Here is a 224376-nt window from a genome sequence, read left to right as displayed (position 1 = left end):
AGTTCGTCCTCGAACATCGTCCCCGAGAGTACCTCCACGACGCCCTCGATGGAGTCGGCGCTCAGCAGCTGTTCGAGCTGCCGGTCGGAGAACTCGCCGGCGCGGATGAGGTCGTCCTCGATGTCCGCGCGCTCGGCGTCGGAGTACAGCCCGCGGATGACCGTCTTGACGTTCCAGCTGTCGAACTTCCGCAGGTACCGCGCGATGAGGTCGTACAGCCGGCCGTCGGACCACCGCAGCAGGTCCTCGAAGTGCTTGGCGAGGTTCCGGTTGAGGGCGTACTCGACGAGGTCGACGCCCGCGTACCGGGATCCGAGCGCGTTCATCTCGGTCTCGTACTCGGTCTCCTCCATGAACCGCGCGATCTCGCCGGTGCCCATCCGGAGCAGTTTCCGGTAGTCGTCGTCGTCGAACAGCGCGGCTCGGCGCGACCGCACGCGAGCGGTCACGTACTCGTAGTTGCCGGCTTCCCGGTTCTGTTCCGTTCGAATACTCATTGGTCTTCGAACAGCTGTTCGCTAATCGAGCGGAGGTTGTCCTCCCACACTTCGTCGAGTACGGAGTCGAACGTGTTCTTGACCCGAACACGCGAGGTCTCGCTCTCTGCGACGATGCCGCCCAGGCAGTCGAACTCGCCGGCGTACTCGTAGCCGTCGTACTCCTCGAGAATCGACTCCAGCAGGTCCTGGTCATCGGCGCGACCGTAGACCTTGACCTCGTCGTCCTCGTCGAACTCGGCGGCGGCGTCGTCCAGCAGCGCACGGGTCAGTTCCTCGCGGCCGTCGTCCAGGTCGGCGACTGCCGCTTCGACCGCCTCGTAGACGTCCTGGAGGACGTCACGCTTGGCTTCGAGACGGTCCTGCTTGGCCTCCAGTTTCGCACTGGAGAGCTTCTGTTCGCGCTCCTGGTCGATCTGCCGTTCGACCTCACGCTGGCGCTGTTCCCGTATCTCCTCGGCGTCGGATTCCGCCTGAGCGAGTATCTCTTCGGCCTCGGCGTCGGCCTCGTCGCGTATCTCCTCCGCACGCGCGCGCGCTTCGTCTCGGATGTCCTCTACGACTGTTTCGAGGCTCATTGTTGAAAATGGAAGGGCGTTTAGACCACGAAGACCGTGACCAGCGCCAGAATGACGAGGGTCTCCGGAAGGACCGTAAGAATGAGGCCACGACCGAACATGTCGGGGTCCTCGGCGGTCGCACCGACGGCCGCAGCGCCGATACCGCGCTCTGCAATCCCGGAACCGAGAGCCGCGAGACCGACTGCGAGCGCAGCGCCCGCTGTGGGGGGGATAGCCGGGGCAGCCGCTGCCTGTTCACCAGTTGCCAGTACAACACTCATCAGGGGTGCAAGTGCGTCAATCATGGATTCGTCCTCTTGTGTGTCCGAACAGGCGTATTTCGCGTCACCGTATTCATAAAACTTCCCAAACCGACTTGCTGGTTTGCGATTCCGCCGTTTAACGGCGTCTCACTGGTGACGTTGTGAGCTGGTAGCAGGCGTCTCGGCGGCGGTGCCAGAGACGGATTAGTACCTACGAGGGAAACGTAGAGAAACGAAGAAAACAGCGACCGCGTCAGTCGCTCGTGTACTCGCGTTCCTTGCCGAAGGGGAGGTAGGGCTTGCCGCCGCCCTCGTAGAACTTCCCGAAGAACTCGACGTACTCGAGACGCACCGCCTGCAGGCCGGCACTCGTGACACCGAGTGCGAGCACCAGCAGGTGGCCGAGCACGAACACGACGATGCCGAAGAGCACGCCGACGATGCCCATGTGGATGAGCCCGTCGAACATGACGGCTTCAGCGCCGAACTCGGCTCTCGGTCCGGCCGGCCCTTCGTTGATGAGGAAGTGGAACTCCCCGTTGTGGCTGTAGGCGCCGAAGAACAGGAGGTTGACCACGAAGGCCATCCCTGCCTTGGCCAGCAGCACTGCGGCCAGCCGGGTGTACGACAGCACGTTCACCAGGACGTTCAGGAACTCGACGACCTCGATGAGGTCGGCGTAGGCGAGCATGACCAGGCCGACGGCGAACATGCCAAGCCCGGCCAGACCGGCGACCTCGGGGAGGCCGTTGAACCCGATGGGGTACACCGACGCCGCGGCGTTGCCGGCTGCGTGGAACTCCTCGACGGTCATCCCGCCCGAGCCGGGCAGAATCTGGTCGGGGCGGGCGAAGGAGGCGAACAGGAACGCCGGCTTGACGCTGGCGGCGAAGCTGCTGAAGATGAACGCCCAGATGCCGACCATCATCAGAATCCACGACCCGCTCTCGGTGACGGCGTCGACGACGCCGTGTTCGAGGTTCTCGACGAAGTCGAGCACGTAGCCGATGATGAGATGAACCAGTCCGGCGAAGACGCTCACCGTCAGCCACGTCAGCGCGTACTTGGCGAAGGCGGGCTGGAGCCCCTTGTGCATCGGCGGCTCGCCGCCGAAGACGATTTCACCGAGCTGGTGCAGCCCGAAGAACTCGCCGTAGAGGACGCCGAACACCGCCGTGAACGCACCGGCCCACAGGGCGACGCCGCCGAGACTGGAGATGACGTCGTTGTCGAACCGGGACATCAACAGCGCGCCGATGCCCATGTAGAGAATCCCGTAACCGAGGTCACCGATCATGAACCCGAAGAAGGCCGGGAACGTCAGGAAGACGAAGAAGGTCGGGTCGAACTCGGAGTACTTCGGCCGGTTGATGACCTCGACCAGCGCCTCGAACGGCTTGACGCTGCCGGGGTTGTCCTGGATGACCGGCGGGTCGTCCGAGCCCATCGTGACAGTGCCACCGTCGGCGCGAGCCTGCTGCTCGCCGCCGTCGGTGGCGGCCTCGTCCGCGCCGCCGTCCGCCGCGGTCGGTGCGCCGCCGGGTTCGCTCCCGGGTTCGACCTCCTCGCGGTCGACGACGTGGCCGTCCTCGTCGTACTCGGCCTGTTCGAGTTCCGCGATTTCGACGTGGTCGCCGACCGCGTCGTAGAGCCGGCTCTCGAACTCGGGAACCTTCGTGGTGGGCAGCCAGCCCTCGGCGACGAAGGCGTTCTCCGTCGTCGCGAAGGTCAGCGGTGCCTCGCGCTTTTGCACCTCGATGGTCAGCTCCTCCTCCGCCGCGAGCAGGAAGCCGCCGACTTCGAGGCGTACGTCCTCTATCTCGTCCTCGACGGTCTGGAGCTTGGACTGGAGTTGCTGCTTCCGGTGGCGCAGTTCCTCCAGGTACTCCTTCGGTGCCCCGTCGCCATCGGGCACTTCGATGGCAGTGAAGTTGGCGTTGACGAGTGCGTCCTGCAACGTCTCCCCGTCGGCGTACGCGAAGACGGCGACGACGCCGTCGGCGGCGCTCACGTCGTACGTGTCAATGTCGCTGTCGGCCAGCGCCGACTCGACGGCCGTCGCGTCTGCCTCGCCCACGCGGACCGCGAGCGAGTCGTAGCCCCGTAGCAGGTCGAGGTCGATACCCAGCGCGACGAACGGTTCCATCGTGTCGATGCGCTCCTCGACGCTGCGGAGTTCGTCGCGGAGTTCGTCCCGCCGGTCGTCGAGTTCGTTGACGTCCTGGCGGATGTCTTCGAGCTGGTCTTCGAGGGCCTCCTCGGTGACCAGCTGGTTGCTCGGGCCGACGTCCTCCCCGGTGACGCCGAGGATGGACTTCAGCGAGCGGACGGTCACGAGCTTCTGGGAGGCCTCGTCGGCCCCTTCCTCGGGGGTGCCTGGCTCGAAGCCCTCCCAGGACCCGTCGTACTCGGTGACGTGCAGCATCCGCAGGCCGTGGACGGTCTCGACGACGTCGTCCATGACGCCCTTGGAGCCGGTCACCGAGACCCGGCTCATCCGCTCAGGTCTGAGCATGTACCGCCTCCTCGAAGAGTTCTGTGACGTGCTCGACCACCTCGTCGACGCGGTCCTGAGCGTCCGCTTCCAGGGCCTCGCGCTCCTCGCGCCCCTCTTCGAGGATGCGCTCGCGCTTGGCCTCGATTTCCTCGCGAGCGGAGGCGAGGCGCTCCTCGGCCATCTCGTCGGCCTCCGCGCGTGCCTCCTCGCGGATTTCGTCCGCCTCCTGGCGGGCCTCGGCGATTCGCTCGTCGGCCTCCTCCTCGGCTTCGGCGACGATCTCGTCGGCCTCGCGCTCGGCGTCCTTGATGCGTTCGAGTACCTGTGTCTCTGGCATTCCTCAATCGTCCAAATGTACCACGAAAGCCTATTTGATAGTTGCGAAAGCGCATCTCGCGTGCGGGGCCGTCCCGCGAGGCTCGGAATCCGTGGAATTATGCCGGTCACCCCCTAAGACCGGTGCAATGGGCGTCCTCGAAAACAAGGCACGCGCACGGACGTTCTACAAGTACCTCTCGAAGGTCTACGACCGCATCAACCCCTTCATCTGGGACGAGTCGATGCGCGACGAGGCCATCGACATGCTCGACATCGAGCCCGACGACCACGTCCTGGACGTAGGCTGTGGCACCGGGTTCGCCACCGAGGGCCTCCTGGAGCGGACCGACCACATCTACGGGCTCGACCAGAGCGCCCACCAGCTGGAGAAGGCCTACGCGAAGTTCGGCAAGCGCGGGCCCGTCCGCTTCCACCGCGGGGACGCCGAGCGACTGCCCTTCGCCGACGACACCTTCGACGTCGTGTGGTCGTCGGGCTCCATCGAGTACTGGCCCAACCCCGTCGTGGCGCTTCGCGAACTCCGGCGCGTGACGAAACCCGGCGGGCAGGTGCTCGTCGTCGGCCCCGACTATCCGAACAACAGCGTCTTCCAGAAGCTCGCCGACGCTATCATGCTGTTCTACGACGAGGAGGAGGCCGACCGGATGTTCACCGAGGCCGGCTACCAGGACTTCGAGCACGTCATCCAGCAGTCCAGACCGGGGAGCCCGCGCGCGATTACGACCGTCGCGCAGGTTCCCGACCGCTAGTCGACGACCGGACGAGCGCCCGGCCGACGGCGACGACGCTTACGGCGAGACGACGACGCTCGTCCCGTCGCCGCTCGTCGCGTTCACGGTGAACGAACCGGTCGGCCGAATCGTCCACAGTTCGCCGTCGCCCCCGGTACTCCCGACTGGTTGCCCGTTGACGCGGACGACGGCGTCGGTCGGGACGTCCGTCGTCGCGCTCGTGACCGTCACGCGCATCGGACCGGTCTCGGCAGTCGCAGCGACGCTGACGCCGAGGGACCCGTTCTCGGCGCTGGCGGTCAACCGGACCGGAAGCGAGTCGGGGTTCTGGCGGTGTTCCTCGTGGAAGACGTTGGTCGACCCGCCGTGGATGTACGACCGGAGGTCGCCGTGGGGGTGACTCAGGTCGATGAGGTAGACGTCGGAGTCGCCGAAGCCGGCGATGCGGTTGATGCTCTGGAGGTTCTCGGAGACCCACGGGTAGAGTTCGCGGGCGCGGTCGAACGCCAGCGATATCGGCTCCTCCTCGGCCAGGGCGAACTGGTTGGGCGCGTCCGGCGTGTACTCGTCGCGCAGCGTCGCCTGCCGGCGGTACTCCGTCTCGTCGACGGTCGCGAGCACGAGACCGTTGCCCGTCCCCTGGAGGTACAGCGTCGTCGGGTCGGCCTCGCCGCGGACCGTCGCGGTCACCTGCGTCGAGATGCGACCCGGAATCGCGACCAGGTCGGCACGCAGGGCCGCCAGTCTGGTCTCCGTCGAGACCGGGAGTCGCGTGTCCAGGTCGGCGCGCACGCGCGACCGGACGCGCTGGAGGACGTTTCGGGATTCGGAGGCCGCAGTGTCGAGCCGACTCAGCCGGCGCAGGAACGCGTCGGTCGAGAGCGAACCGTCGGTGTACGCGCTGAAAAGCGTCTCCTGTCGGGCGTTCAGCGCGTCCAGCCGCGCCTCCGTCCGGTCGATGGTCTCGTCGACCGCGACGAGACGGCCCTCGGACTCGTTGCGGGCGTCGTAGCGGTGCTCGAACCGCAGGACCTCGTGTTGGCCCTGGAGGCGTTCGACGTCGGTCGCGACCGCCCCGGCCACGTCGACGTCGCTGCGGACGTAGCTCTGGCGGGAGGGACCGTCGCCGGCGGGGAAGACGTAGTTCGTGGTGTTGGTGACCGTCACTGTATCGCCGAGGGAGTCGTCGACCGCAGGCGCGGGCGCGGTCGCTGGCGGTTCGGCCGCGACGACCGCACCAGCGGTCACGAGCCCCGCCAGACAGAGGGCGGCGACCAGCAGATAAGGCAGCGGGAACGTCTGTGGCATCTATCGGTGCAATGCGCGCCCGGATACTAAAATCAGTCCCCTCGCCCGGAGGAGAAGGGACGCCACGAGCGCCGCCGAGACTGTTTATTATGCGATGTAACGTTTTATCACCGGATGGAAAGCGTTTTCCCCGTCGGGAAAGCAAACCCGTGTATGTCTTCGGGGTCGGTTGCCACCCTGATAGTGGTCCTCCTCGCGGTTCTCGGAGCCGTCGCGGGCCCGGGGCTGGCCGCGACCGCCGACGCGCACGCCCCCCAGCAGGTCTCGGACGCGACCGGCGGAGAGACCTCGCTGGTCGTGGCGCTGCAGGCCGACGGCGACGCGCGCTGGCACGTCTCGACGACGTTCAACCTGACGACGGCCAACGAGACCGCGGCCTACCGCGACCTCGCGGAGTCCTTCCGGAACAACGAGACGGCGGCGCTCGGACTCCCGGCCTTCCGGGAGGCCAGCAGCCTCGCGGGCGAGGCGACGGGGCGCTCGATGGAACTCACGAACGTCACCCGGACGGCAGCGCCCGAGGGGACGGTCGAGAACGGCACCGGTCGGCTCACGCTCTCGTTCACCTGGACGAACTTCGGGCGGGTCCAACCCGACGGGCTGGTCATCGGGGACGTCTTCCGGACGCCCGGCGGACAGTGGCTCCCCGGCCTCGGCCCCGACCAGACGCTGACGATTCGCCCGCCGGAGGGGTTCGGCGTCGTCAACGCGAGCGTCGCGCCGGAAGACGGGACCCTCCAGTGGGACGGCCCCGCGGCCTTCGGGCCATCGACGCTCGACGCGACGTTCACCGGGAGCGGGCCGAACGGGGGGACCGGAACGGCACCCGGGACGCCGCCAGGCGAGGACCCGGACGAGGGCGACATGCTGTGGGTCGTGCTGTTCCTCCTCGGCGCAGGTGCGCTCGCGGTGGTCGGCTACTTCGTGGTCCAGCGCGAGGACGTCGACCTCCCGTCCCCGGGTGACGGGGCCAGCGGAGTCGACGCGCCGCCGACCGAACCGCCGACAGCCGAGGCGACGATGACGACCGGGGAGACCGGCGAAGAGGAGTCGACAGACGACATCGACGAGGAGTTGCTCAGCGACGAGGAGCGCGTCGAGCGCCTGCTGGAACAGAACGGCGGGCGGATGAAGCAGGCGAACATCGTCAAGGAGACCGGCTGGTCGAACGCGAAGGTCTCACAGTTGCTCTCGGCGATGCAGGAGGAGGGGCGCATCGACAAGCTCCGCATCGGCCGCGAGAACCTCATCTCGTTCCCGGACGAGGACATCACCGACGTCGAGGAGTAGCCAGGAGCCGGTAAGCAGAGGATACCGGCGGGCGGCACGTGTGCGGTAACGTTTAATTCGAGCCGCACCCGAGTACCGCGTATGAAGGTTCTGGTAACGGTGGCCGAGGTAGCCGCCGCGGACGACGAGTTCGAAATCGATGGCACCAGCATCGACGAGCGCTATCTCACCTTCGACCTCAACGAGTGGGACAACTACGCGGTCGAGGAGGCCGTCCAGCTCGCCGAGGCCGAGGACGACGTGGAGGTAGTCACAGTCAGCATCGGTCCCGAGCGCAGCGAGGAGACCATCCGCCAGGCGCTCGCGAAGGGAGCCGACCGCGCCGTCCGGGTGTGGGACGACGCGCTGGCCGACGCCGACGTGATAGATCCGGGAACGAAGGCACAGTTGCTCGCCGCCGTCGCCCGCGAGGAGGAGCCGGACCTCGTCCTCAGCGGCGTCCAGACTGGCGACTACTCCTTCGGCGCGACCGGCGTGACGCTGGCCGAGCAACTCGACATGGAGTGGGCAGCCGTCGTCAACACCCTGGACCTCGACCGCGACGGCGGCGTCGCCCGCGTCCACCGCGAACTCGAAGGCGGCGTCGAGGAGTTGACCGATGTCGACCTGCCCGCCGTGTTGACCATCCAGACGGGTATCAACGACCCGCGCTACGCGAGCCTGCGCGGGATTCGACAGGCCCAGAGCAAGCCGCTGGACGTGAAGTCGCTGGCGGACCTCGACCTGTCGGGCGAGGACCTGCCGCTGTCGCTGACCCTGGAGTCGCTGTACGAACCCGAGAGCGAGGGCGAGGCCGAACTGTTCGAGGGCGGCGCGGAGGAGACCGCCGGGCAACTGGCTGACCTGCTGCGGGAGAAGGGGGTGGACGCATGACGGTCCTCGCAGTCGCCGAGCACCGCCGCGGCGAACTCCGGGACGTGAGTTTCGAGGTCATCACCGCGGGCCGCGAACTCGCCGACGCGACCGGGGGCGAGCTCCACGTCGCCGTCATCAGCGGGGCCGTCGACGAGTACGCCGAGCGCCTCAATCGCGAAGGCGTCGACGCCGTCCACACCGTCGAGCGCGGCGAGGAGTTCAACCACGACGTGTACGTCCAGGCCATCGAGCAACTGGCCGACGCCGTCGACCCGACGTACGTCGTCGCGCCCAACAGCGTCAACGGACTCGACTACGTGCCGGCGGTCGCGAGCCGACTCGACCTGCCGCTGGTGACCGACGCCGTCGCGCTGGACGTCGACGACGGACTGACCGTCACGCGGGAGCTCTACAGCGGAAAGGCCGAGGGCGAACTCGACGTGGCCGGCGAGCGCGCCGTCGTGACCATCCGCGGCGGCGAGTGGCCCGCCGCCGACGGCACTGGCGAGGCCCCAATCGACTCGTTTGACGTCGACGTCGACGAGAGCGCGGTCCGCTCGACGGTCACCGGCTTCCAGGAGGTCGGTGCCGGGGACGTCGACATCACCGACGCGGACGTGCTCGTCTCCGTCGGCCGCGGCATCGAGGAAGAGGACAACCTCGACATCATCGAGGACCTGGCCGACGCCCTCGGCGCGACGGTCTCGGCCTCCCGGCCGATCGTCGACAACGGCTGGCTGCCGAAGGACCGGCAGGTCGGCCAGTCGGGCAAGGTCGTCACGCCGGACGTCTACATCGCCATCGGAATCTCCGGGGCAGTCCAGCACGTCGCCGGCATGAAGGGCGCCGAAACCATCGTCGCCATCAACGACGACCCCTCGGCACCCATCTACGACATCGCCGACTACGGTATCGTCGACGACCTGTTCGACGTCGTGCCGGCGCTGACCGAGGAGTTCAGCGGGTAGCCGGTCGTCGACCGAGGAGTGCAGCGGAGAACCAGTCGCCGCCCGGATTCTAATCGGCGGGGTTTAGTCGACGTGCGCACAGACGGCAGTCGTGGCCGTTCACAGTCGCCTCGCCGGTCGACTCGTCGCACGCTTCGGCCAGCGACAGGTCGCGCTCGCGGCCGTCGGCCTCGCAGTTCTGGCGGCGAGTACCAGCGCCATCCTCATCCGCGCCGGTGACGCGCCGGAGCCGGTAATGGCCTTCTACCGCGTGCTCTTTACGGTGGGACTGTTGCTCCCGCTGGCACGCGGGAGCGGGAAGGAGCTGTCGCGGGCGTCGCGGCGTGACCTGCTCGCTGCGGGCCTCGCCGGCCTCGCCCTGGCGGCGCACTTCGCAACGTGGTTCGAGAGTGTGGACCGGACGACCATCGCCGCGTCGACGACGCTGGTCCAGACCCAGCCGGTCTTCGTGGCCGCCGGTGCCGCCCTGTTGCTGGACGAGCGCGTGACCAGACGAGTCGTCGGCGGCATCCTCGTCGCCATCGTCGGCGTCGCCGCGATGTCCGCGGAGGGGTTGCTCGGCATGTCGACCGCACCGCAGCCGCTGCTCGGGAACGGCCTCGCTGTCCTCGGCGCGGTGGCGGGCGCGGCCTACGTCCTGAGCGGGCGCTCTATCCGCCAGCGCGTCGCCGTCGTCCCCTACGTGCTCGTCGTCTACAGCGTCGCCGCGGCCGGACTGCTCGCCAGCCTGCTCGTCCAGGGACAGCCGCTATCCGGCTATGCGGCCCACGAGTGGGCGCTCATGCTGGGGATGGCTGTCGGCCCCGGCATCCTCGGGCACACGCTCATCAACTGGGCCTTAGAGCACGTCCCGTCCTCGCTCGTCAGCGTCTCGCTGGTGGGCGAACCCGTCGGCTCGACGGTGCTCGCGGCGCTGGTCTTCGTGGAGATTCCGGGCGCGCTCACCGTCGCCGGCGGCGTCGTCGTCATCGCCGGCATCGTCGTGACCGCTCAGGCGTATCGCGGGTAGGGAACTGCGTGCCGACGAATATCCGCCGAGCGAAGCGAGCGCGGTTTGCTACGAGAGAGCTTCGCTCTCTCGGCATCACGAAAGGCGCCGTCGCCTTTCGAACGACACCGGACGCGACCGCAGGGAGCGTCCGGCCTTTTTGGTGAAGATTTTTGCCGGGAGCGGTTCGCCATCGGCGAACCCGACCGGCAAAAAGGTTCAGGCGAGGAAAACGTGCCGCGGCTTGTCGGCGAGGACGTCCCGGCCCCAGTCGACGGTGTCCGAGAAGGCGTCCGAGCGGAAGAAGCCCATCGCGTCCTCCTTCGAGTCCCACTGGCTGGCGATGAACATGTCGTTCTCGTCGTCGACGTTGACCAGCAACGCGGTGTCGCGGTGGCCGTCCATGTCTGCGAGCATACCGCCGACGACGTCGAACTTCTCGACGAAGTCCTCGCGGTGCTCGGGCTTGACGGTGTAGAACATGCCCATCGTGCCGAAGCCCTCGCCCTCGCCGGCCCAGCCGACGACGCCGGGGAGGTCGGCGAGGTAGCCGCTGGCGGTGTCTGCGGCGTCCTCGGTCTCCCAGAGGCTGACGACGGCGGTGCGCTCGCTGTCGGGGTCCTCGTAGACCTTCGTCCCGCCGTGGGTGTCGTAGCGGTCGAACCCGTCGGCGAGGTCCTCGACCGACGCGACCAGTTCGTCACGGTCGGCCTCGGAGTACAGCACCAGCGCGTAGATGTCCTCGCCGTGGGGCTGCCCGGCGTAGATGTCGAGGTCGGCCAGTTCCTCGCGGATGCTCTCGGCTCCGCCGTCGTCCTCGGTCGCCTCGGTCTCGGTCTCGCCGCTGCCGTCGAGCGGGCCGCGGACGGTCTCCGTGACGCCGGAGAGGTCCGTCAGGAAGCCGTGGGCCGTGTCGGCCGCGCCTTCGTTGTCCCAGATGCTGGCGATGGCCGCGCGCCCGCTGTGGGCGCGGACGACGGTGGTGACGTGGGAGTCGTAGTGCTCGAAGTTACCCCGCAGGTCGTCCACCTCGTCGGCCAGGTCACCGGCGTCGGCCGTCGAGTAGAGGACGAGCCCGTAGTCGCCGGCGTCGTACTCCTCGCCCTCGTGGAGGCCGAGCGTGCCGAGCAGTGTGGCGATGTCCTCCGTCTCCGTCTCCGTCTCCTCGCCGTCGTGGGGGTGGTCGCCCTCCGCGGCGCTGCCGGGGTGCGCACTCCCGTGGTCGTCTGCGTCGCCGCCCGCGCGCTCCTCGTGGCCCTCGGCGGCCTCGGCGTGGCCGTGGTCGGCGTGGGCATCGGCAGCGTGGTCGGCGTCGTCGTGGCCGCCGTGTCCGTCACCGTCGCCGTGTCCGTGGCCCGCTGCCTCGGCGGGGTGGACCGGGCCGGCGTCGGCCACGTCGCCGCCCTGCTCGTCGGTCGGGACCGGTTCGCCGGCCAGCAGCGCTTCCAGGTCCGACGGCGGGAAGCGGCGCCCGACGTAGAACGAGCCGAAGTCGGCGTACTGCGAGGTCGAGGGGTCGAACCGCATCTCGTAGAGGAGGTCCTTCATGTCGACGAGGTCGTCGCCCCACAGCGTGACGCCCCACTCCCAGTCGTCGATGGCGATTGCGCCGGTAATCATCTGCTTGACTTTCCCGCCGTAGTCGCGGCCGATGTCGCCGTGAGCGTCCATGTGCTCGGCGCGCTCGTCGAAGGGCAGGTCGTACCAGTTCTGCTCTGGCTGGCGGCGCTTGTCCATCGGATAGAAGCAGACGTGCGTGGCGTCGGGAATCGACGGCTGCAGCCGGCCCTGGATGTAGTTGTACAGTCCCGAACTCTCGTCTAAGTCGCCCGTGAAGTAGTCCCGGGCCTGCTCGGAGTAGCCCGAGGCCTCGGTCACGGAGACGAAGGAGGTGGTCCGCTCGGTGAAGCGGGCGAAGTCGGTCCCTTCGAAGCGGCGCTCGATTGCGCCGATGTCGGCTGTCGTCGGCCGGAGGTGCAGCAGGAGGAAGTCGGCCTTGTGCCCCAGAATGGAGTACAGCGCAGACGCGCCGTCGTCGGCGTCCTCGACGGCGAGGTGGGTGTCGAGGTGCTCGACGGCCTCGTCGAGTGCGCGCTGGCGCTCGCGCTCGGTGGCGTCGCGCCAGGCGTCCCAGTCGATGCTCCGGAAGTCGTGGAGGGCGTACCAGCCCTCGTCCGTCGGTGGCGGGTCGCGTCGGTCGGGCATGGCCGGGAGTTGGAGTGGCGCAGTAAGGAACCTTGCCTTTCGAGTCAGGTCGGACCGTCAGGCGCCGGCGAGCAGGGCCGGTCCGAACAGCATGATGAGCAGGGCGACAATCATCGTCAGGGTGATGACCGTCGTGATGGTGCTGGCGAGGCGGGACCGGTCGGGAACCGGGAGCCGCGAGACGACGGCCTCGGTGCTGGTCCGGAGGATGTGCCCGCCGTCAAGCGGGAACGCCGGGATGCAGTTGAACACGGCGAGGTTGAAGTTTATCCACCCGGTCCAGAACAGGACGTTCGCCAGCAGGAACGTCCCGCCGCCGAGTATCGAAAGCGGCCCCTGGAGCACGTAGAAGTTGGCTATCTCCCCGGTGAAGCCGGCGAAGTTGTAGGCGGTGTTCGGGTCGAACACGGCCAGGAAGGGCATGAACAGCACTGCCGAGATGCTGGTGAAGATGGACTGGAGGAACCCGAGGTCGGTCGGCGGGCCGCCGCCGAGCAGCGTGAGGAAGCGGGCGGCCGGGTACGCGTCGATGCCGAAGTCGCCGACGACGATGCCGGAGTAGCCCCCACGAATCTGCACGCCCAGGACCGCCTCGCCGTCGTCGTTCGCGGCCAGCGTGGCGTTGTACGTCTGGCGCTGCCCGTCGATGTAGGCCTCAACCGTGACGGTGTCACCGGGGTCGTAGCCGTCGAGGGCAGCGACGAGCGCCGAGGCGTTGACCGTCCGCTGGCCGTCGACGCTCGTCACGACGAGCGAGGCGTTCGCGGGGGCACCAGCGTCGACGAGCGAGCCGTTGGCGTCGGTCTGGGCGACGAACGCGCCGATTGGCAGCGTCGCGGTCCCGTTGTCGATGGCGAGTTCGGCGACCTGGCGCTGGGAGACGGCGTCGGCGAACTGCTGCTCGGTCGCGACTTCGGTGCCGTTGACCGACTCGATAGTCGGCAGGCGCTCGCCGGCGAAGGAGACGTTGGGGAGGACCCCCTGTACCACCCGATTGATGGTGACCCGCCGGTCGACGACGACGGTCTCGCCGTCGTTCATCGTGATTTCGACTGCGTCGCTCTGGACGCGGTCCAGTTCGGCACCGAGTTCGGTGACGTTGTCGACGGTCGTCCCGTTGACGGCGGTGATGCGGTCGCCGTAGCCGATGCCGGCGGTCGCTGCCCCGGAGCCGGCGAAGGAGTCGCCGACCGCGACGCCGGGTGCGACGGCCATAGAGCCGGCGATGGGACCAAAGAGGAGTGCGAACGTGATTGCCGTCAGCGCGAAGTTGTTGGTGACGCCGGCGGCGAACATGCGCGTCTGTGCGCCCCTGTTGGCGGCCATGCGGTCGTCCTCGTCGGGTTCGACGAACGCGCCGATGGGGACGAAGGCGAACATCGCGAGGCCCATCGACTCGATGTCGATGTCCTCGACGCGGCAGAGGAGGCCGTGGCCGCCCTCGTGGACGACCATGCCCAGCAGGAGGCCGAGGATGATTTCGGGGGCGACCGACAGGGGGAGGAACTCGTTGACGCCGGGGATGACTAGGGCGTTCTGTGGGTTTCTGATGGGGGAGTCCGCGGCCTGCTCGGGGCTGAGACCGATAGCGAGCGCCGAGAGCAGGACCACGATGCCGAAGCCGACCATCACGACGAGCGCGATGCCGACCCCGACGTTGGCCCAGGCTCGCCAGAATCGCCGGTGCCGGGCCAGTCGGTTCAGGAACTGCCGGCCGCGCTTCGTGTGCCACGTGATGATGGGACCGGAGACGCGTATCGACTCGGGGAGGGCACCCCGTGCTCGCAGCGCCATCGCGCCGACCGTGTAGACGACGATGCCGGCGAGCACCCACGTCAGCGTGCTTGCCATTACCTGAGGGAAGGGACAACGCGCAAAGAGCGTTTGGTTCCCGTACAGGAGTTATCGCTCGCGTCGAAGTCGTGCTACGACGAACTCGCGGTCGAGTTTGCCGAGGAAGGGTCCGAGTTTCGGCCCCTCGTCGTCGTCGAAGAAGAGGCGGTAGCCGGCCCCGAAGAAGTCCCCGATTGGGATGTCGTGTCGCTTTGCCGTCTCGTAGATTTCGCCCTGGATGGCCTCGCCCTCGTGACCGGCCTCGACGAAGTCGGCGAGTTCGTCCAGGGCGGTGGCCGTCTCGCCGTCGAAGTCCACGTCTGGCATCGACCCCCGCTTGAGTTCGTAGTCGAACTCGTTTCCCGTGCGCCGGGCCCACTCGCGAGCGCGCTCGACGCGGGCGAGCGCAGCCTCCACGGCCCACTCGGGGGCGTCGTCGGGGATGTGCCCCTCGCGGCGGGCGATTTCCTCCCGCAGGTCGGGGTCGTCGGTCATCCCCAGCACCGCCGCGAAGGTGTAGGGGATGCGGAGTCGCTGCTCGCGGACCTCGTCGACGAGCATCGGGTAGGCCCGTTCGGCCCGTTCGCGCTCCTCCTCGTCGGCGTCGACTTCGCCGAAGTACACCCGCTCGAAGCGGTCGAACTCGTCGACCAGCTGGTCTAAGTGCTCGATGCTGAAGTCGCGCTGTTTCAGCGGCTCCTTGGCGAAGAAGTAGCGGAACACCTCCGGTTCCAGCAGTTCCAGCACCTCGTCGACGGTGACGAGGTTGCCCGCCGACGAGGAGAGCGCGTCGCCGTCGAGCGTGAACCACTCGTAGACCATCGGCACCGGCGGCTCGATGCCGAGGACGTTCTCGGCGATGTCCTCGCCGCTCGGCCAGGAGCCCTCGGCGTGGTCCTTGCCGAAGGGTTCGAAGTCGACGCCGAGAATCTGCCACTGGGCGGGCCACTCGAAGCGCCAGGGGAGTTTGCCCTCCCGTAGCGAGACGGTGCCCTCGTGGCCACAGCCCTCGATGGTGTCGTCGCCGGCCTCGCGGTCCGTACAGACGTAGGAGACGGTGCCAGCGTCGAGGTCCACCTCGGTGACGCCCTCGGTGAGAATGCCGCAGTTCTCGCACTGGGGGACGAAGGGGACGTAGTCGTCGTCGACCTTGTTCTGGTACTCAGCCAGCACCTCGCGGGCCTCGTCGGCGTGTTCCAGAACGTGACGGGTCACGGCCTCGAAGTCGCCGCTCTCGTAGCGGTCGGTGTTCGAGACGAACTCGACGGGGACGCCGACGGCCTCGGCGTGGCGTTCCAGCAGCGTCGTGAAGTGGTCGCCGTAGGAGTCACAGCAGCCGAAGGGGTCCGGGATGTCGGTGTATGGCTTGCCGAGGTTGCGCCCGAGGGCACCGGCGTCGACGTCGCCCAGGCCCACGACGTTGCCGTCGAGGTCGGCGAGCGTCCGGGGGATGGCCCGCAGTGCGTCCCTGTCGTCGGCGGTGAACACCTGCCGAACCTCGTGGCCGCGGTCGCGCAGCGCTTCGGCGACGAAGTAGCCGCGCAGAATCTCGTTGAAGTGCCCGATGTGGGGGACGCCGGAGGGGGAGACGCCGCCCTTGATGACGATGGGGTCGTCGGGGTCGCGGGCCTCGATGACGTCCGCGACGGCGTCGGCCCAGAAGGCGCGTTTCGCGCTGCTGCCGACCTCGTAGGGGTCTTCGCCGGTCATGTCTCGGGGAGGATGTCGGTGCCGTCGTGGTCGCCCGCGACGGCCGCGGCGACTGTCTCGGGGTCGGTACCGTCGACGACGGCGGCGCGCAGACCGGCGCGGTCGAGCAGTTTCGCCGCCAGCAGGTCGACGGGCGCGTTGCTCCCCGCGTCCATCTCCAGTTCGCTGACCAGCGAGACGAGGTCCGCGGCGCTCATCTCGTCGTACTTCGTCGCGTCGGGGTCCTCGTTGGGGTCTGCGTCGTAGACGCCGGGGACGCTGGTCGCGTAGACGAGCACGTCCGCGTCGGTGTACTCGGCGAGTGCGGTCCCGACGGCGTCGGTCGTGTGGCCGGCCTCCGTGCCGCCCATGACCGGGATGTCGCCGCGGCGCAGCGCCTCGCGGGCGGTCTCGTGGTCCTCCGGCGGAACCGGCGCGGCCCGGTCGTCCAGGGCTGCGATGAGCAGACGGGCGTTCAATCGCGTGACGGCGATGCCGAGCTGGTCGAGCTCTATCTCGTTGGCCCCCAGTTCGCGCCCGGCGCCGATGTAGTCACGCGCCGCTGGCCCGCCACCGACGACCACGGCCAGGTCGTGCCCCGCGTCGTCGAGCCGTTCGAGGACGTCGGCGTAGGCGGCGACCCGGTCCGCGTCGAGGTCCGGGACCAGCACGCTCCCGCCGACAGAGACGACTACCTTCATTGGCTCCGCGTAACCGCGATGCCATCTTAAGGGTTGTCAAGCGTGCAGGGCCGCCGCGCCCGTCAGACGCACGTCTGCCGCCGACGCGTCGGTTCGCCGGACAGAACCGCCGACGCACACACATTACCGGCAACAAAACCCTCATTTTCCGTGGAGTATTATTAATTTTCGCGAATACAAACTCCGCAAATAGTCTCCGTCTCGGTCGCGCTATTGAGAGTTCAGAACAGAGTATAAAACGTCTAAAAGAATTTGAGGTTGTTGTAAAACGTCGATTTTACCCGAACAGTGGTGAAACAGGTCGAAGGGGCGCAAAGGTTCCTCCCTTTATATACTCCTATAGCCGGTACGTGGAAGTGAGGCAGACATGAGCGCAACAAAACAGCCCTCCACGGACGGCCGCTCGAAAGAACAGCGCCTGAAGTCCTACCTGGCGGAGAAAGCCGCCGACGGCGAGATGTACTTCAAGAGCAAGTTCATCGCGGACGAGGTCGGTCTCTCCCCGAAGGAAATCGGTGCGCTGATGGTGAAACTCCGGGAGTCCGCAGCCGAACTCGAAATCGAGAAGTGGTCGTACACGAGCGCCACCACGTGGCGCGTCGAACCTGCCTGAGCCGCCGACCGTCCCCCGCAGACACGCCCCGCTCTCTCCACCGGGTTCGCGCCCGGTCCGGGGTCTTTATCCTCGCCCGTCGACTACCGGTAGCCGATGCGCGCGAGCGACGAGTCCGCACCCTCCCCGGCGGACCTCGCCCCCGTTTTCGACGTCTACGACGTCAGCACCGCGGGTGACCGTCTGCTGTACGTCGGCCGTCCCGCCGCCGACGCGCGGACGCTGGAGCGCGAACTCGTCGCCCTCTTCCGGGAGTACGGCTACCGCATCGAGATTCGGGACGACCACCCGGACCGCGACCGGCAGGTGCCGCCGGACAGCTACGTCCTCGTCGCACAGCCCCGGGGCATCAGCGGGTTCCCCTGGCGCAACGCAGTCCTCTTCGTGCTGACGGTGTTGTCGACGCTGTTCGCGGGGGCCTTCTACTGGTACCAGCTCCCGGTCTTCTCGGACCCGCTATCTGCCCTGGAGGCGTGGCCGTTTTCGGCGGCAATCATCGGCGTGCTCGGCGTCCACGAACTCGGCCACTACGTGATGACGCGGTACCACGACGTGGACGCCTCCCTGCCCTACTTCATCCCGCTCCCGCTGTACATCGGGTCGATGGGCGCGGTCATCCGGATGCGCGAGCGCATCCCCACGCGACGGGCGCTGCTGGACATCGGCGCGTCGGGACCGCTGGCAGGCCTCGCTGCGACTGTCGTCGTGACCGTCGTCGGACTGCAACTGGAGCCGCTCGCGGTCCAGGAAGCCGCCGCGACCGCCAGCGAGAGCGCCACCCGCATCCAGTTCAACAACCCGCCGCTTCTGACCATCATCGCGGAGCTGACCGGGACGGCAGGGAAACTGGAGCGAGGGCTCGTCCACCCCGTCGTCTTCGGTGGGTGGGTCGGGATGCTGGTGACGGTGCTGAACCTCCTGCCGGTCGGCCAGCTCGACGGCGGCCACATCGTCCGCGCCATCGTCGGCCCCCGCCAGGAGACCATCGCTGCGGCCGTTCCAGGGGCGCTGTTCGCGCTCGCCGGCTACCTCGCCTTCGTCCGCGGCGGGTTCGACTCCGTCGGCATCTGGGCGATGTGGGGCCTGTTCGCGACGGGGCTGGCCTACGCCGGCCCCGCCTCGCCGATGCGCGACGAACCGCTCGACCGGGAGCGCGTCGCGGTCGGCGTCCTGACGCTGGTGCTCGGCGCGCTCTGTTTCACCCCGATTCCAGTCGAAATCGTCACCCCGTAAGTTGTCGTCTCGCCGGCGACTGGGCTCAGCCGTGGGTGTAGCCACGGTCCGGCAGCGCGTCGCCGTCCAGCGTCACGCCCGACTCCGTGACCGTCCCGATGTGCGTCAGCGGGACGTCGAGACGCTCGCGGACCGGTTCGAGCGCCGTCTCCGGGAGCGTACAGACGAGTTCGAAGTCCTCGCCGAGGAAGACGCCGAGTTCCCGCTGTTCGGCCTCGTCTGCGGCCACCGCGTCGACAGCGTCGTCGATTGGCAGCGGCGTCTCGACGGCGAAACCGCAATCGCTCGCGTCGGCGAGCTGGTGCAGCGACCGGGCCAGCCCGTCGCTCGAATCCATCATCGCGGTGGCGTGGTCGGCCAGCACCTGGCCCGCCGCGACGCGGGGCTCGAACCGGAAGAGGTCGTTGCCCCGCTCGGTGTCGCCCGTCTGGAAGTGTCGGAGGGCAGCACCGGTCCGGCCTAGCGCCCCGGTCACGCAGACCGCCTCGCCGGGGCTGGCACCCGAGCGCAGGACCGGCGCGTCCGTCCGCCCGAGAACCGTCGTCGCGACGGTGAACTCCCCGTGGCCGTCGAGGTCGCCACCCACGTAGGCCCCGTCGACCAGTTCGCAGACGTCGGCTGCGCCGTCGACGAAGGCGGCGATTTCGTCCCAGTCGAACTCCGGCGCGCCGTAGACGGCGACGGCGGCGACCGCCTCGGCACCCATCGCGGCCACGTCGGACAGCGACGCCCCGACCGCCCGCCAGCCCGCCGTGTAGCGGGTCGTCCCGTCGGGGAAGTCCGTCGACTCGTGTAACATGTCCGTCGTCAACACCAGCCCGTCGACGACGGCCGCGTCGTCGCCGGCGGCCGGGAGCGTCTCGTCGAGGCGGCCGAGCGCGGCGCGTTCGTCCATACCGCCCATTCGACGGGGGACGTAAAAACGTCGGCCATCCGGTGGCTTCAAGCGGGCGTCGCCCGACCGGCACGGTATGGACGGCGACCGCCTCACGACCCTCGTCGGCTTTCTCGCCGCGCTGGTCGTGCTGGCAATCATCGTCTGGTTCATCGGCGTCGACGACGTGCTGGACGCGCTCTCGCGCGCAGATACGTCCGTCCTCGTCCTCATCGTCGGCGTCGCCACGGTCTGGCTCTCGGCGTGGGGTATGGCGCTGTGGACGGTGCTGGGAGCGATGGGAACGCCCGTCTCCGCGCCCCGGGCCATCTTCGTGTTCTCCGCCGCCGTGTTCTCGAACAACGTCACCCCCTTCGGGCAGGCGGGCGGCGAGCCGGTGAGTGCGCTGCTCATCTCCTCGGTCGCCGACAGCGAGTACGAGAACGGGCTCGCCGCCATCGCCAGCGTCGACACGCTGCATTTCGTCCCCTCCATCGGCTTCGCAGTCATCGGGTTCGTCCTCGTCATCGCCGGGGCAGCGGAGTTGACCCGCAACGTCGCTGTCGCGGCTGGCGGCGTCGTCCTCCTCGTCGTACTCATCCTGACGGCCGCGATACTCGGCTGGCGACACCGCGACCGGGTCGAGGCGACTGTCGCCCACGTCGTCACGCCGGTGGTCCGCCTCGTCGCCCGGGTGATTCCCGGCCGGTCGCCCCCGGACGAGTCCGCCGTCGAACACCGCATCGACGGCTTCTTCGACTCCGTCGGTCGCGTCGCGAACGACCAGGGGACCATTGCCAGGGCGATGGGCTTCTCCGCGCTGGGCTGGCTGGCGCTGTCGACCTCGCTGTGGCTCTCGCTGTACTCGCTCGGCTACACGACCCCGTTCGCGGCGGCCATGTTCGTCGTCCCCGTCGGGTCCATCGCCGGTGCGACGCCGCTCCCCGGCGGACTGGGCGGACTGGAGGCCGCCTTCATCGCCCTGCTCGTCCCGACGGCGGGCGTCTCCGCCTCGGTGGCGACCGCCGCCGTGCTCATCCATCGCGGGGCGACCTACTGGCTCCCGACGCTGTTCGGCGGGGGCGCAGCCGCCGTCATCGGGGCCGACAGCCGCCGTCGGTAAACGATGTTCTTAAATGACGCCACCGGGAAGGAAGTCGCAATGACGACACTCTACGACGCGCCCGCCGAGGACCTCATCGAGGCGGTCGCCGAGAAGCTCGCCGACGAATCGGCCATCGAAGAACCCGAGTGGCTCCAGTTCACCACGACCGGCGTCGACCGCGAACTCCCGCCCGAGCAGGAGGACTTCTGGGTCCGCCGCGCCGCCTCCCTGCTGCGAAAGGTCGCCATCGACGGCCCCGTCGGCGTCGGCAGCCTCCGCACCGAGTACGGCGACGCCAAGCAGGGCTCGAACCGCTACCGCGTCCGCCCGCGCCGCCAGTCCGAAGGGTCGGGCAACATCATCCGCACCGCGCTCCAGCAACTCGAAGAGGCCGGCTACGTCGACACGGCCGAGGGCGAGGGCCGCGTCATCACCGGCGAGGGCCAGAGCCTCCTCGACGACACCGCCACCGAAGTGCTCGAAGACCTCGACGACCCGGCGCTCGAGCGCTACGCCTAGACACCACTTTTTGCTGCGTCGGGTGTCGCACACGCGCCGTTGGCGCGTGGCGCACCCTCCTTGCAAAAACTTGGAGAAAAACACCGCGGGAGCGAAGCTCCCGCGAGCCCACGCTCGCTGTGCTCGCGTGGAGGCACCTCGCGCTCGGTAGAGCGCTCGCAGTACGACACGGATCACCACTACCGCCACCGCACCACGGCAGCCCTGCCCTTCCCCGTGAGCGGGCGACGAGACGCCCGCTCGGCCACAGCGGTCACTCGTTCACGACGGAGCCGACGGCTCAACAGTCAGTTTCGACGACCTGCAGGCGCTCGTCCACTACTATCCGGCACGCGTCATCGCCCTCCCGATACGTGACGCTGGCACGGAGCGGGTCGCGCGACGGGACATCCAGTTCGAGCGAGTCGATCGGCGGAAACGACCAGACGGGGTGCTCCGAGACGTCGATACCGTGCCGGTAGTAGAACCCGGCGACAGCGGGGTGGGACAGCAGGACACCTGCGAGGTTCGCACTGGCCGTCGCGCCACACCGCTGGCAGTCGAACTGCACCCACGGCGTCGACGCCGGATCCTCGACGACGTCGTCGAGGGCGCCGTCCGGGACGCGGTCGGGTAACTCCAGCGCCGACAGCGCGGCGACCGTCTGCTGGACGCGACTGTTGCAGTACGAACAGAAGCCGTTGTACTGTAGATCCATCGTCGCGCGCAGGTACCGGCTGGCGATGGCCGGAATCTCCTCGCGGTCGCACTCCGCGAACACCGCCGGCGGCACCGCGAACGCAGTCGTCGCCGGACAGGATTCGCACTCGATGCGCACCGCCTCGTCCTCGTATGCCAGCGTCTGCGTCCCGCCACAGGCCTGGCAGGGGGCGTCGAGCGTGAGCGGGTCGAATCGTCCCTCCACCGTGTACGCGCCCGAGGCAAGCGCACCCGCCATCTGCTTGCCCGCCTGTGTGAGACGGTAACCCGTCTCGGTCTTCCTGACGAACCGTCCCGTGAGTTCGCCGAGGTGGTAGTTGAACTGTCCCGGATCCTCGACGCCGACAGCCTCGCGCAGCGTCGAGAACGCGGCTTCGTGGCTGTCCGCCGCCTGCAGCGCCTGGAGAATCCCGACGCGCGTGTCGTTCGAGAGCGCGGCGAACACCTCGTCCGGACTCGCCTGCTGGACGAACTCCTCGGTCATGTCCGCCCGTTTCGGCAGTATCACCCTAAAATCAGGGTGCCGACGCCGTCGCTCAGACGCCATCGACCGGCCGCTGCTCGGTCTCGCCAGCGCCGAGTCGCCGCCCGAGGAAGTCCTCGAGCAACTGGAAGGCGCGCAGCGTCTGCTCCTGGTCGGTGGTGCTGTGACCCTCGGCGCCGAGTTCGTGGTACTCCACGTCCGCCTCGTCGTCGACTGCCTCGCGGAAGCGTCGTGCCTGTGAGATGGGTACCCGGCGGTCGTTGACCCCGTGGAGCATCAGCAACGGCGCGGCCAGATTGTCGGCGTGAGTGACCGGCGAGCGCTCTTCGTACAGATCCGGATTCTCCGCCGGCGTGCCGAGGTAGGTCTCGGTCGCGGCCCGGAGCCCCGGCATCGTGTGCTCGTAGAGGTCGACGAGGTCGGTCAGCCCGTTCCACGCGATGCCGGCGGCGTACAGGTCGGGATACTGCACCAGTTGCCAGTACGCCGAGTACCCGCCGTAGGAGCCGCCGAAGACGGCGACACGGTCGTCGTCCAGCCAGTCGTACTCGTCGAGGACGTACTCGACGCCAGTCGCGATGTCGCCCTGCTCGGCCCCGCCGTAGCCGTCGTAGAGCGCCTCGACGAACTCCCGTCCGCGGCCGATCGACCCGCGATAGTTCACCTCCAGCACCGAGTAGCCACACGCGGTCAGCACCTGCGTGTAGTCGCTGAACCGTTTCGTGTCCCGCCCGCGCGGGCCGCCGTGGGGCTTGACGACCAGCGGCGACGGGCGCTCGCCGGAGTCATAGAGCAGGGCACCGACCTCGAACTCCTGGGCCGGGTCGTGCTCGACCGCGGCCTGGCGCGTCTCGGGCACGCCATCGGATGCGAAGGTGACGTACTCCGCGTCGACGAAGTCCTGGGTGTCGAACGGGCCGTGTTCGGCCGCGACGAGCGTCTCGGCGGTGTGAGTCGCGTGGTCGTAGACCAGCAGTTCCCGGCGCGTGGTCGGCGTCGTGTGTGTGACGATCACCCGGCTCTCGTCGACGACGGCGTCGTTCGCCAGCCGCCGCGGCAGCCGCGGATGGGTGCCGAACAGCCCGACGCCGTCGGGGAGGTCGAACTCCCGGCTCTCGCCCGTCGCGAGGTCGTAGACCAGCGGGACGGTCGTCGCGTCGCGGTCGCGGGTCGCGAGGACGCGCTCGCCGTCCGGCGTGAACTGCACCGGTGTCTCCTCGGCCGTGCCGTCGCCCAGCCAGGTCGTCTCGCCGGTCGCGAGGTCGCAGACGCCGACGCGTCCAAGGCCGTCGCTGTTGTCTCCGACGAGCAACCGGTCGCCGTCGGGGTGCCAATCCGCCGCGACGGCCTCCGCGCCGTCCGCGCTGATCGAGAGGGGGCGCTGCTCGGTGCCGTCGGCAGCGGTCACGTACACGTCGAGGTCGCCGACGGCGTTGCTCACGTACGCGATCCGGTCGGCCGTCGGCGAGACCGTCGACCACCACACCGGCTGGTCGGCGTCGGTGAGCCGCGTCACCTCGCCACTCGCCGTGTCGCGCCGATAGAGATCGACCTGTCCGTCGCGGGTCGACTCGAAGACGAGAAACTCGCCGCCGGGCGCGACGTCGTGGACGACGTTTCGGCCCTCGGACTGGACGAGTGCATCGACGGTTCCGCTGCCGTCGATCGCGAAGACGTCGTACTGCTCGTCGCCGTCCTCGTCACGGTGGAACAGCACCCGCTCGCCGTCGGCGCTCCAGTGCAGCGGCGACCCTGCGTCCCGCGGTACCTCTCCCTCGCTCCACTGGGCCATTTCACCGGATTCGAGATCGAGAACGTACAGTTCGTTGCGTCCCGTCTCGTCGTAGTAGAAGGCGACGGCGTCGCCACTCGGGGAGACGGTCGGATAGGCCAGTGTCGGAAGCCCCGCCAGTTCGGCGATCCGCTCTTTCGCTGTCAGTGAGTCGGGCATCGTATTGCTGATCGTCGACCGCTCGACGGATAACTGTAATTAGAACTATATTTCTATTCGCGTCCAAACAGAATGGAGTTTCTATCCGTGATCTGAGAGTTGACGGCTCAGTGACAGCGTTCGTCTAGTCAGGGTCGCTTCGCTCCCCGCTCGCTTATCGAGGCACTCCCGCTGGTCGTCCCTCGCCCGTAATGATTTTGCCCACGAATCGACAACAGTGGGGTATGAGTGGTGAACCCAGTGACGAGGAGCTCGAGAAGCTCCGGGAGAAGAAACGAGAGCAGCTGAAAGAACAGGCCGGACAGCAGGACGAGGAGGCCATGGAGGCCCAGCGCCAGCAGGCCGAGGCCCAGAAGAAGGCCATCCTCCGCCAGCACCTCACCGACGGGGCGCGCAAACGCCTCAACACCGTCAAGATGTCCAAGCCCGAACACGGCGACAAGATAGAGCAGCAAATCGTCGCGCTGGCCCAGAGCGGCCGCATCCAGGGGAAGATAGACGAAGACAAGATGAAGGAACTCCTGCAGGAGCTGACGCCGGACTCCAAGAGCTTCGACATCCGCCGCCGGTGATGGAGGTCGGGCTCCTGTACAGCGGCGGCAAGGACTCGACGCTGGCGGCGCTCCTTCTCGACCGCGTGGCCGACGTGACGCTACTCTGTGGTACGTTCGGCGTCACCGACGACTACGAACACGCCCGCGACGCCGCCAGCGCAGTCGACTTCCCGTCCGCGCGTCTCGACCTCGACAGCGACGTCGCAACGGCGGCCGTCGAACAGATGCTCGCGGACGGCTACCCCCGCAACGGCATCCAGCAGGTCCACGAACACGCACTCGAACGGGCCGCAGCGCTGGATTTCGACGCCATCGCCGACGGCACCCGCCGCGACGACCGCGTGCCGACCGTCGACCGGCCGCTCGCCCAGAGCGTCGAGGACCGCTTCGACGTGGCCCACCTCGCGCCGCTATCTGGCATCGGCCGCGGAGCCATCGACGCGCTGGCCGCCGAGCACCTGGAAGTCGAGACCGGTCCCAGCGCGGCGATACCGAAGGGCGACTACGAGACGGAACTGCGCGCGCTCATCCGCGACGAACACGGCCAGGAGCGCGTCGACGACATCTTCCCCGCACACGACCAGTCCCGCGTCGTTGGGTTGCGCGAGTGAGAGCGCAGGGCGGACAGAAGCTTTCAAGCGCGCGCTGCTCGAACGGCGGGACATGTACGACCGCATCAAGGGTTTTCGCGACTTCTACCCCGCCGAGATGCAGTCCCGCCGACAGGTGATGGACACCGTCGAGGGGGCTGCGAAGAATTACGGGTTCCGGGAGATCGGGACGCCGGCGCTGGAGGCCGTCGAGATGTACGCCGACAAGAGCGGCGACGAGATCGTCGAGGAACTCTACGCCTTCGAGGACCAGGGCGGCCGCGAGGTGGCGCTGACGCCGGAACTCACCCCGACCGTCGCGCGAATGTTCGTCGCCAAGCAACAGGAACTCTCCAAGCCCGTCAAGTGGGTCTCGACGCGCCCGTTCTGGCGCTACGAGGAACCACAGCAGGGCCGCTTCCGGGAGTTCTACCAGACCAATGTCGACATCTTCGGGTCGTCCGACCCCACCGCCGACGCCGAGGTTCTGGCCGTCGCCGCCGACGCCCTGACCGACCTCGGCCTGACCGCCGAGGACTTCGACTTCCGTGTCTCCCACCGCGACATCCTCGGCGGCCTGCTCGAATCGTTCGACGCCGACGTGGACACACGCGCGGCGATTCGCGCCGTCGACAAGCGCGCCAAGGTCGAGGACGACGAGTACGCCCGCCTGCTGGAGGAGGCCGGCCTCACGCACGCCCAGGCGATGGAGTTCGACGGGCTGCTCGACACGCCCGAGGACAGCCTCGACGAACTCGTCGCGTTCGCGGGCACCGACCGCGTCGAAGCGGCCGTCGAGAACCTCCAGAACGTCCTCGCCGCGGCCAACGATTTCGGCGTCCGGGAGTACTGCACGCTCTCGCTGACGACCGCCCGTGGACTCGACTACTACACCGGCGTCGTCTTCGAGTGCTTCGACTCCACCGGCGAGGTCTCCCGGTCTGTCTTCGGCGGCGGGCGCTACGACGACCTCATCGAGGGCTTCGGTGGCCAGCCAACGCCAGCCGTCGGGTTCGCACCGGGCTACGCCACGCTGTCGCTACTCTGCCAGCGCGCCGGCGTCTGGCCCGCCGAGGAACTGTCGACGGACTACTACGTCCTCCAGGTCGGAGACACCCGCGACGTCGCCGCCCGCGTCGCACGTGACCTGCGCGCCCGCGGCCACGTCGTCGAGTCCGACGTCTCGGGCCGGAGTTTCGGCGCGCAACTGGACTACGCGGACTCCATCAACGCGGAGACGGTCGTCATCGTCGGCGAGCAGGACCTCGCGAACGGCGAGGTGACGGTCAAGGACATGGACAGCGGCGACCAGACGACCGCGCCCGTCGACGCCTTCCCCGGCGACCACGACCGACCGACCTTCGAGGACTTCGCCGAGTAGTCAACCCGTCCGGAAGGAGTAGTCGAGCGCCGGCGCGGAGTGGGTCAGCGAGCCCATCGAGACGACGTCCACGCCCGTCGCGGCGTAGTCGGGGACGTCCTCGACGGTGATGCCGCCGCTTGCCTCTGCGAGCGTCCGCTCGGGGAGCAGGTCGACGCCGCGCTCGACGGCATCCGGGGAGAGGTTGTCGAAGAGGACGATGTCAGCGCCGGCTTCGGCCGCGCGTGCTCCGTCCTCGGGCGATTCGACCTCGACCTCGATTTTCGTGGCGAAGGACACCCGCTCGCGGAAGTGCGCGATGGCGCCCTCCAGCCCCATCTCCGCGACCTGGTTGTCCTTGACCATGACCATGTGCGAGAGGTCCAGCCGGTGGGTGTCACCGCCGCCGGCGACGACGGCGCGCTTCTCGATGCCACGCAGGCCTGGCGTCGTCTTGCGGGTGGCGGCGATGCGGACGTCGTCGTCGACCTCACGAGCGGCGTCGACAGCATTCCGCGTCCTTGTGGCGATGCCGGAGGCGTGCCCGGCGACGTTGACCGCCACGCGCTCGGCGCGCAGCGTCTCGCGGGCGGGGCCCGCCGTCTCCAGCACTGCGTCGCCGGCCGCGATGCGGTCGCCAGCGTCGACCAGCGGCGTCGCGTCGACGCCGAGGTACTCGAAGACGGAGACGGCGGCGTCCAGGCCGGCGGCGACGCCGTCGTCCTTGGCGACGAGGCGACCCGTCGTCTCGCCGGGGACCTGGTTGGTCACGTCGTGGTGGCCGACGTCCTCCGCGAGCCACTGCTCTATCTGGGAGTCGGTGAGCATCGTCAGTCTGCGGCCGGCGTCTCGGCCTCGTCGACGAGATAGTGGCAGCCGACCGATTCGTCGTTCTCGGCGGCAGCGCGGGCGACGAGCAGCGAGACGATCGCGGCCGAGCGGAGTTCGTACAGCGACCGCGAGGTGCGCGTGCGGACGTAGGCGTCGACCTCGCCCTTCAGGCGGCGCAGCACCGCCTGGGCGCGGCCGAGACCGTCCGGCGTGCGCTCGATGCCGACCTGCTCGTCCATCACGCGGCGCAGGCGGTGGAACTTCTCGCGGGCGAAGTTGTCCGGCAGCGCCGGGTCGCGGTCCAGCAGTTCCGGCGGCTCGATTTCCTCGGAGTCGTTGCCGGCAGCATCTTCGCCGGCGCGCAGCCCCCAGACCAGCCCCTCCAGCAGCGAGGTACTGGCGAGGCGGTTCGCGCCGTGGACACCCGTCCGGGCGCACTCGCCGACGGCCCACAGGCGGTCCAGCGAGGCGCGGCCGCGGTCGTCCACGTCGACGCCGCCACAGAGGAAGTGCTCGGCCGGCGCGACCGGAATCTCGGGGAGCGGGACGCCGTTGTCCCGGCACTTCTCGGCGAGGTCGGGGAACGTCCCCTCGAAGTCGATGTCGGAGACGTCCAGCACGACCTCGCCGGTCCCCTCGCGTTCGGTCTTGACCGCACGCGCGACTACGTCACGCGGCGCTAGTTCGGCGTCCTCGTGGTAGTCGGGCATGAACCGCTCGCCCGCTCCGTTGCGGAGGACTGCGCCCTCGCCGCGGACGGCCTCGCTGATGAGGAACGTCCCATCGTCGCCGTGGTACGCCGTCGGGTGGAACTGCACGTACTCCATGTCCGCGACGTCAGCGCCGGCGAGTGCGGCCATGGCGATGCCGTCGCCGGTGGCGTCGGCGGGGTTGGTCGAGCGCGGGTACAGCGCGCCGATGCCACCCGTCGCGAGGATGGTCGACCCCGCGAAGGTGGGGGCCCACTCGCCGTCGGATTCGAGCACCGCGCCGTAGACCCGGCCCTCGTGGCGGACGAGTTCCAGCGCGGCCGTGTCCTCCAGAATCTCGACGTCTGTCTCGTCGGCGACGTAGTTCAGGAACGGGACGTGGACGTGCTTGCCCGTCGCGGCGTCGACGTGGAGGATGCGCGGTTCGTCGTGGGCGGCCTCCTGGCCGTAATCGAACCCCTCGCCGTTGGTGTCGAACTCGACGTCCAGCGTCTCGACGAGGACGTCCTGCACGGCGTCGTCGGCCTCCGTGACGAGGGTTTCGACTGCGTGCTCATCGGCGGTGCCGGCAGAGGCATCGCGGATGTCCCGGGCGAACTGCTCGGGGTCGTCGCGGGTGACGGCGATGCCGCCCTGGGCCCACCACGTCGACGCCTCGTCGGGCCGTTCGGCCTTCGTGGCGACGACGACGTCCGCGCCCTGGCGGTCCGCTTCGAGTGCGGCCGCGAGGCCGGCGATGCCCGCGCCGACGACGAGGACGTCGGTGGTCTGTCGCTTCATATTTCGAGCATCCGGTCGAGCGCGACCCGCGCCAGTTCCTTCTCCTCCGGCGCGACCTCGATGACGTTGCGCTCGCGGCCCTCGACCAGTTCTTCGAGCACCCACGTCAGGTAGTTCGGGTCGATCTGCCGCATCGCGTTGCAGTCCATGCAGGCGTCGCCACACAGCGGCAGGACGTTCACCTCGGGGTGCCACCGCGAGAGGTGCTTCGTGAGGTGAATCTCGGTGCCGATGGCCCACGTCTCGCCGGGGTCGGCCTCCTCGACGGTCTGCGTGATGGTTGACGTGGACCCGACGACGTCGGCCATCTCGACGACCTCGCGGCGGCACTCGGGGTGGACGACGACGTTCGCGTCGGGGTGCTCGTCGCGCACCTGCTCGACGTGCTCGGGACGGAACCGCTCGTGGACCTGGCAGTACCCCTCCCAGAGGATGATGTCGTTCTCGACTGCCGTCTCGGGGTCGGCGCTCTCGGGGTCCCACGGGTCCCACTCCACGATTTCGTCCTCCATCCCGAGGCGGTGGGCGGTGTTCTCGCCGAGGTGTTTGTCCGGCAGGAACAGTACCTTGTCCCCCTTGTCGAAGGCGTACTCGAAGGCCCTGTGGGCGTTCGAGGACGTACAGACCAGCCCGCCCTGCTCGGCGCAGAAGGCCTTCAGGTCGGCGTAGCTGTTCATGTACGTGATGGGGATGATGTTCGCATCGGTGGCGGCGGTAATCTCGGCCCACGCGGCGTCGACCTGCAGCGCCTCGGCCATGCCTGCCATCGGACAGGACGCCTCCATGCTGGGGAGGATGACCGTCTGGTCGTCGTCGGTGATGATGTCCGCGGACTCGGCCATGAACGTCACCCCGCCGAAGATGACGTAGTCGGCGTCGGCCTCGGCGGCCTCCTTGCTGAGCTGGTAGGAGTCGCCGATGAAGTCGGAGTGCTCGACAATTTCCCGGCGCTGGTAGTTGTGGCCGAGGATGACCACGTCGTCGCCGAGTTCGGCGAGTGCGGCCTCGATGCGCGCTGTGCGCTCATCCTCTTCGAGGTCCCGGTACTCCGGGGGCAACTGCTCTAAGTTGTCGTACTTGAAGAGGCTGAGGTCTGTTTCGAACTGCGCTGTTTCCATCTGTGGCACGGTGTCCCACCTGGTAGTGTACCCGTCTACGAACTAGCGTATTGAAAAGATTTTGTATTCAAAAAGCGGTTTCGATGGAGAAACGCGCTGAATATATCAGGTACAGCGACATGAGTTAGCATGGCGAGGGGTCGAACAGGCGAGAGTGTGAAAAGAGCGGGAGTGTGGACGGCGAGCACTGGAAACGGGGACGGCGAAGAGACAGAACCGACAGACTGCGTGCGGATTCACTCCGGTCGCGCCGAGCGGTAGAAGGCCCCCAGCGAGACGACGCCGAGAACGGCGAGGTAGGCGACGCCGAGCGCGACGGAGCCGAGTTCGACCGTGCCGAAGCCGGCGTCGATTGCCAGTTCGAGCGGGACGTGGCCGGGCAGGTAGGGCGCGACGGCTGCCTCGTCGGCCACCATCGGGTTCTGGAAGACGAACATGTCGATCATGGACCCGAAGAGGACGACGTAGACGCCGGCCAGGCGGTCGAAGACCAGTCCGGCGAGGACGCCGAAGAGCCCGTAGACCAGCGCACCCAGCAGCGTCGCGACGACGAACCAGCCGAAGTGGGCGACCGACAGCGGCGTCACGAACGTCGCGCCGACGGCGACGGCGGTGACGAAGACGCCGACGACCGCGAGTAGGCCGGTGCGGGCAACGAGCACCTCGCGCGGCCGGTAGCCGGCGATGATCAGGCGGGAGTCGGCCTCACGAGTCGCCCGCATCAGGAACAGGCCGGCGATGGCCCCGACCAGGCCGGCGACCATCGGCGTGAACATGGCGACGTAGACCTCGACCATCGAGGCCATCTGCGTCCCTTCGCCCGGGACCGCCAGCGGGACAGTCGTGTCCGGGACGAGCGCGGCGAAGACGACGATGATGTAAGCGGGCAGGGCGACCATCAGCGCCAGCAGGACCGGCATCCGCCGGTACTCGCGTACGCCCATCGCCAGCGCGGTCAGGGTCCGGTGTCCGCTCATGCCCAGACACCTCCCGTTCCGGTCGTGTGCACGTAGACGGCCAGCGAGAGTACGGAGAGCACGCCGAGGTAGGCCAGGCCGCCGAGGACGTCACCGGCCGCGACGGTTCCGGACTGGACGGCGTCGGTGAACAGCGTGTGCGGGAAGTGCAGCGGCGTGAGGTTCACGACCGGCGAGTCGACGTTCACCAGTCCGCTGGAGAGGAAGTCGTCGAAGTCTGCGAGGAAGACCAGCACGAGCGACCCCTCCAGTTCGCCGGGCGCGACGGCACCGACGAGGATGCCGATGAGACCGTAGAGCAGACTCCCGAGCAGGAGCGCGCCGACGGCGACCAGCGGCGCGGCGACCGTCACCGACTGCGCGAGGACGGCGAAGGACGCGACGGTGGCGAGGACGCTCACGGAGACGACGACCGCCAGCCGCGAGCAGAACAGTTCGGCCCGCCGGAAGCCGCTCAGTCCCAGGCGCTCGTCGGCCTGTGCGGCGCTGAGCACCTGGAACAGGCCGATGAGGCCAGCGAGGAAGGCGGCGGCGAAGACCGCCCCGTTGATGCGCCCCATCGTCGCCGGCGGGGCCGAGAGGAAGGGCAGGTCCGGGAACGTCTCCATCGCCATCCCGTACACCTCGATGACGACCGGCGGGAGCACGACCAGAAAGAGGACGTGCAGCGGCCGGCGGACGAACTCGCGGACGTGTGCGCTCGTGCCGGCCCGCAACCGCGCGGCGGTGCTCATTCGGGGGTCACCTCCGCGTCCGGCGGCCGCTGGCCGTCCGTGCGGCTGTCGCCGTGGCCGCCCTGCACGCCGGCATCGTCGGGCGTCTCGGGCGCGACCGCATCCTGCTCGTGGAGGCGGCCGTCGCGGAGTTCGTAGATGCGGTCGAAGCGTTCGCGCTCGCTGACGAAGTGCGAGATAATGGCGATAGCGGTGCCGCGGTCGGTCAACTCCTCCGTCAGGTCCCAGAACGCGAGGTAGGTCTCCCAGTCGAAGCCGGTGTAGGGCTCGTCCAGCAGGAGCACGTCGGGGTCGTGCATCAGGGCGACGCCGAGGTTGACCTTCTGTCGGTTGCCGCCGCTCAAGTGGTCCACGCGATAGTCGAGGAAGCGCTCGAAGTCCAGGCGGTCAGCGAGGCGCTCGCGGGCCTCGGCGATCTCCTCGGCGTCCATCCCGTAGGCGCGGCCGAAGAGGTCGAACGTCTCCGAGACGGTCAGGCGGTCGTACAACAGCGGGTCCTGGGGACACCAGCCCGCCGCGCCCGACCGCTCGACCTGACCGGCGTCGGCCTCCAGCGCGCCGACGAGGACCTTCATCAGCGTCGACTTGCCGCTGCCGTTCTCGCCGACGATGCCGACGATTTCGCCCGCGCCGAGTTCGAGGTCCGCGCTGTCGAGGACCTCGACGGTCCGCCCGAACGGCAGCGGCGAGTCGTAGGTCTTCGCCACGTCGGTCGCCCGCAATACGACGCCCTCCGGGAGGTCGTCGCTGCCGCCGTCGGCCGCGAGTCGGCCGCGGGGAGTCGTCACGTCGCTATCGTCCGGTTCGGTGTCGTCATCTATATTCGGCATATACCGAATATTCCGAAGGAAACGATTTATACCTTTCGCCTCAGTATCACATCCCATGAGCGAGGACAGCGGCGAGGGCGTCGAGGAGGCCGACATCGAGGCCGCCAGGGAGGAAGTCATCGAGGCCATGGCCCGCAGCGCCGAGGTGTACGGGGCAAAGCGCAGCTACGGCCGGCTGTTCGGCATCCTCTACTTCGCGGCGGAACCGATGTCGCTGGACGACCTGGTGGAGGAGAGCGGGTACGCGAAGTCGACGGTCAGCACGGCGATGAGCACGCTCGAACGGTTCCACCTCGTTCAGCGCCGGTCGATGCCGGGCGAGGGCAAGCGCGCCTTCTTCGAGGCCGAGGACGACTTCTGGTACGTCTTCCAGCAGTACCTCGACCAGCAGGTGCGCCGCGAGATAGAGATGATGTCCCGCGCGCTCGAAGCCGCGGAGATGGTCCTAGAGCAGGCGGACGACGAGGACGCGGAGCGTGACCTCGAACAGGTACGGGAGCTACAGCGGATGTACGACCGCTCGGAGACGATGGTCGACGTAGCCACCAGCGAGCGCCTCGACAAACTGGTTGGTCTCGTCGAGCGGGTACGAGGATCTGAGTGAAACGAAGACCCTCGCGTGGCGAGCGGGGAGCGACTGCGACCCGCGAGCGGCGGTCCCCCGAGTGAAGCGAGGACCCAGTGCAGGGTCGCAGGGCTTAGGGGGGCCGCCTGCGACAGGCAACCCATGACAGACCCAGCCGAACTCGCCGCGCGGGTCCGCGAGGGGGACCTGCGCCTCTACGAACTGGAGGACCACGCCGACGCCGAGACGGCCGCCGCCGCGCGCCGTCACCTCGTCGAGACGGAGACCGACGCCGACCTGGACGCAATCGCCGACTACACCTTCGACGCCGAGGACGTCGACGCCAGCATCGAGAACCTCGTCGGCGGAGCACAGCTCCCGATGGGCATCGCCGGACCGGTCCCCATCGACGGCGGCGCGGCCGACGGCGAGTACTACCTGCCGCTCGCGACGACCGAGGGCGCACTCGTCGCCAGCGTCAACCGCGGGCTCTCTGCGATTCGCGCGGCGGGCGGGGCGACGGCCCGGGTCACCGACAGCGGGATGACGCGCGCGCCGGTGTTCCGCGTCGCCGGCATCGCCGAGGCCGAGCAGGTCGTCGAGTGGGTCGACGACAACGCCGAACGGCTCCGGGAGGCCGCCGAGTCCACGACCAGCCACGGCGAACTCACCGCCGTCGACCCCTACGTCGTCGGCGACTCCGTCTTCCTGCGCTTTATCTACGACACCAAGGACGCGATGGGGATGAACATGGCCACCATCGCCACGCGGGAAGCGTCGGAACTGGTCGAATCGGAGACCCCCGCCGACCTCGTGGCGCTGTCGGGCAACCTCTGCTCCGACAAGAAGCCGGCGGCCATCAACGCCATCGAGGGTCGGGGCCGCTCGGTCACCGCCGACGTGGTGCTCCCCCGCGAGTACGTCGAAGAAACGCTGAAGACGACGCCGGAGGCGATGGTCGAGGGCAACACCCGGAAGAACCTCATCGGCAGTGCGAAGGCCGCCTCGCTGGGATTCAACGCCCACGCCGCCAACACCGTCGCCGCCGTCTTCCTGGCGACCGGGCAGGACGCCGCGCAGGTCGTCGAGGGGGCCAACGCCATCACGACGATGGAGGTCCGCGACGACGAGGATGGCGAGGGCGGCCTCTACGCCAGCATCTCCTTCGCATCGCTGGAGGTCGGGACCGTCGGCGGCGGGACGAAGCTCCCCACCCAGTCCGAGGCGCTGGACGTTCTCGGGCACACGGGCGGGGGCGAACCGGCGGGGGCGAACGCGAACGCGCTCGCGGAAATCATCGCCGTCGGCGCGCTCGCCGGCGAACTCTCGCTGGTCGCGGCCTTCACCTCGCGGCACCTCGCCAGCGCCCACGAGGAACTGGGCCGCTAGCGGCGGCCGCGGTACATCTCGGCGAACAGGAAGACCGCTCCGCCGATGACGACGGCCAGGCCGAGAAACCAAATGACGCCGCTTCCCAGCACCGGCCCGAGGACGAGCAGCGTCCAGCCCAGGCCGGCGACGCCGTGGACCAGTGCCACCGTGCGCTCGCCCTGCCAGTAGAACAGGACCGCGCCGAGGTCCAGCGCGACGGCCAGCGCGACGAAGGAGAAGGCGACGACGGGCACCTCCGACTCCCCGACCGGAATCGGGTCGACGAAGGGCTGTGCGAGGAACAGTCCCCCGGCGAGTGCCATGAACGCGCCGACGACGAGCGGCGCGGGGTCGACCTCGCGGACGTTCATACCAGCCGGTACCTCCCGCGGTTCTCCGTGACCTCGCCGGCGCGGACGAGTTTCTCCAGCGCCGTTCTGGTGTACTCCGCGGGGACGCCGCGCTCTGCTGCGTACGCGACCACCGCCTCCTCGTCGGGGGTGTCGAGGTCCCGTAGCGCCTGCCGGACAGTCTCCTTTCGGCTCTGTCCGCTGGCGGTTCCCGCTTCGCTTCGCTCCCCGGCGGCCGCCACTTCGGCGGCGTCGATGCCCGACGCCTCCAGATAAGTCTCGTCGTCGACGCCGGCGTCGTCGACGTAGGACTCCATCTCGGCGAACGAATCCAGGTCGGCGAAGGCGTCGCCGAGGTCCTGGCGGTTGGCGAGCATCGACGCGCGGACTTCGCGAGCGTGGTCCTCGTCGTCGGTCGTGACGAACTGCCGGCGCTTCTCGTACTGGCGGGTGGTACCACAGCGGGGACACTGGCTGGTCTGGGGCCGTCCCTCGACAATCCAGAGGGCGGAACACTCGCCGCACCCGACGACGGCGTACATACCCGTGAGTACGGCTGTGCGAGCAAGAAAGCTCCGTTCGACCGGGACCACCGAAAGGCGCTTTGCGCGAGGCCCTGTTGCGGCCGATATGTTCACCGACCGGGAGAGAATCGAGCACTCGCCGCTGCACGGGGACGCACTGGACTGCGTGGCGGCCGGTATCGACGCCGCACACCCGGAACGGGTGGTCCGGGAGACGGTCGCGGTCAGCGACGGGACGATGACGGTGCAGGGGGAGACGTGTGACCTCGACGGCTACGACCGACTGCTGGTCGTCGGCGGGGGCAACGCGGCCGGGACCGCCGCCAGCGCCGTCGAGGGCGTCCTCGGCGACCGCATCGACGCGGGGGCGGTGGTGACCGACGACTCCGCCCCGACCGAGCGGATAGACGTACTGGCGGGGGACCACCCCGTCCCCAGCGAGACCGGGGTCGAGAGCACTCGCCGGATGCTGGAGGTTCTCGACTCTGCCGGAGAGAACGACCTCGTCTTGGTACTGGTCACCGGCGGCGGCAGCGCGCTCATGACCGCCCCCGCCGAGGGCATCGCGCTCGCGGACCTCCAGGCGCTGACCGACGCCCTCCTGCGCTCGGGGGCCGACATCGGCGAGATAAACGCGATCAGGAAGCACGTCTCGCAAATCAAGGGCGGGCGACTGGCAGCGGCGGCAGCGCCCGCGACGGTCGTCGGACTGGTCTTCAGCGACGTGGTGGGCAACGACCTCGCGACGATAGCCAGCGGTCCGATTGCACCCGACCAGACGACCTACGCCGACGCCCTGTCCGTCCTCGACCGGTACGGCGTGGACGCGCCGTCGGCCGTCCGCGACCACCTCGAAGCGGGGGCCGACGGCGACGTGTCCGAGACGCCCGGGCCGGGAAGTCCCGCCTTCGAGCGCGTCACCAACTACGTCCTCGCGGACGGCCTCACCGCCATCAAGGCCGCCGCCGACACCGCCGCCGAGCGGGGGTACGAGCCCGTCGTCCTCTCCTCGCGCATCCGCGGCGAGGCCAGCGAGGCGGCGAAGACCCACGCCGCAATCGCCGAGGAGTGCCGGGCCAGCGGCCACCCGGCCGAGCCCCCCGTCGCGCTGGTGTCAGGCGGCGAGACGACCGTCACCGGCCCCGGTGATGGGACCGGCGGCCCCAACCAGGAGTTCGCACTGCAGGTCGCCGTCGACCTGGAGGACTCCCGGACGGTGCTGGCCTGCGTCGACACCGACGGCATCGACGGGGCGACCGACGCGGCCGGCGCGCTCGTCGACCACCGGACCGTCGACGACGCCGACGCCGCACGCGAGGCACTCGCCGCCCACGACGTCCACCCGTTCCTCGACGACAGGGGGGCGATACTGGAGACGGGACCGACGGGGACGAACGTCAACGACCTCCGTGTCCACCTCGTCGGCCGGACGGACGAGTCCGGCGAGTGACCGCCGCCGCTGCGCGCGGCCGGGCCAACGCTTAGGGGAGTGCCGCGTGGAGTGAGCGTATGCAGTCGATGGCACCCGCCGATGGCGAGACCGTCGAGGTGGTCGACGGCGTCCACCTCACGCAACTGGCCGCGGGCGAGAACATGAGCGTCCAGCACTTCCACATCGAACCCGGAGCCGTCGTCCCGGAACACAGCCACCACCACGAGCAGGCCGGCCTCGTTGTCAAGGGGACGCTGACCTTCCACGTCGACGGGGACGACCACGTCATCAGCCCCGGCGAGTCCTACGTCATCCCCGGCGACGAGGCCCACAGCGCGGAGAACCACGCCGACGTGCCGGTCGACGGCGTCGACGTCTTCAGCCCGCCGCGAACCGACCCGGACTGGGCCGAGTAGCGGGCCACCGTTTAAGCCACGGGGCTCCGTAGCGCCGAGCGATGGGTCCCCGCCCGCGTGTACTTCTCGTCGTCGTCCTCGCGCTGTCTGCCGGTTGTGCCGGACTGTTCGGCGGCAACAGCCAGACCGACCCGGTCACGCCAGTCCCGGAACTCGACCCGCCCGCACCGGGCGTCCCGGCACCCGACCAGCCCGGCGTGGGGCAGGTGAGCGTCGACGCCGACCGTCTGGCCGCGGCCAACGAGCAGGCCAGGGCGAACGCCACCTACACGCTGGAGCGGACGGTCGTCGTCCGCGGCCCGAACGGGACGATGCGCATCGAACGCACCCGACTGTCGGGGGACGGTGACGTGGCACTGGAACGGCTCAGCATCGACGGGAGCGGGAAACTGTCGTCGGTCGTCGAGAACGGGACGCTGTGGACCAACGGCACGACGACCTGGACGCGGACGCGGCTCTCGAACGGCCGGACGGTCACGAACCGGCTGGTCGGCAGCAGTCCCGAGCCGTACGGCTTCGGCGTCGACCTGGCTGGGCACGTCCTTGCCGGCGCATCCTTCGAGGTCGCGCCCCGTGACGGGCGAGCCGGCGCAGTCCTCGACTCGCGGCGGGCGTTCTCGATGAGTCTCCCGCTGGTGCCGCTGGCGACCGGCCCGGCCGAGAACGCGACGGCGCGGCTGGTCGTCGACGGGGACGGCCTGGTGCGGGCGCTCGACCTCTCCTACGGGGCCTCCCTCGGCGACCAGCAGCTGCGGGTCGACATCCAGCACCGCGTCGTGGACCGGGGAACGACGCGCACCGTCAGTCGCCCGGAGTGGGTGCCGACGACCGAATCGACGGACGGCGCCATAGCCGCGCGGTCGAATCAGTCGGAATCGACAGCGGTCGAAAAGACGGGGTAGCTGGTCTACGCCAGTTTTCGAGGTCGGCAGGCGCGGGCGTCAGAGTGTCAAAAGCGCTAGGCCAGCTTCTCGATGTCATCAGACGTCGTTGGCGTCTGATTGCTTGAAAAACTCGTTATGCGAGTTTTTCGATGTTCGAGACGACTTCGTCGGCGTACTCGCTGGTGGCGAGTTTCTCGCCGCCCTCGATCTGCCGTTCGAGGTCGTAGGTGACTTTCTTCGAGGAGATGGTCGCCTCGCAGGCGTCGCGGACGAGCTGGGCGGCGTCCGTCCAGCCCATGTACTCGAACATCAACACGCCCGAGAGCATCATCGCAGTCGGGTTGACCTTGTCCTGGCCGGCGTACTTCGGCGCGGAACCGTGGACCGGCTCGGCGAGACAGATGCCGTCACCGAAGTTCGCGCCGGGCGCGATGCCGAGGCCGCCGATCTGTGCCCCGCAGGCGTCGGAGAGGTAGTCGCCGTTCAGGTTCATCGTCGCGATGACGTCGTAGTTGTCCGTGCGAGTCAGAATCTGCTGCAGCATGTTGTCGGCGATGCGGTCGTTGACGACCACGGCGTTCTCGGGGGCTTCGCCGTCGCGCTCCTCCCAGAGCGTGTCTTCGGTGATGACCTCGTCGCCGTACTCCTCCTCGGCGACCTCGTAGCCCCAGTCGCGGAAGGCACCTTCGGTGAACTTCATGATGTTGCCCTTGTGGACCAGCGTGACGCTGTCGCGGCCGTGTTCCAGCGCGTAGTCGATGGCCTGACGGACGAGTCGTTTCGTGCCGAACTCGGTGATCGGTTTGACGCCGATGCCCACCGGCCCCGGGTGGATGGTGTCGTCCGCACCCATCTCCTCCTCGACGAACTCCTTGACCTGCTGGACCTCCTCGGTGCCGGCCTCCCACTCGATGCCGGCGTAGACGTCCTCGGTGTTCTCCCGGAACGTGACCATGTCCATCTTCTCCGGTCGCTTGACCGGCGACGGAACGCCGTCGAGGTGGTAGGTCGGCCGGACGTTCGCGTAGGTGTCCAGCGTTTTCCGCAGTGCGACGTTCAGCGAGCGAAAGCCAGCGCCGACGGGCGTCGTCAGCGGTCCCTTGATGGCGACGCGGAACTCGCGAATCGCCTTGACCGTGTCTTCGGGCAGGTTCTCGTCGTACTTCTCGCGGGCCGACTCGCCGGCGTAGACGCGCATCCAGGAGATATCGCGGCCGGTCGCCTGCGCTGCGGCTTCCAGCACTTTCTGTGTCGCCGGTCCGACGTCCGTGCCGATGCCGTCACCGTAGAGAATCGGAATGATCGGGTTGTCCGGAACGGCGAGTTCGTCGGTCTCCTCGTCTACTACCTCGATGGGCTCGCCCTCGTCGGGTACCTCGATTTTATCGTACGCCATATACAGTCACCTTCAGGGTCCCGGACTTTAGTAATGCCGTTTTCACTGGGTCAGCGCCGACACACGAGACGGCCGGACGGCTCGCGAGTCCCACGGACTGAGTCAGTCCCACACCGCGCCGAGCATCGCGCGGAGTTCCCCCGACAGGTTCCAGACCAGCGCCCGCGGGAACCGTGCGCGTGCCCCCCCGACGGCGTCGGTCAGCGCGCCAGGCGCACCCTCGAAGATGCCGGTGCCGTGGCCAAAGAGGATGCGAGCCGGGTCACAGTCCGCGAACGTCTCCCGGGGCGGGTCCAGCCGCGACAGCGAGGGCAACCCCAGACGCTCGTCGCCGACGGTGAACTTCGGGTGGGAACTGAGGTAGTCCGGAACGTACAGCGTGCCGTCGCGCTCGCGGTAGGCGACGCACTCCCGCCAGGCCCGCAGCGGGCGGACCCGCCGGAGGTCGAACCCGGCGACGCTGTCCCCGACCCGTTGGACCGGCGCGTCGACGCGGTCCTCCACCCGCGAGAGCCACGCCGGGACGGTCACGGGAACGTCGTACCGTCGGGCGAAGGCGGCCGCGTCCCGGGTGTGGTAGTCGGCGAGAACGAGCACGCCGGCGACCGCCCCGAGGTCGGCGACGAGACTGTCGACGCCCGGTGCGTCCAGCGGGTCAACCAGCCAGACGCCCCCGTCGGCCCGGATGGCGTGGCTCGCGCGCTGGCCGTCCTCCGCCGGGTGAGCGAGCCAGCCGACCCCGTCCTCCCAGCGGTCGATTGTCCGGTATCCGTCGCTGTCGCCGCGCTCGTAGGTGGAGGGCATCGTCTCCACGGGTGACCGTGCGGACGGTATATCTTTTCCTCTCCCGCCCCGAGGCCCGCCCATGCAGGTGCTGGTCCACGGCGGGGCCGGCGGCGCACCCGACGACCCCGCCCCGCGGCAGGCAGTCGTCGACGAGGCAGCGGCGGCGGGCAACGCGTGCGAGACGCCGCAGGCGGCCGTCCTCGCGGCAGTCCGTCGACTCGAAACCGACCCCCGGTTCAACGCCGGGACGGGAAGCGTCGTCCAGAGCGACGGGCGCATCCGGACGGACGCGGGGCTGATGACCAGCGACGGCGCGGTCGGCGCGGCCTGTGCGATGCCGGACGTCGAACACGCCGTCGACGTGGCGGCGGCCGTCAAGGCGGAGACGCCGCACGTCATGGTCGCGGGCGAGCGGGCGGTCGCGCTCGCCGACGCCGTCGGGGTGGCGACCGACTGCGACCTCTGGACGCCGGCGACCCGTGAGCGGTGGCGGTCTGCGGACCCGCCGAGGGATGCCGACACGAGCGAGCAACTGGCCTGGGTCCGCGACCGCTTCGGCCGCCAGGGCGACGAGCGCGACCACGACACCGTCGGGGCGGTGGCGACCGACGGGACTCGACTGGCAGCGGCGACGTCGACCGGCGGCCGGTGGTTCGCACTCGCCGGCCGCGTCGGCGACGTGCCCCAGGTGGGGGCCGGGTTCTACGCCACGGAGTCGGCGGCAGTGAGTGCGACCGGCGAGGGCGAGGCCATCGCGCGCTTCGGCCTGGCGCGACGCGTCGCCGAGGCCGTCGAAGGCGGTGAGAGCCCCCAGCACGCCGCCGACCGGGTGCTTCGGGGGTTCGCGGCGGAGACCGGCGGCGAGGCGGGCGTCATCGTCGTCGGTGCAGACGGGCAAACCGGCGCGGCGAACAACACCGAAGCGATGCAGACCGCCGAGGCAGCCAGCGAGAGCACGGACGGATAGATTGGGGTCTGTCTTTAACCGGGTGTCTCCCCTAGACGATTACACGATGCTGCGGAGGCCCACGGATGGCTGATGAGGGCAGTCAGGAATCAGAAGGAGCGACGGTCCCGACGTTCGACGAGTTCGCAACGGTCATGGACAGGTTCGTCAACCTCGTCGAACTGGGAGCGGCGGCGCTGTTTGCGCTGCTGTTCGCGGTCGGGGTGGTCGACCTCGCGTTGATCATCGGGAACGCGACCCTCGAAGGCAACATCACCGACCCGCAGGTCGTCATCGGCTTCATCGACGTGGGACTGCTCTTGCTCATCATCGTCGAGGTGTATCAGACGGTCGTCGCGTACATCCGCGAGAACGACACGCGGCGTATCGTCCGCCTGGTCATCTACACCGGCGTCATCGCGCTCGTCAGGAAGGTTATCATCTTCCGAACGGAGGAGTACTCGTCGTTACAGGACGCCCTCTTCGTCGCCGTCTCCTACACAATCCTCACGCTCGGGTTGGTCGCGTTGCTGTACGTCGACCGGCAGACGAGCGAGGGGCCGGCCTGACTGCGGTGGGCAAGGTCTATCACCGACAGCGACGAACGCGGGGGTATGAGCGACGTGGACCTCACGGAGGAGAAGTACGAGAAACACCGCGAAGCGGGCGAGATTCTCGCACAGGTGCGCGAGGAGACCGCAGAGAAGGTCGAGGTCGGCGCGAGCCACCTGGAGGTCGCGGAGTGGGCCGAGGACCGCATCCGCGACCTCGGCGGCGAACCCGCCTTCCCGGTGAACATCTCCATCGACGAGGAGGCTGCCCACGCGACCCCGAGCGCGGACGACGACTCGACGTTCGGCGAGGAGATGGTCAACTTAGACATCGGCGTCCACGTCGACGGCTGGCTGGCCGACACCGCGGTCACGGTCGACCTCTCGGGGAACCCGGAACTGAAAGCGGCCTCCGCGGAAGCGCTGGACGCCGCCATCGAGACGGTCGAAGTGGGCGTCACGACGGGCGAAATCGGCGCGGCCGTCGAGGAGGTCATCGACGGGTACGGCTACAACCCGGTCGTGAACCTGACCGGCCACGGCCTGGGCCACTGGGACCAGCACACCGAGCCGAACATCCCGAACCGCGCGGTCGCACAGGGCGTCGAACTCGAAGCCGGCCAGGTCGTCGCCATCGAGCCCTTCGCCACCGACGGCGGCGGCAAGGTCAAGGAGGGCAGCGAGGAGGAGATCTTCGCGCTCGAACGCGAGGCGTCGGTCCGGAACCGGCAGGCCCGCGAGGCGCTGGCCCAGATTACCGAGGAGTTCAAGACGCTGCCCTTCGCCGCCCGCTGGCTGGACACCGACCGCGCGACGATGGCGCTGCGACGGCTCAAACGGCAGGACATCGTCCACGGCTACCCGGTGCTGAAGGAGGACGACGGCTGTCTCGTCAGCCAGAAGGAACACACCGTCATCGTGACCGAGGACGGGTGTGAAGTGACGACGCGTTCGCGGTAGAGCCTGGAGCGACAGCAAAGGTACCTGAGTGCAGTGGCCGGGAGCGCGCTCCGTCGCGCTCGCCGGGGAAGGGCAGGCCAGCCACGAGCATCCGCGCGAGCAGGGCGAGACCGAAGGTCTCGCTGGCCATGCGGCGCGCGCTCGGGCGCGCCGCAGACAACGCGAGCGCGGTTCCCTCCGAGCGCTCTACCGAGCGCGAGGAGCCTTTTTCCCCACGTTTTTACGAGGAGTGGGCCGCACGCGCCGAAGGCGCGTGGCGAGCCCCGACGAAGTAAAAAGTGGTCAAGCGTTGTTCATCCGCGTCGTCTCCGTCGCACCGCAGACGTCGCACTCGCTGACGCGGTAGGGCTCGCGGGAGAACTCCGCGTTCTCGGGGTCGGGACTCTCGGTGAGTATCTGGACGGTGACAGTGTGGGGAGTGGGGGTGCCACACTGCTCGCACTCCTCGGTCATGTCCGCAACGGGGTCACGTGATGTCGCCATCGTACCACATCATCACCGAGACCGACTATAAAAAGGGCCGACGGTTGAGTCCGTTCGGACCGTTTTATCGCCAGACGTCGACGGGTTTCGGGGTGAAACGAGTCGAGAGCCGTGCAAACAGTTTAATTAACGGTCTGAGTCAATATTTCGCCACTCGAATTCTGAACGGCCGATGCATTTATAAATAGCGTCAGACGGGATGGGTCGGGGCCCGACTGTATATACTGCCGGCGCGATACCACCCGACATGGAGCAGGTGTTCGCACCGTGGCGCATCGACTGGGTGGAGCGGCCGGACAAGAACGCGGACGTCGAGGGCTGTGTCTTCTGTGACCTGCCGGCGCAAGACGCGGACCGCGAGAACAATCTCGTCGCGCGCGCGGACGACGCCTACGTCCTCCTGAACAACTACCCGTACAACCCGGGTCACGCGATGGTCATCCCCCGCGAGCACACCGGCGACTACCGCGACTTGGACGACGCGAGCCTGCTGGCGAAGGAACGGCTGGTCCAGCGGACCATCGACGCGATGGACGCGGCGCTGGGGCCGGACGGCTACAACGTGGGCTACAACCTCGGCGGCGGCGCGGCCGGTGGGTCCATCGACGACCACCTGCACGCACACGTCGTCCCGCGGTGGAGCGGCGACACCAACTTCATGCCGGTCGTCGGCGACACGAAGGTCATCGTCGAGGCGGTGACGGAGACCTACGACCGCCTGCACGCGGCCTTCGCCGACCAGGACGGCGTCCGCGAGGAAGGCGATGACCGTGCGGTCGTCGTGACCTGAGCGGCGGAGCGAAGCGTCTTAACCCGGGGAGCGCGAATCCCGACCAGAATGTCGCGACGGAGTGCGCTCCGGCGGGTCGGCCTGCTCGTCCTCGGAGTCAACGTCGTGCTCGCGGTGGCGAAGGGCGCGGTGTACCTGGAGACCGGCAGCCTGGCGGTTGGCTCGGAGGCGGTCAACAGCCTCGCCGACACCGTCTACAGTTTCGTCATCGTGGGTGGGCTGTACCTGACGACCCAGCCCCCGGACTTCGAGCACCCCCACGGCCACGAGCGCATCGAGCCGTTCGTCTCGCTGTTCGTCGCGCTTGGCATCTTCGCCGCCGGCGCGGCCGTCCTCTGGCAGGCCGGCCAGTCCCTGCTCTCGGGGACGGTGACGGTCACCCAGGGACCGATCGCCGCGGCGGTGCTGATCGCCTCCGGCGTCGTGAAGTTCCTCCTCTACCGGTACTGCCGGCGCATCGGGGAGCGGCGGAACTCCCCGGCGCTGGTCGCGACGGCGCTGGACAATCGCAACGACATCCTCACCGCCGGGGCCGCGCTGGTCGGCGTGCTCGGTGCAGCGGCGGGCTACCCGCTTTTGGACCCGCTCGCGGCCATCCTTGTCGCCGTCGGCATCCTCTACACCGGCGTCGAGGTGGTCCAGGACAACGTCGACTACCTCGTCGGGGCCGCGCCGCCGGAGGACCTGCGCGCGGAAATCGTCCGCCGGGCGCTCGCTCACCCGGAGGTCGAGGGTGCCCACGACGTCATCGCCCACTACGTCGGCCCCGAAATCGACGTGAGTCTCCACATCGAGGTGGAGGGTGACCGGACGCTGCTTGAGGCCCACGACATCGAGACGGAGGTGATGCTCTCCATCCGCGACCTGCCGGAGGTCGACGACGTGTTCGTCCACGTCGACCCGAAGGAGGCCGACGAGTGGAAGGAGGACACCGAGGTCGAGCGCCTGGTCGGCGGCCCGCGACGGGACACCGAGGAGTGATGGGCGACAGCCCTCCGCCGGGCCAGGAGCGGCGGGACGGGCCGGAGACTCGGTACTCCGGGCCGCCCTGATTCGTCAGGCTAATTTGCCCCGGCTTCGAGTGTCTCGTCCAGTGAGTCGTCTGCTAGCGTGGCCGTTCCTGCTGTCGCTGCTGGCCGGTCTCGGGAGTCTCGGACTGGCACGACAGCTATGGCGCGTCCGTGACCGGCCGGGGGCGCGGTGGTTCTTCGTCACGCTCGTCGGCCAGACCCTCTTCTGTCTGGCCTACGCCGGGGCGCTGCTGGTCTCCGGGGAGACCCTCCGCTACGGGCTCGAAGTGCTCGCGGTCGTCAGTCTCCACTGGATCGGCGTCCCGTTCCTGGGGTTCGCGCTGGAGTACACCGGCCGGAGCAACCTCGTCGACACCTGGTACTTCCGGTCGCTGTTCGCGTTCCCGCTCGCGGCGACGGTACTGTTGCCGTTCACCGCCGGCCACGGGCTGTTCTGGACCGACTTCGCCCTCGACCCCGCCTTCGGCGTCGTCGGCGCGACCTACACGACGGAGCCGCTGCTTTTCGTGACTGTCCTCGGCGGGACCGGCGGTGCCAGCATCGGCGCGTTGCTGTTGCTCGAAACCTTCCTCGACTACGGCCCGCTCTACCGGACCGAGGCCATCGCCGTGGCGCTGAGCCCGCTCCCGCCCGCGCTCGGCATCTTCGCCTGGCTGTTCCAGTTCGGACCAGTCCCGGAACTGAACCTGACCGCGGTGCTTTTCATCCCCCACGTCCTGCTGGACGGCTACGCCTTCGTCCGGAGCGACATGTTCGAGTTCCACCCCGCGACCAGGCGGGCCGCAGAGCGCTCGGCGCTTGACGACCTGCCAAGCCCCGTGTTTGTCGTCGACGAACAGGGCCGCATCGTCGAGACGAACGGCCGGGCCCGCGCGGTCCTGTCGAACGGCGAGGACCCGGTGACGCGGCCCGTCGAGGACGTGCTGGGCGTGTCGGTCTCGCTGACGGACGACCAACGCCTGGGCCTGCGCCACGACGGCCAGCACCGGACCTACCGCCTCCGCCCCGCGCCGCTGACCGACTCCGGGGACAACCTCGTCGGCTACACCCTCGTCCTCCAGGACATCACCGACGAGGTCCGCCGCGAGCAGCGCCTGGAGGTGCTCAACCGCGTCCTCCGGCACAACCTCCGCAACGACATGACGGTCGTGAAAGGCCACCTCGGCGTCGCCATGGACGCAGACGACGCGACGAGGAGAGACGACGCGCTCCGGACCGCCGACGACAAGGCCGAGGAACTCATCGCCACCAGCGAGAAAGCGCGCAACGTCGCCGAGATTCTCCGGAACGTCGCCGGGGACCCGATAGCGGTGGACGTGTACGACCTGTGCGCGGATGTCACCGAGAGCGCCCGCGATAGTGCCCCCGGTGCGACCGTCCACGTCGAGGGCGACAGTCCGGCCCGCGTCGAGACGGACCCCGACGTCCTGGCGGCAGTCGTCCGGAATCTCGTCGAGAACGCCGTCAGTCACGGCGGCGACGCGCCGACGGTGACGGTGACCGTCGAGCGGCGGGCCCCGGACCTCGTCTGCGTGACCGTCGCCGACGACGGGCCCGGCATCCCCGACGTGGAACTTGAGACGCTCCAGTCCGGCACGGAGACCGACCTCCAGCACGGCAGCGGCCTCGGCCTCTGGGTCGTCAGGTGGGGGGCGGAACTGCTCGGTCGCGAGGTGAGCTTCGAGACCGGCGCGGACGGCACGACGGCGACGGTCTGCGTCCCCGACCAGGGCGGCGACTGACTCAGACCAGTTCGCCCAGCGCGTAGACCGTGTTGTGACCCGTAATCTCCGCCCGGACGACGTCGCCGAGAGCCGCCTCGGTCTCTGCGCCGGGGATTGCGACCTGGCGGTAGGCCGTGTCGTAGCCCACCAGCGAGTCGCCGGTGCCGTCCTCGACGAGCAACACCTCGCTCTCCCGGCCGACCATCGCCTCGTAGGCCTCACCGACGACCGCCATCTTCACGTCGGTCATCTCAGAGGAGCGGTCCTTCTTCGTCTGCCCCCCCAGCCCCTTCATCGCGGCGGCGTCGGTGCCCGGCCGCTTCGAGAAGCGCGTGACGTTGATCTTCTCCGGGCGGGTCTCCCGCAGGAGCGCGAGGCTCTGTTCGTGGTCTGCGGGCTTCTCTGTCGGGAAGCCGACGATGAAGTCCGTCGAGAGCGTCCAGTAATCGAGGTACTCGTCGAACGTCTCGACCACCTCGACGTACTCGTCGACGGTGTGCTGGCGGCGCATGTCCGCCAGCATCTCGTCGCTGCCGGACTGGACCGGCGCGTGCAGGAAGTTGTAGAGTTCGTCGTGGGCGGCGAAGACGCAGGCCAGGTCCTCACGGACGCCGTGGACGCCCTTCGGGTTCGCCATCCCGACGCGGACCCGGAAGTCGCCGTCGATGTCGGTGCAGATGCGCTCCAGAAGTTCCGGCAGGAGGCTCTCGCCCTGATTGATGTCCCAGCCGTAGACGCCGGTGTCCTGGCCGGTGATGCGTATCTCCTTCGCGCCGGCGTGGACGAGCGCGCGGGCCTTCGCGACGTTCTCCTCGACGGAGGGCGACTCGATGCGGCCGGTCGCGTGCTTGGTGATGCAGTACGAACAGTCGCTCATGCATCCGCGCGCGATGGGGAGGATGCCGACCACGCCGTCGACGACGGGTTCGGTGTCGGGCGTGACCGTCGGGCACTCGCCGTTGAGCACGTGCTGGGGCACGTCGTCCCAGTGGAGCACGTCAGCGTCGATGTCGGCCTCGCGGAACTGCTCGCCCTGGGCCAGCGCCATACAACCGGTGACCACGAGGTCGGCTGGGGTCTCGTCGTCGAGTTCCTGCGCCCGCCGGAGCATGTTGCGCTCGGTCTTCTCGACGACGGTGCAGGTGTTGAGGATGGCGACGTCGGCGTCGTCCGGCCCGTCCGCCCGGTGGTGGCCGCCGTCGCGCAGCGCCCGCTCTATCTCCCGGCTCTCGCCCCGGTTGGACGTACAGCCGTAGGTCTCGATGTGGTAGCGGGCCATTGGGTAGTGGTACGCCCGCGGGGCAAAAAGCGCGACGTTCCCGGCCCGCGACCGGTCGGATTATATCTCCGTAGCCGATACGAACGCCCACTGTGTCCTCCGTCCCCGACTCGTCAGGGCTGGTCCCGAGCCGCGTCGAGTTCGCCGTCTTCGTCTCGGGCGTCGCCAGCATGGGCCTGGAAATCGTCGCCGGACGGCAACTCGCGCCCACGTTCGGCAGCAGCGTCTACACCTGGGGCAGCATCATCGGCGTCTTCCTGGCCGCGCTGGCGCTTGGCTACTGGATTGCCGGCCGCCGCGCCGCACGGCGGGCCTCCACGAACGCCCTCGCCGTCGTGTTGATCGGGGCCGCGCTGTACGTCGGGTTGCTCCTCGTGCTCGGCGACCCGCTATTGCAGGCCGTCGAGGGGCTCTCACTGCCCCCGCGGCTCGCACCCATCCTCCCCATCACCATCCTCTTTGGCCCGCCGACGGTGCTGCTGGGCTTCATCAGCCCCTACGGTGCCGAACTGGTCGAGTCCAAGAGTACCGGCGACGCGTCGGGCCGCGTCTACGCGCTGGGCACCGCCGGCAGCATCGTCGGTGCCTTCGCCACCACCTTCCTGCTCGTCCCCTCCTTCGGCGTCGTCGGCATCGAGTTCGCCTACGGCCTGCTGTTGCTCGTGACGGCCGCCGTCATCACGCCGCGGCGCGCCCGGGCGACCTGGACGGGACTCGCCATCGTCACCGTCGTCCTCCTCGGCGCGTTCGCGATGACTGGCGTGGGCGTCAGCCTCGGCAGCGACGTCGTCTACGAGACCCAGACCCAGTACCAGCAACTCCGGGTCGTCGACGACGACGGCATCCGGACGCTGTATCTCGACGGCGTGCCCCACAGCGCGATGGACAAGAGCGACCCCGACCGCTACGTCTTCGAGTACACCCGCTACTTCCACCTCTCGATGCTCGCCGCGGACGACGTCGACCGGGTGCTGTTCGTCGGCGGCGGCGGGTTCTCCGGCCCCAAACGCTTCGTGAAGGAGTACGACGCCACCGTCGACGTGGTGGAGATAGACCCGGCGGTCATCCGCACCGCGAAGGAGTACTTCGACGTCACCGAATCCCCGCAACTGCGCATCCACAACATGGACGCCCGGGAGTACATCGAGTCGACCGACCGCACCTACGACGTCATCATCCTGGACGCCTACCGCGCGGACCGCGCGCCGATTCACCTGACCACCGCCGAGTTCATGCAGAGCGTCTCGAATCGCATGGACGACGACGGCGTGGTCGTCGCGAACGTCATCTCCGCGCGGGAGGGCGGGCGCTCGGCCTTCTACCGCGCCCAGTACAAGACGATGGACCGCGTGTTCCCGCAGGTATACAGTTTCCCCACCAGTACCGCCACGCGCGTCCAGAACATCGAACTCGTCGCCACGAACTCCCCGGAGAACCTGACGGAGGCCGACTTCGCCCGCCGCAACCAGGAGCGGGCGATTGGCATCGACCTCTCCCGGGAGATAGACTTCTACCAGGGCAACGTCAGCGTCGGCGACGCGCCGCTGCTGACCGACGACTTCGCCCCCGTCGACAGCCTGCTCGCCCGGCAGGTCGACACCGAGTACGTCATCGAGCGCACCGGCGACAACGAGACCGCAGCGACGCCCTGACCGGGACGGCGGGTCGCAACAGTCTCACTCCGCTTCTGCCTCGCGGTACTCCGCGACGATGACGTCGCCGCTGGAGGCACCGATGCGCTCCGCGCCGGCCTCGAACAGCGCCTCCGCCTGCTCCCAGGAGCCGACGCCGCCGCTGGCCTTGACGGGCAGGTACTCGCTCATAATCTCCACGTCTTCCACGGTGGCACCGCCTTCTGAGAACCCCGTCGCCGTCTTCACGAAGTCCGCGTCCGCGTCGACGGCGGCCTGGCAGGCCCGGCGCAGTTCGTCCTCGTCCAGCAGCGGCGCTTCGACGATGACCTTCACTGGGACGGGGACGGCGGCGACCACCTCCGCGATGTCCTCGGTGACGGCCTCGTCGTCGCCGTCGCGGAGGCGGCCGACGTTGGCGACCACGTCGAGTTCGTCCGCGCCGTCGTCCCAGGCCCCGCGGGCCTCCGTACACTTCACGCCCGTGGTGTGTTGCCCCTGCGGGAAGCCGACGACCGTCGCGGTGTCGACGTTCGGTGCGTAGTCGGTCGCTTCGGCGACATAGCAGGGCGGGATGCAGGCGCGCATCCCCTCGCGGAGCGCGGTGTCGAGAACCTCTGTCACGTCGGTCCACGTCGTCGTCGGTCCGAGAACGGTGTGCTCGATTCGTGGCGGAACGTCGTCCATGGTCCCCGTGACGGCGACCATCACCAAAAGAGCGGGTGTCGGCCGACCGGAAACGTTTTTTGTACTCCGCGTCCCCTCCCGCACATGCAAGTCCCGGTGCCGTTCGAGGGATTCGAGACGCTCTCCCTTGAATACACGGTGGTACTGCTGGTCGGGACGGTGCTCGTTCTCGCCTTGCTGAACGCGATACGACCGCCCGTCACCCAGTGGACCGTCATCGCCTTCGTGCCGTGGATGATAGCCGGGTCGGCGCTGCACGTCTTCTACCAGCTGGGCCAGATATACAGCGTGGAAATCTACCCCGCCATCGTCCGACCGTTCTTCTCGGCACCGTCGGTCTACCTGACGACGTTCATCGTGATGGGAGCCGTCTGGATCATCTCGGCGATTCTCGGGATGGGCGAACAGTCGAAGACCAAGGGCAGCGACGTCATCGCGCAGTACCTCGGGACGACCGGCGTGGGCGTCTCGCTGGCGCTCGTCGGCCTGCTCGCCTGGCAGGGACTCGACCCCCAGGTCGGGGCCGAAATCACGTTCGTCGACCGCTTCATCCCGCTGGTCGGCATCGTCGCGACGATGGCGCTCACCTTCGTCGTCTACATCCTCATCGGCGCGTGGCGGACCTACATCATCGCCGAGGCCCGCTACGTGGGGGCTGTGGTGCTCTTCGCCCACCTGCTCGACGGCGTGACGACGACCATCGGCGTCGACATCCTCGGGACCGGCGAGCGGTCGGTCATCCCCGCCCGCATCATCGAGTTCGCCGGCACCCTCCCGACGGCCCAGTACCTCGGGACCGGCTGGCTGTTCCTCGTCGTGAAACTGCTCGTCGCCGTCGCCATCGTCGTCGTCTTCGCCGACTACGTCCGCGACGAGCCCAACCAGGGGAACCTCCTCTTTGCCTTCGTCGCGGCGGTCGGTCTCGGCCCCGCGATGAACAACGTCTTCCTGTTCCTGCTCGGCGCGTACTGACACGACTTTTCTACCCCCCGTCCGAACGACGCCCATGGGCAAACAACCCCACCTGCTCGTCGAGGAGGGTGACCTCGCGGACGTCGCGCTCGTCCCGGGCGACCCCGGCCGCGTCGACCGCATCGCCAGCCACTGCGAGGACGCCACGACCGTCGCCGAGAACCGCGAGTACAAGGTCGTCAACGCGACCTACGAGGGGACTGACCTCACCATCTGCTCGACCGGTATCGGCGCGCCGTCGGCCGCCATCGCCGCGGAGGAACTGCACGCCGTCGGCGTCGAGACGCTCATTCGCGTCGGGACCACCGGGGCGCTCCAGCACGGCATCGACATCGGCGACATGATAGTCGCCACCGGGGCCGCCAAGGACGAGGGGACGACCAAGCGCTACGAGGACGCCACCGTCCCCGCCGTCCCGGACTACGACGTGCTCACCGCGCTCGTCGACGCTGCCGAACACAACGACGAGGCAGTCCACGTCGGCCCCGTCGCGACGGACGACGCCTTCTACGCCGAGACCGAAGAGTACGTCACGGACTGGGAAGCGGCGGGCATACTCGCCGTCGAGATGGAGGCGGCGGCGCTGTTTACCCTCGCGCGCCGGAAGGGGATGCGCGCCGGTGCCATCTGCACCGTCGACGGCAACCTCGTCAAGGGCACACAGAAGGGCGAGACCGACGCCGAGGAACTACCCGAGAAGGCGAAGGACAACGTCGAGCGCGCCATCGCCATCACGCTCGACGCCGTGACGCGACTGTAGTCGACAGTGACCCGCCCGTAACGGCCCCGCGGCGGAGACTTTTTTACCCCCGCATTCAGTAGAGCGGGCTATGCGAGAGCGGTGGAACACGCTGCTGCGCCGGATGCGCCGGTTCGAGCGGCGCGAGGTGCGGGAGCTTCGCCGGTGGCTGGAGCAGACCAGCAACCTCGTCCACCTCTCGATACTGCTCATCGTCCCGCTGGTCATCGGGCTGGTGACCGCACTCGCCAACGCGCTCGGTGTGCTCTCCTTTCTGCTGTACCCGCCGCTCGCCTCCGGCGCGTACACGCTCTTTGCCAACCCGGAGGGGAAGTACGCCTCGCCGCTTCGGTTCGTCGGCGGGCTGACCGCCGGGGCGGTCTGTGGCCTCCTCGCCGTCGAGTTCGCCACCCGGGTGTTCTACACGCCACAGGCCGGCGAGATTCACGCCATCGGGGCCGCCCTGAGCATCTTCCTCACCGGAGCCGTCACGTGGGCGCTGGACGTCGAGGAACCGGCGGCGTTCTCGACGGCGCTGCTGACCCTGTTCGTCTACTCCCAGATAGACAACCCCGAGTTCTACGTCCTGAGCATCGCGGTCAGCAGCGGCATGGTCGCCGTCGCCTTCGACGGCTGGCGCAGGCTGGTGTACGAACAGCGCGCCCAGTACCTCTACGAGTCCACCAGCGGCGACGACCACGTCCTCGTGCCGATGCGCGGCGAGACCGCCAGGGAGACCGCCATGCTGGGGGCACGCCTCGCCGGTGCCCACCGCGCCGGCAAGGTCGTCCTGCTCGACATCGTCGACGACGAGCGCGTCGCCCGGGCGGAACGGTCGCTCCTGCGCGAGCACGGCAACACCCAGCTGGTCGGCAGCGGCGAGCCGTCCGGCGAACAACTCGACAGCATCGGCCGGGACGCGCTGGACTCGCTGGGAGGGAACGAGGCGGTGTCGGAGTCTGCCACGGCGCTGGAGGAGCAGGCCAACGCCATCGAGACCCAGGTCGGCGTCCCCTGCGAGGTGGTCGTCGCGGTCGACGGCGACTCCTCGCCCGCGCGGACGGTGGTGCGGACGGCCCACGAGGCGAACTGCGACCTCATCGCCACGCCCTACGAGACCCACCACGGGACCGTCACCTCGTACATCCGCGGGCTGTTCGGCAGCGACATCGACGTCATCGCACACCGCTCGACCGGCGGGCGGACCCACTGGCGGCGGGTTCTCGTCCCGGTGCGCGGTGCCAGCGCCACCGCCCACAGCATGGTCGACTTCGCCACCCGGCTCGCCGGCAAGACCGGGCAGGTCAGCGTCGGTACCTGCATCGCCACCAACCGCGAACGCCGGGGTGCCGAGGAGAAACTGGCGAACCTGGTCGAGACCTTCGAGGGGAACATCGAGACCCGCGTCTCGCAGACGCGCATCGAGAAGTTCCTCGCCCAGCACGGCCGGGAGTACGACCTCGTCTTTCTCGGTGCCAGCCGCGACCGCAGCGCCGCCTCGCGGTTCATCTCGCCGCCGACCTTCGAGCGCATCGACAGCGACGAAATCGGCACCGACGTCGTCATCGTCGACCGGAACTGACTTTTTTATCCGGAGCCGCGCCAGGCGGCCACGTGACCTGAACGCTGCCACGGGGCGGCCAGGCGGGTGTGCGGCGTCCCGCTCCGTGACTGTCTTCCTCCGGTTGCGCCGCCTGTTCGCCCCGACTGGAACCGACAGCCGCTGCGCTCGACGGTGCGTCCGGACGCGGGGGCGGGACGCTCGCTACTCCTCCATCAGCCGGTCGGCGACCGACTCGACGTCGGACTCGCCCAGCGCCGACCGGACGAGCAGTCGGCCCCCGATGACCGCGGGACTGAGCACCGTATCGGCACCGGCGCGACGCAGTTTCTGGACGTTCTCGCGCACCGACGCCGCGGCGACGATGCGCACGTCCGGGTTGAGTTCGCGGGCGGTCAGAATCGCGAACGCGTCCTCGGCGTCGTCGTCCGTGGCGACGATGACCGCGCGGGCGTGTTCGATGTCGACCTCGTGGAGCGGTTCGTCGTCGCTCGGGTCGCCGACGAACACGTCGACGCCGTGTTCCCGGAGCATCGTCGCCGTGTTCGAGTCGTCCGTAACGACGACGAATCGCGTCGAGCCGTCAGCGAGTTCTTCGACGAGCGGTTCGGTCAGGTCACCGTATCCGAGGACGATGACGTGGTTCTCGAGGAGTTCGAGCTGTTCTGTTGTCATGGTTCCGAGTGCGCGCGAGAATCGCGCCTGAATCGCCGGCCCGAGGACCGACCCCAGCGCCAGCGCGAAACTGGCCGTACCGAGGACGACCAGCGAGATGACGAAGAGCCGGCCCTGGGCCGACTGCGCCGTCACGTCACCGAAGCCGACGGTGCTCGCGGTGACGATGGTGAAATACAGCGCGTCGGTGAGCGTCGACACCTGGACGAACTCCTCCTGGAGCGCGTAGGTGCCGGCCGTCCCGTAGACCAGCGTCCCGGCCAGCGCCGCCGTGGCCGCGAGCTGGCCCGTCGAGACGGAGAGGTGGTTGTCGAACCGCCGGTAGTTCACGAGCACCGTCGGCAGCGAGAGCAGGGACAGCGACACGAGCGGGAGCGAAAGGACACTCCCCTGCACCAGCCCCTGCACCCCCGTAATCGGCAGGAGTGCGACGGTCGCGTACCAGGCGACACGGTAGCCGCGTCGCAGCCCCCAGACGCTGGTCAACATCAGGAAGCCGGTGAGCGCGCCGGTGAACCCCGCGGCCTGCTGCACCGAGGTGGGGATGTACTGCCCGAGCGGGCCGGTCGTCTCGGGGACGCTGATGTTCGCGATGCCGGTCGCCAGCGAGAGCAGGGCGACGACAGTGACGAGTATCACCACTGCCCGCATACCGAACAGCGAGCGCCACGACCTACCCTCCGAGCCCATACCTCAGCCCTTGTCGCCACGACTCAAAGGTTTGCCCTTCCGGACGGCGTCAGACGTGGCGACAGCCATTTAGCACGGGCCTGCGTGGGCCAAGGTATGGCGGCGTTGCCGGTAGAGATACTGCTCGGCATCTATCTCGGGTTGCTCGTCGGCGTCATCCCCGCACTCATCGCCTGGACGCTGGGGTTCATCTTCAAGTACGTCACCGGGGTGACTCTCCCCGGATTCGGCGTCTCGATTCTGGCGATCGCGATGGCAGGGGTCAACGGCGGCCTCCTGGCACTCGCCGACGAGTCGATTACCAGCAACGCCAACGCGCCGCGCATCGTCACGGCCATCATCATCGTGGGGATGCTGGCCCTGTACGCCCACAGCAAGGGCGATAAGATGGGCGAGACGCTCCCGAAACGGCTCTCGCTGTCCAGCATCGGCCCGCGGACGCTCTCGGAAGACCTGGCAGACCTCATCAGCGGCGGCGACGAGGTGCGCATCAGCGTCGTCGGTGAGGTGGCGGACATGGAGGGATACCCGCCCCTCCCGGAGGAGCTACGGGCGGAACTGCGCAACGTCGAACGCACCTTCCCCGCCGACCTGCGGCTGGACGAACTCGAATCCCGGCTGGCCGAACGGCTGCAGACGGAGTTCGACCTCGGGGACGTGTCGGTCTCCATCGACGAGCGCGGGCGTGCGACTGTCGTCGCCGCACCACCCTTCTCCGGGCTGTCCAAGCGCATCGGCGACGGCCGCCACGCCGTCTCTGTGGAGGGGCTGGTTCCCACGGGCCTGGCACGCGGCGACGAAGTGACGGTCATCACCCCGGACGCGCAGGTCCGCGGGACCGTCGTGAGCGCGAAGACGGACACAGGCGGCGACACGCCGGACGTCGAACCGCGGGCGACCGAGGAACCGGCCGACGAGGAGGAGACGCCGAAACCGGTCCGGGCACCGACGACGGCGGGCGGCGAGGGTCGGTTGACCGTCGCGGTGACGCGGACGGACGTCCAGCCGCTGCTGCGGGCCGACCGGGCGAAGGTTGTCGTCGAGTCCCGCGGCACCCGCCGCGAGTACGAGGTGGTCTCGATGCTGCGGCGGGCGGACAAGCAGTTCCGCCGCGTCGGCGTCCGCGCCGGCAACGCGCTGGCGGGACGCACCCTCGGCTCGGCTAACCTCCGCGACGCCCACGACGTGGCGGTGCTGGCAGTCAGGAAGACGGAGGGGTGGCTGCTGGCCCCGCAGGCGACGACGCGACTGGAGGACGGCGACGAACTGCTGGCGGTCGGGACCCGCGAGGACCTGGAGTCGTTCAGCGACGCGGTGACTGCCAGCGGGACGGGACCGAGGGGTGACGACTGATGCCCGCGGCGACCTCCGCGGTCGAGCGCGCGACCGCACTCGTCGCGCAGATGGGCGGGCTGGCGATTCTCGCGGCGACGCTCGCGGCGGTGACGGCGCTCGTCTACCGCTGGTACGTCCGCGAACTCGTCCCGCGGGGGCTCCCGCTGCTGGTCGGCCTGAGCGGGGTCGCCATCCACCTCAACACGACGGCCGCGCTGGGGCAAGTCATCAACGAGACGGCGACCCCGACCGAGGCCGAGCAGGCGCTTTTCAACATCGCCGCCTTCGCTATCGCCGCGGGTGGCGCGGCCATCGGCCGGCGCGTGGGCGACCAGTTCGGGACTGACGTGTTGCTCGGCGACGGCTTCACCGACGTCGAGGGAGACGTCGGCCGCCTCGTGAAGTCCGTCGGCCGCGTCGTCACCGTCGAACTGCCGGAGGACATCGACGACGTGACCGGCTACGACCCGGTGCCCGAGGAGACGAAGGCGAAACTCGCGGGCCGAAGCTTCCTGTTCCCGCGGCGGTTGACCGTCGGCGAGTTGCGGGAGCGACTCGTCCACCGGCTGAAGACCGACTACGCCGTCGGCCACGTCGACGTGGAACTGGCCGACGACGGGACCGTCGAGTACCTGGCGCTTGGGAGCCGCGCCGCCGGCATCGGTCCGACGCTGCCGCCGGCGACCAACGCGGTCGCCATCCGCGCCGACCCCGCCTTCGCGGCCAGCGCCGGCGACCTGGTGCAGGTCTGGGAGACCGACCCGATGCGACGGGTGCTGACCGCCGAGTTGCGCGGCGTCGCCGACGAGACGGTGACAATCGCAATCGACGCCGCGGACACGCCGAAAGTCGACTCGTCCACGGAGTACCGGCTGGTCACGCTGCCGGTGACCGACCGGCCGGACCGGGAGTTCGCGTCCCTGCTCCGCGCCGCCGAGGAGACGTTCAGTTCGGTCGCCGTCGAGGCCGGGAGCCCGCTGCACGGCCTGCCAGTGGGGGCTCTCGCGCTCGCGGTGGTCGCCGTCCAGCCCGAGGACGGCGAAGCCGTGGCCCTGCCGGAGTCCTCGTACGTCCTCGCGCCCGGGGACATCGTCTCCGCAATCGCTCGACCCGACGCGCTACGCCGGCTGGAAACCGCGGGCGAGGCGCTGGACCCGTCGGTGGTCCGGCGGCCGGAGGCGTCGCACTCCCCCGGAAATCGCACGGGGACAGACGCACCGGAGACAGCGACCGAGGACGAAGACGAGTCGGTGCAAGCCGGAACGTCCGAACGGGAGGCTCCCGAGGCGGACGCAGCGGAGAGCGAGACGGGGGCGACCAGCGATACCGAGACGGTCGCAGAGACCGGAGGACCGGCCCCTGCCGACGACGAGACTGGCGAGACGGCGACGGGGACCGACGAGGAACCGACCGGCGGCCAGGCGGGACCGGCGTCGTTCGACCAGTTGAAAGACGAGTTCGAGTCCGGCGAGGCCGACTGGGACGACGAGGCCGACGAAACCGAAACGGAGGAGACAACGACTGCCGAAGTGGCCGCCACCGACGAAGACGGAGACGGAGACGGAGACGGAGACGGAGACGGAGACGGAGACGGAGACGGAGACGAAAGAGAGGGGGAGACGACGAGCCCGCAGGCCGACGCCAGTTCGTTCCAGCAGTTGAAAGACGAGTTCGAGTCCGGTGACGCCGACTGGGACGACAGCGACGCGGCCCCGGACGACTCGGAGGAAGATACGGGATTCGAGGACGACCCGAACGACGCCCTCGCCGAGGCCGCGGACGACCTGGACCGGCTGCTGGACGACGATGGCGGTGACGGCGAACCCGACGCGGACGACGGGCCGGAGGCAGCCGACGACGGACTCGACGACCTCGCCTTCGACGAGGAGGACAACGGGACGGACGAGTTCGCCCTCGACGGGGAGGACAACGAGGAGGACGACCTCGCGGCGCTGGGCGGCGGGGAGGAAGAAGAGAGTCTCGACCTCGACTTCGACGAGGACGACGAGGACGACAGCGAGAACGACGAAGACGAAGAAGACGAAGAAGACGAAAACGACGACGGCGGCGAGAACGACGAGGACGACGACGACGGCGGTGACGACGACAGCGGTGGCGGCGGCAAGTCCTTCCAGCAGTTGAAAGAGGAGTTCGAGAGCGGCGACGCCGACTGGGAGGACGACATCTCTGACAGTCCCGGCGGCGACATGCGCCTCGACGAGTAAGGTTTCTCAACGACCGACCACGACGAATCGCGTGGCTACCGGTCGGTGAGGTCGGCGGCGAAGACGAACACCGAATCGTCGCTGTGGTCGGCCCGCGCGACGGCCGCGTCGGTGACGAAACGCGTCGTGTCGGGGATGCAGACCCGCGTCGCGTCCGCACCGCAGTCGGCGGCGTCGGCACGGACGGCGTCGAAGAGCGCGCGACCGGCGTCCGTGCCGTCCCACGCGCCGACCGCGTAGTCGGCAATCGTCTCGCCGTCGCGCTCACGCGTCCCCGTCCGGGCGGCCATCCCCCGCGTGCCGCCGGACTGGACGGCGAAGACGCGCCCGGTCTCGGCAATCCGTTGCAGACGCGCACGCCCGAGTTCCGACATCGCCCACGCCCGGTCGGTGTCGAAGGCGAGGCCAGCCAGCGCCGCTCGGGCGTCGCTGTGGGTCCAGAACCGCCACGCGGCAGTGACGTCGTCGACCGTCACGAAGGCGTCCGCCGGCGGGGAGCCGACCTCGCCGGGTTCTGGCTGGGCCCACCGACAGCGCGTCACCGGGACGAGGCCGGTGTCGTGGGACTGGCCCATGCCGGCCGCGTTCCACCCGAAAATCATGTTGCGGGCGACGGTCATCCCCTCGTCGCGCAGCCAGTCGAGGAGGTGGTCGACCAGCGCCTGGGCGTGGCCCGCACCGCGGTAGTCGGGAGCGACGCGCATCCCCTGGAGCCAGCCCTCGTCGTCGGTCAGCAGCGACCCCTGGCAGAGCCCCACAACGCGCCCGTCCACCTCGACGACCGCCGTCCGCTGGCGCGGGCCGTCGCTCTCGACCCACTGCGGGAACACGTCGGCGAGGTAGTCGCCGACGCCGTGGTCGCTCCAGGTCTCCTGGGTGAAGGCGGCGACGTCGTCGTGGTCATCGGGGCGCGCGCGGCGGATGGTACGGTCACCCATCACTCCCAGGGGACCGACCGGTCCTGAATCTCGCCAGCCAGCGGCGTCGCCATCGTGTCGGCGACGTCCTCGGTGTTCGCCAGCGCCCACATCAGTTTGACCTTCGCGGTCCCCGGCAGGATGTCCTCGCCCTCGACGACGCCGGCGTCCAGCAGGTCCCGGCCGGTGTCGTAGACGCGGTCGCAGACCCGCCCTTCGAGACACTGGCTGGTCATCACGACGTGCGTGCCGGCGTCGGTGAGGTCGTCGACGACGGAAATCCAGTCGGTGTTGACGTGCCCCAGCCCCGTCCCCTCGACGACGACGCCGGCGGCGTCCTCCCCGACGGCCGCCAGCCGCGACGCGTCGGTGCCGGGCGTGAACTTCACCAGTTCGACGTCCGTCTCCAGGTCGTCGTGCAGCGCGAGGTCCGTCTCGCCGCGCTCGGCGTGTTCGCGGCGGAAGGAGACGTCGGGGACCTCGCCGATGCCGTAGTCGGCCTCGCCGAGCGGTTCAGCGCCGACCGTCTCGAAGGCGTCCCGGCGGGAGGTGTGGTTCTTCCGGACGCGGGTGCCCCGATGGAGCGCACACCGGTCGTCGGACTCGTCGGCGTGCATGCAGACCAGGACCTCCGCGCAGTCGCTTTTCGCTGCTTCGACGGCACAGACGGCGTTCATCACGTTGTCCGACGAGGGGCGGTCCGCGGAGCGCTGGCTGCCGGTGAAGACGATGGGCACCGGCGTGTCGAGCATGAAGGCCATCGCGCTCGCGGAGAACTGCATCGTGTCGGTGCCGTGCATGACGACGACGCCGTCCGCGCCGGCCTCGATTTCCTCGTGGATGGCGCGGGCCAGCTCCTGCCAGACGTCCGGCGTCATGTTCTCAGAGAGGATGTTCGCGACGACGCGGCCGCGGTAGTTCGCCAGGCCGGCGAGGTCGGGCACCGCCCGGAGCACGTCCTCGGCGTCGAACTGGGCGGTGACGGCACCGGTCCGGTAGTCGACGGTCGAGGCGATGGTCCCGCCGGTGGAGATGAGCGAGATAGTCGGGAGGTCGTCGTCGAACTCGATTTCGGAGGCCCCCTCGGACTGGGCGTCCTCGACGTCGTAGACGTCGGATTCGAGGACGTCCACGTCGGCGTCCCCACGGTCGATACCGACGTTGTACCCGGAGTCGAGTTTCACGACGAGGGTGTCGGGCGTCGAGGAGGGCAGGAGGACGCCCTCGAAGGTCTGGTCCGCGCGATCCACGCGGACGCGGTCGCCTGCGTTCATGCTCCCGCGTACCGCCCGGGCGGACTTGAAACCATCCTTCGGCGCGAGAACGGCCGGCCGGGCAAAGACCGATATCCCTCCGTGCCGTAGACGCGGACATGGCAGAGCGGGACACGCAACTCGACCGGGAGGTCGAGACCGACGTCGACGTGCCCGACGACATCGACCTCGGGGTCGACCTCGACGAACCCTCCGGAGAGGCGTCGACGGAGCAACAGGGCGGGGTCCGGTCCCGCGTCGCCGGGCGCGCCGGGTCGATTCTCTCCAAGCGCGGACTGGCCGTCTCGCTGGTCGTCGCCCTCGCCGGCGTGCTGGGCCTCGGAGCGGTCTTCCCCTTCGGACTCGTCGGGAACCTCCTCGGCCTGTTCGTCGCCGCCTTCCTCTACGGGACGGTCGCGAGCGACAGCCGGTACGTCCCGATGGCCCTGGCCGGCGGTGCCGTCGGCGGTGCGGTCACAGTACTCGGGAACCTGACGCTGACGCTGCTCGGTCCCGGCGTCCCCATCGCCGCGGTGGGCGCTGTCGGGGGCGTCGTCGCCGGCGTGCTCGGCCACTACTTCGGCCGCGACCTCCGCGACGGCCTCACCCGTGACCTCTAGTCGACGAGTCGCCAGCGGTCGCCCTCGCGCTCGACGAGGTCCTCCTCGGCCAGCGTCGTCAGCACGTCCTCGACTACCTCCGTCGGTGCCTCGGTCCGGCGGCTGAGCTGGGGCGCGGTCGCGCTCCCGTCAGCGAGGCCCGCCAGCACGTCCGCGGCCAGCCGCGGGTCGCCGTCGTCCAGCAGGTCCGCGACCCGCTCGCGGACGTCCGAGAGCCGGCCCTGAACCCACCGCTGGGCCAGCGAGAGTTCGTTCTCCAGCTGTTCGAGTTCCTGCAGCGTGTCCGCCAGCGTGCCGAGGTCGACCTGTTCGTCCTCGTCGTCCCCGGGGTCGACGTGGCCGACTTCGAGACTGAGGTACCGGCAGGCCGTCATGTCGAGGCCCTTGCTGGCCGGATAGGCGCTTTTCGTTCCGAACTCGTAGGGCGAGACGTTCACCTCGAGCCGGAGGTTCCGCGAGATGGAGAAGTACTTGCGCCGGCGCTCATCGGTCCGGCTCTCGACCAGGCCCGCCTCTTCGAGCTTCCGCAGGTGGTCGATGACCGCCTTCGGGCTGACGCCGAGATACTCGCTGATTTCGGTCACGTAACAGGGCTTGCGCGCGAGCAGCCGCAGAATCCGCCGCCTGTTCGCGTTCCCCAGGAGGTCGAGTAGCTCGGCGGAGTCCATTCACGTAACGTTAGTGGTTCCCACTGAAAAGCTTGCCCCCACGGTGCGGCCGCCGGTTCAGGGAGACCCGTCGGGCGCGGCAGGGTCCCCCGCGGAGTCGGACTGCCCCCCACGGTCGTCGGGTCGGCCGCCCCTGCGCGTGTCGGGAGCGCCGCCCCCAGTCTCGTCTGGAGCGCCGCCCCCGCTGGTGGCGTTCGTCTGGTTGTCGGTCCCGGGCTGTCCGGGGACGCCGGGGCCGCTATCGGCCGGGCCAGGTCCGGTGGTCGCGTTGCCGGGGCCACCAGCCGCCGGTCCGCTATCCCGTCCCGGCGGTCCCGCGTTTCCCGGACCGGGACCAGTCGTACCGTTGGCCGGGTCCACGCCGCCGGGACCCCGGTCGCCCGGCGGGCCGCCACCGGGGACGCCGGCCGGCGGGCCACGCGGCGCGTCGGTGATGCTCCGCGCAATCGCGGCGACTTCGGGACCGGTGGCGTTGCCGGCCGCGGCGCGGACGCGGTCCAGCGACGACGCGTCGACGCCGACGCGCATCGCCGTTCGCTCCGTCGCGTTGATGTCCTCACGAAGGTTCACAATCTGCTCGCGGAGCGCGCTGGCCCGGGCGGTGTACGCCACTTGCCTGTTCGATGAGAGGTTTCGGCGCTCTGCCCGCAGTTGCTCGGTCCGGTTCTGGAGTTCCTGGAGTCGACGCTCCAGTGCAGCGACCCGTCCGGCAACCTTCGGTGCCGGGTCGCCGCTCTCGTTCACCGTCTGGTTCACCGACGCCTGCCACATCCCACGCTCGACGGACGAATCGGCGTCGGCGGCGCTGGCCTGCATGAACGAGGAGACCTGCTGACCGAAGCTCCCGTTCGTGGTGTTGTCCGACGACGCGTTGTCCACCTGTGCACCCGGTGCTACCCCGAGCCCCACGACCGGAACGGCGACCAGCGCGACGGCGCAGACTGCGAGTGCGACAGTCACCGCGACCTGACGACGCTTCATGCTCTACCTGTTTGTTCTGTCCTGTACGGCATAAAGTAGAACTTTCGTTCGCACCGTTCACCGGCCCCTGTCGCCACCTCACATTGTCCAAGAGTGTTCATCCGGCACGTTCGTCCAGTCTCGGGAGTAGACGCGCGGCCGCCACGACCGCGAGGACCGAGAGTACCACCGTCCCCGCTGGGAGCAGCAGGTCTGGCTCGTATCGCAGCGGCGGGTGCAGTCCGAACCCGTAGTCCAGCACGTCGTTGAGCAGCGCCAGCACCAGCGCGAACCCCAGGGCCCCTCGCGTCGTCCGGCCGTAGTACGGGACGAGCAACGCCTGTCCGACGAATGCCAGGTGCGTGACGATGATGCCGAAGAAGTCCCACGGCGCGGGGTAGTACCGGTCGAAGCCCAGTCCGAGCGCGAGCGCGGTCCACAGCCCCATCTTGACGAGCCAGACGAACGCCAGCGTGTGCAGATAGGCCAGCACGCGGTTCTGGGGCACGGCGTCGAGGTCGGTCCCCAGCGCAGGCACGAGGACCATCAGCGAGAGAATCGCCAGGAAGAGCGCGATCGGCGAGTCGGCAAACAGCGGCCACAGCCACGTCGAGACGTCGACCATCTCGTCGACGTAGAAGCGCACGCCGACCAGCAGGGCGACCGCGTCGACCAGCAACAGGGCGACCAGGTTCGGCCCCTGCGTGAGATACAGGTCGGCCCACCGTCGCGGCACGGGCGAACGCTCCATACGCCGACGCCGTGCCCGCCGAACTAAGGGATTTCTGTCGGCCGACGGTCCCCCGGAGCGGGGCCGGGCAGCCGGTGTGGTGGGAATGCACGACTGCATAAGCCTACCGGGCAGCACTTATGCCGTTCAATGTGCTGTGTTCACACGCACCGCATGTTCGAACAGTTCTCCCGCGGCTACTACCTCGGTCGGCTCTACGTCGAGCCGGGGCAGGGTGAGGTCGCGACGATGTGTCAGACGCAGCACGAACGAGTCAACAGACAACTGTACGCCGACGGCGAGGGTATCGAGCGGACAGACCTCCCGCTGGTCATGAAGGTGGGGACGAACCACTTCCCGGTCCACGGCGACGAGAGCGTCCCCGCCGATACGCTCGCCGTGCCGGAAGACGCGCTGGACGGGCACCTGCGCAATCCGCCCTCGCTGGAGGAGGTCCTGCTCGCGAAGGCCGACCGGGCGGCCCAGTTGCTGCGCCTGACAGACGGTCCCGCGGGAATCTGAGCGACGGGGTTTAAGACCCTCCCGCTCGCCCGTTCCGGGTATGCTCGACGACCTGCTCGGGCGCACCGAACTCAAAGAGCGCATCGAGGACCTCGAATCCGAGAAGTACCACCTCGAACAGCAACTCGACGCCGAGCAGGAGCGCCGCGCCGACGCCGTCACCGACCGCCAGCGCGCCCAGGAGCGTGCGAACCAGCTCGAAGACAGGGTCACGGAACTGGAGGACCGCGTCGACCGGCTCCAGTCCGACGACGCCGACGTCACCTTCCGGGGCGAGACGAAACTCCGCGGCGACCGACTCGACGAGATTCTCTCCCGCCTCGAATCGATCGAGACGGGACCGGAAGGCCTGCTGACCGCCTACGTCGAAAACGGCCACGACCTGCCGGAGTCCGTCCGGGCGGCCTTCGGCAACCGCACGTCGCTGGTCTCGCGGGCCGCCCCCTGTCTCGCCGTCACCGACGACGCCGGCCTGCTCGGGGCCTGTCTGTCGGTGCCGGCCCCGCCGGAGCCGTTCGACGCGTGGGACCGGCGGGCGCGCATCGACCGCGAGTGGTTCCAGCCCCGCGGGGAGTTCACGATTGCACTCGTCCGCTCGGACCTGTTCGCGATGGGCGTCTACGACGGCCGCGAGCGCACCGCATTCCACGGGTTCGACAGCGACCTCAAGAGCCAGCACTCGAAGGGCGGCTTCTCCCAGAGTCGCTTCGAGCGCCTGCGCGACGAGCAGATAGAGACCCACCTCGACCGCTGCCAGGCCGCGCTCGACGAGCGTCCCACCGACCGGCTGTTCGTCGTCGGCGAGCGCACAGTGCTGGACGAGTTCGCCGACGACGCGGAAGTGACGGCGACGGTCAGCGCGACCGGCGACCCGGAGCCGGCACTGGAGGACGCCTTCGCGGAGTTCTGGACGGTCCAGTTGCGGACGGTGTGACCCGCGATGACCGCCAGACGGTAGTCTTAACCTCACCCCTCGTTCTCGTTGGGATATGGACATCGCGATTCTCGCCCACGAGCAGTTCCCCGGCCGCGCGAAGACGGCGGTCGGCATCCTCCGCTACGGCGACCACGACGTCGTGGCGGTGCTGGACCGCGACACCGCCGGCGACCGGGTCCACGACCACCTCCCCGACGTACAGGACGCGCCAATCGTCGAATCGATGGCCGACGTCCCCGACTGCGACGTCCTCGTCGTCGGCATCGCCCCCATCGGCGGCGGCTTCGAGGACTCCTGGCGGCCCGACGTCCGCACCGCGCTGGAGCGGGGCTGTGACGTCTGGGCCGGTCTGCACTACATGCTGGCCGACGACGCGGAGTTCGCCGCGCTGGCCGACGAACACGGTTGCGAACTCCGCGACGTGCGCCGCCCGCCCGACGACCTCACCGTCGCCGAGGGCACCGCCGGCGACGTGGACGCACAGGTCGTCCTCACCGTCGGCACCGACTGCTCGACGGGGAAGATGACGACCTCTTACGAACTCCGCGACGCCGCCCGCGAGCGCGGCCTCGACGCCGCCGTCGTCCCCACCGGCCAGACCGGCATCATGATCTCCGGGTGGGGCATCTCCATCGACCGCACCATCGCCGACTTCGCCGCCGGTGCGGTCGAACGCCTCGTCCACGAGGCCGCAGACCACGACGTGCTCTTCGTCGAGGGACAGGGGTCGCTGGGCCACCCCGCCTACTCCGGCGTCACGCTCGCCATTCTCCACGGGTCACAGCCGGACTCGCTGGTGATGACCCACGTCGCCGGCCGCGAGACCCACCACAGCTACGAGGACTACCCGCTGCCCCCGGTCCGGGAGTACGCCGACCTCTACGAGCAGGTGGCCGAACCCGTCCGCGAGACCAGCGTCGACGCCGGGATGCTCAACACGCAGGGCATGGACGAGTCCGCCGCCCGCGAGGCCATCGAGGAGTACGCCGGGGACCTCGGCGTCCCCGCAACCGACCCGGTGCGCTTCGACGTCGAGGAGACGCTGGACGCGGTGCTGTAGCTGACCGCGAGGATCTAGTCCACTTTTACGGTACGGAGTGATGACAGAACAGCGTCAATCAGATAATCTTCGTGCCAGTTGATACCCTTTCGTTGATTGTTCTTCGGTTCGACAAAGCGTATCTGCATCTTTCCGTCTGCAGCTTCCTCGATAGGGATGAGATAGTACTCGCCGAGTTCCGGGTTGTGAACCGCGAAGAAATCGATTGCCTCCTCATATCCCGAACGGACGTAGCCGTCGCTCCGCGCACGAGTACTCACCGTTTCGAAGTAGACAGTTTCGTTGTTGGCGTCGGGATAGGCTGTCTTAGCCTGGATTTTGTAGAACGAATCGTCGATTTCCACCACGAAGTCGTATGGTTCGTTGTCGTACTCGGGCACGAGAACCGGAATATCCCGGACGACGAACTCTGCCTTCAGTAGTGCTTCAGTTGCTTGTCCCCGTTTCTGCGTCTCTTTGAGTTCTGCGAAATGATTCCCTGTGTCAGTCACACCCGGCTCTTTTAGTCGAGTTCAAAAAGAATCGACCCACGGGGAGAGTGAAACTGAAAGTAGTGTCGACTGGCCATGTAACTACGTTTGATGGGATTATAGAGAAGCGCCGCCGCCAGGGCTCGAACCGATGCAAGACGGTCCTGCTCGTTCGCTCACGCTCACTGCGCGGGCTGCGACTTCCGTGTTCGAGCCCTGTGAGTTGGTGCTCCCGACCAGAGTTGTGACTCGGCGATGAAACGCCTCGTCGGAGAAGTCGGGAGCGCCGCCGCCAGGGCTCGAACCTGGGACAACCACGTATCTGCGGCACGCAGGTATCCTACGCACCGTAACAGCGTGGTGCTCTACCAGCTGAGCTACGGCGGCTCGCATACCGGCGTAGTCGGATTAGTTAAATAGGCGTTTCGCTTTCCGTCCCGCATCGACACGCTTTCACGCACTTGCCGGCAACCAGTGTCTATGACCGACGAGTTCGCTGCCGTCGTCTCTCGGGTCCGCGAGCGCGTCACGCCGACACCCGCCGAGCGCGAGCGCCTGGAGGACGTCGTCAACGACCTCACCGACCGCGCCGAGGAAGCCGTCGCCGACCTACCCGTCGACGCCGACGTCCTGCTCGTGGGGTCGACGGCGCGGAACACCTGGATCGCCGGCGACCGCGACATCGACCTGTTCGTCTCTTTCCCGCCTGACCTCGACCGCGAGGACCTGGAGCGATACGGCCTCCAGGTCGGCCACGCCGTTCTGCCGGATGGTCACGAGGAGTACGCCGAGCACCCCTACGTCGTCGGCGAGTACGACGGCTACGAGGTCGACTGCGTGCCCTGTTATAACGTCGAGGACGCCACGGACATCCAGTCCGCCGTCGACCGCACGCCGTTCCACACGCGCTACCTGGAGTCGCGGCTGGACCACGACCTCGCCGACGAGGTGCGCGTCTGCAAGCAGTTCTTCAAGGCCATCGGCGTCTACGGGAGCGACCTCCGGACGCGGGGCTTCTCGGGATTCCTGACGGAGTTGCTCGTCGTGGAGTACGGCGGCTTCCGCCCGCTCGTCGAGGCCGCGGCGGACTGGCACCCGCCGGTCGAACTGGACCCGGAGGACCACGGAGAAGAGAGCTTTGAGGACCCGCTGGTCGTCATCGACCCGACCGACCCCGAGCGCAACGTCGCGGCCGTCCTCTCCGCGGAGAACGTCGCCCGCCTCCAGCACCACGCCCGCGAACTGCTGGCCGACCCCCGCGAGGAACTGTTCGAGCGGACCGAGCGCGACCCGTTCTCGGCCGCGGACGTTCGCGAGGCGGTCGCAGACCGCGGGACGACGCCCGTCGCGCTCCGCTTTACCGCGCCCGACATCGTGGAGGACCAGCTCTGGCCACAGCTGGAGAAATCGCGCGCGGGCATCGCCGCCGAACTCGACCGCCGCGGGTTCGACGTGTTCCGGTCGGACGCGTTCGCGACGGACGGCGCGGGCGACGGGAGCGACGAAGACGACGCTGGCGGCGAGACGGCCGTCGTGCTGTTCGAACTCGCCGTCGCCGAGCGCCCGCGGGTCGAGCGCCACGAGGGACCGCCGGTACACGTCCGCGAGCACGCGAGGGGATTCTCCGAGAAGTACGCCGACAGCGAGGAGTACGGCCCGTTCGTCGACGGCGACCGCTACGTCGTCGAGCGCGCCCGCGAGTTCACCACCGCGGCCGACCTGCTGAGCAGCGACGCGCTCTTCGAGATGGCGCTGGGCGCACACGTCGAGTCGTCGCTGGCGGCGGGCTACGACGTGCTGGTCGGCGAGGAAATCGCATCGCTCGCAGACTCGTTCGGCGCGGAACTGGCCGCGTACTTCGACCCGCGGCCCTGACGGGACCGCACGCAGTCAGAGGCCGGGAACGTCGAGGTCTTTCGCCTGTTCGATGACGTCCCGGGCGCTGTCCCGGGGCGTCGCGTCCGCGTCGCGGGCGGGCCGGTACCCGTCAAAGACTTCGTGGACCATGCGAACGCTCTCGGAGAGCGTGTCGAGGCCGTAGCCGCCCTCCAGGATGAACCCAAGCGCCGCGCCGGCGTCGTCCGCGATGTCGCGGACGGACTCGGTGAGGAGGCCGTACCCCTCCGTCGAGACGCGCATCCGGGAGATGGGGTCGTGCTCGTGGGCGTCGAAGCCGGCGCTGATGAGCAACAGGTCGGGGTCGAAGTTCTCGATGGCCGGGCGGAGAACCTCCTCCAGCGCGGCGAGGTAGGCGGTGTGGCTCGTGCCCGGCGGGAGCGGAACGTTCAGCGTCGTTCCCGCGCCGTCGCCGGTGCCGGTCTCGTCGAGGTGGCCCGTCCCGGGATAGAGGCTCTCCTCGTGGATAGACGTGTAGAAGACGTCCCCGCGGTCGAAGAAGATGTCCTGCGTGCCGTTGCCGTGGTGGACGTCCCAGTCGAAGATGGCGACGCGCTCGGCGTCGCCGCTGTCGATGACCGTCTGTGCCGCGACCGCGGCGTTGTTGAAGAAACAGAAGCCCATTGCGTCGTCCTCGACGGCGTGGTGGCCCGGCGGCCGACCGATCGAGAAGGGCGTCTGCCGGCCGTCGTCGCCGGCCAGGGCGCGCTCGGCGGCCCACTCCGCGAGGCCGGCGCTGGCCATCACGGCGTCCCAGGTTTCGGGGACTGCGACGGTGTCGGCGTCCCAGTCGCCGCCGCCGTCTTCACAGAAGGCCGCCAGTTCGTCGACGTAGTCCTCGTCGTGGACCCCGAGGACGTTCTCGCGGGTCGTGTCGTCGGCTGCGACGTAGGAGACGCCGTGGCGGTCGGTGAGGGCGCGCCTGATGGCACGGAGACGGTCGGCGCTCTCCGGGTGCCGGGGGCCAGTGTTGTGGTCGAGGCAGGCTTCGCGATAGCCGAACTTCATTCAAAGTACGTCTCGAGTTCGTAGTACACTTCGATGTCCTCGGCTTTCACTGTTCGCCTCTCGGCGTGGCGCGCGAGCGACGCCGCCGCGGCCGCCACGTCGTCGGCGTAGGCCTCCAGAATCGAGGCCAGCGCGACGCGCGCGTCCATCGCGACCCGATACCGGTCGTCGATTTCGAGCCGTGCGATGCGGTCGACCGGCGCAATCGGGAGCGCCACGCTGTCCTTGTCCGGTACCTCCCCGACGCCGAAGTCCGACGCCATCAGTGTCTTCCGCCCGTCCGCCGTCGCTACCTCGGCCGCGTCGACGGCCAGCGCGGCTCCTCGGTCCTGAATCCGACGCGCCAGCTCTTCGGCAGCCTCGGCACTCACGCGCAGGTCACCGGCGTTGCGCCGTATCAGGTCGTCCACGGGGGCGAACGGTAGCTCGACGCTCATACGCCAAAACGGGACTGTAGCCGCCTTAAGGGTTTCCGAAGCGTTCAGAGCACGTCCTCTGCGTCGAGACGGCCGTCGACCACCTGCCCGCGGGCGGTTATCTCCTCGCCGAGGCGCACGTGCGCGTCTGTCTCGACTGCCATCGTCTCCGTTCCGTCGTCCAGCACCACCGGGTCGCCCGTCTGGACGACGGTGCCCGTGAACTCGACGCGCTCGGACGCGACCGTACCGCCCTCGCTCCCGGCAGCGTCGGCCGTCCCCCCGGTGTCCCCGGCGTCGGTCGCGTCGCTCCCCTCGGAGAAGGCGTCCAGGCCCGCGGACTGACTGTCCTCGCTCGCCGCCTCGTCCGCGCCGCCGGCCGGGATGCTCGTGCCGGTGTCGGCGTCGTCCAGCACCAGCACCGTCGAGCGCCAGTTCGCCGAGGCTTCGAGGTCGTCCTGCCAGCCGTCCTCTATCTGCACGTCGGCGGTCAGGACCTCGTCGCCGGGCGCGAGGTCGGTGTCGGCCTTGTCGCCCCACAACGCCACGCGGATGTCGCCGGTGTCGTCCTGGATGCGGACGTTGCGGACCTGCCCCTCCGAACCGTCGTCGCGGTCGAAGGTCCGCTTCGGGTCCGTCGAGCGCACGACGCCGGCGATATCGACCGTCTGGTCGATTTCCACGTCGCCGATGGGCGTCGTGTCCGGGTCGTAGCTGACCTCGCCGTCGACTTCCTCGACCGCGCCGCCGTCGCCGACGTGGAGTTCGAGGTCGCCCTCGCGCTCGCGGACGTAGCCGTCGACCACCTCGACCGCGGTGCCGGCCGCCAGTTCCGTCGCGCGGTCGGCCATCTCGTCCCACAGCGTCACGCGCACGCGACCGGTCTCGTCGCCCAGCGCGAAGTTGGCGACCCGTCCCTCCGAGCCGTCGTCGCGGTCGAAGGTGCGCACGTCGTCCGTGTCGAGCACCAGCCCGCGGAGGTTCACGTCGGACTGGCCCATCGACAGCGACTCGACGGTCGCCGGGCCGTCCAGGTCGACGTCGATGTCGGCCTCGTCGTCGGGTTCAGCCTTGTCGACGCTCACTTCGAGGCCATTGTAACCATCCTTCGGGCGGCCCTTGACGCGGAGGACGTCGCCGACGTCCAGTTGCCCGTCGTCGATGGACGCGGCCTGTTCGTCCCAGAAGGCGAGGCGGACGGTGCCGCTCTCGTCGGCCGCCTCGACGTTTATCACGCGGCCGTCCTCGTCCTCGCCGTCGCGCTCGAAGGTCCGCAACTCGCCGACGGAGACGACCTTTGCGAGGAACTTCACCTCGTCCATGCCGGGTTCGATGTCGGAGATGGTGCCGACCTCGTGGTCCTCCAGTTCGTGCGCGATGAGCATGGCCGCCGTCTCCTCGTCGGCGAGCCCGTCCATCTGCTCGACTTTCGCCTCGACGGCCTCGCGAAACTCCGCCTCGCTCACGTCGACGTCGAGGTCCGCGTAGATGTCCTCTATCGCACCCATTATTGTACCAATGGCAGGGAAGGAGGCTGTTTAAGCGTTGTCGTTGCCCCGACGGGGGCGCGCTGTCCGGCGGTTCTGTGGTCGGTCGATAGTCCGACCGGTACGTCCCGTGTCACCGTGGATGGGTGGTCCCGCGACCGCTGAAAAAGGTTAGCTCCCCGGCGCGCTCGCGGTGGCACTGTCGTGGCCCGCGCTCATCACGCCCCGCCCGTCGTGGCTCACGGAGACGCTGCCCGGGATACCCCCGTCGAAGGTGAACGTCGCCTCGTAGTCGATGTAGACCAGCGCCTGCGTACAGGCCGTGTCCTCGTCGACGTCCGCACGGTCCGTGGTCTGCACGTCGACGGACAGTTCGTCCCCGGCCGGGTCGTAGGAGACGTCCCCGAGCGTCGCCGTCTTGCACCCGTTGTTCCCTTCAATGGTCCCAGTCACGACGACGGTGCCGGCGGCCGCGTCGAACTCGGCGTCGGCGGTGGTCTGTGCGATGCTTCCCGAAACGTCAGTCACCGTCAGCGAAGCGTCGGTGAGCAGAGGCCGTTCCCCGGTCTCGCCGCGCGGGACGGACTCGCCGCGGTGGGTGACCGTGACCGTCGAAGGGGTGCCGCCGTCGAACGCGACGGTCGCCCGGTACTCGACGGCACCGACGCACTCGATACACACGTCGCCCGTGGACTCTGCCCCGACGTCGACGCGGAGCGTGTCGCTGTCGGCGTCGTAGGCGACCGATTTGAGTGTCGCCACGTGGCAGGGGTTCGGGGTCGTGAGCCTGCCCTCGATGACGACGACGCCATCACCGTCGTCAGTATCGACGCTGACGGTCTCCGCACCGGACCCGCAGCCACTCTGGACGGTCTCGATGGACTGGTCGGTCACGACGAGAGGTGTGGGTGTGGCGGTGGGCGTGGGCGTGGGGCTGTCGCCCGCTCCGCCGTCGTCGCCACCGCCATCGTCTCCGGCCGACGTACAGCCGGCGACCGCGAGCGCGCCAAGCGCGCCCGTCTGCTGGAGGAATCTCCGTCGATCCATACTGTCACTGAGGCTGCCGGAAGACAAGGCAGTTCCGCAGAGTCAAATGGCCCTTTGAGTTCAGGACTGTTCTGTCGTGGTCGGCGGCGCGGCGCTCGCGCTGTCGTGGCCCGCGCTGGCGATCGCGTCGCCGTCGTGGGAGACCGTCGCCTCGCCCGGAAGGTCGCCGTCGAAGCGGAACTGGGCGTCGTACTCGATGTCGGTGGTACACTGGGCGCCCATGCCGCCGTCCTCCTTGCAGTCCTCGATGTCGACGGTCTCGATTGCGACGCGGAGGCGGTCGTCGCTCTCGCTGTACTCGACGGACCCGAGCGCCGCCCGCGTGCAGACGTCGCTGCCGCGTATCGTCCCCTCGACGACAACCTGCCCGTCCGCGGGCTGGAAGCTGACGTCGGTCGTGTCCGTCGCGCTGCCGCACTCGGGACCGTAGGAGGTGAACGTGAAGCTGATGCCGTTCATCATGCCGCCCGACCCCCAGCCGCGGCTCCCGGAACTTCCGGACGTGCTGTTGTCGCCGATGTCCGCCGGTGTCTCCGTCTCCGTCTGGGTCGCCGTCTGCGTCGCCGTCTCCGTCGGTGTCGGGTCGGGCGTCGGCGAGGGCGTGTCGGTCCCGGACTGTGCGCCCACACCGCCGTCGCCGCCCTGGTCGTCGTTCGCGTCGGACGTGCACCCGGCGAGGCCGAGGACGCCCAGCGCGCCTGTCCGTCGGAGGAATCTGCGCCGATTCATGCTCGGGGAGACGGTACCCTCTGAAAAGCCGGTTGGGGAGGTTCAAATCCGCGTTTGAGTCACGGTCGAACGCGCCGGCGTGGCCTACCGCTGGACGGTCCAGGACCCGTCCTCGTCGACCGCGACGACGGCGTCGAACAGCCCCTTCAGGGTGGCCACCGTCTGCTGGTCGTGGGCCTCGGGGTCGAGGTGGTAGTGGCCGGTCCCTTCGACGGTCTTCACGCGGCCGGTGACGACGTGGAGAAACCGGAAGGCCCGCTGGACGTCCGCGTACTGCAGCAGCGAGGTGATGGAGTTGAAACAGAAGGCGACGTGTTCGTCGTCGTCGGCCGCCGTCGCCATCCCCGAGAGGAGTTCGCTGAGTTCGATACCCACCCCGGTCAGGTCCGACGGGTTCTCGACGGCGCGGACGGCCCAGGCGGCGTCGTCGACAGTCGCCTCCGCCTGCCCGACGGTGACGATACCGCCGCGTGCCGGTGGCGCGCCGGCGGCAGCGTTCCAGCGGTCGACGAACTCAGAAGGGGTGTCGGTGTAGGAAACCGCGAGGACGTTGGTCTTCTCGGGCGGGGTCCGCGTGAGCAGGCGCAGTCCGGCATCCGTTCCCCTCCCCCCGAACGAGGGTGCCTGGAGGAGGACGTTGGTGGTACCCTCCAGCTGGGAGAGGTCGGGCTTGCTCTCTCCGGATTCGGCCCGCTCTGCCATATCGGACCCTCGTGATGGACCCCTATAAGAATGCTGATTGCTGAGGTATCGCGTCTCTCGGTGCCGGCAGACCGGCGAACCGTAACCCCTTTAGCCAGTACCCCGCTATCCGGTAGTGAGTCCGGGTAGGGTAGTGGACTATCCTCTTGGCTTGCGGAGCCAGGGACCGGAGTTCAAATCTCCGTCCGGACGTTAGACGGCTTCGCCGTCTTGCGGTTTTCTGCTGTGGCATGGCAAAATAACAGTCATGACACAAGCCAAGTACCAAGGTCAACAACCTCGAACAGCCCGCAGTCTGGCGGTTTTCGAAAAGTGTCAGACGGTCGTACCAACCGAGAGTTTAAACAGAACGCTACGTTAACAGGATGCAGAACTGCTTGTGAGTACGAATCCACTCGAAGCCGCAAAGCGAGTTGACCTCAACACGCGTATCCAGTACGGGATGATGTTCCTGTTCGGGACGCTGTGTTTGGCTGCGGCTATCGCACCCCTGGAGTTACTCACCAAGGCCGTCCTCGTCTCCGTCCTGTTCGGGTTCACCGCCGGACTGTGGGTCTCACACCTCGTCCAGGTTGTCCAGCGCGCGGCTGGACGGAACAAGAATCCCGAGGCTCAAACCGATGAGTGAGATGAGTACGGAGGAGGAGGAAAAAGAGCAAGAAGAGGAGTCACCGTCCGACGCGCAACCCTCCACGTTCCTCCAGAGTATCGAGTTCCTCACCGGGGAAGACCCGAACGCCGGGTCGTTCCTGCTCGTCGTCGGCATAGTCACCATCATGTTCATCGCCATCTTCGGGCTCGTCCTCCCCGATCCCATCTCGCTTCTCCTCACGGCCCTCGTTCTCGTCGTCGCTGTCATCAGCTTCATTATGGGTGCGATACTCGACATCCTGGGGTACTTTGACACGCCAGGTGACGACTGACGGCGGCCCTGGCGTGTGCCTGACTGCGAAACATGTCAGCCGTAACGAGGGACTCACCGGGCTCCGCCAAAACGCGGAACGAAGTGTGTCAACGCGTACTCTCACGAACAGAGTGCTGCGCTCGCCGCAGCCACTCGCTTCGCGGTTCGGTCTGGACGTTCTCCCAGCAGCACCACATTGCGACCGCTAGCGAGCAGCCAGTATCGTCGAGACCCCGCGCAGTGATTCCCGTGCAACGAGGACCGTCACAAGTGATTTCTTTGCCCCAAGTATCGAGAGTGAATATCAGAGACAGACGAGTTTAGTATCGCAAGCCGAGGATAGCGTTATTCATCCTACAATTATCAAATGATAAAACCGAACGCAAAGCATCAAATACAGCTAGGCCAAAAGATATACACCGACAAGAAGTGGTAACCTGAATCACTTCGTGCACCACCCGACAAGCTACGTTTACAGCGAAAAAGACTGAAAGAAAAATGAGTGGACAAGTACAGCGGGTCACCGGAAAGACGGCGTCGCGGATGGCCGAGCAACTGTGTCGAGGGTTCCAGCACCACGACCAGCGAGAGCGCGAGCAAGCCGTCGACGCCTTCGCCGCGGTCGATACCCGGCAGTTCGAACACGTTTCCGAGGAGGCAGCCCAAGAGGCGAGCGTCGCGTACGTCGACGCGCTCTGGGCGAAAGACGAAGTCGAGCGGTCGTGTATGCAGAACGGAAAGATAGACCGGGAAACACTGGACGAGGCGGACTGGAGCGCCGTCAGGTCGGCCTTCGCGCGACGGGCAGATCTGGTCGGCATCGACCCCCAGTACGCCGAGCTGAGTACCGTCGGGTGGCGCAAGCACAAGACGGGCGGCGACTACTGGACGCCGCTCCAGCGCGCGCAGATGCTCGAACTCCGTGCAGCACTGCAGGACCCCGAGTACCCGCACAAGCCACGCTACGGTCAGAGCGGGTTCGGACCCGAACCCGCCCAGTACCTCCTCGGCGTCGAACTCCACGACATGCGGCGCTGGGAACAGGCCCGGGAAGCCATCACGCCGTACTTCGAGCGAATACTGGACGGGCGCACTGACAGAAACTGACGCCGTTCCCTTCTCCGACCGACGCTGCCCGATCCTCCGGTGAGTCCCCTGTCCGACTGCCGTGCCTGTCATTCCCACACGCTGAGATTTTTGCCGTAACTCGTGGTTATAGATAGATAGAGATATATGAGTGTGAAACATGAGTGACGAGCGGAACACGCGGGGCTTCGGGACACGCTGTGTCCACGCCGGGCAGGAGGAGGCGGACCCGGCGACTGGCGCGCGGGCCCCGCCCATCTACCAGACCACATCGTACGTGTTCGACGACGCCGACCACGCGGCCGACCTCTACGCGCTCGACACCGAGGGCAACGTCTACTCCCGGTTCGACAACCCGACCGTCGCGATGCTCGAACGTCGCCTGGCCAGCCTCGAAGGCGCGACGGCGGCCGTCGCGACCGGGTCCGGTATGGCCGCACTCGACGCCGCCACCTCCATTCTCGCCAGCGCCGGGGACAACATCGTCTCGGCGGCCTCTATCTACGGCGGCACCCACGGCTACTTCTCGAACATGGCGACCCGCCGCGGCGTCGAGCCGCGCTACGTCGACACGCTGGACCCCGACGCCTACGCCGAGGCCATCGACGACGACACCGCCTACGTCCACGTCGAGACCATCGCCAACCCCTCGCTCGTCGTCCCGCCGTTCGAGGAACTCGCCGACGTCGCCCACGACCACGGCGCCCCGCTGTTCGTCGACAACACCTTCGCCACACCCTACCTCTGTCGCCCGCTCGAACACGGCGCGGACATCGTCTGGGAGTCCACCACGAAGTGGATTCACGGCTCCGGGACGGCCGTCGGTGGCGTCCTCGCTGCGGGAGGGTCGTTCCCCTGGGAGAGCTATCCCGAGAAGTACCCCGAAATCGCCGGCGAGAGTCCCGCCTTCGAGGGCACCACGTTCACCGACGCCTTCGGCGACCGCGCGTTCGCCGTGGCGGCCCGCCAGCGCGCCGTCCGGAGTCTCGGCGACGGCCAGAAGCCCTTCGACGCCTGGGTCACCATGCAGGGCACCGAGACGCTGGCGCTGCGGATGGACCAGCACTGCGACAACGCCATGACAGTCGCCGAGTTCCTGCGCGACCACGACGCCGTGGCCTGGGTGAACTACCCCGGTCTGCAGTCCCACGAGAGCCACGACGCCGCTGATAAGTACCTGGAGGGAGGCTACGGCGGTATGGTCACCTTCGGGCTGGAGGACGGGTACGAGGCTGCCGTCACGCTGTGTGAGGCGACGGAACTCGCGCAGTTCCTCGCCAACATCGGCGACGCGAAGACGCTCGTCACCCATCCGGCCAGCACCACCCACGCACAGCTCTCCGAGGCCGACCAGCGCGCGTCCGGCGTCACCCCGGACCTGCTGCGTCTGTCGGTCGGCATCGAGGACCCCGAGGACATCGTCGCGGACTTAGAGGGCGCCATCGAGCGTGCGGAGGCAGCATGAACGTCGACGCAGACACCGTCTCCGTCGGCGAGTTCGAGTTCGAGTGCGGCCAGACGATATCCGACCTCGAAATCGCCTACGAGGCCTACGGCGAGTTCACCGGCGACAACGCCGTCCTCGTCTGTCACGCCCTGACCGGCAGCGCCCACGTCGCCGGCCACCGCGGCGGCTCGGACACCGCCGGCCAGGCCCGCGCCTGGTGGGACGACATCGTCGGCCCCGGCAAGGCCATCGACACCAACGAGTACTACGTCGTCTGCGCGAACGTCCCCGGGTCCTGCTACGGGTCGACCGGCCCGGCCTCGACGGACCCCGAGACCGGCGAGCCCTACGGCACCGACTTCCCCGCCGTCACCGTCCGGGACTGGACGGAGGCCCAGCGCGCCCTGCTGGACGAACTCGGCATCCCCCACCTCCACATGGTCACCGGCGGCTCCGTCGGCGGCATGAACGTCCTGGAGTGGGCCAAACGCCACCCGGACCACGTCGAGAAGATAGCTCCCATCGCGGCCGCGGCACGGCTGGACCCCCAGTGTCTCGCGCTGGACGCCATCGCCCGGCGGGCCATCACGACGGACCCCAACTGGAACGGCGGCGACTACTACGGCAGCGACGAGACGCCCACGGACGGCCTGGCGCTGGCCCGGCAGATCGGCCACGTCATGTACCTCTCGAAGTCGTCGATGGAACAGAAGTTCGGCCGTCGCTCCGCCGGCCGGGACGCCGTCCGGACCTTCCCGACGGACCCCGCGGCCGGCTTCTTCCCGTACCGGGACGTCGAGTCCTATCTCGACTACCAGGCAGAGAAGTTCGTCGAGCGCTTCGACGCCAACTCCTACCTGTATCTGACGCGGGCGATGGACAACTACGACCTCGCGGCGGGCTTCGAGGACGACGCCGACGCGCTCGCGGCCTTCGACGGCGAGGCGATGGTCATGTCCTTCACCGCCGACTGGCACTTCACCACCGCGCAGGCGGAGGGCCTCGCGGAGTCGATGCGCGAGGCGGGCGTCGACATCTCCCACCACGTCGTTGACTCCGACCACGGCCACGACGCCTTCCTCGTCGAACCCGACCACGTCGGCCCGCCGCTGGACTCGTTCCTCGAAGACGGACTCGACGGCACCGCCATCACCGACACCGAGGGCGACGTCGAGGAGGAGAGCGAGTTCGCCCCGGTCCACACCAGCCTGTTCAGCGACTGAGACCGCACGACAGCGACAGTGTGACGTGCGGTAGCACACACCTTTATGCTGACACCGGCCCACGTTTCAGACGTCATGAGCGAGGAGGAATCAACGGCCCGCGTCAGTTTCGGCACGAAGATATTCGACGACGACGGGAACGAACTGGGGAAGATTCGCGCCTTCGACGAACACGGGTTCTACGTCAGCATCGACGACGGCATCGAGGCGCTGTCCGGCGAGCACATCACGGCCGGCGCACCCGGTGAGGCGGAGTTGATGTGGCGCTGCTGGGAGTGCGGTGAAATCGGCCAGATAGAGGACATCCCGGAGGAGTGCCCCGCCTGTGGCGCGCCGAAGGAGGACATCTATTACTGGCAGGAAGACTGACAGTCCCCGACGGATGGACGTCCTCGTCTTCGGTGCCGGCAGTCTCGGCAGCCTCGTCGGGGGGCTGCTCGCCCGCGAACACGACGTGACGCTGGTCGGTCGCGACCCCCACGTCGCCACGGTCCGGGAGTCCGGACTCCGCATCTCCGGGGCCGTCGACGAGACCGTCACCCCCGACGCCGCGACGGAACCGCCGGCGGCGGCCGACCTCGCCGTCGTCACCGTCAAGACCTTCGACACGCCCGCTGCCGCCGCCGCGCTCGCCGAGTGCGACCTCGACGTCGTCCTCTCGCTGCAAAACGGGATGGGCAACGAGGAGGAGCTTGCGACGTCTGTGTCCGCTCCGGTGCTGGCGGGGACCTGCACCTACGGCGCGCGCATGGTCGAACCGGGCCACGTCGAGTGTACCGGCGTCGGCGAGGTTGTGCTGGGCGCGCGCGAGGGCGGGCAGTCCGACGAAGCGGACAGCGTCGGGGTGGCCTTCGACGCCGCGGGACTGGACGTGACCGTCGCCACGGACATGCCCCGCCGGCTCTGGGAGAAACTGGCGGTCAACTGCGGCATCAACGCGACGACGGCGCTGGCCCGCGTCGAGAACGGCGCGCTCGTCGACGGACCCGCCGGCGAGACCGCTCGCGCCGCCGCTCGCGAAGTGGCACAGGTGGCCCGCGACCACGGCGTCGACCTCTCGGCGATGCAGGCGACGACCGCCGTCTCGGGGGTCGCGCGGACGACGGCAGCGAACACCTCGTCGATGGCCCAGGACGTCCAGGCGGGGGCGCGCACCGAGATAGACGCCATCAACGGCTACGTGGTCGCGAACGCGACCGACCCGGTGCCGGTCAACGAGACGCTGACGCATCTGGTCCGGGCGTGGGAAATCGGCCAGGACCTCCGTGACGACGGGCCGTAGTCAGTCGGCGGTGGCGTCGGACGATTCGCCCTCGAAGCCCGACGGGAGCCCGGTGTGTCTGATACCCGACCAGTCGTCGACGTCGAACCGGTAGATGCGGATGCGCTCGGTCTCCATCGCCCGCTCGAAGATGTCGGGATGCCAGGCGTTGTCGTCCATCATCTCGGCGTGTCTGGCCCACTCGTTCTGTGGGACCTCGGTGACGGTCCCCGTGAGGACGACGCTGCGCCAGCTGAACGCGGACTCGGCGCTGTACGCGAGGAAGGTTGCGGCCTCCGCCGCCTCCGTCAGGTCCGCCTTCTGGCTCTCCTCCCCGACGACGTACGTGAAGTACAGCGTCGTCCCCCCGTCGTAGCCGAAGGACATCGGAACGACGTACGGCGCGCCGTCGGTCGGCAGCGCCAGCACGCCGAAGCCGTGACTCGTCAGGAACTCCTCGATAGCCGCCTCGTCCATCCGCTCCATTCCGAACTCCCCCAGTTCGTCGATAGTCATGTTTAGTCCTACGAAATACCGCTGAATAAACTGGTCGCGCATTATCGCAGCCTGGGAAGAGTGCGATAGCAGGTGGTCCCTCCTGCGACAGGAGACGAGAGAGGCGTCAACAGAGGGTGATTCCGGCCTGAATGATATCGAGGCGACGCGCTCGCGGTTCGCCGGCGGCTAGTTCCGCCCGATGACCCACAGCGCGCCGATGCCGCCGGCGACGAGCGCGAAGACGTAGCTCTCGACGCGATAGAGCAGCGCCGCGGCGAAGGCCGTCGGTTGCGAGAGGCCAGCAACGGCGACCAGCAGGACCAGCAGCGCCGCCTCGACGGGGCCGAGGCCGCCCGGGGAGGGAACGAGGCCGGCCAGCGTGCTCGCGGGGACGACGAAGAAGACGAGCAACAGCGAGAGCGGCACGTCCAGCGCCAGCGTCGCGAAGTACAGCGGCAGGGCGAAGAAGACCCAGCCGACGTAGGAGTAAAACAGCGCCCGGACGAGCGCCCGCGGGTCCGCGGCGATGCGCTCGAATGACGTGTTGAGTTCGCCCATCCGCCGGCGCAGCGACTCGATGCTGAACAGTTTCGTCCGCCGAGCGACGGGCGCTGCCAGGCGGAGGACGAACCGCCCCAGCCGGAAGCGAAAGCGCCAGGTCCCGGCCGCCAGCAGCGGGACGCCGGCGGCCATCCCCGCCAGCCCGAGCACGAGCGGGCGGACCTGGTCGGGCAGCGACGACTGCCACAGCAGGGCCGCGAAGCCGATGCCGGCGAAGGAGAAGAAGGGAAAGAGGTTGAGGAGGTCGGCAGTGACGACGCTGGCGAGGCTGTCCTCGTAGCTTGCCTCGGTATCGCGCGAGAGGACGTAGGCGATGAAGGGCTCGCCGCCGGCCTGGCCAAGCGGCGTGACGTAGTTGGCGAAGGTGGCCGCGTAGTAGGTGACGACCAGCCGGCGGAAGGCGACGGGGATGCCGACGACGCCCAGCACCACCTTCCAGGCGCGCGCCCAGGCGACCAGACACAGCGCCGTCGAGAGACAGCCGACGGCGACCCAGCGGAGTTTCGCACCCGAGAGGACGCGCGTCAGTTCGTCGAGGCCGACGCTGACCGCGATGAGGCCGATGACCGCGAGCGCGACCAGAAAGCCCAGACCGGCCTGGAGGATGCGCTTGCGCGGAATCAGGTCGCGGAAGTCCTCGGCCGACACGATTACTCGACGTACCCCAGGTCCCGCAGCCGGTCTTTCGTCTCGCTGTCCATGTCCGCGAGCGGGTCGGCGTCGCCGACTTCGTCCCACTCGCCCCCGACGCGCTGTTCGAAGGCCACCAGCGCCTCCTCGACCGCAGCGATTGTCTCGTCGTCACCGTCCGCGAGGTCGGTCACCTCGCCGGGGTCGTCGTCCAGGCGGTAGGCTTCGTCGGCGATGCGCTCGTTGCGGATGTACTTCCCGTCGGGCCGCCGCGCGGCACGCATCCGGGAGTAAAAGCGGGAGTCGGCATCCAGGTCGATGCCGGCCTCGGCAGCCTTCGACTCTAGCTGGTTCAGCTCCACGACCGGCCGGTGGTACTCGACGAAGGCGTGGTCGCCGAGGTCGATGTCGCGGTAGTCCGCCGAGAGCAGCGAGCGGTTGGGGTCCAGCGGCTGGCCCTGTCCCTCGACGCCGGTCGCGTCGAGGATTGTGTGATAGAGGTCGACGAGTTCGACCGGCGTCTCGTCGTCGCGGCCGGGCTCGATGTCGGGGTGTTTCACCAGCAGCGGGACGTTCACCAGCGGGTCGTAGATGTTGAACTCGTGGCCGTAGAGGTCGTGCTCGCCGTGGAGTTCGCCGTGGTCCGCACAGACGACGACCATCGTCTCGTCCCACAGGCCCTCGGCCTTGAGCCAGGCGAACAGCCGGTCGAGCTGGTCGTCCATGTGGCGGATTTCGGCGTCGTAGAGCCCGCGGATGTCTTCCCACTCGTCGTCGTCGATGTCGACGGCCCCGCAGTTGTAGGCCTTCGAGTTCTGGCAGATGTCCGTGGAGTCGACGCCCGGCGCGAACTGCTCGACGTACTCCTCGGGTGGGTGGTAGGGGAGGTGGGCGTCCATGAGGTTGATGAAGGAGAAGAAGGGGGCGTCGGCGTCGTCGATGAACGCTTGCGTGCGGTCGATGACCGCCGGGGTCTTGGAGTCCTCGCCGCCGCCTGCCGCGAGGCGCTCGTGGATGGCGTTGCCCACCTCGACGACGCGGTCGGCGAGGTTCCGCAGGCGCTCGTTGTCGTTCATCGTCTTCCAGATTCGCGCGAGCGGGCCCGACAGCAGGTCCCCGGGCATCACCTTGAAGAAGTTGTCCTGGTCGTCGAAGCCGTCGGTCAGGTGGGTGTAGGGCGTAATCCAGGCGTTCGAGGAGTAACAGGAGGTGGCGTAGCCCGCCCGCGAGAGCGACTCCGCGAGCGTCGTCGCGTCCTCCAGGTAGGGCGTCTCCTGGGTGGCGTTGTGCTCGCTGGGGTAGAGCCCGGTGAAAAGCGAGGCGTGGACGGGCAGCGTCCACGGCGCTGGGGCGGTCGCCTGCTCGTAGACGCGGGCCTCCTCGGCGAACTCGGCGAGCGCCGGCGTCGTCGGTTCGTCGTGGCCGTACACCGTCAGGCGGTCCTTCCGGACGGTGTCGAGCACGACGAAGAGCACGTTCGGCCGGGCGGACGTGGTCATACTACTCGGGCGGCAGTCCACGGGGTTAAAAACCGCGGATTTCCCGCGGCGCTGTTGCTCTGACGGGTCGGAACACAGAGAACAGGGGCGTTCAGAACGGCGCTTCGGGACCTTCGTCGTCGTCCCCGCCGGACTCGCCGGGGAACGAGGGGTTCATGCCGCCGCCCGCGCCGCCGGACATCCCCTCGGAGCCGCCCATGCCGGTGGAGGCGTGGACCTCGTCGATTTCGGGGATCTCCTTGGTCATGCGCGTCTTGATGGCCTGGATGGTCATCGGTGAGATGCCACAGCCCGAGCAGGCACCGCCGAGCTGGATTGTCACGCTGCCCGTCTCGCGGTCGAGGTTCTGGATGGCTGCGCTGCCGCCGTGCATCTGAATCTGCGGGAAGTTCCGGCGCAGGAAGTTCGTGATGCGCTCGCGCAGTTCGTCGTCTGAGGCCTCGGTGTCCGTGCTCATAGTGGATACGCATACACAGCGCGTGGGCTTAGGCCTTTGGTCTCACACAATCGGGTGGCGGCCGCGGCCCGTCCTCGTCCGGTCCGTCCGCCGGCCGGTGAGAGTACTTGGGACGAATTTGGGTCTCATCTGGGAAATTGATTATCGTCCAATAACTCCGCCAGTAAGACGGAGGTACTTCGATGAACTCACCATCTCGACGTGATGTATTGAAAGGTATCGGTAGCACAGGTCTACTGCTGGCCGGCGGTGCCGGCGTGGCGAGCGCGAGAGGGCCGCAGACTGAGGGAGACACAATCGTCGACGTCGCCGTCGCAGCCGACGGATTCGACGTTCTCGTTGCTGCCGTCCAGGAGGCCGGACTGGTCGATGCTCTCAGCGGGAACCGACAGTTGACTGTGTTCGCTCCGACGGACGCGGCGTTCGACGCGTTGGGTGTGACAGCAGACAACGTCGGCGACGTCGATTTCGAGGCCGCAGTCGGCGTATCGCTCGATGAAATCCTCACCTACCACGTGGTGCCCGGACAGCGGGAAGCCCGGTCGGTGGTCAACGTCTCGAAACTCCCCACACTCAACGGTGCGCAAATCGAGGTCGACGGCACCGACCTGAACGGTGACCAGGCCACTATCGTCGACACGGACATCGAGGCGTCCAACGGCGTCGTCCACGCCATCGACGGCGTGCTCCTCCCGTAGCTGCCGCTTGCCCCGCATCCCGGCCCTCCAGCGATTCTCCAGACATCGACGGCAGGGCGGTCGGGAGTCGGTGCGTGAGAGGGTAGCGCCGGCAGCCACGGTCCGACAGCCGATGCCCTTACGTAGGCTGCTTGAGATATCGGTGACGATGGAGGCAGTCCTCTGGTACGTGCTGACCGGCACCCGCGGCGGGCCGAACCGGGTGCGGATTCTCCGGACCGTCGACGATCGGCCCCGGAACGCCAACCAGCTCGCAGAGGACCTCGATCTGGATTACAAGACGGTTCGCCATCACCTGGACGTACTCATGGACAACGACATGGTCACGAGCAGCGGCGACGACTACGGCGCGGTGTACCTGCCGACCGACCGGGTCCAGCACCACTGGGAGACAGTCGAGCAAATCACCGAGGAGGTCGACTAATATGGTCGAAATTGGGAAAGAGATTATAGCTGTTTCCGTGCAACGGAGGCACAGATGGGACTCTGGCTGACTCTGGCGGGGGCGGCGGCGGCGGTCAACGTCGTCCTGCTGCTGCTACTCGTCGGTATCTGGACGCGGAACTACCTGGATATCGGGTCGAAACACGCCCTCGGACTCGCCATCTTCGGCGTCCTCCTGCTCGCCGAGAACCTCCTGGCGTTCTACTACTACGTCCTCGACCCCCAGGTGGCACAACTGCTGCGCAGCGCAGCGCCGGTCGCCGGCCAGGCCATGTCGTTCGTCCAGTTCCTCGAACTCGCCGGCCTCCTCTTCCTGGCCTGGGTCACCTGGGAGTGACCCGGTTGCTCGCCCGCCGCGGTCCAGTTTCTAGGCCCTTTCCGGCCCAAATTGGGTGAGAGGTGGGCGACTCTTGGGAAAATGTATTTTATCTGATTGTTCCTGTATCTGGACGATGTCACGACCCAACCGGCGACAGATGCTCGCGGCAGTCGGCAGCGCACTGACAATCGGCCTCGCTGGCTGCGGAGCCGGCGACGGCGGCGACGGCGGCGACGCGACGGAGACCGCCACCGAAACCGAAACGATGGGCGGGATGACCGAGACGGAGACGGCAACCGAGACCGAGTCTGGGATGATGAACGGCGACACGGCGAACGTCCGCGCGGCGCACATGTCGCCGGACGCGCCGAACGTCGACGTCTACGTCGACGGCGACGCGGCGCTGACGGACGTGCCGTTCCGGGCGGTCAGCGACTACCTCGAACTCCCGACGGGTGCCCACCAGGTCACCATCACCCAGGCGGGCAACATGGACAACGCGGTCTTCGACCAGGAGGTCACGCTCGAAGCCGAGGACTACACGCTCGTCGCCAGCGGCGAACTCGGCGAGGACACCTTCGAGGTACTGGTGCTCGTCGACGACAACAGCGACCCCGGCGGCGATATGAGCCGACTCCGCGCCGTCCACGTCTCGCCCGACGCCGGCCCCGTCGACATCACCGTCAGCGCCGGCCCGGTGCTGTTCGACGGCGTCCCGTTCAAGGCGTCCGGCTACGCCACTGCGGCCGCGAACGACTACACCGTCCAGATTCGCCCCGACACCAGCGGGAACGACGGCGAGGTGGTCTACGACGCCGACGTCTCGCTGAACGGTGGCACGGTCTACACCGCCTTCGCGTCGGGGTATCTCAGTCCAGACGACGAACCGGCGGACGAAGCCTTCGAACTCACCGTCGTGCAGGACGCGAGTTACTGAGGCCGGCCACAGACCGGCCTCCGAGGTCCCCACGGCCCTCCCGTTCGCTCACTCCTCGGCGAATCCGAACACGTCCCGAAGCTGGCTTTCGAGTTCCTCGACGTAGCTGTCCAGCACCGTCTCGGCCTTCTCCCTGTCGACGACCAGCCCGGAGAGGCGGTCGACCGGCTCTTCGGGCAGTTCGATGCGGAACTCGCCGTCGCCCTCGTAGAACGGCTCGCTCTCGGCGAGGATACCCTGGTCGATGCCGTGGACCAGTTCCGAGTCGTAGCGGTCGTTCATCACGTCGAAGGCCTGCCGGTACGCCTGCTGAAGCTCCGGGAAGTAGTGCTCGTACTTGTCCTCGAACTTATCGGGGTCGAAGTCACTCATCGTCGGAACGTGTACGCGGGAGCAAAAAGCACTTACCGGAATGAGCCGCTCGGCGGCGGTACGGCTGGACCGACAGGAAGCGACACGGCCAGACCCGCGCGGATTCGATATAGCGAGAGAGGATTTATCCGGCCACGGGGGAGTGACCGGGAGACACCTCGCTGAACGGCGGTGACAGCGACGAAACGATGGGTCTCGGGGAGAATGGGATCGCGACAGCGACGGGTGCGCGGGAGACGAGTCGGGACGGGCGTGACTCGGTCGAGAATCGGGGGAGCTACTGCGGCGGGTTCTGGCTCTGGTGCTCCGGGAGGTAGACGAACATGTAGATGAGCGCGACGAGCGTGAGGATGCCGGCGAAGACGAGGTAGAACGCGACGTCGAGACTGGTGAGCGCCTCCGAGACCGTCCGCAACCGCCCCCACTGGAACGACGGCGCGAGCAGGCGGACGTAGACGATGGCCCCGAGGGTGGCGACCAGCACCCCGTCGAAGAGACTCCGCGGTTGCATGTGCTGCCCTGTCGGCATCTCGTCTGCCGACGTCTATATGTCTTTCTGCCGTCGCAGTTGGGCAGCCCATCAATGCCATTCTGCTATATCAAAGTGGAGCAGCCACAGACAGCTCAGGTGCGGGAGAGGTCGTGCGCGAGCGCCCTACCGGAGAAATTCAGCCCAACTGGTCGGCGACGATGGCGTCGGCGGCGTCGACGAAGTCCGCCTCCCGGCCGGCGGGGACCGTCGCACCCGCGGCGACGTCGTGGCCGCCGCCGTCGCCGCCGACGGCACGGGAGGCCTCGCGCATCACGGCCGAGAGGTCCAGCCCCTGTCCGACCAGTCGGGCGGTGCCGCGGGCCGAGACCTTCGTCTCCTCGTCGTTCTTGCGGGCGAAGGCGATAATCGGCCTGTCGGGGTCGACGCCCTCCACGCCGAGGGCCATCCCCGCGACGATGCCGACGATGGTCTCGCGTATCTCGTCGCCGGCGTCGAAGTACTGGACGTGGTCGGTCCGCTCGACGCCCTGGCTCTTGACCCGCTCTAAGCCCTCCGAGAGGTTCCGGCGGTGGTTCTCCAGGAGGTGGCGTGCCCGCTCCAGCGCCCCCTCCCGGTCGCCCAGGCAGACGCCCAGTCCCACGTCGGCGCGCTCGTAGCGGGCGGTGGCGTTCAAAAGCGTCGAGAACTCGCTGGCGTCGCGCAGTTCCGTCCCCTCCGGCTCGGCTTCGAGCGTGTAGGTGGTGCCGACGAGCTGGTCGACCTTCTTCGCGGGGACGCCCCGTTTGAGCGCGTGCTGGACGAGCGCGCTGGCGACGGTCTGTTGCTCGTCGTCCGAGAGGTCGACCCAGCGCCGCCAGTCCCCGCCAGCCCGGAGGTCGACGTCCAGGCCGTCCAGAAAGGAGATAGCGCCGGTCTCGTCGTTGGAGATGCCGGGGATACGCACCTCGCTGGCGTACTCCAGCAGTTTCGGGAGCGGGCGGGTCTGTTTCCCGTAGAAGGCGAGGTCGGTCCGCTCGGCGAGGACGCCGGCCTCCGCCCCTTCCTCGACGATAGCGCGGTTCGCGCCGACGAGTTCGCCGCCGACGGCCTGCATGTCGCCGACTGCGCCGACGACGGCCAGGCCCGCCAGGTCGCGATTGTCGACAGCGCCGGCCCCGCCGGCGACCGTTCCGCCGTCCGCCGCGGCCGTCTCGGCCAGCGCCCGCGCCAGGAGGTAGCTCGCGCCCGCACCCGACAGCTCGGAGGCCCCGTCGATGCCCTCCAGCAGCGGGTTCAGGTGGTACTCGGTCGCCACGTCCGCGGGCTGGTGGTGGTCGGCGATGACCGGCTCGAAATCGCCCGCCCGCTCGTGCTCGGCGATGACGTCGAGTTGCCCGCTGCCGAAGTCGGTGAACAGGACGGTGTCGTACTCGCGGGCGGCGATGCTCGCGATTTCAGTCTCGTCGAGTTGCTTCTTGAACACCGTCTCGACCGGGATCCCGGCCCGTTCCAGCGCCGTCGTGGCGATGGCGGCGCTGGTCAGTCCGTCGGCGTCGATGTGCGACGCGAGCAGTACCGCATCGGCCGCGTGCAGGCGCTGTGCGCAGGCGCGGGCCCGCTCGTCGAGGTCCGGAACCGGTCCCATCGGGGCGAGATACGCGCGTCCCGGGACTTAAACTTCCGGTCGGCCGGTCAGGATTCGAGTACGTCCACGGCCGCCCGCGCGAGTTGCGCGAAGTCCGCGTCGTCGGGGATGACGTCGACCTCGACGCCCAGCCCCTCTGCTGTTTCCTTCGTGGGTAATCCGATTGCACCGACCACGGCGTCGTTCAGACCGTCGATAGCGGCCTCGCGGACCCCGCGTTCGGCCGCGGTGTCGAGGAAGTTCTCGACGGTCAGCGACGAGGTAAAGAGGGCCGCGTCGAGCGTCCCCGCGGCGGCGCGCTCGACAGACACACCGGCACCGTCGGGGACGACCAGGCGGTACAGTACCGTCTCGTGGACGTACGCTCCGGCGGCTTCCAGCCCGTCGAGCAACACCGCAGAGCCGTGGTCACTGCGGGCGACTTCGACGCGTACGCCGTCGACATCGCTCGCGAGGCGGTCGACCAGCCCCTGCGAGGAGTACTCGTCGGGGACGACGTCGACGGCGTAGCCGTGAGCGTCGAGCGCGTCGGCCGTCGACGCGCCGATGGCACAGACCGTCGCGCCGGCCGGGTCCCACCCGGCGTCGGCGGCGAGTTCGACGCCGGTCTTGCTCGTCAGCACGACGTAGTCGGCGTCCGTCCGGGGGGACGCGCCGGTCGGTTCGACGGCCAGCATCGGGTCGGGTACCGGCGCCGCACCCAGCGATTCCAGCGTCTCGGTTGCGCGGGCCATGCGGTCGTCGTCGGGTCGGAATACGGCGATTGTTGGCTCAGTCATCAGTCGTCTCCGTGGGTGCGAGGAAGTCGACGACGCGCTCGCGGGTGCCAGCCACGTCGCCGATGATCGTCAGTGCGGGCGGTTCGATGCCGGCCCCGTCGCGGGCGTCGACGATGGTCGCGAGCGTCCCGGTCGCAATCTGCTGGCCCTCGCGGGTCGCCCGCTCGACCATCGCCACCGGCGTCTCGGGGTCCATGCCGGCCTCGACCAGCGCCGCGGTGTACTCCGGCAGGCGGGTGACGCCCATCAGGACGACGATGGTGCCGCCGCCGGCCGCCAGCGCCGCCCAGTCGACGGCCGACTCCTCCTTGTCGGGGTCCTCGTGACCAGTCACGAACGTCACCGAGGAGGCGTGGTCGCGGTGCGTGATGGGGATACCGGCCACCTCCGGGCCGGCGATGGCGGAGGTGACGCCCGGCACCACCTCGAAGGTGACGCCGTGCTCGGCGAGATACAGCATCTCCTCGCCGCCGCGCCCGAACACCGTCGGGTCGCCGCCCTTCAGCCGCACCACGTCTTTGCCTTCGTGGGCAAGTTCCGCGAGGCGCTCGTTGATGTACTGCTGTGAGGTCACCTCGCCGTGGGCGCGCTTGCCGACGTCCTCGCGTTTGTCGTCGGGAATCTCCGCGAGGATGTCCGGGCCGGGGAGTTTGTCGTGCAGGACGACGTCGGCCTCGTCGATGAGCCGGCGGGCCTTGAGCGTCAGCAGTTCCGGGTCGCCGGGACCGCTGCCGACCAGATAGACCGTGCCGTCGCTCATTGCTCGCGTTTGGCCTCGTCGGGGTCGTCGCGCCGTGCCTGTTCGATGAGGGTGGCCGCGCCCTGGTCGGCGAGGTCGGCGGCGAACTCCCGGGCGGCCTCCCTGTGGCGCTCGACGGGCAGGTCCCGCGTCGCCCCGACCTCCTCGCTGCCGTTCTCGCCGAGGACGCGCACCGTCGTCGTCACGACCTCGCCCTGCAGGCGGGCGTAGATGCCGACCGGCGCGACGCACCCGCCGCCGAGTTCGGCGAGAATCGTCCGCTCGACGGTCGTCGACACGCGCGTCCGCGGGTGGTCGAGGATACCCTGCATCGTCTCGGCCGTGTCGCCGGCGAGTGCCGTCACCGCGATGGCTCCCTGGCCGGGCGCGGACACGAACTGGGCCGGGTCCAGGTGCTCGACCTGGAGGTGGTGGAGCAGACCGCTGCGCTCTAAGCCCGCCTCGGCGAGGCAGATGGCGTCGTACTCCGTCTCCACCTCGCGTTCGAGCGCGCGGCGCTCTATCTCGGCGAGGTCGTCGAACCACTCCTCGACGGTCCGGTCGTACTGCTCTGTCTCCGCGTCCTCCCCGTCATCGTCCTCGTCGTCGCTCTCCTCGGCCTCCTCGGCGTCCAGCCGGGCGGTGTACTCGCGGGTCAGCGACGGCGCGAGCAACTTCTCGACGCGCGTGTCGACGTTCCCGCGCAGGGGCTGGACGTCGAGGTCCGGCCGCTCGGCGAGCAGTTGCGCCCGCCGGCGGAGGCTGGAGGTCCCGACGGTCGCCCCGTCGGGGAGGTCCGCCAGTTCCGTCCCGTCGGGCGTGACGAGTACGTCGTTCGGGGCCGCGCGCTCCGGGATGCCCGCGACGACGAGGTCGTCGGGCTGGTCGGTCGGCATGTCCTTCATCGAGTGGACCGCGGCGTCTACGTCGCCGTCGAGGACCTTCTCGTCGAGCGCGCGGACGAAGGCCCCGGTCGTCCCCAGCCGGTGGATGAGTTCGTCCCGGAGCTGGTCGCCCGTTGTCTCGACTTCGACGAGGTCGACCGTCAGGCGGCGCTGTTCGAGTCGCTCGCGGACGGTCCCGGCCTGCCGCAGAGCGAGGTCAGAGCCCCGCGTCGCGAGGCGTATCGTCGTGCCGCGTTCGGTCATTACCACCCCTTCGACGGGCAGGGGTGAAAAGCGCACCACTTCCGGGCTGCCCCCGGTGACCCGCTACCAGGGCTCGTCTTTCAGCCCGAGCAGGTAGGCGATAGCGTTGGTCAGCACGTGCAACAGCGGCGTCGCGACGACGACCACCGCGAGGACGGAAAGTGTGAACGTGTCGGCGAACCAGCCGGGCGCGGCGAGTGCGGTGAGCAGCAGTGCGCCCACGACGAAGTCGAGCTGGTCGACGCCGGGGAAGGGCGCGCCGCGTTCGCGGCCGGTGCGCCGTTTCAGGAAGGAGGCTCCGATGTCCCCGAGCATCGCCCCGAGCGGGAGCGCCAGCAGCGCAGCGAGTGGAAACGTCGGGAGCGAGACACCGATAACCTCGCCCACCGGGTCGCGGACGGCGTTGAGGAGGACACCGAGGGCAGCGCCGGCGACCCACCCGGCGGCGGTGCCCCGCCAGGTCTTGCCGTCGCCGAGCAGCCGCCGGCCACCCATCGTCCGCCCGCCGTCGATGGGCGGGCCGCCACCGAAGAGGACGGCGGCGTTGTTCGGCACGTACGCCGGCAGCATCGCCCAGAGGGCCGTGGCGACGACAGCGAGCAGTCCCATACCGGCGGGGTCACCCGCCCGCGTATTAACCTCGGGGATTCGCCACGACGAGGAGACCTGCCGAGCAGTCGGTTTGTGCCCGCTGGCGCGGTCGTTTCCGGACGTTCGCGCGGACCGCCAGACAGTGGCGACATGCCTTTACTCGGTGGGGCAAAAGTTGCAGGTATGTTACCCCCGCTGGCGCGCCGGTTCGTCGCCGGCGAATCCGCCGCCGCCGCCCTGGAGCACGCCCGTCGACTGGACAAGGACGGCATCGGCACCATCCTGAACCTGCTCGGCGAGCACTACCACGACCGGGCACCCGCCGACGCCGACGCCGACGCCTACTGCCGGCTGGTCGAGGACATCGGCACCACCGACCTCCGCGTCTGCCTGTCTGTCAAACCCACTCAGCTCGGGCTCTCAGTCGGCGAGGACGTGTTCCGGGAGAACCTCGCGCGGGTCGTCGAGGCGGCCACGGAGCAGGACGCCTTCGTCTGGCTGGACATGGAGGACCACACGACGACCGACGCGACGCTGGACGCCTTCGAGCACCACGCCCGCGAGCACGGCGACGTCGGCGTCTGCGTGCAGGCGAACCTGCGGCGCACGCCCGCCGACCTCGAACGGCTGGCCCCGCTGCCGGGGAAGGTCCGCCTCGTCAAGGGAGCCTACGACCCGCCGGCGTCCATCGCCATCCAGGGTCAGAAGGCGGTCGACGAGGCCTACCGCGACCTGCTGGCGTCCATGTTCGAGCACTTCGACGGCGGCGTCGCGGTCGGGAGCCACGACCCGGCGATGCTCGCGGAGGCGGCGTCGCTGCACGACCGGTACGGGACCGACTACGAGATACAGATGCTGATGGGCGTCCGGGAGGGGGCACAGCGCGAACTGGCCCGCCACCGGGAGGTCTGGCAGTACGTCCCCCACGGGAGCCGGTGGCTCTCCTACTTCTACCGCCGGCTCACCGAGAACGTCGGCACCGCGAGTTTCGCCCTGCGTGCACTGCTCTCGGGGTGAAACGAACAGACTCATAACCGTTCCCTCGTCAGAGAAACACGATGGCCACCTGGAAGCGCGACTTCGCGAGCGGGCTCATCATCCTCACCCCGGTTCTAGTGACGCTTTTCGTCGTCGTCTGGATATTCAACCAGCTCGCGGGGATTCCGATAGAGGTCGAACCCCCGGTGCTCCGGGTGGGACTGACGCTCGTCGTCTTCCTCCTGCTCGTGATGGCGGTGGGCTTTCTCATGCGGACCGCTCTCGGCGCGGTCGTCGAGAGCTCGCTCGACAGCCTCATCAACCACCTGCCCGGCCTGCGGGTGGTCTACAACGCCTCGAAGATGGCCGCCGAGACCGCGCTGTCGGGCACCGACGAACTCCAGACCCCCGTGAAGGTCGAGACCTGGAACGGGCTCCGCATGACCGCGTTCAAGACCGGCAAGCAGACCAGCGACGGCCGCGACCTCCTCTTTCTGCCGACGGCACCCAACATCACCACCGGCTTCGTCATCGAAGTCGAGTCCAACGAGTACCAGGAGACCGACGAGACCGTCGAGGAGGCCCTGACGCGCGTGCTCAGCGCGGGCTTCGGCGAGACGAGGGAGACGGCCGTCTCGGACCTGTTCGAGGACCCCGTCCGCGACGGGAACGGCGAGGTAGAGGCCGAACAGTCCGAACGCTCCTCTGGGCTGGACTGACGCCGACGGCCGCGCCGGGAGCGGTCCCCGGACGGACCGGCGACGTTCAACCTAGTTCACACTTCTGAGACGCATAACGTATTCGTTATACTTATCCGCGGAGACACCCAACTGTCAGTCATGACAGAGACGCAGCGAGCGCTCGGTCCGGACGGGCTGGCGACGCTGAAACAGCTCGCGCTGGTGGGCGCGCTCGACGGCGAGGCGAAGCTGTCGTGTTCGGCGCTGGCCGAGCGGCTCGACGCCTCGACGCAGACCGCCTCCAGACGCCTCCAGCAACTCGACAGCGGCGGATACGTCGAGCGGGACATCGTCAGCGACGGCCAGTGGGTGCAGCTCACAGACGAGGGCGAGCGGCACCTCCAGGCCGAGTACGCCGACTACCGGCGGCTGTTCGAGCGCAACAGCGGCGTCGAGCTAACCGGGACGGTCACCAGCGGCATGGGCGAGGGTCGCCACTACATCACGCTGCCGGGCTACATGGAGCAGTTCGTGGAGAAGCTCGGCTACGAGCCCTTCGCGGGCACGCTGAACATCGACCTCACCGAGGAGAGCATCCGCCGGCGCGCCCGGCTAGGTGCCATCGACCCCACCGTCATCGAGGGCTGGGAGGACGACGAGCGGACGTACGGCCCGGCCTACTGCTACCCCGCGACGCTGCACGGGGCAGGGTCGTACGGCCCGGTCCACGTCATCACGCCAGAGCGGACCCACCACGGCGACGACCACCTTGAGGTCATCGCCCCGGACCGCCTGCGAGACACGCTTGACCTCGCCGACGGCGACGAGGTGACTGTCCATGTCGAGCAGCGGTGACATGCCCCGAACGACAGACAGCGTCGGCGCTGCCGTCGACGCGTTCCGCCGCGGACAGCCGGTCTGTATCCACGACGCCGCCGACCGCGAGGGGGAGACCGACCTCGTCTACCCCGCCGGCGCGGTGACCCCCGACGCCGTCGCGCGGATGCGCAACGACGCCGGCGGCCTGGTCTGCGTCGCGCTCGGAAACGAGGTTGCCGCCGCCTTCGACCTCCCCTTCGTCCAGGAGACCATCGACCACCCCGCGGCGGCCGACCACGACCTCGCCTACGACGACCGCTCCTCCTTTTCTATCACGGTGAACCACCGCGACACCCGCACCGGCATCACCGACACCGACCGCGCGCTCACCATCACGGCGCTGGCCGACGCCGCCGCGGACCCCGCCGGCACCGACTTCGCGGGGACCTTCCGCGCGCCCGGCCACGTCCACATCCTCCGGGCAGCACCGAACCTGCTCGCCGACCGGCAGGGCCACACAGAACTCGGCATCGCCCTCGCCGAGGCAGCCGAGCTGCCTCCCGCCGCCGTCGTCTGCGAGATGCTCGACGACGAGACCGGCGAGGCGCTCCCGCCGGCGGCCGCCCGCGCCTACGCCGAGCGCGCGGACATCCCCTACGTCGAGGGGGCGGAACTGCTCGACCGGTTCGACTGAGCCGGCCTCTCGGCGTGGCGCGGGACCGTCAAGACTCTTAACCGTGGCCACAGATTGTCGGGTATGGCACACGCGACGGACGCCCCGCTCGGGGCGCAGACGCGGACGCACGGCCGGAGGTGGCGGCGATGAGCGAGCGACCCGAGATGTACGAGGGCGTCGACACCATCTGGATGGACGGCGAGTTCGTCGACTTCGAGGACGCACAGACGCACGTGCTGACCCACGGCCTCCACTACGGGACGGGCGTCTTCGAGGGCGTGCGCTGTTACGACACCGCCGACGGCCCCGCAATCTTCCGCTGGGAGGAGCACCTGGAGCGGTTCTACCAGTCCGCAAAGCCCTACGACATGGAGATTCCCTTCGAGCCCGAGGAAATTTCCGAGGCCACGGTGGAACTCATCCGCCGGGAGGAACTGGACTCCTGTTACATCCGCCCTGTCGCTTTCTACGGCTACGGCCCGCTCGGACTGAACCCCGGGAACTCCCCGGTGCAGGTCGCCATCGCCGTCTGGCCGTGGGGCGCGTACCTCGGCGAGGAGGCCCTGGAGGAGGGCGTCGACGTCGCCGTCTCCTCGTGGCGCAAGCACGCCTCCAGCCAGATTCCCACGAACGCGAAGACGACCGGCGCGTACGTCAACAGCGTGCTGGCGAGCTTAGAGGCCAAGGGCAACGGGTACACCGAGGCCATCGTCCTCAACAAGGAGGGCAACGTCGCCGAGGGGCCGGGCGAGAACATCTTCCTGGTCCGGGACGGCGAACTCTACACGACGGGGCTCGCGGAGTCCATCCTCGACGGCATCACCCGCCAGTCGGTCGTCGACATCGCCGAGGACCTCGGCTACACGGTCCACGACGACGCCACCATCTCGCGGGGTGAACTCTACACCGCGGACGAACTGTTCTTCACCGGCACCGCCGCGGAGGTCACGCCCATCCGGTCCGTCGACGACAACGAAATCGGCGCGGGGACGAAGGGACCGGTCACCGACGAGATTCAGACGACCTTCTTCGACATCCTCGACGACCCGCCGGCGGCCTACGAGGACTGGTTCCACCCGGTGTAGGTCAGTCCTCGTCGCCGGCGACGTCGGCCCGTCCCCAGTCGCGCTCGATGGGGGTCTCGCTGACCTCGATGCGCTCGCGGAGGTACGCGGCCGCCTCGTCGAGCGTCCCCTCGTCGGTCGCGATGAGTTTCAGCCGGTTGTGTCTGGCCTCGCGGTCGGGATAGCAGCCGACGGTGACGTCGAAGGACTCCGCGACGCCCTCCAGCGTCGAGACGATGTTCGCCTCGGGTTCCTCCGTGTAGAGGAACTTCGAGACGGCGTCGCCGGCGAACTCCCCGGCTATCTCGCCGAACATCGCCTTCAGCTCCCGGGGGATGCCCGGCATGACGTAGACGTTCTCGACGACACAGCCGGGCGACAGCCCCTGCGGGTTGAGCAGCGGCCGGGACCCGGCGGGGATGGTCGCCTCCGCCTCGGCGTCGACGTCTAGGTCCGGCACGGCGTCCCCGAGGTTGTCTAGGCGTTCCTCGACGGCCGAGAGCGCTTGCTCGCTGACCACCAGGTCGCGGTCGAAGGTGTCGGCGACGGCGTCGACGGTCACGTCGTCGGGCGTCCCGCCGAGTCCTCCCGTGACGATGACGGCGTCGAAGGCGTCGCTGTACGCCCGGACGCGCTCGGCGATGAGCGACCGGTCGTCCGGGATGGTGAGGATTCGCGTGACGGTGACGCCGCGCTCGGTGAGACGTTCGGCCAGCCAGGCGGCGTTGGTGTTCACCGTGTCCCCGGCGAGCAGTTCGTCACCGATGGTCAGCAAGGCGACCTGCATCTACGGTATCCATGCGGTGGGTTCGCAATAGCCGTTTCGTCCGTTGCCACCGTCCGGGAGGGACAGGGACACCCTCGTCCGCGCGTCGGGAGAGACGACCGGCGCTTCCGGGTGTCGGCCGTGTCGCCGGCGGGGAGCGTCAGTACCTGTAGAGCGAGACCACGAAGGGGAGTTTGCCGTACATCCAGACCGCCAGCGGCAGGCCGACTATCGACAGGGACGCCAGGTACGCCAGTCCCAGCCAGACCCCGCTGGCCCACCAGCCCACGAACAGGAAGTACACCGCTCGCAGGAGAAGCGAGCGCTGCGGTCGGCTGGACTCGGTAATCCGCCCGGTGGCGTCTGCAGTCACGTCTATCGGGCGACGCTTCAGCGAGAGCACCAGCGGCACCCGGTTGATGAGTTTGATGCCCAGCGGTATCCCGACGATGGTGAGGTTCAGCAGCCACGCGACGCCGAGCCAGATGCCCGTCGCCCACCAGCCGACGATGAGGAAGTACACCGCACGCACGAGAAGCGACGGGCTGGTCCCGCGGCGTTCGGTGGCGGTGGTTCCGTTCGGCTGTCCAGCAGTCGTGTCCATATCCGAGGGGAGGTGACGGAGGCGTATCCATCTGCTGGCCCGCGAGGGCTGGACATTTCCGTCTGCCACCCGAGGGAGGAAACGATGGTCACAAACGAGAGTTCGACCTTCGACATCGGCGACGAGACGGTCCACCGCCTGGGCTACGGCGCGATGCGCATCACCGGCGAGAACATCATCGGCCGGCCGGACGACGAGGACGAGGCCCGCCAGGTGCTGCGCCGGGCGGTCGACATCGGCGTCGACTTCGTCGACACCGCCGACTCCTACGGCCCCGGCGTCAGCGAACGGCTCATCCGCGAGTCCGGTATCACCGAGGACGCACTCGTGGCGACCAAAGCCGGCCTGCTTCGCAACAGCGACGGCGACTGGCTCCGCCACGGCGACCCCGACTACGTCCGCAATCAGGCGCTGGTCAGCCGCGACCGCCTCGGCGTCGACAGCATCGACCTCCTCCAGTACCACGCCCCCGACGAGGACGTCCCCTACGAGGACACCATCACCGCCTTCGCGGAACTGAAAGACGAGGGCATCGTCGACAACGTCGGGGTCTCGAACGTCGACGTCGACCACCTGGAGACGGCCCGCGACCACGTCGACGTCGTCACCGTCCAGAACCAGTACAACGTCGGCAACCGCGAGCACGAGGACGTTCTGCAAGCCTGCGAGGAGTACGGCATCGGCTTCATGCCCTACTTCCCGGTCGGCGCGGGCGACCTGGGGTCGGTCGGCAACGCCCTCGACGACGCCGCTGCCGCCCACGACGCCACCCGCTATCAGATTGCGCTGGCGTGGTTGCTGGCCCACTCGGACGTGACGCTCCCGATTCCGGGCACGTCGAGCATCGACCACCTGGAGGAGAACGTCGCCGCCAGCGGCATCGAACTCACAGACGACGAGTACGCGCGCCTGACCGACCACTGAGGCGACCGGGCGTCAGTCCGCCAGGTAGCGGTACTTCGCCCGCTGGATGCGGTCGGAGAGACGGAACGTCGTCCAGATGGTGACCGTCAGCGAGACCATCGAGACGGTGACGAGCCAGCCGCTTCCGAACGTCGTCTGGTAGCCCGCGAGCGGGAGCACGGTGACGACGCCGAACTTCAGCAGGAAGAAGGAGCCGACGAACAGCAGACAGAAAAACAGCACGACAGCGACTGCACCGACCGACTCGACGAGCCGGTATCGCCGGCGCTCGCTGTCGTAGTCGTCGCCGCCCGGAATCGGGAGCCAGCTCATGTGGGTACTGGTAGCAAATGTGGGTGGCCGCCTTTACTGTTTTGCGTCCGGGCCGACGCGGCGAGCGGCACGGTCGTCCAGGCCCTAGACCAGGAAGTCGAGCAGAAGGTCGGTGACGTGGTCGGGGGCGTCGGCCTGGACCCAGTGGCTTGCGTCCGGGATGCGCTCGATGCGACAGTCCGGGACGTACGCCGCGATGTCGTCGAGCAGTTCGGTGCCGAGCGCCCGGTCCTGCTCGCCCCAGACGACCAGCGTCGGCACGTCGACGGTGCGCCGGGGCGTCTCCTGTCCGGGGACCAGCGAACGGAGCTGGCTGGCGGCGTTCTCCCGGACGGCCGCCCGGTAGTAGTTGATGGGGCCGGTCAGCGAGTCCGAGCGGGCCATGGCGTCCTTGTACCGCCGGACCTCCGCGTCGGTGAAGGCGTCGGGGTGGACGGTGTCGGTGAGCATCTCGCCGGCGACGCGGAAGTCGTCGCGCCCGAGAATCCCCTCGGGCACCCAGGGGAGCTGGAAGAGGAAGACGTACCACGAGCGAAGCAGTTGTCGCGGCGACCGCAGCAGCGCCTCCTTGTAGACCTCGGGGTGCGGGGAGTTCAGGACGACGAGCTGGCTGACGACGTCGGGGTCGCGGATGGCGAGTTCCCAGGCGACGCCGCCACCCCAGTCGTGGCCGACGACTGCCGCCTGTGCGTAGCCCAGGTGCTCGACCAGCCCGCGGACGTCGCCGACGAGGTGCTCCATGGCGTAGCTGTCGACGCCCGAGGGCTGCGAGGAGCGGTTGTACCCCCGCAGGTCCGGTGCGACGACGCGGTAGCCGGCCGCGGCGAGGGGGTCCAGCTGGTGGCGCCAGGCGTACCAGAACTCCGGGAAGCCGTGCAGGAGGACGACCAGCGGCGCGTCGCCGGTCGGGTGGTCGACCGCGTCCGGGTCGGGGTCGACGGTGACGTAGTGGAGGTCGACGCCGTTGACCCGCGCCGTCTCGTGTCGCCAGGTCTCCGGGTCCTCGGGGTGGCCGGGCGTGTCGACAGCGCCGGTGTCGGCCCCCATCTCAGAACTCCCGGAGTGCGGCGAGGCGGTCCTGTGCGCCGCCCTCGGCGATGGCGCTCTGTGCGAGGCCCAGCCCGTCGCCGATGGAGTCGGCGTCGCCGCCGGCGTAGATGCGGACGGCGGCGTTGAGCGCGACGGCGTCGGCGAAGTGGTCGCGGCGCTCGCCCGTGAGGACCTCCTCGGTGATGGCCGCGGAGTCGGCGGCGACGTCGTCGACGGCCAGGTCCTCGCGCTCGAAGTCCATGCCGTACTCGGCGGTCTCTATCTCGTAGTCGGCAAAGTCGCCGTCGTACTCCGCGACGACGGTCGTGCCGGGGCGGATGTCGTCGTACCCCTCCAGCCCCTGGAACATGATGACGCGGGAGACGTCCTGTGACTCCATCTCGCCAAAGGTGTCGACGATGCGCTTCGCGAAGGCGAGGTGGTAGAAACTGCCGAGGTGGACGTCGGCGTCGGCGGGATTCGCCAGCGTCTCGATGGTGTTGACGAAGGTGCGGACGCCCATCTCCGCACGGCGGTCGTACAGTGCGTCGACGCCGGGGTTGAAGTTGGGCTGGTAGTAGAAGCCGAAGCCGGTCTCGTCGACCATGGCTGCGCTCTCCTCGGGAGTGAGGTCCGTCCGCACGCCGAGTTCGTCCAGAACGTGCCTGTAGGCCGTGGCTTCCTGGGTCGGGACGCGGTCGCCGGAGTGGGTGACGACGGGGGTTCCAGCGGCGGCGGCGACGAGGCCCGCGGCGACGCCGAGCAGGGCGGAGGTGTGCTTGCCGTCGTAGTTGGCGCCGCAGTCGACCGGGTCGCAGTCGGGCGCTGCGGTCTCGACGCTGCGCTCGCGCATCACGTCGGTGAAGGCGGCGAGTTCGGTCGGCGTGTTGCGCTTCCAGCGGTTGGCGAGCCAGAACGCGCCGAGGGTGGTCTCGGCGGGGTCGCCGGCGAGGATGCGCTCGAAGGCCTCGCGGGCCTGCGGGCGCGTCATGTCGTCGGCGGACTTGTGTCCCGAGCCGACGACCTCTGTCATGAGCCGCCGGAGAGGCCAGTCGCCGGCGCGCTCGCTCGGGTCGTGCATACCCGCGATAGGGGCAGTTCGGCCTAAAGACTCCCGCTTCGAATCGGCCCGCAGACTCATGTACCAGGGATGCGAAAGGTGGACCGAATGCAACGCACGTTGAGGTGGCGCGCGCGCCGGAAACGGGGCAACCCGGAAACCTTTTGCTCCCCGTGGGGCCTAGGGTCTGAAGAATGAGTGGGACGGAGCCCGCGGCGGTACTCGTCGTTGACGACGAGCCGGACGTTGCCGACGCCTACGCTGCCCAGTTGAAAGGGGAATACGCCGTCACGACGGCCTACAGCGGGCAGGCGGCCCTGGACACGCTCGACGACGCCGTGGACGTCGTGTTGCTCGACCGTCGGATGCCGGGCATCTCGGGCGACGAGGTCCTCGACCACATCCGCGACCGCGGACTCGACTGCCGCGTGGCGATGGTGACCGCCGTCGACCCCGACTTCGACATCATCGAGATGCCCTTCGACGACTACGTCATCAAACCGGTCTCCCGGGACGACCTCTTCAAGACCATCGAGCGGCTGCTGACCACCGCCGACTACGAGTCCAAACTCCGGAAGTACTACGCGCTGACGGCCAAGCACGCCACCCTGCTCTCGAACAAGCCCGAGTCCGAACTGGCCGAGAGCGAGGAGTTCGCCGACCTCGAAGCGCGGATGAACGACCTGCAGGACGGGCTCGACGACACCATCTCCGAGTTCGACGACGACGACTTCGTGGCCGCGTTCCGCGACCTCGACGACCCGACCACGCCCGGGCCGGTCGACGAGTGAGGTTCGCGAGCCGCGAGATTTCCTTTCGGATTCGCTGTCTCTCCTACCGTAAACACTAACCGACAATCTCCCGTAAGGATTGGCGATGAGTCAGCAACTCCCGGACGTTCAGGCATCCAGTCCGGACGTGGCTGTCGGCCTCAATCACGTCGGCGTCACAGGTGTCGAAAAGCTCGTGAAGGTGGACCGCGCGGAGAAGCGGCCCCTCATCTTCATGGCGGAGTTCGAGGTCTTCGTCGACCTGCCCGCCTGGCGCAAAGGCGCTGACATGAGCCGGAACATGGAGGTCATCGACGAGACCCTGGAGGCCGCGGTGAGCAAGTCGACCTACCGCATCGAGGACGTCTGCGGCGACGCCGCCGAGCGCCTGCTGGAGAAACACGACTACACCACCAGCGCCGAGGTCCGCATGGAAGCGGAGTACGTCACCCGCGAGGAGACCCCCGCGTCGGGGATGCAGACCCAGAGCACGGCCGACATCATCGCCTCGGCGACGGCGAGCGAGGACGGAACCCGGGAGGAGATCGGCGCCCGCGTCACCGGCATGACGGTCTGTCCCTGCTCGCAGGGCATGTCCGCCTCCCGCGCCCGCGAGACGCTGCGCGGCCTCGACGTCGACGACGAGACCATCGAGCAGTTCCTCACGGAGGTCCCCCAGGCCGGCCACTCACAGCGCGGCCACGCCACGCTGACAGTCGAGAGCGAGGGCGCGCCGGAGGTCGACCTCAACGAACTCATCGAGGTGGCCCGCGACTCGATGAGCGCCCGCATCTACAACCTCGCCAAGCGGCCCGACGAGGACCACATGACCTACGAGGCCCACGCCGACGCGAAGTTCGTCGAGGACTGCGTCCGCGCCATGGCCGAGGGCGTCGTCGAGCACTTCCCCGACCTGCCCGACGACGCGGTCGTGACGATGAAGCAGTCCAACGACGAGTCCATCCACCAGCACAACGCCCACGCCGAGCGGGTCGCCCACTTCGGCGACCTTCGGGGAGAAGTCAACGGGCAGTAGCGGCCGCGTCGCAGCCGTTCTCCGAACAGTTTTCGAACGGCGGGCACACGCCGTGTTTCCACACGACATCCGGCCGATAGCGACGAGGCCGGCCTACGCCGGTTCCGTGCTCTCCTCGGCGGCCTCTGTCTCCTCGATTTGCGTGGCCTCCGCGGCGGCCTGCCGGCGGTTGCGCACGACGAGGACGACGAAGATGAGAAGCCCGATGCCACGCAGCGTCAGGTCGAGGATGAGTCCCTCGACACTGACCGAGACGCCGACTAATCCGAGGAGGTCGAAGACGCTGGTCGAGAGCAGGCGCGGGGCCATGAGCAGGAGCGCGCTGAGAGCGAAGCCGGTGCGCTCCAGCCGGGTGACGCTCGTATAGAGCGTCCCGATGACAGTCGCGCCGAGCGCGATGACGCCGAGGAAGACGCCCACGACCGGGACCAGAATCTCGGGGATAGAGTAGGAGAGTTCGGCGAGGTCGCCGAAGTTGACGACGCGGTACCGCTCGCGCAGAGGGAGATCCGCGGCGTTTGCCTTCTGCCGCAGCAGGACGATCCCCGGCGCGAGCACGAAGGCGAAGGGGACGATAGCCTTGTTCAGTGACAGCGAGAAGGCCTTCACGCCCGTCTCGAAGGGGTCGGACTTCGCGACGCCGCTGGCGGCGTAGGCCGCGACCGCGACCGGCGGCGTGATGTCCGCGATGACGCCGAAGTAGAGGATAAAGAGGTGTGCGGCGAGTTCCGGGATGCCGAACCGCACGAGTGGCGTGGCGAGCATCGAGATGAGGATGATGTAGGTGACCGTCGTCGGCATCCCCATCCCGAGGATGATGCTGGCGATGGCAGTCACCACGAGCATGACGACGATGGACCCGCCGGAGAGGTCCAGCAGTAGGGACGTAAGGTTCGGCCCCAGCCCGGAGACGCTGATGACGCCGGGGATGATGCCGGCGGCGGCGACGGCGACGACGACCGGCACCGCGGTCCGCGCGCCCTCGTCCATCGACTTCACGACGAACGTGCCCAGGCGGAACAGCTGGTTCTCGCCGAGGTTGCGCCCGGTCTTCTCCCCGGCGGCCTCGGCCGCGTCCTGGACCGTGGGGTTCAGTTCGAGGAACTCCGCCTGCACGCCCGGTCTGGCCACGAGTGTGATGGCGCTGGCCGCCATCGCGTACCAGCCGATGCGGGAGAGTACGATGTCGACGGCCTGGCCGAACGGAACTCCCGCTCCGCCAGCGCCGGTCAGTGCCCCGGTGACGGCGACGCCGAAGAGGACGTGACTGAGGAGTTCGGCACCCACGATTACTGCGGACACGCCGAAGAGAACCCCCCGGGTCTCCTTGCTGTACGCCGAGACGAACGCGATGAGCGCGGTGAGCGCGACCAGCGTGAACCACGCCGACCGCGAGACCGACAGGCGCTCGATGATGAGGTAATAGAGTAGCAGGAAGATGGGGACCAGATAGAACCACCCGCGTTTCATGTGCTCGCGAAGCGGGACCATCTCGACGTCCGTGAGGCCGCCGATATTCTCCTGGGTCGCCTTGAGGTGGACCATCACCCAGACGCCGAAGAAGAAGACGACGGCTGGGATGGTCGCGAGGATGATGATGTCGCGAAACGGCGTGGCCGTGTACTGCACCATCAGGAAGGCTGCGGCACCCATCACGGGCGGGAGAATCTGGCCGCCCGAGGACGCCGACGACTCGACGGCCCCGGAGAACTCTGGCGAGTAGCCCGACCGCTTCATCAGCGGAATCGTGAACGCGCCGGTCGTCACGGTGTTTGCGATCGAGGATCCGGAGATGGTTCCCATGAAGCCGCTGGCGAGGATGCTGGCCTTCGCGGGGCCGCCCTTGCGCTTGCCCGTGGCCGCGTACGCGAGGTCGATGAACCACTGGCCGGCGCCGCTCATCTCCAGGAACGCCCCAAAGAGGATGAAGATGTAGATGAACTGCACCGAGACGGTGACCGGAATACCGAACACCCCGTTCTCGGTGTTGTACCAGAGGTTCTGAACGATATCGGGCCAGGTGAGTTCCGGAATCGCGAGCACGCCGAGAAACGGCGTGTTCCCGCTGATGAGGTAGCCCCAGCGAGCGTAGACGATGAAGGACGCGACGATTATCATCAGGGGTAGACCGAGCGTCCGCCGGGTCGCTTCGAGGACGAGCAGGACGCCCAGCACGCCCATGATGAAGGCGTAGGAGTACTCGTTGAGGATGGGGATGCTGCCGAAGATGGCGTCGGCGAAGGGGACGCCGAGTTCGGCCAGAATTTCCGGGAACGTGCGGCCCGCTTCCAGCCCGAACACGCGCATTCTCTGGATTTCCGGGAAGTCGGTCAGGAAGTACAGTGCCGACAGTCCTGCGACGACCATGCAGACGATGTCGAACGGCGTGACGCGGCTGCGGTCGGGGTCGAGAATCAGCCAGCGGAAGAACCCGCGAACGGCGTCGGCAACCCGCGTGACCGGGTTAGCGTCGCCGAAGCGGGCCGAGATGGCCGGGACGATACGTCCCAGATTCCGGACGACGAAGCCGTTACCCATGCTCGCCGGGAACATCAGGAACGTGAGCACGAGCGCGAACGCGACGTGGATGGCGTTAGCCTGGAGCAACTGGAGCGATATCGTCCACTGGCCGACGAAGGGAACCCAGACCGAAGATGTGAAACTCTTCGCGGCGAGCCACATCTGGAACAGCGAAAACGAGATGCCGATGATCGCGACGGCGAGGGCCGCCAGTCCCTTCAGCGAGCGTCTGCGCTCGATTTCCTCGATGAGTTCCTCGGCCTCCTCTCTCGATATCTCTTCGTCCGAACCGTCGTCCGGGGTCTCGGGTTGGTCGTTGGTGCTCATGTGAATAGATCTATCAGAGATCGACGTTCGATGTGAATACGGACACCACTGGCATTCGTTGCTGCAACCAAGTCATAGCTATGGTTACCGACAGTAAGTGTATGTCCGGCAATACGTCCGGGCGAGACGGACAGAGACTGGAGTTCAACGATGGGTTCCGGCGGGTCGTAGACGAGCGTGCCGTTGACGTTCGTGACGTTCACCCGGGCCGGGAGCCCCCAGCCGTACGATTCGAACTCCATCCGGGTGTTCACGAGCGTCTGTCCCTCGATGCGGTACTCGTCGTACACCGGGGTCTTCTCGACGCTGTGCATGTACCGGAGTCCGACGATGGTACCGTTCTCGACGGATTCCGTGATGTATTGTTCACCGGTCTCGGTGTCCTCGACGACCAGGACCGATTCGGCCGGAGCCACGGCGACGAACGCGATGAGTACGACTCCAAGCGCTACGAGGAACGGAACAGCGCGTGCGAGTGTTCGTTTCATCCGGTGTGTGCGCGATAGTCAGAAACGGGGTGAGCCGCCGGTGCTTACGCGTCGAAGTAACTCGCCGCACCGGGGTGGAGCTCGATTGACATGCCGTCCTGGGCGCTGTCCACACTGATGAAGTCGGTCTTGATGCTGAGGTCACCGAGGTTGTCGAAGATAGCCGCCGTGACAGTCTCGACGGTGTCTTCGGGCACTTCGGAGCTGGTCGCGATCATCGCCTGGACCGACACCGTCTCGACGTCCTCTTCGACGCCCGAGTAGGTCCCACCGGGGATGGTGTCGTCGGCGAACCAGGAGGCCGCGTCCTTGACCGCCTCGCGGTTATCACCTTCGATGGGGACGATGACGAGGTCCTGCGTGTTCGCGAGGTCCTCGATAGCACCGACCGGCCAGCCACCGACGACGAACGCGGCGTCGATGTCGCCGTTGGCTAGCTGTTCCGACGCCTGCGAGAAGCCGGCGTTTTGCTCGTTGTAGTCGGTGATGCCGATCGCTTCGAGAATCTGGTTGGCGTTGACCTGCGTCCCCGACCCGAGGTCGCCGGTGTTGATCGTCGCGCCGCTCAGGTCGTCGACGGACGTGATACCGGTACCTGCGAGCGTGACGAGCGTAATCGTCTCGGGGTACAGCGTCGCGACACCCCGGAGACTCTCGATGGGGTTGTCCTGGAACGCGTCGATACCCGTCCCGTTCTTCGCGAAGAACGCGATGTCGTTCTGGATGAGCGCGAAGTCGGCCGACCCGCTTGCGAGACTGCCGACGTTCTCGACGCTCGCACCCGTGGACCGAACGTTCAGCGTAAAGTCCGTGTTCGCCTCGACGATCGTCTTGACCTCGTTCGAGAGCGGGAAGTAGGTCCCGCCGGTGCCGCCGGCGTCCCAGGTGAGACGGCTTTCAGTTCCACCGTCTCCGCCGTCTCCGCCGTCTCCACCGTCGCCACCATCCCCGCCGTCGCCGCCGTCTCCGCCGTCTTCACCGTCGCCACCGTCGCCCCCACAGCCTGCGAGCGCTGTGACCCCGGTCAATCCAGCCAGTTCAATAAATCGTCGTCTGGTGTGTTTGGGTGACATACATTATGGTAAATAGGGGACTTGGCTTATACGTCTGCCTGTTTATTTCGTGTTCGGTATCCAGAATGTAGGAGAATAACTGCAGGAAGTGGGAGCTTCACAGGGTGTAAAAATATACTGCGAAGTGGGAACGGACTGGGGACAACGGATATTATTTGATAGATGATGGGAGGGGTAAGTTGCTACCAGTGGAGACACTTCCGGCAACAATTGACGGCCGCCGGACTCCCGTCGTGGGCCGTCCGGCGCGCTCAGAGCTTCAGCGGTGCGGCGTCCTCCCAGCGGGGCTGGAACATCCCCGCGACGTCGCCGGCGAAGTCGGAGTCCTTCAGGTCGATGACGGCGAAGGTCCCGCCGGCGTCCAGCGGATGCGGCACCTCGATGCAGACCTCGACGTGGTCGATGAGTTCGAAGGTGCCGGTGACGTTCTGGCTGGTCCGGACGTTGAACGACTCGTCATCCTGGAGGTAGGAGCGGTAGCGCTCGCCGACGCTGCGGGGCAGCGAGTCGACGAGTTCCGGGCGCATCAGAATCGAGACGTCGACGCCGCGGTCCAGCGCCCGCTCCAGTTCGTCGAGGATGTGTTCGCCCATCTCCTCTAGGTTGAGTTGCTGGCTCGGCGCGCCCGCCACCATCGCGATGTGGTCGTCGGCGGTGGTCAGTCGCTCGATGAGCAGGTCGCCGGCCTCCGTCGGCCCGATTGCCGCCGTCCAGAACGGTTCGTCGACGGGATCGGTCGGTTCGAGTTGCTCGCCGAGTTCGTCGACGATCTCCTCGTACTGCTCGGCCTGTTCGTCCAGTTCGCGCTTCTTGTCGGCGAGCAACCTGTCGAGCGCGGTGTCTGGCTCGACGGCGACGTACTTCTTCGGTCGGCTCGCGGTCTGGCTGCGCACCAGGCTGTGCGTCTCCAGACTGTTGAGCACGTCGTAGATGCGACCCATCGGGACGTCGCTCGCGCGGGACAACTCTTTTGCAGTTGTCGGCCCCGTCTCCAGCAACGACCGATACGCCCGAGACTCGTACTCGGACAGCCCCAAATCCCTCAGACTTGCCATCGTGCTGGCACCTCGTGGTGCGAAGGTAAAAACTCTCCGTGTGTTTACCCGCGGTCCTCGGTGAGCACGGCCTCCAGGCCCGCCGGGCTGTCCGCGGTGCCCTCGACCGTGCCGTCGGTGACGACGCGGGCCTCGCCCCGGCAATCGGCGTCGGGGACGACGACCGACTCGTGGTCGGCCAGTCGCAGCGCCGCGCGGTGGAGGTCGCTGCCCGCCGGCGCGCCCACCTCGATGACCGACGGCGAGAGCAGGCGCGCGGCCGTGCTGGCGAAGTGAGCCACCTCGACGCCCATCCGCTCGGCGGCCGCCCCGAAGGCCGCGACAGCGTCGTGGGCGACCTCGCGATAGCGGTCATCGCCGGTCAGAAGCGACAGCGAGAGAAGTGCGTCGGCCAGTTCGACGCTCGTGTCCAGCGGATACAGCGGCCGGTCGAGCAGTCCCGGTCCCTCTGTCGGGCCGTCGCGGAACGCGCCGCTGTCGTCGCGGAGATGCTCGATGGTCCAGTCGGCTATCTCGCGGGCGGGGCCGGGTTCGCCCTGGACCTGCCAGGACGTGGTGAGCGCGCCGAGCACGCGCGCCTGGTCGGTGAGCAGCCCCGACGGCCCCGTCTCCGTCCCGGTGTCGTAGTGGGTGACCTCGCCGCCGTCGACCAGCGTGTCGACCACGTGCTCGCGTGCGCGCTCGGCGTAGCGCAGCGCGCGCTCGTCGTCCGTGTACGCGGCGAAGGTCAGCAGGCCGTCGATGGCCAGGCCGTTCCGGTCGGCGAAGACCGTCCCGTCGACGGGCGGCGCGTCGGCCTGCTCGCGGTCGGTCGGTTCGAGCGTGTAGTACTCGGGGTCGCCCCCCTGACTGGCCGCGAAGGCGTCGCCGGTCCAGCAGTCGGTGGTGAGATACTCGACGGTCTGGGCGGCGCTGTCGCGGTAGGTCTCGTCACCCGTGTAACGGTAGCCGTGGGCGAACGCCCGGACGAGCGCGCCGTTCTCGTCGGTGAGTTTCTCCCGGACCGCGCTACCCCAGTTGCGGTTCGTGGCGTAGCGGTAGAAGCCGCCGTCGTAGGTGTCCAGCAGGTGCGTCTGGACGGCGTCGAGCGTGCGCGTCGCCTGGTCGCGCGCCCGGACGAGCGCGAACTCGATGGTCCGCGGGAGCGGGAACTTCACGTCGCTGCCCCACCCGCCGAACTCGTCGTCGTACGCGGCCAGCAGTTGCTCGACCATGTGCTCCTCGATTCGCGGGGTGACCTCGCCGCCGGTCGGCGCGGCGTTTCGCAGCGCCCGCGGGACGGAGCCAGCGTCCTCGCCCTTGCCGTCCCAGGTCTTGCGCACGCTGTCGAGAATGCCCCGGAAGCCGTCGACGGCGAGGAAGGTCGCACCGGTGAGTACCGTCCCCTCCGGCGTCAGGAAGACCGTCGAGGGGAACCCGCCCATGTTGTACCGCTCCCGCACGCGCGGGCGGCGGTCGGCGTCGGCGCGAACGGGGACGAAGCCGTCGTTGACGTTCGCCGCGACGCGCGGCTCGCTGTAGGTCGCCGCGTCCATGGCCTTGCTGTCGCCCGACCACGGCGTGACCAGCGACAGCAACACGGGCTTGCCGGTCCGACGGGCCTCCTCGAAGGCCTCGGGCCCCCACTCTCGCCACTCGACTTTCGTGGCGTCGTCGTCTGTCATACCCCCGCTTCGGGTGCGCCGCGGTAAGAACGCTTGCACTTTCGGTGTTCGGACGAGTCGAATGGTGAACGACGAGAGGCACGAGAACCTGTTGAGTGGTCACGAAGCCGCCGCCTCCGACATCTGCTTTTTCGGACCAACAACTGACGGGTGCGCTCTGGAAAACGAGTCTCTCCACGAGAGGGGGACGTCGTCTGCATCTCGGATTGCTGGACCCCGTGGGAGTTCACAGCCTGACGTGTGAGAAACCCCCGGGAGTGGTTTTGGACTGTCATATGTGAGGGATACGTCGCGTTTCGAATTGAGATGTCCGCGGGGCAGATACGACGAACGAGTGTAGATTCTGTGCTGTATGTACACTGGCTGGTTGCGTCGGTCTATGCATCGCACGATCGCGGACTCGCGCCGTTCTCTTCGAGGTCAAGAAGACGGTCGAGGGGAATCCACCCACGTTGGCCACCAACGAGCGAATCGACAGCCAGAGCGAGGCATTTCTGAAACCTCCGACCCGTGGAAGTGTCTCCGCCCCCCGGAAGACCCCGGTGAATGTATGTTGATTTATAACCCTTTAAATTCCAGGCTTTGTATCTATGAAGTAAATAATTTCATCTCTTGATGCTATACACAAATATACTCCAATAATTAAAAGAATATCTACGAAGAGTATATATCCTCTTGTTCACTCTTACTCACATGATTTATCCGGATACACCAAGTGCGGGGCGGAGACGGGATATTGTCCCTCTCGTTGTGGCTATCGTCGTCGTCTCCTCCATTGCCCCGTTCGTCGTGTTTCCTGCCGCAGGTGTCGAACCAGTCGTTTCGGTCGACGCCTGCGGCCCCATCGACGATCCCGGAGTGTACCAACTCACCGGCGACATCACGGTCTCCGGCGAGACGGACTGTCTCGTCGTCACGGCCGATGGAGTCACGATCGACGGGGGCGGGTACGCCATCACCGCCACGGACTCCTCGCGTACCGCCGGAATGGATATCGGAGCCGTCGCCAACATCACCGTCCAGAATCTCGTTCTTCGGGGATGGAACCGGGGGATTGACGCAGTTGGGACGACCCGTCTCACCGTCGACAATGTGACCATCCTGGACGGGGCACGTGGCGTCTCCGGCTTCTCGCTGACCGACGCAGTCGTTCGTGACAGCGTCTTCGCAGGGACGACCGACGATGGCCTGTTCCTGCAAGGTGACGGAACCACCGTCGAGGACTCTATCGCACGCAACAACCTCGGCCCGGGCATCACCGTCGACGGCGACAGCATCGTTGTCAGGCGAAACCAGGCGGTCGACAACGGTGGCAGAGGGTTCATCCTCCGGACCGACAGCGGCGGCACGCTCACCGCCGTCTCCAACACTGCCAGCCGAAACGGAGGAGACGGATTCGCAATCAGCCGGGCCGGCACGGACAGCGTCGTCACCGACAACGTCGCCACCGAGAACGGCAACCGCGACGACCGCGGTCTCTCCCGCGGCATGGACGTCCGGGGTACCCGGACGATCGTCGAGCGGAACGTCGTCCGCGACAACGTCGAGTGGGGTCTCTACATCGGCGGGTCGGAGACCTACGTCGCCAACAACACGGTCTCCGGAAACCTGGTTGGCATCGTTGCGGCGGGCCGCGACGGCACCGTCTCGACGAACGACATCACGGACAACACCAACCACGGAATCGCCCTCCGCGGCGATGGCTCGACGTTCGTCGGGAACGTCGTTTCAAGGAGCGGTCAGTACGGCGTCCTCCTCGACACGCAACGGAGCAGTCCGTCCGGAAACGTCTTCACAGAGAACACCTTCCGCAACCGCGTCAACGCGGGCTTCAACGACGACCCGGTCGACGGCAACACCTGGAACGGCTCGGTGGGCGACACGGCGTCCGACGGCAACTACTGGGGTCGCCCCGTCGAATCGAACTCCGATGGGTTCTCGGACCGGTTCGCCGACGACGACGCCGATGGCATCGTCGACTTCCCGCACCGACTGGCCCCGAACAACGTGGACTACCGACCGCTCACGACACCCCCGGTCAGGACGCCTCCCGCGACTGCCCCCGACATCACCGTCACGCCGCTTCGACTCGACTTCGGCGACGTGAGCGTCGGCGACACCGCCACCCGAACGGTGCTCGTCAACAACACAGGGTCTGCCCCGCTCGACGTGATCGACCTCTCGCTCTCCGGCGCGAACGCCTCCGAATTTGCCGTCGATGCGTCTGACTTCCTCGTCGCGCCGAGCGACTCTCGACCGGTCGGCGTCACGTTCTCACCAACCACCGTCGGCTTGCAGTCGGCGACGCTCGCGGTCACCTCGAACGACACCGACGAGCCGGCCGTCGACGTTGCACTCGCCGGAACCGGAACGACCGTGGCGACACCGGAAATCGAGGTCTCACCGACGGCTGTCGACTTCGGTGACGTACTCGTCGACACCGTGACCACGCGAACGGTGTTCGTCAACAACACGGGAGCGGCCCCGCTCGACGTGACGAGCATCGCGCTGTCCGGTGCGAACGCGTCCGATTTCGGTGTCGAGACGACCGGATTCGTCGTCGCTCCGGGTGGCTCCCAGTCGATAGCGGTTGCGTTATCGACAGACACGCTTGGACCGAAGACTGCGACGCTCACGGTGGCGTCGAACGACACCGACGAGTCGACCGTCGAGGTCACGCTCTCGGCGACTGTCGCCGCCGCACCTGCCCCTGACATCGAAGTCTCCGCCACGAGCATCGCGTTCGGCGACGTGTTCGTGAACGAGTCTGTCACCCGAACGGTGCTCGTCAACAACACGGGGACTGCCCCCCTCGACGTGACGAGCATCGCGCTCGCGGGCGCGAACGCGACCGAGTTCTCGACGACGGCCACCGCGGGCGTCGTTCCGGTGAATGGCACACTGGCTGTCGCGGTCACCGTCACTCCCGAGACGCCCGGCCCCAAAACGGCAACGCTCACCGTGGTGTCGAACGACACCGACGAGTCCTCCGTCGACGTTGCTCTCTCGGCCACTGGTGTCCCCGCCCCGGAACCCGACCTGGACGTCTCACCGACGGAACTCGACTTCGGTGACGTGCCCGTCTCCGACGAGGCGACGCAGACGGTCACTCTCACCAACGTCGGTACCGCCCCGCTCGGCGTGACCGAGATTTCGGTATCGGGCCCGAACGCGTCCGCATTCGCCGTCGATTCGTCTGGTGGAGTCGTGCTACAACCGGGTTCGACCCAGACTCTCCTCGTCACTTTCAACGCATCGACACCGGGAACGAAGACAGCGACACTCGCGGTGACGTCGAACGACACCGACGAGCCGTCCGTCGACGTCTCACTCACTGGACGGGCACTCGCGCTCAAGGCAGACTTCACCATCGACATCCTCCCGGGCAGCGAGCGAAATCCGATTCAACCGGAGCAGCGGGGAGTCACACCGGTTGCGATTCTCGGCGGGTTCGACGTCGATCCGGCGGCAGTGAACGTGCAGAGCCTTCGGTTCAGGGCCGCCGACGTCGTCGACGCCGGCCTCGGCGCGTCTGCCGCGCACGACGGCCACCTCGAGGACGTGAACGGCGACGGCATCACGGACCTGTTGATCCACTTCGAGACCGCTCAAGCGGGGTTCGAGGCGGGCGACACCGAGGGTGTCGTCGTCGGCGAACTCGACGATGGAACACAGACCGAAGGGCGCGACTCCGTCACCGTCGTCCCGCCGCCGAACCGTGGAAACGGTGGCGACCGCGATGGCCGTGACGACCGACGAGGACCCCCAGCCAATGCAGCCGTCCGAATCGGTGCTCCGACGGCACTTTCGGGACTGGGACTGCCGTCCGTGGCAACCCCTGTCCTTTCGGGACTGGGAATGTACTCCGCGGCAACTCCTGCCGTCGGATTCGCAGGCGAGACCCTGGCAGTCGTCACGTCGCTGACCGGCTGTGCGGTTATCGACCAGCCCGGCCACTACGAGCTGGGCTCGAACGTGTTCGAGTCGACGGCGACCGTGTGTCTCGACATCCGCACGAGCGACGTGTTCGTCGACGGCGGCGGTCACCGCCTCGATGGAACGGACACATCGGGGAGCGCGGGCGTCCGCATCGACGGTTCGGCCGTGACGGGTGGCATCTCGAACGTCACCGTCGTCAACGTCTCGCTGACGGACTGGGACGTCGGCGTCGACGTGGTCGATGCCACTGCAGTCACCCTCGACGGCTTCGAGAGCGTCGATAATGCAGATGGCCTCCTGGCTCAGAGCGCCACCGGACTCGTGGTTTCGGACGGCGACCTCCGACTGAACAGTCGCCGTGGTGCGTACCTCCAGGACGGCTCCGACGTCCGTCTCACGCGAACCCTCGTTCAGGCCAACAGAGACAGCGGACTGAGGGTCAGTTCGGTCGAGCGGGCCGCGATCACTGACAGCGTCTTCGCGTTCAACGAACGCGGCGGTGTGCAACTGTTCGGCGCGCCGAACGCGACGGTCGCTCGCAATCGCTTCTTCGAGACCCCCACGACAGACGTTATCGTCAGCGCCGACGGGGCCACCCTCGTGGACAACGTCATCGGCGGCGAGGACTTCTTCGCGACGGCCGTCTTCGTCCGAAACGGCATCTCGGTCACGGGGTCGGCCGCGACGCTCGACGGGAACCGAATCACCGGGCGCGACGTGGCACTCGACCTCGACCAGCGAACCGCTCCGTTCGCCGTTCGCGACAGTGTCCTCGCGGACAACGTGCAAGGGATTCGTGGGGTGAACTTTGTCGACGCGCTCGTGCAGAACAACACGCTCGAGCGAAACATCGTCGGCGTCGAACTCAGAGAGGCCGTCTCGACGCTCGTCGAGTCGAACACCTTCAGCGAGAACGGCGGGTCGAGCACGACGCTGGCCGACGGGGCGCTGTTCCTCTACGGTGGCCGAGGCTCGGTCGTCCGTGACAACGTCGTCACGGACAGCCGCCAGTACGGTATCGTGCTGGCCGACGGCGTCGACGACACCGTCATCCAGGATAACCTCGTCACCCGCGGGGAGTTCTTCGGTATCCACCTCAAGACGGACGGCGATGGCCGGCCGGAGGGGTGGGACTACGTCCAGAACACCACACTCCGCAACAACACCGTCACGGAGAACGTCTGGGGTGTCAGCCTCGTCTCCCCGCTCGAGGTGACGATGCGCGACAACACCATGGCTGGCAACGGTGCCAACTTCGCCATCCGTGAACACGCGCTTCCGGGCGGCATCGACCGCACGCTCAACGGCGGCAGTTTCTTCTGGCGCGACAACCCTCAGTCACAGGCTGACCGCCGAACGCCCGAAGTGCTGGAGCGCCGCGAACACTACGACCACGACATCGGCACCTCGAACACGGTCGACGGCCGACCGATGCTCTATCAGGTCGGTGGCTCGAACGTGACCGTGACGCCCGCCGACGGATACGGCTTCGTCGGCCTGGTCGGTGTCGACCGCGCGACCGTTCGCGACGTGACGCTCTCGCACAACAGCATGGGCGTCCTCCTCGTGAACACCTCCGACGTCGTCGTCGAGAACGTCACGACGCGGGAGCAGATTCACGGCGTCTACGTTACCAATCAGTCGACGGGAACCGTCGTCCGCGACAGCCTCATCGACGGGCGCAACAGCGACGCCCCGGGTGACTCGGGCGTCTTCGTCTTGGAGTCGCCCGAGACGCTGGTGACGAACACGACGTTCGAGATGGTCACCGAGGGACTGAGCAGCCGCGACATCGAGACGTCGGTCGCCGTCTGGTACCGGTCGCCCGGGACCACCATAGAGAAAAATCGGTTCCACAACTCGTCGGGCGCTGCGGTTCAGGCCATCTACGGTGAGGACGTGACTGTCGTTGCGAACGACGTCGTGCTCGCGAGTCCCGGTGCGGAGGCTGACGTCTTCGTAGCACAGGCGACGCAGGGCCTCGTCGTCGCCGACAACCGCATCGAGAGCACTGGACCGACCTCCAGCGTGACCGGGATTCGGCTGCAGTCTGTGGCTCCCAACGGGGCGTTCACCCCCCGGTTGCTCACCGACGCACTCGTCGAGAACAACACCGCCGTCGGCCCCATCGACAGCGGCATCAGCGTCTTCCTCAACGACGCCACCGTTCAGGACGCGAACGTCTCCGTCGTCGGGAACACCATCGTCGACGCCGACCTCGGTATCAGCCTCCGTGAGGGCGCGGGGATGTACGTCGCGAACAACCGCGTTGCGAGGACGAACGCCGGTATCGTCATCGACGAAGTCGACGCGAGCGTGGTCGAGCGAAACGTCATCGACAGGTCGCGGTCGGTCGGTATTTCAGTCGACATCCGTTCGATGTCCTTCGGGAGCGCACCCCCGCTTCCCCCGCCGGTCGTCGTCCGTGGCAACGACGTCGGCGAGAGTGGACGCTACGGCATCACCGTCACCGCGTCCAGCAGCATTCTCCTCGGACAGGCCGAGGTCCTCGGCAACCGCGTCACCGACACCGGCGTCGGTTCGTTCGATCCGGAGCGCTCTGTCGGTATCCGACTGTTCAATCACGACCCCGGACAGCGCGTCGCGGACAACGTCGTCGTCAACTCGACTGGCAGCGGCCTAGTCTTCGAGTCGCGGACGAGAAACGCCGTCGCAGTCAACAACACGGTCCTGAACGCCTCGGTCGCCGCCCTGCAGTCGAGCAGGGACAGCACGGACAACCTCGCCATCGACCTCCACACCGACGGGCCGACGATCACGGCCAGCGGAACCAACTACGAGGTGCAGCCGACGACTGCACCCGCGCCTGCACCGACCGGACTGGAATCAGTCGAGGCGTACGTCGCGGTTCGCGAACCGATCGCCTTCTCCCAGCTCACGCCGGAACTCGAACTCTCTCTCCACTACGACCAGACCGATGCCACGGGTATCGACGAGACGACGCTCAGTGTGTACCGGTACGACGGAACCCAGTGGGTAGCCCTCGCCTCGACCCCCGACCCCAGCACGAATCAGGTGACTGTCTCGCTCTCGGCAACGGAGTTCGGCCACCTCGGCGTGTTCGGCGAGGCCGGAACGACCCCGACGGGAGACATCACGGTGACGCCGACGAGTCTCTCGTTCGGGACGAGCGAGGTTGGGACGGTGGCGACGCTGCCTGTCACCGTCGAGAACAACGGTACTGCCGACCTCGTCGTCAACGACCAGACCATCGCCGGCACCGCGGCCGACGACTTCTCCATCGTGGGTGGCGCGACGTCGTTCACGCTCGCCCCCGGGGAGACGCGCGACCTGACCGTCCAGTTCGTGCCCTCGAGTGCGACCCTGCGCGAGGCGACGCTCACCCTCACCAGCGACGACCCGACCACCCCGACGCTCGATGTCCCGCTCTCGGGCACGGGCACGCTCCCGGCGGACACGGTTCAGGTGTCGCTCGTCCCCACGACGGAGACGGTCGCACCCGGTGAGACGGTCACAGTCGACGCCGTCCTCGATGCCGGAACGGCCGCCGTGTACGCCGCACAGGCGAGCGTCGAGTACGACGCCGTCGCCGTCGATATCTCTCGAGGGAGCTATCTGACCGCCGATGGGGCCGGTTCGTTCGTCACCGCCGAGAACGCCACCGACTCGCTTGGCCGTGCCGACTACGGCGAGTCCCGCACCGGCCCACTCCCGACGACTGGGTCGGGAACGCTGGCGACCCTCACTGTGGCGGTCCCGACTGACGTCACGACGTCGTCGCTCACGCTCACGCTGACCGACGTGGTCGTCGTCGATGAGACTGCGACCCCCGTTGCGGTGATTCTCGTCGACACGACGCTCACGGTGGCGTCGTCGACGGGGACGGCCACCATGCAACCATCGGACTCGGAGACTACTGAGGTGACCCCATGACCCACATCCATCGACTCGCATTGCTCATGACTGTCGTCCTCGTGTTGGCACCCGCCACACCGGTCGTCGGGTATTCCGGCTCCGGGGCGACGCACGAACTCTCACCCGCGACCGCCAGCGCCGATGCAGCGTTCTCCAGCGCCCTGACGGCTGGCGACTCCGCCGGCGGTGACGCGGCGTCTTCGGCGACGGAATCCGCGTGGCCGACGAACTCGTCCCACGACTCGGCTCTCGCGAACGGCCTTCCCGCCGTCGGGAGTGACGTCTTCGACGCCGACGCACTTCGGTCGCCGTCACCACTCCGTGTTTCGGACCGCCCGCTGTCGTTCGTCGAGAACCGCGGCCAGTTCGCCGACGACATCGGCTACGTAGTCGACGGCTCCGGCCGCAGGGTGTCGTTCACCACGGACGGCGTCGTCTTCGCCGCACGGGACGGCAATCCCGTCACGATGCGCTTTGTCGACGGCGACGGCGCGCGAATCGACGGCCTCTCGCGTGCATCGGGCGTGGTGAACTACTACCGCGGGTCCGACCCCGAGGGGTGGCACACGGCAGTCCCGACGTACGAGGGCGTCGCCTACCGCGACCTCGCACCCGGGGTCGACCTCGTCTTCGGCGGTACCGACGGCGTCCTCAAAAGCGAGTTCGTCCTCGATCCCGGCGTCAGCCACGAGGTCGTTCGCGTTCGGTACGACGGTTCAGCGTCGGTGTCCGTCGATGCCAGCGGGGCGCTCGTCGTCGAAACCGGTGGCGCACCGCTCGTCGAAGCCCCACCAGTCGCCTACCAGACCGTCGACGGCGAGCAGGTTTCCGTGCCGGTCTCGTACGTCGTGACCGACGGCGTCGTGAGCTTCGACGTCGGCGCGTACGACGAGACGCGCCCGCTGGTCATCGACCCGGTGTTCGACTACAGCGTGCCCGCCTTCTCGACGCTTCTCGGCAGCACCAACAACGAGGAGTCCTTCGACGTCCACCTCGGTGACGACGGGACGGTGACCATCGTCGGCTTCACCTTCGAAGACGACATTCCGGTTCGCACCCCAACGGTGCAGGACAGTGTCGCGGGCGACATCGGGGCAGACACCTTTGTCGTCCAGTACGACCGCTTCGGGAAACTCATCTATGGGACGTACCTCGGCGGGACGCGCGGCGACATCGGCTTCGCCGTCGGCGTCGACGACGCCGGTGCAGTCTACGTCGGCGGTGCGACGGACTCGACGGACTTCCCAACCGCCGGCGCAGCGGCTGCGAACCTGAAGACGACCCGGACCGACACTGCAGACGGCAACCCAACCGTCGACTCCTTCGTGACGAAGATCGCGCCCAACGGGACCGCACTCGTCTACTCGGGGTACATCGGTGGGAGTTCGACCGACGAGTTGCTCGATATCGACGTCGAGGGCGACGGGACGCTCCACTTCGTCGGCCAGACGTTCTCACCGGACCTCTCGACGACCGCAAACGCGTACGCGGGAGCGATCGCCGGCGCGGATTCGGAGTTCGGATTCAGTGGGGACGGATTCTATGGCCGAATCAACAGTTCGAACGTCCGCGACTATCTGACGTACTACGGCGGCTCCGAGACGGACTCACTCAAGGGGGTGGCTGCCGGTCCAGACGGCGTTGCACTCGCTGGCTACAGCCAGTCGCTTGACTTTCCGGTGACGGCGAACGCACTCCAGCCGACGCCCGCTCCTGCGCAGTTCATCTTCGACGCCGTCGTCGTCCAGTTCGACGACGCTGGCCAGCCGACGTACAGTAGCTACGTCGGGGGCGACGGGCAGGACCAGGGTGAAGCAGTCGCCGTCGACGACACCGGGCGAGTGTACCTGACGGGCATCACTGGCTCGTCGAACCTCCCGACGAAGAACGCCTCGGAGCCGCTGGAATCGGGCAGTTTCGACGCCTTCCTGTCGGCGTTCGACCTCGGCGGCACCCAACCGACGCTTCGCCACTCGACGTATCTCGGCGGTGCGGAGTTCGACTGGGGAACCGGTGTCGCCGTCGTCGAGAACGGCACTGTCGTGGTCGTCGGCGAGGCCACCCGGAACTTCACCACGACCAATGCGTTCCAGCCCGCGTTCGGCGGCGACGGCTTCGGCGGAACCTTCTCCGGGCGCAGGGTGTTCTACGACGGGTTCTACACGACTATCGACACCACGCGGAGCGGTCCCGATTCGAGACTCGCCTCGTCGTATCTCGGCGGCACGGGTGGCGACCGGGCGAACGGCGTGGCCGCCAACGCGGCCGGCCGTATCGCCGTCACCGGGTTCACGTTCTCCGCTGACTACCCGGTCGTCGTGAACGACATCGCCACTCCCGAATCGGTCTACGCGGGGAACGCCGACGCCTTCGTGACCGTGCTGGAGCCGACCATCTGTCGGACCGACCCGAACGACAACAACAACCCGGACGACGACGGCGACGGCCTCTGCGACGAGTGGGAGCTGAACGGCGTCGACATCGACGGCGACGGTACCGTCGATTTGCCCATCCACGAGGCACCGTACAACGCGAACATGTCGCGGAAAGACCTGTTCGTCGAAATCGACTACATGGACTGTGCCGTGGGCGCGTCCGCCGGGGCCTGCCAGGGGACTGACGCTCCCCGCGGCATCTCGAATACGGCCTACGCGACGCACAACCACGACCCACGAGCGGGGCTCGCCAGCGATTCGCTCCCTGCCGTCGTGGCTGCGTTCGCCGCAGCACCCGTCGACAACCCAGACGGTTCGACGGGCATCACCATCCACCCGATGGTCGACGAGGCGATGCCCGAGGTAACGCCGATTCGATTCGACGAGGACAACACGTCGACCACGACACAGTTCTCCGAACTGAAGTGGGGTCCACAGGGGACGACGTGTGAGGGCTACTTCGGAACCGCAGCCGAACGAGCCAGCGCGAACTGTGAGGCCATCCGGGACGCCCGTCACCAGGTGTTCCGCTACGCCATCATGGGTCACCAGCGAGCGAACAGTGACGGAACAATCTCGTCGTCGAGTGGGATTGCAGATCTCCCGGGTGACGACTTCCTGGTTACGCTCCCACCGTCCTGGCAGGTCTCCTCACGCCAGACCGCAGAGCTGTGGAATCAGAACCCAACGGCGGCCGACTACCGCGAGGAGTATTCGACTATCGTCGCAGGGACGTTCGTGCACGAACTGGGACACACGCTGTCGCTGCGCCACGGTGGCGGCGACCACAAGAACCACAAGCCGAACTACCTGAGCGTCATGAGCTACTCGTTCCAGTTCGACAGCACCGGTCGGGCGAGCGTCGTCGCTCTCCCAGCGTTCTTCAACGAGACGTTCCTCGTCGAGAACACGGCGACTGGACGGACGTACAACGCCTCCTCGTACTCGATCAACCGAACCGCACAGAGCATCGAAGTCACGGAACAGACCTCCAGCGGCACGGCAAGCTCGGTCATCACGTTCGACCCACTGACTGACGCCAGCGGGAACGCGATAGCGGGACTGTACGTCCCGACGAGCGACGCGCCGCTGGTCATCTACCACCGCACAGGCCGCCCGCTCGACTACTCCTCGGTCGCGCTTGCGCCACTCGACGAGCGCGCGCTCGACGAGTTACAGGGCGTCGGAAGCGCACCGAACCGCACCTACACGCTCTTCGACCCCGACGACACCACGGATTACTTCTACCGGAGTGACGAGGCGTTCTCGCTCGCCCCTGGCACAGAGAAAGTCGTCAACGTCACGTTCAATCCGTTCTCGGCCGGGATGAAAAGAGCGTACCTCGAAATCGAGAGCAACGACCCGATCGAACAGACGCGTCTCGTCCGGCTGGTCGGCGAGGACGCTGCGGGACGCGACCCGAACGGCGACCTCGTCGTCTCGCCCGGGAGTCTCCTCTTCGATAACGTGACTCCCGGCCAGACCGCTACCGGAACCGTCGTCATCGAGAACACCGGCGACGACGCGCTAGAGGTGACGAACGTGTTTCTCACCGGCGGGGGCGCTCCACTGTTCGACGTGAGCGGTGTGACCACTCCGTTCACGCTCCCTGCGGGCGATTCACGGACGGCCACCGTCGACTTCAACGCGACCAGAGGGGGCGACTTCCAGGCCGACCTCGTCGTCCGGGCGGCCGACTCGGATCAGCCGAGCTACGTCGTCGACCTCGCGGGAACCAACCGGTCGATTTCGTTTGCAGACCTGGTGACTGAGCCGACGCGACTCGACTTCGGCCCGGTGCCGGTCAGGAACGGCTCGACGCTGCCGCTCACGATTCGGAACGCCGGCGACGCGCAGTTGAACGTCACCGACGTCACCCTGGTCGACAAACAGGGGGCGTCGCTCGGAACTGTCGGGACGCCGATCGACTGGGACGAGAACGGCGTGGTCACCACCCCTGTCACGCGCTCTATCGACGACGGCCGAGGGGTCAACACCCTCGTGAGCTGGGACGACTGGTCGCAGATCGTCTACACCGCTCGGAACACCCGCGACTTCGCGCCGGGGTCGAGCGTGACCGGACCGCAACTCTTCGAAGAGTACGGCGGCGAACCCGACATCGAAGAGTACCGTGAACGGTCGCTCCCGTCCCTCGACATCGACGGTGACGGCGTCGACAACGCAGTCGACGTCTGTTTCACCGAGTTCGACCCACGCCAGAGCGACGCGGACGGCGATGGCATCGGTGATACGTGCGAACTTTCGACGCCGTTCTCATCGCCCGGGACGCTCGATGTCGGTCAGACGGGCACGTTCTCGGTGCCGAGTCCCGAACCCCGATTCGACTACGTCTGGTCGCTCGGCGACGGGACGACGGCGACCGGTGTGTCCGCCAGCCACACGTACGACACCCCAGGGGTGTACACGGTCTCACTGGAGGTGCTCGTCGGAGGACTCGTCGTTGCCGACCGCGAACAGCAGGTCCTCTCGGTGACGGGCGTCGGTGCGCCGACACTCGACGCCAGCATCGAGACGACGGCGAACTCGGTAGGCGCACCGGTGCGAGTGGCGGCGAACCCGACCGGCCTCGGTGAGAACGTGACGCGCCTCACGCTCGAACGGACGGACGGAACGGTTCTCGACATCGCGACGTGTGACACCGCCGCGTGCAACGCGACACTGTCGTACGTGCCGACGACGAGCACGTGGACCGGTGCGGCGTACGGACCGGAATCTCTCGTGGTCAACACGACGACCGAGAGCGGACAGTCCACGACGGTCGTTGTCGAGACGGCAATCGCCATCGCGGGCGACGCCAACGCCGACGGTATCGTGAACGTCCAGGACGCGGCGCTCGTTGGCGTGGCGTTCGGTTCTTCGGCCGGTGACGGGACGTACACCGACGCCGCCGACCTGAACAACGACGGACGCGTCGACCCCGACGACGTGGCTATCTTGCGGGACACCTGGCGGGATGAGGCGGCGGTCGCCTGACCGACGAGACTTCCCTCGAAACGTCGCGGTATTCATCGACGTTCGCGTGGTTCGAATCCACTCCGTTCCGTCCGGCACCGTGTGAACGGCCACGAACAGTATCTCTCAGTCGAAAGTGTTGGAACAGAAGCCGGACACGACATCTTGACCGGGAGTGTGTGCGAACATCACTCCGGGAACTGTCGCTGCGACCGCCGTACCATGCTCGACGCGAACGAAGGGAGTGCGGTTCACCGAATCGAGGCCGCAGGCCGAGATTCGGCCTTTTTCACCACCGAAAGACTCGCTTCGCTCACGGCTTCGCCGTTCGCTTTTCCGAGACGCTCCCTGCGGTCGCGTCTCGCTTCGCTCGTCTTTCGAGCCGTCGTTCACTCTGTTCACGACGACCCCGTTTTTGCCGCGAGTGGTTCGCGCGAAGCGCGAATCCCGAGCGGGAAAAACGTGGTGTGGCTCGAAAGGCGTTTGGGGCAGCAGTGAGTACGGGGTGTATGCTCCGCATCATCGGGGTCCTCCTGCTGATCCCGTTGCTCGATATGCTGTTGCTGGTAGTGCTGTCCGGCATGCTCGGCTGGCAGCTCATCGTGTTGCTCGTCGTCCTCACCGCGCTGGTCGGGATGTTCCTCGTCCGCGCGGAGGGCCGGCACACGATGGGCAAGATACAGCGCAAGGCCGCCCAGGGCGAGGTACCGACGGACGAACTGCTCGACGGCGCGCTCCTGCTCGTCGCGGGTGCGTTCCTGCTGACCCCCGGCCTGGTCACCGACGGCGTCGGGTTCCTGCTCGTGTTACCCTTCACGCGCTATCCCATCCGCCTGGCGGTCAAGAAGTGGGTCGTCGTCCCCTACGCCGACGCGAAATCGCGCGGTTTCGTCACCGGGAACGTCTACATCGACGGCTTCCCCAACGAGGAGGGTGCCGGTCCCCGGAGCGGACCGCAGGGCGGTCCCGGACCGGGCGGCCCCGGCGACGCCTACGACCTCGACGACGACGCCTACGACGTGGACTTCGACGACGAACCCGACAGATAACGCGGTTCCGTCACACGGTCCGCCCGAAGAGTAACGCTTAACAGTACATGCCGGATACACCCAGTTGCACCGAGTTCGGGCCAATAGCTCAGTTAGGTTGAGCGCTCGGCTGATAACCGGGAGGTCCGCGGTTCAAATCCGCGTTGGCCCATCTCATTTCCTACCCGTTTCTAGCAAATCAAGAAGTTGTTTCTCAAGCGTTCTTCTCCCCACTAACGGAAGTTTCGGAGAATCGCCAATCTGCTTGTTCTCATAATCTCACAAGCAAACTTCCCGGCCCCGCGCGCCGTCGTGCGGTCAATCCGGCCAAGGGGGTGGTACGGTGACGAACTGGAGCCAGTACCAGTGGCCTTGGTGCAAGCGTCAATATCGCCGTGAAAGGCGTGAAGAAACTCGATTGGAATGTGCCTGCTCTCAACAGCCGCCCCATTGTTCGGAAGGTGTCGACCGAGAGACGGAGTCTCTCGTGATCACGAAACGGCTTCGCCGTTTCGGACGACGACGGCAGGCATCGGGGGCCGTGGACGCCCCGACCGTGACCCACCCGACTGCCCAGGGCTATCAGGCCGATGGCCGAGTGGGAGTGTCCGAGTAATCCACAGAAGGCCTGGGGGTCGTGCAAAAGACGAAATCTTCCGTGATGACGAGACGCGGAGCGTTTCGAACCACTTGACCCCGAAGCAGTTCACTTGTAATCAACATAGGGGCAGTCGTTTTCAATTGCCTCACCGGGGGTGTGCAGTAGTCTCTTATCCCAGATAAGAAGAAACTGCCGCCGAGGGAACAGCATGGATTTGGGAGCGAGCAACGCCGTTCCGGAATCGGCTCCGATCGCGACTACGGCCAGAGTCCACGCGCCTCGTGGGCCTCGGCAATTCGGGAGAGTGCAACGATGTAGGCCGCGTCACGCCACGTCACGTCTCGTGCTTCGAACTCCTCCCGGACGTGGCTCCAGGCGGCCAGCATCTCCGTCTCGAGTTCGTCGTTGACACGCTCCAGCGACCACGATCGGCGATTGATGTCCTGAAGCCACTCGAAGTAGCTCACAGTCACCCCGCCGGCGTTCGCCAGGATGTCCGGAACCACTGGAATATCACGTTCGGCGAAGATGGAACTCGCCGCAGTCGTCGTCGGACCGTTCGCACCTTCGATGACGATGTCTGCAGCGACATCATCACCGTTGTCCGCTGTCAGCACGTTTCCGATCGCGGCTGGAATCACCACGTCGACATCGAGTTCCAGCAACTCCCCGTTGCTCACGGTCTCGGGTGTCTCGTGGCCCATTACCGCTTCCGGCACCTCGTGGTGGGAGGGGATCGAGTGCGTGTCCAGGCCGTTGGCGTCGTAAACGCCGCCGTTGACATCGCTGACCGCGACCACGTTCGTACCCCAGTCGTCCAGCAAGCGAGCGGCGTTCGACCCGACGCTGCCGTACCCCTGGATGGCAACGTCAGTCTCCTCGATGTCCTTGTCGTAGTAGTCGATCGCCTCCCGGGCGATGATGGCGACGCTTCGGCCGGGTGCCCCATCACGTCCCTTACTGCCGCCGACGATTGGTGGTTTCCCTGTGACCACGCCCGGGATGGTTTCGCCCTCCTGCATGGAATAGGCGTCCATCAGCCACGCCATCGTCTGCGGATCTGTCCCCATATCGGGGGCAGGGATATCCTTGGTCGGCCCGATGACCGCCCGTATCTCGTCGGTGAACCGCCGGGTGAGTTGTTCTTTTTCGTCGTTACTCAGATCCTTGGGGTTCACTGCGATACCGCCTTTCGCGCCGCCGAACGGGATGTCCATCACGCCGCACTTCCACGTCATCCACATGCTGAGCCCGACACACTCCTCGCGGGTGACCTCCGGGTGGTACCGGAGGCCCCCCTTGAACGGGCCGCGGACGCTGTCGTGTTGCGCCCGATACCCGGTGTAGACTTCGACGTCCCCATCCTCGCGCTCGATTGGAACAGTGACCTCGTGGACTTTCTTGGGGTGTTTGAGGCGGTCGACGATGTGCTGGTCGATGTCGAGGTGGTCGGCGGCGTGCTGGAGTTGGCGGCGTGCCGTCTCCAGGGCGGACTCCTCCTCGGTCGATTCCTCCTGCGGCTCGTCGGGTGTCGTTGATGTCGAAGCCATCGTTATTCGATCGGAGTCCGTCGATTCCGCATCTCACCAGCGCAGTCCGGGCACGAGCCGGGATTGTCCTCTGCAACGACGACGTACCCGCATTCGAAACACTCGTACAGCGATTCCTCGGTCGGGTTTTGGTCGACATCTCTCATTGCTGATTGCGAGTCCCAGCACCACCAGGCAGGGTACTCTACCCGTCCATAAGGAGAATATAAGGGAATATTCGGTAGTTGAACACCGAACCCCGACTCAGTGGTGGCATTTACTATACAAGCAGTTTGGCGATGTTGATCCGGACAGGTTACTCGCTTGTCAACTAAACGCTTGGTAGACCTCGAACACGTTGGGATCGTCAGTCAGCGTGTTGTGCGACTATCGGTGTGTGGTCATCGATGAGTTCCGCGAACAATTTTCGCTGTGTGGTTCTGATGTGTTGGTAGAACGCTTGCGGCGAGATCTCCAGCGAGTCCGCGACAGCTTTACCGTCGGCCTTACGCGGTGACTCGAAGAACCCGCTGTAGTACGCTGTCTCGAGGACTTCAAGCTGTCTGTCCGTCAGCCAGTCGAGGACGGACGCGTAGAACCCGTGTTCGGATGCCTGTTCACGGGTCTGCTTCGACGCCAGGTCGATATCGCCGGACCGGTCAGCGAGGAACTGGGTAACGTGCCTGACTTCGATGCTCGCCGGCAGATCGACGACAAGCGTTGTACCCGCCGCCGTTGCCGTTGCACTCCGAAGAACAGCCCCGTGCTCAGCCAGCTCTGTCGCGATGAATGGGTCGGACAATCGGAGGCGCAACACACCGCCAGTTTCGCCGCCGCGAATCCGCTGGACATCCTCGACAACCGTGAGACCGTCAGTTGCGTCGACGACGACATCGAGTGGTGCGTCATCCACGGTGACGAATACGTAGTTCCCAGTGGCGGTCTGCTGGACGCCGCCCTCGTAAGTCAGCGTGCAGTCGGCCGCCGCGGCCAGTTGCGTGAGCACGAACGACGCGTCGCTGACCTCGTACTCGATTCGCGTCATCGACGTCGTGAGCAGCGCCTGCTTGCGCTCGGTCGCGCTGATCGCGGCAGCGATCGTTTCCCCGAGTTCCGAAACGACCGTCTGAATGGTTTCGTCGAACGCGTCGGGTGTCTCCGCGTACACGGTCAAGACACCGTACGAGAGATCGTTGTACACCAGCGGAACACTCAACACGGACAGGAAGTCACGAGAGATAGCGTCTTTGCGCCAGGAGGCCGCGTGGAGGTCAGCCGCGACGTTCGAGACGTGTGTCACCTCGCCTGTTGTCGCCGTTCGACCAGCCGGCTCGACTGTCTCCACAGGAACATTGAACGATAGGGTGTCGAGATAGCCCTGACCGGTTCCAGCCCACGCTTGCGGCGTTACCGCCTTCCCCGTGTCGTCGAGCGTGCCGATCCACGCGAACTGGAAGCGGCCGTCAGCAGTGAGGTGTTCACAGACGGTGTGATCGATTTCCTCGCGAGTCTCGGCTTCCACAAGCGCCTGGTCGATCTCTCGGATGGTCTCGTTGATGCGGTTGAGCGTGGTGAGCTTGTCATTCTGACGCTGGAGTTCGCGGTCCTGTTCGCGGAGCTGTGACTCCCGGTTGACCCGGTCGAGGGCCGCCTCTGCGGTCGCCGCCAGCAGGTCAGCAAGTTCCCGCGTGACATCGTCGAAAGCCCCCACGTCTGTCGACCCGGCCAGGTATACGCCGTGGTTTCCGAGCGGGATGTATGCGGCACTCCGAATATCAGTCGCGGGATTGGTGAGACGGTCGGCCTCGTGGACGTCCTCGAAGAACAGGGCCTCGTTCTCGACGAAACTGTGACTGGTGAGGTCGCTACCGTCGGCGTGAACCGCGGGGAGCGGGCCGTGTGCGTCCCGGAGTGCCTGTGAGTGGGCGGCAGGTTGGAGGTGATTGTCGTCGGCGTCGAAGAGGTAGATCGCGCTGGCGTCGAGGCCGAGGGCGTCGGGCGTGTCGTCGACGACGTGTTGAGCGATCTCCCGGTGCGTCTCGGCGTACAGGAAGTCCCGAGCCGTCTCCTGAAGTGTCGCTAGCGCCTGTTCGCGCTGTTTGCGCTTCGTGATGTCCCGGCAGCTGTACAGCAGCGTGCCGTCCTGGATGGAGACCTCACGGACGTTCACCAGCAGCGTGTGTTCGCGGCCGGCTTTGTCCGTCGCCGTCGTCTCGATGTTCTTCAGGACGCCCGTCTCAGCCAGTTCTTCTCGGTCGAAGAGATCCTCACCGAGGAGGTCCTCGATCGTGCCTAACTCCCGGATCTCGTCAGCGGTGTATCCAAAGATGAAGTGGACGTTCGGGCAGACATACGTATACTCGCCACCCTCCTCAGTCATGAGGACGGTGTCAGTCATGTTGTTGAGCGTGACTCGGTGGAGTTCCTCCGACCGCCGGAGTTCCCGCTCGAGGTCCACGCGGTCGGTGATGTCGACGGATTCGACGATGATGGAGACGAGGTCGCCGCGTTCGTCGGTGACTGGTTGGACGGAGAGTTCCAACATCCGCTCACTATTCAGCGCCTCCTGTGTGACGACGGCATGGCCGAATCCGCCGCGTTTCGCCGTCTCGATAAGCCGGCGGATGTCGTCGCTGGTCTGTGTGTCACTGGGCCACCAGGGCAGTGTCCAGAATGGGTCGCCAACGACGGCGTCAGCGTCGACGTCGATCATGTCGCGAGCGGCCTGGTTGACCCGCGTGAGCGTGCCGTCCGGGTCGAGCACCCACGTCGCCGATCTCGTGTCGTGGAAGGTGGCGTCGAACTGCCGGGCGCGCTCGCGCTGCGTCGTCGACCGCTGTGCGTTCCGAAGGGCCTGTTCAGTCCGCCGCAGCGCATCGGTGACGGTTTCGCCGGGCGAGTCGGCAACAGCGATGTAGTCGGTGACACCAACTTCGATAGCCTCGCTAGCGATGGCTTCGCTTCCATCAGCTGTCCCCATTATTAGTGGAAGCATCGTTGTTGTGTCGCGAATCCTGCGGACGAGCTCAATGCCAGTGGTCTCAGGAAGACTGTAGTCGAAAACGATGCAATCGACGGCGGTTTTCTGGAGTATCTGTTGTGCTGCCGCGGCTGTCGAGACTGACTGCACAGTTGCGTCAAACTGGGCATCGAGTTGAGCAGTATACGCGGCTATCCACGCCGTGTCGCCGACAACGACGATGGTTGATTCGTCAAGGACGCTCTTCGAATTGGAACTCATATGCAGGGAGTGACACCCATCACGAATCCGGATACAGCGCCACGTGAGGTGTTGATATCGGTGACTAGCCGCTACACAGTCAAAATCTCTCCTGTTTAATGTTCAACGCCGATTAAAGGACATAGTTTCTAATTAAACTATCCGCAAATTCGGCGGCCTGACATATTGCTAGCTTGTCTCGGAGGTAACGAGTGTCTGCCTCACATCAGATCATATCCTTCCTTCGTCGTAATCGACTCGCCAGTTTCGGTTTGACGGAGTCGCTATTCGGGATACGCGCAGTCTATGCAGCAGGAGTATCGTAACCTACTATCAGTTGTAGATGTTCCAAGGCGTCAGAGAACAGTTCACAGACTCCTGTGAGCAGTCTCTCCAAATCACTCGATACAGAAAGGACGTCGTTCACAATGGGTGGCGGGGGGATACCCATCGGGGCTTACAGCGGAGTGGGGGGGAGCGACGAGCGTGGTTCATGTCCGATGCTGAAGCCCAAATCAGCATAGCATACTGTGACAGAAGTTGCTTTGTGATGGTGTACCAAGGAGAAACGTCTGAAGCATGGAATATAGGTATTCGGAGAATTGTTCAACCCGCATCAGCGTGTCATAGAAAGGTTCGCAAACCCTGTCGCGTTCAGCAAGGAACGCTCAGTACAGACAAGACACTTATCAAACAGTACAAGAAGTTATAGTATGCTGACGAGAGTCTCGAAGAGTCGCCTGGGACTCTTGTTGCTCTTCGTGGGCGCACTTCTGTTCACTGGTGCTGGCACGGCTGCGTATAGCGTAAATGCTGATATCAATACACATCAGTATACTATTACCGAACTCAGTGAGGAGGAAGCGACGGAGTATCACCAGCAATTCCAGTTCAAATTCGAAACGCTCTCACCGACAAGCCAGCGTATCTTCGAACACGCCGTCGAAGAAGGTACGTACACAACTCACCAGGAGTCAGAACAGTTCTACTACGCCGGCGATACCGACTCTGTGAACATCGTTGAGTATCACAACCGCTGGTACCTACTCGAAGCCACTCGGGGAGGTGGATTCATGGCTGGCGCACCACTGTACCTGTGGGTTCCTCTGACGGCCCTTGGTGGAGTTCTCTTTTTGATTGGCTTCTGGCTGTCTCCCTACTCCCAGCGACTGCGTAGATTCTTTTTTCCAGGCACGTACAATCGATAAGCACGTGTACTGAGCAGTGGATGCAACCCCAACAGTATTGAAATCAATCACCTTGCGAGCCGTTCTATGACACTCTATGCATGCTTGCTGAGTATCTGGGCACCATACGTATCCTGACATCAACCACCATGTGACCCTTCTCTGACGCCCTCGAACTCTCGCACTCGCTCAATCGGAGTTCGTTTCCTCCAGTGAGCCGATCTCCTGGCTCCACGTGACCTCGAAGACCACTGCGTACGCGAGTAAGAACGCTCCCAGCCAGACCAGTACGGCCTGCAACGTCGGATACAGTGCTCCAACGTGTCCGTCTCCGACCCCGACGAGCGCGTCTGCTACGAACCCGACCAGTAGCGAAATGAGGCTGAAGCGCGTCAATAGCCGGTAACTCGGCGGATTCGAACTGTTGACGAGTATCCCGGCCACCGCAACGACGACCAGGGTCGAGAGCGACACCGGCATCAAAATCGACGTCGTGCCGACTGCTCGCACCATGATCAACCTTCCAGCGGTGCCAACCGACAACTGGAGGATGATTACGTAGGCGAGTCCACGGCCCACCTGCCGGGCGTATCCGGCTATCGCTTCACTCACTCCAGACGCCGACCCACTCATCGTTCCGCCTCCTCGGCATCATACGCACGGAGTGATGTTCCCACTCGCGCGTAGAGGGTTCCGTCAGCACTCGCCATCCCGTAGATGCGCCCGTCCGACCTCGACAGGGAATGGCGGAACCGCGTCGATCCGTTGGTCGTATCGAGCGCAACCACTGCCGAGTCGCCGGGCAGGTACAGCGTCTCGGCGGCAATCACCGGCGCAACGAACGGCGAGATCTCCTCGACCGAGACAGCCCACTGGTTCTCACCGGTCGCCGCATCCACCGCGACCGCAGCCCCATCTCTGACAACGTAGACGCGCTGGCCGTCCGTGATCGGCGAGGCAGGCTCGGTGATGCTCGGTGCCTCGGTCTGCCAGACGACGCTCCCGTCGCTGGCGTTGAAGGCGGTAAGCGTCGGGCCACCAGCGTAGACCCGTCCCTGGTTGACGGCAGGCGTGGCAAACATATCGAATAGCGGACGGTCAGAAGGCGTCCGCCAGCGGACGGTACCATCGGACGGATCGCGCCCGACCAGCCGCCCAGAATCTCTCTCGCTAGTGCCGGTGAGCAGGAGCGCGCTGTCCATCCCGCTATCCTCGGCAGGTGCGAACGCCAGCGGTACTTCGGCCGCCGTCTGTATCCAGCGCCGAAGCCCGGTCGACTGATCAAGTGCGACGAGCTGGTCGTCGTTCGCGAGAGTGCAGCCGATGACGACCTGATTGCCGACGGGGAGGACGTATTCGAAACTACTGGTTGTTCGAAACGCCCAGGTGGACTGGCCGGTAGCGGCGGCGCGCCCGGATAGCGTCACCCCGCTAACAGCGTAGACGCGGTCACCGCTAACGGTAGGGCCACTTTGGAGGAATTCGAAGGGGGGCTCGTCGGGAAAGAGGCTCAAGCTCTGGTCACGGCGGCGGCGCACCCACTCGGGCGAGCCGTCAGCGCTGGCGACCGCCCTCAGCGCGTACCGCCCGACGGTGTACACGCGGCCGCTCGCCACGACCACCCCTGGTCGGACGATGTTGGGGGGCCCGGCCGAACGGCGCCACCGTTCGACGAGACCGTCCCGAGGGCCGGGCTGTGGCTGGTAGCCGGTGCGCTGTGGGTCGCGTTTCTCCATGGGCCACTCTCCGGCCGGCACGCGAGCCTCAAGCCGCATCGGCGGGAGAACGGCATCTGTTCCGAGTCCCGCGCCGAGGCCGAGCGAGGCAGTCCCGCCAAGCGCTGCAAGCAGCCCCCGTCGAGACAGTGACCTATTAGACCACACGTCCGGTCGTTCGGTAAGCACGTATAAAGTTCTATTTAATTAACAAGAATGGCTAATCGATGAGATGTCTGTTGATGACCCCCTTGTCGAGATACAATTGCACCGCGTTGGCTCATTCGACCTGTTCGATGTCAAGAAAAGGCTCTCCACCGAGTGGTATTCGTAGTACTGTCATGTCTTGATGTGTGAATCTATAGGTCTCCTCAGTCGACAGGGAGGATCCACTGGCTCGGACTGTTTTGCGTCCGAGCGTCACTTCCTCGGGAGAGTCCAGTTCCGCATTGACATCGACGTTTAGGTTGTACTCCTGTCCTATTGGTATTGGAATGCTGATTTCTTGCGTTTCGTCGGGTGTGCTGGTGATATTGGCTGTAAGGAACTTTTCACCTGCAGATTGGAGCCGTATCACTGCCTGTGCATCGTCGGTTAGCGTGTTCAATACCCGAATCTTGACCTGCTGGTCCTGTGTCTGCGTCGTCTCATTTGGCGAAGTGTCTGCAAGGTCATCACTTGGGTGCAGTGCTGTAACACCTCCGACACCCGAGAGTACCGTCAGACCGACTAAGAAGGTGCGTCACTTCATACATTCGAACGCGGGTTGTAGGGTGAACAGCTGGCGACTGCAACGGCTGCTCCAGCGGCAATTGCACGGAGCGCTTGGCAACGCGACCAGTTGACCATTGAATAAATATCATTCAGAAGGACAATTGAAGCTTACGCTCAACGCGCTTGTCAGATTACAGCACGAGCAACGAGACGGCTCCAGCCAGTGCAACGGCGCCACAGGCCTGCATCGCCCGGATATACAACTGCCGACGGCGTGCATATCCCCCGGTGAGAATTCCAAGTGTCCAGACACTCATGCCAATGGTGACTGCCACAACGATTCCGACCCAGATGGCTGAACCACGATTCGACCAGTTAATGCCAGTCAGCCAGTACGACACAACAGTCCCGAGTAGCCACAGGCTCACAAGAACAGGTGCAAGAACCCGAAACCCGCTCCGTTGTTCAACACTCATTGAAATATCATTGGGTGTCACTCAATATGAATGTGAGGACAGGAATGAGAAGCAGTGTCCTCTTTAAAACAACAATATAGGGGCTGTGTATGCAGCAGACTCTTTTCCACCCACTCAGTGTCTGTCAGAACGTGTGTGACCGATTCAGAGAGTGTAGTCAGAAGTCAGCCATCGTTGGTGTCACACCGATTCTGATGAATCAGCTGGTCAGTAAACTTGCTTAGTAAGGTGTCGGTCATCTACCAAAGCGATTACTCACCTGTGTAGGGTGAATCCTGCAGACGACGGCAGTTACTCGTCGGGCATCCACGCAGGCCGTGTTACCGTCGCGTTGCCGAACGCAGAGAGGTCGTACATCGTCTGGCGGGTGAATTCATCGTTGCCTCTCGTAATATTGAACTCCGCGATGAACCCCTCCTCAGCGATGGTAACGTGCCCTGTCGCAGTATCCGCTGGGACTGACTCAGGATTCCTGATGCCGGTCACAGTATATGTGACAGCCGTCGTCCCCTCGACGGTAACAGCCTCAGTCGCGTTTAATTCGAGATCTCGGAGCGGTTGTTTCAAATCATCGACTGTGGCTACGTCAGCTGCTGTCCAGTTCTCGTCGGGCATTCGGCTCAACTTCTCTGTCATTCGATCATACTCAAACACCCCCTCGGCGGTGTAGTACCGGTGGATATCGGCGTCGAGTTGGGTGTCTATCAATTGGACTGAACCAGTGCCAGCCTCTGTGTCTAAGACCCTGACAATCGTGCGGTTCGAGTCCTCATCGGCAATCACCAATCGACTTTTCCGGGAGACGTTTTCCACAGTCTCGTCGTTCGTTCCCAGCGCAACAGTGAGGTCTGTAATCCCCGCCTGTGACCACCCCGAGGGATACGAGAAATTCTCCACTGTTGGTTCGGGAGTGGGTGTCTGTTGGTTTGTCGCAACCAGTCCGGTACAGCCGGCCAGAAGGATGAGACTGGCCAGTGTAACAGCACGGTGAGAACCGTAAGAGCGGTCGACCATGGAATGTGATAATGACAATATATTAAAAATAGATTGTGGGTGTTTGCTCCCAGCAAGCGCTACTCAGTGAAAGCCGTCCACTCCCTTTTTCACTGTAATTGAATACGCGCTCTGTATCCATCAGTGCCTTCGCCGACTACTCGATATCTGTCAGTAATGAAGTGACCGATAGAGAGGATAGGTTCAGCACGACGGTGGCTTTCTATCTTTAGACAGCGAGAGAATCCCGCCGTTGAGTGGTCACTGCAACTATTGAATAGTCAGTGAAGAGCGTTACAGAACAGTGGTTGCGAGCAAGGCGAAGCCACCGATTCTGTAGCCGCTCGCCCGTCTTCGTTTACTATTCAGTTCTTGTGCATACCACTCCACGGCGGGCGTGAATCGCGCCACTCAACTACGCAAACCACCGCTCGACAGCAGACCGGATATTCCATGCTAATCAACACCACTAAGTAGATTTGTCTACATAGGCTATGTATGGCGATTCAGGCCACGCGCACCTACGTTGGTTCCATTCAGAACCACCGACAGGTCTGCGATGGCCTTGACTCGCTCGGAGACTCCGCCTCCAAAATCTGGAACGTCGCACGATGGACAGCCGACCACATCTGGGATGAGACCGGCGAAATCCCAGACGAAGGGGTGCTGAAATCGTACATGAAGAACCAACCGTGCTGGAAAGACCTGAATGCACAATCCAGTCAGAAAGTCATCGAAGAACTTTCCGACGCTTTCCAGTCATGGTTTGACCTACGACACAAGGACGACGAGGCGAATCCGCCCGGCTACCGCAAACACGGCGACACCCGACCACGTTCCACGGTCACATTCAAAGAAGACGGCTTCAAACACGACCCTGAGAACAACCGCGTTCGCCTCTCGAAAGGCTCAAACCTGAAAGAAAACTGGTCGGACTTCATCCTCTGCGAGTACCAGACACGCCCAGACGTTGACCTCACAGAAGTCAACAGCGTGCAGAACGTTCGAGCCATCTGGAACGGCGACGAGTGGGAACTGCACTTCGTCTGCAAAGTCGAACTCGAAACCAACGACTCATCAGGAGATGGCGTGGCAGGCATCGACCTCGGCATCAAGAACATCGCCACGGTCGCCTTCCCCGACGGATACGTCCTGTATCCCGGCAACTCGCTCAAAGAAGACAAGCACTACTTCACCCGCGAAGAGTACGACACTGAGGGTGAGAACGGCCCCTCGCAGAAGTCGATGTGGGCACGTCGGAAACTCGCAGAACGGGAGACACATTTCTACCACGTTCTCACAGACACCATCATCACCGAGTGCGTTGAGCGGAATGTAGGAACGCTCGCAGTGAGCTGGCCCGAAGACATCCAAGAGTCCGACTGGGGGAAGACCGGCAACAAGAAGCTGCACTCGTGGGCGTTCGACCGCATCTACCAGTACCTCGAATACAAAGGCGAGATGCGCGGTGTTGAGGTGCTGAAAGAGAACGAGTGGGACACCTCGAAGACGTGTTCGGCGTGCGGCGACGATACGAAGTCGAACCGTGTCGAACGTGGGCTGTATGTCTGCTCGTCATGTGAGTTGGTAGCCAACGCGGATTGCAACGGGGCGGAGAATATGCGGCAAAAGATAACTCCGAGTCCTCACGGTGAGGATAGGAGTAACGGCTGTGTGGCACAGCCGTCGGTACACCTGTTCGACCGCGAGAGCGGGACGTTCAACACGAGAGAACAGGCCGTATCGTAGACCAGCAAATATCCCAACCTGCGGTACGGGAAGCCTCGCCGTTTACGGCGAGGAGGATGTCACTCACGGACTTCGGTCTGAATCACCCGGCAGATGCGAGTGCTTAGATGTTTGCCGAAAAACGGCCGTACTGGTAGGCGAGCCACAGGAATCCCGCGGGGAGTACAATGAATTTCAGCATGTCGAACAGCATGCTGTAGAATACGATCGTCTCACCGATTGAACCCAGTTCAGGGAGCCACACCGGGAACCCCGAGGATCCCTGACGAACGCCAGCGACAGCCATCGTGAGCAGCCGCTCACCGACTAAGATCGTGGTCAACAGGCCAAGGAGGATGATTCCCGGACGACGGAGGGACGGTTCCTCACGGAATGGGGCGATCAGGGACATTAAGAAAAATTGACTGTTGAGTGGCATACGCTTTGTGGTCTTTCTCCCCATCAGTTCCGATTGGTCTCGCTGTGGCCTGTATCGGACGGTTCTCGCGCCCAGGCTCGTGACCTGCACACATGCGAGACCCGCGCTCTGTATTCAACAGGGGGACGCGCACCGGTGGCAAAGAGAACAGAGCGTTCAACTCACCCAATTTGTTGATATAGCGTCCATCCGACGGCGAAGATAGCTATGCCAACACCGACAACGAAGGGGATGATACCGTCAGTCTCCCCGAAGCGCCAGTCGGATACAGTGTCCCCGACGATTGCAAGGAGAGCAACGACGACTCCGACGTATTGGAGTGGCTTTGACTGGGAGGGGCGGCCTGGCAGATTGCTAGCTTGTCTCGGATTCATCAAGTATCTTCCTCAGATCATATCTTGCCCTTCTATCGTAGTAATCGACTCACCAGCCTCGGTTTGTGTGAGTCGCTATTCGAGATTCGCCGCCTACATCTCGCACTGTTGCTACTGATGAATTCGAATGCTGTCAGAACGTGCGTGACCGATTCAGAGCATATGTGCAGCATGAAGCGATAGTTTCTTTCTCTTCATCAGGACACGAGCCACTGGTCAGTATACTGTCTTATCTTGAAATTTATAAATATTAGTTCCACACCGGAACACGTCCGACGGGTGACCCGCATTGGGTACTATTTAGGGAGGGTGGAGCGGATAGCAATTATTCACTGCGACAGGTGTTGCACCGTTTAGAGCCTGGAAAAACAGGTTCTCCACACTCGGTACACTGATCGAGACGCCGGCGGCTGCCAAAGAGTTTCTTGAGGAGGGAGGGCACGATTTTTCTACCGGGCTTGATGCGGGTAAGTGTCTCGCTGTATTGACCGCTCAGTGTCGTCCAAACTCAGTAATTCCTCGGCGCTGACTAAGCGCCCTGAGTCTGTCGTCACGCACCAAATGTTCGGCTAGAATACATTTTTTATCGTTGGTGATGAAAGTAGGGGATATGAAACGTCGTGCCCTCCTTACCTCCATCGGCGTAACAGGCGTGGCGTGTCTCGCGGGATGTTCTGCCCTCAACCTCGGTGGTGAGTCCACACAAACCGAACAATCGGTCCGGTATCCGGCATTGAAATCCACGCCGGTATATTTTGGCCCAGACCTCACTGGAACCCTCCCCGAGTACGCGAGTGTAAGCGATGACCCGGAGGCCGCTGTCGTCGCGGTTGTCGACCACGAGACGCCCCTCGATCCGTCGCGACTTGTCGACTGGTTGTTAGCAGGAGTCGCTGTCGGGACAATCAAGCGTCCAGCTGCAGAAGCATTGGGCGAGTTGCTCGTCGACGGGAACGTGAGTGAATCCTTCGAGGCCTCGATAATCACTGGCTCCGACCCCAATGACATTGCGGTCGTCCGAGGAGTCGGGGGCCGCCTGGTATCGAGCGTCGCTACGTATGGCCGGAGCATTCCAGAGACCACTCGAACCGTGCACTATTCGTTCTCGTATATGATCAACGATATTGTCGAAGCTGTCAATCATATTTCCGAAGCTGTCAATCGTTCCCCCGCCAACGACCGATAGTTGTCTGACTATATGATCAATACAGCCTCTGAATCAGTCACGCACGTTCTGACAGCGGATGAGTAGGTGGAGGAGACACTGCTGCATACAGAGTGCATATTTACCAGCCGGGGAGTGAGAGTTGTGATTTCACAGCCTGCAACTGAGCGGGATACTTTTTCCCGATTTCCTGGAAAGTCAGTCACACAGATGTCACAGAATGGCCGCCCGAACGAGCCAGTCCCATCATTCAAAACACGGCTCGTGAGAGTTCTCATCTCAGTCGTTGTGTTAACTGGTGTGACTGTCGTTTTCGGATACGGGGGATGGGTTGTTTTGACACTGACTGCGAACATTGCAGGCTACGATCCAGAGACTGAAGAGGGAGATCTCCTTCGACATCGATTGTTGGACTGGCCTGAGCGAAACAGAGAGGTGATGCGCTCAAACGGGCGAAAGCCACTTCCAGTGAGGCCCTAATGGCGTTTTGACAGCCTCCCCGCGCTGAACGGGGCTCTCTCCTCGATTTTCCGCAAACTCATCCTCTGTAGTCATCAGGGAGTTCCTCTCACTGCGTGCGAATTTCGACAACGTTACGCACCACTATATTGACTACCACGAATTGGGATTGACCCGTACTGTGGTGGTCGTCAAATGATCTATTTTTGGGAAGTACCGTTATTCTAAGCCTCCGATAATTACCCATATGGAACACGAAATAACGAGCCGTCCGTCGTACGCGATGGTGGACATCTCCCTCGATAGGGGCGAACAGATTCTCGCGGAGTCAGGTGCAATGGTGAGCCACAGCGACGGTATCGAGATGGAGACGAACGCGACCGGTGGCTTCCTCAAGTCCCTCCGGCGAGGGTTGTTCGGCGGCGAGAGTTTCTTCCAGAACACGTTCACTGCCAACGAGCCCGGATCAGTCGCGTTCGCTCCACCGCTCCCTGGCGATATGGTCCACCACCAGCTCGAAGACGATACGGTCTACGTTCAGTCCGGTTCGTACATCGCCTCGGGTCTAGAGCTCGACGTTGACACCGAGTTCGGCGGGGCCCGCACGTTCTTCGGCAGCGAAGGCCTGTTTTTGCTCCGGATCAGTGGGAGAGGCTCACTGTTCATGGCAAGCTACGGTGCTATCGAGGAGGTCGAAATTGACCCAGGCAAGACGTACACCGTCGACACGGGACACATCGTGGCGTTCGAGGACACGGCCGACTTCACCGTGAAACGCGTCGGCGGCCTGAAGTCGACGTTGCTGAGCGGCGAGGGTCTGGTGGCCGAGTTTCACGGTTCAGGCCGCATCTGGCTCCAGACTCGAAGTCAGGACTCACTACTCGCGTGGCTCCTCCCGAAGATTCCGAACCAGTCACAGGGCGGACCGTCCGGGTAACCGCGGGAGTGGTCCTGTCCGATGAGCACGCAGCCAATTACGGATGTGCGAGGAGAAGGCCCCGCTTCCACGTCGCCAAACCGGTGACGACGGTGGCGGCCGATGATTCGGTGACCGTCTCCTGCATACACCGCGCAAATTCAGAAACCCAGGTGGTCTAGTCAGAGTGGAGCAAGGTTTGGTCGATACAGAGGGTATCGTGAGCGGTCAGTAGAGTAGAGCAGAGCATTGTTTCGCAAACCAGAGGCGTAGTTGATGTCCAAAAGACACTTTATAACCTATGTTGAAGTAGTTTGCGAAGGCGCTGATGGATACAGGGCGCGAATCGGTCACGTATCGGTAGGCCTCTGGGGTCGGTGAGAGTAATCACTCTGAAGCGCACCTTTACTCAATATGATTTTCAGGAGTTGGTCCATTCAGTTCTTTAGACCGGTCCATTTCTCACGTTGAAACTGTTGTCCCGGCTTTAAGTATGTCACTAGCAAAACACCTCTAACGATGGGAGAACCACAACAATACGAGACCACTGCCCTCAATCTCTCTGGCAGTCAGTATACCGTCGAACAGACGGGCAGGGACGAGAACTTCCAACCGGAATATGAAGCCAGGGACGTCACTGGTGACACGATCTTTCGCTGCACCCACCAGATGTACGAGGGGAACGATACCTTCCCCTTCCTCGACACCGACGGAACTGAATTATTTACTGTCGAGGCCAGCGGGAATTGGGATATCGCCGGCGACTATCTGCTCACAGATAGCCAAACTGGGAAAGAACTCGTCGTTCTGGACAACGACTTTTCGCTCTTCCAGGATACCTGGCGAATCCGCGACGCTGAGAACGGGTCGGTTCTCGCCGAGATCAACTCACGTGGCACACTCTTTACCGTGGGTCGAAAGATCCTGCCAGTGGGCCAGTGAATCGGACACAAGTTCGAGATAACTGATGCGGAAGGCACTGCTGTTGGAACTATCGAGAGCGGTTTCGCCGTCTTTGACCGGTACGAAATCACGATTAGCGATAGCAGTTCGGTACCAATCGATCCGATAGTGGCAGGGACAGTCGTTATCGATGCAATTCAGGGTAACTGAGCGAGGTCAACGTACCCTCGTATGATCGACTTACTCTCCCAACTTTCCTCTATTCTCCCACATACACAGTGAACCAATATCGGTTTGATTGCTGAACACACGCTCTGAATCGGTCACGTAGTTACTGACAGAAACTGGATATCTGGCGAAGGTAGTGCTGACTCGATGGAAACGCTGCTACTCCATGCGAGCGTGAAACAAGATGGGGCGCAAGAGACCGATGTGTATTCCGTGCCATCGAGCACGTCGTGCTGACTGGTCCGTGTGCGAAAGAAGCCGAGTCATGGGCGTGACAGCCCGGATGCCGCGGCGTGCGGCATCCGGGAAAGCCCGAATAGGTGATTCTCTGCTTCACGCACTGGCGTCCCGGGTGAACAGACAATGTACCTCGGAATTGATGTCCACAAACGGTACGCACAGGTGGCAGTAATGGATGAGGCTGGAGAGATCGTCGAAGAGGTTCGCGTCGAGAACGCGAACCTCGACGACCTCGCCCAGCGGTATGCTGGTTCTCAAGCTGCACTTGAGGCGACCAGCAATTACTACCACATCCACGATACGCTGTCGGAGCATTTGGATGTGACTGTTGCTCACCCGAAGGAACTGAATCAGATCGCCGACACTGACAAGAAAACTGATCGCGTTGACGCCAAAGAACTCGCGCGGATGGTTCGGTTGAACTCCGTTCCGGAGAGCTACGTTCCAACCGACGAGGTCAGGGAAGCCCGCGCACTCGTGCGCGGGCGACAGACTCTGGTGGAGAACCGCACCAAGTACGCCAACAAGATCCACGGACTCCTCTCCGATCACGGCATCACTGAGGACGTGAAGCCGCTGACTCAGGAGGGACGAGAGTTCCTGCGGGAACTCTCGCTCCCGACGCCGTGGGACTCCCTGCTAGAGTCGTACATTGAGCTGATTGAGACGCTCAGCGAAGAGATTCGCAATCTGGAAGAGACGATCGAAGAACGCGCTGGGTCTCTGAAGGAGACCCAGCTGCTGATGACGATTCCCGGCGTGAGTTACTATACGGCGTTGACGATTTATGCCGAGTTAGGCGAGATCAGTCGGTTTGACGGTGATAAATCGGTCGTCAGTTATGTCGGATTGAACCCGGTGATCCGCGAGTCAGGCGACTCGCGGATCGAGGGGAGTATTTCGAAACGTGGATCGGGTCGTGTCCGGTGGTTGCTCGTCCAGGCTGCAAACACAGCAGTTCACACCTGTAACGATGAGTACCTAAGCCGCTTCTATGAGCGGCTAGCAAGCCGGAAGAACTCACAGAAGGCAATCGTCGCCTGCGCTCGGAAAATGCTGGTGTCGATCTACCACATGCTAGACCGAGGCGAGGTATACGATCCGCCTGATGTGAATGCGTAGACGAGGGAACTGAGGGCCGCCCGCTCGGCGGCCCTCAGTGGCCGGTCGGGGCCAGCGTGAGCGACAGCTATCGCCAGACCGCCACCGCACCGCCTGAAGATATCGACCACCTGCCGGCTAGGAGAACAGCAGACTACAGGACGGCGTAACTGTTTTGTCGAAAACGGTGGTTTGTGTAGATAGCAGCGTTTCCATAGGTGAATGCACAGCGCGAATGTTGCACTCTGTGGCGTATGGGTGGATGGAATTATTTAATTCAGCAGAGAGACCGAAAAGAAGTATTCGGACTCATCACCTGCATTAGTGACGATACAGTTCCGGCCGTGTCAGGGGGACAGGGCAGGGTCGCTTCCATCTTGGAATTCTTCGTCATCGTTACCATCGAAGAAGCTGTCAGGGAAGGTTACTTTTTCATCAAATGCCTTCTTGGCCTTGAGGAACCGGTCTTCAGGGGCTGCATCGTTTGCTACACTGTTACCCGGCCCTATCTTTTCGTCAAAGAATGAATCCGGGAATTGAACGTTGTCACCAGGCATTACACCCTTCTTTTCGTGCTTATCCATCTGGTCGGGGTCGGTGACGGTGACCTTGTCACCCGGTGCGGCCACGGCGGGAGCAGCCACCATCGAGAGTGCAACTGTCAGAACAACGGCAAACACCGTTAATCGGATAGTATTATTTATCATTACACCGATTACTTGAATATAAGAGATAATAACTTAGTAGTGAAGTAAGTTAGCACTGCTCACAGTGTCACTTCTCACTCAGCATCTATGCCCCCTCCACAGAAACCATGACCGTCACAGAACCTATATACAAAGCTACGTATCGATGCTGTCATTATTTGTTTCACATTAGCCCCGCTCTCCTGCTGCCTACACGCTCTGTATCGGTCACGCTGTTACTGGCAGATATGAACTAATTGGTGAAGGCGCTGGTGCATACGGGACGCGAGTTCGTCAAGCCGGCCGTCGCCTGGAAGGTCACCGAAACCCCGCGGCATTTCTACGCCGTACCGGGGAGTCAGCGTCACCCCGCTGGCCGTGGGCCATCTGATGCTGGCATTCCTGGCAAACTCAGGACAGAGAGGTCCACCCGACGTAGCAGTTGTGCGTTGATGGCAACGATGACCGTACTCAGCGACATCAACAGTGCACCGACAGCAGGCGACAGTAGGATACCGATTGGAGCGAGCACACCAGCAGCAAGCGGGAGGGCGAAGACGTTGTACCCCGCCGCCCAGACGATATTCTCCTGCATCTTCCGGTAGCTGGCCTTGCTGAGTTTCACCAGTCGCACCACGTCCATCGGATTGTTCTGGACGAGGATGACGTCTGCCGACTGGACGGCCACGTCGGTCCCGCTCCCGATGGCGATGCCCACGTCTGCCCGAGTGAGGGCGGGTGCGTCGTTGACGCCGTCGCCGACCATCGCCACGAGTTTGCCCTCGTCCTGCAGTTCCTGAACTTTCGTGTCCTTGTCCTCGGGCAGCACTTCGGCGAAGACGGTGTCGATACCCAGTTCCTCGGCGACGGCGTTTGCCACGTCCGCTGAATCACCAGTCAGCATCGCCACCTCGATGCCGATGTCGTGGAGCGCCTCGACCACGCGATAGCTCTCGTCTCTGATGACGTCGGCCATGGCGAAGGCTGCGACGAGGTCTCCGTCTCGAACGAGGTAGACCACGGTCTGTGCGTTCTCTCCAGCCTCGTCAGCAAAGGCCGCGAGCGACTCGGGTACCTCGCTGTCAAGATAATCCAGTAGATTCGGCCCGCCGACGTAGACCTCCTGACCACCGTCGGACGCATCCGACGAGCCTCTAGCTTCGCTGGAGACACTCACGGTCGCTCTGACGCCTCGGCCTTTCATCGCTTCGAATCCGCTCGCGTCGGGGACGGAGACGTCGCGTTCGGCGGCGGCCTCACGAATGGCGCGGGCGATCATGTGTTCGGAGTCGCTCTCGACGGCCGCCGCGAGCGCGAGTGCCTCGGTCTGGTCGACGCTGTCGACCGTCTCCATCCCGACGACGCCGTGTTCGCCCTCGGTGAGCGTCCCCGTCTTGTCGAAGATGATGGCGTCGAGATTGCGGGCCTGCTCCATGGCGATGCGGTCCCGGACGAGCATCCCGTTCCGGGCAGCCAGCGAGGTGTTGATGGCGACCACCAGCGGAATCGCGAGGCCAAGTGCGTGCGGGCAGGCGATAACCAGCACCGTGACCACGCGCTCGATGACCGTTGCGTTGAACGATACCGCCACCGTCCACGCAATAGCAGTCACGACAGCCGCGCCGACGGCGACGTAGAACAGCCACCCTGCCGCCCGGTCGGCCAGCACCTGCGTCCTCGACTGGCTCGACTGGGCTTCTTCGACCAGTCGCATGATGCCTGCCAGCGTGGTATCCTCACCGGTCGCGTCGATGCGGACGCGGAGACTCCCGTCGCCGTTGACGGTGCCCCCAATCACGTCGTCGCCTGGTTCTTTCGAGACGGGTTTCGACTCGCCGGTAACCATCGCCTCGTTCACGTCAGAGTCGCCCTCTTCGACGACACCGTCTGCGGGCACGCTCGCGCCCGGTCGCACGAGCACGAGGTCACCCTCCGAGAGGTCGCTGACTGGGACCTCCTCGGTGCCATCGTCGGTGATGCGCTCGGCGGTGTCAGGCATGAGTTTCGCCAGTTCGTCAAGCGCGCTGGAGGCGCGCCGAACTGAACGCATCTCTATCCAGTGGCCCAGCAGCATGATGTCGATGAGCGTCACCAGTTCCCAGAAAAAGGCCGACGAGGTGGGAAAGACGACGCTTGCCAGACTGTAGACGAAGGCGACGCTGATTGCCATCGAGATGAGCATCATCATCCCCGGCGTTCTGTCGCGCAGTTCCGGAACGGCCATCTTGAGGAAGGGGACGCCACCGTAGGCGAAGACGACGACGGCGAAGACGGGATTTATCCACTCGCTGCCGGGAAACGCGGGAACAGAGAAGCCCAGCCACGACTGAAGCGTTTCACTGTAGAGGAGTACCGGGATGGAGAGCAGCGTCGAGATAAAAAAGCGACGCCGAAACATCTGTTCGTGACCCGCGTGCATCCCACCGTGGTCTCCGTGGCCGCCACCTCGCTCCTCGGGACCCTCGTCGAGACTGTCGTGTCCCTCGTGGTGGCCGTGGTCGGTGTGCCCGTCGTCTAATCTGTGGCTGCGTTCGCTGTGGTCGGCTCCGCTCGAATGACTGGAATCGTCCACGATTTACTCACCGGCTTGGAGTTTCCGACGGCGGGAATCGAACTCTTCTTCGTCGATTTCTCCCTCGGCGTAGCGGCGCCGCAAAACGGTAAGTGCGTCGTCGGTCGTCTCCCTGCCCGAATCACGCCGGGTGAGAAACAGGTACCCGAGAGCGAGCGGGACGCCAATCAGAACGACCATCCAGAGCGTCATCCACAGGTATCCAAAGCCCCCATCATGGGACCCCATCCAGCCGTCGTGGTGGTGGAAGCCGTCGTCGCCGCTGTGGGCGGCGACGGGGCTGCTGAAGGCGATAACGAGTACGACGACCAGTGCCATCGTGGCGAGGAGTCGTCCCTCAGTTCGCTGGCCGCGTGTTTGGTCCATGTTGACATATACAACCGGATTCTTTACCTCGGTTGTGGTTACGAATCGAATTTCTACCGAGGAGATAAACATGGATTCAAAACCAGCTCCGAGCCAAACCTTCACAACCGAACCTGCGATGGGGTGAGGAGTCTCGGGCGACTTCGGTTTGACGACGGAACGAAAACCGCCGCGGTGTCAAGCTATCGCGTCGTATCCCGCGTCTGCCACGGCGGCGACGAGCGCCTCGGTTTCGGCCTCGCCCTCTACGCCGCGTCCCGTTCTCCGATCTCCCTCGTTCTCTCCGCCATCTTTGGTGGGAGCGAGTATGTGTATCGAACCAGGACAAGCAATCGGTAGAACTGATCTGATCTCATCTCGCTTCTGCATCGGTCACGCCGTTACTGACGGAGGTTGAGTAGTTGACGGAGGCGTTGCTGGATATACAGCGCGTATCTCGCGCGCTCTTACTAACAGCTCCCGGGAAGTTCGTCGAGGATCTGCTGCAGACAGAGCCGGATCTCTCACGGCACACGTCCAGAGATACGGGAATTGAATCGGCCGACACACTGCCCGTCTCTTACAGGGATGGTGCTCACGAAACTCAGCCAGAGAAGCGTTCACGACTGGAAGAGACGGTTATCATTCTCGGAGGCGAGAAAGGGAGACTTCGACCAGGATTACGCCGACTAGGCCGACGCTCCATCTAATCACTTGGTCGATAATACGTTGAGTACCCCACCATGCGAATCTCGCTCGTCGGTAAAACAGTGAAATCAAGCTACGTCTAGCGATTCACCACGGCCATCAGGAGCTAATTCTCACCGTATTTTTCGCCGATATCACTCACAGATGCAGTCGTGAGATTGTCCAACGAGATTGACGATCTGTAGATGGATCTCATCAGCGAGCGCGACCATTGCATCTCCACGATCATCTGTGGCAACCCCATCTTGGTAGTACGTGTATGCCCGGTTTTCGTTCCAGAGATCTTCGAGTTTCGTCGCAACCTCGTCAGTGATGAATCCAACTTCGGCGCTTCGATTGATCGCGGTGGTGTGTGATTGGGGCGGTTGGGATGGGTCGTGATGTCCCTCTGTAATCAACCAGAATAGCAGCGTCCGTTCGATCGACGTGAAGGCGGCTTCGATCGTGAGCGTGTAATATCCGTCTTCGAGCAATCGTTCTGCCCCGGAAAGAAGTCGACACGCCTTCCGAAGTTGGACGAGTTCAGCACTGGAGACGTCGAGTCCCTCTTCGAGAGTTTGCCCACCGAGACGGAACGCTTCCTGTGCATTCGACAGCTGCGGCTCGATATCGTCGTGGTTAATCGGCATCCCTATGCACCCTCTCCTGACGTGGCGTAGATGTTCTGACGGAGATCCTGTAGCCGGGCAGAACGGTCGAGTACCAGCCCGTAATCGAAGATCTCTGTCAGCTCGCCTCCGTGGGAGATGGCGGTGTCCGGCGTTTCCACGAGTACCTCGAACTCGTACCGGTTGCCAGCGAATGATTCCTCCTCGATGTCACGCGCGAGAGACGTACAAATACGTCGTCCGTAGGTGAGGGCACCGTCAACGATGATGAGGAGGTCGATGTCACTGCGACGGTCTGCTGTTCCGCGAGCGACGCTCCCAAAGAGGACGACCCCAACGAGTTCGTCGAGCTCCTCACTCTCTTGGATACGCGTCTCGAGTTCATCGAGATAGGCTTGAACTGGCTTGCGGAATTCGGACTGTGGTATCATGAACACGGGTCCCGGTCGCTGAAGGTGATCCATGTCGATCGTAATTCGGGCGGGACGCTGTTCACTCACCGCGATCACACCCAGTTTTTCGAGGAGGTCGACCGAACGGGAAATCGACGACACGTCCGCGCCCGTAATCGACGCAAGTTCTTGTTGTGTGAACTCTTCGAAGGGATTGTTCGCGAGGTGGTGAAGGATGTCCTGCATCGCCTGGTACCGGAAGATCCGTTCTTCCGGAAATGGGAAATCAAAAAGCACCTTCGAACTTTGCATATCGTGCAATTGTTTGCACATCATGAAAATGCTTCGGGTCACGTGGCGGTGCTCGACAAGGTGATCACAGAACAATTCAATCTGAAATTCGACACACCGAATGATCGTTCTCAGTCTGTGGTTAGGAGCAACTCGTAATCACTAATACCAGCAGCATCATCCGGTGGATCTAGTGTTGCATCAGCAGTAAACTTCCATGTCATGTCTGCAGTAAGATGACTCTCGGTATCACGCCCGATTTGGCGGAGATAACCGTTCGTATCGTAGAACGGGGCCAGCACTTCTAGGAAGTCGAATGCTTCGGTTACTTCGATCGTTCCGTTGACCTGTGGATTGTCGAGACTCGTTCGAATGTCCCCACTTTCGGTGACTGTTGCACCATCCGGTGACGTAATTGGGATGCGACGGGACTGGTCAACAATCCTCCCATCAATTTCATCGACTGTCTGATCACCATAATACTCTAGATACGCTCGCCAAGTGCTCTCTCCGGGGATGGCTAGAATGTTTGTCCGATCCGTGTCGATGGACTCCCCGTCTGCGTTAAGAAAGTCGACATGAACTTCTGCATATCCATGTATATTCGTCGTCTGGTTTTCGATGTCTACTTGCGCATATTTATCGGGTCCGAACATGGCACTGTCCGAAAAGAGCGTCGTCTCAACAACTTCAATTTGGCCCGGATCTGGCGCTGGTGTTCGTGTCGCTGTCTCTGCCTCAGTTTCCGTGTCCGTTTCCGTCGGTGAAACTGCCTCTGTCTCCGTCGGAGTCTCGGTTTGGGTCTGCGTTGGCGGTTCGAAGTCAGCGGCCGTCGAGGTTTTTTCTCGCGTTGCTGGCGGTTCTTCGGTTAGTTGAATGGATGTCGGCGTTTCAGTGGCTTCGGTATCAGTTCCGGTACAGCCAGCGAGACCGAAAGCACTCATCAATAGAAAGGAACGACGTTTCATGTTGATGAGTTCTGATGCACCCATATATTAGTTATTAATATCTGATAATCTCATGGAGAGACCTGTATCGTCCGATTCCTGCACTCACACTCTTGACCTGCTGCATTGCGAGAACCGTGCTCTGTATCGGTCACGGCGCTACTGACAGAGTTTGAGTAGTTGCTGAAGGTGCTGCTGTATTCAGAGCGCGGATCTCGCACGGCAGCGAGTTGAGACCGTGAGGAGTGAAATCGGTCGATACGGTGATCGGATTCAGCACTGCGCACCTCGTCACACCTCTCTTTCCAAAAACATTCAAAAGCTATCACACTACTGTGATGTATGAAGCGCCGCTCTGCCCTCCAGCTCGGTGGCTCGATGCTGCTCACAGCACTGGCTGGCTGTTCGCTCTCCGATTCGCTCGCGCCCGCTGAAGTGACAGTTTCTGAGATTACCATCCGGAATCGTCTCGAGAGGGCTGTTGAGGTGAGTGTTCTGCTGACGGCCAGCGATGAGATCGTTCTCTGGCGGACCGTCACAGTCCCGACCGCGCCGAATCAATTCGTTACCTTCGACGACTTACCTGCCGAACCTAGAAAATACACGCTGTACGCGCAGGTTCCCACTTCTGACACTGATGACCCGATTCAGGCAGATCTTGTCGAGGATGCGGGTGACCAATCGTGTCTGGAAGTCAGACTCGAAATCACATCGAACCCGCAGAATGACCGCAGTGAGCCGACTCTGGTCTATGGTTCGATAGGACAATGCAATCGATAGACCCACATCGTCCAGCGAGGAAGCTCCGACCCGGAAATGAAAGAGGAGAGAACCCAGTGCGTACTACAAGCCACCAGTAGCCTTGCTCGTGAAACGGTTGCTCAGTCATCGATTCGTAGGCGTACTGAGCGGCCAATGTCAATTCAGTCGTATACACCTGAATAGAATGCTCTCACCGTGCTGAACCCACGCTCTATGTTGGTCACGACGCAACTGATGGGATTCCAGTAGGTCGCTTGCATCTATGCAAGATACAGAGCGCGAATGTTGCACATGACTGTGACTGTTGGGACGCCGACGCCGAGCTCCCGTGTTGGCCGTGCTACCGGGACGGGTTCGACGTCCCGAACCCAAGCGCCAGCGAGGAGTATGCGAGCGCCTATCGGTCGAACAACCGTCCGCGACCCCGGCCCGGCTACTCCGGTACCGGTTTCTCACTGTCGTTGAGAACCGCCGCAACGTCGGGGCCCAAGAGTGAGATACCGTCAACCAGCGTGTGGACGCCAATCACGACGAGAAGGTTACCCGTTAGAACATACAGAACCGTCACCGACAGGGCCGGAACGCCGATGAAGACGACCTCCTCCAGCGAGTAGGTGTCGCCGGCGTAGTGACCGGCGGTGAACACCAGAAACGCGATTGCACCCGCCACGGGGAACGCGACGCCGCTCGTCGCCGGCTCGTTCTTCCGTCGGGTCACAGCCAGCAATACTGACCGCCACCGCGGCGACGGAAACCGCAAACAGAGGTGGCTACGAAGTAGACACCTGTCCAGACGTCTCGTCGTCTGGACGAATAATGATAACCAGTCATTCTCGGCAGGTCGCTCACATTTACTGCCATCTCGACCCGTTTGGTGCTGGTAACCTGTGCTTGTCCAAGTAGAGGTACTGAAGGCGGTGGTAGCGAGTATTCGGGAATCGAGTCTCCCGTCATTACCCGGTGTTTGATTCCAAATGACGTGATTCAAACGCAACTATAACTAATGCAGTATCTGGGCCAGCGTACCAGTGTAGCCTACTGGGCTACATGAGAATATGGACGACGAAGAACGAACATCTCCCACACGCAGATGTGTCTTGCGCAGGATCGCAGCATCGAGTGCCGTCGCTCTTGGCGGAGTCGGAACTGCGGCTGCAGAACACGGTGAACAGGGCGGAAATCGCGAGGGTGGCAACGACCACGGCCGGGGTAAAAGTGACGAGCGAGGCGGCGAAGGCGGTCAAGGCGGAGGCGGTGGTAGAGACGACACCGGACCGTCCCGGGTCACCGGTGGTTCGGCCCTCACTTTCGGCTGTTCGTATAGTGGCGGCGAGATAGTCGAAATCACCAGCAAAGGGTCCGGTACCGAACAGTACTTCAGCGGGTGCGAGGCAGCAAAAGAAGCCACGGCCCCCCCGAACAAGACGTACGAGGAGTACAACGTCGATGGCGGCTGTAACATCTACATTTACGAGAAAAAGCCCGTTACGACCAGCGAGGACCTCGGCGAGCCTGCCCTGTATCGGATCGCAGAAGTCGATCCGGATTGTGGCTCCCTGGACGGAGTCGACGTCGACAAACTCGGCCTGGAACCAGCAGAAGAAGGCTCCGGCTGACGCTTCCCACTAGAGGACATAGCACACTCAATTTTTCGAACTACTATGACCGAAAATCCAGGAGCAGACGAGACGATTTCCCGACGGACAGTCATACGGCGGGCCGCAGCCACCGGCTCACTCGTAGCCGGCGGTCTCCTCACAGCGCCTACCGCGACGGCTCAACAGGGGGGCACGGGATACGTCAGAGAGGGTCAACTGCGCGGGAAAAACAACCCCGACGAACCGCGATTCAAAATCGTCGAGCCGATAGGTGAGGAGACGATCTCGCCGGAGTGCACCGGCCGTGACGCTCCCGAGACGTATCTGGCGTACAAAATCCGGTGTCCGAACTTCCCCGGTGGCGGAGGCAACGAACAGGGCGACGATGACACCCAGTCCTCGGACTCTGGCGGGTGTTGTTCGGGGGGAGGTGGCGGGCGCCGAATCTACCTCAACCCGAATCGCAACGTTGAGACAGACCTGGATGAACTGTACAGATTCGTCCGGACGCGCGAGTGCCAGGGGTCAGGACCAGTGGAAGCCGACGACGACACTGGTGGAAACGAGACAAAGTACTACCAAGTGACGTTCAAACCCGCTCGAGGGAGGTGTTCCCGCCTGTTCGAGTGACATCGTCTATTTCGGCGACTTCGGCTCAGTGAAGACCGGCTCTCCAACACCGTCGTGACTCTCGGTTGTCGCGGCGATTACGTTTCAACGGTAGTCAAACAGGCATGACACAGAAACGAATTCTCACATTCCGGATCGGCATCGCAGTCCTGCTGTTCGTCGCCGTCGGTTCGCTCGGTGTGACAGCTGCCGTCGACGGGGCAACCACACAGGCTGACAATGGGACTGACGCCGGCTAGGGACCCACTGCGGCGGTTCAGTTCGAGAACCAGACGATGACAAACATGACGGTGACGATAGCCAGGACGACCCTCTCTGACGGGGGGTTCGTTGCAGTCTACAACCAGAGTGGCGCACTCGTCGGGGTCTCCGAGTATCTTGCCCCGGGTGGTCACGAGAATGTGACAGTGACGCTGTCATCCCCGCTCGAAGCCCCGGAGCGCGATCGCGAGCGGTCGCGCAACGGGACCGGCGGACAAGTCCGAGAGCGAAACCGCACCAGGACGACGACTCTGCTGGCGATAACCCACCGTGACACGAACGGAAATCTAGCGTTCGAGTACGTTTCTAGCAACAGCGTCGACGATTCTCCCTACGTTGACGCGGGCCCGGTCTCGGACGACGCCATCATTACGGTTGAGGCGGTTCGTGCAGGCACTGGTGGGGAAGGCGAGGGCAGGAGGGGAGGCGGTCAGAGGGGTCATAATGGTCGCCGCGGGTCGTAGTCTCGTCTCCCACTCTCCGATAGGAAGGCACGCTGCTCACCAGGTACTAACAACTAACCCACTGATAGCCAGCGTAGCACTACCCTAGAGACGTTTTGACCTCGTTGTCGGTACTGGTCGCTCAAAATGCATGCCGCTTTGTTATATTTCTGCCACTCGATATATATTTACTTATACAAAATGGCAGTGAATCCGGCGTAATCACATCGGAAACGCGGTGTGTTTCGCGAGTGCGTTTCCGATTTGTCATACAAGTCGGCACTCTGGAGAGGTCCTCGTTTTCACCTCAGCTACGTGAATAGGCTGGTCAGTACACTTGCAGACCGAGCACTGCTGCAGCAACTTGGGCAAGGTGCTTTTCTCGTTTGCTATCCGAGACTCTGCATCGGGGACGAAAACACCGCGTCGAGGACTTTCCGCTCGGCCTTGCGAAGGTGCTGGTGGAACGTCGGCGAGGCAATGCCGATCGACTCGGCGACTTCTTCGCCGGAGGTATCGCGCGGCCACTCGAAAAAGCCCGCGTGGTACGCGGTTTCCAGTGCAGTTTGCTGACGGCCCGTGAGAGCTTCCACAAGGTGACGTTGGAAGCGCGCGGGATCGTCGCGGTCCCGGCTGATTTGCTGGCGACGAACCAGTTCGCTAGCCGGATAGGCTGTTTCGACGGCATCAGTGACCGTTCGGGCGTCGACACTCGGGGCAAGATGGACCGTCATTCGAAGATCACCGTCTTCGATAACGGCCTGTTCGACGTACCCACCGAGCGATGCCACGACCGAGAGCACCGGTGGATCAGTCATCCGGACCTCGAAGCGAGTCGGGTCGCCCTCCGAACGGATGGTAAGCTCCCGCCAGTGTGGGACGTTCTTGGTGATTCTGGCCACAGTATCGACGGCGTCCGGCGCTACCGTCCCGTAGACGAGAAACTCCCCATCGCTGACCGGAACCGCAGAATCAAGGGTTATTCGCCCGCTTGTTTCAACGGGCACATTGAGGGCCGCGAATACGTCCTGGATCTGAAACTCCAGTTCCACGAGTTCGTCACTCATCAGCGCCTGCTTGCGTTCGGTAGCAGCGATGGCGTGGCCGACCACCTCGCCGAGCTGGCTAATTAGCTCTCGCTCTTCGCCATCGAACGCGTGGGGCCGGTCTGCATACACATTTATCACTCCGTAGACAGTTCTCTCGTGAACAATGGGAACTGCGGCCGACGAGCGGAAGCCGTACCGTTCGATGTACTCGCGCCACGGGTCGTAGCGGGATTCGGCACGGATGTCGTGGCTGACCTGCGTCTCTCCGGTTCGGAGTGCTCGTCCCGTCGGGCCTTCGCTCCGTTCGTCGTCGGGATCGACCGAGATCGTGATCCCATCGAGATACCCCTCGACCCCGGCCTCTGTCCGAAGATTCACCGTCTGCGTGGCCGTATCCGTGTCTCCGATCCAGGCGAACAGGTACGACTCGGAGTCGGCCAGCCGCTCGCAGACTGTCCGTTCGATCTCCTCGCGGGTGGATTGCTCGATGACCGCATCCGTGATCCCGCGGACGACCTCGTTGAGGTTGTTGAGCGCAGTAAGTCCCTCTCGCTGTTGTTCTAGCTCCTGTTCGTGCTCACGGAGTGCGACCTCGCGTTCCACGCGGTTGTAAGCGGCCTCGATGTTCGTGGCGAGCAACTCGACGAGCCGGCGGGTGTTCTCGTCGATACCACTTTCCTCGCGGGTACCGGCGACGAGGACACCGTAGTCGCCCATCGGGACAAACAGACCACCGTGCATCTCCGTGGCATTTGACTGGTGATACGGCGACTCGGTGATGTCATCGAGGGCGAGGACATCGCCACTCGTGTAGACGTGTCCGACGATACTACTGTCGCCCGGCGGCACGGTACGCAGGTCCCCACCGCGCACGAACTCGGCCTCCATCGAGTGTGCGGCCGGATACAGTTCGTCGTCGGCGTCGTCGTAGCGGTACACCGCAACACCGGCCAGGTCGATAACGTCCGCGACTGCCTCAATGACCGCCTCATCTACAACCTCGGCCGTTTGGACGTCGAATAGCGTCTGTGTGGACTCGTAGAGGGTCAGCAATGTCTCTTCGAACCACTTGCGATCGCTGATGTCACGAGTCACTCCGCACCGACCGGTGCGGCCGTCCTCGTATTCGAAGGGACCGTGCCGGGTTTCGACGGGCACTACCTCACCGTCCGCGGTCTGGAGTTCGCCCTCGAGAACACCGATCGCGCGGTCGCCAGCGATGACCTCTGGTGCCAGTTCGTTGGCGTCCTGGTTTACCTCGTCGCTGGTGATGAGAGTCGGTTGTTCCCCGAGCAGTTCGTCACGCTCGTAGCCCACGAGCTCACAGAACGCATCGTTGACGAGAACCATCCGGTCGTTCTCGTCAAGCGCGTACACGCCGTCCCAGACAGTTTCGACGAGTTGCTCGTACCGTTCCAGTTCGCGCTCGCGCTCCTTGCGCCCGGTGACGTCCCGCGTGACGCCGACGCGGCCGACCTCGTCGTCGAATTCGAGGGCGACGAATTGATTGTGGACAATACGGGTCTCGCCGTCCGGGCCGATGATGTCGGTCTCGAACGCTACTGAGTCACGCTCGTCGGTGATCAGCTCCAGCCACTCCTGTTCGTCCGTGTCCACGAATCGATCGCCGAAGAACGCCGACCCGTGAGAGCCGAGTAACTCCTCTCGCGTGTGCTCGCTCATCGCCACGAATGCGTCGTTGACGAAGACGAAGTGGCCCTCGCCGTCGGTGGCGTAGACCCCGTCGTCGACTGTCTCGACCATACGCTCGAACCGCTCTAATCGCCGCTCGCGGTGCTTACGGTCGGAGATATCCTGGAAGTAGACCGACAGTCCAGTCTCGGAAGGATAGACGTGATTTTCAAACCACGTTCCGATGGGCTCGTAGTATTCCTCGAAGGAAATCGATTCCTGGGTCTTCAGGGCCTCTTCGAAGGCCGACTCTGCCTTCGAGCCCGGTTTGAGCACGTCCCAGATATGCCTGCCAACGAGTTCCGACGAGGAGTGGCCCAGGAGAGTGCTCGCCTGTTCGTTGACGTAGTTGAACCGAAGGTCACCGTCGAGCGAGAAGAATGCGTCGTCGATACGCTCGAATATCCCCTCCAGTTCGCTCTGGAGATCATCGCGTTGTCGTTCGAGCCGTTGTGCTTGCTCTTTGAACTGTGTGACCTCGGTTGTCGTGACGACGACGCCCTCCGTCTCACCGTCGAATGGTTTTGCATTCACCGAGAGCCACCGCGCCCGACCGTCGGGGCCGTCGATGCGTATCCGCTGGTCGGTGACGGCATCCCCCGTCGAGAGCGCCCGCGGTGCCGGCCGCTCCGGATACGGGATCACGTTCCCATCGGTGTCGAGAGGCGGTTGTTCGCCGAGCGAATAATTCAACGACTCCGCATCACCCCGACCGAGCAGTTCCATGAATCGCTGGTTCGCGCGTTGCAGTTCGCCCTCCGTATCGAAGATGGCGATGCCGATCGGGCTGGCTTCCTGAACCTTCTCGAGAAGGTTTCGTTCGCGCCGGATCCCCTGTTTGTTCTTCCGTCGCTCAGTCATGTCACGGGTGATTTTCACCAACCCGTCGATCTCGCCGTCGTCACCGCGGATGGCCGTGATCGTGACGTTGGCCCAGAAGCGTGAGCCGTCGGCACGGAGACGCCACCCCTCGTCCTGAAACGATCCCTGTTCCAACGCCGTGGTGAGGTTTTCCTGTGGGACTCCGGCTTGCCGTGCTTCGTCGGTATAGAATCGAGAGAAGTGCTCGCCGAGGATTTCCTCAGTCGTGTACCCTTTGATTCGTTCGGCACCTTGGTTCCAGGTCCGAACGTAGCCGTCGGGATCAAGCATGAAGATCGCGTGCTCCTCGACAGCGTCGATAACCGACTCGAACTGTATGCGGTCCCGGTCGTGAGCCTGTTTCATCTCTTTTCGGTCGGTGATGTCGTAATAGAGTTCGACTCGGCCGCCGGCATACGCGCCGGCTTCGATAGGCTTGCTGCGGTGTTCGAGCCAGCGCTCTTCGCCATCGTCTGGCGTGACGTGACACTCAAACTGCTCAACGTACGTGTTGTCGTCGTACGTCGCCAGGACGGTCTCGGTAAACGCCTCGCCATCGTCAACGACTGACGCGATCTGCTCTTCGATGAGCCGGTGTTTGTCCCGGCCGAGAACGCGATTCCGATCAAGCCCGAAGTACCGTTCGGTCGCATCGTTGATCCACGCGACATCGAACTCCTCGTCGATGACGAAGATTGCGACGTCTGCGCTGTCGAGCACGTCGTCGATCAGAGACTCGGTCGTCGCTGACCAGTCGGGAGTCGTATCGCTGTCCGCCGGCGGTCGCCACCACACACGGCCGCTCCCGCCGACCTTCTTGGTTTTGAGGCGGTTGTGATCGACGAGCCGTTCTAAGCGTTCGTAGGTACTCCGTCTGCCAAGGTCAAGATGATCTGCGACCTCGGTGGTCGTCCAAGGTTCACCGGAGATCTCGAAGAGAGCGAGTGTCTCCCGCTGGATCTCGGTCAACGATGTGGAAGACATTACTCCGTATACTCACGGCCTAGGTTTGTAAGCCCTCCGCAACCGGAGGGGTGTCGAGTTGCGGAGGCACCGTCAGTGACGACCCACTGGTCGTCTTGTACTTAAAATAGGTGACAACATAGTATGCAGATGAGTCGGTGGAACTCCATGCTCGGGCCTAATCAGTTTTAGTACAGCTTTACCCAAAGTGGGATCTTAAACAGGGGTGCGCCCTGCCCCAACATCGGCATCACGGGGGAACACCAACTATGAGCCAGTCACCAACCGATAGTACAAGGGAGTATGCGGGAATAGAAGATCTGCCCACGAGTGACCGCCACAAGCTACTCGCAGCGGAATGCCGGAGAGCAGTCCTCGATATCTTGACTGAACGGGCCGGTCCAGTTGATCTTGAGGAGCTTGCGGTGGCGATCGCTGCACGTGAAGCAGCGGAGGATGCAGTTAATGAAAAGACAGTCGAGCGGGTGGCTATCGGTCTTCACCACAATCATCTCCCCCTAATGGCGGAATTCGGTGTCATCGACTACGATCCAGAGGCAACCTTAGTTGAATGATATCGTCGTCGCCCTGATTCGTGAACATGATCGTGATTTTCTGAGGGGGAGATGGAAGCGACCCCGAGATGATTAATGTGCAGATCGTGTGGTGGATTTATCACTGAAATCATACCTGATCGGCATTCGAACCCGTCTCCTCAGAGTGTTCTGAGTGTAATGGCACGTTCTTCAAGCACAAAGAGTCAGGCAAGATTACTGAGATTGAGTTATCAACGCGAATTGACAGTTTGATGACTGGATGTTACAGGGTCCAATCCCATAGTAGATAATATCAGACAAGATTTGGGATGATTGATTCATAAGCCAGTAATTCAATCACCTGTATTCAGCAGAACGGTATCGACAGGCGAGAACGGTACTGAAGTACGCCGAACTACCGGTCGGGAATCACCGCTCGGACATCCGAAACGCGAGACTGTACATCGTCCCTGTCGACTCTGACCCAATCTCTTCGACGAGCCGATCGAGTTCGGCGGCGAGTGGATCAGCGAGCCTTCGGGGGAAATCACTCAAAGCCTTCCGAGCGAGATCAGCGTGAGCCTCGACGTGAGAGACCGTCCAGGGGACGGGATCAAGCAGGATTCGTTTGCGATCAAAGGTCAGGCCGTGGCCTTCGAAGACCCGGCGCAACATATCGGAGGGATAGAACGTGAGCGCGGGCGTGCCGTCAGCCAGCTCCGACGCAGCGTTTTCGACGGCGAAAAGATCCCTGATAGCCGCGTCGTCGGGGAGCGGCTCGTAATCGTCAACGACGAGATGTGCCCCAGGGGCGGCAATCCGGGCTAGCTCTGCCGAAATCCGTCCGAGCGCAGAGGGTGGAACAACGTTACACAAGCCATGTGCGGTGATGAGATCGACCGCGTTCGACTGGAGCGGTGTGGATTGAAGATCCGCTTTCATGATCGAGATCCGGGACGCCTCGTGGGAATCAAGAGAGGACCTGAGGTCCCGGGCGTGTTCGGCGTTGTTCGTGACTGCGTAGACGTGGCCTGCACCCTGTTCGAGTAGCCCGCGGGTGGTATTACCGACGCCGGCTCCCGCCTCGAGGCAGGTCGCACCCTCGACCGGGCGGTCCGCGAGAGCGGTTTCGACAGTCTGTGGAACCGACATCGAGCGATCAGTGGTGAAGTTGCTCGGGGACGGGCGAGTCTTCGTGGCGCAGCTCCTCGATCAGCGACCGCTGGGCGGCTTCGTCCATGGGCTCGTACCGCGAGGCAGCGTCGAAGGCCATCGAAACGAGCTTGGGGTCGCCCGGTGTCACGACGCTCGTCACGTCCTGAGAGGCCACGAAGTTGAAGCGCTCGCGCATCTCTTCGGGCGTATCGACGGGCTCGTACCAGTTCGCGTACGGGCGGTCCTCGACCGGGAGTTCGGCCTCGGAGGGCCAGGGGCCTCTCGCGAAGGCCTTGATGATCAACGTCCCGATGCCCGCTTCGTTGGCGCGTTCGAGGACTGCCTCGTAGTCGTACTCGGCGTCGGTCTTGGCCATCACCACGGGGTTCAGCGGGAACATCAGCGTCTCGAGATCGTCGATGCGGTCGATCGCCTCCATGATGAGGTCAGGATCCCCATGGCTCGTCAGGCCGATGTGATCGATCAGTCCCTCGGCCTTTGCCTCGCGGAATGCCTCGAGGGCACCGCCTTCACCCGTGATGGTGTCGAGTTCCTCCTCATACTCCAGCCCGTGGACCTGGTAGAGATCGATTGTGTCGATGCCGAGTCTGTCGAGCGAGCGCTCAAGTTTGTCCCGTGCGCCATCATACTCGCGTTTCTGGGTTTTACAACCGAGGAAGATTTCCTCACGGTGCTGGCGGAGTTTTGGCCCGAGTTTGAGTTCGGCATCGCCGTACTGGGGTGCTACGTCGAAGTGGTTCACACCGTGATCGAGAGCGTGTTCGACCATCTGATTGGCCCCCTCCTGTTCGAGCCAGTTCAGGGCGATGGCGCCGAACGTGACGACCGTGCTTTCCTGATCGGTGTCGCCAAGCTTGCGGGCCTCCAGATCGCCTGTCATAGTTCGACTTGGGGGGAGTCGGAAAATAAAGGGCAGGGGTCGGATAGAATTCGCCTCAGGATGCGCGGCAGGAAGAGTTCTGCCCACTGTCACAGTGAGCGTTTCGAGGAAGACGTAGCGTGCAAGCGGTCCCTCGATAGATTCGCGGATCGAGAGAACATCGCTGTTTCTGCAAGACACGCGCCTTCTGTTCAGCATCTTATGAACGTCTTAGCAGAATACAATCAGGTGTACCCTGCAACACTCAGAGGATGTATGCAGCACGAAGCGAGGATTTCTTTCTCACCATCTGAACTGAATCTACTACTCACTAAGCCTGCAGAGCCAGCAGCCACACTGGTAGTGAGCGAGCGCGGTTGCCGCACGCACTGTGTGGACGCACCTGCTCGATCGGCACTCAGGGAGAAGCAGGTCGCTGCGTTTCAGATGGTCGCAGCACGTCCGCTGTACTGGTCAGCGTCTTCGCCCCTAGATTCTGAGGATGAGGACTGCTGAAAGTACCCAGACTAGGAGTTCGTCTTGTTAAGACCTTGAGACATCCGAGTCCGGTGTATCTCCACTGGCCCGAGGGAGTGTGACGGTCACCACGCTCCCAGTGTCTCCCGTCTCAATGAGTTCAAGACTCCCACCATACCTCTTAGCAAGTTGGGTGACGATTGCGAGTCCCATTCCGTGGGTCGTATCCATCTGTTCCAGAGGCTCGAAGACGTCGCCGAGGCTGTCGGTGGGAAATCCCGGCCCGTTATCCTCGACCGCGACGGCCACGGTCTCACCAGAACGCGTTGCTCTCACGGTTATTTTCGGATGCTCGCTATCATTGTGTTCGACCGCATTGTCGAACAGGTTCGAAAAGAGCCGCCGAAGCAGCGTATCTCCGCGGACGTACACCTCCCCAGGGACTTGTAACTCGGTCACGACTGGACAGTGTCGTTCCTCGACGCGGCGCAATTCCTCACGCAACAATGGCGTGAGATTCACCGGCCCGAGTTCGTCCCGGTCTTCTGAGACTGCAAGCAATACCTGCACGTCATCGATGATACTCGTCATGCCATCAGTCTGACGCTGAATGACGGCGATTCGGTCATGGACGTCCTCATTCTGGGTTGCTTCCGCAGCAAGACTGGCGTGGCCTTTGATCGCGTTTGCAGCGTTCAGGACTTCGTGTCGAAGTAATCCATTGAGATACCTGAGGAGTCGTTGCTGGTCCTCTGCTTCTTCAGCGTGGACTGACGTGCGTTCGAGTGCAACCGCCTGCGACACACCGCGGACGTAGAGGTAACTAATAAGAAAGCCATTGCCAACCCCGACGGTGACACCCCAGCGAAGGACTCCCGCCTGAGGAATCCAGGCGTCGAAGAGCGTGAACCCAACGACACCGAAAAAGACCGTGAAGAACGCTAACCCAGAGAGGGTTCCGATAGCGAGATGCTGATAATACTCCTCAGGAACCGGGTTGCGGATGAGGCTGTACCCACCACCAATCGGGACGAGTGCAAACGGAAGGCTCGTCGAGACGCCCGCAATGAATGGCCAGGTGAATCGAGTCTCACCCACGAGCCGCAGCGCAATCTCGAAGACAAAACTCCCGAGGAGCAAAAGACCGAGAAAGCAAAGGAGAGACGGCAACCACCGTCGCTTCATACCGGTTCGTTATCAACTACCATATAAAATATTTCTGTCAACATCGCCCCATGGAAAAAGTTGAGGTAGTGGTGCTCAGTCGTTCGCTTGACCGCGTCGCGAACGTGACGCTCGGAAAGATCGGCGGACGAGTCTCGTGGCGCAATGTTCTCGACGTTTTGGTACTACTGGAGAGTCCGCTCGACGTCAAGGAGCGAACGGCGCCAGTCGGAAGCGAGTAGGGTAGTTTATAGTAAGGTTTTCCAGCCGATTGAGAGGCCTATATTTATCGCCTCCCCACATAACAGTCGACATAAATGGAGGGACACACTATCGATGTCTGATCGAAGTACAACCCAGGCCGACGACGAGAGTGACGAGGTCCAGTACAATCCGAATTCCGGTCGATATGATATCTACGAATGCTCCGTCTCTGATTGTGACAATGTCGTTCTCGTGGTTGGGAGCGACGATCCACCGATGTCCTGCCACAATAAACCAATGGAGCGGGTTACAGAGTTGGATATGAGTGTGAAATCGCCGGATGTGAGGCAGGTTCTCCTCCAGGCGTTCGGTCTTCCGAAGGCCGGACTTGATATCTGTCTGTGCGTTATCGGTGAGGGGCCTCTGTCGGCGAGCGAAGTCGCCGACCAGCTCGGGTTCGACAGAAGTACGGTCACGCGGTATCTCAACACGCTCGTCGAACTGGGATTGCTCAGGCGGTCTGAGCTCAATCGGGAGGGTGGTGGCGTGGTCAACGTGTATCACTCGGTAGACCTCGAACAAATGCGGCGGGAGACTTTGATCGGGTTCTACGTCTGGGCCGGCGAGGCCGCGGCACTGATCGAAGATGCGAACCTGACGAAACAAGACTATCTCCGAGAGAATCCAGACAACGAGTTGCCGGGCGTGTTCTGGGACTCGTTCCGCGACGAGTGATTTTGGACTCCACCCCGGCTGTTTCTTCTAGGTATGTGTGTATCATTAAATCGACTTCATGAAGTTGTTTCACCAGTTCGTTAGCAAATTAGCCATTAGAGTGAGTGTGCACATCCAACGCTTTCAATTCGGCATCTTCTGGGTATGGAATAGCAGTCTCTCGCCGTTGTTTGAGAGACAGGGTAGGTCAGCCAGCGGAAACTACACGTGGAAACCACGCGAATTGAAAGGCGACTGGCTGACTGTGCCGTCTATCTACAGTCATGGGCCATCGCGACAAACCCCTCCGGTACTCGGAGATGACGCATATCGAATTGTTTGAGAGCTATCGAGTGCGGGCTACCTTGTCTACACGGAAGGATTCCTCGTCAGTCCCTGAGCGTTACGCCCCCTCTCTCATTTCGGCTACTTCGAGAAGGACGAGAGGCGGTCTAGGACACACTGGTTGTTCCGAGTCAGGTAGCGTCTCACACAAGCGTCCCCTGTGTGGACACATTGCACCTCCGCTGAAACTTTATTTTTCAGTAGCCAGAGCAGTAAATGGGGCGAGATGTCACACGCTCCACCCCCTCTTTCAATGACAAGCGATGACGGGCGCCTTGGTATCTGTCCAAATTGCGGGGGGGGATATTCACGAGCGTGACGAACTCATCACCTACCGCCGTTCAGATGACTCAATCGGCGTCTTTGCGGAATGTCCGTCCTGTGACGCTGTCGTCGACCCGGGCGAGCCATAGCGTTGTATTCTCGAGTGAGTCTGAATCAGAACTCGATATAAAAACTCCACATCGATACAGCATCCTCGATTCCACAGTGAAGGTGTGACCAGGTTGAACGTCCGCGGGTGATTCTTATCATCTCCTCCCGACCTATGGAACATGGACGAAGTTGAATTTCTGGTCATCGGCTCCGGGTCAGGATTAGACGTAGCAAACGCAGCCGCAAACCAGGGACTGTCTGTTGCGGTGGTCGAAAAGGGCCCGCTTGGAGGGACGTGTCTCAACCGTGGGTGCATCCCCTCGAAGATGTTACTCTACCACGCCGATGTACTGGAAACAGTCGAACGCGCCAGTGAGTTCCATATCGACGCTGAGGTTACCGAAATCGAGTTTTCCGAGATCGTCGGTGAAGTCAACGAGGAGGTCAACGCTGATTCTGAATCGATTCGGGAGGGGCTGCGTTCGTCTCCCCGACACGACCTCTACGAGGGCGAAGGCCGGTTCATTGACGAGCGGACTGTCAAGATTGTAAGCGGCGAAGACGAAGGTTCCATAATCAAAGCTGAAACGGTCCTCATCGCTGCCGGAACTCGCCCTGCAATTCCAGATATCGACGGCATCGACAGCGTCGAGTACTTGACGAGCACTGAGGCTCTCCAGCTCGAGACGCCACCCGACGACCTCGTAATCGTCGGTGGTGGATACATTGCCGCGGAACTCGGCCACTTCTTTGGAACGTTCGGGAGCGACGTGACGATCATCGGACGCCGTCCGAATCTGTTGCCGGAAGCCGACGAGGAGGTAGCAGAGGCGTTTACTGAGCGATATGCTGAGCGATTTATAATCCACACAGGCCACGCGGCTACCGAGGTGTCGGAAACCGATGGAACGGTGACTGTCGAAGCCCAACCCTACGAGTACGGCCCCGACGGCGGCGTCACCGGCGAGGGTTCCGTGACTGTGACCGGTGACGAACTGCTGGTTGCTGCGGGACGAAGGCCGAATACGGATCTACTCAATGTCGATGCAGCAGGTGTCGAAACAGACGAGCAAGGCTTCGTCAAGACCGACGAGTATCTCAGGACAACCGCCGACGGGGTGTGGGCACTTGGTGATATCGTTGGTGAGTACCTGCTGAAGCACAGTGCAAATCACGAAGCACAGGCTGTCGCCCGGAACCTTTTCGGCGATGAACTCCAGGGAGTGGATTACACCGCGATGCCATTCGCGGTGTTCGCGTCTCCAGAGGTGGCTGGCGTCGGCGCTCGTGAGCAGGAGCTCAGGGATGGCGACCGTGAGTATGCGACCCGGACGTACCGGTACGACCAGACTGCACGCGGGAGCGCGATGAAGGCAGACGGATTCCTGAAAGCGCTTATCGATCTCGACGGAGAGATCCTCGGATGTCACATTATCGGACCGGAGGCATCAGACCTCATCCAAGAGGTCGTCGTCACAATGAAAGCTGGCTCCGGTACCGTTCAGGATATTCGCGAATCGGTACACATCCACCCCGCTCTGTCGGAGGTCGTCCAGCGCGGCTTCTCGGGACAATTCAGTCGCAGAGGCAGCGGTCACTCCCACTGACTGGACACACCACACCCGCTTCTGCACCCGGCCTGGCACAGAGAAATAGACTCTCGACCGCGAGTAGTAGTATCCGATCCAAACAGAGTGTCGTAGCACGGTTCTCGTGGCCGTTCTTCACTCCTCCTGCCCACTCACCACAGCAAGACACTTACCTGCCTCAGGCCCGTAGGACAGATCGTGTTTTCCTACCTCAAGAAACTCTTCCGGAGTCGCCGGCGTCTCGACCAGTGTACCGTGTGTCGAGATCCTGTCTTTCCAGGTTCTAAGCGCTGCAAGACCTGTCGCAGTGAGTGAGCGCTCTCCACCAAGTCGTCCCACGGAGTAGCGGAGTTGGGTCACTGGTTGGACGTGTTACTGCAAAGAACGGAGATTCGCGAATTCCAAGAAGCGCACGGTCACTGGACGGATAATTCACTTTCAACGAACCAGAAACCACCTCTTTTGTGAAACGACCACCCACACCCACTATATAAACCTTGCCCGGGTACGCTTCGAGGTTACACGGCGACAGCCGGCATATATCAGTCCGGGCAATAGGAGAGGATGCAATGTCGAAAGCAGCAGTCATCATCGTTGCAGGAACTGACGGACACGCCAACGTCGGTCGACTCGTGAACGGCCTCGAAACCGCCAAGGAATTCGCCGAAACCGACGGCGACGAAGTTGAACTCATCTTCGACGGGGCTGGGACACAGTGGATCCCCAAACTCGAAGATGAAGACAGTGACTACCACGAATTGTATCAGACTGTTCGCGACGACGCCTCTGTCTGTGACTTTTGTTCCGGTGCATTCGGCGTCGAAGATGCCGTTGCCGATGCGGGAGTAGTAACACTCGATGACCACGATGGGCACCCGAGCATCCGCTCGCTGGTCGAAGACGACTACGAGATCATCACGTTCTAAGCGCCATCCTCTTCAGCCGATGGGAACCGGTTCTCGGGGTCCCGTCGAAACAAAGTGAGGAAAGCCAACCCATGCCGAATGAGCCTGAGAGAGAACGCGGGACACCTCCTGAGTCAGAGAGAGAAGAGCAGGTGTCCTCTGTCGAAGAACGCTACCGGAAGATCTTCGAGCATAACAATGACGCCGTCATGATTGTCGATCTCGAAGGTGAGGAGTTCGTCGACGTCAATCCGAAGGCGTGTCAATTGTTGGGATACTCCCGAAGTGAACTCTTGGCGATGCATCCCGAAGAGATTCATCCGGATGATATCGATCGAATCCGAGACGAGTTCATATCACAGGTCACCGAAGAGGGCACGGGGTTCACCGACGAATTGACGTGTCTGACGAAGACTGGGTCGGTAATTCCGACAGAGATATCAGGCGCAGCCCTGGACCTCTCCGATGACGAAACCAAGCCGTCGCAGATGGTTGCCATGCTCCGGGACATCTCTGACCGCGTCGAGCACCGACGGGAACTCCAGGAGAAGATCGAACGGTTGGACCAATTCGCCAGCATCGTCTCACACGACCTCAAAAACCCACTGTCGGTTATTACTGGCCATGCGACGCTCGCACGTGAGACCGGTAATCGCGAACATTTCGAAGCTATTGAGGACGCCGCAGAGCGGATGGATGAGATGTTGTCGGATCTCTTGATGCTCACCCGAGAGGGGAACCTTGTCGGGGATCGAACGACGATCGAGTTGGAGACCTTAGCACGAAAGGTCTGGCTCGAATGTAACCTCGAACCAGCGACACTTGATATCGAGTCGTCGACGAGCATACGCGCGGACCGGGACCGCCTGCACGAACTCTTCGCGAACCTCTTCGAAAACGCGTCGACGCACGGTGGGCAGTCAGTGACCGTACGTGTTGGTGCGTTCGACACGGAACAAAACGAGGGGTTCTATATCGAAGATGACGGGGACGGGATTCCAGTTGACGAGCAGGAGAACGTGTTTGACTGGGGTCATACGACAACGAGGGATGGAACGGGCTTCGGACTCGCTATCGTCGCCGAGATCGTGGACGCACACGGCTGGTCAATCGGCGTCTGTGACTCCGAGTCTGGGGGTGTTCGATTCGAAATTTGTCTCACGTGAAATCCCTTCGACCGGGAGTCGCGTGTGATTCAGCAGAATCGTCGTGAGAACCAGCACACAACCGCCATATGTTTTTATTAACTCGCTCTGGTTTCTTGGTCAGCATATGAAGAGCGACGATCAAGCGAGTGATTCGGTTCCAAGCGACCAGCGGGACCCGGCAGAGAATACTGATGAAGAAGGGCCGACACGGCGGCGGTTGCTCGCCTCTGGGACTGCCGCGTGGGCGACTGTCCTCGCTGGATGTCCCGGTGACGGTGGTGACGGGACCGACACCGCTGCGCCGACAGACACAGCAACCGAAACCACAACCGCGACTGAAACCACGACGGCAACCGACACAGCAACCCCAATTGCTCAGCCCGAGAATCTCGTCGTTACGACCGAGACTGTCGCCGGCGGCGGTGTTCCAGGCTCGATCTCGTTTCTCTCGTCGTGCGCGGCGACGAATCACTATGTGCCTGGCATGCAGGCGGTTTTCGTGGTCGGTATCTACGACCCCGAAACCGGCACGCGTCTGGGCCCCGATCAGGTTGGCGACGCACGGGTCACCCTCGGCGACGAGGGCGAAACCGTCCCGCTCCAGTGGACTGACGAATACACATGGGCCAGTCGTGCCGATGGTGACGACTGGGTTGGGAGCTGGCAGATTCCCGAGGATGCCGACCCTGGGACGATGCCGTTCACGGTTGAGCTGGGCAATGGGACTGCAGATATCCAGCACGTTGGCGTCGTCTCAGACGCAATCGAGATTGTCGAATTCGACGATCCGACGAACTACGTCGTCGACACGGAGACGCGGTGGAGCGGGAGTCCAGATGATCTGCCCGCCTACACGAATGGCTTCGTGTCTCCGTGTATTCCCGAACGGGAATTCACTGCTGAGATGGATGTCTCCTTTGTTATCGGAATCTACGACAGTACCTCGGGTAACATGGTCGGCAATACCGGGCTCGTCAATCCTGCAACCGGACAGCAAGTCGACGACGAGAGTAGCGATCTTAGCAGCGGCCTCGACTCGGTGACGGTTGTCTCTCCCGATGACGCGTTCGAAGAGGTGTCGCTCGTATGGGTCATCGGATCCGGCGGCGACAACCCGGGCTGGCGAGGCACGCTCGAGACCGAATCCCTCGACCCTGGTGCCTACAGCTACGAGGTCGAAATCTCCGAACAGAGCAAGGGCCGCTTCGACGTCGGGGTCGCATCGGATCAGTTCTCGATCGTTGAAATACCAAATAGCACGTAACAGCCCTCAGTACACTATTCAGTGGTCGAGATGAGCGCTATCGAGTGGGGAATCATCGCGCCGCCATTCCCAGTTGTCGCCCCTGCTTCATGATCTAACGCGTTATCGACAACAGCAGCCTCAGTGTTTCAATCTCTCTCCACTTCAAGAGTATAGATGCGCTGTCTGGCGTCCATAAACGAGATTTCTGACGAGACGAGTTCCTGTTCTTGGAGTAGCGTCAGTGCATGGCGAACGGTCCGCGGTGGGAGGAGCGTCAGATCAGCGAGTTCTGAAGGCGTACTATTGCCCTCGTATTCGAGGAGCTTGGCTACCAATTTTGCACTTGGCGGAAGCTTTTGGAGGTCAGGATTTGCTGTCTGAGTTGAGAGAGACGGCTGGTCTGGCATTACTACCAAGCTAACGACTACGACTATCTTAACAGACTACCGGATATGTGAGTGCACTACACAGGCGGACTGGTCTGCACTCACTCGGCTGTTGAGGCCCACTGCCGGAGTTGTATCGTTGTGAACGCGGTAATGGGACCGCTCTCCGGATGGCCTCTGGCTGGCTCGCTTTTGGACCTGGCCCGTTCTGGTACGTCACGCGGCAGCACGGCAGAGGTTTATTTTGAATCCGCGTCGACTCCTACCTGCGATGATTGTCTTACACGCAACCTTCCCGCTTGACCCATCGAAACGTGACGAAGCGCTCGACCTAATCGAGGACGTTGTCGAACAGTCACAGGCAGAAGACGGGATAATCGACTACCGTGCCGCGACAGATATTTCGGACCCAGACACAGTTCGATTCTTCGAACAGTACGAAGACAATGCCGCATTCGAGGCCCATTCTCAAACCAACCACTTCGAAGTGTTCGAGGAGGCGCTTCCTGATTTACTCGCAGGAGAGCCCGAAGTACTTCGGTTCGAGGTCGACTCAGCGAGTGAACTTGAATTATAAAACAATACGCTGGGGAGTTGGCCCAGATTCAGAATCCTTCGAGACATAATGAGTGGATAGTGAGCGTCTGTGTGGGATCCATGGCGTCTATTCCACTGTCCTCGAGATAGTGACTAATCGGTTGATATTTGCTCCGGGAGTCGATCAGTCGAAGCCGACCCCGTTCCGGGATTCGTGGAGCGATTCACAAATCGTTGCCTGTCCCTCGATGTTCGCCCTCGCGAGCCGGGCGTCCCGGAGGGTAGACTCGAACGCCTCGGGCTCTGGGTCGAGTGGGTCACCCTCGCGGTCGGCGAACAGACGGTCGGTTTCGTCTGTCACGAGTCCCGTTTCTCGGGCCTTCGCGAGATAGTCGGCCAGCGGCTCCCGGGCGACGGTGACCGTCAGCGCACCGTCTTGGACCCGAACGGCAGCCAGGTCGGAACGATGTTCGAGGTCAACCTCGGCCCGCGTCAGCGGTGCGATCTGGTCCGGGTCGAGTCCGGCCTGCCGGAGTGTCTTGATCGCGGCGTGTTGGCGGGCGAACCGAGCTTTGTGATCGAGCTTCCGCCGGACGGCCTCGATACCGTCCTCGGCGTCTTCGAACACCGACTCGAAGGACAGCCCCTGATTGACGCCGGTCGTTATTTCGTCCCCGTGCATGTGGTCCAAGAGACGGACAGTAACTGAGCTGACGGCGGGCAGGGTACTGACTTCGTCGCGGATGCCAGTCGCCATCATCCAGGCGAAGGCAGGGGAGCACCAAGCGGTGGGGAGGACGAACGTGACGGTCACCGTGCTACCGTCGATGTCGATCGTTTTGATGTACTGGAGTTCGATGATGGATCGGTCCAGTTCGGGATCATGGACGCGGTCCAAGCGCTCGCGGACGGCGTCGAGATTGACCGGCGATTCAGTCTTGCCCGACGACGAGGCCTCTCCCGGCGGCCTCGATTTCGACCCGTCCGCCACGTCCGGTGAGTCTGTTGTCTCCATGGCTCAGTCCGCCGACGCCTCCTCGTAGGTATCGCCGAGTCCGAACTCCTGGCTAATCGCGTCGTCGCGGAACTGTTCTTTCTTTGCTTCGATGTCGATGTCGTAGAGGCGTGCGGCGTTCTCGCCCATGATCTTCCGTTTGACCTCCGGTGAGAGTTCGACCCCGTACTCGGCTCGTTCCTCCTGGGTAAACTCCGCGTCCATGACGGCGGGAATGAGCCAGTCGGGCTCCCAGATCCCGTAATCGCTCCCGAAGAGGAGGTTGTCCTCGCCGACCCAAAACAGGAGTTCCCCCATCATCTCGGCGAACTTCCGCGGGCGGTTCTGAGCGAACGGTGCTGCGACGGCGAGTCCGCCGTAGACATTGGTCTCCTGAGTGGCGATGTGACAGAAGTCATCCACGCGCGGGAAGCCGACGTGTTCCACGATGAAGTTGAGGTCCGGGAACGAGGTAGCGGCGTCGTCGACGTCTCGGACGTCGAATGCATCCCGGTTCAACGGCCGGATCGTCGGCCCCTTGTGGGCGTGGATGTTTTCGATGCCGAGTTCGGCACACTTCTCGAGAAATCGAAACGCCTCATCGCTGTCGAGCCGCCAGCCCTTCGAGTCACCACGCCATTCCGCTGTATAGAGTTTGACGCCCTGAATGTCGTAGTCGTCTTTGAGGCGCTCGAGATGCTCGATGCCCTCGTCGCCGTCGCGGGGGTCGAAACTCCCGTTGAGAACGAACCGTTCGGGATACTGTTCGGCGAGTTCGGCGTTCTGGTCGGTCGTATTGAACCCCTCGTCATAGAAGTCGGTCAGGTACGTCGGCTGGAAGATTCCCATGTCGACGTGGCCGTCGCGGAAGAGGTCTTGAACCATCCGCTCGGTCCCGTAGTGCCGATACGTGTCCATGTCCCACTGCTCTTCCTCGGGCGTGAACCCAGTATGATAGTCGTAGAAGCACTGGATGAACTGTTCTCCTCCCTCGTGGATGATGTTCTCCTTCGTCGCGTCCCAGAGGTGGATGTGCCCGTCGATGACGAACACGTCCTCACCGTTGTGAGTGTACATCGCTCTTGGAGGGTGGTAGCACGTGACAATAGTGCTTTTACCGATGATGATAGGCGTACTTCTTACGCGGGACGCCGGTATCGTTTGAGGTGTGCCATGCACGCAGCACGACTTCACGGATACACGGACGACATGAGCGAGGGACTGGCGATCGAAGATATCGATCGGCCGACGATTGAGCGCTCGGACGGCGTCCTCGTTGAGGTGATCGGCGCTGGGTGGTGTCAGACTGACAACCACATCATCGAGGGAATGTGGACGGAGTACGTGGACCAGGACCTGCCGATGACGCTTGGCCACGAGAACGCCGGTCGAGTCGTCGAAACCGGTGGGGAGGTTGAGGTCGTGTCGGAAGGCGACCAGGTCATCTGCCATCCGGTCCAGACATGTGGGACCTGTCGACCCTGTCGGCTCGGCGAGACGATGTACTGCGAGAACCAGTCGTTCAACGGACTGACGACTGATGGTGGATTCGCCGACTACCTGTTAACCAGCGAACGGTCGGTGATACCGCTGCCCGACGGCGTCGACCCAGCCGAGATTGCCCCTCACGCCGATGCCGGGATCACCGCCTATCACGCCGTGAAAAAGGCGGTCGACGAGCTGAATCCTGGTGACCACGCCGTCGTCATCGGCGTCGGCGGCCTGGGACATATCGGAGTACAGTGTCTCGACGCGATGAGTGCGGCAGAGGTCACCGCCATCGACCTGAAGGATTCTGCGCTCGAACTGGCTGACGACCTTGGCGTCGACAACACTGTCAACCCTGGGAATGACGACGTCCGAGCGTTCATCGACAGCGTCACTGACGGAACGGGCGCAGCGCAGGTACTCGACTTCGTCGGTGCCGACGTGACGGCGGAGTACGCACCGGACATCACGGCCGCCGGCGGCGACCACCACATCATCGGGTACGGCGGACACATCCACGAACCCACGCAGTCGCTGGTCAACGGCGAGTTTTCCTATGTAGGCAATATCGTCGGACGATTCGCGGAACTGCAGGAACTCGTCGCACTGGTCAAGCAGGGCGAAGTCGACCTGCACACGTCCTACTACGATCTCGAAGACATCAATACGGTCGCAGAAAAGCTCGAAGACGGCGAGATCGAAGGGCGAGCAGTCATTCGGCCGTGAGGTGACCATCACGGCCGCAGGTTACACGCTGGAGTCGAGCCTCGTCTAGCGAGTCTTCTCCATAGAGTCTCTGGCTGAGACGAGAACAGGAAAAGCGTTGCGCGAGCAGTGTGGTTGGTCGGGGTTTTGTCTACGACAGGAAGTCAGTCAGGTGCTCGGTGAACGCCGCCGAACGGTCCTCTGGGACCCAGTGGTTGGCCTCGAGACCCACAAGCTCGCAGGAGTCGATGTCGCCTTCCAGTCGTTCGGCCCACTCGATCGGCTGGAATTCGTCCTCAGTCCCCCACAACAGAAGCGTGTCGGCCGTGACGTCGCTCGGGTCGACCTCCGTCGTGTGGCTCGTGTTCGTCGCGCTCGCGTTGCGTACGACTGAAGTAACGCCTTCTTCGGAGGCCCAGGGTGTTTTCATCCCCTCTAGGAATGCTTCGTCGTGGTCGTCGCCCAAGAGCGTGTCGCGGAACAGAGCATCCAGCATCCCCTGGAGTTCCTCGACGCTCGTCTCTCGGGCTGTTTCGGGTAACCCGAGATCGGTTATGGTCTGGATCGGCCACGAGTCGTACGCGACGGAGTTCGACAGGACCAGCCGGTCGATCGCGTCGGGACTACGAGCGGCGTAGCGCAATCCGACGCCACCGCCGAGATCATGGCCGACGAAATCGATCGTGTCGAGCCCCAGTTCGTCAACGAGACCCCTGATTGCCATCTCCTGGGCGCGGATCGACCGATCGAAGCCATCGTGCATCGCGGAGTTGCCGTAGCCAATCATGTCCGGTGCGATCGCGCGATGCTCCGATGCGACCGCGTCAAACTGGTTGCGAAAGAGATACGAGTTCGTCGGAATGCCGTGTAAGAATACGACGGGCTCGCCGCTCCCTTCGTCGCGATACGCCATCTCGACTTCATGGTCGTCAACCGTGACTGTCGCGCTATCGTGTGCCGCCGTCCATTCATCGTAGGTTGTCATCTGTGTTTCTCAGCCTCGTGAACGCTCGTGTAGAGAGAGGCAAACCAATAGTGCCTATGACGATAGGATGCGCTGGTGTTGTCAGTGTCCGTTGAACAGTGAGAAAGTAATAACATCCGAGTGACGTCAATGTCGGATCCTCAATCACGGATGTTCGTTGTGAACGTCGTCCTCGAACAGTCGACCGATGAGTTTCTCTTCGGCGATTCGGATGTGCTGGCTGAACGTGGGTTGAGCGATGCCGAGCGCGTCGGCACACTCCTCCGCTGTCGTCCGGCGTGGCCAACTGAAGTAGCCACTCATGTACGCCGTCCGGAGCACTTTTTGTTGCTTGTCGGTTAGCCGCTCGGCCATCATCGCGTGGACCCCGCGCTCGGTCCGGACCGGAACCGGTTCGACAGAATTGCGACATGCAGTGAGCGTCGACTTCTGGTAGTGTTCACGGAATTCTTCGACGACGCGCCGTGTATCGACGTGTGCTGGAACGTCGGCGGCGATAGTCCCGACGCCATTTTCGGCCATTATCGACCGGGCAATGGCACCCGTGTCGGCGAGAGTCGTCGTCACGCAGGGCCCCGAGACGACGAACTCGAACAAGCCCCCGTCAACACCTCGACTGATCAGCCGTGCCTCGTCGATGACCGCCGCCTCCTCGACCATGGAGAGAACGCGATCGGGTGCCGCCCTTTCCACGGTAAAATACTCCAGCAGACGGTCGTCCGAACGCTTCATCATATATTCGAGGGTGACTCGACAGTCGGCAACAGCAGATGCATCGACGAAGAAACAGTCGCGATCCCGGAGTTCGAATTCGAGCTCGACTGCCGAACCGGTCGTATCGACGCTCGTTGTTCCCATGGTTGTTATTAACAATCAGGCGGAAGTAATAGCTGGGGGGATAGTACGAACGCCGCACCATACCACCCGTGCTACCGCGAAGACTCTGGACACCGAGCCACGAGAATTCGCAGCGACGTGTTGCCTCTCCTTCAGCTGTCAGTGATCCGTCGACTGGACAGAAACTCTTCGGCTCGTTGCTCACCGAGGCCCATCAGCTCCTGGAGGAACGAGGGACTCCGGTCGACCTTCGTCGAACAGTGGAACCGCTTGCCCATCTGGATGCGGTGGATACTCGTCTGCTGGAACTTGTCGGGAGGAACCGTTCCGTCTTCGACCCATCCGTTGATCCGTTCGATGAATCCGAGCTCCTGGTTGAGAGAGATGTTCCCCGACAGTTCGTTGCGTCGGTCGGCGATGACGTCCAGCGTCTCGGGTTCACCCTCGAACTCCTGGGAATTGATCTGGATAATCCACAGCTCCTCGGGTTTCCGGTCGGGCGGGAGCCACATCAGGTCCCTCACCGGTGGATTCTGTGAAAACAGTCCGTCCCAGTGGAGATGCCCGTGGATCTCGACAGCTTCGAAAAGATTCGGAACGGCCGCCGACGCGAGTATGGCGTCGACGGTCACTTCTTCATTAATGAACGTCTCGAAGACGCCGGCGTTGATATCTACGGTCCCCACGACGAGTTCCGGCACCTGTCTGTCACAGAGGTCCGGAATTGCGTCGAAGTCGATGTGTCGCTCGCGACCGGGTTCAACGACGTTCGGCCAGAGCCGCCACTCCCTCGGACCGGGCGTGGCCTCCACTACTGTCTGCACTGTGATGCCCACATGTTCGTCGACGAGTCCGTGTACGTAATGGGGCACGCCGAGAGCGCCGCACACGTCGCGGCCATCATGCTCAATTTCACCGACGAGGTCGACCTGCTCACCCGAGGTAACGATCCCGAGTGGAGCGAGGAGACCGCCCAGATGCTCGAAAATCACCCGATCGACGTCGTACACGACGACGTCTCGGGGGTCCAGAACGGCGAGGACGGCTGGCTGGAAGCCCTCAAGTTCGAGGACGGAACTGTCCGGGAGTACAAAGGCGGCTTCGCGATGTACGGCGCCGAATACAACAACGGGCTCGCTAGGGAGCTCGGGTGTGACATCAACGACGACGGCACGATCGAGGTGGACGACCACGGGCGGACGTCAGTCGACGACGTCTACGCCGTCGGCGACTGTACGCCGGGCCACAATCAGATACCAGTCGCGCTCGGGCAGGGCGCAAAAGCCGGAATCGACATCCATTTCCAGCTCCGAGACTTCCCGCGAGACCCCGAACTCCTCGAGGAGCAGGGACCAGTACGTTCCGAAGAAGTCCCAGGGATTCCCGACGAACTGCTCGAGCAAGCTGTTGACTTCCACACCTACGGAGAGTGAAGGCGTTCGAGCGGATGTAGAGCGGTTAGACTGACTCTTCGGACTCGTCGATTGCACACTCGTCGTCCCGGCAGTTCGTCGCCTTCCGCAACGCGTCGAGATCGGGTTGTTCGTCAGCACTGCGAGCCGACCACGCGAACTGGACAACCCGATCGGCATCGACGACGAACGTACCGCGGCGCGGAACATCGCGATGGTTCTCGAATTCCTCCGTTAGTACTCCGTATGCCTGGCTCACTTGTCCATCGGTATCCGATAGAAGCGGGAACTGGATGTTGTGCTTGTCTGCGTACTCGTGATGGGCGTAGGCAGCGTCTGACCCCACCCCAAGGACGACGACATCGTCCAAGAGCGTGAGCCAGTCGGCGTCGCGTAAGGAACACCACTGGTCGGTACACGCTGGGTGAAAATCGAAGGGGTAGAAGACGAGAACAACCGCCCAGCCTCGATCTGTGTATTCGGAAAGTCCGTGCGTTTCAATCGTCCCAGCGGCTGCTCCGGGGAGCGTGAAATCCGGTGCCTCCTGTCCGATACGAATCATGCGAGCTTGTAACACAGCTACTGACTTCAAGCAGCGGGGGGAGTGCAATGGAGTCACACAGAAGCGAACGAAGAACTATTGCTCGAGTAGGACCCAGTCGTCGTCGCCAAACGGCCGTTCATAGTTGATCTCGAGTCGGTCGAACACGGTTCGAGGGATACTGATGTCCGCTAAATAGAGTGCCCCAGTGGAAGCATCCAGCCCCGTTTTCGGGAGGGCGAGGGTGACCGTACGATCCGGCGCTACTACCTCGCCTAGTGCCTCGCCCGTCGTGGCGTCGATACCGGATGGGACATCAAGTGAGACCGTCGGTCCAGATAGGTCATTCATCCTGCCGATGTACTTATCCGCCGGTGGCCGGACGTCACCAATGAGTCCGTAGCCAATAAGCGCGTCGACGATGGTCGTCCGTTCATCGGCGTCGGCGAGTGATTCGACACCAGAGGTGACCGAAACGTTCATTTTGTCGAGAATATACCTCTGGTGAGCCGCTGCGCCACTCAGTTCCTCTGGTGGTCTGTCTAAAACTACCTGAACAGGCATATCTCGATTGGCGAGGTGTCGTGCACAGGTGAGCCCACCACCGCCGTTCCCACCGTTTCCAGCGAGGACGATCACGTCGGTCTCACGAACGTCACGCACGTGCCAGGCGAGTATACGACCCGCGTTCTCCATCATCTGGAGCAATTGTAGCCCGACATCCTCGACGGCGACACGGTCGACGTCTCGCATCTCGTCGGCGGTCACTGCCGTGACGGACCGTCCCGTCAGCGTGCGGAACGAATTTCGAGACATGTCTCAGTCATGGTGGAGCAGGGACAAATACCTCGCCAGTGGCGTCCGAAGCGGTCGAAACGCGTCGTGCCTCCGATGCGGCTGTTCACAGGTGTTATTGAGTGGCCTACCGTCCTTCGTGTATGCACATTCAGGACGTTCTCCCTCGCAACGCGATTCCAAGTATAGACGATCCAACCTTCGGCACGGAATATATCGGAGACGATGGGGAGGACGTAATCGTCGTCGAAACCACGCCTGCGCGGGCGTATCCAGTAAGAATTCTCAGTTATCACGAGATCGTCAACGACGTGTTCGGAGATAGCGACCGCATAGAATCATGGAGTCGCCCACCCGGTGACTCTACCGACGAGTCGCGCCCGGTCGCGGTCACGTGGTGTCCAATCTGTGCCAGTGCGGTCGTTTATGACCGACGGGTCGACGGTCGTGTGTTGACGTTTGGAACCTCCGGAAGACTTGCTGACGACGCGCTGGTAATGTACGATCGCGAAACCGAGTCCGAGTGGAAACAGCCGCTTGGAAAGGCGATCAATGGACCCCTCAACGGGCACGAACTTTCCGCTGTGCCCGCGTCTGTCATATCGTGGAAGCAATTTCGCTCGGAATATCCCGACGGAATCGTCCTCCAGCCGGTTCACGGCGGTGACGGAGATCCGCGAGGAGAGTCACCGCGAACGGTGTACGAGATGACCCCGTACGAGCGATACGACGCAGCTGAAGGGTTCGGTCTCAGAGAAATGCGTGGTGAAGGGAGGGAACGGTCGTGGGACCGCGAGGACATCGACGCCAAGACGGTGGTGTTAGGTATCTCACATGGAGGAGATGCCGTCGGGTATCCAGTCAAGCAGGTCCAGAACGCAGGTGGCGTCGTCTCGGATATCGTCGGTGATCTCGATGTGATCGTCGTCAGTTCGGGGAATGATATTCACGCGTTCGAAGATCCCGGCTACGAGTTCGAATTACGGGAAGGGGTTCTGTACGGCGACGGGACAAAGTGGGACATCACAACAGGGCGAAGTGTCGACGGTCGTACGCTCCCACGAGTAGCGAGTCGACGGCTCTACGCCTTTGCCTGGCAGGACGACCACGGTCCGACGAGCTTCTACGGACTCACGTCAGCTACCCACGACTGAAGTCGTGGGCTTGTCAGTGGACTCCCCTTCTGCCGACTCGGGATCGGAGGCGGTGTAATCGCCGTTCAGGTTCAGCGTCCCTGACGTTAGCGCACACTGACAGGGTGCGCCTCCACTCGAAGACGTCTGCCCCGAGTGGAGTCGCTTGAGCAGTTTTTGAGCGATGTTCTTGCTCGCATTGTAATCCGCGTTCAGTTCGTACTTGCACTTCTGACACACGAATTCGTGCTTCGACCGCCGATTCGACCCGTGGGTAAACCCACAGTGCGTACACCGCTGACTGGTGTGCGCAGGATTCACTTGCTCAACCTCAATGCCGTACATATCGGCTTTGTATTCGACGTACTGGGAGAGGCGTCGGAACGCCCATGCGTGGAATCGCTTCGCACCAGTCATCCGCTTGCGAATGTCGGTCAGGTTCTCGAACGCGATGTGCGTACACTCGTGGTCGCGGGCTTCTTCGAGAATCTGATTCGAGACTCGGTGTAGTTCGTCCTGCATCCAGCGGCGTTCACGGTCTTTCATCGACTGAATCGACAAGTGCGCTGATCGCGTACCTGCTTGTTGCATCGACCCACGAGTCTTTTCAATCTCTCGGCGGCGGTGATTCATCGCATCGGCGTTCCCGATGAACGCGCCTGTGGAAGTCACGGCGAGCGAACCGTCCACGTTCAGGTCAACGCCAAGGACTGTTCTGTGCTTGGCCCTGGAAGAATCAGAAATGGACTGCTCTAGCTCGTCTGTGGTTCGGCGCATCCGTGCGTGGAGATAGAACGACCCCGAGTTGCGGTCGTACTGCAACGTAGACATCCGGAACTCGTACTCCTCGTTCAGCAGGTACTTGCCAATCGGTGTTCCCTCGGGGTTGTCTGGAAGCACGTAGTCGCACTCGACACGACCGTTCACCGTCGAAAGGGAGACGTAGTCGCGGTGGAATGTCGCAGAGCGTTTGTCGTAGACGACGCTCCACGCATCGAAGTGCGGTTGACTCGTGTTCTCACCTTTCTTGAGTCGGGCAACACCACTCTTGGTGGCCTCGATAGCCCGTCGTATCCCTTTTTGCACGAGATTTGCAGTTAACTCTGTTTCACCACGAAGTTGCTCGTAGAGAGCGTTTTCTGCTTTCTGTTTCGAGGTCACGCAGTAGTCCTTCGGGTGTCTCCACGCCCACTCTGCGGTGGTGTTCGCACAGTTGAGGAACTGTTTTTTAGTCTGATGGAGGTCGTCACACCGCTCGTCAGGGACGTCGAGTTTGACTTTGACGGTGCGAATCACTTCCATCTGTATCTATCCCTGGAACCGGAATGATATATAAGCCTCAGCATGGGGGAGTCGGACACCGGGTGCTCGGAAGAGAGTGCTGTGAGTGTCGGCTTCTGTCCACGACTGAACTCGTGGGTTTCCTCCTTGCATCTCTGTGAGAAGCGGCCGACAGAGGGACTATTGAGTGCAAGCGTCAGTCATTCCCCAGTGCTGTTGTGGAATGAGACTGTAGACGCGGCCAATGCTTATGCGCTTTTTTACCTGACTACTGAACGGAAAGTCCCATCACACGCTCCCGCCCACTTGAATGATGAGCGACGATTCACGCCTCGGCGTGTGCCCGAACTGCGGACGATATCCGGCCGATAGACGAGTTGATCACATACGAACGGTCGGACAGTACTATGGGTGTCGTTGCCGAGTGCCCCTCGTGTACAGAGGTGATCGCTCCACAGTAGCGGAGCCATCTGTCCCGGATTCTATTGTTCCGAGTGTGGAAGAGAACCGAACACCAGCGCAGATAATTCATTGTCATCTCTCGTAGCGCCAACTTCGGAGAGGGCCGGTAGTCGCTAACGTACTTATCGACAGATGTATGAACTATATGATGATTCTAGCAAGAATCAACCCGGAGTGTTAGTGCCCAGTGAGTTCTCGAGTGTCTCGAGCAGCGAACGATTACTATCGTTGATTTCAGTTACTTCGTCAAGGATCATGCCGGCCTTGCGGTTGGCCTCGTCGGCCATCATCGCGAGTTCCTCAGTGCTCTCGGCCTGCTGGTCAGTCGCCGTGGCCACCTGATCCATGCTCGCGGAGAGTCGGGCAGTGATGTCCTCGATGGACTCGAAGGTCTCAACAGCGCGGTCGGTCTCTACTCGCCCGGCCTCCGCTTCGTCGTAGACGTCCTCGATGTCATCGGTCACGCGGGTGGTCGCCTCGTCGATGGTTGTGACCAGTTTCCGGATACGGGCGGCCTCGTCCTGGCTGTCCTCTGCGAGTGATTTTACCTCGTCTGCGACCACGGCGAAGCCTTCACCACCGTCCACCCGGGCAGCTTCGATGGAGGCGTTCAGCGCCAGCATGTTCGTCTGGTCGGCGATGTCGTCGATTGTCTCGACGAATTCCTCGATGTCGGCGACGTGGTCGGCGAGGACCTCAACCGCCTCGTTAACCCGGGTCGCACGAGTATGGATAGCATCGATTCGCTCGCTGAGTTCGCGCGCTCGTTGGCACCCTTCCTCGGCGAGGGCCGCCGCGTCGTCGCTCTCGGCGTTGACCTCGTCCGTCGAGGCAGCTATCTCCTCGACAGCGGCGCTGACGTCGCCCACTTCCCGGCTCAATTCGTCCATGTTACCGGACTGTTGGTCCGCCAGGGAAGCAATCTCGGCAGACCGGTCAGCCACCTGTTCGGCCTGAGAGTATATCGCGTCGGCCGTCTCCGAGGCGATCTTGCCTGAACCGTCACGTGCCCCGACGAACGCAGCGGAGATCCGAGCGATGTCCTGGCCGGTCGCTCTCTGTACTCTCTCCTGGGGTACCGGCCCTTCTCTGTCAGCCGCTTCAAGTACCCACGCTTGAAGATCGGTCAGGAACGTCGCAAGCGTTCCTTCGTTAAGGCCACAGTCCCGACACGTTCGGGCGAAGTCGGTGACTGTTTCGTCGGTCCCAGTCGGGAGTACCGACGTAACGTACTTGAGGGCGAGGTCCCGGAGTTCCCTCTTGGAAACCTGGCTGTCTTCGAGTAGTTCCGGCGTAATCGCTGGGGCAATGAGAGCACTTCTCTGTCCCTCGTCGTCAGGTAGGAGCCTCCCGAGATCAGTTCTATCGGGGCCGCCATGACTCGTTGCACTCATATTGGATCGGGGAATTTCGTCATCGACATCTTGTATCTGGAATGAATTGTGTCAAATAAGTGTTAGCCGTGGTGTCGTTCGAGGTGAGTGACAATGTCTTCGCTGTCGGCTAGCCACCCACCATCGAGGTGGGAGTCGAACAGTACGGGAACGCCCCGTTGTCCGGTCCGCTCGTACAACTCTTCGCGGTCAGTGTGCTTGTCCGGAACCACAGTCTCGTCGTAGGTGAGTCCGAGTTCGTCAAGTTTGTTGCGAACCTTTCTCGAATACGGACAGTCTCGCCTGTCGTACAACTCCAGTTCTGCCATCGTATCTTTCCGTTCTCATCAGCTTTTAATAATATGCATGCGGGCGTGCAAGTCGATTACACAGTCCCGGACACCTTGTTAAGTGAAGAGTCGCGGGTTGGTATCTAGAGTGGGGCTTGTCCCTAATGTGGCAATAATCGTGCTGAATCTTTAATAATAGTCCCCGGGTCTGTAATCAAGTCACACACGCAGTTGATGATTATATATATCACCATCACAGTGTGGTCTATGTCGGTTACAGAACAGGGCGACGGCTGGACCGTAGAAGTGACTGATGGCGTCATGATCTGGGAGTTCCTCGTCGAGATGGACCTCGAATCGTTCAGAGAGGATGCCTTCCCGGTCTTCAAGCGGATCGTCGCGAGTCGTGACGTGACCGGTATGGTGACCGTTGAGGATCTCGACGATCTTTTTAACGATTCGGTGTTCCAAGTCAGGGAACACATCGCTCAACGCGCGGCGCAGAAGGGCGTCGACAGGTGGGTCGCCGTCTCAGACGGAATCAAGAAACTCTCGCTCAGTAGCAAGATCGACACCAGGAGCCTTGACACGTTCACGACCGAGAACCGGACCGAAGCTATCGAGTGCTGTGGTAGTGCTCCTAAAGCAGATATAACTTTCAATCCATACTAATGCCTGACAAGTCCATCTCCCATCAGGAAATTCTCCAGGCTCCTAAGCGGACATTCGAGACAGTCTTCGAACACGCAAACGACGCGATATTCGTCGTCGACCTGGAGAACGACTCCATCGTCGATTGCAATCCTGCTGCCGAGGAACTCGTCGAGTACTCTCGCGAAGAATTGCTCTCGATGCCTGCTTCTGACCTCCATCCGCACAACCTCCCGCAGTTCATGGACTTTGCCGAGAGCGTTCTCGAACGCGGCCACAGCTGGACGGATGAAATAACCTGTTACTGCAAGAGTGGGGACATCCTCCCAGCGGAGATGTCGGCGTCGGTAGTCGAACTCGAAGGTCGCCCTCACGTAGTCAACCTCGTCCGTCAGCGCACCGATGAGGAAGAGCGCGACTGGTTCGAGGCCCTCATCGAGCACGGTAACGACCTCATCACAGTCGTGAAACCAGACGGAACAATTCGATATCAAAGCGAGACGAGTGACACCGTTCTGGGCTATGCATCGGACGATCTACGAGACGAACGGTACGTCGACTTCGTTCATCCCGAGGACGAAGAAGATGTGCGGGCATCCTTGGCTCAGATGGCAGACTCCTCGACGGGTGTCGTCCGTCGGCTGGAGTATCGATTCCGCCGCCGTGACGGGTCGTGGGCGTGGCTGGAGGGTGCGGTGAGCTATCGTCCGAAAAAACCGATCACGGGATTCGTCATAAACGCACGTGACATCACACCCGAAAAAGAGAGTCAGCAGCAGGCCGCCGTCCTCAACCGGACGATGCGACACAACCTCCGGAACGAATTGAGCGTCATCATCGGCCACGCGGAACGGCTCTCGAACGTCGATAACCCCGAGGTTGCGTCAACCGCAACAACCATGCTCTCAAAAGCGTGGAATCTTCACGACGCGACGACCTACACGAAAGACCTCAACGATATTCTACAATCGTCCAGAGTCACCCAGAAGCGGTTCGATCTGACGGCACTTCTCGAAAATACAATCGTTGATCTCACCGACTCCTACCCCGAGGCGACGTTCGATGTCGATCTCCCTGACGACCAGCTGGTCGTGGCAGCCCCCAAACTGCGGGTGGCTATTGATCACGTGCTCCGGAACGCGGTTGAGCACAACGATGCGGATACCCCACGCATCGAGGTGACAGTGCGACCACCAAGTGCGGAGTCGAGCGAGGTGTACTTGACCGTCGTCGACAACGGCCCGGGTATCCCGGCCCAGCAACGTGAGGTGCTCCTCGAAGGAGAAGAGACCCCGCTCAAACACGGGAACGGAATCGGACTCTGGCTTGTCAACTGGATTATCACCCGTTCGGGCGGGAGAATTACGTTCGACGAGAACGATCCCCGCGGAAGTCGAGTGACTCTCGCCCTGTCTCCGGCGAACGGAATCGAGCAATGACCGTTACGGTTCCCTAGTGAGCCGGGCGACGCGGGACTTTTGTTACTCGATTGGGACAATTTATGTATAGCGTCTATCGGTGTTCGGTTAAGCACTGGATCGCCTCATGAAGGCTTCAGCCACTCGTTCGGCGAGTAAGAGGCGTGATTTCTCTGGTTGGCGGGCGTCACGAAATATCAACTGCGACAGGTTCCGCGGTGGATACCCGAACGATCAGGCCAAATCTTCGAGAATGAGCTGGGCGAGAGACCGGAAAGTCTTCGCCCAGCGTTCGCGGGGGAACACCGTCTCTGCAGGTTTGATAATGTCTCCCCGTCTGTTGTGATCGTTTTCGACTCACTCACTGACTTATCATAGGATCAACTGAAGCAGATGGTCGTGGCTGCGCGCGCAGCGCAGCGAGCACGGAGCGGTGGGTGGGGTGGTGGGGCCTGGGTCGGCCCGGCAAACAAAAAAAGAAGGAAGACTGACCTGCCTACTCAGTCCACCACTGACCGCGCTCGGGGAAGTGGACCCGACTCCACCCAGTCAGTGCCACCGAGACGCGCCCTTCGTACCAGTTCGTAGCCACGTTGTAGAGCCGCACCCGCTCGCCTTCTTCCAGCCACGGTTGGTTACTGGCCTGCCAGGCCGTGAACTTCACTCGCCCACTGTCGTCTTCGAGCAACCCCACTTGAGAAATCGTTGCACTGGAGGGAGACCAGAGTTCACGAACAGTCCCTTCGATGTCCACCTCGCCACGGTTCACGTCGCCAATAGCGTTGATCGGTACGAACCGACCTGACCGCCGCAGATCTTCGAACACCGACAGCACCGCACTCGATAGCTCCATCCCCTTACGCACTCGCTTTCCCAGCCGCCGACTGATCGCGGCCCGCGACCACTCTGGGAGTTTCTTCGCCAGCCTGTCTGCCTCCTGGTTGACTACCGCCAACTCCGCCTGGGAGAGATGTGCTCTGGGATCAGCCGCCTCCTGAGCTGGGTTTCCGACAACCGCCCGTGCGTCGATGGCCTGTCGCCGCTTCCGACTCACGTCTGCCGCCGTCTGCCGTGCTCGCGCTTCCCGGTCTGAGTCCTGCCGTCTGTCGAACCGACGTGCCGTCCGCTCGATTTCGTCCTCGCGGGCCTGCATCCGCTCAGCCGCTTCTAACGTCATGCCGTCCGGCTTCGCATTGGGGTGGTTGGTATCCACCTTCGCCTGAATATCCTGCACAACAGAGGCCCGCAGCTCGGGGGACTCCCCAACGACCGCGAAATCCTCGTTCTGTTCGTCTTCCTGTACACCCGAATCTTCTTTAATGAGAGTGTTCTTACTTGCCATTGGTCTTACCAGACCTGAAGGCGTTTGCACCACGCCCAACACCGCGATGTCCTACCATCGCGGTTTCTTCGGAACGAACCGACGAGAGACGTCTGCGCGCGCCGCTCGCGCCTTCGCCGAGCGCCCGTCAGGGCGCGAGCGGTGCGCGCCCCAGAGAAGGACCCAACCAGCACCGCGCGCCGTCCGGCCGAGCGCAGCGAGGCAGGGCTCGGCAGACGAACGACGTGAGTCTGGCGACGACCCGCCCGGAGCGAGCGACCAGCGTTAAGCCGTTTCTCGTGTCCGGCCCGCAAGGGGCGCAACCGAAAACGCGCTTAATGCTGGCGCCGAGGGCACATTCATTTTAGCCCGGAACGGCGAACTTGCTCGGCGCAGCCCGGAATGGTCGGTCGCGAGCGAAGCGAGGCGCGACCGCAGGGAGCGCCTCGACGCGAACGGCGAACGGAGTGAGCCGTGAGCAAGCGGAGAGCGGAAAGGGGCGCGCGGGGCGGGCCGTAACAAAGAACCTGTTCAACCGGGCTCGACGCTCAGTGACACAGCCGCTATACTCTTCGTACGGTGCCACCAGAGAAATCCAAGTCTCAGCTACTTCGGCAACTACTGAAAAGGGTCAGGCATTCTCCTTGAATCTCTGTAAGCCAAGGTAGTTCACTGGTTACCCCCTCGATTCCCACTCCGGACGTGGTGTCGGAGACGGGAGTTCGTCAACCAGAGTTCGAAGTTCATTCTCTGTCGTCCACGAGAAGCACCGCTCGTGGAGTTCGAATTTCCGGAACTTGTTGAGATGGACCCAACTGTACGTTGCTGGCTCTTCGCCCTCATCTGCCCGGTCGTCGATCACGCCCCAAACCTCCTGTTCGTCGCAGTCAAGACCGATCTCTTGTGCGCGATCAACGAGCGAATCGACCTTTGATTGGACCTCATCCGCCGACAAATCGTCTGCGAATGCAATCTCGAGGGCGGCCTGAATGACGTGCTGTTTCGAGTCAAGGTTTGCGTCAGTCACCCACGCATAATCACGCGGGAACACGTACGACTTGGCGAAATACGGCGGGTCATCGATCTCGCCCAATTCAGGAGCCTCACCACCACTCTCCTTCTCCAAGACGCCGACGATGTAGTCGCTGTATGTCGCGAGCAACGAAAACATGATATCGAACGTATTGAGCCGGTCAGTCGGGAGTTCGAGAAGATCACCCATGATGAACGGATAGGCCCCGAGCTGCTTCGTGAGTTCGTTCTGAACGGCGCGAAGCCGGCGGATATAGGGGTCGCGATAGCTCCCGAGGATGAAATACGACGTCCGCTGACTCCAGAGATACGGCAATTCACGCTGGGTGAACCGCCAGATCTCCCGTTTCTCCCCTGGTTCAAGTTCGATGCCCCCGACGGCCTCGTGAACGAGAGTCATAATGTCCCCAGCTTCCGGCGGAGGGCTTGGATCGGTCATTAGGTGCCGATTCAAACCACTCCACCTTATCCCTTCTGAATTACTTTGGTTTTTTCTGATTTAACCAACTTGGATGACCCTAACTGTTATAGCATCGCCTCACGTAAGCTCACCTATGAGCGAAACCGACGCTGGCGCGGCCGATGCGGGGCCGTTTGCGGAACAGCAGCGGCTGTTCAAGCTGCTGTCTCAGGATACGCGCCATCTCATCATCCAGGAGTTGCTGGGCCATCCTGCACATCTCATGTCGCTCGCCGAACTCGAGTATATGACTGGGAAAAGTCAAGCAGCCATCAAAGATCAGCTGGAGACGCTGAGCGACGCCGGCCTCCTCGCACGCTACACGCACGAACCAAGTGAGGGAAAACGTGATCTCCCGGCACAGTTCTACGGGTTCACAGAGCGGGGCGTCGAGGTACTCCACGACTACAAGTATCTACGTGGGCTTCCGGTCGCTCGAGCCCTCTACGAGAACACGCGTAAGACCGAGAAAATCGAGCGCCACGAATCGGCACCACGCCCGGAGCTTCCAGCGGCGGTTGCTGAGGCACTTGAGTTCGACGAACCCGATCTCGACGCCGTCGACGTCAGCTCGAAGCAGTAGCGGTTCGATAAGGGAGCTATAGTAGCCGATAGAACTTTTTACTCGAAGTGTGTTGCAGTAGTTAGTGGAACACCTTGACGAGATCTCTGTCGAAGAGCTGCAAGCAGCTCTGGACAATGTAGAGGGAAAGAAGCCGATACAACGGCTTCTAGCGGCAATCGCGTACAAAAATGGAGTCTCGCAAACCGAGCTATCCGGGTGGTACGATGTTCAGCGACGCACAATCTATAGCTGGCTCAAGCGACTCGACACCGACGAGTCGCTTGAGCAGGCCGTTTCTGATGATAAGCGAACTCGAAGAAAGCGTAAGCTCTCAGAATCACAGCAAGAAAAATTCGAAGAAACGGTTCGGGATCCGCCCGAAGAAGTCGGAATCGACGCGCCGGCGTGGACGCCGGCGCTCGCACAGAAATATCTTCAGGAGACGTACGACGTTGAATACTCAATCCCGAGCTGTCGGCGGTTGCTCAAAGAAGCGGGATTGAGCTATCAAAAGCCACGCCGTTCAGCCGCCGAAGCCGACGAAAACGAGCAAGAGGAGTTCCGCGACGAACTCAAAAAAAGCGGCGGGAGATGGACGCCACGGTAGTCTGTATCGAACAAACTAAGAAATCTGTACAGGTCGAGCCGCGTGCCGCGTGGTTTCCGCGCGGCACGCGGCCGTCCGTCGAACTCTCCGGGCAACGCGACTGGACGTGTCTCTTGGGCGCGATCACCGAGGACGGTGAGCGCTTTTTCTCCCGATTCGAAGAGTACGTTACCGCCGATCACGCGAAACATTTCATTCTCGCATTATGCAACGAATTTGAAGATGATTTGATCGTAGTGCTGGATGGAGCGCCGTACTTCTAGGCGTCGGCCGTCACGGACCTGGCGGCCCGTGACGACCTCGATCTCGTGACGTTACCGGCGTATTCGCCAGAGTTGAATCCTGTCGAGGAATGCTGGAGACAGCTTCAAGCGTCTCTTAGCAACCGCTTCTTTGACTCACTCGGCGAGCTTACGACAGCGATTGATACAGCTCTCGACCAACTTTCCATTCCAACGGTGAGCAATTAGTTCTAATTGCTACTATAGAGAAGAAAAATATGTGTCTCCAAACTTGGACCCAGAGATTCTGAGTAGTTGTGACGGTGCAATCGGTCACCCCATTATTTTGATTTAGTACCAAAAATACCAATAGTGGTGGGCGTATTCGTAGGGATAGCACTAATGGAGCGAGATGACTTCGAGGAGGCTGCTCCCGGTGAGATCGTTCCCACGACGACATCGAAGGGGACGTATTCGGCGTTCCGCCCAGACCCGCTTCCGCCCTCAATCAATACTGAACAGCTCATTACGCCGCTAGCGGAGGCTACACAGGCACTCGGTCGACTCCATGGCATCGGTCCACGTGTTGGCTCAAGAGAAATCCTTATCGAGCCGTTTATCCGAAAAGAAGCACTGGAATCCTCCCAAATCGAGGGGACACATGCCACCCTCTCGGATATCTACGCCTATGAGGCCGGACAGGAAGCTCTCATCGATGAAGACAGACAGCAGGGCACCCAAGAAGTCGTGAACTATCTGCACGCGCTGACGCACGGATTGGATGCAATCACAGCTGGCGATCCAATCACCGTCGAATTGCTATGCGAGATGCACGACCGGTTGCTTTCGGGTGTCCGTGGAGATGAGGCAGACCCAGGGGAACTCCGCACGACCCAGAACTTCATCGGCAGTACGCCATACATCCAAGACGCCAGATATGTGCCGCCACCACCGAACGAGATCCCAGACCTTCTCGAAGACTTGCTCGAGTATGCGAACCAAGAGACGAATCTGCATCCACTTCTTCGAATCGGGTTGATTCACTACCAGTTCGAGACGATTCACCCGTTTCTCGATGGGAACGGACGACTCGGGCGGCTATTGATCAGTCTCCTGCTACAACGTGACGGTCTCTTGCCCGAGCCGTATCTCTACCTGAGTTCCTATTTCAACACACGACGGTCAGATTACGTTGATCATCTCTTGGCAGTCAGTCAACGCGGTGACTGGGAAGAGTGGCTCCTGTTTTTCCTGCGTGGCGTGCAGTCGCAAGCAGATGAGGCCCACCAGCGGGCCAACCTGCTAGTCGACCTCCGAGAAGACTATCAACAGCGCTATCAGAGCGAGCGGTCTGAGAATATCCTTGAACTGGTGATGCGGCTCTTCGAAGATCCGTATCTGGACGTGAACACAGCAGCCGACTGGTTGGATGTCGAATACAGCACAGCTAACCGACTGATCGGACAGCTCGAAGATGACGGAATACTCGAAGAACTCACCGGGAAAGACCGGAATCGGTTCTACCGGGCGAGCGAAGTCTTCCAGATCATCAATAAGCCGATCGATCAGCTCTGAACGACTGAGCAAAAGAGGGTTTGAGGCATATGCATTGGGGCGGCCGGTCTCAACTACTGTGTGCCCTGTAGTTGCGTCTGCTCAGTGGTTCGCCGAAGGGATGAAATTTTCAGCGGAATACGATGTATGGTTCCGCGTCGTTCACATCCCGGCGAACTTCAACGTACAGTTCAGCTTCCGGCCCAGTTTCTTGGTTAGCATAGAAAATAAAATTCTCCCTCACAGAAGGATTGTCTCCTAAATAGGTTCGGATGAGATACTTCTTTGCAGGCAGATCCTCCTTGACCGAGACGGTAGTTGCTGTTTCATCGTTGGGATCTGGGAGGTCGTACATTTTTTCAAGAACAGGGGCTAAATTATTACCACCTGTCGGTGAGATAACTTCGAGGGAAAGTTTGTGGCTTGCTGTGTCAAAATTCAATATCTCTATGCGTAACCTCTTGTTACTAAGGATGTTTGTGCACCCTGCCATTCCGATTGCTATGAGCCCACTGCCGAGTTGGAGGACTTCACGCCGGGACAACCCCATATTTATTTGTTGTTCGCAATACATAAATGGTTTAACTTTTCGTCGGCCCCACATTATCGATAGTAGTCACTGGAAGCCATTGCACGCACGACCGCAGGGAACGGGAGTCCAGTCGATGTATAGATCGTTTCAGTTGTTACTATAGAGGCGGTGGTGTAGAAAAGGTCAGCTCTGGTGAATCTAACACCTCAAACATCCCAGAAGATGAATCAGCGGCTCCCATCAGTGTGGGATGATGACCAAGCAAGCAAAAATAGGCATGATTTCCGATTAGTACGCAGGTTTAGTGAACAGCGTGTTCAGCCAGTTCCACGCTGAAAATAACCTCCTTGTGGAGAGTTCTATGACACCCTCAATGCGTCTACCTACTACTCCGAAATTCGATAGCGGCCTATCTCTCTTGACCCACATTCCGGGCATTCGTCCGCGTCGGTTGGGAGATTCGCCCCACACTGCCGACACTCCACGACTACCTCTGTCTCGTCACGGAGAGTAGCCGAGCGAGTACCGTGCGGACACTCATGGGTTTTCGATGTTCCAGTGGCTGTGAGTTACTCCTACTGGTGAGTCATATCCACCGGAAATCCGGTGTGTTCGCCCTGCAAACCCGCCAAAGGCTTACGTTCGAGGACAATTGATTTTCGCTTGGAAGGAACACTGTCACACGCACCTTCCATCCCCTTTCCATGCCCGACGACACGCAGATACTCGGTCGCTGTCCGGACTGCGGCGAACGTATCCCTACTGCGTGGCGTCTCATTGACTACGAGAGAGACGACGGCACCGAGGGTGTGTGGGCGGAGTGTCCGGCGTGTGAGGACGTAGTGGCTCCGGAGTAGTCGGAGACAGCAGAGTCAAGTGTTCTCCGTCGCGTATCCCGTTCAAGACACTACTCATGGAAATTTCCGACCAACTCCGCTGTCTGTTTTCTGCTCCCGTCGAAGAGCGGGGCGATTCCTACGTTGTCGAAGTCCCCGAACAAGAGATTCGCCTCGGCGACCTTCAGCAGGGCGAGACGTATCGTGTGGCTGTTCTCTCTTCACCATCCAGCGACGACACCAGTAACACTGAAACCCGACCAGAGCGCGAACGTGGGCCACCGAAGCCACCGGTCGAAGAGGGAGAACAGCGTACTGTCGAAATCGAAGGCATTGGCGACCAAGGCGACGGCATTACTCGGGTCGAGCGCGGTTTCGTCGTTATCGTTCCCGACACCGAACAGGGCGAGCGCGTCACTGTCGAGATTAGTGACGTTCTGGAGAACGTGGCCTTTGCCGATGTTGTTGAGCGTGTGAGTTACTACGACTGATACGCTCTTACTCCGAGATTCGTTCGCAGGGTTTGAGAAGCTGCTGCTGTGACGTGACAGAACAAAATGAAACTCTGTACTGTGCATTTCGGCCCCTTCGAGGCGTACGAGAAGAGTTCATCTACACGTTCGACGAATCCGGCAGGACCGAGCACGCGCCACGCGTGATGCCGGACGCGTGAAGTGACAAGACTGGGCTGGGCGCGCGCTCGCTGCCGGCTGGTCTCACACCGGACTGCCATGTGCCGATAGACGAGACCATCGGGCTGTACGGGGTTGCCACAAGTAGCGTTGTCGGCTCCAGGCCAGCTGTACCGAGTGGTGAATTCCTGGCGAGTCGGATGGTCGAGTCCACCGACCACACTCACTCATTCGCTCACTCACTCATTCGTTCACTCACTACGGATGGCCATGTCTTCCAGCCGGTAGATCGATTCCACCTTCCCGGTGGTGTACCAGTCCGCTCGCGAGCGGCCGGCAAATCCGACCGAGGGCGTCACCTGGAATTCGTAGACTGTCCCTTCGGTTGCAGTGAATTGGACGTCGACGTGATACGGGTCGAGTGATGTCGTCAAGAACGAGCCCGTCGTTGGGTCTCGACGATCCAGGTCGATCGCCCACTCGATGAGCGCTCTCGCGATGAGGCCACCGACGAGACCGAGATATGGCGAGACGAGTCGATAGGCGAGGAATTCGAGCAACTCCTCTGCAGCAGCGCGCTGGAGTCCCCGATTGCCACGCTGGAGGTCGGGCCGTGTTGTCTCGGCAACGACGCTGTCGGCGTTGATGACGGCCAGATTCGTCTCCGAACAGAGCGTATAGTCGCGCTTACTGTTATCTGGTGGGTGATACTCGTAGGCACCGTTGCCCCAGTAGGTTGCAGACAGGGTGTAGGTTCCACTCTCCGGTGCACGCCAGTACGTCCGGAACGCAGCACCGGCGTTCATGCCAAAGCGGCCTGTCCCATCCATTGCCCCGTAGACCGTGAGGTGTGCCTTGCTGTCATCCGAGAGCGCAGCCTCGTTGGTCGGAAAGTTCACTCGCTCGTCGTCGGTAATCCCGCTGGACTGGGGGTCGGCGGTCAGTTCTTCAGTTTGTTGGACCGGGAGCGATCCGGTCGTCGACACCGGCTCCACGGCGCGTGGTGTTGCGGTGGGTGACGGTGATTCGGTCGGTGACGGCGTTGGCGACGATGTCGCCTGCGTCGGGGTTTCAGTTTCGGCCGCCCTCTGTGTTGCTGTATGGGCTCTCGCTTGGACAGTCTCTCGTGGCCGTGGCGAAGACGTGGGTCGGGCGGTCTCTGGCTGCGTATTTGGAAAGTCCGTTCCAGCACAGCCCGCAAGCCCTGTCGAAAGGCTGCCAAGAATCCATTGCAGCGCACGCCGTCGATCGAGTGAGTCTGGGAGAGTGTCCTGTGGTCCGGTCTTGCTGCCTCCTATCCCCATAGCAACAACCCTCGACCGACCCTCTGAAAAACGTTTCCGGGCTCGTCGTGGAGACTCTATTCACTTTGGTAGGGGTGATGATGGGGCGGATATGGGCTTAGAGGATACAATAAACACAGCGACTTCGTGTCTTACGGGGATTTCTCTATTCAATCAACATCCCGGAACAAATCGAACATCATATTGATCATGAGTATATTAATGTAGCTATATTGTTTTAATTTTGAGAAGATAATTTTCGTTATCGATAATCAGCGAGAAAGAACTAATATATAGAATTTCCTTTTTGTGTATCAGAACTATGCCAATAATCAACATTCATTTGGTTAGTAGTCATATTGCAGATTATACTAGAGAACCGTTCGAGGTCGGAAACCGTTGGAACCAGTCCAGTCTGCTCCCTGGTCAGCTCACGGTAATTGAATCTCTCAAGGAGGAAGAGTCATGCTGGAACAACTGAAAATCGACAGTCTTGATTTAAGACCAAAACTCATCCTCGCGTTCGTCCTCGTCGCTGTTCTAGTTGCCATCACCGGGGCGATTGGATACACATCGGTTGCCACCGTTGACAAGGAAGCACACATTATTGCAGAAGACGGGCAGAAGATGGACGCGGCCGCAGAGATAATTGTTGCCATTGAACAGCAACAGGGTGCGATACAGGCTGCCCAACTCGGTGACGAAAACGCACAGCAACAATTCGAGGAAGCCAATCGACTTTTCGACGAACAGGCAGAGAATCTCGAAGAAACGGACTTGAGCCAACAGCAAGAAGAACAGTTCTCAACCCTCAAATCACAACATGAGGAGTACAACGCGCTTGGGAGCGAGTTTTTCCAAGCGAGAGCAACGGACGATACTGCACTCGCTGAGCAGAAAGCGGACGAAATGGAATCATTATCCTCCCCAATGGAGGAACACGCGCACTCCATCGAGCAATCGGCACAGGAAGATCTAGAATCCCAAGTCGCGATTGCCGATAGCACGACACAGACCGCGCAAATGGAGATTATCGGACTAACCGTCGGTGCGCTTGTCTTCGCCATCGTCATCGGTCTGTTCGTTGCTCGGCGCATCACGTCACCCGTCACGCAACTCTCTGAGGCTGCTGTTGCCGCCAGTAACGGTAATCTCGATACCGAGCTTGATGAGCACCCTGAAAGTGACGAACTCGGTCGCATGGTTGCGGCGTTCACAGATATGCAAGCAAATCTGCGAGGTGTCTTCACCGAACTTGATGCTGTGAGCCAGAACCTTGAAACCGGAGAACTGGAACGGGATATCGAGACAGATTACCCTGGCACGTATGGAGACATCATGGAACGCCTCGATTCGGGCACCGATCAACTCACCGCTAGTTTCGAGGAAATACAACGAGCGAGTGACGGCCTGAATAACGGCGAACTTGACCAATCGATTACAACGGACCAGCCAGGCCAGTACGGGGCTGTACTCGAAAGCCTCGACACTGGTGCAGACCGACTCTCTGAGAGTTTTGCTCAGATCACTACTGCGAGCGAGGGGTTGAAGAGCGGGCAACTCGGTCAGACCATCGACACGGATCAACCGGGGCAGTATGGAACCGTCCTCAAAAACATCGATGACGGGACAGCCCAACTGTCCGATAGCTTCGAACAAATCGCAACAGCCAGTGACGGACTCAGAGCTGGCGACCTCGACAAACGCCTCAAGACTGACTACCCCGGACAATACGGTGAGGTTCTCCGTGATCTCGACGAGGGACTCCAGCAAATGAGCGAGAGTGTTCGATCCGTACAGGAAATCGCGGACGAAGTCGCCACCTCCAGTGAAGAAGTTGCGAGCAGCACAGAAGAAATCGAGCAGGCTAGCGAAGAAGTCGCCGACTCAGTTGAAGAGATCTCGCGCGGCGCGGAGGCGCAAAACGAGAACTTGCAAGAAGTCGCCGGCGAAATGAATGATATGTCAGCAACTGTCGAAGAGATTGCTTCTTCATCAGAAGAAGTCGCTTCAACAGCCACTACCGCTGTTGAGCGGAGTGAGACAGGCCAAACATACGCTGCTGACGCGACCGAAGAAATCGAGGCAATCGAAGTACAAGCAGAAGAAACCACGACGCACGTGGAGACACTCGACGAGAAGATGGACGAGATTGGGGAGATCGTCGAGATGATTAACGAGATCGCTGATCAGACCAACATGCTTGCATTGAACGCCTCGATTGAAGCCGCTCGTGCGGGGGAGGCTGGTGAAGGGTTCGCCGTTGTTGCAAATGAGATCAAAGGGCTCGCGGAGGAAGTTGCCGATGCGACGACCGAGATCGAACAGCGAATCACTGCCATTCAGGCGACGACGACAGAGACTGTCGAAGGGATGGAGATGATGAGCGAGCGCGTCGAGCGCGGGTCGGACACAATCGAAGATGCGATCGAGATGTTCGACGAGATTGCCGCCGCTGTTCGAGAGGCCGAGTCGGGTATTCGAGAGATTAGTGACGCGACCGATGACCAGGCAGCCTCATCAGAAGAGGTCGTTGCGATGGTGGACGATGTGTCGAGTGTGAGTCAGCAGACCGCGGCAGAAGCGAGCAACGTCTCTGCCGCTACTGAAGAACAGACTGCGTCACTCGCGGAAGTCGCTGAGAACGTCCAGGGTCTCTCGCAACTCTCCGAGACACTTCACGACCAGGTCTCGATGTTCAACATTCGCGGCGACGGAGCTGCCGGAGGAGTAAGCGCAGCTGATACCGCAAGCCAACCATCAGTCCAAGCTGACGGTGGAGGGACTTCCACGCCAAAAGACGGTGTAGACTCATCTCTTGGAGGAAAGTGAGGAGATGAGGTCCGCTGGTACACTGAAGCCTGTACAGACATGAACACGAGAGCGTGTTCGAATCAGGATCTTCACCAAGGTGGCCTCAAAGACGAATCAGCCTCGATAATCGGCCAAGTGAGTTCTGAGGGCCACGAGAGGAAGAATCGCATCATTGACCGAGCCGCAGACGGCGCGCGATTAGAGATTGCCGGGGAGAAAACCAGATGACAGACACAGCGAGACCAGTTGCAGAAGCCAGACAGCAACTCCACGAAATCGTCCGGAAGGATATCCCGTTCGACGAAAAGGCACGTGAAGCATTGGAACTCGCCAGACAGTGTCTTGACGTGGATAGCGGGTTTCTTGCACGAATTGACCAGGAAACCAACCATTGGGGAGTTGAAACCACGACCGACACAGCAAACGGACAGATACCGCCTTCACTAGCTGTGGATCTCCAGGAGACGTATTGTCGGAAAACAATCAAAAAAAAACGTTCCACTCGCACTTCACGATGCACCGAACCAGGGATGGGCTGACGACCAGGCCTTCGAGACTAGCGACCGCCACACCTACCTCGGCAGCTCACTCATCCTTGAGGACAAGCCCTACGGGACGGTCTGTTTCGTCGCTGAGGACCCCCGCTCTGAGCCCTTCAGCGAGGCCGAGGTGCGGTTTGCTGAGCATCTCACACGGTTACTCGAACGGGAACTCGAACGCGAACACGTTGAGGCCGAACTCACGAGTCAGACCAACCTCTCTGCCGTTCTCAACCGAGTTCTTCGGCATAACCTCCGGAATGACATTGCCGTTATCCGGGCAAACATACAACAGATCGCCGAGCAACTCCCGGATCAAACCGCTGTCAATACTACGTTCGACCATGTCGATACCCTCCTCGATTTGAGTGAAAAAGCCCGTGAACTGGAACGGATCATCACGTCTGACTTCGAGCGACAGCCCACCGCGGTTGGCCGACTCGTCGAGAACATCGTCGAGTCGACCGGAAGAGAATATCCGCACGCGTCACTCTCCGTCGAATACGACGAAGACATCAGTACAGCCTTGCGACCGAGCTTCGAGCGGGCCATCACAGAACTACTCGAAAATGCCATCGAGCACAGCGGTGAAACCCCTACTGTCTCGGTGACCATCGAGACCGTGCCGAATGCCATCGAGATTCAGATCGCCGACGACGGTCCCGGACTCCCCGATATGGAAGCCGAAGTACTGACTACCGGCGAAGAGACGCCGCTCTCCCATGGAAGCGGATTGGGGCTGTGGCTGATCCACTGGATCGTGACAGGCCACGACGGGTCGATTGACACGACCGTCACGGACAACGGGACGACAGTCACGCTCTCGATCCCACGAAGTCCGAACATTAGCATCCAACAACAGGAACCCGAGATTACACGGGGGCGAGATCGATTTCATGCCGCCTTCGAAGAAGCCCACGACACGATAGTTATTCTCGATGACGACGCCAGAATACTGAACAGCAATAGAGCGGCTGAAACGCTCTTTGGACTCGCTTCGAAGGAATTACTCGGACGGTCACTGCCGGAGTTTGCGTCTGAGACATTCGATTTTGAAGCCGAGTGGCGTGACTTCCAGCAAACCGGGTCCATTCGCGGCACCCTCAGGCTTGTCGATGCTGGTGGAGAGGAACACGTCGTCGAATACACCGGGAAAGCCAATATCGTCACTGGAGAGCACCTCTTTGTCGGTCGAGATATTACCGAACGCAAGGAGCGCGAACGGGAATTAGCGCTGACTCGGCGGATGTTCGAACGGGTGCAGCACATGTCAAGTGCCGCCAGTTTCGAATTCGACCTCGAAACCGGGCACTTGCGACGCCATAGCGGAATCGACGAACTCGACGGTCTTACCCCGGGACATCTTGCAACTGTAGAGACAGCACTCCAACATGTCCATCCGGACGACCGTGAGCGGGTACGAGCTCGCATGCAAGAAATAACTGAAACAGCCAGCGACTACGACATCGAATACCGGGCGAAATACGGAGAGGAGACAATTCGCTGGTACCGATCGGTGGCTGAAGTTGTCACGACTGAGGGGCACCCAATTCTGCGAGGGATGATTCGAGATATTACCGAACGGAAGGAACGCGAGCAGCGAATCCAGCAGGAGCGTGATAGGTTCCAATCTGTATTCGAGGGTGCCTTTGATGCAATCGTGATCACAGATGAGGAAGGCGAATACATCGAGGTGAACGAAAGTGCAACGCGGCTGTTCGGATGCGAAAAAGAGGAGTTAATCGGAAAGTCGATTCGCGATTTCGCCCCTGAGGACTTTTCGTTCGATGAACTGTGGGAAGAGTTCACTCAGTCGGAGCAAGAGCGTGGGACGTTTCCACTCGTGCGACCAGACGGGAGTAGACGAACCGTCGAATACGCCGCGACACCAGACATCATCGAAAGCCAACACCTCTCTATCCTTAGGGATATTACCGAACGGGACGAGCGCGAACGGGAGCTGATGGCGATGAAAGAGCGATATGAAACGTTGCTTGCTGCGGCTCCGGATCCGGTGTTCGTTGCGGATGCCGAGACAGGGGAGATAATCGAGATAAACGAGGCTGCTGAAACGCTGCTCGGGGAATCACGTGACCAGATCATCGGCCGCCACCAGAGTACACTCCATCCCGAAGAGGACGCCGAACTGTACCGCGAAGCGTTCGAGCGTGCTACAGGAGGACGAGAGACAATCCAAGCGTTTCCAGATGGATCGCGGCCGAAACTGGTGACCGCCGACAATGAAACCATCCCGATCGAAATCAGCGTCAATACGATACCACTTCCTGATGGGCCTGTCATCTACGGTATTTTCCGGGATATCTCTGCCCGAGACAAGCGTGAGGAACTCCGACAGGTCATCGACCTGGTTCCCGACCTGATCTTCGCAAAAAACCGCGAGGGCGAGTACTTGCTGGCCAACGAAACAACTGCAGAGGTGTACGGACTTTCCCCTGAAGAAGTCGAAGGAAATCCGGAATCTGAACTCCTCCCCGACGCCCGGGCTTCTGAGCGGTTCCATGAGGACGATTTGGAAGTCATCGAAACGGACGAATCAAAAGAGATCCCCGAGGAGGAACTGACCACTGTCGATGGCGAAACAAAGACACTCCAGACTGTCAAGATTCCGTACGAAATTCCCGGCACCGGTGAAGACGCTGTGCTTGGATATGCTCGGGACGTTACCGAGCTCAAAGAATACCAACGGGTCATTGAAGAACAACGGGACAGCCTCGAAGTACTCAACCAGGTCGTCCGCCACGACATCCGCAACGACCTCCAGCTCGTGACTGCCTACGCCGAGATGCTGGAGGACTACGTTGAGGAGGGTGGCGAGGAGTACGTCCGCCAGGTTCGGGAGGCGGCCCGAGAGGCTGTGGATATCACGACGACTGCCAGAGACATTACTGAGGTGTTGCTTCAGCAAGACACCGATCGTTCGCCGACAGGGCTCGATCGCGTCATCGAAAGCGAGGTCAAGGGAATCCGATCGAGCAACGAGCGAGCACTGGTCACCGTCGAACCCCTCCCCCGCGTCAAGGTGCTGGCTGACGATATGCTCGAATCACTGATTCGTAACCTCTTGAAAAACGCTATCGTCCACAACGACAAGGAGGTGCCCAAAGTCACGGTATCGGCGACGACGACCGACAGCGTTGCACGAATTCAGGTTGCTGACAATGGTCCGGGAATCCCGGACGGGCAGAAAGAAACCATCTTCGGGAAGGGCGAAGCGGGGCTGGACAGCCAGGGGAGCGGGATTGGCCTTTACCTCGTCCAGACGCTCGTCGACCGCTACGGAGGCGACGTGTGGGTCGAAGCCAACGATCCTCAAGGGAGTGTGTTTGTCGTAGAGTTGCCGCTGGTTGATGAGTGACCTGAACACCGGTACGACAAGGCAGTTGTATAATAATCTGGGAATATGTCTTCTGCTCAGCCGGCGTTCGGAGCGCTGTTCGTTTGTTTCCGTCGACGTAGAGATGCTCCGCAACGAGCAGTCACATCAAGACGATATGTAGTCGATCAACTGGCTGGCCACATCCTCAGTTCGTTCGTCGATGAGAGAGGTAAGATAGTGCTCAACATCGCCAGCACTGTTGAGGGTCGCGAGCGACCACGGGAGGACGTGACTTCGTTCACCGAGTGGGTCACCTTCGTAGTCATCGTCTCGGAGTGTGAGTGCCTCCTCGTGGTAGGTCTTCGTGGGGAGCAGGACGTGATGAGTTGGGTACCATGGTTCGGGAGTTGAGGCGCCCCCAGCACAAGCATCGGGCGACCTTTCTCCGAGAGTGGGTCGGTCGCCCACACGATGTCACCGCGTTCCAGTTCCTCGAACGCAGTCACAGAGATTCAAGGAGGAAGCCCACGGCCTCAGCCGTGGATGGATGACACGGAATGACGACGGCGGTACCGGCAGCGAGGACGACCCGACGCTCGACCACGATACACACTGGCGACAAGTCGCCCAACGACACTACGACCCCGACGAGGACGGTGAACTCACGACCGTACTCGTCTTTGCCATCGCAGAAGCCAGGGACGTTTCACCAGACGAAGTGAAGTCCCCGCCATTATACGCTGTGGCCGACGTGCCAGCAATCGAAGCGGCGTTGTTCAACTCCGAGACAGAGACAGAGTCCCGACAGGGAACGGTCACCATCAAGTTCCGCTATGCCGACTATCTCGTGAAAACCAGAAGTGACGGCTGGATTCAGGTCTACGAGACGACCGAACCAGACCGAGTCTGACAGAGCACCCAGACCCGCTGTACAGTTCTGAAGAAAAATATAGCCTCACGAGAGTTGTTTCATCGATTGTTGAGTGAATCGACTGCTCAGTAAGCGTGCGGAGTGACTATTCGATTTCGAGCTGGCCACTTTCGCTGCTCTCCCCACTAGCGTTCTCGTCCCATTCGAGTTCGAACTCGACACTTAATTCAGACATATTGCCAGCGGGGCCTTCGCGCTCGGCTTTGACCTCGAAGGTCGGTCGTGCAGGGGGATTCAGTGTTACAGACTCGGAGCCTGCTGTCAGGCTGATAGCGTTCCCACCCTCAAGATTGTCCGCGACTTTCCGGAGGTACGATGCAATCTCTTCTCGACTCTGGTTACTCTCTGATTTGAACAGGACTTCTTCAGGCATACTGAACGATACGCTGCCTGCACCAATAAGTGAAGCCCCCTTGCTTGACCACTCACAGATGATTGGTACGGGATTGGGAACGGTTCGATAACACGCTACGGAGAGGCTTCGCGGAGCCACGATGCTGCGAAACCACCACGCTTAGTTGGCTCGAAATCAAACCCCTCAGTTGACGCTTCGTCTTGGAGGGCCGAAGCGTCAGCGGGGACCAACTTAGCACACCCGCGGATGGAATCAACCATCCGTGGGCTTTCGCTTTCACACCCTTTCAGTCGATAGTCATCACCACCAATATCAGACGCAAATGACCCCGATGCGAAGGCGATCGAAGGCGTCTGTGTGTGATGCCATCAGTGTGTCCGAACCTCAGTCGTCTTCAGCAGGCGGGGTGGAAGGAGACGAACCGAGCTGTCCGGTCGTGGCACCACTCCAGTCGAACTTGCGCTGGAAGTACAGGGCCACGTTGACCAACGCCAACAGGACAGGGACCTCGATGAGCGGGCCGACGACAGTCGTGAACGCGACGCCGGAGCCGACGCCGAACACCGCAACGGCGACCGCGATTGCGAGTTCGAAGTTGTTCGAGGCGGCCGTGAAGCCGATGGCCGTCGTGGTCGAGTAGTCCGCGCCGATGCCCTTGCCCATCCCGAAGCTGACGAGGAACATCACGACGAAGTAGATCGTCAACGGGACAGCGATCAGGAGTACGTCACCGGGCGAGGCGACGATGTTCTCGCCTTGCGTGGCGAACATCACGATGACCGTAAAGAGGAGCGCGACGAGCGTGAGTGGGTCGATCTTCGGGACCAACTCCTCGTCGTACCACTCCTCGCCCTTAGTTCGCGTGCCGACGTACCGTGTCAGGAACCCACCGACGAAGGGAATGCCGAGGAAGACGACGATCGCCTGGAACACCTGCATCGGCGTCACGTTGAACGTCTCGATGCCAGCGACGAGCGTCTCCATCCCGAGCAGTGGGGGGAGGAACAACCCGAAGAACCAGACGTACACCCCGTAGGTGATGATCTGGAAGAGGCTGTTGAACGCGACCAAGCCGGTGACGTACTCGGTTGACCCTTCTGCGAGTTCGTTCCAGACGAGCACCATCGCGATACACCGGGCCATCCCGATGAACACGAGACCGAGGAAGAACTCGGGACGTGCAGGAAGACCTGGAACGAGTCCGCTGAAGAAGATTACGGCCAGCCCGAACATGAGCGTCGGGCCGATGAGCCAGTTCTGGACGAGGCTCAGTCCGAGCACCCGCCAGTTGCTGAACACCGCGCGAAGTTGCGAGTAATCGGCCTTCGCCAGCGGCGGATACATCATTGCGATCAGGCCGATTTCGACGAGGTGGAAGTCCTGAATCGGCTGGGTTACCGACGGGGCAACGAATCCGAGTCCTACACCCACAGCCATCGCACCGAGGATCCAGACAGTGAGGTACTTATCGAGGAAGTCCATCGACCGCGGGTCACCACAACTCTCACAGTCGCAGTTCGGCCCGTGGTCGTGGGCGTCGACGTTACCCATCGGCGACCTCCGGTTTTCGAGCGGTAATGGTCGCGGAGACGAGGAACTCGCTCACGTCGTAGTCGTCATCCCAGTCGCGGATGAACTCGTCACTCTCGTCTTTCGGCGAGATGTTCACCGCCTCGAAGCCCGTGTCGGTGAGTATCGTCTCGAGTCGATCGATGGTCGAAGCGCCAGCGACACAGGATGCCACGGAGTCCGGGTCAGCCCGAACGTCGTGTGGCACCGCTGCAGTCAGTACGACGTCGGAAATCGCGAGTCGCCCCCCCGGACGGAGAACGCGAAACGCCTCGTCGAACACCTGGGGCTTGTCCGGCGAGAGGTTCACGACGCAGTTCGAGATGATAACGTCGATACGCTCGTCTGAGACCGGGAGATGTTCGATCTCACCGAGACGGAACTCGACATTTTCGGCGTCGTTTTGACTGGCGTTCACACGGGCTTTCTCGACCATCTCGGGTGTCATATCGACGCCGATTACACGGCCCGCTTCACCGACTTCCTGGGCCGCGAGGAAACAGTCGAAACCCGCACCCGATCCGAGATCAAGTACCGATTCGCCGGTGGTCAGTGACGCAATCGCCTGGGGATTCCCACACCCTAACCCCAAGTTTGCGTTCCCGTCGACACTCTCCAACTCGCTCTCGGAGTAACCGAGTTGGCGGGCCGTCTCATCAGTGGGAGCCGCCGTTTCTGCGGGACTGCAACAGGAATCGTCGCTCGAACAGCAGCCACCGGCCTCTTCAGCCTTCTCCGCGGCGATGGTTGCGTACCGCTCCCGGACGACCTTCCGTTGGGTCTGTGCGTCGAGACCGGACTCCGTCGGGGAGTCGTTCGTTTCAGGCACTCGTGGCTACCCCCTGTTCGATCTCGTCGAAAAGCGAACTCACACGGTCGCGGATCTCGTCACGGATTTCTCGAACCCGGTTGAGGTCTTTCCCGTCGGGATCGGCCAGTGCCCAGTCACGGACGTCGACGTCGGCGTCGTCAGCATCGAGTTCGAGTGTCGAACAGCCCATCGTGGCGACGTAGTCACACGACTCGAGTTCGTCCGTCGAAATCTTCCGTGGCGTCCGCTCCGAGAGATCGAAGCCTTCCTCGCGCATCACCTCGACGACGACATCGTGAACGTGTTCAGCAGGATGGGTTCCACCGGTGAGAATCTCGACTACGTCGTCGAGATCTCGACGCTCCCGCTCGCGTTCGGCGAACGCAGTCGACATCTGCGACCGCCCGGCGTTCTGGACACACATGAACGCTACGCGGACCTGTGTGTCGGTCATCGGTCGGCCTCTCGCGTCTCGTCGAGGGCTGTCAGAAGCGCCTCGGCCCGATCGGTCGTCTCGTAGTACCGCCACGTCCCGTCTTTTCGCCGCGTGACGAGCCCGGCGTCGTAGAGATCCGAAAGAGCGTGACTGATCGCGCTGTCACTGACGTCGACGATCGGATTGATCTCGCAGACACACAGCTCCCGATCCGCGGCCGTCAGCAACCGGACGATGTTGTATCGCGTATCGTTCCCCAACGTCTTGAGTGCGGTCAGGTCAGCGTCGGGATTGGTCGGTGTCTCCGATTGGTACGAGCGCAGCGAATCGAGCCGTTCCTCGATATCGGCTTCACAGCAGCCACCGCTTTCCTCGGTGATGAGGCGTTCGAGTCGTTCCGTTTGCGAGCTCATAGATGACTGGTTGAACAGTCTCTCATATAATGGTGTCGAGATGGGGATTGTGCTGGCAGCCACACGTTCGGCGGCGCAGCCCAACGGATTGACTGAGATACAGCGGGCTTACGGAGAGACGATTATGTCGATGCCAGATTACGAGCAGGAGTACGGTACATCCCAGTGTGAGCGATTCCCCGATATCGATAAACCGTGTCTCGTTCGAAATACCTTCACCATTGACCGGACAGCGACGTCTGCGGCCAGTAGCGGCAAAAAGGAGTGTCGACTCGGGTCACCCGCTCCCGAGTTCGCCGCCGGGCATCTCCCCGCCGCTGGTCGTCGACCCCTCGCGGCCGAAGTACCCGACGAGTGCCAGCATGATACCGGTCGACAGGAGGTGGATGCCGACGAGGAGGCCGAGAGCCCACTCCGCCGTGGACGGGAACCCGGCCCAGAGCAACCCGGCCAGGAGCAGGGAGATGACGCCGCTCACGACGACCCAGCCCCACCGGGGGTCAGAGCGCGTCAGCAGCCCGCCGACGACTTCGACGAGCCCCATGATGGCGAGGTAGAAGATGAGCAGGAGTGTCAGCGTCGCCAGCCCGATAACGGGGTTCGCGAGCAGCGAGATGCCCGCGAACGCGTAGATGATTGCGAGCGCAATCTGCCAGAGCGAGCCTGTCCAGCCCGACGCGCTGAACGCGTGTGCGACGTGTGCGAGCCCGCCGAGGACGAGCAACGCCCCGAGCAGGAGCGACAGTCCGATACCCGTGACGAACGGTGCGAGGATGGCGAGGACGCCGAGAACCGCGATGAGGGCTCCGACGAACAGGAGGCCCCGCTGGCCCTGCGCGCCCTCGTCCGAGACGGTCGGCGACATCGATGGTGTGTCTGTACTCATTGTGTCTCGTATAGGTGTTGGACAGACAGAAGGATAACCGTAGTCCAACAGTGCAGCGATATATATCACCGACAGTGGCCCCGTAGTAACGCCTGGTCGTCTCTCCGGGACCGGTTGAATCCCCGTACCAGTGTGACTCGACGGCTACTCGCAGCAATCGGGGACGAACCGTGCAACACGTAGCGCTCAGCATCGGCCTCAGACGACCCGTCGAGAGCGTAGCAGCGACGGCGCAGGCAGTCCGTCGTCGTGGCGGGCGCCGGGGGCGCACGATGGCTGTCCACACCCGGGTTGGGTCGGCTTACTGGGACTGACTGCCGCGTCCACGGCGAACAAGACGACCTTTCTTCGACTTTGCCAGCGCATTACTATCCCCACAAAGGGAGACCGGTGAAGTATGAGTTCACTCGTAGTGCTCGCGTTCGACGACATGGACGGCGCCGAGAAGATGCGGGAGAAGATGTACGACTTCCAACGGCGCGAACTGATAACGCTCGAAGACGCTGCGGTGGTCGTCCGCAACGAGAAGGGGAAGGCGAAGGTCAAGCAGGCACACAGCCTCGTCGGGGCGGGAGCCCTCGGGGGCGCGTTCTGGGGAATGTTGATAGGGTTGCTCTTTTTCGCCCCGTGGCTCGGCCTGATTGCGGGCGCAGCGGCCGGCGCAGTCAGCGGGAAACTCGGTGACATCGGCATCGACGACTCGTTCATCAAGAACGTGAGCGAGGCAATCGAGCCCGGCAACTCCGCGCTGTTCCTCCTGACGCGGGACGCGAAGCTGGATCGCATCGTCGAGGAGACCTCGGACATGTCGTTCGAGATTATCGAGACGAACCTCTCGCCCGACGAGGAGACGCGGCTCCGGGAAGCGTTCGCCGCCGAAGAGGTCGCCGGGTAGACACCGGGACCGTCGGGTCGGGACCACACCGCCCCGGACCGACGACGGCACGCCCGACCCCGGGCGCAGAATCGACACTCGATTACCCCGAACCGTCGCTCGACTACCGCCGCCCCTGACCCAGAGATGCGACTCGTTCAAGTGCTGATTCCGGAGGGTAACCGCTCGTCAGTCCTCGACGCGCTCGACGAGGAGGGCATCGACTACGCCGTCTTCGAGGAGGTGGGGCGGGGGGACTTCGAGGCGATGGTCCAGTTCCCCGTCCCGCCCAGCGGCGTCGAACCGGTGATGGAGGACCTGGTCGAGGCGGGCATCAGGGAGCACGCCTACACCATCGTCCTCCCGACGGAGACGGTGGTCTCGGAGCGGCTGTCCGCGCTCGTCGAGCGGTTCCCCGGCCTCCGCATCTCCCGCGAGGAACTGTACGCGCGGGCACAGGACCTCGCACCGGCGAACTCGACGTTCTTCGCGTTTCTCATCCTGAGTACCGTCATCGCGACGACGGGGCTGTTGCTCGACTCCGCGGCGACCATCATCGGCGCGATGGTCGTCGCCCCGCTGATGGGGCCGGCCATCTCGGCGAGCGTCGGCGCTATCCTCGACGACCCGAAGATGGCCTCGCGGGGCGTCACGCTCCAGGTGACCGGCCTCCTCGCGGCAATCCTCACGGCCGCAGTCATGGGCTGGCTGCTCAAGCAGACGGTCCTCATCCCGCCGGGCCTCGACATCCGGACCATCCCCCAGGTCGCGGAGCGGACGAGCCCGAACTTCCTGTCGCTCTTTCTCGCCCTCGGGTCGGGCATCGCCGGGTCGCTCAGCATCATGCGCGGCTCCGGGTCGACGCTCGTCGGCGTGGCAATCGCCGTCGCGCTGGTCCCGCCGGCCGCGACCTCGGGACTCGGCATCGCGTTTGGGTTGCCGGGCGTCGCCATCGCGGGTGCCGTGCTCGTCGTCGTGAACCTGCTCGCCATCAACGTCTCCGCGCTCGTCCTCTTTTTCCTGGCGGGGTTCAAGCCGCTGGAGGCCGGCAGGTTCGAGGGCGTTCGCGCCTCCGTCTTCTCGCGCATCGTCGTCATCGGCATCGCCATCGCGGTGCTGTCCATCGTCCTCGGCGCGGTCACCTGGACGACGTTCCAGACCCAGGACTTCGAGCAGCGCACGCAGAACGAACTCCAGCAGCGCTTCGACGAGGCGGACATCGAGGGCGTCGACCTCGTCTCGGTGACGGTCGACTACACGCCGGTCGACCTGGTCCTCGGCAACGAACCGCGGGTCAGCGTGCTCGTCGGGATCCCCAGAGACCTCGAAGCGCCACCCGACCTCGCCCAGCGCTGGGACGACGACCTGACGGCGGAGTTCGGCCGGGACGTCGTCGTCCGCGTCGGCTTCATCGAGGCACAGATTTCGGACGGGCGGACGCCGGCGGGACAGCCACGGCCAGAGGGCCGGCTCGCGACGGGAGTCTGACGGCACGCGTTCTGCTTCGTGTCGCACGTCCCGTCTCGATTACCTGTTCGAGGGCTCGGGGTCGGATTCCCGCCGGTGGGGCGGGGCGACGACGGTCTCGGCCGGTATCGTCCGCTCCCGCGTCGGCGTCCGGGTGGTGAGGCGCTGGAGGAGCGTCTCGTCGGCCGGGTTCGGCTTGTCGATGACGTCGTACTCGACGCGGACGCCCCCGTCCGCCGTGGCGGTGAGCCGGAAGTAGTTGAGCCGATAGGACGAGTAGTAGACCGGCGGGAGCAGGCCGAAGAACGGGTCGACCCGGTGCAGGCGTTTCAACCACGTCCCCGTGTTGAGGACGAGTCGGCCCTCCACCTCGTGCAGCGAGGGGCGGTGCGTGTGGCCGTAGACGTACACGGCGACCCGGGGGTCGGCCGCGAAGACCGCCCGCGCCCTGTCGTGGTACTTCTCGACGGGTTCCTCGCGGTCGCTCGGCCGGACGAGGCCGAATCGCCGGAGCGTCTTCCGGACGTCTCTGAAGAACACGGACAGCGGGACGGCGATGACGAGCAACAGCGCGATGACGACCAGGTTGGCCGTGAGGACGATGTTTACCAGGTCCCCGACGGGCCCGAAGAGCCGGAGGACGCGCTCGATGGCGTTCATGGGAAGCGACCAGAGACCCGCCCTGTCGAGGCCGAATATGACGACGTAGAGCAGGCCGACGTTGAACAACAGGAGGAAGGGGACGACGGCGTAGCGGAGCCAGGCGCTCATCTCCCGGTAGAAGTAGTTCGACATCATCCAGTCCGGAATCTGCGTCATCGGCGTGACCGCCTGGATGTCCTTGAGCCAGTTGTACTTCCCCCGGCCCGACAGGCGTCCCGCACGGCTCGTTATCTGCCGGTTGACGAAGTAGCCCGGCGGGTTCGCGTAGGCGTTCCCGAAGTCCGGAATCCGGTTGCCCGGGTCCTCCTGCATCCCATGTTCGACGTGGACGACGGACGACCCGACCTCCCGCGTGAGAGAGACTTCCTGTTCCAGCGTGACGTTGTACGCCGCGAGTCTGTCGACGTACTCGTCGTAGGCGGCGAGTTCGTAGTCGTGATTGCCGGGGATGAGCGTAATCGGTATCCGCTCGCCGGTCGCCCGGAACTGTTCGAACAGTTCGGGGTACTGCTCGACCAGCGTGTCGAACTTCGCCAGCCCGTCGACCTGCGTTAACTCCCACAGGCCGAAGGCGTCGCCGTTGATGACGAGTTCGGCGTCCTCGCTGGTCGTTTCGAGGTCGCGGAGAAAGGACAGCAGTTCGTCGAGGAAGTCAACCTGCTGGAGTTGCTCGTCGCCGCCGATGTGGAGGTCGCTGATGAAGTAGTACACGTCAGCCATCGGTGTCTCCGTGGCTGTCGGGACGGGAGAGCCGCTGGCTGGCCCCGCCGGGGACGAGCACCGACGTGACAGCCGCGGTTCGCACCGGTCGCTCGGGTCGTAACTTCGCCATGAGCCTGACATCGGCACTACCGGGACGGTCCGCTTAGTTATGCGCGCGGTACCGGCTCTCGCGGACGCGATGTCGGGGTTCGCGGAGCGCTCGTCGCGACACCGTGACCCGGAGAGTGTGAGGCGGCACCGGCATGGACCACCTAACGAGTCCATTACAATTACTGAGCGATACGACGGGAGAACTGATGCTAGAGACCGCTCAGTCACAGGCGACAGTCCACGCACAAGAGACGGCCAGGGAAGCGAAGACGGAGGTCGGCCGACGGGCGTTCGAGCTGCTGGAGGAGTACTTCCCGGAGCAGGCCCAGGAGCGACGGCAGCAGGACCGGGCGGCACCGTTCGTCGTCGGGTTCGCCGTCGGCTTCACGCTGGGAGTGCTCGTGAGCCGATAGTCACCCCGGAGCGGGCGAGTCGGCGTCGGACCCGGGCACGGTGACGCGGCCCGGGACTGCGATACGGTCGGTAAGGCTCCCGAACGCCAGGTAAGTGGCAAAGACCGCCAGCCCTCGGCTCGGTAACCTCGACCCACCGGTCGGTAAGCGGACCGAATCCGGGGATACCCAGGGAATTACAAAGTCCGATTCGGGGGATAGAGCGGCTGTCGGGAGAACTCCCGCCCCCCAGGCCCCGCGCGACTCGACGCCGTGGAGGCGGACCTGGCGAGGGCGTCCCGCGTCTGGCGGGACACGACGCACCACAGCAATGCCACAACAAGAATTTCACGGCCACATCGGCCGTACGTACGACGAATCGGAACCCTGGTGGCCCGAACAGACCCGGGCCCCGGAAGACGCCCCGAACGTCCTGCTAATCACCCTCGACGACGTCGGCTTCGGGCAACTGGGCTGTTACGGCGGGCTCATCGATACCCCGAACATCGACCGTCTCGCCGAGAACGGCCTCCGCTACAACAACTTCCACACGACCGCGCTCTGTTCGCCCACCCGCTCGTGTCTCATGACCGGCCGCAACCACCACTCGAACGGGCTGGCAGCCATCACCGAGGTCTCCACGGGCTTCCCCGGCTACAACGGTCACATCCCCCACGAGAACGGGATGGTCTCGGAGGCGCTCGTCGAGGAGGGCTTTAGCACCTACGCACTCGGCAAGTGGCACCTCACGCCCGCCGAGTCCACCAGCGCCGCCGGCCCCTACGACCAGTGGCCGCTCAACCGCGGCTTCGAGCGGTTCTACGGGTTCCTCGGCGGCGACACCGACCAGTACACGCCGGCGCTGATCCACGACAACCACCAGACCGAGCCGCCCGCCACGCCGGAGGAGGGCTACCACCTCACCGAGGACCTCGCCGACCGCGCCATCGAGTTCATCGGCGACGCCAAACAGGTCGACCCCGACAAGCCCTTCTTCACCTACTTCTGTCCTGGTGCCTGTCACGCCCCCCACCAGGTCCCACAGGAGTGGATCGAGAAGTACGAGGGCGAGTTCGACATGGGCTGGGACGCCGCCCGCGAGCAGATCCTCGAACAGCAAAAGGAGATGGGCGTCGTCCCCGAGGACACCGAACTGTCCCCGCAGAACGAAGACGTCGACCGCTGGGATTCGCTCTCCGAGGACGAACAGCGCCTCTGCAGCCGGATGATGGAGGTGTTCGCGGGGTTCCTCGAACACACCGACGCGCAAATTGGGAAGGTGCTGGACTACCTCGAAGAGATCGGTGAACTCGACGACACCCTCGTGATGCTGGTCTCGGACAACGGCGCCAGCGCCGAGGGCGGCCCGACCGGCTCCGTGGACGAGAACCGCTTTTTCAACAACGTTCCCGAAAGCCTCGAGGAGAATCTCGAAGCGATAGACGACCTCGGCGGCCCGGAGTACTTCAACCACTACCCCTGGGGCTGGACGTGGGCCGGCAACACTCCCTTCCGCCGGTGGAAGCGAGAGACCTACCGCGGCGGCGCGAGCGACCCGCTGGTCGTCTCCTGGCCCAACGGCATCGAGGCCGAGGGCGAAGTGCGCGAGCAGTTCGTCCACGCCATCGACCTCGCCCCCACCATCTACGAGGCGGTCGGCATCGACCCGCCGGACGAGGTGAAGGGGTACTCCCAGTCGCCCATCGAGGGGACCAGCTTCGCCTATAGCTTCGACGAACCGGACGCGCCCGAGCAGCACACCACCCAGTACTTCGAGATGCTCGGTACCCGGGCCATCTACCACGACGGCTGGCGGGCCGTCCACCCGTGGCCGTTCGGCGAGCCGATGACCGCCGAGGACCTCTCGGCGACCAGCCTCGAAGACTCGGGGTGGGAGCTGTACCACGTCGAGGAGGACTTCGCGGAGGCGAACGACGTCGCGAGCGAGCACCCCGAGAAGGTGCTCGAACTCGCCCAACTGTGGTGGACCGAGGCCGGCAAGCACGACGTCCTGCCCCTCGACGGCCGCAGCGTCCAGCGCTTCGCCGAAGCACGGCCAGAACCCGGCAAGCCACGCGACACGTACGTCTACCACCCCGGTGGTCAGTACATCCCCGAGAATGCAGCCGTCAAGGTGTTCAACCGCGATCACAGCATCACCGCCGATCTGACGGTGCCGGTCGGCGGCGCGGAAGGCGCGCTGCTCGCGCACGGGAGCCGGTCCGGCGGCTACTCGCTGTACGTGATGGACAACCGCCTCGTGTACGTCCACAACTACGTCGGCGTCGACGAGTACGAGGTGGTCGCCGACGAGCCGCTTCCGGAGGGCGACGTCTCGGTTCGGATGGAGTTCGAGGTGACCGGCGAACCGGACTTCGCGACCGGCAAGGGCGTCCCCGGGACCGTGCGCCTGTTCTACGGCGACCAGCAGGTCGGCGAAGGCGAGGTGCCCGTCACGACCCCCATCACGACCGGCCTCACCGCCGGCTTGAGCTGTGGGAAGGACAGTGTGAACGCCGTCACCGACGCGTACCGCGAGCAGACACCGTTCCCGTTCACCGGCAGCATCGCCCGCGTGACCGTCGACGTCAGCGGCGAACCGTTCGTCCACGAGGAGGCCGAACTGGACCGCATCATGGCGCGGGAGTGAGCCCGGATGACCACGACCACGACCACGACACCCGCGTCGCCGCGGCGGGCGAGGTGAGCAGATGAGCCCGAGACGGCGGCGAGAACGCAGGCGCGCCCGGCAGCAGGGAGCCGAGATTCCCGCCGCGCCGACGCGGTACCGGATGCGCGAGAAACTGCTCGCCATCGGCGAAGACTTCGTCATCGAGACGGCCGGGGGCCAGCCGGCGTTCAAAGTCGACGGGAAGGCGCTCAGAGTCCGCAACACCATCCAGATTCGAGACCGGCAGGGAGGCCTGCGCTACCGCGTCCAGGAGCGCGTCCTCCGCCTCAAGGAGACGATGGTCATACAGGGAGCGGACGGCCGGACGGCGGCGACCATCAAGAAGGCGCTCGTGACGCCGCTCCGGGACCGCTTCGACGTCAAGGTCGCCGGCGGCCCGCCCCTGCACGTCCAGGGGAACATCCTCGACCACGAGTACACCATCACGCGGAACGGGAAGCCGGTCGCGACGGTCTCGAAGCGGTGGTTCCGCGTCCGTGACACCTACGGCGTCGAGGTGATGGCGGGGGAAGACGACGCGCTGGTCCTCGCCATCGCCGCCGCCATCGACACAATCCGACAATAAATGACACACCCACCACGGCGGACCACACGTCACGCCGCGAACGGGGAGCGGACGAGTGGCACTACCAGGGGGCCGACCCGATGACGCGTCAGAACACCGGACGGGCCGTGTTCGCCGTCGGGTTCGTGGTCCTGGCGATGGTGCCCTGGATGGTCGCCGCGGAGACGACGGTCCGGCCCACTGTCGAGGTGCCGGCGGGCGAGACCCTGAACGAGGACCTGACGGCGACAGCCGGGAGGGTGCTCGTCCGCGGGACCGTCGACGGCGACGTGACCGCGCTGTCGGCCGACGTCGTCGTCAGCGGCGAAGTGACGGGCGACGTGACCGCGTTCGCCGGGCGGGTCGACGTGAGCGGCCGCGTGGGTGGGAAAGTCAACGCAATCGCCGGCATAACCGACGTCGGCGGCGACGTCGACGACGGTCTCAGTTCCATCGGCGGCCGGCTCTCGGTGGCGGGACGGGTCGGGGGCGTCCTCGACGCCGTCGGCGTCTTCGTCGACGTCGAGGAGGACGGACGGGTCACCGGTCGGTTCCAGACCACGGCAGTCCGCACCCGCGTGAACGGAACGGTCCTCGGTGGCGGGCCGATACTCAATCGGTCCCTGACCGGCGGCCCGGGCACCGGGGACGACGGCGCGGGCGCGGCGCGCATGCTGGCAGCGTCGTCGGTCGGTGCGGGCCTCGTGCAGTTGCTCCCCGGGACAGTCGCACAGCCCTCGCCGCTGGTCAGCCTCGGCCCCGGGAACCTCCTGCGAGTGTCGTGGGTCGAGGCCTACCGGTTCCTGGCTAACCTGCTGCTGGGTGCGGTGCTCGTCGGCGCGTTCCCCCGCTTCTCGACCCGTGTGTCCGACCTCGTCGGTCGGGAACCCGCCCGCACCTGGGTGAGCGGGTTCGCCGTCACCCTCCTCACGCCACTGGTGCTGGTCGTGTTCGGGTTGAGCCTCTTCGGACTGCCGATCGCGTTCGCCGGCGGCGCACTGTTCGTGGTGCTGTCGTGGGTCGGCTCCGTCTACGGCCGGTTCGCCCTCGGGATGTTGACCCTCGCCGCCGTGCCTCGCGGGCTGTCGTACGTCGACGTCGACGTCTCGCCGGTCGAGAACCGCTGGGTCGGGCTCGTCGTCGGCGCGTTCATCGTGGAGATTCTGCTCCAGATTCCGGCAGTCGGTCCCGTCGTCGACGGCCTCGTGCTGGTCCTCGGGCTGGGAGCCGTCACCCGCCTGGCCTACCGGAGCTACCGTCGGACCGAGCGCTCATCCGACGAGTCCGGGCCGGAACCGGTGACCGCGACGAACGCCGAGGAGACACGCGAGGAGTGAGCGCGAGTCGGCGGCGCGCGCTCACCGTAAGCCGGAGTTATCGCCGGGCCACCGATGGCTCGCCGGCGGTTCTCCCTTCCTAACAAAGTGTCGGCGTCGCGTGGCGGCAGGCAGACGGTTCCCTACGCATGAGTCCTGCACCCAACACGACGCGCCCGTGCAGAGACGACACAGCGGCCGCCCCCGGTGAGACGAGTCACGCCGACGACGAGAGCCGCCAGATGGTCGACGCCGCCCCCTGTCCTCCCGCCCGGTCGGGGAGTGCCACCGAGGGGGGAGCGCGATGACGCGCTCGGAGGCGGACCACACCGCGCCGTCGGAGCCGCCGGCCGACGGGATGGTCTGGATTCCGGGCGGCACGTTCACGATGGGGTCCGAGGAGTTCTACCCGGAGGAGGCTCCGACGCGCGAGGTCAGCGTCGACGGCTTCTGGATGGACGAGACGCCCGTAACGAACGCCGACTTCGCCGAGTTCGTCGACGAGACGGACTACACGACCTTCGCCGAGCGGGACCCGGACCCCGACGACTATCCCGGTGCCGACCCGGACGACGTGGTCGCGGGGTCGGCCGTGTTCACCTCGCCCGACGGACCGGTGGACCGCGGGAACCCCTCCGAGTGGTGGGAGTACGTTCCCGGTGCGACCTGGCTGCAACCGCTCGGACCGGACAGTTCCCTGGACGGGAAACTGGACCATCCCGCGGTCCACGTCGCGTACGAGGACGCCCGCGCGTACGCCGAGTGGGCGGGCAAGGAACTGCCGACCGAGGCACAGTGGGAGCGCGCCGCCCGCGGGGGCCTGGAGGGCAAACGGTTCGTCTGGGGGGACGAACACGTCCCGGACGGGCAGTTGCTGGCCAACACCTGGCAGGGGGAGTTCCCGACGGAGAACAAACTCCTCGACGGCTACGAGCGTACCTCGCCGGTCGGCGCGTTCCCTGCCAACGGCTTCGGTCTCTTCGACGTGGCCGGCAACGTCTGGGAGTGGACGCGCGACTGGTTCAGCGCTGACCCGACGGCCGGCGAGACTGCGGCGTGCTGTACGCCGACGAACCCGGGCGGGGTCGATATGGAGCAAAGCGTCGACCCCCGCGACCCCTCGGATGTCCCGCGGAAAGTCCTGAAGGGCGGGTCACACCTCTGTGCGCCGAACTACTGTTTCCGCTACCGGCCGGCCGCGCGGTATCCCGAACCGATAGACACCACGACGAGTCACGTCGGCTTCCGCTGTATCGTGCCGCCGGAGTGAGCGCGACCGGCGGGGACGCGCGCGGACTGCATCGCCATCGGTCGACATACCGTCACCTACCTGGACGAGATATCGACGGCCAACCCCTGTGGCCGTGGCTCACTCGGGAACCGAAATCTCGATTTCGTGGTCCTCGCCCTCGATTGCGGGGTGGCCACAGAAGGGGCAGTATTCGTAGACGAACGCGCCCGGTTTGACGTTGTATCCCCCGGTGACTTCGCAGTCGATTCTCGTCGTCGCGTCCGCGTAATCGGCAGGTGGGACAGTCATAGTTGAGAGTGGTACCGTCCTACCGGCGGTGGTGAGATATAAATCCTGGCTTTCCTGACACTCCAGTAGAACGACTGTGTGCGTGCGAGCAGCAGACGTGTGATGCCGACGGGACTGTGTTCGGTCGCCTCTCAGGCCGCGACGCCGGTGCAGACGGTGTCTCCCGGGCCACGTGCGGGGTCGTCCGGACTGCTGGAGGCCCCGTCGAACCCGGGTAATGAGAGGTTATCCGGGCTCCGGCGCGCCGGCGAGCGGGGTGTGGCCGATATTCTCGGCATAACAAAATACCGCAGTGGCGACAGGGCGCACATCACGTGTCGGGGGACGAACTGCAGTGCTCTGGAACACCGGCATCGACGCCCCAGTGCTGACGCAAACGGTCGACAGCGAGTACACTGTCGCCGCCGCCGTGGTCGTGCTCGGATTCGTCGTCGTCCACCTCACCGCGGCCCGGTGGACGGTCAGCCGGGCCGAGCACCGGCGCACGCTCCTGTCCGCCGGCGCCGGCGCGTCAGTGGCGTACGTGTTCGTCCTCATCCTCCCGGAGATAAGCGAGACGGCCGCAGTCGTCGCGGAACTCGGACGCGGGCTCTTTCTCGCCGAACAGCTCGTGTTCCTCGTCGCGCTCGTGGGGTTCGTGAGTTTCTACGGCCTCGAAGTCGCCGTGAGTCACCGACGCGGTGCGGACGTCGAATCGTCCCGGTCGGTCTACCGGGCACACCTGTTCGTGTTCGTGGCCTACAGCGGACTCATCGGCTACCTGCTCTTTCACCAGGAACGAGCGGGGCTGGCGAACCTGTTGTTCTACGGGCTCGCGATGGCGCTGCACTTCGGTATCACCGATTACGGCTTCCACCGCCACTACGGCACCAGGTTCGACACGAACGGCCGGGTGATACTGGCGGCCGGGACCGTCGTCGGAGCGGTAATCGGGTTCGCGACCCGACTCGACACGTTCCGGGTGGCGATGCTGTTCGCCTTCCTCGCCGGGGCTATCGTGTTCAACGTGCTCAAAGAGGAACTCCCCGAGGTCACCGAGAGCCGGTTCACCGCGTTCGCCGCCGGCGCGCTGAGCTTCACCCTGGTACTCGTGTTCGCGTGAGCGAGCGTCCCCGGACTGGCCGAATCGAGGGTGGAACCGACAACGGCCGGGGAACTGCAGCCAGGTCGGCGACGGTGGTGTGGCCTACGTCGAGCCGTTCGCGCTGGTCGAGTCGTTCGTCGCCGTCGCGTTGGCTGCCGGGGTGGCTGTCGCGTTCACTGCCGGCATCGCTGTCGCGTTCATCGCCGGCATCACCGTATCGTTGACTGCTGGTGTCGCCGTGGCATTGGCTGCCGGCGTGGTCGCGTTGGCGTCCGGCGTCGTCGCGTTGGCGTCCAGGGTCGGCGTCGCGTTGAGAGACGGCGGTGCCGTCTCGTTGACAGACGCCGTGGCGTTCGGGAGGACGCGCACCTCGACGCGGTCGGAACTGTCGCCGTCGTCGGCTTCGAGGACGTAGGTCCCCGGTTCCACGCCGTCGGTGTCGAGTTGCACCGCCCAGACGCCGTTGAGTCCCCAGCGGTCGGTCGCGGCGAAGTCGAACGCCTCCGGGGTCGGCCCTTCCAGTGCCTCGACCGTGATGGTGTTGTCGTCGGGCTTGCGGTTCGTGAGCCCGCGAATCACCATCCGCTCGCCGACCGGGACGGGACTGGTGCCCGTCCGGTTCAGTTGCGAATCGGGGGCGACCGACAGGATAGTGGTCCGGCCGTCCGTGTACGTGAACGCGTCCAGAAGCGCCAGGTCGTCGCTCGCGGTGTCGTTGATGCTCTCCTCGTAGAACAGTTGCAACACCTGCGCGCGGGTCCGGACCACCGTCCGGTTCTGGAGTATCAGGCTGGCCCGCTGGCGGGTGTTCTCGTCGAGCGCCTCCAGGTCTGCCCGGGTGACGCCTGCGAGTTCCCCGTCGCCGACCACGCCGTCGCGGCCGGGCGAGAACACGGCCGCCGCGATGACCCCCTCGCTGAGTTCCGTCCCGTCCGGCGTCACGAGCGCGACGTCCTCCTCGAAGACGTCGTCGTCGTCGACGGTGACCAGTTCCGAGGCGATCCGTCCCCGGCGGTCGACGAGCACGGCCAGTACCTCGTCGACACCGGTCGCTCTGCCCTGGACGGTCACTTCGCCGTCCTCGCGCGCGACCTGCCCGGCGACGTCCTGGAAGACCGTCGGCGCGAACCGGACGCGTTCACCCGGGTCGACCTGGACCTGCTGGACCGGCACCGGCGACGGTCCCGCTCCGAGGGCCGCCTCGCCCGCGTGTTCGGTGGTGAGTGCCGCAGTCCCGGCCGCCGCCCCGGCCGCCAGGACCAGCAGCGTCACGACGATGCTTGCTGCGGTCGTCCGCGAAGGAAGTTTCGAGGTATCCATAGGTGCTCCGGGTCGAATCGGTCGTGGTGCCGCCGAGGTGCTCCGTCGGGCCGGCCCCAGGCCGGGAACTGCGCCCCGGACCGGCCACGGGGGTCGGGAGCCGTCGGTGTCGTTCTCGGGGGCGTGTGTCCCGGGTACACCGCTGTGCGGTTTTGTTATTCGCGCGCAATCGCCCCACTGGCCGGGCTTACCCGGCGAAGCGAGCGGGTGAGACGCGTGCCGGGCAGCGACAGCCGCGGTATCGGTCCGTTACCGAGCGGGGTCGTCGCCGGGAGTGTGAGCACTCGCAGGCGGACGGCGACGCCGCCTCCGGCCGAAGCACGACCTTACCGCCTCGAAGCGAGGCCAGCACGGCGACCCGCGAGTGGGCTGCGGGCATCGAGACTCGCCGGTCGCTGGCGGGGGCATGTGGGGCCCCGCCGCCGGCGGTGGTCTCACCCGGAACTGTCGCCGCGAGTGACGCGTTTCCCGAGCGTGTCGTAGAGTATCTTCGTCAGTCCGAGGATGACCGGGCCGAAGTAGAGCCCGACGAACCCGAGGACGACGAGCCCGCTGAACACCCCGAAGATGAAAAGCGGCGGGTCGAGTCCCACCTCGCTCGACCCCAGGAACGGGCGCAACACGTTGTCGACTGCCCCCACGACGAGCGCGCCGTAGAGAAACAGGAACACCCCGGAGGCCGTGTTCCCGATGAGGAGGAGGTAGATAGCTGCAGGTATCCAGACGACCGTCGTCCCGATGAGCGGGATGAGCGCCAGGAAGATGGAGAGGAACGTCCAGAACAGCACGTCGGTAAAGCCCGTGATGAGGAGTCCGAGGCCGACGAGGAGTCCGTCGACGACGGCGATGGCCGTGTTGCCGACCACGACGGCGAACAGCAGCCTGTCCGACCGGTCGAGCAGCGTCTCCGCGACGTCCGGCGAGAGCGGCGCGAGGTCCACGACCCACGCGACGAGGTCGGCACCGCTCTTGAGCAGATAGTACAACAGGAAAAGCAGTATCGTCAGCCGGATGAACGCCGACGAGACCCCGCCGAGGGCGTCGAAGACGGCCTGCAGGATGTCGGCGCCCTGTGCGTCCTGGAGGAAGTCCCGCAGCGACGTCTGGACGTCGAAGCCGGGCCCGAACGTCGATTCGAGCAACCCCTGGAAGTCGATGCCAGTCGTCACGCCGCTCTCGCGTATCGTCGCCAGAAGGTCGCGAAGCCCCGACACCACCACGTTGAACAGGAGCACGAACGGGATGACGAAGAGGACGAGCGTCGCGAAAATCAGGCCGATGGCACTCGGGCGCGCGCCGAGTCGCGGCTCCAGCCGCGTATAGAGCGGCCGCAGCAGGTACGCGAGGAGAATCGACGCCAGCACGACGGGGACGAACGGCCGCAACAGCAACAGCGTCAGGACTGTCGCGAGTGCGAGCAACAACAGTTCGAACGAACGTTCGGAATCCATGCTCTCTCACGGCGGCCGGGCCAGGGACCGGGCGACGGCCACCCGGGGACGAACGAACGCCGTCCGCGCCCTGTTGCGTCGTCGGAGGCAGCGACCGGGGGCCAGCTAACCAGGTGACTGCTCGCCGCGGACCGGCTTTGTAACAGACAGGTTATCCTCCGTGGCCGGGCTGGCACCCGTGGGTGCGTTTCGATTGAGCAACCGCTCCTGTGCTGCCGGCGAGCGACGGCACTGTGCCGCGGTTGGGGTCAGCTACGCTTCCGGCGCGTGCTCGCGGCGACGGCGGGTTATCGCGACGATGGCAACTATCCCGACCAGTGCCACGATGGCGGTCACGAGTAATCGTTTCATCGTAGCCGGTGTTTCGCCGGGCCGACCGATAAACAGAGCTAACCGTTGATTGGTGTTTCAGACCCCGTACCGAGAGAAACACCCTACTAGCCGCCGTGTGCGGGGCGGGGAGATAACGGAAGGTTGCGGCTACCCCGGCCCGGGACGGGTCAGCGGTCGCAATCCGCGCCGTGGCGCGGGCAGTCGTATTCGGCTCATAACAATACGACGGCGGTCCGTTGCGGGGGAAACCACGGTTCCGTCTCCGGCGGGACCGGGACAACCCATGGCACGGACGACGTTCGCCCCGGTGACCGACGACGCGCTCGCACTGTTCACGGACCTCTACGAACTGACGATGATGCAGGGGTACGTCGAGACCGGACATACCCCCGAGGCCACGTTCAGCCTGTTCTTCCGGGACCTGCCGACCGACCGGGGTTACGTCGTCGCCGCCGGCCTCGAACAGGCCGTCCACTACCTGGAGCACCTGACCTTCACCGACGCCGCGCTGGACTACCTCGCGACGCAGGGCTTCGGCGACGCCGTGCTGGACGCGCTGGCCGACTTCGACTTTTCGGGGGACGTGCGCGCGCTGCCCGAGGGGACCGTCGTCTTCCCGGACGAGCCGTTGCTGGAAGTCACCGCGCCCATCTTCGAGGCACAGCTGTTCGAGACGCTGCTCATCAACCAGGTGGGATTCCAGAGCCTCGTCGCGACGAAGGCCGCGCGGATGCGCGAGGCGGTCGACCGCCACGGCGACGACCAGACCATCGTCGACTTCGGCTCCCGGCGCGCTCACGGGACCGACGCGGGCCTGAAGGCCGCCCGCGCGGCCTACCTCGGGGGCGTCACCGGCACCTCGAACGTCGCCGCCGGGCGGGCCTTCGACATCCCCGTCTTCGGCACGATGGCCCACTCCTGGGTCCAGAGCTTCCCGACCGAACGGGCCGCCTTCGAGGCCTTCGTCGACGTCTACGGCGACGAGTCCGTCCTGCTGGTGGACACCTACGACACCGTCGGCGGCGCGGAGACGGCGGCGGCAGTTGCAGACGAAAGGGACGTCGATATCCGCGGCGTCCGCCTGGACTCGGGTGACCTCGTCGCGCTCTCGAAGGAGGTCAACGACATCGTCGACTGTGGCATCTTCGTCAGCTCCGGGCTGGACGAGTACGCTATCGCGGACTTCCTCACCGACGGCGGCGTCGCGACGGGGTTCGGTCCCGGCACCGCGCTGGTGACGAGCAAGGACGCGCCGACGCTGGACCCGGTCTACAAGCTCGTCGCCGTCGAGCGCGACGGGGAGCTGGCGCCGACGATGAAACTCTCGACGGGGAAGGTGACCTACCCCGGACAGAAGAGCGTCAACCGCGTGGAGCGCGACGGCCGGTTCGAGCGCGACGTGCTGGCGGCCCGCGACGAGTCCGCGCCCGGCGAGGACCAGCTCGTCGACGTCTTCGAGGACGGAGACCTCGTCTACGACCTGCCCGGGCTGGACGCGTCCCGCGAGCGGGCCCGCCGACAGCGCGAACGCCTCCCGGAGGGGACCCGGGCGCTGCGGGACCCGGACCCGTACCCGGTCGACGTCGGCGACGGGCTGGCGTCGGTGACCGAGTCGCTGCGGGCCGACCTCGCCGCCGAGTACACCCCCGAGTGACACCGCCCATTAAGCGCCGGGCGACCGTCGTTTCAGGTGGAGAACCACGTCCTGTCACGACCCACGACGCACCAGCGGGGGACCGTCTCCGTCGCCGTCGGGTGAGTCGGGACAGCCACACGACCAGCCGACGACACAGCGCACACCACAATCCATGACCGACCAGTCAGACAGTCTCGTCACGATTCAGACAGACGGCGTGGAACTGGAGGGGGAACTCCAGGTGCCGGCGGACGCCACCGGTCTCGTAATCTTCGCCCACGGCAGCGGCAGCAGCAGAAAGAGCCCGCGGAACACGTTCGTCGCGGACCAGTTGCGCGAGCGCGGCCTCGGGACGCTGCTTTTCGACCTGCTCACCGAAGCGGAGGACCGGCGCCGCGAGACCCGCTTCGACATCGACCTGCTGACTGACCGCCTGCTCGGGGCGACCGAGTGGGTCCGCGACAACCCGACGACCGCCGGGCTGACCCTCGGCTACTTCGGGTCGAGCACCGGCGCGGCCGCGGCGCTTCGTGCGGCCGCCGAGCGCGGTGACGACGTCGCCGCGGTCGTCTCGCGGGGCGGTCGCGTCGACCTCGCGGCCGAGCAGGCACCCGACGTGACCGCCGCGACGCGTTTGATCGTCGGGGGCGCGGACACGCAGGTGCTGGAGTTGAACCGGGAGGTGCTCGACGCGCTGACCTGCGAGACAGACATCGCTGTCGTCGAGGGCGCGGGCCACCTCTTCGAGGGGGAGGGCGAACTGGAGACGGTGGCCGACCTGGCGGGCGAGTGGTTCGCCGACCACCTGTCCTGACGGGCGCTACTCGTACTCGATGCTGTGGAGTTCGTAGCGGTAGGTCCGTCCCTCGGTCCGGACGACGACCGTGTGCCCGTTGTCGGTTTCGAGGCGGTGGAAGTGGTCGCCGAGCGTCCCGGGATTGAGTGACTTCGGCGGATTCTCGTTGGCGAACGACAGCGTCGCGTGGCCGTGCTTCGAGCCGTCGACCTGTCGGACGTCCACCGCGAGCAGTTCGCCGCGGTCGCGGACCACCACGTCGCCAGTGAGTTCCCACGTGTGTCCGTCGTAGCGCAGTTCCCGCCCGCGGAGGTCGTCCCAGTGGGTCTCGACCATGTGGGATAGTCCGCTCGGTCGTCCGTCGCCGTTTCGGGACTTCCCGGCCGCTGGGAAGTTACTCAGCCGCCGAGGGCCACCCGGAGGGCGTCGCCGTCGCGGTCGAACGCGGTGTCGAACGGCTCCGAGAGGCGGCGCATCCGCTGGCGGCTCCACTCGGCGACGTCGGCGCGCGCCTCGTGGACCGAGAAGTCGTATATCTCGGTCGGGTGCAGGCGGAGGTGAGAGAGGGCCCCGTCGTCGGTCACCGTCAGTTCGAACAGGAAGCTCCGGTCTTTGCGGAGGTCACCGACGGCGTAGTCGTCGACGAAGTCGCCCGTGTCGTAGCAGATGGGGCGGCCGTCGTACACCTCGACGCCCTGGAAGACGTGGGCGCTGTGGCCGTGAATCACGTCGACGCCCGCGTCGACGAGCCACCGGGCGAACGCACGAAAGCGCCGCGGCGGCGCTTCCACCATGTTCGGTCCCCAGTGCAGCGACGCGACGACGAGATCCGGGTCGCGAGCGCGGGCGCGGGCCAGCGCGTCGGTCACGGCCGCCCGCGTCCGTTCGTTCTCGCGGTCGATTTCGACGTAGGCGGTCCCCGGCGACCGGTCCCCGGCGGCGTACTCGGGGGTGTTGTCGGTCAGCGAGACGACGGCGACGGTACAGCCGTCGACGGCGAACACCGCCGGCTCGAAGGCGTCCTCGCGGGTCCGACCGGCACCGGTACGGGCGATGCCGCCCTCGTCGAGGTAGCCGAGCGTGTCCAGCAGGGCGGGTTCCTCGAAGTCGAGCACGTGGTTGTTCGCCAGCGCACAGCAGTCCACCCCCGCTCGCTGGAGTGCGGGGACCGCCCAGTCCGGGTCGGCCCGGAAGTGGAAGGCCCGCTCCGTCCGCGTCCAGGGCTCCCCTCGCGTCGACAGACAGCACTCCAGGTTGACGAGCAGCCCGTCGAGCGCGGTGAGGCGGTCGAGCACGTCCCCCCAGACGGCCCCGACGGGACGGCGCTGCTGGCGCTCGTCGACCAGCCGGCCGAGCATCACGTCGCCGGTCAGTCCGAGTCTGGCCATCCGTTGGAACTGCGGGAGCCACGGACAAAACGGTTGTCGCGCCAACAGGTCAGGCCAGCGCCTCCACCTCGACGCGGCCCGTCTCGGGCGTGGCGTCGACGAGGACGACGGCCTGGCCCTCGATGACCGGTTCGCCGTCGGCACCGAAGACGTCCGTCGTCAGCGTGTACTTGTTGGAGTCGAGTTCGCCGACCACCTCGCAGACGGCGCGGGCGCGCTCGCCGACCTCGACCGGCGCGAGAAAGGAGAGGTCCTGCGAGACGTAGATGGAGACGCCGGGCAGGCGGGCGAGGGCGGCGCTGATGAGGCCGCCGACGAGCGTGCCGTGGACGATGCGCCGACCGAAGCGCGTCTCCGCGGCGTACTCGTCGTCGAGGTGGAGGCGGTTCGTGTCGCCGCTGGCGGCGGCGAAGGTGCGCACGTCCTCCTCGGAGAGGGTCTTCTCGAAGGTGACGCGGTCCCCGACCGTCACCGCCTCCTCGCCGCTGGTGACACACTCGACGTCCCAGTCCTCGTTCTCGTAGGCCGTCTCCTGGCGGACGCGATACCGGGTGTCGCCATCCGACGGCTCTATCTCGCTGCGGTGGAGAATCTGCGGAACGACGCGTGCCACGTCGTCCGTCGAGAGGATACCCACGACTGTAGCGTCGTCGACGGCGACGAGCCGTGCGATGTCGTTCTCGCGCATCCGCTCGACGGCCTCGCCGACCGTCGCGTCCGGCGCGACGGTCACCACCGGCGCGCTCATGAACTCCTCGACCGGGCGGGTCCCGGGGTCCGTGGCGCTGCCCAGCAGGCGCACGAGGTCGGCGTTGGTCACGATACCCACCGGCTCGCCGTCGTCGACGACGACCAGCGAGCCGATGTCCTCCTCGTCACAGCGGGCCGCGGCGGTCGCCGCGGTCTGCTCCGGTGTGATGGTGTAGACGGGGCGTTGCATCACGTCGGCCACGCGAATCGGGAAGGGCATCACTCCGTACTGTCGTGACACTGCGTCAAGATGATTGTCCCGCAGTGTGCCGGCCGACGCCGCTGTTCCAGCGGGATACCTGCCGGATGCCCACGGAAACGCGTCGAGCACCGGCAGTACACGTCCGCGTAGTCGGGTCATACTTTATCGGGTTCTCGGACATACGGTAACGTATGTCAGTGGACGAGTTGCACGAGTACGGACTGGAGCGGATGAGCGACGCGGAGATTCGTGGATTCCTGGCGGGTCAGGGGCTGGGCGTGCTCGCGCTGCCCACGGAGGGGGCACCGTACGTGCTGCCGCTGTCGTACGATTACGACGGGGAGTCGCGGCTGTATTTCACCTATCTGCTGGGGTCGGAGAGCCGGAAGGCGACGCTGAGCGAGCAGACGGATGAGGCGAGCTTTCTCGTGTTCAGCGCGGACTCGATGTTCAACTGGGAGAGCGTCATGCTCACGGGGACGCTCCGGAAGCCGCGGCCCGAGGAGCCGACGGAGCCGGCCGAGGGCGTGAGTCGTGCCTGGCGGCCGGACGTGTTCCAGCGGGCCGACCTCTCGGCCGGCGTCGAGGTGTACATCTTCGAGATAACCGAGCAAAACGGCATCAGACACACCGGCCTGCCGCCGGCGTTCCAGCCGGACGCCCACGCCGACCGCGAGCAGTAGTCACTCCTCCGGGAGCCGCCGCTCCATCGCGGCGACGTATTCCGTGGCGACGTCCGCCTCGATGTCGCCGTCCTCGGGGTCGAGCAGCGAGCGCACGCGGCCACAGCCGTGGAGGAGGGCGTCGCGGCGCTCGCCGCCCGGGAGCTTGTTCGACGCGACGGTCTCCGCGGAGGATACCGTCTCCCGGGCCGTCTCCCTGTCGCCCTCCGCGAGCGCCGTGCGCGTCTCCGCGAGCAACTGCGTGAGGACCGCGAGCACGTCGGCAGGTGGGTCGTCGGCCACACTTGCTGTGCGTTCCCAACGGGCAAGAAACCGGGGGTCGTCACTCCCAGCGGGAGTCCTCGCGGTCGGTCTCGCGGCCGTGCTCCCCTGTGTCCCGCCGCGCGACGCGTTCGGCCTCCCGGCGGTCCATCGGTTCGCGCTCGTTCTCGCTCCAGACCAGCACCGCCAGCAGGAGGCCGAGCACGACGCTGACCAGCACAGCGAGGACGAAGACGCCGGCGGCGCTCATCAGCCGAGGAACACGTCGACGATGTCG

General features: G+C 64.3%; 207 protein-coding genes, 3 tRNA genes and 6 pseudogenes (2 of these 216 cut by a window edge). 102 read left to right on the top strand and 114 right to left on the bottom strand.

Features of this window, described 5'->3' with window-relative positions:
- The 5 genes from WDJ57_RS14800 to ahaH form a co-directional block, all read right to left on the bottom strand.
- Positions 1–497 carry the 5' portion of a V-type ATP synthase subunit C gene (locus WDJ57_RS14800; RefSeq protein ID WP_338901596.1) on the bottom strand. It extends 577 nt beyond the left edge of the window, so 497 of the gene's 1074 nt are visible here — the first part of the coding sequence; its start codon is at positions 495–497; its stop codon lies beyond the left edge, outside the window.
- Positions 494–1075: a V-type ATP synthase subunit E gene (locus WDJ57_RS14795; RefSeq protein ID WP_338901594.1), complete on the bottom strand. Its 582-nt coding sequence runs from the start codon at positions 1073–1075 to the stop codon at positions 494–496. Before WDJ57_RS14795 ends, WDJ57_RS14800 begins: the two co-directional genes overlap by 4 nt.
- Positions 1076–1095: 20 nt before the next feature.
- A complete protein-coding gene (locus tag WDJ57_RS14790; protein WP_338901592.1) occupies positions 1096–1362 on the bottom strand; it encodes a F0F1 ATP synthase subunit C in 267 nt (88 codons plus the stop codon).
- Positions 1363–1573: 211 nt separating this feature from the next.
- Positions 1574–3835: a V-type ATP synthase subunit I gene (locus WDJ57_RS14785; protein WP_338901591.1), complete on the bottom strand. Its 2262-nt coding sequence runs from the start codon at positions 3833–3835 to the stop codon at positions 1574–1576.
- Positions 3822–4154, bottom strand: a complete 333-nt coding sequence (gene ahaH, locus WDJ57_RS14780) for an ATP synthase archaeal subunit H (RefSeq protein WP_338901590.1) — start codon at positions 4152–4154, stop codon at positions 3822–3824. The genes WDJ57_RS14785 and ahaH overlap by 14 nt, the downstream gene beginning before the upstream one ends.
- 127 nt (positions 4155–4281) lie before the next feature.
- Here ahaH and WDJ57_RS14775 point away from each other — a divergent pair, with 127 nt between their 5' ends.
- The gene (locus tag WDJ57_RS14775; protein WP_338901589.1) at positions 4282–4905 is read left to right on the top strand and encodes a methyltransferase domain-containing protein; all 624 of its coding nucleotides are present in this window, start codon (positions 4282–4284) and stop codon (positions 4903–4905) included.
- Positions 4906–4944: 39 nt separating this feature from the next.
- On the opposite strand, the gene WDJ57_RS14770 is transcribed toward WDJ57_RS14775, so the two are convergent.
- The gene (locus WDJ57_RS14770) at positions 4945–6195 is read right to left on the bottom strand and encodes a DUF7096 domain-containing protein (protein WP_338901588.1); all 1251 of its coding nucleotides are present in this window, start codon (positions 6193–6195) and stop codon (positions 4945–4947) included.
- Positions 6196–6348: 153 nt separating this feature from the next.
- On the opposite strand from WDJ57_RS14770, the gene WDJ57_RS14765 reads away from it, so the two are divergent.
- The 4 genes from WDJ57_RS14765 (at position 6349) to WDJ57_RS14750 (ending at position 10317) form a co-directional block, all read left to right on the top strand.
- Positions 6349–7485, top strand: a complete 1137-nt coding sequence (locus WDJ57_RS14765; protein ID WP_338901587.1) for a helix-turn-helix transcriptional regulator — start codon at positions 6349–6351, stop codon at positions 7483–7485.
- A gap of 81 nt (positions 7486–7566) precedes the next feature.
- Complete coding sequence (locus WDJ57_RS14760; RefSeq protein WP_338901586.1) at positions 7567–8358, top strand: electron transfer flavoprotein subunit beta/FixA family protein; 792 nt, start codon at positions 7567–7569, stop codon at positions 8356–8358.
- The gene (locus tag WDJ57_RS14755) at positions 8355–9308 is read left to right on the top strand and encodes an electron transfer flavoprotein subunit alpha/FixB family protein (RefSeq protein ID WP_338901585.1); all 954 of its coding nucleotides are present in this window, start codon (positions 8355–8357) and stop codon (positions 9306–9308) included. The genes WDJ57_RS14760 and WDJ57_RS14755 overlap by 4 nt, the downstream gene beginning before the upstream one ends.
- A 178-nt stretch (positions 9309–9486) precedes the next feature.
- Positions 9487–10317 (top strand): DMT family transporter, encoded by an 831-nt coding sequence (locus WDJ57_RS14750; protein WP_338906305.1) that lies wholly within the window; start codon positions 9487–9489, stop codon positions 10315–10317.
- 198 nt (positions 10318–10515) lie between these two features.
- Here WDJ57_RS14750 and WDJ57_RS14745 read toward each other — a convergent pair whose 3' ends face one another.
- Genes WDJ57_RS14745 through pyrH form a run of 4 tightly spaced genes read right to left on the bottom strand, consistent with a single transcriptional unit; the run spans position 10516 to position 16724 of the window.
- Positions 10516–12501 carry a heme-binding protein gene (locus WDJ57_RS14745; protein WP_338901584.1) on the bottom strand — a complete coding sequence of 662 codons (1986 nt, stop codon included), beginning with the start codon at positions 12499–12501 and terminating at the stop codon, positions 10516–10518.
- A gap of 57 nt (positions 12502–12558) precedes the next feature.
- Positions 12559–14352, bottom strand: coding sequence for a site-2 protease family protein (locus WDJ57_RS14740; protein ID WP_338901583.1), 1794 nt, complete (start codon positions 14350–14352; stop codon positions 12559–12561).
- A gap of 51 nt (positions 14353–14403) precedes the next feature.
- The gene (gene lysS, locus WDJ57_RS14735) at positions 14404–16044 is read right to left on the bottom strand and encodes a lysine--tRNA ligase (protein WP_338901582.1); all 1641 of its coding nucleotides are present in this window, start codon (positions 16042–16044) and stop codon (positions 14404–14406) included.
- On the bottom strand, positions 16041–16724 hold the full coding sequence (pyrH, locus tag WDJ57_RS14730; RefSeq protein ID WP_338901581.1) for a UMP kinase: 684 nt from the start codon (positions 16722–16724) through the stop codon (positions 16041–16043). The genes lysS and pyrH overlap by 4 nt, the downstream gene beginning before the upstream one ends.
- 367 nt (positions 16725–17091) lie before the next feature.
- Here pyrH and WDJ57_RS14725 point away from each other — a divergent pair, with 367 nt between their 5' ends.
- Positions 17092–17337 (top strand): DUF7123 family protein, encoded by a 246-nt coding sequence (locus WDJ57_RS14725; protein ID WP_338901580.1) that lies wholly within the window; start codon positions 17092–17094, stop codon positions 17335–17337.
- Between the two features lie 96 nt (positions 17338–17433).
- A complete protein-coding gene (locus WDJ57_RS14720) occupies positions 17434–18570 on the top strand; it encodes a site-2 protease family protein (protein ID WP_338901579.1) in 1137 nt (378 codons plus the stop codon).
- A gap of 25 nt (positions 18571–18595) precedes the next feature.
- Here the strand turns inward: WDJ57_RS14720 and thiL are convergent, their stop codons facing one another.
- On the bottom strand, positions 18596–19465 hold the full coding sequence (gene thiL / locus WDJ57_RS14715; protein WP_338901577.1) for a thiamine-phosphate kinase: 870 nt from the start codon (positions 19463–19465) through the stop codon (positions 18596–18598).
- Between the two features lie 76 nt (positions 19466–19541).
- On the opposite strand from thiL, the gene WDJ57_RS14710 reads away from it, so the two are divergent.
- Together WDJ57_RS14710 and WDJ57_RS14705 are read left to right on the top strand one after the other, a co-directional pair.
- Complete coding sequence (locus WDJ57_RS14710; RefSeq protein WP_338901576.1) at positions 19542–20567, top strand: lysylphosphatidylglycerol synthase transmembrane domain-containing protein; 1026 nt, start codon at positions 19542–19544, stop codon at positions 20565–20567.
- A 39-nt stretch (positions 20568–20606) separates the two neighbouring features.
- A complete protein-coding gene (locus WDJ57_RS14705) occupies positions 20607–21068 on the top strand; it encodes a 30S ribosomal protein S19e (RefSeq protein ID WP_338901575.1) in 462 nt (153 codons plus the stop codon).
- Positions 21069–21348: 280 nt separating this feature from the next.
- On the opposite strand, the gene WDJ57_RS14700 is transcribed toward WDJ57_RS14705, so the two are convergent.
- Both WDJ57_RS14700 and WDJ57_RS14695 read right to left on the bottom strand, forming a co-directional pair.
- Positions 21349–22251, bottom strand: coding sequence for a winged helix-turn-helix domain-containing protein (locus WDJ57_RS14700; RefSeq protein ID WP_338901573.1), 903 nt, complete (start codon positions 22249–22251; stop codon positions 21349–21351).
- 52 nt (positions 22252–22303) lie between these two features.
- Positions 22304–24202 carry a S9 family peptidase gene (locus WDJ57_RS14695; RefSeq protein WP_338901572.1) on the bottom strand — a complete coding sequence of 633 codons (1899 nt, stop codon included), beginning with the start codon at positions 24200–24202 and terminating at the stop codon, positions 22304–22306.
- A gap of 224 nt (positions 24203–24426) precedes the next feature.
- On the opposite strand from WDJ57_RS14695, the gene WDJ57_RS14690 reads away from it, so the two are divergent.
- The 3 genes from WDJ57_RS14690 to hisS are packed head-to-tail and all read left to right on the top strand — an operon-like array spanning position 24427 to position 26727.
- Positions 24427–24774 carry a DNA-binding protein gene (locus tag WDJ57_RS14690; RefSeq protein WP_338901571.1) on the top strand — a complete coding sequence of 116 codons (348 nt, stop codon included), beginning with the start codon at positions 24427–24429 and terminating at the stop codon, positions 24772–24774.
- Complete coding sequence (locus WDJ57_RS14685; protein WP_338901570.1) at positions 24774–25367, top strand: DUF7411 family protein; 594 nt, start codon at positions 24774–24776, stop codon at positions 25365–25367. Before WDJ57_RS14690 ends, WDJ57_RS14685 begins: the two co-directional genes overlap by 1 nt.
- 52 nt (positions 25368–25419) lie before the next feature.
- Complete coding sequence (gene hisS, locus WDJ57_RS14680) at positions 25420–26727, top strand: histidine--tRNA ligase (RefSeq protein ID WP_338901569.1); 1308 nt, start codon at positions 25420–25422, stop codon at positions 26725–26727.
- Here the strand turns inward: hisS and nadC are convergent, their stop codons facing one another.
- The 6 genes from nadC to WDJ57_RS14650 all read right to left on the bottom strand — a co-directional run bounded on the left by nadC (position 26728) and on the right by WDJ57_RS14650 (position 32686).
- Positions 26728–27534 (bottom strand): carboxylating nicotinate-nucleotide diphosphorylase, encoded by an 807-nt coding sequence (nadC, locus tag WDJ57_RS14675; protein WP_338901568.1) that lies wholly within the window; start codon positions 27532–27534, stop codon positions 26728–26730.
- Positions 27535–27536: 2 nt separating this feature from the next.
- Positions 27537–29027 carry an L-aspartate oxidase gene (locus WDJ57_RS14670; protein ID WP_338901566.1) on the bottom strand — a complete coding sequence of 497 codons (1491 nt, stop codon included), beginning with the start codon at positions 29025–29027 and terminating at the stop codon, positions 27537–27539.
- Positions 29024–30145 carry a quinolinate synthase NadA gene (nadA, locus tag WDJ57_RS14665; RefSeq protein WP_338901564.1) on the bottom strand — a complete coding sequence of 374 codons (1122 nt, stop codon included), beginning with the start codon at positions 30143–30145 and terminating at the stop codon, positions 29024–29026. The genes WDJ57_RS14670 and nadA overlap by 4 nt, the downstream gene beginning before the upstream one ends.
- A gap of 236 nt (positions 30146–30381) precedes the next feature.
- Positions 30382–31122 carry an ABC transporter permease gene (locus WDJ57_RS14660; RefSeq protein ID WP_338901562.1) on the bottom strand — a complete coding sequence of 247 codons (741 nt, stop codon included), beginning with the start codon at positions 31120–31122 and terminating at the stop codon, positions 30382–30384.
- Positions 31119–31856 carry a hypothetical protein gene (locus tag WDJ57_RS14655; protein ID WP_338901561.1) on the bottom strand — a complete coding sequence of 246 codons (738 nt, stop codon included), beginning with the start codon at positions 31854–31856 and terminating at the stop codon, positions 31119–31121. The genes WDJ57_RS14660 and WDJ57_RS14655 overlap by 4 nt, the downstream gene beginning before the upstream one ends.
- Complete coding sequence (locus WDJ57_RS14650; protein ID WP_338901560.1) at positions 31853–32686, bottom strand: ABC transporter ATP-binding protein; 834 nt, start codon at positions 32684–32686, stop codon at positions 31853–31855. The genes WDJ57_RS14655 and WDJ57_RS14650 overlap by 4 nt, the downstream gene beginning before the upstream one ends.
- Positions 32687–32741: 55 nt before the next feature.
- Here WDJ57_RS14650 and WDJ57_RS14645 point away from each other — a divergent pair, with 55 nt between their 5' ends.
- Positions 32742–33290 carry a GbsR/MarR family transcriptional regulator gene (locus WDJ57_RS14645; protein WP_338901559.1) on the top strand — a complete coding sequence of 183 codons (549 nt, stop codon included), beginning with the start codon at positions 32742–32744 and terminating at the stop codon, positions 33288–33290.
- 123 nt (positions 33291–33413) lie between these two features.
- Positions 33414–34640 carry a hydroxymethylglutaryl-CoA reductase (NADPH) gene (hmgA, locus tag WDJ57_RS14640; RefSeq protein ID WP_338901558.1) on the top strand — a complete coding sequence of 409 codons (1227 nt, stop codon included), beginning with the start codon at positions 33414–33416 and terminating at the stop codon, positions 34638–34640.
- On the opposite strand, the gene WDJ57_RS14635 is transcribed toward hmgA, so the two are convergent.
- Together WDJ57_RS14635 and WDJ57_RS14630 are read right to left on the bottom strand one after the other, a co-directional pair.
- The gene (locus tag WDJ57_RS14635) at positions 34637–34993 is read right to left on the bottom strand and encodes a hypothetical protein (RefSeq protein WP_338901557.1); all 357 of its coding nucleotides are present in this window, start codon (positions 34991–34993) and stop codon (positions 34637–34639) included. The genes hmgA and WDJ57_RS14635 overlap by 4 nt on opposite strands.
- A complete protein-coding gene (locus WDJ57_RS14630; protein WP_338901556.1) occupies positions 34990–35514 on the bottom strand; it encodes a DUF5817 domain-containing protein in 525 nt (174 codons plus the stop codon). Before WDJ57_RS14630 ends, WDJ57_RS14635 begins: the two co-directional genes overlap by 4 nt.
- Before the next feature lie 88 nt (positions 35515–35602).
- Here WDJ57_RS14630 and WDJ57_RS14625 point away from each other — a divergent pair, with 88 nt between their 5' ends.
- From WDJ57_RS14625 to WDJ57_RS14615, 3 genes are read left to right on the top strand one after another with little or no spacing between them, the layout of a single operon-like run.
- Entirely contained in the window at positions 35603–36946 is a 1344-nt protein-coding gene (locus WDJ57_RS14625) for a glycerate kinase type-2 family protein (RefSeq protein WP_338901554.1), read from the top strand.
- Positions 36947–37005: 59 nt separating this feature from the next.
- The gene (locus WDJ57_RS14620; RefSeq protein ID WP_338901553.1) at positions 37006–37344 is read left to right on the top strand and encodes a cupin domain-containing protein; all 339 of its coding nucleotides are present in this window, start codon (positions 37006–37008) and stop codon (positions 37342–37344) included.
- Positions 37345–37385: 41 nt separating this feature from the next.
- Positions 37386–38246 carry a hypothetical protein gene (locus tag WDJ57_RS14615; protein WP_338901552.1) on the top strand — a complete coding sequence of 287 codons (861 nt, stop codon included), beginning with the start codon at positions 37386–37388 and terminating at the stop codon, positions 38244–38246.
- A 115-nt stretch (positions 38247–38361) separates the two neighbouring features.
- Here the strand turns inward: WDJ57_RS14615 and icd are convergent, their stop codons facing one another.
- Positions 38362–39624: an isocitrate dehydrogenase (NADP(+)) gene (gene icd, locus WDJ57_RS14610; RefSeq protein ID WP_338901551.1), complete on the bottom strand. Its 1263-nt coding sequence runs from the start codon at positions 39622–39624 to the stop codon at positions 38362–38364.
- Between the two features lie 102 nt (positions 39625–39726).
- The gene (locus WDJ57_RS14605; RefSeq protein WP_338901550.1) at positions 39727–40428 is read right to left on the bottom strand and encodes a hypothetical protein; all 702 of its coding nucleotides are present in this window, start codon (positions 40426–40428) and stop codon (positions 39727–39729) included.
- 61 nt (positions 40429–40489) lie between these two features.
- Between WDJ57_RS14605 and WDJ57_RS14600 the strand changes: the two genes are divergently transcribed.
- The 3 genes from WDJ57_RS14600 to map all read left to right on the top strand — a co-directional run bounded on the left by WDJ57_RS14600 (position 40490) and on the right by map (position 42867).
- Positions 40490–41377, top strand: a complete 888-nt coding sequence (locus tag WDJ57_RS14600; protein WP_338901548.1) for an isoaspartyl peptidase/L-asparaginase — start codon at positions 40490–40492, stop codon at positions 41375–41377.
- Between the two features lie 65 nt (positions 41378–41442).
- On the top strand, positions 41443–41925 hold the full coding sequence (locus WDJ57_RS14595; RefSeq protein ID WP_338901547.1) for a phosphate-starvation-inducible PsiE family protein: 483 nt from the start codon (positions 41443–41445) through the stop codon (positions 41923–41925).
- 45 nt (positions 41926–41970) lie between these two features.
- The gene (gene map / locus WDJ57_RS14590) at positions 41971–42867 is read left to right on the top strand and encodes a type II methionyl aminopeptidase (protein ID WP_338901546.1); all 897 of its coding nucleotides are present in this window, start codon (positions 41971–41973) and stop codon (positions 42865–42867) included.
- A gap of 282 nt (positions 42868–43149) precedes the next feature.
- On the opposite strand, the gene WDJ57_RS14585 is transcribed toward map, so the two are convergent.
- Positions 43150–43350, bottom strand: coding sequence for a hypothetical protein (locus tag WDJ57_RS14585; protein ID WP_338901545.1), 201 nt, complete (start codon positions 43348–43350; stop codon positions 43150–43152).
- 247 nt (positions 43351–43597) lie between these two features.
- Here WDJ57_RS14585 and WDJ57_RS14580 point away from each other — a divergent pair, with 247 nt between their 5' ends.
- The 3 genes from WDJ57_RS14580 (at position 43598) to WDJ57_RS14570 (ending at position 46913) form a co-directional block, all read left to right on the top strand.
- Positions 43598–44140, top strand: a complete 543-nt coding sequence (locus WDJ57_RS14580; protein WP_338901544.1) for an HIT family protein — start codon at positions 43598–43600, stop codon at positions 44138–44140.
- A gap of 48 nt (positions 44141–44188) precedes the next feature.
- On the top strand, positions 44189–45121 hold the full coding sequence (locus tag WDJ57_RS14575; protein WP_338901543.1) for a cation diffusion facilitator family transporter: 933 nt from the start codon (positions 44189–44191) through the stop codon (positions 45119–45121).
- Positions 45122–45233: 112 nt separating this feature from the next.
- Entirely contained in the window at positions 45234–46913 is a 1680-nt protein-coding gene (locus tag WDJ57_RS14570) for a histidine kinase N-terminal 7TM domain-containing protein (protein ID WP_338901542.1), read from the top strand.
- A 1-nt stretch (position 46914) separates the two neighbouring features.
- On the opposite strand, the gene WDJ57_RS14565 is transcribed toward WDJ57_RS14570, so the two are convergent.
- Positions 46915–48174 (bottom strand): tRNA (N(6)-L-threonylcarbamoyladenosine(37)-C(2))-methylthiotransferase, encoded by a 1260-nt coding sequence (locus WDJ57_RS14565; RefSeq protein WP_338901541.1) that lies wholly within the window; start codon positions 48172–48174, stop codon positions 46915–46917.
- 92 nt (positions 48175–48266) lie between these two features.
- Between WDJ57_RS14565 and WDJ57_RS14560 the strand changes: the two genes are divergently transcribed.
- Positions 48267–49826: a spermidine synthase gene (locus WDJ57_RS14560; RefSeq protein ID WP_338901540.1), complete on the top strand. Its 1560-nt coding sequence runs from the start codon at positions 48267–48269 to the stop codon at positions 49824–49826.
- A gap of 24 nt (positions 49827–49850) precedes the next feature.
- Here the strand turns inward: WDJ57_RS14560 and deoC are convergent, their stop codons facing one another.
- The gene (deoC, locus tag WDJ57_RS14555) at positions 49851–50492 is read right to left on the bottom strand and encodes a deoxyribose-phosphate aldolase (protein ID WP_338901539.1); all 642 of its coding nucleotides are present in this window, start codon (positions 50490–50492) and stop codon (positions 49851–49853) included.
- 84 nt (positions 50493–50576) lie between these two features.
- On the opposite strand from deoC, the gene WDJ57_RS14550 reads away from it, so the two are divergent.
- The 3 genes from WDJ57_RS14550 (at position 50577) to WDJ57_RS14540 (ending at position 53785) form a co-directional block, all read left to right on the top strand.
- Positions 50577–51464, top strand: coding sequence for a DUF63 family protein (locus WDJ57_RS14550; RefSeq protein ID WP_338901538.1), 888 nt, complete (start codon positions 50577–50579; stop codon positions 51462–51464).
- Between the two features lie 34 nt (positions 51465–51498).
- A complete protein-coding gene (locus tag WDJ57_RS14545) occupies positions 51499–52224 on the top strand; it encodes a nucleoside phosphorylase (protein ID WP_338901537.1) in 726 nt (241 codons plus the stop codon).
- Between the two features lie 70 nt (positions 52225–52294).
- Entirely contained in the window at positions 52295–53785 is a 1491-nt protein-coding gene (locus WDJ57_RS14540) for an HPP family protein (RefSeq protein WP_338901536.1), read from the top strand.
- A 183-nt stretch (positions 53786–53968) separates the two neighbouring features.
- On the opposite strand, the gene WDJ57_RS14535 is transcribed toward WDJ57_RS14540, so the two are convergent.
- Positions 53969–55129: a DUF7126 family protein gene (locus WDJ57_RS14535; RefSeq protein ID WP_338901535.1), complete on the bottom strand. Its 1161-nt coding sequence runs from the start codon at positions 55127–55129 to the stop codon at positions 53969–53971.
- A 96-nt stretch (positions 55130–55225) separates the two neighbouring features.
- On the opposite strand from WDJ57_RS14535, the gene WDJ57_RS14530 reads away from it, so the two are divergent.
- Together WDJ57_RS14530 and WDJ57_RS14525 are read left to right on the top strand one after the other, a co-directional pair.
- Entirely contained in the window at positions 55226–56482 is a 1257-nt protein-coding gene (locus WDJ57_RS14530) for a potassium channel family protein (RefSeq protein WP_338901533.1), read from the top strand.
- Entirely contained in the window at positions 56482–58689 is a 2208-nt protein-coding gene (locus WDJ57_RS14525; protein ID WP_338901532.1) for a potassium transporter TrkA, read from the top strand. Before WDJ57_RS14530 ends, WDJ57_RS14525 begins: the two co-directional genes overlap by 1 nt.
- A gap of 35 nt (positions 58690–58724) precedes the next feature.
- Here the strand turns inward: WDJ57_RS14525 and WDJ57_RS14520 are convergent, their stop codons facing one another.
- On the bottom strand, positions 58725–59627 hold the full coding sequence (locus WDJ57_RS14520; protein WP_338901531.1) for a GNAT family N-acetyltransferase: 903 nt from the start codon (positions 59625–59627) through the stop codon (positions 58725–58727).
- Positions 59627–60880 (bottom strand): Glu-tRNA(Gln) amidotransferase subunit GatD, encoded by a 1254-nt coding sequence (gatD, locus tag WDJ57_RS14515; RefSeq protein ID WP_338901530.1) that lies wholly within the window; start codon positions 60878–60880, stop codon positions 59627–59629. The genes WDJ57_RS14520 and gatD overlap by 1 nt, the downstream gene beginning before the upstream one ends.
- A 98-nt stretch (positions 60881–60978) precedes the next feature.
- Here gatD and WDJ57_RS14510 point away from each other — a divergent pair, with 98 nt between their 5' ends.
- Positions 60979–61479: a hypothetical protein gene (locus WDJ57_RS14510; protein WP_338901529.1), complete on the top strand. Its 501-nt coding sequence runs from the start codon at positions 60979–60981 to the stop codon at positions 61477–61479.
- Here the strand turns inward: WDJ57_RS14510 and WDJ57_RS14505 are convergent.
- The 3 genes from WDJ57_RS14505 to WDJ57_RS14495 form a co-directional block, all read right to left on the bottom strand.
- Positions 61476–62147, bottom strand: coding sequence for an ArsR/SmtB family transcription factor (locus tag WDJ57_RS14505; protein ID WP_338901528.1), 672 nt, complete (start codon positions 62145–62147; stop codon positions 61476–61478). The genes WDJ57_RS14510 and WDJ57_RS14505 overlap by 4 nt on opposite strands.
- Before the next feature lie 57 nt (positions 62148–62204).
- Positions 62205–63128, bottom strand: coding sequence for a hypothetical protein (locus WDJ57_RS14500; RefSeq protein ID WP_338901527.1), 924 nt, complete (start codon positions 63126–63128; stop codon positions 62205–62207).
- Positions 63129–63225: 97 nt separating this feature from the next.
- Positions 63226–63858 carry a DUF1405 domain-containing protein gene (locus WDJ57_RS14495; RefSeq protein WP_338901526.1) on the bottom strand — a complete coding sequence of 211 codons (633 nt, stop codon included), beginning with the start codon at positions 63856–63858 and terminating at the stop codon, positions 63226–63228.
- A 153-nt stretch (positions 63859–64011) separates the two neighbouring features.
- Here WDJ57_RS14495 and WDJ57_RS14490 point away from each other — a divergent pair, with 153 nt between their 5' ends.
- Genes WDJ57_RS14490 through WDJ57_RS14480 form a run of 3 tightly spaced genes read left to right on the top strand, consistent with a single transcriptional unit; the run spans position 64012 to position 66356 of the window.
- Complete coding sequence (locus WDJ57_RS14490; protein ID WP_338901525.1) at positions 64012–64359, top strand: DUF5802 family protein; 348 nt, start codon at positions 64012–64014, stop codon at positions 64357–64359.
- A gap of 40 nt (positions 64360–64399) precedes the next feature.
- Positions 64400–65293, top strand: a complete 894-nt coding sequence (locus WDJ57_RS14485) for a Vms1/Ankzf1 family peptidyl-tRNA hydrolase (protein WP_338901524.1) — start codon at positions 64400–64402, stop codon at positions 65291–65293.
- Between the two features lie 55 nt (positions 65294–65348).
- Positions 65349–66356, top strand: coding sequence for a DUF1611 domain-containing protein (locus tag WDJ57_RS14480; protein WP_338901523.1), 1008 nt, complete (start codon positions 65349–65351; stop codon positions 66354–66356).
- A gap of 14 nt (positions 66357–66370) precedes the next feature.
- Here WDJ57_RS14480 and WDJ57_RS14475 read toward each other — a convergent pair whose 3' ends face one another.
- Together WDJ57_RS14475 and WDJ57_RS14470 are read right to left on the bottom strand one after the other, a co-directional pair.
- On the bottom strand, positions 66371–66847 hold the full coding sequence (locus WDJ57_RS14475) for a group I intron-associated PD-(D/E)XK endonuclease (RefSeq protein WP_338901522.1): 477 nt from the start codon (positions 66845–66847) through the stop codon (positions 66371–66373).
- 263 nt (positions 66848–67110) lie between these two features.
- Positions 67111–67213: transfer RNA gene (locus WDJ57_RS14470), tRNA-Asn, on the bottom strand.
- Between the two features lie 93 nt (positions 67214–67306).
- Here WDJ57_RS14470 and cca point away from each other — a divergent pair.
- On the top strand, positions 67307–68701 hold the full coding sequence (gene cca, locus WDJ57_RS14465) for a CCA tRNA nucleotidyltransferase (protein WP_338901521.1): 1395 nt from the start codon (positions 67307–67309) through the stop codon (positions 68699–68701).
- A 15-nt stretch (positions 68702–68716) separates the two neighbouring features.
- Here cca and WDJ57_RS14460 read toward each other — a convergent pair whose 3' ends face one another.
- The 6 genes from WDJ57_RS14460 to WDJ57_RS14435 form a co-directional block, all read right to left on the bottom strand.
- Positions 68717–69730 (bottom strand): histone deacetylase family protein, encoded by a 1014-nt coding sequence (locus WDJ57_RS14460; protein WP_338901520.1) that lies wholly within the window; start codon positions 69728–69730, stop codon positions 68717–68719.
- On the bottom strand, positions 69727–70167 hold the full coding sequence (locus WDJ57_RS14455) for a histone (RefSeq protein WP_338901519.1): 441 nt from the start codon (positions 70165–70167) through the stop codon (positions 69727–69729). The genes WDJ57_RS14460 and WDJ57_RS14455 overlap by 4 nt, the downstream gene beginning before the upstream one ends.
- A 44-nt stretch (positions 70168–70211) precedes the next feature.
- The gene (locus tag WDJ57_RS14450; RefSeq protein WP_338901517.1) at positions 70212–71654 is read right to left on the bottom strand and encodes a single-stranded DNA binding protein; all 1443 of its coding nucleotides are present in this window, start codon (positions 71652–71654) and stop codon (positions 70212–70214) included.
- Between the two features lie 150 nt (positions 71655–71804).
- A complete protein-coding gene (locus WDJ57_RS14445) occupies positions 71805–72680 on the bottom strand; it encodes a hypothetical protein (RefSeq protein ID WP_338901515.1) in 876 nt (291 codons plus the stop codon).
- Positions 72681–72740: 60 nt separating this feature from the next.
- The gene (locus WDJ57_RS14440) at positions 72741–73409 is read right to left on the bottom strand and encodes a hypothetical protein (RefSeq protein ID WP_338901514.1); all 669 of its coding nucleotides are present in this window, start codon (positions 73407–73409) and stop codon (positions 72741–72743) included.
- Between the two features lie 84 nt (positions 73410–73493).
- Positions 73494–74111, bottom strand: a complete 618-nt coding sequence (locus tag WDJ57_RS14435; protein WP_338901513.1) for a DUF7504 family protein — start codon at positions 74109–74111, stop codon at positions 73494–73496.
- A gap of 119 nt (positions 74112–74230) precedes the next feature.
- Here WDJ57_RS14435 and WDJ57_RS14430 point away from each other — a divergent pair.
- The 8 genes from WDJ57_RS14430 to WDJ57_RS14395 all read left to right on the top strand — a co-directional run bounded on the left by WDJ57_RS14430 (position 74231) and on the right by WDJ57_RS14395 (position 80053).
- Positions 74231–74303: transfer RNA gene (locus WDJ57_RS14430), tRNA-Arg, on the top strand.
- A gap of 187 nt (positions 74304–74490) precedes the next feature.
- Entirely contained in the window at positions 74491–74739 is a 249-nt protein-coding gene (locus WDJ57_RS14425; protein ID WP_338901512.1) for a hypothetical protein, read from the top strand.
- A complete protein-coding gene (locus WDJ57_RS14420; RefSeq protein WP_380629567.1) occupies positions 74732–75034 on the top strand; it encodes a hypothetical protein in 303 nt (100 codons plus the stop codon). The genes WDJ57_RS14425 and WDJ57_RS14420 overlap by 8 nt, the downstream gene beginning before the upstream one ends.
- A 479-nt stretch (positions 75035–75513) precedes the next feature.
- Positions 75514–76122, top strand: coding sequence for a hypothetical protein (locus WDJ57_RS14415; protein ID WP_338901511.1), 609 nt, complete (start codon positions 75514–75516; stop codon positions 76120–76122).
- A 139-nt stretch (positions 76123–76261) separates the two neighbouring features.
- Entirely contained in the window at positions 76262–77566 is a 1305-nt protein-coding gene (locus WDJ57_RS14410) for an O-acetylhomoserine aminocarboxypropyltransferase/cysteine synthase family protein (protein ID WP_338901510.1), read from the top strand.
- Positions 77563–78771 (top strand): homoserine O-acetyltransferase MetX, encoded by a 1209-nt coding sequence (gene metX / locus WDJ57_RS14405; RefSeq protein WP_338901509.1) that lies wholly within the window; start codon positions 77563–77565, stop codon positions 78769–78771. The genes WDJ57_RS14410 and metX overlap by 4 nt, the downstream gene beginning before the upstream one ends.
- 75 nt (positions 78772–78846) lie before the next feature.
- Positions 78847–79140, top strand: coding sequence for a DUF7130 family rubredoxin-like protein (locus WDJ57_RS14400; protein ID WP_338901508.1), 294 nt, complete (start codon positions 78847–78849; stop codon positions 79138–79140).
- Positions 79141–79153: 13 nt separating this feature from the next.
- A complete protein-coding gene (locus WDJ57_RS14395) occupies positions 79154–80053 on the top strand; it encodes a ketopantoate reductase family protein (protein ID WP_338901507.1) in 900 nt (299 codons plus the stop codon).
- On the opposite strand, the gene WDJ57_RS14390 is transcribed toward WDJ57_RS14395, so the two are convergent.
- The 4 genes from WDJ57_RS14390 to WDJ57_RS14375 form a co-directional block, all read right to left on the bottom strand.
- The gene (locus tag WDJ57_RS14390; RefSeq protein WP_338901506.1) at positions 80054–80548 is read right to left on the bottom strand and encodes a pyridoxamine 5'-phosphate oxidase family protein; all 495 of its coding nucleotides are present in this window, start codon (positions 80546–80548) and stop codon (positions 80054–80056) included.
- Positions 80549–80716: 168 nt separating this feature from the next.
- Positions 80717–81739, bottom strand: coding sequence for a lysylphosphatidylglycerol synthase transmembrane domain-containing protein (locus WDJ57_RS14385; RefSeq protein ID WP_338901505.1), 1023 nt, complete (start codon positions 81737–81739; stop codon positions 80717–80719).
- Positions 81740–81741: 2 nt separating this feature from the next.
- Positions 81742–83220, bottom strand: a complete 1479-nt coding sequence (locus WDJ57_RS14380; protein ID WP_338901504.1) for a sulfatase — start codon at positions 83218–83220, stop codon at positions 81742–81744.
- 91 nt (positions 83221–83311) lie between these two features.
- Positions 83312–83677, bottom strand: coding sequence for a NifU family protein (locus tag WDJ57_RS14375; protein WP_338901503.1), 366 nt, complete (start codon positions 83675–83677; stop codon positions 83312–83314).
- A gap of 182 nt (positions 83678–83859) precedes the next feature.
- Here WDJ57_RS14375 and WDJ57_RS14370 point away from each other — a divergent pair, with 182 nt between their 5' ends.
- The 4 genes from WDJ57_RS14370 (at position 83860) to WDJ57_RS14355 (ending at position 86075) form a co-directional block, all read left to right on the top strand.
- Positions 83860–84375 (top strand): fasciclin domain-containing protein, encoded by a 516-nt coding sequence (locus WDJ57_RS14370; protein WP_338901502.1) that lies wholly within the window; start codon positions 83860–83862, stop codon positions 84373–84375.
- A 148-nt stretch (positions 84376–84523) separates the two neighbouring features.
- The gene (locus WDJ57_RS14365; RefSeq protein ID WP_338906303.1) at positions 84524–84799 is read left to right on the top strand and encodes an ArsR/SmtB family transcription factor; all 276 of its coding nucleotides are present in this window, start codon (positions 84524–84526) and stop codon (positions 84797–84799) included.
- A 54-nt stretch (positions 84800–84853) separates the two neighbouring features.
- The gene (locus WDJ57_RS14360) at positions 84854–85156 is read left to right on the top strand and encodes a hypothetical protein (protein ID WP_338901501.1); all 303 of its coding nucleotides are present in this window, start codon (positions 84854–84856) and stop codon (positions 85154–85156) included.
- Between the two features lie 115 nt (positions 85157–85271).
- On the top strand, positions 85272–86075 hold the full coding sequence (locus WDJ57_RS14355) for a DUF4397 domain-containing protein (RefSeq protein WP_338901500.1): 804 nt from the start codon (positions 85272–85274) through the stop codon (positions 86073–86075).
- Positions 86076–86123: 48 nt separating this feature from the next.
- Here WDJ57_RS14355 and WDJ57_RS14350 read toward each other — a convergent pair whose 3' ends face one another.
- The 7 genes from WDJ57_RS14350 to WDJ57_RS14320 form a co-directional block, all read right to left on the bottom strand.
- Complete coding sequence (locus WDJ57_RS14350) at positions 86124–86447, bottom strand: DUF5783 family protein (protein WP_338901499.1); 324 nt, start codon at positions 86445–86447, stop codon at positions 86124–86126.
- A 277-nt stretch (positions 86448–86724) separates the two neighbouring features.
- On the bottom strand, positions 86725–86976 hold the full coding sequence (locus WDJ57_RS14345; RefSeq protein WP_338901498.1) for a hypothetical protein: 252 nt from the start codon (positions 86974–86976) through the stop codon (positions 86725–86727).
- 139 nt (positions 86977–87115) lie between these two features.
- Positions 87116–88564, bottom strand: a complete 1449-nt coding sequence (locus WDJ57_RS14340) for a DHH family phosphoesterase (protein WP_338901497.1) — start codon at positions 88562–88564, stop codon at positions 87116–87118.
- Between the two features lie 47 nt (positions 88565–88611).
- On the bottom strand, positions 88612–89343 hold the full coding sequence (locus tag WDJ57_RS14335; protein ID WP_338901496.1) for a uroporphyrinogen-III synthase: 732 nt from the start codon (positions 89341–89343) through the stop codon (positions 88612–88614).
- The gene (cobA, locus tag WDJ57_RS14330; protein ID WP_338901495.1) at positions 89336–90103 is read right to left on the bottom strand and encodes a uroporphyrinogen-III C-methyltransferase; all 768 of its coding nucleotides are present in this window, start codon (positions 90101–90103) and stop codon (positions 89336–89338) included. The genes WDJ57_RS14335 and cobA overlap by 8 nt, the downstream gene beginning before the upstream one ends.
- Positions 90100–91230 (bottom strand): hydroxymethylbilane synthase, encoded by a 1131-nt coding sequence (gene hemC / locus WDJ57_RS14325; RefSeq protein WP_338901494.1) that lies wholly within the window; start codon positions 91228–91230, stop codon positions 90100–90102. The genes cobA and hemC overlap by 4 nt, the downstream gene beginning before the upstream one ends.
- 63 nt (positions 91231–91293) lie before the next feature.
- A complete protein-coding gene (locus tag WDJ57_RS14320; RefSeq protein ID WP_338901493.1) occupies positions 91294–91839 on the bottom strand; it encodes a CDP-2,3-bis-(O-geranylgeranyl)-sn-glycerol synthase in 546 nt (181 codons plus the stop codon).
- Positions 91840–92004: 165 nt separating this feature from the next.
- Between WDJ57_RS14320 and WDJ57_RS14315 the strand changes: the two genes are divergently transcribed.
- The 5 genes from WDJ57_RS14315 (at position 92005) to WDJ57_RS14295 (ending at position 96059) form a co-directional block, all read left to right on the top strand.
- The gene (locus WDJ57_RS14315; protein ID WP_338901492.1) at positions 92005–92838 is read left to right on the top strand and encodes a proline dehydrogenase family protein; all 834 of its coding nucleotides are present in this window, start codon (positions 92005–92007) and stop codon (positions 92836–92838) included.
- Between the two features lie 41 nt (positions 92839–92879).
- Positions 92880–93518, top strand: coding sequence for a DUF502 domain-containing protein (locus WDJ57_RS14310; RefSeq protein WP_338901491.1), 639 nt, complete (start codon positions 92880–92882; stop codon positions 93516–93518).
- Between the two features lie 120 nt (positions 93519–93638).
- Positions 93639–94334 (top strand): DUF120 domain-containing protein, encoded by a 696-nt coding sequence (locus WDJ57_RS14305; RefSeq protein ID WP_338901490.1) that lies wholly within the window; start codon positions 93639–93641, stop codon positions 94332–94334.
- Positions 94318–94992, top strand: coding sequence for a 3,4-dihydroxy-2-butanone-4-phosphate synthase (gene ribB / locus WDJ57_RS14300; protein WP_338901489.1), 675 nt, complete (start codon positions 94318–94320; stop codon positions 94990–94992). The genes WDJ57_RS14305 and ribB overlap by 17 nt, the downstream gene beginning before the upstream one ends.
- A 128-nt stretch (positions 94993–95120) precedes the next feature.
- Entirely contained in the window at positions 95121–96059 is a 939-nt protein-coding gene (locus tag WDJ57_RS14295; RefSeq protein ID WP_338901488.1) for a branched-chain amino acid transaminase, read from the top strand.
- Between the two features lies 1 nt (position 96060).
- Here WDJ57_RS14295 and WDJ57_RS14290 read toward each other — a convergent pair whose 3' ends face one another.
- Both WDJ57_RS14290 and WDJ57_RS14285 read right to left on the bottom strand, forming a co-directional pair.
- Positions 96061–96825: a competence/damage-inducible protein A gene (locus tag WDJ57_RS14290; RefSeq protein ID WP_338901487.1), complete on the bottom strand. Its 765-nt coding sequence runs from the start codon at positions 96823–96825 to the stop codon at positions 96061–96063.
- 139 nt (positions 96826–96964) lie between these two features.
- Positions 96965–97408: a YccF domain-containing protein gene (locus WDJ57_RS14285; RefSeq protein ID WP_338901486.1), complete on the bottom strand. Its 444-nt coding sequence runs from the start codon at positions 97406–97408 to the stop codon at positions 96965–96967.
- A gap of 84 nt (positions 97409–97492) precedes the next feature.
- Between WDJ57_RS14285 and WDJ57_RS14280 the strand changes: the two genes are divergently transcribed.
- Positions 97493–98332 (top strand): aldo/keto reductase, encoded by an 840-nt coding sequence (locus WDJ57_RS14280; protein ID WP_338901485.1) that lies wholly within the window; start codon positions 97493–97495, stop codon positions 98330–98332.
- A gap of 12 nt (positions 98333–98344) precedes the next feature.
- On the opposite strand, the gene WDJ57_RS14275 is transcribed toward WDJ57_RS14280, so the two are convergent.
- From WDJ57_RS14275 to WDJ57_RS14265, 3 genes are all read right to left on the bottom strand, one after another.
- Complete coding sequence (locus WDJ57_RS14275) at positions 98345–98644, bottom strand: hypothetical protein (protein ID WP_338901484.1); 300 nt, start codon at positions 98642–98644, stop codon at positions 98345–98347.
- 84 nt (positions 98645–98728) lie between these two features.
- Positions 98729–99691, bottom strand: coding sequence for an alpha/beta fold hydrolase (locus WDJ57_RS14270; protein ID WP_338901483.1), 963 nt, complete (start codon positions 99689–99691; stop codon positions 98729–98731).
- 1 nt (position 99692) lies between these two features.
- Positions 99693–100754, bottom strand: a complete 1062-nt coding sequence (locus WDJ57_RS14265; RefSeq protein WP_338901482.1) for an anthranilate phosphoribosyltransferase — start codon at positions 100752–100754, stop codon at positions 99693–99695.
- Positions 100755–100927: 173 nt separating this feature from the next.
- On the opposite strand from WDJ57_RS14265, the gene WDJ57_RS14260 reads away from it, so the two are divergent.
- Positions 100928–101524, top strand: a complete 597-nt coding sequence (locus WDJ57_RS14260) for a HalX domain-containing protein (protein WP_338901481.1) — start codon at positions 100928–100930, stop codon at positions 101522–101524.
- A gap of 85 nt (positions 101525–101609) precedes the next feature.
- Complete coding sequence (mptA, locus tag WDJ57_RS14255; RefSeq protein ID WP_338901480.1) at positions 101610–102539, top strand: GTP cyclohydrolase MptA; 930 nt, start codon at positions 101610–101612, stop codon at positions 102537–102539.
- Between the two features lie 93 nt (positions 102540–102632).
- Here mptA and WDJ57_RS14250 read toward each other — a convergent pair whose 3' ends face one another.
- The 5 genes from WDJ57_RS14250 to WDJ57_RS14230 all read right to left on the bottom strand — a co-directional run bounded on the left by WDJ57_RS14250 (position 102633) and on the right by WDJ57_RS14230 (position 109666).
- Positions 102633–105386: a TRAP transporter permease gene (locus WDJ57_RS14250; protein ID WP_338901479.1), complete on the bottom strand. Its 2754-nt coding sequence runs from the start codon at positions 105384–105386 to the stop codon at positions 102633–102635.
- Entirely contained in the window at positions 105383–105874 is a 492-nt protein-coding gene (locus WDJ57_RS14245; RefSeq protein WP_338901478.1) for a DUF1850 domain-containing protein, read from the bottom strand. The genes WDJ57_RS14250 and WDJ57_RS14245 overlap by 4 nt, the downstream gene beginning before the upstream one ends.
- A gap of 44 nt (positions 105875–105918) precedes the next feature.
- A complete protein-coding gene (locus WDJ57_RS14240; RefSeq protein WP_338901477.1) occupies positions 105919–106947 on the bottom strand; it encodes a TAXI family TRAP transporter solute-binding subunit in 1029 nt (342 codons plus the stop codon).
- Positions 106948–107198: 251 nt separating this feature from the next.
- Positions 107199–108002 (bottom strand): TrmB family transcriptional regulator, encoded by an 804-nt coding sequence (locus tag WDJ57_RS14235; RefSeq protein ID WP_338901476.1) that lies wholly within the window; start codon positions 108000–108002, stop codon positions 107199–107201.
- 44 nt (positions 108003–108046) lie between these two features.
- Positions 108047–109666 carry a DUF255 domain-containing protein gene (locus WDJ57_RS14230; RefSeq protein WP_338901475.1) on the bottom strand — a complete coding sequence of 540 codons (1620 nt, stop codon included), beginning with the start codon at positions 109664–109666 and terminating at the stop codon, positions 108047–108049.
- A gap of 858 nt (positions 109667–110524) precedes the next feature.
- Between WDJ57_RS14230 and WDJ57_RS14225 the strand changes: the two genes are divergently transcribed.
- The 5 genes and pseudogenes from WDJ57_RS14225 to WDJ57_RS14205 all read left to right on the top strand — a co-directional run.
- On the top strand, positions 110525–117520 hold the full coding sequence (locus WDJ57_RS14225) for a choice-of-anchor D domain-containing protein (protein ID WP_338901474.1): 6996 nt from the start codon (positions 110525–110527) through the stop codon (positions 117518–117520).
- Complete coding sequence (locus WDJ57_RS14220) at positions 117517–122931, top strand: choice-of-anchor D domain-containing protein (protein WP_338901473.1); 5415 nt, start codon at positions 117517–117519, stop codon at positions 122929–122931. The genes WDJ57_RS14225 and WDJ57_RS14220 overlap by 4 nt, the downstream gene beginning before the upstream one ends.
- Positions 122932–123419: 488 nt before the next feature.
- On the top strand, positions 123420–123959 hold the full coding sequence (locus WDJ57_RS14215) for an FxsA family protein (RefSeq protein ID WP_338901472.1): 540 nt from the start codon (positions 123420–123422) through the stop codon (positions 123957–123959).
- A gap of 77 nt (positions 123960–124036) precedes the next feature.
- A tRNA-Ile gene (locus tag WDJ57_RS14210) sits at positions 124037–124110 on the top strand.
- Positions 124111–124303: 193 nt separating this feature from the next.
- Positions 124304–124554: pseudogene (locus tag WDJ57_RS14205) on the top strand (hypothetical protein); the annotation flags it as partial.
- Between the two features lie 242 nt (positions 124555–124796).
- On the opposite strand, the gene gdhB reads toward WDJ57_RS14205, so the two are convergent.
- The 3 genes from gdhB to WDJ57_RS14190 all read right to left on the bottom strand — a co-directional run bounded on the left by gdhB (position 124797) and on the right by WDJ57_RS14190 (position 129309).
- Positions 124797–126089: a glutamate dehydrogenase GdhB gene (gdhB, locus tag WDJ57_RS14200; protein ID WP_338901471.1), complete on the bottom strand. Its 1293-nt coding sequence runs from the start codon at positions 126087–126089 to the stop codon at positions 124797–124799.
- Positions 126090–126091: 2 nt separating this feature from the next.
- Positions 126092–126235 (bottom strand): rubrerythrin-like domain-containing protein, encoded by a 144-nt coding sequence (locus WDJ57_RS14195; protein WP_338901470.1) that lies wholly within the window; start codon positions 126233–126235, stop codon positions 126092–126094.
- 200 nt (positions 126236–126435) lie between these two features.
- A complete protein-coding gene (locus WDJ57_RS14190; protein WP_338901469.1) occupies positions 126436–129309 on the bottom strand; it encodes a bacterio-opsin activator domain-containing protein in 2874 nt (957 codons plus the stop codon).
- 692 nt (positions 129310–130001) lie between these two features.
- Between WDJ57_RS14190 and WDJ57_RS14185 the strand changes: the two genes are divergently transcribed.
- The gene (locus tag WDJ57_RS14185) at positions 130002–130496 is read left to right on the top strand and encodes a hypothetical protein (RefSeq protein WP_338901468.1); all 495 of its coding nucleotides are present in this window, start codon (positions 130002–130004) and stop codon (positions 130494–130496) included.
- 168 nt (positions 130497–130664) lie between these two features.
- On the opposite strand, the gene WDJ57_RS14180 is transcribed toward WDJ57_RS14185, so the two are convergent.
- From WDJ57_RS14180 to WDJ57_RS14160, 5 genes are all read right to left on the bottom strand, one after another.
- Complete coding sequence (locus tag WDJ57_RS14180; protein ID WP_338901467.1) at positions 130665–131108, bottom strand: hypothetical protein; 444 nt, start codon at positions 131106–131108, stop codon at positions 130665–130667.
- The gene (locus WDJ57_RS14175) at positions 131105–132211 is read right to left on the bottom strand and encodes a PQQ-binding-like beta-propeller repeat protein (RefSeq protein WP_338901466.1); all 1107 of its coding nucleotides are present in this window, start codon (positions 132209–132211) and stop codon (positions 131105–131107) included. The genes WDJ57_RS14180 and WDJ57_RS14175 overlap by 4 nt, the downstream gene beginning before the upstream one ends.
- A gap of 259 nt (positions 132212–132470) precedes the next feature.
- The gene (locus WDJ57_RS14170; protein ID WP_338901465.1) at positions 132471–132767 is read right to left on the bottom strand and encodes a hypothetical protein; all 297 of its coding nucleotides are present in this window, start codon (positions 132765–132767) and stop codon (positions 132471–132473) included.
- A gap of 328 nt (positions 132768–133095) precedes the next feature.
- A complete protein-coding gene (locus WDJ57_RS14165; protein ID WP_338901464.1) occupies positions 133096–133380 on the bottom strand; it encodes a hypothetical protein in 285 nt (94 codons plus the stop codon).
- Between the two features lie 291 nt (positions 133381–133671).
- Positions 133672–134394, bottom strand: coding sequence for a hypothetical protein (locus WDJ57_RS14160; protein ID WP_338901463.1), 723 nt, complete (start codon positions 134392–134394; stop codon positions 133672–133674).
- Positions 134395–134871: 477 nt separating this feature from the next.
- On the opposite strand from WDJ57_RS14160, the gene WDJ57_RS14155 reads away from it, so the two are divergent.
- On the top strand, positions 134872–136122 hold the full coding sequence (locus tag WDJ57_RS14155; RefSeq protein WP_338901462.1) for an RNA-guided endonuclease InsQ/TnpB family protein: 1251 nt from the start codon (positions 134872–134874) through the stop codon (positions 136120–136122).
- A gap of 103 nt (positions 136123–136225) precedes the next feature.
- Here the strand turns inward: WDJ57_RS14155 and WDJ57_RS14150 are convergent, their stop codons facing one another.
- Positions 136226–136513: a hypothetical protein gene (locus WDJ57_RS14150; protein WP_338901461.1), complete on the bottom strand. Its 288-nt coding sequence runs from the start codon at positions 136511–136513 to the stop codon at positions 136226–136228.
- A gap of 1011 nt (positions 136514–137524) precedes the next feature.
- On the opposite strand from WDJ57_RS14150, the gene WDJ57_RS14145 reads away from it, so the two are divergent.
- The 4 genes from WDJ57_RS14145 (at position 137525) to WDJ57_RS14130 (ending at position 141947) form a co-directional block, all read left to right on the top strand.
- The gene (locus WDJ57_RS14145) at positions 137525–138100 is read left to right on the top strand and encodes a hypothetical protein (protein ID WP_338901460.1); all 576 of its coding nucleotides are present in this window, start codon (positions 137525–137527) and stop codon (positions 138098–138100) included.
- A 685-nt stretch (positions 138101–138785) separates the two neighbouring features.
- Positions 138786–139475: a TIGR00266 family protein gene (locus WDJ57_RS14140; RefSeq protein WP_338901459.1), complete on the top strand. Its 690-nt coding sequence runs from the start codon at positions 138786–138788 to the stop codon at positions 139473–139475.
- A gap of 498 nt (positions 139476–139973) precedes the next feature.
- The gene (locus tag WDJ57_RS14135) at positions 139974–140396 is read left to right on the top strand and encodes a hypothetical protein (RefSeq protein WP_338901458.1); all 423 of its coding nucleotides are present in this window, start codon (positions 139974–139976) and stop codon (positions 140394–140396) included.
- A 552-nt stretch (positions 140397–140948) separates the two neighbouring features.
- On the top strand, positions 140949–141947 hold the full coding sequence (locus WDJ57_RS14130) for an IS110 family transposase (RefSeq protein ID WP_338901457.1): 999 nt from the start codon (positions 140949–140951) through the stop codon (positions 141945–141947).
- A 326-nt stretch (positions 141948–142273) separates the two neighbouring features.
- Here the strand turns inward: WDJ57_RS14130 and WDJ57_RS14125 are convergent, their stop codons facing one another.
- From WDJ57_RS14125 to WDJ57_RS14100, 6 genes are all read right to left on the bottom strand, one after another.
- Positions 142274–142633: a hypothetical protein gene (locus WDJ57_RS14125; protein ID WP_338901456.1), complete on the bottom strand. Its 360-nt coding sequence runs from the start codon at positions 142631–142633 to the stop codon at positions 142274–142276.
- 343 nt (positions 142634–142976) lie between these two features.
- Complete coding sequence (locus WDJ57_RS14120; protein WP_380629839.1) at positions 142977–145031, bottom strand: heavy metal translocating P-type ATPase; 2055 nt, start codon at positions 145029–145031, stop codon at positions 142977–142979.
- Positions 145032–145187: 156 nt separating this feature from the next.
- Positions 145188–145550 (bottom strand): SHOCT domain-containing protein, encoded by a 363-nt coding sequence (locus WDJ57_RS14115; protein ID WP_338901454.1) that lies wholly within the window; start codon positions 145548–145550, stop codon positions 145188–145190.
- Between the two features lie 821 nt (positions 145551–146371).
- Positions 146372–146866: a hypothetical protein gene (locus WDJ57_RS14110; RefSeq protein WP_338901453.1), complete on the bottom strand. Its 495-nt coding sequence runs from the start codon at positions 146864–146866 to the stop codon at positions 146372–146374.
- A gap of 2 nt (positions 146867–146868) precedes the next feature.
- On the bottom strand, positions 146869–147549 hold the full coding sequence (locus WDJ57_RS14105; protein ID WP_338901452.1) for a nucleotidyltransferase domain-containing protein: 681 nt from the start codon (positions 147547–147549) through the stop codon (positions 146869–146871).
- Positions 147550–147659: 110 nt separating this feature from the next.
- Complete coding sequence (locus WDJ57_RS14100; RefSeq protein WP_338901451.1) at positions 147660–148496, bottom strand: FxLYD domain-containing protein; 837 nt, start codon at positions 148494–148496, stop codon at positions 147660–147662.
- 321 nt (positions 148497–148817) lie between these two features.
- Between WDJ57_RS14100 and WDJ57_RS14095 the strand changes: the two genes are divergently transcribed.
- The gene (locus WDJ57_RS14095) at positions 148818–149255 is read left to right on the top strand and encodes a hypothetical protein (protein ID WP_338901450.1); all 438 of its coding nucleotides are present in this window, start codon (positions 148818–148820) and stop codon (positions 149253–149255) included.
- 415 nt (positions 149256–149670) lie between these two features.
- Here the strand turns inward: WDJ57_RS14095 and WDJ57_RS14090 are convergent, their stop codons facing one another.
- Positions 149671–149955 (bottom strand): CPBP family intramembrane glutamic endopeptidase, encoded by a 285-nt coding sequence (locus WDJ57_RS14090; RefSeq protein WP_338906302.1) that lies wholly within the window; start codon positions 149953–149955, stop codon positions 149671–149673.
- A 337-nt stretch (positions 149956–150292) separates the two neighbouring features.
- Between WDJ57_RS14090 and WDJ57_RS14085 the strand changes: the two genes are divergently transcribed.
- From WDJ57_RS14085 to WDJ57_RS14070, 4 genes are all read left to right on the top strand, one after another.
- Entirely contained in the window at positions 150293–150853 is a 561-nt protein-coding gene (locus WDJ57_RS14085) for a hypothetical protein (RefSeq protein ID WP_338901449.1), read from the top strand.
- A gap of 45 nt (positions 150854–150898) precedes the next feature.
- The gene (locus WDJ57_RS14080; protein ID WP_338901448.1) at positions 150899–151465 is read left to right on the top strand and encodes a hypothetical protein; all 567 of its coding nucleotides are present in this window, start codon (positions 150899–150901) and stop codon (positions 151463–151465) included.
- Between the two features lie 104 nt (positions 151466–151569).
- Positions 151570–151704 carry a hypothetical protein gene (locus WDJ57_RS14075; RefSeq protein WP_338901447.1) on the top strand — a complete coding sequence of 45 codons (135 nt, stop codon included), beginning with the start codon at positions 151570–151572 and terminating at the stop codon, positions 151702–151704.
- A gap of 36 nt (positions 151705–151740) precedes the next feature.
- Complete coding sequence (locus WDJ57_RS14070) at positions 151741–152190, top strand: DUF7282 domain-containing protein (protein WP_338901446.1); 450 nt, start codon at positions 151741–151743, stop codon at positions 152188–152190.
- A gap of 368 nt (positions 152191–152558) precedes the next feature.
- Here WDJ57_RS14070 and WDJ57_RS14065 read toward each other — a convergent pair whose 3' ends face one another.
- On the bottom strand, positions 152559–156755 hold the full coding sequence (locus WDJ57_RS14065) for a PAS domain S-box protein (RefSeq protein ID WP_338901445.1): 4197 nt from the start codon (positions 156753–156755) through the stop codon (positions 152559–152561).
- A 248-nt stretch (positions 156756–157003) separates the two neighbouring features.
- On the opposite strand from WDJ57_RS14065, the gene WDJ57_RS14060 reads away from it, so the two are divergent.
- Complete coding sequence (locus WDJ57_RS14060; RefSeq protein ID WP_338901444.1) at positions 157004–157309, top strand: DUF7344 domain-containing protein; 306 nt, start codon at positions 157004–157006, stop codon at positions 157307–157309.
- 390 nt (positions 157310–157699) lie between these two features.
- On the opposite strand, the gene WDJ57_RS14055 is transcribed toward WDJ57_RS14060, so the two are convergent.
- The 3 genes from WDJ57_RS14055 to WDJ57_RS14045 all read right to left on the bottom strand — a co-directional run bounded on the left by WDJ57_RS14055 (position 157700) and on the right by WDJ57_RS14045 (position 160967).
- Positions 157700–158422 carry a class I SAM-dependent methyltransferase gene (locus WDJ57_RS14055; RefSeq protein ID WP_338901443.1) on the bottom strand — a complete coding sequence of 241 codons (723 nt, stop codon included), beginning with the start codon at positions 158420–158422 and terminating at the stop codon, positions 157700–157702.
- A gap of 7 nt (positions 158423–158429) precedes the next feature.
- On the bottom strand, positions 158430–159314 hold the full coding sequence (locus tag WDJ57_RS14050; protein ID WP_338906301.1) for an aldo/keto reductase: 885 nt from the start codon (positions 159312–159314) through the stop codon (positions 158430–158432).
- A 534-nt stretch (positions 159315–159848) separates the two neighbouring features.
- Positions 159849–160967 carry a sensor histidine kinase gene (locus WDJ57_RS14045; RefSeq protein ID WP_338901442.1) on the bottom strand — a complete coding sequence of 373 codons (1119 nt, stop codon included), beginning with the start codon at positions 160965–160967 and terminating at the stop codon, positions 159849–159851.
- Between the two features lie 315 nt (positions 160968–161282).
- On the opposite strand from WDJ57_RS14045, the gene WDJ57_RS14040 reads away from it, so the two are divergent.
- From WDJ57_RS14040 to WDJ57_RS14020, 5 genes are all read left to right on the top strand, one after another.
- Entirely contained in the window at positions 161283–161885 is a 603-nt protein-coding gene (locus WDJ57_RS14040; protein ID WP_338901441.1) for a helix-turn-helix domain-containing protein, read from the top strand.
- Positions 161886–162763: 878 nt separating this feature from the next.
- Positions 162764–164191 carry a dihydrolipoyl dehydrogenase gene (locus WDJ57_RS14035; RefSeq protein ID WP_338901440.1) on the top strand — a complete coding sequence of 476 codons (1428 nt, stop codon included), beginning with the start codon at positions 162764–162766 and terminating at the stop codon, positions 164189–164191.
- A 551-nt stretch (positions 164192–164742) separates the two neighbouring features.
- The gene (locus WDJ57_RS14030) at positions 164743–165099 is read left to right on the top strand and encodes a hypothetical protein (protein WP_338901439.1); all 357 of its coding nucleotides are present in this window, start codon (positions 164743–164745) and stop codon (positions 165097–165099) included.
- A 71-nt stretch (positions 165100–165170) separates the two neighbouring features.
- On the top strand, positions 165171–166244 hold the full coding sequence (locus WDJ57_RS14025; protein WP_338901438.1) for a two-component system sensor histidine kinase NtrB: 1074 nt from the start codon (positions 165171–165173) through the stop codon (positions 166242–166244).
- Between the two features lie 106 nt (positions 166245–166350).
- Positions 166351–167490 (top strand): hypothetical protein, encoded by a 1140-nt coding sequence (locus WDJ57_RS14020; protein ID WP_338901437.1) that lies wholly within the window; start codon positions 166351–166353, stop codon positions 167488–167490.
- 128 nt (positions 167491–167618) lie between these two features.
- On the opposite strand, the gene WDJ57_RS14015 is transcribed toward WDJ57_RS14020, so the two are convergent.
- Positions 167619–167879, bottom strand: coding sequence for a MarR family transcriptional regulator (locus tag WDJ57_RS14015; protein WP_338901436.1), 261 nt, complete (start codon positions 167877–167879; stop codon positions 167619–167621).
- A 250-nt stretch (positions 167880–168129) separates the two neighbouring features.
- Between WDJ57_RS14015 and WDJ57_RS14010 the strand changes: the two genes are divergently transcribed.
- On the top strand, positions 168130–168435 hold the full coding sequence (locus WDJ57_RS14010; RefSeq protein WP_338901435.1) for a putative quinol monooxygenase: 306 nt from the start codon (positions 168130–168132) through the stop codon (positions 168433–168435).
- Positions 168436–168579: 144 nt separating this feature from the next.
- Here the strand turns inward: WDJ57_RS14010 and WDJ57_RS14005 are convergent, their stop codons facing one another.
- Positions 168580–169410, bottom strand: coding sequence for an iron-sulfur cluster assembly protein (locus WDJ57_RS14005; RefSeq protein WP_338901434.1), 831 nt, complete (start codon positions 169408–169410; stop codon positions 168580–168582).
- 3 nt (positions 169411–169413) lie between these two features.
- Entirely contained in the window at positions 169414–170466 is a 1053-nt protein-coding gene (locus WDJ57_RS14000) for an amidohydrolase family protein (protein ID WP_338901433.1), read from the bottom strand.
- Positions 170467–170562: 96 nt separating this feature from the next.
- Between WDJ57_RS14000 and WDJ57_RS13995 the strand changes: the two genes are divergently transcribed.
- The gene (locus WDJ57_RS13995; RefSeq protein WP_338901432.1) at positions 170563–171603 is read left to right on the top strand and encodes an NAD(P)-dependent alcohol dehydrogenase; all 1041 of its coding nucleotides are present in this window, start codon (positions 170563–170565) and stop codon (positions 171601–171603) included.
- Between the two features lie 130 nt (positions 171604–171733).
- On the opposite strand, the gene WDJ57_RS13990 is transcribed toward WDJ57_RS13995, so the two are convergent.
- The 3 genes and pseudogenes from WDJ57_RS13990 to WDJ57_RS13980 form a co-directional block, all read right to left on the bottom strand.
- A complete protein-coding gene (locus WDJ57_RS13990) occupies positions 171734–172567 on the bottom strand; it encodes an alpha/beta fold hydrolase (protein ID WP_338901431.1) in 834 nt (277 codons plus the stop codon).
- Between the two features lie 144 nt (positions 172568–172711).
- On the bottom strand, positions 172712–173425 hold the full coding sequence (locus tag WDJ57_RS13985) for a bacterio-opsin activator domain-containing protein (RefSeq protein WP_338901430.1): 714 nt from the start codon (positions 173423–173425) through the stop codon (positions 172712–172714).
- Between the two features lie 131 nt (positions 173426–173556).
- Positions 173557–174153: pseudogene (locus WDJ57_RS13980) on the bottom strand (patatin-like phospholipase family protein); the annotation flags it as partial.
- Here WDJ57_RS13980 and WDJ57_RS13975 point away from each other — a divergent pair.
- Positions 174145–174837, top strand: a pseudogene (locus WDJ57_RS13975) (NAD(P)/FAD-dependent oxidoreductase); the annotation flags it as partial. The pseudogenes WDJ57_RS13980 and WDJ57_RS13975 sit on opposite strands and share 9 nt — an antisense overlap.
- A 25-nt stretch (positions 174838–174862) precedes the next feature.
- On the opposite strand, the gene WDJ57_RS13970 reads toward WDJ57_RS13975, so the two are convergent.
- Together WDJ57_RS13970 and WDJ57_RS13965 are read right to left on the bottom strand one after the other, a co-directional pair.
- The gene (locus tag WDJ57_RS13970; protein ID WP_338901429.1) at positions 174863–175378 is read right to left on the bottom strand and encodes a peroxiredoxin; all 516 of its coding nucleotides are present in this window, start codon (positions 175376–175378) and stop codon (positions 174863–174865) included.
- 75 nt (positions 175379–175453) lie between these two features.
- The gene (locus WDJ57_RS13965; RefSeq protein WP_338901428.1) at positions 175454–176125 is read right to left on the bottom strand and encodes an NAD(P)H-hydrate epimerase; all 672 of its coding nucleotides are present in this window, start codon (positions 176123–176125) and stop codon (positions 175454–175456) included.
- Between the two features lie 170 nt (positions 176126–176295).
- Between WDJ57_RS13965 and WDJ57_RS13960 the strand changes: the two genes are divergently transcribed.
- Positions 176296–177306 carry a DUF3179 domain-containing protein gene (locus WDJ57_RS13960; RefSeq protein WP_338901427.1) on the top strand — a complete coding sequence of 337 codons (1011 nt, stop codon included), beginning with the start codon at positions 176296–176298 and terminating at the stop codon, positions 177304–177306.
- Here WDJ57_RS13960 and WDJ57_RS13955 read toward each other — a convergent pair.
- From WDJ57_RS13955 to WDJ57_RS13945, 3 genes are all read right to left on the bottom strand, one after another.
- Positions 177289–178587, bottom strand: coding sequence for an RNA-guided endonuclease InsQ/TnpB family protein (locus WDJ57_RS13955; protein ID WP_338901426.1), 1299 nt, complete (start codon positions 178585–178587; stop codon positions 177289–177291). The two genes, WDJ57_RS13960 and WDJ57_RS13955, sit on opposite strands and share 18 nt — an antisense overlap.
- A gap of 605 nt (positions 178588–179192) precedes the next feature.
- Positions 179193–179918: a methyl-accepting chemotaxis protein gene (locus tag WDJ57_RS13950; protein WP_338901425.1), complete on the bottom strand. Its 726-nt coding sequence runs from the start codon at positions 179916–179918 to the stop codon at positions 179193–179195.
- Positions 179919–180484: 566 nt separating this feature from the next.
- Positions 180485–180730 (bottom strand): glutaredoxin family protein, encoded by a 246-nt coding sequence (locus tag WDJ57_RS13945; RefSeq protein WP_338901424.1) that lies wholly within the window; start codon positions 180728–180730, stop codon positions 180485–180487.
- 228 nt (positions 180731–180958) lie between these two features.
- Here WDJ57_RS13945 and WDJ57_RS13940 point away from each other — a divergent pair, with 228 nt between their 5' ends.
- Together WDJ57_RS13940 and WDJ57_RS13935 are read left to right on the top strand one after the other, a co-directional pair.
- On the top strand, positions 180959–181363 hold the full coding sequence (locus WDJ57_RS13940; RefSeq protein WP_338901423.1) for a hypothetical protein: 405 nt from the start codon (positions 180959–180961) through the stop codon (positions 181361–181363).
- Positions 181363–182781, top strand: a complete 1419-nt coding sequence (locus tag WDJ57_RS13935; RefSeq protein ID WP_338901422.1) for a PAS domain-containing sensor histidine kinase — start codon at positions 181363–181365, stop codon at positions 182779–182781. The genes WDJ57_RS13940 and WDJ57_RS13935 overlap by 1 nt, the downstream gene beginning before the upstream one ends.
- 87 nt (positions 182782–182868) lie before the next feature.
- Here WDJ57_RS13935 and WDJ57_RS13930 read toward each other — a convergent pair.
- The 3 genes and pseudogenes from WDJ57_RS13930 to WDJ57_RS13920 all read right to left on the bottom strand — a co-directional run.
- Positions 182869–183072 (bottom strand): annotated as a pseudogene (locus WDJ57_RS13930) (IS4 family transposase); the annotation flags it as partial.
- Between the two features lie 184 nt (positions 183073–183256).
- On the bottom strand, positions 183257–184102 hold the full coding sequence (locus WDJ57_RS13925) for a DNA-binding protein (protein ID WP_338901421.1): 846 nt from the start codon (positions 184100–184102) through the stop codon (positions 183257–183259).
- A 655-nt stretch (positions 184103–184757) separates the two neighbouring features.
- Positions 184758–185552, bottom strand: a complete 795-nt coding sequence (locus tag WDJ57_RS13920) for a hypothetical protein (RefSeq protein WP_338901420.1) — start codon at positions 185550–185552, stop codon at positions 184758–184760.
- Between the two features lie 115 nt (positions 185553–185667).
- On the opposite strand from WDJ57_RS13920, the gene WDJ57_RS13915 reads away from it, so the two are divergent.
- The 3 genes and pseudogenes from WDJ57_RS13915 (at position 185668) to WDJ57_RS13905 (ending at position 188541) form a co-directional block, all read left to right on the top strand.
- The gene (locus WDJ57_RS13915) at positions 185668–186156 is read left to right on the top strand and encodes an ArsR family transcriptional regulator (protein ID WP_338901419.1); all 489 of its coding nucleotides are present in this window, start codon (positions 185668–185670) and stop codon (positions 186154–186156) included.
- A gap of 64 nt (positions 186157–186220) precedes the next feature.
- Positions 186221–187215, top strand: a pseudogene (locus tag WDJ57_RS13910) (IS630 family transposase).
- A 153-nt stretch (positions 187216–187368) separates the two neighbouring features.
- Positions 187369–188541 (top strand): Fic family protein, encoded by a 1173-nt coding sequence (locus tag WDJ57_RS13905; RefSeq protein WP_338901418.1) that lies wholly within the window; start codon positions 187369–187371, stop codon positions 188539–188541.
- A 109-nt stretch (positions 188542–188650) separates the two neighbouring features.
- Here the strand turns inward: WDJ57_RS13905 and WDJ57_RS13900 are convergent, their stop codons facing one another.
- On the bottom strand, positions 188651–189070 hold the full coding sequence (locus WDJ57_RS13900; RefSeq protein WP_338901417.1) for a hypothetical protein: 420 nt from the start codon (positions 189068–189070) through the stop codon (positions 188651–188653).
- A gap of 686 nt (positions 189071–189756) precedes the next feature.
- Between WDJ57_RS13900 and WDJ57_RS13895 the strand changes: the two genes are divergently transcribed.
- Both WDJ57_RS13895 and WDJ57_RS13890 read left to right on the top strand, forming a co-directional pair.
- Complete coding sequence (locus WDJ57_RS13895; RefSeq protein ID WP_338901416.1) at positions 189757–189909, top strand: phage terminase large subunit family protein; 153 nt, start codon at positions 189757–189759, stop codon at positions 189907–189909.
- Positions 189910–189965: 56 nt separating this feature from the next.
- On the top strand, positions 189966–190379 hold the full coding sequence (locus tag WDJ57_RS13890) for a TRAM domain-containing protein (RefSeq protein ID WP_338901415.1): 414 nt from the start codon (positions 189966–189968) through the stop codon (positions 190377–190379).
- Between the two features lie 392 nt (positions 190380–190771).
- On the opposite strand, the gene WDJ57_RS13885 is transcribed toward WDJ57_RS13890, so the two are convergent.
- Positions 190772–191506, bottom strand: coding sequence for a hypothetical protein (locus tag WDJ57_RS13885; RefSeq protein ID WP_338901414.1), 735 nt, complete (start codon positions 191504–191506; stop codon positions 190772–190774).
- 762 nt (positions 191507–192268) lie between these two features.
- Here WDJ57_RS13885 and WDJ57_RS13880 point away from each other — a divergent pair.
- From WDJ57_RS13880 to WDJ57_RS13870, 3 genes are all read left to right on the top strand, one after another.
- Positions 192269–194635: a HAMP domain-containing methyl-accepting chemotaxis protein gene (locus WDJ57_RS13880; protein ID WP_338901413.1), complete on the top strand. Its 2367-nt coding sequence runs from the start codon at positions 192269–192271 to the stop codon at positions 194633–194635.
- Between the two features lie 206 nt (positions 194636–194841).
- On the top strand, positions 194842–195156 hold the full coding sequence (locus WDJ57_RS13875) for a hypothetical protein (RefSeq protein ID WP_338901412.1): 315 nt from the start codon (positions 194842–194844) through the stop codon (positions 195154–195156).
- Between the two features lie 130 nt (positions 195157–195286).
- Complete coding sequence (locus tag WDJ57_RS13870; protein ID WP_338901411.1) at positions 195287–198532, top strand: PAS domain S-box protein; 3246 nt, start codon at positions 195287–195289, stop codon at positions 198530–198532.
- Between the two features lie 126 nt (positions 198533–198658).
- Here the strand turns inward: WDJ57_RS13870 and WDJ57_RS21640 are convergent.
- Positions 198659–198999, bottom strand: a pseudogene (locus WDJ57_RS21640) (PemK-like protein).
- A gap of 41 nt (positions 199000–199040) precedes the next feature.
- Between WDJ57_RS21640 and WDJ57_RS13865 the strand changes: the two are divergent.
- Positions 199041–199403: a HalOD1 output domain-containing protein gene (locus tag WDJ57_RS13865; protein ID WP_338901410.1), complete on the top strand. Its 363-nt coding sequence runs from the start codon at positions 199041–199043 to the stop codon at positions 199401–199403.
- Positions 199404–199509: 106 nt separating this feature from the next.
- On the opposite strand, the gene WDJ57_RS13860 is transcribed toward WDJ57_RS13865, so the two are convergent.
- The 6 genes from WDJ57_RS13860 to WDJ57_RS13835 all read right to left on the bottom strand — a co-directional run bounded on the left by WDJ57_RS13860 (position 199510) and on the right by WDJ57_RS13835 (position 203894).
- Complete coding sequence (locus WDJ57_RS13860; protein WP_338900876.1) at positions 199510–199797, bottom strand: amphi-Trp domain-containing protein; 288 nt, start codon at positions 199795–199797, stop codon at positions 199510–199512.
- A 366-nt stretch (positions 199798–200163) separates the two neighbouring features.
- The gene (arsB, locus tag WDJ57_RS13855) at positions 200164–201330 is read right to left on the bottom strand and encodes an ACR3 family arsenite efflux transporter (protein ID WP_338901409.1); all 1167 of its coding nucleotides are present in this window, start codon (positions 201328–201330) and stop codon (positions 200164–200166) included.
- The gene (gene arsM / locus WDJ57_RS13850; protein WP_338901408.1) at positions 201323–202177 is read right to left on the bottom strand and encodes an arsenite methyltransferase; all 855 of its coding nucleotides are present in this window, start codon (positions 202175–202177) and stop codon (positions 201323–201325) included. The genes arsB and arsM overlap by 8 nt, the downstream gene beginning before the upstream one ends.
- Entirely contained in the window at positions 202170–202613 is a 444-nt protein-coding gene (locus tag WDJ57_RS13845) for a low molecular weight phosphatase family protein (protein ID WP_338901407.1), read from the bottom strand. The genes arsM and WDJ57_RS13845 overlap by 8 nt, the downstream gene beginning before the upstream one ends.
- Positions 202610–203008 carry an ArsR/SmtB family transcription factor gene (locus WDJ57_RS13840; protein WP_338901406.1) on the bottom strand — a complete coding sequence of 133 codons (399 nt, stop codon included), beginning with the start codon at positions 203006–203008 and terminating at the stop codon, positions 202610–202612. Before WDJ57_RS13840 ends, WDJ57_RS13845 begins: the two co-directional genes overlap by 4 nt.
- A 277-nt stretch (positions 203009–203285) precedes the next feature.
- A complete protein-coding gene (locus WDJ57_RS13835) occupies positions 203286–203894 on the bottom strand; it encodes an HdeD family acid-resistance protein (RefSeq protein ID WP_338901405.1) in 609 nt (202 codons plus the stop codon).
- 430 nt (positions 203895–204324) lie between these two features.
- Between WDJ57_RS13835 and WDJ57_RS13830 the strand changes: the two genes are divergently transcribed.
- Both WDJ57_RS13830 and WDJ57_RS13825 read left to right on the top strand, forming a co-directional pair.
- Positions 204325–204789 (top strand): DUF1269 domain-containing protein, encoded by a 465-nt coding sequence (locus tag WDJ57_RS13830; RefSeq protein ID WP_380629842.1) that lies wholly within the window; start codon positions 204325–204327, stop codon positions 204787–204789.
- A 126-nt stretch (positions 204790–204915) separates the two neighbouring features.
- Positions 204916–206256, top strand: a complete 1341-nt coding sequence (locus tag WDJ57_RS13825) for a TIGR00341 family protein (RefSeq protein ID WP_338901403.1) — start codon at positions 204916–204918, stop codon at positions 206254–206256.
- 39 nt (positions 206257–206295) lie between these two features.
- Here WDJ57_RS13825 and WDJ57_RS13820 read toward each other — a convergent pair whose 3' ends face one another.
- Entirely contained in the window at positions 206296–207618 is a 1323-nt protein-coding gene (locus tag WDJ57_RS13820; RefSeq protein WP_338901402.1) for a metallophosphoesterase, read from the bottom strand.
- A gap of 299 nt (positions 207619–207917) precedes the next feature.
- Between WDJ57_RS13820 and WDJ57_RS13815 the strand changes: the two genes are divergently transcribed.
- The 5 genes from WDJ57_RS13815 (at position 207918) to WDJ57_RS13795 (ending at position 213925) form a co-directional block, all read left to right on the top strand.
- Positions 207918–208124 carry a hypothetical protein gene (locus WDJ57_RS13815; RefSeq protein ID WP_338901401.1) on the top strand — a complete coding sequence of 69 codons (207 nt, stop codon included), beginning with the start codon at positions 207918–207920 and terminating at the stop codon, positions 208122–208124.
- Between the two features lie 310 nt (positions 208125–208434).
- Positions 208435–210753 (top strand): arylsulfatase, encoded by a 2319-nt coding sequence (locus WDJ57_RS13810; protein WP_338901400.1) that lies wholly within the window; start codon positions 208435–208437, stop codon positions 210751–210753.
- A 61-nt stretch (positions 210754–210814) separates the two neighbouring features.
- The gene (locus WDJ57_RS13805) at positions 210815–211360 is read left to right on the top strand and encodes an LURP-one-related/scramblase family protein (RefSeq protein ID WP_338901399.1); all 546 of its coding nucleotides are present in this window, start codon (positions 210815–210817) and stop codon (positions 211358–211360) included.
- 80 nt (positions 211361–211440) lie between these two features.
- On the top strand, positions 211441–212676 hold the full coding sequence (locus WDJ57_RS13800; RefSeq protein ID WP_338901398.1) for a polymer-forming cytoskeletal protein: 1236 nt from the start codon (positions 211441–211443) through the stop codon (positions 212674–212676).
- Between the two features lie 283 nt (positions 212677–212959).
- Positions 212960–213925: a formylglycine-generating enzyme family protein gene (locus tag WDJ57_RS13795; RefSeq protein WP_338901397.1), complete on the top strand. Its 966-nt coding sequence runs from the start codon at positions 212960–212962 to the stop codon at positions 213923–213925.
- A 99-nt stretch (positions 213926–214024) separates the two neighbouring features.
- Here the strand turns inward: WDJ57_RS13795 and WDJ57_RS13790 are convergent, their stop codons facing one another.
- Positions 214025–214195 carry a hypothetical protein gene (locus tag WDJ57_RS13790; RefSeq protein ID WP_338901396.1) on the bottom strand — a complete coding sequence of 57 codons (171 nt, stop codon included), beginning with the start codon at positions 214193–214195 and terminating at the stop codon, positions 214025–214027.
- 334 nt (positions 214196–214529) lie between these two features.
- On the opposite strand from WDJ57_RS13790, the gene WDJ57_RS13785 reads away from it, so the two are divergent.
- A complete protein-coding gene (locus tag WDJ57_RS13785) occupies positions 214530–215297 on the top strand; it encodes a hypothetical protein (protein ID WP_338901395.1) in 768 nt (255 codons plus the stop codon).
- 84 nt (positions 215298–215381) lie between these two features.
- On the opposite strand, the gene WDJ57_RS13780 is transcribed toward WDJ57_RS13785, so the two are convergent.
- Both WDJ57_RS13780 and WDJ57_RS13775 read right to left on the bottom strand, forming a co-directional pair.
- Positions 215382–216599 carry a hypothetical protein gene (locus WDJ57_RS13780; protein WP_338901394.1) on the bottom strand — a complete coding sequence of 406 codons (1218 nt, stop codon included), beginning with the start codon at positions 216597–216599 and terminating at the stop codon, positions 215382–215384.
- A gap of 434 nt (positions 216600–217033) precedes the next feature.
- Positions 217034–218050 (bottom strand): AI-2E family transporter, encoded by a 1017-nt coding sequence (locus tag WDJ57_RS13775; RefSeq protein WP_338901393.1) that lies wholly within the window; start codon positions 218048–218050, stop codon positions 217034–217036.
- 616 nt (positions 218051–218666) lie between these two features.
- Between WDJ57_RS13775 and WDJ57_RS13770 the strand changes: the two genes are divergently transcribed.
- Both WDJ57_RS13770 and WDJ57_RS13765 read left to right on the top strand, forming a co-directional pair.
- A complete protein-coding gene (locus WDJ57_RS13770; protein WP_338901392.1) occupies positions 218667–220037 on the top strand; it encodes a nicotinate phosphoribosyltransferase in 1371 nt (456 codons plus the stop codon).
- Positions 220038–220191: 154 nt separating this feature from the next.
- Complete coding sequence (locus WDJ57_RS13765) at positions 220192–220833, top strand: dienelactone hydrolase family protein (RefSeq protein WP_338901391.1); 642 nt, start codon at positions 220192–220194, stop codon at positions 220831–220833.
- A 6-nt stretch (positions 220834–220839) separates the two neighbouring features.
- On the opposite strand, the gene WDJ57_RS13760 is transcribed toward WDJ57_RS13765, so the two are convergent.
- From WDJ57_RS13760 to WDJ57_RS13750, 3 genes are all read right to left on the bottom strand, one after another.
- Complete coding sequence (locus WDJ57_RS13760; RefSeq protein ID WP_338901390.1) at positions 220840–221151, bottom strand: hypothetical protein; 312 nt, start codon at positions 221149–221151, stop codon at positions 220840–220842.
- Between the two features lie 62 nt (positions 221152–221213).
- On the bottom strand, positions 221214–222203 hold the full coding sequence (locus WDJ57_RS13755; protein ID WP_338901389.1) for a CapA family protein: 990 nt from the start codon (positions 222201–222203) through the stop codon (positions 221214–221216).
- Between the two features lie 49 nt (positions 222204–222252).
- Complete coding sequence (locus WDJ57_RS13750) at positions 222253–223173, bottom strand: CBS domain-containing protein (protein WP_338901388.1); 921 nt, start codon at positions 223171–223173, stop codon at positions 222253–222255.
- 173 nt (positions 223174–223346) lie between these two features.
- Between WDJ57_RS13750 and WDJ57_RS13745 the strand changes: the two genes are divergently transcribed.
- Positions 223347–223838: a pyridoxamine 5'-phosphate oxidase family protein gene (locus tag WDJ57_RS13745; RefSeq protein WP_338901387.1), complete on the top strand. Its 492-nt coding sequence runs from the start codon at positions 223347–223349 to the stop codon at positions 223836–223838.
- Here the strand turns inward: WDJ57_RS13745 and WDJ57_RS13740 are convergent, their stop codons facing one another.
- The 3 genes in view from WDJ57_RS13740 to WDJ57_RS13730 are tightly spaced (at most 40 nt apart) and all read right to left on the bottom strand, a layout consistent with a single transcriptional unit that may run on beyond the window.
- Positions 223839–224120 carry a hypothetical protein gene (locus WDJ57_RS13740; RefSeq protein ID WP_338901386.1) on the bottom strand — a complete coding sequence of 94 codons (282 nt, stop codon included), beginning with the start codon at positions 224118–224120 and terminating at the stop codon, positions 223839–223841. It abuts the gene before it with no gap.
- Positions 224121–224160: 40 nt separating this feature from the next.
- Positions 224161–224349, bottom strand: a complete 189-nt coding sequence (locus tag WDJ57_RS13735; RefSeq protein ID WP_338901385.1) for a hypothetical protein — start codon at positions 224347–224349, stop codon at positions 224161–224163.
- Positions 224349–224376, bottom strand: the end of a protein-coding gene (locus tag WDJ57_RS13730; protein ID WP_338901384.1) for a zinc ribbon domain-containing protein. It continues 188 nt past the right edge of the window; 28 of the gene's 216 nt are visible here — the last part of the coding sequence; its start codon lies beyond the right edge, outside the window; the stop codon is at positions 224349–224351. The genes WDJ57_RS13735 and WDJ57_RS13730 overlap by 1 nt, the downstream gene beginning before the upstream one ends.

Origin of the sequence: Salinibaculum sp. SYNS191, from assembly GCF_037338445.1 — an archaeon.
Lineage (GTDB): Archaea > Halobacteriota > Halobacteria > Halobacteriales > Haloarculaceae > Salinibaculum > Salinibaculum marinum.
This window is presented reverse-complemented; position numbering and strand designations above follow the sequence as displayed.

Excerpts from the sequence above, each read along its gene's own strand:
- WDJ57_RS14190 (WP_338901469.1), bottom strand. The coding sequence starts at position 129,309 with ATGAGTTCCAATTCGAAGAGCGTCCTTGACGAATCAACCATCGTCGTT.
- WDJ57_RS14655 (WP_338901561.1), bottom strand. The coding sequence starts at position 31,856 with ATGAGCACCGCCGCGCGGTTGCGGGCCGGCACGAGCGCACACGTCCGC.
- WDJ57_RS14415 (WP_338901511.1), top strand. The coding sequence starts at position 75,514 with ATGAGTGGACAAGTACAGCGGGTCACCGGAAAGACGGCGTCGCGGATG.
- WDJ57_RS14380 (WP_338901504.1), bottom strand. The coding sequence starts at position 83,220 with ATGACCACGTCCGCCCGGCCGAACGTGCTCTTCGTCGTGCTCGACACC.
- WDJ57_RS13935 (WP_338901422.1), top strand. The coding sequence starts at position 181,363 with ATGCCTGACAAGTCCATCTCCCATCAGGAAATTCTCCAGGCTCCTAAG.
- metX (WP_338901509.1), top strand. The coding sequence starts at position 77,563 with ATGAACGTCGACGCAGACACCGTCTCCGTCGGCGAGTTCGAGTTCGAG.
- WDJ57_RS14000 (WP_338901433.1), bottom strand. The coding sequence starts at position 170,466 with ATGTACACTCACAACGGTGAGGACGTGTTCGTCATCGACGGGCACATC.
- WDJ57_RS14125 (WP_338901456.1), bottom strand. The coding sequence starts at position 142,633 with ATGATAAATAATACTATCCGATTAACGGTGTTTGCCGTTGTTCTGACA.
- WDJ57_RS14100 (WP_338901451.1), bottom strand. The coding sequence starts at position 148,496 with ATGAAACGTCGTTCCTTTCTATTGATGAGTGCTTTCGGTCTCGCTGGC.
- WDJ57_RS14160 (WP_338901463.1), bottom strand. The coding sequence starts at position 134,394 with ATGGTCGACCGCTCTTACGGTTCTCACCGTGCTGTTACACTGGCCAGT.
- WDJ57_RS14015 (WP_338901436.1), bottom strand. The coding sequence starts at position 167,879 with ATGCCAGACCAGCCGTCTCTCTCAACTCAGACAGCAAATCCTGACCTC.
- WDJ57_RS13860 (WP_338900876.1), bottom strand. The coding sequence starts at position 199,797 with ATGCCTGAAGAAGTCCTGTTCAAATCAGAGAGTAACCAGAGTCGAGAA.
- WDJ57_RS14690 (WP_338901571.1), top strand. The coding sequence starts at position 24,427 with ATGAGTGGTGAACCCAGTGACGAGGAGCTCGAGAAGCTCCGGGAGAAG.
- WDJ57_RS14625 (WP_338901554.1), top strand. The coding sequence starts at position 35,603 with ATGTTCACCGACCGGGAGAGAATCGAGCACTCGCCGCTGCACGGGGAC.
- WDJ57_RS14320 (WP_338901493.1), bottom strand. The coding sequence starts at position 91,839 with ATGGGACTGCTCGCTGTCGTCGCCACGGCCCTCTGGGCGATGCTGCCG.
- arsB (WP_338901409.1), bottom strand. The coding sequence starts at position 201,330 with ATGGGTAACGTCGACGCCCACGACCACGGGCCGAACTGCGACTGTGAG.
- WDJ57_RS14725 (WP_338901580.1), top strand. The coding sequence starts at position 17,092 with ATGAGCGCAACAAAACAGCCCTCCACGGACGGCCGCTCGAAAGAACAG.
- WDJ57_RS14355 (WP_338901500.1), top strand. The coding sequence starts at position 85,272 with ATGTCACGACCCAACCGGCGACAGATGCTCGCGGCAGTCGGCAGCGCA.
- lysS (WP_338901582.1), bottom strand. The coding sequence starts at position 16,044 with ATGACCGGCGAAGACCCCTACGAGGTCGGCAGCAGCGCGAAACGCGCC.
- WDJ57_RS14495 (WP_338901526.1), bottom strand. The coding sequence starts at position 63,858 with ATGGAGCGTTCGCCCGTGCCGCGACGGTGGGCCGACCTGTATCTCACG.
- WDJ57_RS14260 (WP_338901481.1), top strand. The coding sequence starts at position 100,928 with ATGAGTGGGACGGAGCCCGCGGCGGTACTCGTCGTTGACGACGAGCCG.
- WDJ57_RS14030 (WP_338901439.1), top strand. The coding sequence starts at position 164,743 with ATGTCGAAAGCAGCAGTCATCATCGTTGCAGGAACTGACGGACACGCC.
- WDJ57_RS13915 (WP_338901419.1), top strand. The coding sequence starts at position 185,668 with ATGAGCGAAACCGACGCTGGCGCGGCCGATGCGGGGCCGTTTGCGGAA.
- cobA (WP_338901495.1), bottom strand. The coding sequence starts at position 90,103 with ATGAGCGACGGCACGGTCTATCTGGTCGGCAGCGGTCCCGGCGACCCG.
- WDJ57_RS13955 (WP_338901426.1), bottom strand. The coding sequence starts at position 178,587 with ATGGAAGTGATTCGCACCGTCAAAGTCAAACTCGACGTCCCTGACGAG.
- WDJ57_RS14525 (WP_338901532.1), top strand. The coding sequence starts at position 56,482 with ATGCCCGCGGCGACCTCCGCGGTCGAGCGCGCGACCGCACTCGTCGCG.
- WDJ57_RS13800 (WP_338901398.1), top strand. The coding sequence starts at position 211,441 with ATGACGCGTCAGAACACCGGACGGGCCGTGTTCGCCGTCGGGTTCGTG.
- WDJ57_RS13745 (WP_338901387.1), top strand. The coding sequence starts at position 223,347 with ATGTCAGTGGACGAGTTGCACGAGTACGGACTGGAGCGGATGAGCGAC.
- WDJ57_RS14165 (WP_338901464.1), bottom strand. The coding sequence starts at position 133,380 with ATGAGTGTTGAACAACGGAGCGGGTTTCGGGTTCTTGCACCTGTTCTT.
- WDJ57_RS14790 (WP_338901592.1), bottom strand. The coding sequence starts at position 1,362 with ATGATTGACGCACTTGCACCCCTGATGAGTGTTGTACTGGCAACTGGT.
- WDJ57_RS14215 (WP_338901472.1), top strand. The coding sequence starts at position 123,420 with ATGCTCCGCATCATCGGGGTCCTCCTGCTGATCCCGTTGCTCGATATG.
- WDJ57_RS14275 (WP_338901484.1), bottom strand. The coding sequence starts at position 98,644 with ATGAGCTGGCTCCCGATTCCGGGCGGCGACGACTACGACAGCGAGCGC.
- WDJ57_RS14105 (WP_338901452.1), bottom strand. The coding sequence starts at position 147,549 with ATGCAAAGTTCGAAGGTGCTTTTTGATTTCCCATTTCCGGAAGAACGG.
- WDJ57_RS14760 (WP_338901586.1), top strand. The coding sequence starts at position 7,567 with ATGAAGGTTCTGGTAACGGTGGCCGAGGTAGCCGCCGCGGACGACGAG.
- WDJ57_RS14445 (WP_338901515.1), bottom strand. The coding sequence starts at position 72,680 with ATGGATCGACGGAGATTCCTCCAGCAGACGGGCGCGCTTGGCGCGCTC.
- ahaH (WP_338901590.1), bottom strand. The coding sequence starts at position 4,154 with ATGCCAGAGACACAGGTACTCGAACGCATCAAGGACGCCGAGCGCGAG.
- WDJ57_RS14775 (WP_338901589.1), top strand. The coding sequence starts at position 4,282 with ATGGGCGTCCTCGAAAACAAGGCACGCGCACGGACGTTCTACAAGTAC.
- WDJ57_RS14095 (WP_338901450.1), top strand. The coding sequence starts at position 148,818 with ATGAAGCGCCGCTCTGCCCTCCAGCTCGGTGGCTCGATGCTGCTCACA.
- WDJ57_RS14120 (WP_380629839.1), bottom strand. The coding sequence starts at position 145,031 with ATGCACGCGGGTCACGAACAGATGTTTCGGCGTCGCTTTTTTATCTCG.
- WDJ57_RS14040 (WP_338901441.1), top strand. The coding sequence starts at position 161,283 with ATGTCTGATCGAAGTACAACCCAGGCCGACGACGAGAGTGACGAGGTC.
- WDJ57_RS13895 (WP_338901416.1), top strand. The coding sequence starts at position 189,757 with ATGCCCGACGACACGCAGATACTCGGTCGCTGTCCGGACTGCGGCGAA.
- WDJ57_RS14150 (WP_338901461.1), bottom strand. The coding sequence starts at position 136,513 with ATGTCCCTGATCGCCCCATTCCGTGAGGAACCGTCCCTCCGTCGTCCG.
- WDJ57_RS13960 (WP_338901427.1), top strand. The coding sequence starts at position 176,296 with ATGCACATTCAGGACGTTCTCCCTCGCAACGCGATTCCAAGTATAGAC.
- WDJ57_RS14070 (WP_338901446.1), top strand. The coding sequence starts at position 151,741 with ATGACAAACATGACGGTGACGATAGCCAGGACGACCCTCTCTGACGGG.
- WDJ57_RS13890 (WP_338901415.1), top strand. The coding sequence starts at position 189,966 with ATGGAAATTTCCGACCAACTCCGCTGTCTGTTTTCTGCTCCCGTCGAA.
- WDJ57_RS14460 (WP_338901520.1), bottom strand. The coding sequence starts at position 69,730 with ATGAAGTTCGGCTATCGCGAAGCCTGCCTCGACCACAACACTGGCCCC.
- WDJ57_RS14280 (WP_338901485.1), top strand. The coding sequence starts at position 97,493 with ATGGTCACAAACGAGAGTTCGACCTTCGACATCGGCGACGAGACGGTC.
- WDJ57_RS13920 (WP_338901420.1), bottom strand. The coding sequence starts at position 185,552 with ATGACCGATCCAAGCCCTCCGCCGGAAGCTGGGGACATTATGACTCTC.
- WDJ57_RS14005 (WP_338901434.1), bottom strand. The coding sequence starts at position 169,410 with ATGGAGACAACAGACTCACCGGACGTGGCGGACGGGTCGAAATCGAGG.
- ribB (WP_338901489.1), top strand. The coding sequence starts at position 94,318 with ATGTCGAGCAGCGGTGACATGCCCCGAACGACAGACAGCGTCGGCGCT.
- WDJ57_RS14290 (WP_338901487.1), bottom strand. The coding sequence starts at position 96,825 with ATGCAGGTCGCCTTGCTGACCATCGGTGACGAACTGCTCGCCGGGGAC.
- WDJ57_RS14770 (WP_338901588.1), bottom strand. The coding sequence starts at position 6,195 with ATGCCACAGACGTTCCCGCTGCCTTATCTGCTGGTCGCCGCCCTCTGT.
- nadA (WP_338901564.1), bottom strand. The coding sequence starts at position 30,145 with ATGGAAACAGCGCAGTTCGAAACAGACCTCAGCCTCTTCAAGTACGAC.
- hemC (WP_338901494.1), bottom strand. The coding sequence starts at position 91,230 with ATGACCGAACGCGGCACGACGATACGCCTCGCGACGCGGGGCTCTGAC.
- WDJ57_RS13995 (WP_338901432.1), top strand. The coding sequence starts at position 170,563 with ATGCACGCAGCACGACTTCACGGATACACGGACGACATGAGCGAGGGA.
- WDJ57_RS14315 (WP_338901492.1), top strand. The coding sequence starts at position 92,005 with ATGTTACCCCCGCTGGCGCGCCGGTTCGTCGCCGGCGAATCCGCCGCC.
- WDJ57_RS13905 (WP_338901418.1), top strand. The coding sequence starts at position 187,369 with ATGGAGCGAGATGACTTCGAGGAGGCTGCTCCCGGTGAGATCGTTCCC.
- WDJ57_RS14705 (WP_338901575.1), top strand. The coding sequence starts at position 20,607 with ATGACGACACTCTACGACGCGCCCGCCGAGGACCTCATCGAGGCGGTC.
- WDJ57_RS13780 (WP_338901394.1), bottom strand. The coding sequence starts at position 216,599 with ATGGATACCTCGAAACTTCCTTCGCGGACGACCGCAGCAAGCATCGTC.
- WDJ57_RS14670 (WP_338901566.1), bottom strand. The coding sequence starts at position 29,027 with ATGAAGCGACAGACCACCGACGTCCTCGTCGTCGGCGCGGGCATCGCC.
- WDJ57_RS13985 (WP_338901430.1), bottom strand. The coding sequence starts at position 173,425 with ATGGGAACAACGAGCGTCGATACGACCGGTTCGGCAGTCGAGCTCGAA.
- WDJ57_RS13945 (WP_338901424.1), bottom strand. The coding sequence starts at position 180,730 with ATGGCAGAACTGGAGTTGTACGACAGGCGAGACTGTCCGTATTCGAGA.
- WDJ57_RS14295 (WP_338901488.1), top strand. The coding sequence starts at position 95,121 with ATGAGCGAGCGACCCGAGATGTACGAGGGCGTCGACACCATCTGGATG.
- WDJ57_RS14060 (WP_338901444.1), top strand. The coding sequence starts at position 157,004 with ATGAGCCAGTCACCAACCGATAGTACAAGGGAGTATGCGGGAATAGAA.
- WDJ57_RS14305 (WP_338901490.1), top strand. The coding sequence starts at position 93,639 with ATGACAGAGACGCAGCGAGCGCTCGGTCCGGACGGGCTGGCGACGCTG.
- WDJ57_RS14045 (WP_338901442.1), bottom strand. The coding sequence starts at position 160,967 with ATGAAGCGACGGTGGTTGCCGTCTCTCCTTTGCTTTCTCGGTCTTTTG.
- WDJ57_RS14065 (WP_338901445.1), bottom strand. The coding sequence starts at position 156,755 with ATGTCTTCCACATCGTTGACCGAGATCCAGCGGGAGACACTCGCTCTC.
- WDJ57_RS14700 (WP_338901573.1), bottom strand. The coding sequence starts at position 22,251 with ATGACCGAGGAGTTCGTCCAGCAGGCGAGTCCGGACGAGGTGTTCGCC.
- WDJ57_RS14720 (WP_338901579.1), top strand. The coding sequence starts at position 17,434 with ATGCGCGCGAGCGACGAGTCCGCACCCTCCCCGGCGGACCTCGCCCCC.
- WDJ57_RS14765 (WP_338901587.1), top strand. The coding sequence starts at position 6,349 with ATGTCTTCGGGGTCGGTTGCCACCCTGATAGTGGTCCTCCTCGCGGTT.
- WDJ57_RS14605 (WP_338901550.1), bottom strand. The coding sequence starts at position 40,428 with ATGCCCTCCACCTACGAGCGCGGCGACAGCGACGGATACCGGACAATC.
- WDJ57_RS14010 (WP_338901435.1), top strand. The coding sequence starts at position 168,130 with ATGATTGTCTTACACGCAACCTTCCCGCTTGACCCATCGAAACGTGAC.
- WDJ57_RS14755 (WP_338901585.1), top strand. The coding sequence starts at position 8,355 with ATGACGGTCCTCGCAGTCGCCGAGCACCGCCGCGGCGAACTCCGGGAC.
- WDJ57_RS14350 (WP_338901499.1), bottom strand. The coding sequence starts at position 86,447 with ATGAGTGACTTCGACCCCGATAAGTTCGAGGACAAGTACGAGCACTAC.
- WDJ57_RS13750 (WP_338901388.1), bottom strand. The coding sequence starts at position 223,173 with ATGCCCTTCCCGATTCGCGTGGCCGACGTGATGCAACGCCCCGTCTAC.
- thiL (WP_338901577.1), bottom strand. The coding sequence starts at position 19,465 with ATGGACGAACGCGCCGCGCTCGGCCGCCTCGACGAGACGCTCCCGGCC.
- WDJ57_RS14035 (WP_338901440.1), top strand. The coding sequence starts at position 162,764 with ATGGACGAAGTTGAATTTCTGGTCATCGGCTCCGGGTCAGGATTAGAC.
- WDJ57_RS14620 (WP_338901553.1), top strand. The coding sequence starts at position 37,006 with ATGCAGTCGATGGCACCCGCCGATGGCGAGACCGTCGAGGTGGTCGAC.
- WDJ57_RS14370 (WP_338901502.1), top strand. The coding sequence starts at position 83,860 with ATGAACTCACCATCTCGACGTGATGTATTGAAAGGTATCGGTAGCACA.
- WDJ57_RS14540 (WP_338901536.1), top strand. The coding sequence starts at position 52,295 with ATGCGAGAGCGGTGGAACACGCTGCTGCGCCGGATGCGCCGGTTCGAG.
- WDJ57_RS14145 (WP_338901460.1), top strand. The coding sequence starts at position 137,525 with ATGAAACGTCGTGCCCTCCTTACCTCCATCGGCGTAACAGGCGTGGCG.
- WDJ57_RS13815 (WP_338901401.1), top strand. The coding sequence starts at position 207,918 with ATGCTAGAGACCGCTCAGTCACAGGCGACAGTCCACGCACAAGAGACG.
- WDJ57_RS14185 (WP_338901468.1), top strand. The coding sequence starts at position 130,002 with ATGCTGACGAGAGTCTCGAAGAGTCGCCTGGGACTCTTGTTGCTCTTC.
- WDJ57_RS14340 (WP_338901497.1), bottom strand. The coding sequence starts at position 88,564 with ATGGGACCGGTTCCGGACCTCGACGAGCGGGCCCGCGCCTGCGCACAG.
- WDJ57_RS14450 (WP_338901517.1), bottom strand. The coding sequence starts at position 71,654 with ATGGGTGCGATAGAGGACATCTACGCGGACCTCGACGTCGACGTGAGC.
- WDJ57_RS13825 (WP_338901403.1), top strand. The coding sequence starts at position 204,916 with ATGCGACTCGTTCAAGTGCTGATTCCGGAGGGTAACCGCTCGTCAGTC.
- WDJ57_RS14580 (WP_338901544.1), top strand. The coding sequence starts at position 43,598 with ATGGAGCAGGTGTTCGCACCGTGGCGCATCGACTGGGTGGAGCGGCCG.
- WDJ57_RS13805 (WP_338901399.1), top strand. The coding sequence starts at position 210,815 with ATGAGCCCGAGACGGCGGCGAGAACGCAGGCGCGCCCGGCAGCAGGGA.
- WDJ57_RS13865 (WP_338901410.1), top strand. The coding sequence starts at position 199,041 with ATGACACGGAATGACGACGGCGGTACCGGCAGCGAGGACGACCCGACG.
- WDJ57_RS14080 (WP_338901448.1), top strand. The coding sequence starts at position 150,899 with ATGACCGAAAATCCAGGAGCAGACGAGACGATTTCCCGACGGACAGTC.
- WDJ57_RS14240 (WP_338901477.1), bottom strand. The coding sequence starts at position 106,947 with ATGTCACCCAAACACACCAGACGACGATTTATTGAACTGGCTGGATTG.
- WDJ57_RS14180 (WP_338901467.1), bottom strand. The coding sequence starts at position 131,108 with ATGAGTGGGTCGGCGTCTGGAGTGAGTGAAGCGATAGCCGGATACGCC.
- WDJ57_RS14395 (WP_338901507.1), top strand. The coding sequence starts at position 79,154 with ATGGACGTCCTCGTCTTCGGTGCCGGCAGTCTCGGCAGCCTCGTCGGG.
- WDJ57_RS14110 (WP_338901453.1), bottom strand. The coding sequence starts at position 146,866 with ATGCCGATTAACCACGACGATATCGAGCCGCAGCTGTCGAATGCACAG.
- WDJ57_RS14345 (WP_338901498.1), bottom strand. The coding sequence starts at position 86,976 with ATGCCGACAGGGCAGCACATGCAACCGCGGAGTCTCTTCGACGGGGTG.
- WDJ57_RS14175 (WP_338901466.1), bottom strand. The coding sequence starts at position 132,211 with ATGGAGAAACGCGACCCACAGCGCACCGGCTACCAGCCACAGCCCGGC.
- WDJ57_RS14520 (WP_338901531.1), bottom strand. The coding sequence starts at position 59,627 with ATGGGTGACCGTACCATCCGCCGCGCGCGCCCCGATGACCACGACGAC.
- WDJ57_RS14530 (WP_338901533.1), top strand. The coding sequence starts at position 55,226 with ATGGCGGCGTTGCCGGTAGAGATACTGCTCGGCATCTATCTCGGGTTG.
- WDJ57_RS14480 (WP_338901523.1), top strand. The coding sequence starts at position 65,349 with ATGGACATCGCGATTCTCGCCCACGAGCAGTTCCCCGGCCGCGCGAAG.
- map (WP_338901546.1), top strand. The coding sequence starts at position 41,971 with ATGAGCGACGTGGACCTCACGGAGGAGAAGTACGAGAAACACCGCGAA.
- WDJ57_RS14085 (WP_338901449.1), top strand. The coding sequence starts at position 150,293 with ATGGACGACGAAGAACGAACATCTCCCACACGCAGATGTGTCTTGCGC.
- WDJ57_RS13990 (WP_338901431.1), bottom strand. The coding sequence starts at position 172,567 with ATGACAACCTACGATGAATGGACGGCGGCACACGATAGCGCGACAGTC.
- WDJ57_RS14195 (WP_338901470.1), bottom strand. The coding sequence starts at position 126,235 with ATGAGAGATGTCGACCAAAACCCGACCGAGGAATCGCTGTACGAGTGT.
- WDJ57_RS14600 (WP_338901548.1), top strand. The coding sequence starts at position 40,490 with ATGCAGGTGCTGGTCCACGGCGGGGCCGGCGGCGCACCCGACGACCCC.
- WDJ57_RS14710 (WP_338901576.1), top strand. The coding sequence starts at position 19,542 with ATGGACGGCGACCGCCTCACGACCCTCGTCGGCTTTCTCGCCGCGCTG.
- WDJ57_RS14695 (WP_338901572.1), bottom strand. The coding sequence starts at position 24,202 with ATGCCCGACTCACTGACAGCGAAAGAGCGGATCGCCGAACTGGCGGGG.
- WDJ57_RS13950 (WP_338901425.1), bottom strand. The coding sequence starts at position 179,918 with ATGGACGAATTGAGCCGGGAAGTGGGCGACGTCAGCGCCGCTGTCGAG.
- WDJ57_RS14360 (WP_338901501.1), top strand. The coding sequence starts at position 84,854 with ATGGGACTCTGGCTGACTCTGGCGGGGGCGGCGGCGGCGGTCAACGTC.
- WDJ57_RS13760 (WP_338901390.1), bottom strand. The coding sequence starts at position 221,151 with ATGGTCGAGACCCACTGGGACGACCTCCGCGGGCGGGAACTGCGCTAC.
- WDJ57_RS14500 (WP_338901527.1), bottom strand. The coding sequence starts at position 63,128 with ATGAAGCGTCGTCAGGTCGCGGTGACTGTCGCACTCGCAGTCTGCGCC.
- WDJ57_RS14545 (WP_338901537.1), top strand. The coding sequence starts at position 51,499 with ATGGGCAAACAACCCCACCTGCTCGTCGAGGAGGGTGACCTCGCGGAC.
- WDJ57_RS13735 (WP_338901385.1), bottom strand. The coding sequence starts at position 224,349 with ATGAGCGCCGCCGGCGTCTTCGTCCTCGCTGTGCTGGTCAGCGTCGTG.
- gatD (WP_338901530.1), bottom strand. The coding sequence starts at position 60,880 with ATGAACGCAGGCGACCGCGTCCGCGTGGATCGCGCGGACCAGACCTTC.
- WDJ57_RS14400 (WP_338901508.1), top strand. The coding sequence starts at position 78,847 with ATGAGCGAGGAGGAATCAACGGCCCGCGTCAGTTTCGGCACGAAGATA.
- WDJ57_RS13795 (WP_338901397.1), top strand. The coding sequence starts at position 212,960 with ATGACGCGCTCGGAGGCGGACCACACCGCGCCGTCGGAGCCGCCGGCC.
- deoC (WP_338901539.1), bottom strand. The coding sequence starts at position 50,492 with ATGGACGACGTTCCGCCACGAATCGAGCACACCGTTCTCGGACCGACG.
- WDJ57_RS13970 (WP_338901429.1), bottom strand. The coding sequence starts at position 175,378 with ATGATTCGTATCGGACAGGAGGCACCGGATTTCACGCTCCCCGGAGCA.
- WDJ57_RS13835 (WP_338901405.1), bottom strand. The coding sequence starts at position 203,894 with ATGAGTACAGACACACCATCGATGTCGCCGACCGTCTCGGACGAGGGC.
- WDJ57_RS14410 (WP_338901510.1), top strand. The coding sequence starts at position 76,262 with ATGAGTGACGAGCGGAACACGCGGGGCTTCGGGACACGCTGTGTCCAC.
- WDJ57_RS14285 (WP_338901486.1), bottom strand. The coding sequence starts at position 97,408 with ATGGACACGACTGCTGGACAGCCGAACGGAACCACCGCCACCGAACGC.
- WDJ57_RS14075 (WP_338901447.1), top strand. The coding sequence starts at position 151,570 with ATGACACAGAAACGAATTCTCACATTCCGGATCGGCATCGCAGTCCTG.
- WDJ57_RS14155 (WP_338901462.1), top strand. The coding sequence starts at position 134,872 with ATGGCGATTCAGGCCACGCGCACCTACGTTGGTTCCATTCAGAACCAC.
- WDJ57_RS13875 (WP_338901412.1), top strand. The coding sequence starts at position 194,842 with ATGACAGACACAGCGAGACCAGTTGCAGAAGCCAGACAGCAACTCCAC.
- WDJ57_RS14745 (WP_338901584.1), bottom strand. The coding sequence starts at position 12,501 with ATGCCCGACCGACGCGACCCGCCACCGACGGACGAGGGCTGGTACGCC.
- WDJ57_RS14615 (WP_338901552.1), top strand. The coding sequence starts at position 37,386 with ATGGGTCCCCGCCCGCGTGTACTTCTCGTCGTCGTCCTCGCGCTGTCT.
- icd (WP_338901551.1), bottom strand. The coding sequence starts at position 39,624 with ATGGCGTACGATAAAATCGAGGTACCCGACGAGGGCGAGCCCATCGAG.
- WDJ57_RS14365 (WP_338906303.1), top strand. The coding sequence starts at position 84,524 with ATGGAGGCAGTCCTCTGGTACGTGCTGACCGGCACCCGCGGCGGGCCG.
- WDJ57_RS14535 (WP_338901535.1), bottom strand. The coding sequence starts at position 55,129 with ATGGGCTCGGAGGGTAGGTCGTGGCGCTCGCTGTTCGGTATGCGGGCA.
- WDJ57_RS14270 (WP_338901483.1), bottom strand. The coding sequence starts at position 99,691 with ATGGGGGCCGACACCGGCGCTGTCGACACGCCCGGCCACCCCGAGGAC.
- WDJ57_RS14220 (WP_338901473.1), top strand. The coding sequence starts at position 117,517 with ATGACCCACATCCATCGACTCGCATTGCTCATGACTGTCGTCCTCGTG.
- WDJ57_RS14550 (WP_338901538.1), top strand. The coding sequence starts at position 50,577 with ATGCAAGTCCCGGTGCCGTTCGAGGGATTCGAGACGCTCTCCCTTGAA.
- WDJ57_RS13770 (WP_338901392.1), top strand. The coding sequence starts at position 218,667 with ATGGCACGGACGACGTTCGCCCCGGTGACCGACGACGCGCTCGCACTG.
- WDJ57_RS14565 (WP_338901541.1), bottom strand. The coding sequence starts at position 48,174 with ATGGCCCGCTACCACATCGAGACCTACGGCTGTACGTCCAACCGGGGC.
- WDJ57_RS14390 (WP_338901506.1), bottom strand. The coding sequence starts at position 80,548 with ATGACTATCGACGAACTGGGGGAGTTCGGAATGGAGCGGATGGACGAG.
- WDJ57_RS14575 (WP_338901543.1), top strand. The coding sequence starts at position 44,189 with ATGTCGCGACGGAGTGCGCTCCGGCGGGTCGGCCTGCTCGTCCTCGGA.
- WDJ57_RS14115 (WP_338901454.1), bottom strand. The coding sequence starts at position 145,550 with ATGGACCAAACACGCGGCCAGCGAACTGAGGGACGACTCCTCGCCACG.
- WDJ57_RS14455 (WP_338901519.1), bottom strand. The coding sequence starts at position 70,167 with ATGAGCGTCGAGCTACCGTTCGCCCCCGTGGACGACCTGATACGGCGC.
- WDJ57_RS14130 (WP_338901457.1), top strand. The coding sequence starts at position 140,949 with ATGTACCTCGGAATTGATGTCCACAAACGGTACGCACAGGTGGCAGTA.
- hisS (WP_338901569.1), top strand. The coding sequence starts at position 25,420 with ATGTACGACCGCATCAAGGGTTTTCGCGACTTCTACCCCGCCGAGATG.
- WDJ57_RS13755 (WP_338901389.1), bottom strand. The coding sequence starts at position 222,203 with ATGGCCAGACTCGGACTGACCGGCGACGTGATGCTCGGCCGGCTGGTC.
- hmgA (WP_338901558.1), top strand. The coding sequence starts at position 33,414 with ATGACAGACCCAGCCGAACTCGCCGCGCGGGTCCGCGAGGGGGACCTG.
- WDJ57_RS13820 (WP_338901402.1), bottom strand. The coding sequence starts at position 207,618 with ATGGCTGACGTGTACTACTTCATCAGCGACCTCCACATCGGCGGCGAC.
- WDJ57_RS14335 (WP_338901496.1), bottom strand. The coding sequence starts at position 89,343 with ATGACTGAGCCAACAATCGCCGTATTCCGACCCGACGACGACCGCATG.
- WDJ57_RS14635 (WP_338901557.1), bottom strand. The coding sequence starts at position 34,993 with ATGAACGTCCGCGAGGTCGACCCCGCGCCGCTCGTCGTCGGCGCGTTC.
- WDJ57_RS14020 (WP_338901437.1), top strand. The coding sequence starts at position 166,351 with ATGAAGAGCGACGATCAAGCGAGTGATTCGGTTCCAAGCGACCAGCGG.
- WDJ57_RS14375 (WP_338901503.1), bottom strand. The coding sequence starts at position 83,677 with ATGAGCACGGACACCGAGGCCTCAGACGACGAACTGCGCGAGCGCATC.
- WDJ57_RS13925 (WP_338901421.1), bottom strand. The coding sequence starts at position 184,102 with ATGGCAAGTAAGAACACTCTCATTAAAGAAGATTCGGGTGTACAGGAA.
- WDJ57_RS14490 (WP_338901525.1), top strand. The coding sequence starts at position 64,012 with ATGTTCGAACAGTTCTCCCGCGGCTACTACCTCGGTCGGCTCTACGTC.
- gdhB (WP_338901471.1), bottom strand. The coding sequence starts at position 126,089 with ATGGCTTCGACATCAACGACACCCGACGAGCCGCAGGAGGAATCGACC.
- WDJ57_RS14645 (WP_338901559.1), top strand. The coding sequence starts at position 32,742 with ATGAGCGAGGACAGCGGCGAGGGCGTCGAGGAGGCCGACATCGAGGCC.
- WDJ57_RS14435 (WP_338901513.1), bottom strand. The coding sequence starts at position 74,111 with ATGGCAGAGCGGGCCGAATCCGGAGAGAGCAAGCCCGACCTCTCCCAG.
- WDJ57_RS13880 (WP_338901413.1), top strand. The coding sequence starts at position 192,269 with ATGCTGGAACAACTGAAAATCGACAGTCTTGATTTAAGACCAAAACTC.
- WDJ57_RS13845 (WP_338901407.1), bottom strand. The coding sequence starts at position 202,613 with ATGACCGACACACAGGTCCGCGTAGCGTTCATGTGTGTCCAGAACGCC.
- nadC (WP_338901568.1), bottom strand. The coding sequence starts at position 27,534 with ATGCTCACCGACTCCCAGATAGAGCAGTGGCTCGCGGAGGACGTCGGC.
- WDJ57_RS14440 (WP_338901514.1), bottom strand. The coding sequence starts at position 73,409 with ATGAATCGGCGCAGATTCCTCCGACGGACAGGCGCGCTGGGCGTCCTC.
- WDJ57_RS14585 (WP_338901545.1), bottom strand. The coding sequence starts at position 43,350 with ATGGCGACATCACGTGACCCCGTTGCGGACATGACCGAGGAGTGCGAG.
- WDJ57_RS13775 (WP_338901393.1), bottom strand. The coding sequence starts at position 218,050 with ATGGATTCCGAACGTTCGTTCGAACTGTTGTTGCTCGCACTCGCGACA.
- WDJ57_RS14140 (WP_338901459.1), top strand. The coding sequence starts at position 138,786 with ATGGAACACGAAATAACGAGCCGTCCGTCGTACGCGATGGTGGACATC.
- WDJ57_RS14055 (WP_338901443.1), bottom strand. The coding sequence starts at position 158,422 with ATGTCGGTTCCACAGACTGTCGAAACCGCTCTCGCGGACCGCCCGGTC.
- WDJ57_RS13790 (WP_338901396.1), bottom strand. The coding sequence starts at position 214,195 with ATGACTGTCCCACCTGCCGATTACGCGGACGCGACGACGAGAATCGAC.
- WDJ57_RS13765 (WP_338901391.1), top strand. The coding sequence starts at position 220,192 with ATGACCGACCAGTCAGACAGTCTCGTCACGATTCAGACAGACGGCGTG.
- WDJ57_RS14230 (WP_338901475.1), bottom strand. The coding sequence starts at position 109,666 with ATGACAGACGACGACGCCACGAAAGTCGAGTGGCGAGAGTGGGGGCCC.
- WDJ57_RS14485 (WP_338901524.1), top strand. The coding sequence starts at position 64,400 with ATGCTCGACGACCTGCTCGGGCGCACCGAACTCAAAGAGCGCATCGAG.
- WDJ57_RS14685 (WP_338901570.1), top strand. The coding sequence starts at position 24,774 with ATGGAGGTCGGGCTCCTGTACAGCGGCGGCAAGGACTCGACGCTGGCG.
- WDJ57_RS14740 (WP_338901583.1), bottom strand. The coding sequence starts at position 14,352 with ATGGCAAGCACGCTGACGTGGGTGCTCGCCGGCATCGTCGTCTACACG.
- WDJ57_RS13840 (WP_338901406.1), bottom strand. The coding sequence starts at position 203,008 with ATGAGCTCGCAAACGGAACGACTCGAACGCCTCATCACCGAGGAAAGC.
- WDJ57_RS14660 (WP_338901562.1), bottom strand. The coding sequence starts at position 31,122 with ATGAGCGGACACCGGACCCTGACCGCGCTGGCGATGGGCGTACGCGAG.
- WDJ57_RS14245 (WP_338901478.1), bottom strand. The coding sequence starts at position 105,874 with ATGAAACGAACACTCGCACGCGCTGTTCCGTTCCTCGTAGCGCTTGGA.
- WDJ57_RS14595 (WP_338901547.1), top strand. The coding sequence starts at position 41,443 with ATGGCTGATGAGGGCAGTCAGGAATCAGAAGGAGCGACGGTCCCGACG.
- WDJ57_RS14265 (WP_338901482.1), bottom strand. The coding sequence starts at position 100,754 with ATGCACGACCCGAGCGAGCGCGCCGGCGACTGGCCTCTCCGGCGGCTC.
- WDJ57_RS13810 (WP_338901400.1), top strand. The coding sequence starts at position 208,435 with ATGCCACAACAAGAATTTCACGGCCACATCGGCCGTACGTACGACGAA.
- cca (WP_338901521.1), top strand. The coding sequence starts at position 67,307 with ATGACCGACGAGTTCGCTGCCGTCGTCTCTCGGGTCCGCGAGCGCGTC.
- WDJ57_RS14250 (WP_338901479.1), bottom strand. The coding sequence starts at position 105,386 with ATGAGCACCAACGACCAACCCGAGACCCCGGACGACGGTTCGGACGAA.
- WDJ57_RS14505 (WP_338901528.1), bottom strand. The coding sequence starts at position 62,147 with ATGGACTCCGCCGAGCTACTCGACCTCCTGGGGAACGCGAACAGGCGG.
- WDJ57_RS14420 (WP_380629567.1), top strand. The coding sequence starts at position 74,732 with ATGAGTGAGATGAGTACGGAGGAGGAGGAAAAAGAGCAAGAAGAGGAG.
- WDJ57_RS14025 (WP_338901438.1), top strand. The coding sequence starts at position 165,171 with ATGCCGAATGAGCCTGAGAGAGAACGCGGGACACCTCCTGAGTCAGAG.
- WDJ57_RS13940 (WP_338901423.1), top strand. The coding sequence starts at position 180,959 with ATGTCGGTTACAGAACAGGGCGACGGCTGGACCGTAGAAGTGACTGAT.
- WDJ57_RS13830 (WP_380629842.1), top strand. The coding sequence starts at position 204,325 with ATGGACGGCGCCGAGAAGATGCGGGAGAAGATGTACGACTTCCAACGG.
- pyrH (WP_338901581.1), bottom strand. The coding sequence starts at position 16,724 with ATGAAGGTAGTCGTCTCTGTCGGCGGGAGCGTGCTGGTCCCGGACCTC.
- WDJ57_RS14630 (WP_338901556.1), bottom strand. The coding sequence starts at position 35,514 with ATGTACGCCGTCGTCGGGTGCGGCGAGTGTTCCGCCCTCTGGATTGTC.
- mptA (WP_338901480.1), top strand. The coding sequence starts at position 101,610 with ATGAGTCAGCAACTCCCGGACGTTCAGGCATCCAGTCCGGACGTGGCT.
- WDJ57_RS14135 (WP_338901458.1), top strand. The coding sequence starts at position 139,974 with ATGGGAGAACCACAACAATACGAGACCACTGCCCTCAATCTCTCTGGC.
- WDJ57_RS14235 (WP_338901476.1), bottom strand. The coding sequence starts at position 108,002 with ATGGCAAGTCTGAGGGATTTGGGGCTGTCCGAGTACGAGTCTCGGGCG.
- WDJ57_RS13900 (WP_338901417.1), bottom strand. The coding sequence starts at position 189,070 with ATGGGGTTGTCCCGGCGTGAAGTCCTCCAACTCGGCAGTGGGCTCATA.
- WDJ57_RS14510 (WP_338901529.1), top strand. The coding sequence starts at position 60,979 with ATGGCAGAGCGGGACACGCAACTCGACCGGGAGGTCGAGACCGACGTC.
- WDJ57_RS14650 (WP_338901560.1), bottom strand. The coding sequence starts at position 32,686 with ATGCCGAATATAGATGACGACACCGAACCGGACGATAGCGACGTGACG.
- WDJ57_RS14785 (WP_338901591.1), bottom strand. The coding sequence starts at position 3,835 with ATGCTCAGACCTGAGCGGATGAGCCGGGTCTCGGTGACCGGCTCCAAG.
- WDJ57_RS14795 (WP_338901594.1), bottom strand. The coding sequence starts at position 1,075 with ATGAGCCTCGAAACAGTCGTAGAGGACATCCGAGACGAAGCGCGCGCG.
- WDJ57_RS14310 (WP_338901491.1), top strand. The coding sequence starts at position 92,880 with ATGGCCACCTGGAAGCGCGACTTCGCGAGCGGGCTCATCATCCTCACC.